General features: G+C 55.7%; 209 protein-coding genes, 8 tRNA genes and 1 pseudogene (2 of these 218 only partly in view). 94 read left to right on the plus strand and 124 right to left on the minus strand.

Annotation, left to right across the window (positions count from 1 at the left end):
- The 3 genes in view from AC22LX_RS07640 to mhbT are tightly spaced (at most 17 nt apart) and all read right to left on the minus strand, a layout consistent with a single transcriptional unit that may run on beyond the window.
- Nucleotides 1-375, minus strand: partial view of a fumarylacetoacetate hydrolase family protein gene (locus tag AC22LX_RS07640; RefSeq protein ID WP_045391276.1) — the 5' portion only. The gene continues 327 nt to the left of window position 1, outside the view; the window shows 375 of its 702 coding nt (coding positions 1-375); its start codon is at nucleotides 373-375; the stop codon falls past the left edge of the window.
- A 17-nt stretch (nucleotides 376-392) separates the two neighbouring features.
- Nucleotides 393-1430 (minus strand): gentisate 1,2-dioxygenase, encoded by a 1038-nt coding sequence (gene gtdA / locus AC22LX_RS07645; protein WP_045391279.1) that lies wholly within the window; start codon nucleotides 1428-1430, stop codon nucleotides 393-395.
- 11 nt (nucleotides 1431-1441) lie between these two features.
- Nucleotides 1442-2800: a 3-hydroxybenzoate transporter MhbT gene (gene mhbT / locus AC22LX_RS07650; RefSeq protein WP_045391282.1), complete on the minus strand. Its 1359-nt coding sequence runs from the start codon at nucleotides 2798-2800 to the stop codon at nucleotides 1442-1444.
- Between the two features lie 127 nt (nucleotides 2801-2927).
- On the opposite strand from mhbT, the gene AC22LX_RS07655 reads away from it, so the two are divergent.
- The 5 genes from AC22LX_RS07655 (at nucleotide 2928) to sanA (ending at nucleotide 6934) form a co-directional block, all read left to right on the plus strand.
- Nucleotides 2928-3833 (plus strand): LysR substrate-binding domain-containing protein, encoded by a 906-nt coding sequence (locus AC22LX_RS07655; protein ID WP_045391285.1) that lies wholly within the window; start codon nucleotides 2928-2930, stop codon nucleotides 3831-3833.
- A gap of 112 nt (nucleotides 3834-3945) precedes the next feature.
- A complete protein-coding gene (locus AC22LX_RS07660; RefSeq protein WP_045376759.1) occupies nucleotides 3946-4344 on the plus strand; it encodes a CidA/LrgA family protein in 399 nt (132 codons plus the stop codon).
- Nucleotides 4341-5036: a CidB/LrgB family autolysis modulator gene (locus tag AC22LX_RS07665; RefSeq protein WP_015365717.1), complete on the plus strand. Its 696-nt coding sequence runs from the start codon at nucleotides 4341-4343 to the stop codon at nucleotides 5034-5036. The genes AC22LX_RS07660 and AC22LX_RS07665 overlap by 4 nt, the downstream gene beginning before the upstream one ends.
- A 127-nt stretch (nucleotides 5037-5163) precedes the next feature.
- Nucleotides 5164-6048 carry a cytidine deaminase gene (gene cdd / locus AC22LX_RS07670; RefSeq protein ID WP_045391286.1) on the plus strand — a complete coding sequence of 295 codons (885 nt, stop codon included), beginning with the start codon at nucleotides 5164-5166 and terminating at the stop codon, nucleotides 6046-6048.
- Between the two features lie 169 nt (nucleotides 6049-6217).
- Nucleotides 6218-6934, plus strand: a complete 717-nt coding sequence (gene sanA / locus AC22LX_RS07675; RefSeq protein WP_015365714.1) for an outer membrane permeability protein SanA — start codon at nucleotides 6218-6220, stop codon at nucleotides 6932-6934.
- 70 nt (nucleotides 6935-7004) lie between these two features.
- Here sanA and mglC read toward each other — a convergent pair whose 3' ends face one another.
- From mglC to folE, 6 genes are all read right to left on the minus strand, one after another.
- Nucleotides 7005-8015: a galactose/methyl galactoside ABC transporter permease MglC gene (gene mglC, locus AC22LX_RS07680; protein ID WP_015365713.1), complete on the minus strand. Its 1011-nt coding sequence runs from the start codon at nucleotides 8013-8015 to the stop codon at nucleotides 7005-7007.
- Nucleotides 8016-8030: 15 nt separating this feature from the next.
- On the minus strand, nucleotides 8031-9551 hold the full coding sequence (mglA, locus tag AC22LX_RS07685) for a galactose/methyl galactoside ABC transporter ATP-binding protein MglA (RefSeq protein WP_015365712.1): 1521 nt from the start codon (nucleotides 9549-9551) through the stop codon (nucleotides 8031-8033).
- Nucleotides 9552-9667: 116 nt separating this feature from the next.
- Nucleotides 9668-10666, minus strand: coding sequence for a galactose/glucose ABC transporter substrate-binding protein MglB (mglB, locus tag AC22LX_RS07690; protein WP_045391288.1), 999 nt, complete (start codon nucleotides 10664-10666; stop codon nucleotides 9668-9670).
- Nucleotides 10667-10964: 298 nt separating this feature from the next.
- On the minus strand, nucleotides 10965-11987 hold the full coding sequence (gene galS, locus AC22LX_RS07695; protein WP_045391291.1) for an HTH-type transcriptional regulator GalS: 1023 nt from the start codon (nucleotides 11985-11987) through the stop codon (nucleotides 10965-10967).
- Nucleotides 11988-12142: 155 nt separating this feature from the next.
- Entirely contained in the window at nucleotides 12143-13300 is a 1158-nt protein-coding gene (yeiB, locus tag AC22LX_RS07700; protein WP_049059510.1) for a DUF418 domain-containing protein YeiB, read from the minus strand.
- A gap of 15 nt (nucleotides 13301-13315) precedes the next feature.
- The gene (gene folE / locus AC22LX_RS07705; protein WP_015365708.1) at nucleotides 13316-13984 is read right to left on the minus strand and encodes a GTP cyclohydrolase I FolE; all 669 of its coding nucleotides are present in this window, start codon (nucleotides 13982-13984) and stop codon (nucleotides 13316-13318) included.
- Nucleotides 13985-14327: 343 nt separating this feature from the next.
- Here folE and fghA point away from each other — a divergent pair, with 343 nt between their 5' ends.
- The 4 genes from fghA to arsC all read left to right on the plus strand — a co-directional run bounded on the left by fghA (nucleotide 14328) and on the right by arsC (nucleotide 17406).
- On the plus strand, nucleotides 14328-15164 hold the full coding sequence (gene fghA / locus AC22LX_RS07710; protein ID WP_045391298.1) for an S-formylglutathione hydrolase: 837 nt from the start codon (nucleotides 14328-14330) through the stop codon (nucleotides 15162-15164).
- Nucleotides 15165-15314: 150 nt separating this feature from the next.
- Nucleotides 15315-15635 (plus strand): metalloregulator ArsR/SmtB family transcription factor, encoded by a 321-nt coding sequence (locus AC22LX_RS07715; protein WP_063447982.1) that lies wholly within the window; start codon nucleotides 15315-15317, stop codon nucleotides 15633-15635.
- Between the two features lie 34 nt (nucleotides 15636-15669).
- Nucleotides 15670-16959: an arsenic transporter gene (locus tag AC22LX_RS07720; protein ID WP_047066123.1), complete on the plus strand. Its 1290-nt coding sequence runs from the start codon at nucleotides 15670-15672 to the stop codon at nucleotides 16957-16959.
- Between the two features lie 12 nt (nucleotides 16960-16971).
- Nucleotides 16972-17406, plus strand: a complete 435-nt coding sequence (arsC, locus tag AC22LX_RS07725; RefSeq protein ID WP_049059512.1) for a glutaredoxin-dependent arsenate reductase — start codon at nucleotides 16972-16974, stop codon at nucleotides 17404-17406.
- Between the two features lie 69 nt (nucleotides 17407-17475).
- On the opposite strand, the gene cirA is transcribed toward arsC, so the two are convergent.
- The 3 genes from cirA to yieE all read right to left on the minus strand — a co-directional run bounded on the left by cirA (nucleotide 17476) and on the right by yieE (nucleotide 22265).
- Complete coding sequence (cirA, locus tag AC22LX_RS07730; RefSeq protein ID WP_045391307.1) at nucleotides 17476-19449, minus strand: catecholate siderophore receptor CirA; 1974 nt, start codon at nucleotides 19447-19449, stop codon at nucleotides 17476-17478.
- Nucleotides 19450-19751: 302 nt separating this feature from the next.
- Nucleotides 19752-21221, minus strand: coding sequence for an amino acid permease (locus AC22LX_RS07735; protein WP_015365702.1), 1470 nt, complete (start codon nucleotides 21219-21221; stop codon nucleotides 19752-19754).
- Between the two features lie 177 nt (nucleotides 21222-21398).
- A complete protein-coding gene (gene yieE / locus AC22LX_RS07740; RefSeq protein ID WP_015365699.1) occupies nucleotides 21399-22265 on the minus strand; it encodes a DNA-binding transcriptional regulator YeiE in 867 nt (288 codons plus the stop codon).
- 401 nt (nucleotides 22266-22666) lie between these two features.
- Here yieE and AC22LX_RS07745 point away from each other — a divergent pair, with 401 nt between their 5' ends.
- Both AC22LX_RS07745 and nfo read left to right on the plus strand, forming a co-directional pair.
- Nucleotides 22667-23716 (plus strand): YeiH family protein, encoded by a 1050-nt coding sequence (locus tag AC22LX_RS07745; RefSeq protein ID WP_045391310.1) that lies wholly within the window; start codon nucleotides 22667-22669, stop codon nucleotides 23714-23716.
- Nucleotides 23717-23812: 96 nt separating this feature from the next.
- Nucleotides 23813-24667: a deoxyribonuclease IV gene (gene nfo / locus AC22LX_RS07750; protein ID WP_487333896.1), complete on the plus strand. Its 855-nt coding sequence runs from the start codon at nucleotides 23813-23815 to the stop codon at nucleotides 24665-24667.
- Between the two features lie 53 nt (nucleotides 24668-24720).
- On the opposite strand, the gene fruA is transcribed toward nfo, so the two are convergent.
- From fruA to fruB, 3 genes are read right to left on the minus strand one after another with little or no spacing between them, the layout of a single operon-like run.
- Complete coding sequence (gene fruA, locus AC22LX_RS07755; RefSeq protein WP_487333897.1) at nucleotides 24721-26415, minus strand: PTS fructose transporter subunit IIBC; 1695 nt, start codon at nucleotides 26413-26415, stop codon at nucleotides 24721-24723.
- Nucleotides 26416-26431: 16 nt separating this feature from the next.
- Entirely contained in the window at nucleotides 26432-27370 is a 939-nt protein-coding gene (fruK, locus tag AC22LX_RS07760) for a 1-phosphofructokinase (RefSeq protein ID WP_015365695.1), read from the minus strand.
- Nucleotides 27371-28501, minus strand: a complete 1131-nt coding sequence (fruB, locus tag AC22LX_RS07765) for a fused PTS fructose transporter subunit IIA/HPr protein (protein ID WP_487333898.1) — start codon at nucleotides 28499-28501, stop codon at nucleotides 27371-27373. It lies immediately after the preceding gene.
- 330 nt (nucleotides 28502-28831) lie between these two features.
- Between fruB and setB the strand changes: the two genes are divergently transcribed.
- Nucleotides 28832-30013: a sugar efflux transporter SetB gene (gene setB / locus AC22LX_RS07770; protein WP_487333899.1), complete on the plus strand. Its 1182-nt coding sequence runs from the start codon at nucleotides 28832-28834 to the stop codon at nucleotides 30011-30013.
- Here setB and AC22LX_RS07775 read toward each other — a convergent pair.
- Nucleotides 30010-30264, minus strand: coding sequence for a YkgJ family cysteine cluster protein (locus AC22LX_RS07775; protein ID WP_045391329.1), 255 nt, complete (start codon nucleotides 30262-30264; stop codon nucleotides 30010-30012). The two genes, setB and AC22LX_RS07775, sit on opposite strands and share 4 nt — an antisense overlap.
- Nucleotides 30265-30469: 205 nt before the next feature.
- On the opposite strand from AC22LX_RS07775, the gene yeiP reads away from it, so the two are divergent.
- Nucleotides 30470-31042, plus strand: coding sequence for an elongation factor P-like protein YeiP (yeiP, locus tag AC22LX_RS07780; RefSeq protein ID WP_015365690.1), 573 nt, complete (start codon nucleotides 30470-30472; stop codon nucleotides 31040-31042).
- 156 nt (nucleotides 31043-31198) lie between these two features.
- Here yeiP and uxuA read toward each other — a convergent pair whose 3' ends face one another.
- Nucleotides 31199-32389 (minus strand): mannonate dehydratase, encoded by a 1191-nt coding sequence (gene uxuA, locus AC22LX_RS07785; protein WP_487333900.1) that lies wholly within the window; start codon nucleotides 32387-32389, stop codon nucleotides 31199-31201.
- A 206-nt stretch (nucleotides 32390-32595) separates the two neighbouring features.
- Here uxuA and AC22LX_RS07790 point away from each other — a divergent pair, with 206 nt between their 5' ends.
- From AC22LX_RS07790 to yejF, 9 genes are all read left to right on the plus strand, one after another.
- On the plus strand, nucleotides 32596-34062 hold the full coding sequence (locus tag AC22LX_RS07790; protein ID WP_487333901.1) for a mannitol dehydrogenase family protein: 1467 nt from the start codon (nucleotides 32596-32598) through the stop codon (nucleotides 34060-34062).
- Between the two features lie 121 nt (nucleotides 34063-34183).
- Entirely contained in the window at nucleotides 34184-35161 is a 978-nt protein-coding gene (locus tag AC22LX_RS07795) for a CobW family GTP-binding protein (RefSeq protein WP_047066138.1), read from the plus strand.
- A 42-nt stretch (nucleotides 35162-35203) separates the two neighbouring features.
- The gene (locus AC22LX_RS07800; RefSeq protein ID WP_047043195.1) at nucleotides 35204-35911 is read left to right on the plus strand and encodes a phosphatase PAP2 family protein; all 708 of its coding nucleotides are present in this window, start codon (nucleotides 35204-35206) and stop codon (nucleotides 35909-35911) included.
- A 426-nt stretch (nucleotides 35912-36337) separates the two neighbouring features.
- The gene (gene mepS / locus AC22LX_RS07805) at nucleotides 36338-36907 is read left to right on the plus strand and encodes a bifunctional murein DD-endopeptidase/murein LD-carboxypeptidase (protein ID WP_047043201.1); all 570 of its coding nucleotides are present in this window, start codon (nucleotides 36338-36340) and stop codon (nucleotides 36905-36907) included.
- Nucleotides 36908-37110: 203 nt separating this feature from the next.
- Complete coding sequence (locus AC22LX_RS07810) at nucleotides 37111-38673, plus strand: cyclic di-GMP phosphodiesterase (protein WP_047066141.1); 1563 nt, start codon at nucleotides 37111-37113, stop codon at nucleotides 38671-38673.
- Nucleotides 38674-38730: 57 nt separating this feature from the next.
- Nucleotides 38731-40536 carry an extracellular solute-binding protein gene (locus AC22LX_RS07815; protein WP_063447977.1) on the plus strand — a complete coding sequence of 602 codons (1806 nt, stop codon included), beginning with the start codon at nucleotides 38731-38733 and terminating at the stop codon, nucleotides 40534-40536.
- Between the two features lie 9 nt (nucleotides 40537-40545).
- Nucleotides 40546-41640 carry a microcin C ABC transporter permease YejB gene (locus AC22LX_RS07820; RefSeq protein WP_487333902.1) on the plus strand — a complete coding sequence of 365 codons (1095 nt, stop codon included), beginning with the start codon at nucleotides 40546-40548 and terminating at the stop codon, nucleotides 41638-41640.
- Nucleotides 41640-42665, plus strand: a complete 1026-nt coding sequence (locus AC22LX_RS07825) for a microcin C ABC transporter permease (RefSeq protein WP_487333903.1) — start codon at nucleotides 41640-41642, stop codon at nucleotides 42663-42665. The genes AC22LX_RS07820 and AC22LX_RS07825 overlap by 1 nt, the downstream gene beginning before the upstream one ends.
- A gap of 1 nt (nucleotide 42666) precedes the next feature.
- The gene (yejF, locus tag AC22LX_RS07830) at nucleotides 42667-44256 is read left to right on the plus strand and encodes a microcin C ABC transporter ATP-binding protein YejF (protein ID WP_205460681.1); all 1590 of its coding nucleotides are present in this window, start codon (nucleotides 42667-42669) and stop codon (nucleotides 44254-44256) included.
- Between the two features lie 3 nt (nucleotides 44257-44259).
- On the opposite strand, the gene AC22LX_RS07835 is transcribed toward yejF, so the two are convergent.
- The 3 genes from AC22LX_RS07835 to rsuA all read right to left on the minus strand — a co-directional run bounded on the left by AC22LX_RS07835 (nucleotide 44260) and on the right by rsuA (nucleotide 46848).
- Complete coding sequence (locus AC22LX_RS07835) at nucleotides 44260-44604, minus strand: YejG family protein (protein WP_045391356.1); 345 nt, start codon at nucleotides 44602-44604, stop codon at nucleotides 44260-44262.
- A 331-nt stretch (nucleotides 44605-44935) separates the two neighbouring features.
- Entirely contained in the window at nucleotides 44936-46132 is a 1197-nt protein-coding gene (locus AC22LX_RS07840) for a Bcr/CflA family multidrug efflux MFS transporter (RefSeq protein ID WP_045391357.1), read from the minus strand.
- Entirely contained in the window at nucleotides 46129-46848 is a 720-nt protein-coding gene (rsuA, locus tag AC22LX_RS07845) for a 16S rRNA pseudouridine(516) synthase RsuA (RefSeq protein WP_045391360.1), read from the minus strand. Before rsuA ends, AC22LX_RS07840 begins: the two co-directional genes overlap by 4 nt.
- Before the next feature lie 147 nt (nucleotides 46849-46995).
- On the opposite strand from rsuA, the gene radD reads away from it, so the two are divergent.
- Both radD and rplY read left to right on the plus strand, forming a co-directional pair.
- Nucleotides 46996-48753, plus strand: a complete 1758-nt coding sequence (radD, locus tag AC22LX_RS07850; protein ID WP_045391363.1) for a DNA repair helicase RadD — start codon at nucleotides 46996-46998, stop codon at nucleotides 48751-48753.
- A 136-nt stretch (nucleotides 48754-48889) separates the two neighbouring features.
- Complete coding sequence (gene rplY / locus AC22LX_RS07855) at nucleotides 48890-49174, plus strand: 50S ribosomal protein L25 (protein WP_015365674.1); 285 nt, start codon at nucleotides 48890-48892, stop codon at nucleotides 49172-49174.
- A 58-nt stretch (nucleotides 49175-49232) separates the two neighbouring features.
- On the opposite strand, the gene AC22LX_RS07860 is transcribed toward rplY, so the two are convergent.
- Nucleotides 49233-50120, minus strand: a complete 888-nt coding sequence (locus AC22LX_RS07860; RefSeq protein ID WP_045391365.1) for a LysR family transcriptional regulator — start codon at nucleotides 50118-50120, stop codon at nucleotides 49233-49235.
- A 103-nt stretch (nucleotides 50121-50223) separates the two neighbouring features.
- Between AC22LX_RS07860 and AC22LX_RS07865 the strand changes: the two genes are divergently transcribed.
- Nucleotides 50224-51510, plus strand: coding sequence for a serine hydrolase domain-containing protein (locus AC22LX_RS07865; RefSeq protein WP_045391367.1), 1287 nt, complete (start codon nucleotides 50224-50226; stop codon nucleotides 51508-51510).
- A gap of 20 nt (nucleotides 51511-51530) precedes the next feature.
- Here AC22LX_RS07865 and AC22LX_RS07870 read toward each other — a convergent pair whose 3' ends face one another.
- Nucleotides 51531-52127: an NUDIX domain-containing protein gene (locus tag AC22LX_RS07870; RefSeq protein WP_045391369.1), complete on the minus strand. Its 597-nt coding sequence runs from the start codon at nucleotides 52125-52127 to the stop codon at nucleotides 51531-51533.
- A gap of 81 nt (nucleotides 52128-52208) precedes the next feature.
- On the opposite strand from AC22LX_RS07870, the gene AC22LX_RS07875 reads away from it, so the two are divergent.
- The gene (locus tag AC22LX_RS07875) at nucleotides 52209-52970 is read left to right on the plus strand and encodes a DeoR/GlpR family DNA-binding transcription regulator (protein WP_045391372.1); all 762 of its coding nucleotides are present in this window, start codon (nucleotides 52209-52211) and stop codon (nucleotides 52968-52970) included.
- A gap of 39 nt (nucleotides 52971-53009) precedes the next feature.
- Here AC22LX_RS07875 and yejK read toward each other — a convergent pair whose 3' ends face one another.
- Entirely contained in the window at nucleotides 53010-54017 is a 1008-nt protein-coding gene (gene yejK, locus AC22LX_RS07880; RefSeq protein WP_015365669.1) for a nucleoid-associated protein YejK, read from the minus strand.
- Between the two features lie 188 nt (nucleotides 54018-54205).
- Between yejK and AC22LX_RS07885 the strand changes: the two genes are divergently transcribed.
- From AC22LX_RS07885 to AC22LX_RS07905, 5 genes are all read left to right on the plus strand, one after another.
- Nucleotides 54206-54433, plus strand: a complete 228-nt coding sequence (locus AC22LX_RS07885; protein ID WP_045377048.1) for a YejL family protein — start codon at nucleotides 54206-54208, stop codon at nucleotides 54431-54433.
- Nucleotides 54434-54452: 19 nt separating this feature from the next.
- The gene (gene yejM / locus AC22LX_RS07890; protein WP_045391375.1) at nucleotides 54453-56213 is read left to right on the plus strand and encodes an LPS biosynthesis-modulating metalloenzyme YejM; all 1761 of its coding nucleotides are present in this window, start codon (nucleotides 54453-54455) and stop codon (nucleotides 56211-56213) included.
- Nucleotides 56214-56289: 76 nt separating this feature from the next.
- Nucleotides 56290-56366 (plus strand) — tRNA-Pro (locus AC22LX_RS07895).
- Nucleotides 56367-56701: 335 nt separating this feature from the next.
- Nucleotides 56702-57016, plus strand: coding sequence for a cupin domain-containing protein (locus AC22LX_RS07900; protein WP_045391377.1), 315 nt, complete (start codon nucleotides 56702-56704; stop codon nucleotides 57014-57016).
- Between the two features lie 32 nt (nucleotides 57017-57048).
- Nucleotides 57049-57876 (plus strand): aminoglycoside phosphotransferase family protein, encoded by an 828-nt coding sequence (locus AC22LX_RS07905; protein ID WP_045391380.1) that lies wholly within the window; start codon nucleotides 57049-57051, stop codon nucleotides 57874-57876.
- Between the two features lie 115 nt (nucleotides 57877-57991).
- Here AC22LX_RS07905 and AC22LX_RS07910 read toward each other — a convergent pair whose 3' ends face one another.
- Entirely contained in the window at nucleotides 57992-58447 is a 456-nt protein-coding gene (locus AC22LX_RS07910; RefSeq protein ID WP_045376845.1) for a GNAT family N-acetyltransferase, read from the minus strand.
- A gap of 227 nt (nucleotides 58448-58674) precedes the next feature.
- Between AC22LX_RS07910 and AC22LX_RS07915 the strand changes: the two genes are divergently transcribed.
- The gene (locus AC22LX_RS07915) at nucleotides 58675-59784 is read left to right on the plus strand and encodes an AI-2E family transporter (protein ID WP_045391382.1); all 1110 of its coding nucleotides are present in this window, start codon (nucleotides 58675-58677) and stop codon (nucleotides 59782-59784) included.
- 129 nt (nucleotides 59785-59913) lie between these two features.
- A complete protein-coding gene (eco, locus tag AC22LX_RS07920; protein WP_045391384.1) occupies nucleotides 59914-60405 on the plus strand; it encodes a serine protease inhibitor ecotin in 492 nt (163 codons plus the stop codon).
- 46 nt (nucleotides 60406-60451) lie between these two features.
- Here the strand turns inward: eco and mqo are convergent, their stop codons facing one another.
- Nucleotides 60452-62086: a malate dehydrogenase (quinone) gene (gene mqo, locus AC22LX_RS07925; protein ID WP_045391386.1), complete on the minus strand. Its 1635-nt coding sequence runs from the start codon at nucleotides 62084-62086 to the stop codon at nucleotides 60452-60454.
- Between the two features lie 278 nt (nucleotides 62087-62364).
- Between mqo and AC22LX_RS07930 the strand changes: the two genes are divergently transcribed.
- Nucleotides 62365-63573: a SulP family inorganic anion transporter gene (locus AC22LX_RS07930; protein ID WP_045391388.1), complete on the plus strand. Its 1209-nt coding sequence runs from the start codon at nucleotides 62365-62367 to the stop codon at nucleotides 63571-63573.
- Here the strand turns inward: AC22LX_RS07930 and mgtE are convergent.
- The 6 genes from mgtE to AC22LX_RS07960 form a co-directional block, all read right to left on the minus strand.
- Nucleotides 63536-64972 (minus strand): magnesium transporter, encoded by a 1437-nt coding sequence (gene mgtE / locus AC22LX_RS07935; protein WP_045391390.1) that lies wholly within the window; start codon nucleotides 64970-64972, stop codon nucleotides 63536-63538. The two genes, AC22LX_RS07930 and mgtE, sit on opposite strands and share 38 nt — an antisense overlap.
- Nucleotides 64973-65136: 164 nt before the next feature.
- Complete coding sequence (locus tag AC22LX_RS07940; RefSeq protein ID WP_045391392.1) at nucleotides 65137-66780, minus strand: multidrug ABC transporter permease/ATP-binding protein; 1644 nt, start codon at nucleotides 66778-66780, stop codon at nucleotides 65137-65139.
- Between the two features lie 68 nt (nucleotides 66781-66848).
- Nucleotides 66849-67508 carry a DNA oxidative demethylase AlkB gene (gene alkB, locus AC22LX_RS07945; RefSeq protein WP_045391394.1) on the minus strand — a complete coding sequence of 220 codons (660 nt, stop codon included), beginning with the start codon at nucleotides 67506-67508 and terminating at the stop codon, nucleotides 66849-66851.
- Nucleotides 67508-68578, minus strand: coding sequence for a bifunctional DNA-binding transcriptional regulator/O6-methylguanine-DNA methyltransferase Ada (ada, locus tag AC22LX_RS07950; protein WP_045391396.1), 1071 nt, complete (start codon nucleotides 68576-68578; stop codon nucleotides 67508-67510). The genes alkB and ada overlap by 1 nt, the downstream gene beginning before the upstream one ends.
- A 72-nt stretch (nucleotides 68579-68650) precedes the next feature.
- Nucleotides 68651-69703 (minus strand): FAD:protein FMN transferase ApbE, encoded by a 1053-nt coding sequence (gene apbE / locus AC22LX_RS07955; RefSeq protein ID WP_213292398.1) that lies wholly within the window; start codon nucleotides 69701-69703, stop codon nucleotides 68651-68653.
- A 103-nt stretch (nucleotides 69704-69806) separates the two neighbouring features.
- The gene (locus tag AC22LX_RS07960) at nucleotides 69807-70919 is read right to left on the minus strand and encodes a porin OmpC (protein WP_045391399.1); all 1113 of its coding nucleotides are present in this window, start codon (nucleotides 70917-70919) and stop codon (nucleotides 69807-69809) included.
- A gap of 771 nt (nucleotides 70920-71690) precedes the next feature.
- Here AC22LX_RS07960 and rcsD point away from each other — a divergent pair.
- Together rcsD and rcsB are read left to right on the plus strand one after the other, a co-directional pair.
- Entirely contained in the window at nucleotides 71691-74351 is a 2661-nt protein-coding gene (rcsD, locus tag AC22LX_RS07965) for a phosphotransferase RcsD (RefSeq protein ID WP_045391401.1), read from the plus strand.
- A 16-nt stretch (nucleotides 74352-74367) separates the two neighbouring features.
- On the plus strand, nucleotides 74368-75018 hold the full coding sequence (gene rcsB, locus AC22LX_RS07970; RefSeq protein ID WP_015365624.1) for a response regulator transcription factor RcsB: 651 nt from the start codon (nucleotides 74368-74370) through the stop codon (nucleotides 75016-75018).
- A 112-nt stretch (nucleotides 75019-75130) separates the two neighbouring features.
- Here rcsB and rcsC read toward each other — a convergent pair whose 3' ends face one another.
- A complete protein-coding gene (gene rcsC, locus AC22LX_RS07975) occupies nucleotides 75131-77983 on the minus strand; it encodes a two-component system sensor histidine kinase RcsC (RefSeq protein WP_049061095.1) in 2853 nt (950 codons plus the stop codon).
- A 131-nt stretch (nucleotides 77984-78114) separates the two neighbouring features.
- Nucleotides 78115-80748 (minus strand): DNA topoisomerase (ATP-hydrolyzing) subunit A, encoded by a 2634-nt coding sequence (gene gyrA, locus AC22LX_RS07980; protein ID WP_045391405.1) that lies wholly within the window; start codon nucleotides 80746-80748, stop codon nucleotides 78115-78117.
- 146 nt (nucleotides 80749-80894) lie between these two features.
- Here gyrA and ubiG point away from each other — a divergent pair, with 146 nt between their 5' ends.
- The 4 genes from ubiG to yfaE all read left to right on the plus strand — a co-directional run bounded on the left by ubiG (nucleotide 80895) and on the right by yfaE (nucleotide 85740).
- The gene (gene ubiG, locus AC22LX_RS07985) at nucleotides 80895-81623 is read left to right on the plus strand and encodes a bifunctional 2-polyprenyl-6-hydroxyphenol methylase/3-demethylubiquinol 3-O-methyltransferase UbiG (protein ID WP_045391407.1); all 729 of its coding nucleotides are present in this window, start codon (nucleotides 80895-80897) and stop codon (nucleotides 81621-81623) included.
- 346 nt (nucleotides 81624-81969) lie between these two features.
- Nucleotides 81970-84255, plus strand: a complete 2286-nt coding sequence (gene nrdA, locus AC22LX_RS07990) for a class 1a ribonucleoside-diphosphate reductase subunit alpha (protein WP_015365619.1) — start codon at nucleotides 81970-81972, stop codon at nucleotides 84253-84255.
- 100 nt (nucleotides 84256-84355) lie between these two features.
- Nucleotides 84356-85486 (plus strand): class Ia ribonucleoside-diphosphate reductase subunit beta, encoded by a 1131-nt coding sequence (gene nrdB, locus AC22LX_RS07995; protein WP_015365618.1) that lies wholly within the window; start codon nucleotides 84356-84358, stop codon nucleotides 85484-85486.
- A complete protein-coding gene (yfaE, locus tag AC22LX_RS08000) occupies nucleotides 85486-85740 on the plus strand; it encodes a class I ribonucleotide reductase maintenance protein YfaE (protein WP_045391409.1) in 255 nt (84 codons plus the stop codon). Before nrdB ends, yfaE begins: the two co-directional genes overlap by 1 nt.
- Nucleotides 85741-85834: 94 nt before the next feature.
- Here yfaE and glpQ read toward each other — a convergent pair whose 3' ends face one another.
- Together glpQ and glpT are read right to left on the minus strand one after the other, a co-directional pair.
- Entirely contained in the window at nucleotides 85835-86902 is a 1068-nt protein-coding gene (glpQ, locus tag AC22LX_RS08005) for a glycerophosphodiester phosphodiesterase (RefSeq protein ID WP_045391411.1), read from the minus strand.
- A 9-nt stretch (nucleotides 86903-86911) separates the two neighbouring features.
- Nucleotides 86912-88264 carry a glycerol-3-phosphate transporter gene (gene glpT, locus AC22LX_RS08010; protein WP_487333904.1) on the minus strand — a complete coding sequence of 451 codons (1353 nt, stop codon included), beginning with the start codon at nucleotides 88262-88264 and terminating at the stop codon, nucleotides 86912-86914.
- 270 nt (nucleotides 88265-88534) lie between these two features.
- On the opposite strand from glpT, the gene glpA reads away from it, so the two are divergent.
- The 3 genes from glpA to glpC are packed head-to-tail and all read left to right on the plus strand — an operon-like array spanning nucleotide 88535 to nucleotide 92590.
- Complete coding sequence (glpA, locus tag AC22LX_RS08015) at nucleotides 88535-90157, plus strand: anaerobic glycerol-3-phosphate dehydrogenase subunit A (protein ID WP_045391414.1); 1623 nt, start codon at nucleotides 88535-88537, stop codon at nucleotides 90155-90157.
- On the plus strand, nucleotides 90147-91406 hold the full coding sequence (glpB, locus tag AC22LX_RS08020; protein ID WP_045391417.1) for a glycerol-3-phosphate dehydrogenase subunit GlpB: 1260 nt from the start codon (nucleotides 90147-90149) through the stop codon (nucleotides 91404-91406). Before glpA ends, glpB begins: the two co-directional genes overlap by 11 nt.
- On the plus strand, nucleotides 91403-92590 hold the full coding sequence (gene glpC / locus AC22LX_RS08025; RefSeq protein ID WP_487333905.1) for an anaerobic glycerol-3-phosphate dehydrogenase subunit GlpC: 1188 nt from the start codon (nucleotides 91403-91405) through the stop codon (nucleotides 92588-92590). The genes glpB and glpC overlap by 4 nt, the downstream gene beginning before the upstream one ends.
- 1 nt (nucleotide 92591) lies before the next feature.
- On the opposite strand, the gene AC22LX_RS08030 is transcribed toward glpC, so the two are convergent.
- The 3 genes from AC22LX_RS08030 to AC22LX_RS08040 form a co-directional block, all read right to left on the minus strand.
- Nucleotides 92592-93791, minus strand: coding sequence for a nicotinamide mononucleotide deamidase-related protein YfaY (locus AC22LX_RS08030; protein ID WP_045391423.1), 1200 nt, complete (start codon nucleotides 93789-93791; stop codon nucleotides 92592-92594).
- Between the two features lie 94 nt (nucleotides 93792-93885).
- Nucleotides 93886-94428, minus strand: a complete 543-nt coding sequence (locus AC22LX_RS08035) for a YfaZ family outer membrane protein (RefSeq protein WP_015365610.1) — start codon at nucleotides 94426-94428, stop codon at nucleotides 93886-93888.
- Between the two features lie 283 nt (nucleotides 94429-94711).
- A complete protein-coding gene (locus AC22LX_RS08040) occupies nucleotides 94712-95641 on the minus strand; it encodes an Rpn family recombination-promoting nuclease/putative transposase (RefSeq protein WP_487333906.1) in 930 nt (309 codons plus the stop codon).
- 137 nt (nucleotides 95642-95778) lie between these two features.
- On the opposite strand from AC22LX_RS08040, the gene nudI reads away from it, so the two are divergent.
- Nucleotides 95779-96204, plus strand: a complete 426-nt coding sequence (gene nudI / locus AC22LX_RS08045) for a nucleoside triphosphatase NudI (protein WP_045391430.1) — start codon at nucleotides 95779-95781, stop codon at nucleotides 96202-96204.
- On the opposite strand, the gene AC22LX_RS08050 is transcribed toward nudI, so the two are convergent.
- Together AC22LX_RS08050 and tctD are read right to left on the minus strand one after the other, a co-directional pair.
- On the minus strand, nucleotides 96201-97610 hold the full coding sequence (locus AC22LX_RS08050) for a sensor histidine kinase (protein ID WP_045391433.1): 1410 nt from the start codon (nucleotides 97608-97610) through the stop codon (nucleotides 96201-96203). The two genes, nudI and AC22LX_RS08050, sit on opposite strands and share 4 nt — an antisense overlap.
- On the minus strand, nucleotides 97597-98274 hold the full coding sequence (gene tctD, locus AC22LX_RS08055; protein ID WP_045391436.1) for a transcriptional regulator TctD: 678 nt from the start codon (nucleotides 98272-98274) through the stop codon (nucleotides 97597-97599). Before tctD ends, AC22LX_RS08050 begins: the two co-directional genes overlap by 14 nt.
- 133 nt (nucleotides 98275-98407) lie before the next feature.
- On the opposite strand from tctD, the gene AC22LX_RS08060 reads away from it, so the two are divergent.
- The 3 genes from AC22LX_RS08060 to AC22LX_RS08070 are packed head-to-tail and all read left to right on the plus strand — an operon-like array spanning nucleotide 98408 to nucleotide 101364.
- Nucleotides 98408-99388, plus strand: coding sequence for a Bug family tripartite tricarboxylate transporter substrate binding protein (locus AC22LX_RS08060; protein ID WP_063447964.1), 981 nt, complete (start codon nucleotides 98408-98410; stop codon nucleotides 99386-99388).
- 15 nt (nucleotides 99389-99403) lie between these two features.
- Nucleotides 99404-99835 (plus strand): tripartite tricarboxylate transporter TctB family protein, encoded by a 432-nt coding sequence (locus AC22LX_RS08065; RefSeq protein ID WP_015365604.1) that lies wholly within the window; start codon nucleotides 99404-99406, stop codon nucleotides 99833-99835.
- 11 nt (nucleotides 99836-99846) lie between these two features.
- Entirely contained in the window at nucleotides 99847-101364 is a 1518-nt protein-coding gene (locus AC22LX_RS08070) for a tripartite tricarboxylate transporter permease (protein ID WP_015365603.1), read from the plus strand.
- Here AC22LX_RS08070 and menE read toward each other — a convergent pair.
- The 7 genes from menE to AC22LX_RS08105 form a co-directional block, all read right to left on the minus strand.
- Complete coding sequence (gene menE / locus AC22LX_RS08075; protein WP_487333907.1) at nucleotides 101361-102722, minus strand: o-succinylbenzoate--CoA ligase; 1362 nt, start codon at nucleotides 102720-102722, stop codon at nucleotides 101361-101363. The genes AC22LX_RS08070 and menE overlap by 4 nt on opposite strands.
- Nucleotides 102719-103684 (minus strand): o-succinylbenzoate synthase, encoded by a 966-nt coding sequence (gene menC / locus AC22LX_RS08080; RefSeq protein WP_487333908.1) that lies wholly within the window; start codon nucleotides 103682-103684, stop codon nucleotides 102719-102721. The genes menE and menC overlap by 4 nt, the downstream gene beginning before the upstream one ends.
- Nucleotides 103684-104541 (minus strand): 1,4-dihydroxy-2-naphthoyl-CoA synthase, encoded by an 858-nt coding sequence (gene menB, locus AC22LX_RS08085; protein ID WP_063447961.1) that lies wholly within the window; start codon nucleotides 104539-104541, stop codon nucleotides 103684-103686. The genes menC and menB overlap by 1 nt, the downstream gene beginning before the upstream one ends.
- 14 nt (nucleotides 104542-104555) lie before the next feature.
- Nucleotides 104556-105314, minus strand: coding sequence for a 2-succinyl-6-hydroxy-2,4-cyclohexadiene-1-carboxylate synthase (menH, locus tag AC22LX_RS08090; protein WP_047043273.1), 759 nt, complete (start codon nucleotides 105312-105314; stop codon nucleotides 104556-104558).
- Nucleotides 105311-106981, minus strand: a complete 1671-nt coding sequence (gene menD, locus AC22LX_RS08095; protein WP_045391450.1) for a 2-succinyl-5-enolpyruvyl-6-hydroxy-3-cyclohexene-1-carboxylic-acid synthase — start codon at nucleotides 106979-106981, stop codon at nucleotides 105311-105313. The genes menH and menD overlap by 4 nt, the downstream gene beginning before the upstream one ends.
- A 76-nt stretch (nucleotides 106982-107057) precedes the next feature.
- The gene (menF, locus tag AC22LX_RS08100; RefSeq protein ID WP_487333909.1) at nucleotides 107058-108353 is read right to left on the minus strand and encodes an isochorismate synthase MenF; all 1296 of its coding nucleotides are present in this window, start codon (nucleotides 108351-108353) and stop codon (nucleotides 107058-107060) included.
- A gap of 173 nt (nucleotides 108354-108526) precedes the next feature.
- Nucleotides 108527-108988 carry a GNAT family N-acetyltransferase gene (locus AC22LX_RS08105; RefSeq protein WP_045391456.1) on the minus strand — a complete coding sequence of 154 codons (462 nt, stop codon included), beginning with the start codon at nucleotides 108986-108988 and terminating at the stop codon, nucleotides 108527-108529.
- Nucleotides 108989-109044: 56 nt separating this feature from the next.
- On the opposite strand from AC22LX_RS08105, the gene rnz reads away from it, so the two are divergent.
- Nucleotides 109045-109965 carry a ribonuclease Z gene (gene rnz, locus AC22LX_RS08110; RefSeq protein ID WP_045391459.1) on the plus strand — a complete coding sequence of 307 codons (921 nt, stop codon included), beginning with the start codon at nucleotides 109045-109047 and terminating at the stop codon, nucleotides 109963-109965.
- Between the two features lie 56 nt (nucleotides 109966-110021).
- On the opposite strand, the gene nuoN is transcribed toward rnz, so the two are convergent.
- The 14 genes from nuoN to AC22LX_RS08180 form a co-directional block, all read right to left on the minus strand.
- Nucleotides 110022-111479, minus strand: coding sequence for an NADH-quinone oxidoreductase subunit NuoN (nuoN, locus tag AC22LX_RS08115; protein ID WP_015365594.1), 1458 nt, complete (start codon nucleotides 111477-111479; stop codon nucleotides 110022-110024).
- Nucleotides 111480-111485: 6 nt separating this feature from the next.
- Nucleotides 111486-113015 (minus strand): NADH-quinone oxidoreductase subunit M, encoded by a 1530-nt coding sequence (gene nuoM, locus AC22LX_RS08120; RefSeq protein WP_015365593.1) that lies wholly within the window; start codon nucleotides 113013-113015, stop codon nucleotides 111486-111488.
- Between the two features lie 169 nt (nucleotides 113016-113184).
- Nucleotides 113185-115026: an NADH-quinone oxidoreductase subunit L gene (gene nuoL / locus AC22LX_RS08125; protein WP_487333910.1), complete on the minus strand. Its 1842-nt coding sequence runs from the start codon at nucleotides 115024-115026 to the stop codon at nucleotides 113185-113187.
- Nucleotides 115023-115325 carry an NADH-quinone oxidoreductase subunit NuoK gene (gene nuoK, locus AC22LX_RS08130; RefSeq protein ID WP_004865088.1) on the minus strand — a complete coding sequence of 101 codons (303 nt, stop codon included), beginning with the start codon at nucleotides 115323-115325 and terminating at the stop codon, nucleotides 115023-115025. The genes nuoL and nuoK overlap by 4 nt, the downstream gene beginning before the upstream one ends.
- On the minus strand, nucleotides 115322-115876 hold the full coding sequence (gene nuoJ, locus AC22LX_RS08135; RefSeq protein WP_015365591.1) for an NADH-quinone oxidoreductase subunit J: 555 nt from the start codon (nucleotides 115874-115876) through the stop codon (nucleotides 115322-115324). Before nuoJ ends, nuoK begins: the two co-directional genes overlap by 4 nt.
- An 11-nt stretch (nucleotides 115877-115887) precedes the next feature.
- Nucleotides 115888-116430, minus strand: coding sequence for an NADH-quinone oxidoreductase subunit NuoI (gene nuoI, locus AC22LX_RS08140; RefSeq protein ID WP_015365590.1), 543 nt, complete (start codon nucleotides 116428-116430; stop codon nucleotides 115888-115890).
- Between the two features lie 14 nt (nucleotides 116431-116444).
- Nucleotides 116445-117422, minus strand: coding sequence for an NADH-quinone oxidoreductase subunit NuoH (gene nuoH, locus AC22LX_RS08145; protein ID WP_015365589.1), 978 nt, complete (start codon nucleotides 117420-117422; stop codon nucleotides 116445-116447).
- Nucleotides 117419-120145 (minus strand): NADH-quinone oxidoreductase subunit NuoG, encoded by a 2727-nt coding sequence (nuoG, locus tag AC22LX_RS08150; RefSeq protein ID WP_045391461.1) that lies wholly within the window; start codon nucleotides 120143-120145, stop codon nucleotides 117419-117421. The genes nuoH and nuoG overlap by 4 nt, the downstream gene beginning before the upstream one ends.
- 32 nt (nucleotides 120146-120177) lie before the next feature.
- Nucleotides 120178-121515: an NADH-quinone oxidoreductase subunit NuoF gene (gene nuoF, locus AC22LX_RS08155; protein WP_045391464.1), complete on the minus strand. Its 1338-nt coding sequence runs from the start codon at nucleotides 121513-121515 to the stop codon at nucleotides 120178-120180.
- Nucleotides 121512-122012, minus strand: coding sequence for an NADH-quinone oxidoreductase subunit NuoE (gene nuoE, locus AC22LX_RS08160; protein WP_015365586.1), 501 nt, complete (start codon nucleotides 122010-122012; stop codon nucleotides 121512-121514). Before nuoE ends, nuoF begins: the two co-directional genes overlap by 4 nt.
- Before the next feature lie 2 nt (nucleotides 122013-122014).
- On the minus strand, nucleotides 122015-123823 hold the full coding sequence (nuoC, locus tag AC22LX_RS08165) for an NADH-quinone oxidoreductase subunit C/D (RefSeq protein ID WP_015365585.1): 1809 nt from the start codon (nucleotides 123821-123823) through the stop codon (nucleotides 122015-122017).
- A gap of 88 nt (nucleotides 123824-123911) precedes the next feature.
- Nucleotides 123912-124586, minus strand: a complete 675-nt coding sequence (nuoB, locus tag AC22LX_RS08170; protein WP_002913178.1) for an NADH-quinone oxidoreductase subunit NuoB — start codon at nucleotides 124584-124586, stop codon at nucleotides 123912-123914.
- 15 nt (nucleotides 124587-124601) lie between these two features.
- Nucleotides 124602-125048, minus strand: a complete 447-nt coding sequence (gene nuoA, locus AC22LX_RS08175; RefSeq protein WP_002913181.1) for an NADH-quinone oxidoreductase subunit NuoA — start codon at nucleotides 125046-125048, stop codon at nucleotides 124602-124604.
- Nucleotides 125049-125700: 652 nt separating this feature from the next.
- Nucleotides 125701-126627 carry a LysR family transcriptional regulator gene (locus AC22LX_RS08180; RefSeq protein WP_045391466.1) on the minus strand — a complete coding sequence of 309 codons (927 nt, stop codon included), beginning with the start codon at nucleotides 126625-126627 and terminating at the stop codon, nucleotides 125701-125703.
- Between the two features lie 885 nt (nucleotides 126628-127512).
- Here AC22LX_RS08180 and alaA point away from each other — a divergent pair.
- Nucleotides 127513-128730, plus strand: a complete 1218-nt coding sequence (gene alaA / locus AC22LX_RS08185) for an alanine transaminase AlaA (RefSeq protein ID WP_015365583.1) — start codon at nucleotides 127513-127515, stop codon at nucleotides 128728-128730.
- An 81-nt stretch (nucleotides 128731-128811) separates the two neighbouring features.
- Entirely contained in the window at nucleotides 128812-129411 is a 600-nt protein-coding gene (gene yfbR / locus AC22LX_RS08190; RefSeq protein ID WP_032712094.1) for a 5'-deoxynucleotidase, read from the plus strand.
- Between the two features lie 37 nt (nucleotides 129412-129448).
- On the opposite strand, the gene AC22LX_RS08195 is transcribed toward yfbR, so the two are convergent.
- The 4 genes from AC22LX_RS08195 to yfbV all read right to left on the minus strand — a co-directional run bounded on the left by AC22LX_RS08195 (nucleotide 129449) and on the right by yfbV (nucleotide 133064).
- Nucleotides 129449-131281, minus strand: a complete 1833-nt coding sequence (locus tag AC22LX_RS08195; RefSeq protein WP_487333911.1) for an SLC13 family permease — start codon at nucleotides 131279-131281, stop codon at nucleotides 129449-129451.
- A gap of 76 nt (nucleotides 131282-131357) precedes the next feature.
- A complete protein-coding gene (locus tag AC22LX_RS08200) occupies nucleotides 131358-132017 on the minus strand; it encodes a sugar phosphatase (RefSeq protein WP_047043353.1) in 660 nt (219 codons plus the stop codon).
- Nucleotides 132018-132028: 11 nt separating this feature from the next.
- The gene (locus tag AC22LX_RS08205; RefSeq protein WP_045391472.1) at nucleotides 132029-132523 is read right to left on the minus strand and encodes a YfbU family protein; all 495 of its coding nucleotides are present in this window, start codon (nucleotides 132521-132523) and stop codon (nucleotides 132029-132031) included.
- Nucleotides 132524-132608: 85 nt separating this feature from the next.
- Nucleotides 132609-133064 carry a terminus macrodomain insulation protein YfbV gene (gene yfbV, locus AC22LX_RS08210; protein WP_045391475.1) on the minus strand — a complete coding sequence of 152 codons (456 nt, stop codon included), beginning with the start codon at nucleotides 133062-133064 and terminating at the stop codon, nucleotides 132609-132611.
- 338 nt (nucleotides 133065-133402) lie between these two features.
- Between yfbV and ackA the strand changes: the two genes are divergently transcribed.
- Together ackA and pta are read left to right on the plus strand one after the other, a co-directional pair.
- The gene (ackA, locus tag AC22LX_RS08215) at nucleotides 133403-134605 is read left to right on the plus strand and encodes an acetate kinase (RefSeq protein WP_045391478.1); all 1203 of its coding nucleotides are present in this window, start codon (nucleotides 133403-133405) and stop codon (nucleotides 134603-134605) included.
- A gap of 118 nt (nucleotides 134606-134723) precedes the next feature.
- A complete protein-coding gene (gene pta / locus AC22LX_RS08220) occupies nucleotides 134724-136871 on the plus strand; it encodes a phosphate acetyltransferase (RefSeq protein ID WP_026612251.1) in 2148 nt (715 codons plus the stop codon).
- A 67-nt stretch (nucleotides 136872-136938) separates the two neighbouring features.
- On the opposite strand, the gene yfcD is transcribed toward pta, so the two are convergent.
- Genes yfcD through yfcF form a run of 3 tightly spaced genes read right to left on the minus strand, consistent with a single transcriptional unit; the run spans nucleotide 136939 to nucleotide 138806 of the window.
- On the minus strand, nucleotides 136939-137496 hold the full coding sequence (gene yfcD / locus AC22LX_RS08225; RefSeq protein ID WP_015365574.1) for an NUDIX hydrolase YfcD: 558 nt from the start codon (nucleotides 137494-137496) through the stop codon (nucleotides 136939-136941).
- A gap of 56 nt (nucleotides 137497-137552) precedes the next feature.
- Nucleotides 137553-138104 carry a phosphodiesterase gene (yfcE, locus tag AC22LX_RS08230; protein WP_045391481.1) on the minus strand — a complete coding sequence of 184 codons (552 nt, stop codon included), beginning with the start codon at nucleotides 138102-138104 and terminating at the stop codon, nucleotides 137553-137555.
- Between the two features lie 57 nt (nucleotides 138105-138161).
- Nucleotides 138162-138806: a glutathione transferase gene (gene yfcF, locus AC22LX_RS08235; RefSeq protein WP_045391484.1), complete on the minus strand. Its 645-nt coding sequence runs from the start codon at nucleotides 138804-138806 to the stop codon at nucleotides 138162-138164.
- A 161-nt stretch (nucleotides 138807-138967) separates the two neighbouring features.
- Between yfcF and yfcG the strand changes: the two genes are divergently transcribed.
- The 6 genes and pseudogenes from yfcG to AC22LX_RS08265 all read left to right on the plus strand — a co-directional run bounded on the left by yfcG (nucleotide 138968) and on the right by AC22LX_RS08265 (nucleotide 142597).
- Nucleotides 138968-139597, plus strand: coding sequence for a GSH-dependent disulfide bond oxidoreductase (gene yfcG / locus AC22LX_RS08240; RefSeq protein WP_045391486.1), 630 nt, complete (start codon nucleotides 138968-138970; stop codon nucleotides 139595-139597).
- 65 nt (nucleotides 139598-139662) lie between these two features.
- Entirely contained in the window at nucleotides 139663-140025 is a 363-nt protein-coding gene (gene folX / locus AC22LX_RS08245; RefSeq protein ID WP_015365570.1) for a dihydroneopterin triphosphate 2'-epimerase, read from the plus strand.
- Between the two features lie 21 nt (nucleotides 140026-140046).
- Complete coding sequence (locus AC22LX_RS08250) at nucleotides 140047-140940, plus strand: TIGR01777 family oxidoreductase (protein ID WP_063447804.1); 894 nt, start codon at nucleotides 140047-140049, stop codon at nucleotides 140938-140940.
- A gap of 213 nt (nucleotides 140941-141153) precedes the next feature.
- Nucleotides 141154-141408: a hypothetical protein gene (locus AC22LX_RS08255; protein WP_063447805.1), complete on the plus strand. Its 255-nt coding sequence runs from the start codon at nucleotides 141154-141156 to the stop codon at nucleotides 141406-141408.
- A 3-nt stretch (nucleotides 141409-141411) separates the two neighbouring features.
- Nucleotides 141412-141966, plus strand: coding sequence for a hypothetical protein (locus AC22LX_RS08260; protein ID WP_063447806.1), 555 nt, complete (start codon nucleotides 141412-141414; stop codon nucleotides 141964-141966).
- A 75-nt stretch (nucleotides 141967-142041) separates the two neighbouring features.
- Nucleotides 142042-142597, plus strand: a pseudogene (locus tag AC22LX_RS08265) (GNAT family N-acetyltransferase).
- On the opposite strand, the gene hisP reads toward AC22LX_RS08265, so the two are convergent.
- From hisP to hisJ, 4 genes are all read right to left on the minus strand, one after another.
- Nucleotides 142578-143351, minus strand: a complete 774-nt coding sequence (gene hisP, locus AC22LX_RS08270; protein ID WP_015365566.1) for a histidine ABC transporter ATP-binding protein HisP — start codon at nucleotides 143349-143351, stop codon at nucleotides 142578-142580. The pseudogene AC22LX_RS08265 and the gene hisP overlap by 20 nt on opposite strands.
- A gap of 7 nt (nucleotides 143352-143358) precedes the next feature.
- The gene (locus AC22LX_RS08275; RefSeq protein ID WP_015365565.1) at nucleotides 143359-144075 is read right to left on the minus strand and encodes an ABC transporter permease; all 717 of its coding nucleotides are present in this window, start codon (nucleotides 144073-144075) and stop codon (nucleotides 143359-143361) included.
- The gene (locus AC22LX_RS08280; protein ID WP_487333963.1) at nucleotides 144072-144758 is read right to left on the minus strand and encodes a histidine ABC transporter permease HisQ; all 687 of its coding nucleotides are present in this window, start codon (nucleotides 144756-144758) and stop codon (nucleotides 144072-144074) included. The genes AC22LX_RS08275 and AC22LX_RS08280 overlap by 4 nt, the downstream gene beginning before the upstream one ends.
- A 66-nt stretch (nucleotides 144759-144824) precedes the next feature.
- Nucleotides 144825-145607 carry a histidine ABC transporter substrate-binding protein HisJ gene (hisJ, locus tag AC22LX_RS08285; RefSeq protein ID WP_015365563.1) on the minus strand — a complete coding sequence of 261 codons (783 nt, stop codon included), beginning with the start codon at nucleotides 145605-145607 and terminating at the stop codon, nucleotides 144825-144827.
- 93 nt (nucleotides 145608-145700) lie between these two features.
- On the opposite strand from hisJ, the gene AC22LX_RS08290 reads away from it, so the two are divergent.
- Nucleotides 145701-145829: a hypothetical protein gene (locus AC22LX_RS08290; RefSeq protein ID WP_263303189.1), complete on the plus strand. Its 129-nt coding sequence runs from the start codon at nucleotides 145701-145703 to the stop codon at nucleotides 145827-145829.
- Between the two features lie 45 nt (nucleotides 145830-145874).
- Here the strand turns inward: AC22LX_RS08290 and argT are convergent, their stop codons facing one another.
- Nucleotides 145875-146657, minus strand: coding sequence for a lysine/arginine/ornithine ABC transporter substrate-binding protein ArgT (gene argT, locus AC22LX_RS08295; protein ID WP_015365561.1), 783 nt, complete (start codon nucleotides 146655-146657; stop codon nucleotides 145875-145877).
- A 49-nt stretch (nucleotides 146658-146706) separates the two neighbouring features.
- Between argT and AC22LX_RS08300 the strand changes: the two genes are divergently transcribed.
- The gene (locus tag AC22LX_RS08300) at nucleotides 146707-146835 is read left to right on the plus strand and encodes a hypothetical protein (RefSeq protein ID WP_162184053.1); all 129 of its coding nucleotides are present in this window, start codon (nucleotides 146707-146709) and stop codon (nucleotides 146833-146835) included.
- A gap of 110 nt (nucleotides 146836-146945) precedes the next feature.
- On the opposite strand, the gene AC22LX_RS08305 is transcribed toward AC22LX_RS08300, so the two are convergent.
- The 10 genes from AC22LX_RS08305 to pdxB all read right to left on the minus strand — a co-directional run bounded on the left by AC22LX_RS08305 (nucleotide 146946) and on the right by pdxB (nucleotide 156775).
- On the minus strand, nucleotides 146946-147518 hold the full coding sequence (locus AC22LX_RS08305; protein WP_015365560.1) for a UbiX family flavin prenyltransferase: 573 nt from the start codon (nucleotides 147516-147518) through the stop codon (nucleotides 146946-146948).
- Nucleotides 147519-147645: 127 nt separating this feature from the next.
- The gene (purF, locus tag AC22LX_RS08310) at nucleotides 147646-149163 is read right to left on the minus strand and encodes an amidophosphoribosyltransferase (RefSeq protein WP_015365559.1); all 1518 of its coding nucleotides are present in this window, start codon (nucleotides 149161-149163) and stop codon (nucleotides 147646-147648) included.
- A gap of 33 nt (nucleotides 149164-149196) precedes the next feature.
- A complete protein-coding gene (cvpA, locus tag AC22LX_RS08315; RefSeq protein WP_015706172.1) occupies nucleotides 149197-149685 on the minus strand; it encodes a colicin V production protein in 489 nt (162 codons plus the stop codon).
- A gap of 220 nt (nucleotides 149686-149905) precedes the next feature.
- Complete coding sequence (dedD, locus tag AC22LX_RS08320) at nucleotides 149906-150604, minus strand: cell division protein DedD (RefSeq protein ID WP_045391498.1); 699 nt, start codon at nucleotides 150602-150604, stop codon at nucleotides 149906-149908.
- Nucleotides 150594-151862, minus strand: coding sequence for a bifunctional tetrahydrofolate synthase/dihydrofolate synthase (gene folC / locus AC22LX_RS08325; RefSeq protein WP_045391500.1), 1269 nt, complete (start codon nucleotides 151860-151862; stop codon nucleotides 150594-150596). Before folC ends, dedD begins: the two co-directional genes overlap by 11 nt.
- 63 nt (nucleotides 151863-151925) lie before the next feature.
- Nucleotides 151926-152840, minus strand: a complete 915-nt coding sequence (gene accD, locus AC22LX_RS08330) for an acetyl-CoA carboxylase, carboxyltransferase subunit beta (protein WP_015365554.1) — start codon at nucleotides 152838-152840, stop codon at nucleotides 151926-151928.
- A gap of 199 nt (nucleotides 152841-153039) precedes the next feature.
- Nucleotides 153040-153699 carry a DedA family protein gene (locus AC22LX_RS08335; RefSeq protein WP_015365553.1) on the minus strand — a complete coding sequence of 220 codons (660 nt, stop codon included), beginning with the start codon at nucleotides 153697-153699 and terminating at the stop codon, nucleotides 153040-153042.
- A gap of 51 nt (nucleotides 153700-153750) precedes the next feature.
- Nucleotides 153751-154563, minus strand: a complete 813-nt coding sequence (gene truA / locus AC22LX_RS08340) for a tRNA pseudouridine(38-40) synthase TruA (RefSeq protein WP_032708800.1) — start codon at nucleotides 154561-154563, stop codon at nucleotides 153751-153753.
- On the minus strand, nucleotides 154563-155576 hold the full coding sequence (locus tag AC22LX_RS08345) for an aspartate-semialdehyde dehydrogenase (protein WP_045364476.1): 1014 nt from the start codon (nucleotides 155574-155576) through the stop codon (nucleotides 154563-154565). The genes truA and AC22LX_RS08345 overlap by 1 nt, the downstream gene beginning before the upstream one ends.
- Nucleotides 155577-155638: 62 nt before the next feature.
- Nucleotides 155639-156775, minus strand: coding sequence for a 4-phosphoerythronate dehydrogenase PdxB (pdxB, locus tag AC22LX_RS08350; protein ID WP_045391501.1), 1137 nt, complete (start codon nucleotides 156773-156775; stop codon nucleotides 155639-155641).
- Nucleotides 156776-156884: 109 nt separating this feature from the next.
- Between pdxB and flk the strand changes: the two genes are divergently transcribed.
- Nucleotides 156885-157868 (plus strand): flagella biosynthesis regulator Flk, encoded by a 984-nt coding sequence (flk, locus tag AC22LX_RS08355; protein ID WP_063410962.1) that lies wholly within the window; start codon nucleotides 156885-156887, stop codon nucleotides 157866-157868.
- A 42-nt stretch (nucleotides 157869-157910) separates the two neighbouring features.
- Here flk and AC22LX_RS08360 read toward each other — a convergent pair whose 3' ends face one another.
- Together AC22LX_RS08360 and fabB are read right to left on the minus strand one after the other, a co-directional pair.
- The gene (locus AC22LX_RS08360) at nucleotides 157911-159086 is read right to left on the minus strand and encodes an MFS transporter (RefSeq protein ID WP_045391503.1); all 1176 of its coding nucleotides are present in this window, start codon (nucleotides 159084-159086) and stop codon (nucleotides 157911-157913) included.
- Between the two features lie 138 nt (nucleotides 159087-159224).
- Nucleotides 159225-160445: a beta-ketoacyl-ACP synthase I gene (gene fabB, locus AC22LX_RS08365; RefSeq protein WP_015706178.1), complete on the minus strand. Its 1221-nt coding sequence runs from the start codon at nucleotides 160443-160445 to the stop codon at nucleotides 159225-159227.
- Nucleotides 160446-160603: 158 nt separating this feature from the next.
- On the opposite strand from fabB, the gene mnmC reads away from it, so the two are divergent.
- On the plus strand, nucleotides 160604-162592 hold the full coding sequence (mnmC, locus tag AC22LX_RS08370; protein ID WP_045391505.1) for a bifunctional tRNA (5-methylaminomethyl-2-thiouridine)(34)-methyltransferase MnmC2/FAD-dependent 5-carboxymethylaminomethyl-2-thiouridine(34) oxidoreductase MnmC1: 1989 nt from the start codon (nucleotides 160604-160606) through the stop codon (nucleotides 162590-162592).
- Nucleotides 162593-162959: 367 nt separating this feature from the next.
- On the opposite strand, the gene AC22LX_RS08375 is transcribed toward mnmC, so the two are convergent.
- From AC22LX_RS08375 to prmB, 6 genes are read right to left on the minus strand one after another with little or no spacing between them, the layout of a single operon-like run.
- Nucleotides 162960-163241: a YfcL family protein gene (locus tag AC22LX_RS08375; RefSeq protein WP_045391507.1), complete on the minus strand. Its 282-nt coding sequence runs from the start codon at nucleotides 163239-163241 to the stop codon at nucleotides 162960-162962.
- A gap of 32 nt (nucleotides 163242-163273) precedes the next feature.
- Entirely contained in the window at nucleotides 163274-163822 is a 549-nt protein-coding gene (locus tag AC22LX_RS08380; protein WP_045391509.1) for an elongation factor P hydroxylase, read from the minus strand.
- Nucleotides 163822-164631 (minus strand): sulfite exporter TauE/SafE family protein, encoded by an 810-nt coding sequence (locus AC22LX_RS08385; RefSeq protein WP_045391512.1) that lies wholly within the window; start codon nucleotides 164629-164631, stop codon nucleotides 163822-163824. Before AC22LX_RS08385 ends, AC22LX_RS08380 begins: the two co-directional genes overlap by 1 nt.
- Nucleotides 164631-165455: a penicillin-insensitive murein endopeptidase gene (mepA, locus tag AC22LX_RS08390; protein ID WP_015706180.1), complete on the minus strand. Its 825-nt coding sequence runs from the start codon at nucleotides 165453-165455 to the stop codon at nucleotides 164631-164633. Before mepA ends, AC22LX_RS08385 begins: the two co-directional genes overlap by 1 nt.
- Before the next feature lie 3 nt (nucleotides 165456-165458).
- Entirely contained in the window at nucleotides 165459-166544 is a 1086-nt protein-coding gene (gene aroC, locus AC22LX_RS08395; protein WP_063447744.1) for a chorismate synthase, read from the minus strand.
- A 39-nt stretch (nucleotides 166545-166583) separates the two neighbouring features.
- Nucleotides 166584-167516 (minus strand): 50S ribosomal protein L3 N(5)-glutamine methyltransferase, encoded by a 933-nt coding sequence (prmB, locus tag AC22LX_RS08400; protein ID WP_047043358.1) that lies wholly within the window; start codon nucleotides 167514-167516, stop codon nucleotides 166584-166586.
- 166 nt (nucleotides 167517-167682) lie between these two features.
- On the opposite strand from prmB, the gene smrB reads away from it, so the two are divergent.
- On the plus strand, nucleotides 167683-168234 hold the full coding sequence (gene smrB / locus AC22LX_RS08405; protein WP_045391516.1) for an endonuclease SmrB: 552 nt from the start codon (nucleotides 167683-167685) through the stop codon (nucleotides 168232-168234).
- Between the two features lie 23 nt (nucleotides 168235-168257).
- Here smrB and sixA read toward each other — a convergent pair whose 3' ends face one another.
- The 4 genes from sixA to AC22LX_RS08425 all read right to left on the minus strand — a co-directional run bounded on the left by sixA (nucleotide 168258) and on the right by AC22LX_RS08425 (nucleotide 172852).
- Nucleotides 168258-168743, minus strand: a complete 486-nt coding sequence (gene sixA, locus AC22LX_RS08410) for a phosphohistidine phosphatase SixA (RefSeq protein WP_045391518.1) — start codon at nucleotides 168741-168743, stop codon at nucleotides 168258-168260.
- A 210-nt stretch (nucleotides 168744-168953) separates the two neighbouring features.
- Nucleotides 168954-171098, minus strand: coding sequence for a fatty acid oxidation complex subunit alpha FadJ (gene fadJ / locus AC22LX_RS08415; protein WP_487333912.1), 2145 nt, complete (start codon nucleotides 171096-171098; stop codon nucleotides 168954-168956).
- The gene (gene fadI / locus AC22LX_RS08420; RefSeq protein ID WP_045391522.1) at nucleotides 171098-172408 is read right to left on the minus strand and encodes an acetyl-CoA C-acyltransferase FadI; all 1311 of its coding nucleotides are present in this window, start codon (nucleotides 172406-172408) and stop codon (nucleotides 171098-171100) included. The genes fadJ and fadI overlap by 1 nt, the downstream gene beginning before the upstream one ends.
- 159 nt (nucleotides 172409-172567) lie before the next feature.
- Nucleotides 172568-172852 carry a YfcZ/YiiS family protein gene (locus tag AC22LX_RS08425; protein ID WP_015706185.1) on the minus strand — a complete coding sequence of 95 codons (285 nt, stop codon included), beginning with the start codon at nucleotides 172850-172852 and terminating at the stop codon, nucleotides 172568-172570.
- Between the two features lie 371 nt (nucleotides 172853-173223).
- Between AC22LX_RS08425 and fadL the strand changes: the two genes are divergently transcribed.
- Nucleotides 173224-174546 (plus strand): long-chain fatty acid transporter FadL, encoded by a 1323-nt coding sequence (gene fadL / locus AC22LX_RS08430; RefSeq protein ID WP_045391524.1) that lies wholly within the window; start codon nucleotides 173224-173226, stop codon nucleotides 174544-174546.
- Between the two features lie 66 nt (nucleotides 174547-174612).
- Here fadL and mlaA read toward each other — a convergent pair whose 3' ends face one another.
- Entirely contained in the window at nucleotides 174613-175374 is a 762-nt protein-coding gene (gene mlaA / locus AC22LX_RS08435) for a phospholipid-binding lipoprotein MlaA (protein WP_045376992.1), read from the minus strand.
- Between the two features lie 247 nt (nucleotides 175375-175621).
- Here mlaA and AC22LX_RS08440 point away from each other — a divergent pair, with 247 nt between their 5' ends.
- Both AC22LX_RS08440 and AC22LX_RS08445 read left to right on the plus strand, forming a co-directional pair.
- The gene (locus tag AC22LX_RS08440; RefSeq protein ID WP_063447746.1) at nucleotides 175622-176533 is read left to right on the plus strand and encodes a formate/nitrite transporter family protein; all 912 of its coding nucleotides are present in this window, start codon (nucleotides 175622-175624) and stop codon (nucleotides 176531-176533) included.
- Nucleotides 176534-176607: 74 nt separating this feature from the next.
- Nucleotides 176608-176682: transfer RNA gene (locus AC22LX_RS08445), tRNA-Arg, on the plus strand.
- A 24-nt stretch (nucleotides 176683-176706) separates the two neighbouring features.
- Here the strand turns inward: AC22LX_RS08445 and AC22LX_RS08450 are convergent.
- The 4 genes from AC22LX_RS08450 to tla1 form a co-directional block, all read right to left on the minus strand.
- Nucleotides 176707-177828, minus strand: a complete 1122-nt coding sequence (locus AC22LX_RS08450; RefSeq protein ID WP_063447747.1) for a hypothetical protein — start codon at nucleotides 177826-177828, stop codon at nucleotides 176707-176709.
- 74 nt (nucleotides 177829-177902) lie between these two features.
- Nucleotides 177903-180347 (minus strand): T6SS phospholipase effector Tle1-like catalytic domain-containing protein, encoded by a 2445-nt coding sequence (locus AC22LX_RS08455; RefSeq protein WP_063447748.1) that lies wholly within the window; start codon nucleotides 180345-180347, stop codon nucleotides 177903-177905.
- Entirely contained in the window at nucleotides 180335-180907 is a 573-nt protein-coding gene (locus tag AC22LX_RS08460; protein WP_045391536.1) for a DUF3304 domain-containing protein, read from the minus strand. Before AC22LX_RS08460 ends, AC22LX_RS08455 begins: the two co-directional genes overlap by 13 nt.
- A gap of 48 nt (nucleotides 180908-180955) precedes the next feature.
- A complete protein-coding gene (gene tla1, locus AC22LX_RS08465; RefSeq protein WP_045391539.1) occupies nucleotides 180956-181735 on the minus strand; it encodes a toxin Tle1 chaperone Tla1 in 780 nt (259 codons plus the stop codon).
- Nucleotides 181736-182058: 323 nt separating this feature from the next.
- Between tla1 and AC22LX_RS08470 the strand changes: the two genes are divergently transcribed.
- The 6 genes from AC22LX_RS08470 (at nucleotide 182059) to ypdK (ending at nucleotide 187360) form a co-directional block, all read left to right on the plus strand.
- On the plus strand, nucleotides 182059-182550 hold the full coding sequence (locus tag AC22LX_RS08470; RefSeq protein WP_045391542.1) for a WbuC family cupin fold metalloprotein: 492 nt from the start codon (nucleotides 182059-182061) through the stop codon (nucleotides 182548-182550).
- 347 nt (nucleotides 182551-182897) lie between these two features.
- The gene (locus AC22LX_RS08475; RefSeq protein ID WP_045391545.1) at nucleotides 182898-183761 is read left to right on the plus strand and encodes a hypothetical protein; all 864 of its coding nucleotides are present in this window, start codon (nucleotides 182898-182900) and stop codon (nucleotides 183759-183761) included.
- 222 nt (nucleotides 183762-183983) lie between these two features.
- Complete coding sequence (locus AC22LX_RS08480) at nucleotides 183984-184787, plus strand: MipA/OmpV family protein (protein WP_223683741.1); 804 nt, start codon at nucleotides 183984-183986, stop codon at nucleotides 184785-184787.
- Nucleotides 184788-185273: 486 nt separating this feature from the next.
- Nucleotides 185274-185729 carry a nucleoside deaminase gene (locus AC22LX_RS08485; protein ID WP_045391552.1) on the plus strand — a complete coding sequence of 152 codons (456 nt, stop codon included), beginning with the start codon at nucleotides 185274-185276 and terminating at the stop codon, nucleotides 185727-185729.
- On the plus strand, nucleotides 185729-186922 hold the full coding sequence (locus AC22LX_RS08490; RefSeq protein ID WP_047045754.1) for a cyanate transporter: 1194 nt from the start codon (nucleotides 185729-185731) through the stop codon (nucleotides 186920-186922). Before AC22LX_RS08485 ends, AC22LX_RS08490 begins: the two co-directional genes overlap by 1 nt.
- A gap of 366 nt (nucleotides 186923-187288) precedes the next feature.
- Nucleotides 187289-187360, plus strand: a complete 72-nt coding sequence (gene ypdK / locus AC22LX_RS08495) for a membrane protein YpdK (protein WP_077777854.1) — start codon at nucleotides 187289-187291, stop codon at nucleotides 187358-187360.
- A 44-nt stretch (nucleotides 187361-187404) separates the two neighbouring features.
- On the opposite strand, the gene alaC is transcribed toward ypdK, so the two are convergent.
- Nucleotides 187405-188643, minus strand: coding sequence for an alanine transaminase (gene alaC, locus AC22LX_RS08500; RefSeq protein ID WP_045391558.1), 1239 nt, complete (start codon nucleotides 188641-188643; stop codon nucleotides 187405-187407).
- A 381-nt stretch (nucleotides 188644-189024) separates the two neighbouring features.
- Between alaC and AC22LX_RS08505 the strand changes: the two genes are divergently transcribed.
- On the plus strand, nucleotides 189025-190722 hold the full coding sequence (locus AC22LX_RS08505) for a sensor histidine kinase (protein WP_045391561.1): 1698 nt from the start codon (nucleotides 189025-189027) through the stop codon (nucleotides 190720-190722).
- An 11-nt stretch (nucleotides 190723-190733) separates the two neighbouring features.
- Nucleotides 190734-191477 (plus strand): LytR/AlgR family response regulator transcription factor, encoded by a 744-nt coding sequence (locus AC22LX_RS08510; RefSeq protein WP_045391564.1) that lies wholly within the window; start codon nucleotides 190734-190736, stop codon nucleotides 191475-191477.
- Nucleotides 191478-191517: 40 nt separating this feature from the next.
- Here the strand turns inward: AC22LX_RS08510 and glk are convergent, their stop codons facing one another.
- Entirely contained in the window at nucleotides 191518-192483 is a 966-nt protein-coding gene (gene glk, locus AC22LX_RS08515; RefSeq protein ID WP_045391567.1) for a glucokinase, read from the minus strand.
- Between the two features lie 264 nt (nucleotides 192484-192747).
- On the opposite strand from glk, the gene AC22LX_RS08520 reads away from it, so the two are divergent.
- Complete coding sequence (locus AC22LX_RS08520; protein WP_045391570.1) at nucleotides 192748-193983, plus strand: ion channel protein; 1236 nt, start codon at nucleotides 192748-192750, stop codon at nucleotides 193981-193983.
- On the opposite strand, the gene AC22LX_RS08525 is transcribed toward AC22LX_RS08520, so the two are convergent.
- Complete coding sequence (locus tag AC22LX_RS08525; RefSeq protein WP_045391573.1) at nucleotides 193980-195641, minus strand: alpha-keto acid decarboxylase family protein; 1662 nt, start codon at nucleotides 195639-195641, stop codon at nucleotides 193980-193982. The genes AC22LX_RS08520 and AC22LX_RS08525 overlap by 4 nt on opposite strands.
- A 176-nt stretch (nucleotides 195642-195817) precedes the next feature.
- Between AC22LX_RS08525 and mgrA the strand changes: the two genes are divergently transcribed.
- Both mgrA and AC22LX_RS08535 read left to right on the plus strand, forming a co-directional pair.
- Nucleotides 195818-196810 (plus strand): L-glyceraldehyde 3-phosphate reductase, encoded by a 993-nt coding sequence (gene mgrA / locus AC22LX_RS08530; RefSeq protein WP_045391576.1) that lies wholly within the window; start codon nucleotides 195818-195820, stop codon nucleotides 196808-196810.
- A 126-nt stretch (nucleotides 196811-196936) separates the two neighbouring features.
- Nucleotides 196937-197293 carry a DUF2502 domain-containing protein gene (locus AC22LX_RS08535; protein WP_013878154.1) on the plus strand — a complete coding sequence of 119 codons (357 nt, stop codon included), beginning with the start codon at nucleotides 196937-196939 and terminating at the stop codon, nucleotides 197291-197293.
- 39 nt (nucleotides 197294-197332) lie between these two features.
- Here AC22LX_RS08535 and AC22LX_RS08540 read toward each other — a convergent pair whose 3' ends face one another.
- Nucleotides 197333-198568, minus strand: coding sequence for an Nramp family divalent metal transporter (locus AC22LX_RS08540; RefSeq protein ID WP_045391579.1), 1236 nt, complete (start codon nucleotides 198566-198568; stop codon nucleotides 197333-197335).
- Between the two features lie 345 nt (nucleotides 198569-198913).
- Here AC22LX_RS08540 and nupC point away from each other — a divergent pair, with 345 nt between their 5' ends.
- Nucleotides 198914-200116, plus strand: coding sequence for a nucleoside permease NupC (gene nupC / locus AC22LX_RS08545; RefSeq protein ID WP_013878156.1), 1203 nt, complete (start codon nucleotides 198914-198916; stop codon nucleotides 200114-200116).
- Nucleotides 200117-200171: 55 nt separating this feature from the next.
- Here the strand turns inward: nupC and AC22LX_RS08550 are convergent, their stop codons facing one another.
- The 3 genes from AC22LX_RS08550 to AC22LX_RS08560 all read right to left on the minus strand — a co-directional run bounded on the left by AC22LX_RS08550 (nucleotide 200172) and on the right by AC22LX_RS08560 (nucleotide 202757).
- Entirely contained in the window at nucleotides 200172-202355 is a 2184-nt protein-coding gene (locus AC22LX_RS08550; RefSeq protein WP_049059496.1) for an EAL domain-containing protein, read from the minus strand.
- Nucleotides 202356-202564: 209 nt separating this feature from the next.
- Nucleotides 202565-202640 (minus strand) — tRNA-Ala (locus AC22LX_RS08555).
- Between the two features lie 41 nt (nucleotides 202641-202681).
- Nucleotides 202682-202757: transfer RNA gene (locus AC22LX_RS08560), tRNA-Ala, on the minus strand.
- Nucleotides 202758-202976: 219 nt separating this feature from the next.
- Between AC22LX_RS08560 and AC22LX_RS08565 the strand changes: the two genes are divergently transcribed.
- Nucleotides 202977-203330 (plus strand): YfeC-like transcriptional regulator, encoded by a 354-nt coding sequence (locus AC22LX_RS08565; RefSeq protein ID WP_013878158.1) that lies wholly within the window; start codon nucleotides 202977-202979, stop codon nucleotides 203328-203330.
- Nucleotides 203331-203337: 7 nt separating this feature from the next.
- Nucleotides 203338-203733 carry a YfeC-like transcriptional regulator gene (locus AC22LX_RS08570; protein WP_045391585.1) on the plus strand — a complete coding sequence of 132 codons (396 nt, stop codon included), beginning with the start codon at nucleotides 203338-203340 and terminating at the stop codon, nucleotides 203731-203733.
- 55 nt (nucleotides 203734-203788) lie between these two features.
- On the opposite strand, the gene gltX is transcribed toward AC22LX_RS08570, so the two are convergent.
- A complete protein-coding gene (gene gltX / locus AC22LX_RS08575) occupies nucleotides 203789-205207 on the minus strand; it encodes a glutamate--tRNA ligase (protein ID WP_020078209.1) in 1419 nt (472 codons plus the stop codon).
- Nucleotides 205208-205465: 258 nt separating this feature from the next.
- On the opposite strand from gltX, the gene AC22LX_RS08580 reads away from it, so the two are divergent.
- The 4 genes from AC22LX_RS08580 (at nucleotide 205466) to AC22LX_RS08595 (ending at nucleotide 205865) form a co-directional block, all read left to right on the plus strand.
- Nucleotides 205466-205541, plus strand: a tRNA-Val gene (locus AC22LX_RS08580).
- Between the two features lie 46 nt (nucleotides 205542-205587).
- Nucleotides 205588-205663, plus strand: a tRNA-Val gene (locus AC22LX_RS08585).
- Between the two features lie 46 nt (nucleotides 205664-205709).
- A tRNA-Val gene (locus AC22LX_RS08590) sits at nucleotides 205710-205785 on the plus strand.
- Between the two features lie 4 nt (nucleotides 205786-205789).
- Nucleotides 205790-205865 (plus strand) — tRNA-Lys (locus AC22LX_RS08595).
- Nucleotides 205866-205961: 96 nt separating this feature from the next.
- On the opposite strand, the gene AC22LX_RS08600 is transcribed toward AC22LX_RS08595, so the two are convergent.
- The gene (locus AC22LX_RS08600) at nucleotides 205962-207767 is read right to left on the minus strand and encodes a cation:proton antiporter (protein ID WP_047078073.1); all 1806 of its coding nucleotides are present in this window, start codon (nucleotides 207765-207767) and stop codon (nucleotides 205962-205964) included.
- Nucleotides 207768-208015: 248 nt separating this feature from the next.
- Nucleotides 208016-208942 (minus strand): LysR family transcriptional regulator, encoded by a 927-nt coding sequence (locus AC22LX_RS08605; protein ID WP_045392579.1) that lies wholly within the window; start codon nucleotides 208940-208942, stop codon nucleotides 208016-208018.
- A gap of 89 nt (nucleotides 208943-209031) precedes the next feature.
- Between AC22LX_RS08605 and AC22LX_RS08610 the strand changes: the two genes are divergently transcribed.
- Entirely contained in the window at nucleotides 209032-210030 is a 999-nt protein-coding gene (locus AC22LX_RS08610) for a bile acid:sodium symporter family protein (RefSeq protein WP_487333913.1), read from the plus strand.
- Here AC22LX_RS08610 and AC22LX_RS08615 read toward each other — a convergent pair.
- From AC22LX_RS08615 to zipA, 3 genes are all read right to left on the minus strand, one after another.
- The gene (locus AC22LX_RS08615; RefSeq protein ID WP_213292382.1) at nucleotides 210027-210245 is read right to left on the minus strand and encodes a DUF3820 family protein; all 219 of its coding nucleotides are present in this window, start codon (nucleotides 210243-210245) and stop codon (nucleotides 210027-210029) included. The two genes, AC22LX_RS08610 and AC22LX_RS08615, sit on opposite strands and share 4 nt — an antisense overlap.
- A gap of 1 nt (nucleotide 210246) precedes the next feature.
- Nucleotides 210247-212262 (minus strand): NAD-dependent DNA ligase LigA, encoded by a 2016-nt coding sequence (gene ligA, locus AC22LX_RS08620; protein WP_213292381.1) that lies wholly within the window; start codon nucleotides 212260-212262, stop codon nucleotides 210247-210249.
- Nucleotides 212263-212336: 74 nt separating this feature from the next.
- Nucleotides 212337-213431: a cell division protein ZipA gene (gene zipA, locus AC22LX_RS08625; protein ID WP_487333914.1), complete on the minus strand. Its 1095-nt coding sequence runs from the start codon at nucleotides 213429-213431 to the stop codon at nucleotides 212337-212339.
- Between the two features lie 230 nt (nucleotides 213432-213661).
- Here zipA and cysZ point away from each other — a divergent pair, with 230 nt between their 5' ends.
- The 5 genes from cysZ (at nucleotide 213662) to crr (ending at nucleotide 218533) form a co-directional block, all read left to right on the plus strand.
- The gene (gene cysZ, locus AC22LX_RS08630) at nucleotides 213662-214423 is read left to right on the plus strand and encodes a sulfate transporter CysZ (protein WP_045392589.1); all 762 of its coding nucleotides are present in this window, start codon (nucleotides 213662-213664) and stop codon (nucleotides 214421-214423) included.
- Nucleotides 214424-214600: 177 nt separating this feature from the next.
- The gene (cysK, locus tag AC22LX_RS08635; RefSeq protein WP_045362238.1) at nucleotides 214601-215572 is read left to right on the plus strand and encodes a cysteine synthase A; all 972 of its coding nucleotides are present in this window, start codon (nucleotides 214601-214603) and stop codon (nucleotides 215570-215572) included.
- 379 nt (nucleotides 215573-215951) lie between these two features.
- On the plus strand, nucleotides 215952-216209 hold the full coding sequence (gene ptsH / locus AC22LX_RS08640; RefSeq protein WP_000487600.1) for a phosphocarrier protein Hpr: 258 nt from the start codon (nucleotides 215952-215954) through the stop codon (nucleotides 216207-216209).
- Between the two features lie 44 nt (nucleotides 216210-216253).
- Nucleotides 216254-217981, plus strand: coding sequence for a phosphoenolpyruvate-protein phosphotransferase PtsI (gene ptsI, locus AC22LX_RS08645; protein WP_015365498.1), 1728 nt, complete (start codon nucleotides 216254-216256; stop codon nucleotides 217979-217981).
- 42 nt (nucleotides 217982-218023) lie between these two features.
- Nucleotides 218024-218533 (plus strand): PTS glucose transporter subunit IIA, encoded by a 510-nt coding sequence (gene crr, locus AC22LX_RS08650; protein ID WP_015365497.1) that lies wholly within the window; start codon nucleotides 218024-218026, stop codon nucleotides 218531-218533.
- Nucleotides 218534-218575: 42 nt separating this feature from the next.
- Here crr and AC22LX_RS08655 read toward each other — a convergent pair whose 3' ends face one another.
- Both AC22LX_RS08655 and pdxK read right to left on the minus strand, forming a co-directional pair.
- Entirely contained in the window at nucleotides 218576-218803 is a 228-nt protein-coding gene (locus tag AC22LX_RS08655) for a hypothetical protein (RefSeq protein WP_045392593.1), read from the minus strand.
- Nucleotides 218804-218805: 2 nt separating this feature from the next.
- A complete protein-coding gene (pdxK, locus tag AC22LX_RS08660) occupies nucleotides 218806-219669 on the minus strand; it encodes a pyridoxine/pyridoxal/pyridoxamine kinase (protein ID WP_015703132.1) in 864 nt (287 codons plus the stop codon).
- Between the two features lie 82 nt (nucleotides 219670-219751).
- Between pdxK and ptsJ the strand changes: the two genes are divergently transcribed.
- On the plus strand, nucleotides 219752-221047 hold the full coding sequence (gene ptsJ / locus AC22LX_RS08665) for a MocR-like B6 salvage transcription factor PtsJ (protein ID WP_487333915.1): 1296 nt from the start codon (nucleotides 219752-219754) through the stop codon (nucleotides 221045-221047).
- Nucleotides 221048-221061: 14 nt separating this feature from the next.
- Nucleotides 221062-221778: a type 1 glutamine amidotransferase gene (locus AC22LX_RS08670; protein ID WP_045392604.1), complete on the plus strand. Its 717-nt coding sequence runs from the start codon at nucleotides 221062-221064 to the stop codon at nucleotides 221776-221778.
- A 45-nt stretch (nucleotides 221779-221823) separates the two neighbouring features.
- Here AC22LX_RS08670 and cysM read toward each other — a convergent pair whose 3' ends face one another.
- From cysM to AC22LX_RS08695, 5 genes are all read right to left on the minus strand, one after another.
- Nucleotides 221824-222735 (minus strand): cysteine synthase CysM, encoded by a 912-nt coding sequence (cysM, locus tag AC22LX_RS08675; protein WP_045392607.1) that lies wholly within the window; start codon nucleotides 222733-222735, stop codon nucleotides 221824-221826.
- A 98-nt stretch (nucleotides 222736-222833) separates the two neighbouring features.
- Nucleotides 222834-223928 carry a sulfate/thiosulfate ABC transporter ATP-binding protein CysA gene (gene cysA / locus AC22LX_RS08680; RefSeq protein WP_045392610.1) on the minus strand — a complete coding sequence of 365 codons (1095 nt, stop codon included), beginning with the start codon at nucleotides 223926-223928 and terminating at the stop codon, nucleotides 222834-222836.
- Nucleotides 223918-224793 carry a sulfate/thiosulfate ABC transporter permease CysW gene (cysW, locus tag AC22LX_RS08685; RefSeq protein WP_015365490.1) on the minus strand — a complete coding sequence of 292 codons (876 nt, stop codon included), beginning with the start codon at nucleotides 224791-224793 and terminating at the stop codon, nucleotides 223918-223920. The genes cysA and cysW overlap by 11 nt, the downstream gene beginning before the upstream one ends.
- Nucleotides 224793-225626, minus strand: coding sequence for a sulfate/thiosulfate ABC transporter permease CysT (gene cysT, locus AC22LX_RS08690; protein WP_015365489.1), 834 nt, complete (start codon nucleotides 225624-225626; stop codon nucleotides 224793-224795). Before cysT ends, cysW begins: the two co-directional genes overlap by 1 nt.
- Nucleotides 225626-226642: a sulfate ABC transporter substrate-binding protein gene (locus AC22LX_RS08695; RefSeq protein WP_045392613.1), complete on the minus strand. Its 1017-nt coding sequence runs from the start codon at nucleotides 226640-226642 to the stop codon at nucleotides 225626-225628. Before AC22LX_RS08695 ends, cysT begins: the two co-directional genes overlap by 1 nt.
- 200 nt (nucleotides 226643-226842) lie before the next feature.
- On the opposite strand from AC22LX_RS08695, the gene AC22LX_RS08700 reads away from it, so the two are divergent.
- Entirely contained in the window at nucleotides 226843-227205 is a 363-nt protein-coding gene (locus AC22LX_RS08700) for an endonuclease domain-containing protein (protein WP_072047982.1), read from the plus strand.
- Between the two features lie 204 nt (nucleotides 227206-227409).
- On the opposite strand, the gene AC22LX_RS08705 is transcribed toward AC22LX_RS08700, so the two are convergent.
- The 4 genes from AC22LX_RS08705 to AC22LX_RS08720 all read right to left on the minus strand — a co-directional run bounded on the left by AC22LX_RS08705 (nucleotide 227410) and on the right by AC22LX_RS08720 (nucleotide 229901).
- Complete coding sequence (locus AC22LX_RS08705; RefSeq protein ID WP_487333916.1) at nucleotides 227410-228309, minus strand: Dyp-type peroxidase; 900 nt, start codon at nucleotides 228307-228309, stop codon at nucleotides 227410-227412.
- Nucleotides 228310-228403: 94 nt separating this feature from the next.
- Nucleotides 228404-228979, minus strand: a complete 576-nt coding sequence (locus AC22LX_RS08710; RefSeq protein ID WP_045392616.1) for an RpoE-regulated lipoprotein — start codon at nucleotides 228977-228979, stop codon at nucleotides 228404-228406.
- Between the two features lie 60 nt (nucleotides 228980-229039).
- Complete coding sequence (locus tag AC22LX_RS08715) at nucleotides 229040-229489, minus strand: DUF2919 domain-containing protein (RefSeq protein ID WP_047050999.1); 450 nt, start codon at nucleotides 229487-229489, stop codon at nucleotides 229040-229042.
- On the minus strand, nucleotides 229476-229901 hold the full coding sequence (locus tag AC22LX_RS08720) for a GNAT family acetyltransferase (RefSeq protein ID WP_045392622.1): 426 nt from the start codon (nucleotides 229899-229901) through the stop codon (nucleotides 229476-229478). The genes AC22LX_RS08715 and AC22LX_RS08720 overlap by 14 nt, the downstream gene beginning before the upstream one ends.
- Before the next feature lie 211 nt (nucleotides 229902-230112).
- Here AC22LX_RS08720 and amiA point away from each other — a divergent pair, with 211 nt between their 5' ends.
- Nucleotides 230113-230686: the 5' portion of an N-acetylmuramoyl-L-alanine amidase AmiA gene (gene amiA / locus AC22LX_RS08725; protein WP_045392625.1), read on the plus strand. It continues 299 nt past the right edge of the window; 574 of the gene's 873 nt are visible here — the first part of the coding sequence; the start codon lies at nucleotides 230113-230115; the stop codon falls past the right edge of the window.

The raw sequence follows: 230686 nt of genomic DNA on the forward strand, positions 1-230686 counted from the left end.
CATCTCCATCTGGCGGTCGCGGCGGGTCATATCGAGTCCGGTGGCATAGCCCCAGATATATTCCTGCGCCTGATCCAGCGGGATGTCGCGTCCCGCCTTGCCGATAGCGACCACCAGCTCAATCTCGTAGTGATAGTTGTCGGTCTGCGCCGGATACGGCAGATCCAGCGTTTCGCCAGCTGCGACCGGCACAACCGCATCCGCCGGTTTGCAAAAGAAGAACGGCGGTTCGCGATCCGGATCGAAGCCCATTTCACGGGCGTGGGCGGCATAGTTACGGCCTACGCAGTACACGCGGCGCACCGGGAACTGCTCATCGCTGCCAACAACGGGGAGACTAATCGGCGCCTGGGGAGCAAAAACGTATTGAGTCATGATGGTTTTCCTTCTTATTAATAACGCGCTTCGCGGAACAGACCTAAGGCCTCCTGTACCGGACGGTCCGAGAAGCTAAATAACACGCACTCTTCGCAGGCGTTGAACGATACGCCGTGCCAGGTTGGCGCCACGAAGATGTCTTTCGGCTGGAATGCGAAGGTTTGTTCGCCAATCGTCACCTGGCCGCTACCTTCCACTACGTGGTAGATGGTGCTGTCGGTGGTTTTCGCCACCCGCGACCGGAACCCTTTCGGCAACAGTTGCAGGAAAGCGCCCATCGAGGGCATCGGATAGCCGCCGGTGACCGGGTTGACGTAGCGCATCTTGTAGCCGTCCCATTCGTCGGCCTCGCCAAGATGGGTCAGGTCATGCAGCGCCTCGCGGCTACGGTCGTAGCGGTAGTTAAAAATCGGCGAGGAATTTCCCACCTGATGGCGCAGCGGCAACATGTTGGCAGCGTAGCGCGGCAGGTAGTCGCCCTCTTTACGCGTCACCGGCTGCTGCTCCTGCGGATAATCTTCAGCAAAACCGCAGCCGAGATAGTTGACCAGCGGTAAATCGAGACCATCGAGCCAGACCACCGGTTCATCGCCAGGATTGCCGTGATCGTGCCAGCGCCACTGCGGAGTCAGAATAAAATCGCCGGGGCGCATTGGCGTGCGCTCGCCGTCGACGGCGGTAAACGCGCCGTGGCCTTCCACGATAAAGCGCAGCGCCGACTGATTGTGACGGTGGCTCGGCGCCACCTCGCCCGGCATGATGAGCTGCAGGCCGGCATACAGCGACGCGGTAATGGACGACTGGCCGCGCAGCTGCGGGTTCTCCAGCACCAGTACCCGACGCACCGCCTCTTTAGCGCCGATTAACTGCCCGCTTTCCAGCAGCAGCGGGCGAATTTCCTGATAGTTCCAGTACGCCGGGGCGCAGTTGGCATTCGGCGTTTGCGGCACCAGATGGTGCAACGATTCCCACAGCGGCGTCAGATTCTGTCCAGCGATATGCTGATAGAATTGCTGACGATTGCGGTTCGATTGCGGAGTAGATGGCGTCATTATTATTCTCCTCATTTATTCGCGATACCGGCAGAGGGCAGCGCGTCGGGTACAGTTCCAGGGCGGCGAACCGCCAGCATCAGCAGGATGAGCATCACCGCGCCGATCGCCGCCGGTACCGCTATAACGTAAAACAGCGTGTCGAAAGAGAGATTCATCGCCATCATCATGCCGCCGGAGAGCGAACCAACGATGGCGCCGCAGCGGCCGACGGCGTTGGACCAGCTGACACCGGTCGCGCGGCTCTGAGTAGGGTAAAGCGTGGCGGTCAGCGCATTCAGGCCTACCTGCGAACCACTCACGCCGATTCCGGTGCCGAAAATCGCCAGCGCCATCAGCCACAAACCGTTTTCGCTTAAACCGATCATCACGATGCACAACGCGCCCAGGCAGTAACTCAGCGCCAGCACAAGGAAGGGATTGAAACGGTCCATCAGGATGCCGAGCAACAGTGCGCCGAGCGTGCCGCCCACCTGAAACGCGGCGGTCACCCACGAAGCGTGCTGCAAATCGATACCACGATGGTTAAGCAGCGTCGGCATCCAGCTGGAGAGCAAATAGATAATCAGCAGGCTCATAAAGAACACCACCCAGAGCATCAAGGTGATCGTCAACTGGCGGCCGACAAACAGCTGGCTAATGCTGCCTTTCGGCCCGGCCGCCGATTCATCCAGCCAGAAATGGGTTTCGGAATAGCGCTCGCCGGTGATGGCGCTGACGGTTTTGGCGATGGTCTCCTGCGGCAGTCCGCGGCGAACCTGCCAGCGCGGCGATTCCGGCAGCGCCCACAGCAGCGCGACGGCCAGCAGCAGCGGCAGGATGCCGCCTAAGGCCAGAATGCCGTGCCAGCCGATATGCGCCACCAGTTGGGCGCTCACCACGCCGCCCAGCGCCGACCCCAGCGTGAAGCCGCAGAACATCAAGGTTACTAACGCCCCGCGGCGGCGAGCCGGCAGATATTCCGAAGTCATGGTAATGGTGTTGGGCATCGCCCCGCCCAATCCCAGACCGGTGAGAAAACGCAGGATCACTAGCATTTCAAGATTCGTCGAGAACGCGGAGAGCAGGCTAAATAAGCCAAACAACGCAACACAGAACTCAATCACCCGTTTTCGGCCAAAGCGGTCAGAAAGCGGGCCGCAGAGCAGCGCCCCGGCGGTCAATCCCAATAGTCCGGCGCCAAACAGCGGCGCGAGTTCGCTGGCGCTCAGTTGCCAGTGAACGCGGATATCGGGGGCGATAAAACCAATGGCGGCGGTGTCGAAACCATCAAGCATCACCACCAGAAAACAGCAAATAATCACACGCCACTGCAGGGCGCCAACCGGCGCTGCGTTGAGTAACGTCTGTAGTTCACGTCGTTGAGCCATAATGATGCCTCAGTGCAGGTCAGGGTAGATGTTGTATTTATTTCTTTTATGTTGCGATTTTGTAACTATGGCGATGAAATGTACAATGGCTTTTCGGGCATAGACATAACCTGGAGGTTATCTGCTGATGGCGAACTGGACGCAAAAGTTGAAGCTGCAGCATTTGAAAATGCTGGTGGCGCTGGGTGAGCAAGGCAATCTCACGCAGGTCGCGAAAATGATGAATATTACCCAGCCCGCACTCTCTAAGTGGCTGACGCAATTTGAAGAAGAAGTCGGCATGCCGCTCTTTGAGCGCCACAGTAAGGGCCTGCGCCCTTCGGAAGGCGGCAAACTGCTGCTTCAGCACGCCCAGCGGCTAATCAACGACATGTCGCGCTCGCAGTACGAGATCGAGCGCTTTAAACAAGGCGGGCTGGTCGGCAGCCTGATGATCGGCTGCTCGCCGGTGGCGACAGACTGCGTGGCGCAGGCGATCCTCGCCCTGCTTAAAGAGATGCCGACCCTGCATCTGAATATCGAAGAAAAAGTGATGACTCCACTGCTGCACGACCTGCTCTCCGGCGTGGTCGATGTGGTCGTCGGACGTGTTGGGGGGCGCGCGCTGGAACTGCCGCTCAACTACCGTGTGCTCTATACCGAACCGGTATGCTTCGTCGCCCGTCCCGATCATCCGCTGGCCAGCAGGTCCCATCTGAGCTGGGCGGATCTTGCCGCCTGGCGCTGGATCGTCTGGCCTACCGGCACGCCCATTCGTCAGAGTATTGATAACGCGCTGGTCGATAACGGCGTCATGCTGCCGGAGAATACTATCGAGTCGGCCTCGATGAATGTCACCAGCAATTTGCTGCAAAGCAGCGATATGATCTCTATTCTTTCTTTGCGGCTGGCGCAGCATTACGCCGAACATGGGCAACTGGCGATTCTGAATTTGCCGCGTATTGAACAAAAAGGTAGCGTTGGGGTGTTCTGGCGCAAAAGCGAAGTACCGTCGCTGGCGCTCACTCGTTTTCTGCACTACCTCGCAGAATAAGGCCGCTGTTCCCATTTTCTATGCTGACGATGCGTAGAATTCATGATGTGATCGGTAGCACATTTCAGGGTTTAATTGTATGATGAATGGCAGTTCATCAAGGGTTATTACCATGAGTAAGTCGCTGAATATTATCTGGCAGTACGCGCGAGCTTTCGTCCTGATTTACGCCTGCTTGTATGCGGGCATTTTTATCGCCGGGCTACTGCCCATCACAATTCCCGGCAGCATTATCGGCATGCTGATTTTGTTCGTGCTGCTGGCGCTGCAAATTATGCCGCCGCAGTGGGTCAACCCCGGCTGCAACATCCTGATTCGCTACATGGCGCTGCTGTTCGTGCCTATCGGCGTCGGCGTAATGCAGTACTGGGATTTGCTGCGCGCGCAGCTGGGGCCGGTGGCGGTCTCCTGCGCCGTCAGTACCTTATTAGTCTTTTTGGTAGTGAGCTGGAGCTCGCATCTGGTCCACGGTGAACGCAAAATCATCGGGCAAAAAGGAAGTAAAAAATGATCCATGAAATGTGGTGGTCGCTCCCGTTAACGCTGATTGTCTTTTTCCTTGCCCGCAAGCTGGCGGCGCGGTTTAAATTTCCGCTGCTCAACCCACTGCTGGTCGCCATGGTGGTCATTATTCCTTTCCTGCTGGTCACCGGCATTTCTTATGAACGCTATTTTGCCGGCAGCAAAATCCTTAACGATCTGCTGCAGCCGGCGGTGGTCGCGCTGGCCTTTCCGCTGTATGAACAACTGCACCAGATCCGCGCGCGTTGGAAATCCATCATCACCATCTGCTTTATCGGTAGCTGCGTGGCGATGATCACCGGTACCACCGTCGCGCTGCTGATGGGCGCCACCCCGCAAATCGCCGCTTCCATCATGCCAAAATCCGTCACTACGCCGATTGCCATGGCGGTCAGCGGCAGTATTGGCGGTATTCCAGCGATTAGCGCCGTGTGCGTCATTTTCGTTGGCATCCTCGGCGCGGTGTTCGGCCATACGCTGCTTAACGCCATGCGTATTCATACTAAAGCATCCCGCGGCCTGTCGATGGGTACTGCCTCGCACGCCCTCGGCACCGCCCGTTGCGCCGAACTGGACTACCAGGAAGGGGCATTTAGCTCGCTGGCGCTGGTACTGTGCGGAATTATTACCTCGCTGGTCGCGCCTTTTCTGTTCCCGGTGATCGTCGCTGTTGTTGGATAAATGTGATATTCATCACACTTATAAATGCAACAAATTAGCGTTGCACAAACAATGAGACTTATGTCACATATAGGGCCCGTACGGGCCCGTACACTAGCTTCCCATTACATTGTTATGAGGCAACGCTATGCACTCTCGTTTTCAAGCTGCTTTGACTAATCTGGCGGCAGACCTGCAGGCGGCCATCGCCCCGATGCTCGCAGACCCGCACTTCCCGGCGCTGCTCGAAGCCGATCAGGTGGCGACGCTACAACAAGCAACAGGTTTGGATGAAGACGCGCTGGCCTTTGCGCTACTGCCGCTTGCCGCCGCCTGCGCCCGTGCCGATCTTTCTCACTTTAACGTTGGCGCTATCGCCCGCGGCGTGAGCGGTCGCTGGTATTTCGGCGGCAACATGGAATTCCTCGGCGCCACCATGCAGCAGACCGTCCACGCGGAACAGAGCGCCATCAGCCACGCCTGGCTGCGCGGCGAAAAATCCCTGCGCGCCATTACCGTCAACTACACGCCTTGCGGCCACTGTCGCCAGTTTATGAACGAACTGAACAGCGGTCTGGCGCTGCGCATTCATCTGCCGGGTCGCGAAGCGCACTCCTTGCAGCACTATCTGCCAGACGCCTTTGGTCCGAAAGATCTGGAGATTAAAACGCTGCTGATGGATGAGCAGGATCACGGCTTCCCCCTCAGCGGCGATGCGCTCACGCAGGCGGCTATTCAGGCGGCGAACCGCTGCCATGCGCCGTACAGCAACTCCCCTTCCGGCGTGGCGCTTGAGCTGAAAGACGGCACCATTTTCTGCGGCAGCTACGCGGAAAACGCGGCGTTCAATCCGACGCTACCGCCGCTGCAGGGCGCGCTGAACCTGCTGAGCCTTAACGGTTACGACTATCCGGATATCCAGCGCGCGCTGTTAGCCGAGAAAGCCGACGCCGCGCTTATCCAGTGGGATGCGACCGTTGCAACCCTGAAAGCGTTGGGCTGTCAGAATATCGACCGCGTGCTGTTAGGTTAACTAGCCAGATAGCCTGAGCAGATTGCCGGATGCGCCTTTGGCTTATCCGGCCTGGATTCGGTAATCTGCCATATTGCTGAAAATCCCCGCAATTAAACGATGGTTTCTTGCGCTTACCCGGCGGGTAAAGTAGCCTGAAGCTTCCCTCGTTCACCATTGAGTCAAGTTCATGTTAAAGCGTGTGTTATACAGCCTGTTAGTCCTGCTCGGCCTGCTGCTGTTGACCGTGCTGGGTCTTGACCGCTGGATGAGCTGGAAAACCGCGCCCTATATTTACGATGAGCTGCAGGATCTCCCCTACCGCCAGGTTGGCGTGGTGTTGGGTACTGCCAAATATTATCGCACCGGCGTGATCAATCAGTATTATCGTTACCGGATCCAGGGCGCGCTCAACGCTTACAATAGCGGTAAGGTCAATTATCTGCTGTTAAGCGGTGACAACGCCCTGCAAAGCTATAACGAACCGATGACCATGCGCCGGGATCTGATCAAAGCCGGCGTCGATCCGGCGGATATCGTGCTGGACTACGCTGGTTTCCGCACCCTCGATTCGATCGTGCGCACCCGCAAAGTGTTCGATACCAACGATTTTATTATTATCACCCAGCGCTTCCACTGCGAGCGCGCGCTGTTTATCGCCCTGCATATGGGGATTCAGGCGCAGTGCTATGCGGTGCCTTCGCCGAAGGATATGTGGACCGTGCGTCTTCGCGAGTTTGGCGCCCGGTTTGGCGCGCTGGCGGATCTCTATATCTTCAAACGCGAACCGCGTTTCCTCGGGCCGCTGATCCCCATCCCGGCGCAGCAGCATGAAGTTCCGGAGGATGCGCAATCCTACCCGGCGGTCACGCCTGAGCAGTTGCTGGAGCTACAGAAAGAAAAATAACCTGCGTCGTTTCGTCGATTTGAGATATAAAAAAACCCGCGCCAGGCGCGGGTTTTGTATGGGTTCAATCTTATTTCTTACGCGCGTATTTCAGTGAATCCAGCGCCACGGCGAAGATGATAATCGCCCCTTTAATAATGTACTGCCAGTATGGATTGACGCCGATGTAGGTCAGACCGTAGTTGATGACGGTAAAGATAATAACCCCGGTCACCACGCCGAAAACCGTACCCACGCCGCCGCTGAAGGAAACGCCCCCCACCACGCAGGCGGCAATCGCATCCAGTTCGTACATAAAGCCGAGGTTGTTGGTCGCCGAACCGATACGTCCGGCTTCCAGCAGCCCGCCGAAGGCGTAAAACACCCCGGACAAGGCATAAATCATCAGCAGGTTCAGCGCCACGTTAACGCCGGAGACACGCGCGGCTTCCGGGTTACCGCCGATAGCGAAGATATTTTTACCGAAACGGGTTTTATTCCACAGGATCCACACGAAGAAGATAGCGATCAGCGCGTAGAAAGTAATGTACGACAGGCGGAATGAACCTAAAGCGACAAAGCCCTGGGCAAACTGCGAGAAGTGGCTGTCGAAACCGGAAATCGGCGACGCGCCGACGAAGTCGTAGTACAGGGAGTTGATACCGTAAACGATAATCATCGTCCCCAGGGTAGTGATAAACGGCGTCACGTTGAGATAGGCAATGACGATACCGTTAATCAAGCCAATCACCGCGCCAATTGCGCAAACCAGCAGAATAACCAACGGGATCGGCATGGTCGCCATCTCCGGGAACACCTTGTTGGCGTTATCCACCGCCTGCAGCATGGTAGCCGCCACCACCGCCGCCAGACCCACCTGACGTCCGGCGGAAAGGTCGGTCCCTTGAGTAACAATCAGCCCGGCGACGCCGAGAGCGATGATAATACGTACCGAGGATTGCGTCAGGATGTTACTTAAGTTCAGCAGACTTAAGAAGGTCGGGTCCTGGAAAATAATAATGGCCAGCAAGACCAAAAGTACAACGTAAATCCCACCCTCTTTCAGGTAAGTGAGGAAACTCTTTTTATTTAACGCACTCATGGAAAGCCCCTGATCTCAAAGGTGCAATGATGCAAGACGCAGAATTTCATTTTGCGTCGTGGTTTTGGTCTCAACAATTCCGGCAACCAGCCCGTTGCTCATAACCAGAATACGGTCGGTAATTCCCAGCAGCTCCGGCATTTCAGAAGAGATAATAATGATGCCCTTATCTTTTTTAGCCAGTTCGGCAATCAGCTGGTAAATTTCAAATTTCGCGCCGACGTCAATTCCGCGGGTCGGTTCATCAAGCATTAATATTTCCGGTTGGGTTAATAACCAACGGCCGATAATAACCTTCTGCTGATTCCCGCCGGAAAGCGAACCGATTTGCGTTTGATGACCTGGCGTTTTTACACGCATGGAATCGATAACCCATTGGGTATCGCTTTTCATCCGTGAATTGTCCAACAGGCCGACCTTGTTTTTATACTTCTTGATATTTGATATCAGCGAGTTAAAACCAATATCGAGATAAGCATAAATCCCCGTCGAACGACGCTCTTCGGTTACCAGCGCAAAGCCGTGGTTAATCGCTTCGTTAGCGCTATGGTTATTAATTTTTTTACCATGCAGGGTAATAGTGCCGCTGGCCTTTTCGCGGATGCCAAACAGCGTTTCAACGATATCGGTACGCTTCGCGCCTACCAGCCCGGCAATACCGAGAATTTCGCCCTTATGCAGATCGAACGAGACATCGCGGATCGACGGCTGGCGCAGCGAGGTCAGGTTACGAACTTCAAGGATTACTTCGCCCGGTTTGTTTTGTTTATCCGGAAAACGCTGGTTCAGCGAACGGCCAACCATCATCGCAATGATCTTATCCATATCCAGCCCTTCCAGCGGCTGGGTGGCAATCCACTGACCATCGCGCAGGATAGTAATCTCATCGCAGAGCTGGAATATCTCCTCCATTTTATGGGAGATATAAACAATGCCGCAGCCACGCTCTTTCAGCTTGCGGATTATTTTAAACAGGTGATTGACCTCTTTTTCGGTCAGCGATGAGGTAGGCTCATCCATAATGACTATTTTGGCGTCATAGGAGAACGCCTTCGCAATTTCAATCATCTGCATCTGCGATACCGATAACGTCCCCACGCGAGCGCGCGGGTCAATATCAATATCCAGTTCATCAAATATCGCTTTGGTATCGCGATACATTTTATCCTGATCGACAAACATACCTTTGGTGGGGTAACGCCCCAGCCACATGTTGTCCATGACCGAACGTTGTAGAACCAGGTTTAACTCCTGGTGCACCATTGAAATACCGTTCTCCAGGGCTTCTTTCGCCGAATGGAAATCGATCTCTTTTCCCTGAAAAAGAATACTGCCGGAATCTTTTTGATAGATCCCAAATAAGCATTTTAATAATGTCGATTTACCCGCGCCATTCTCCCCCATTAATGCATGGATTGAGTGCGGACGAACCTTCAGGTTGACATTATCAAGAGCTTTCACGCCGGGGAAAGATTTGTTGATGTCGCTCATTTCCAACAAATATTCGCCCGACTGTACGCTATTATTGCTGACCATAGTTATACCTGGCTGCGTTCGTGCCGATCCGCGACGATAAGTTATATCGCAGCAAAATCGGCTTCGGTATCAGGAATAATCGGGCGCGCTGAACGCGCCCGCAATGCATGTAAAACTTATTTACCGATAAACTGGCTGAGGTTGTCTTTATCGACGCCTACGTATGGTACGCGGACAATCTTATTCTCAATTTTCCAGTTGGTGCCAGCAGCAGGCTCTTTGCCGTCAGCCAGGTTCTTCGCCAGATCGAAAGTCGCTTTCGCCTGGTTGTTGGCATCGTTCAGCACGGTACCGGCCATCGCGCCGGATTTCACCAGCGCCAGCGCTTCTGGCAGGGCATCGACGCCGAACACCGGAATGCTGCTCTTGTTATGCGCTTTCAGCGCTTCTACCGCGCCCATCGCCATCGCATCGTTGTTAGCGATCACCACTTCGATTTTGTTGGCGTTCGGACCGGAGAGCCAGGCGTCCATTTTATCTTTCGCTTGCGCGGTATCCCACATGGCGGTATCTAACGCCAGTTGCTGAGTTTTAAGACCTTTTTCATTGAGCTCTTTGATAACGTAGGAAGTACGCGCTTCGGCATCCGGGTGGCCCGGCTCGCCTTTCAACAGAACAAACTGAATCTGACCATCTTTATTCAGATCCCAGTTAGGGTTCGCTTTCCAGTGCTTAGCGATAAGATCGCCCTGGATAATCCCGGATTCTTTGGAGTCGGTACCTACATAGTAGGCTTTATCGTAGCTATCCAGTGCCTTGCGCGATGGCTCTTTGTTAAAGAACACCACCGGCACATTTTGCCCGCGCGCTTTGTCGATAACCGTACCCGCCGCCGCCGGGTCAACCAGGTTGATCGCCAGCGCCTTCACCCCTTTCGCCAGCAGCACGTCGATCTGATCGTTCTGTTTGGACTGATCGTTCTGCGAGTCATTCATCAGCAGCTTCACGTCCGGCGCAGATTTGCCGTCTTTTTCGATAGCTTTACGCACGACGGACATAAAGTTGTCGTCATACTTGTAGATCGTAACGCCGATACGGGTATCCGCGGCATGCGCTGCGGCGCCGAAAAGCATACCAGCCATGACGGCGGACAGAGCTAAGACCTTCTTATTCATGGAATCTCCGGTTTTATTATTTTGCATCGTTTTTTTTGGCGTGAAGATAGCTGGCGGGAGTTGTTACATTAGGGTTACCGCACAACGATATTCACAACGTTAATTCTGTCTTCCGTGTAGGGTAACGCTCCAGAAAAACGGCTTCATCAAGTGCCTAACCTATTGTTTAAGATGATGTTTAAACGCATCATCAGCACAGCCTGGTTCGGACTGGTCAACGCTGCCATCATAAACAGCGTAATGTTAATATACTGTGAATTTACTCACAGATTGAAAGCGGTTACATCGATGGATAGATTCAGTTAGTGATCGGCCCCACACTTTGCTTCTGCGTCACAGAATGGCGGCGCACCAGCGTGGGCATAAAACAGTGGCTGGCCTCACTATCGAGTTTTCCTGCCGCCCCTTGTAGCGCCAGTTCGGTAGCCAATTTGGCCATCGACATAATGGGATAGCGCACCGTGGTCAGCTGCGGATCGGTGTAACGGGAAATGGGAATGTCATCAAAGCCAATCAGCGAGAGATGCTGCGGCACAGCAATGCCGTTATCCTTGAGGGTGGTGAGCGCGCCGGCAGCCATACTGTCGTTATAGGCAAACACCGCCGTCAGGCCTAAATTACGCCCAAGCAGTTCCACCATCGCCGCTTCGCCGCCCTGCATATCCGGCGATCCCGAGCCAATCCAACTTTCCGGGGCGATAATACCCTGCTCCTGCAGCGCCTTACTCCACCCTTCACGGCGCAGTTCATCATCCTCAATGCCGTGGTTGGAAGAGAGATAGCCAATCCGCTGATGGCCGTGATTGAGCAGCATCCGCGTAGCCATGAGCGCGCCGCTGACGTTATCGAGACCCACACAGCGGTGCGCGAAGCCGGGTACAATGCGGTTAATCAGCACCATGCCCGGAATATGCTGCATAAAATCGCCGAGTTCGGCATCGCTTAACGCTTTCGAATGCACGATAAGCGCCGAACAGCGCTGGCGAATCAGCACCTCAATGGCGTTGCGCTCTTTTTCAGCTTCATGATAACTGTTGCCGATCAGGACATATTTCTGGTGCTGCTGCGCGACGGTATCCACCGCTTTCACCAGCGCGCCGAAAAAGGCGTCCGACACATCCATCACCACCACGCCGATGGTATCGCTAACCTGGGTCGCCAGCGCCTGGGCATTGGCATTGGGTCGATAGCCCAGCTGCGCGACCGCTTTCATCACCGCTTCCCGCGTATCCGGGCTCACCAGCGCGCTGTTGTTCAGCACCCGTGAGACCGTCGCTACGGAGACCCCCGCCTGACGGGCGACATCACGAATGGTGATCATGGAGACCCACCTTAATAGCATTACAATACGTCACACCCACCTCCTGTGTTCAGCAAGGTGGCTATTCTGGCAGTGACGCGCGCCGCGCTACGTGAGTGAGGTCACACCGCTGGAAACGGTTACATCCATTTTGTTAATGATTGTGATCGAGATCGTTATACGGATGTATCTCTTGTTGTTGTCCCTGAGGCTCTCAGGGTTAACTGACGCCATAGCCACTCAACGGGCCCCTGGCGGAAATGACGCAGCCAAAACTGCGAGAAGAGGAGATTAACCGCCCACACCGCCGGCACAAAGGCCAACAGCTGAAAACGGTCAAATTTCATAAACAGGCCGAGATGATAGAACAGCGTGGTGCAGATCAGGGTTTGCAGTAAATAGTTACTGAGCGCCATCCGCCCAACGCAAGCAATCGCGCCGACCAGACGGAAGCGGCATAATTGCGGCCAGAATCCCCACGCCAGCGCGGCATAGCCGATGGTTTGAAGCGGCGCGCCAAGTTCACGCGGCGCCTGCAGCAGAAAACCACACCAGCGGTAGTCCCATTGCAAGTACCACTGCGCGGCGATGGCCGGCACATTCACCGCCATCCCGGCAATAATCAGCACAAACCCGACGCGGCGGTAGTGACTAAGGCTAAACTGCCCTTTCAACCAGCCGCAGCGCATTAGCGCCGCGCCCATTAGCATCATCCCCGCCAGCTGCCAGCCGTACTGCACGCCCAGCGCCACCAGGTTATCGGACAGCATATCCGCGCGATTGCTCACCGCCTCCATACCGCCTTTGAGCTTCCAGAACTGTTCATACTGCACATTCGCGGCATCGGGCACCCATGACCGGCTGGCGCCGTTGGCGGAAATCAATCCCAGCAATACCAGCACCGCAATACCGATGAGATATAGCACTACGCCGGTATTAAATAGCGATTTAACGTGTTGGGCATCGCGTACCATGCGCCAGGCAATTAGCCCCACCAGCGCATAGGCCAGCAGAATATCGCCATCCCAGAAAAAGAGGCCGTGAATAAAACCAAGTAGGGCAAGCAGCGTTAGCCGTGACTGGATCCAGCGTTTACCGCGTACCAGCAGCATTTGTAATCCGGCGCCGAACAGCAGAGCAAACAGGGTGAGGAATTTCACCTGCGCAAACAGGTCGAGGATTGCCCAGCTCCAGGCGTCGCTCAGCGAAATACTCCCGGCCCATGCAGGATTAAGATAGGCCGCCTTCGGCAAGCCGAAGGCGGTGATATTCAGTAGCAGAATGCCGAGGATGGCGACGCCGCGAACGAAGTCCAGCGTGACGTTTCTCTCCATGCACCCTGCTCCGAATTAATTGTGGTGACGTACGGCGCGCAGGAACTCCTGGCGGGTATTCTGGCTGGATTTAAACAGACCGCCAAGCGAAGTGGTGGTCGTGGCGCTGGTCGCATCGCGGATGCCGCGCGCTTTCACGCAGTAATGCACCGCGTCAATGGATACCGCGACGTTACTGGTACCGAGCAGGGTCTGCAGCGCAGTGAGGATCTGCTGCGTCAGGCGCTCCTGCACCTGCGGACGCTGGGCAAAGAACTGCACGATGCGGTTAATTTTCGACAGGCCGATTACCGAATCTTTCGGGATATAAGCCACGGTCGCTTTGCCGTCAATCGTCACAAAGTGATGTTCACAGGTACTGGTCAGCGTGATATCGCGAACCGTCACCATCTCGTCAACTTTCATTTTGTTTTCAATAACGGTGATTTTCGGGAATCTGGCATAATCCAGACCGGAGAAAATCTCATCAACGTACATTTTTGCGATGCGATGCGGAGTCTCCATCAGGCTGTCGTCACTGAGATCAAGATTCAGCAGCTGCATAATCTCAGTCATGTGCCCGGCGATCAGACGCTTGCGCGTTTCATTATCAATTTCTTGTACTGGCGGACGCAGCGGCGTCTCCAGCCCACGAGCGACCAGCGCTTCATGAACGAGTATGGCTTCTTTACTCAATGATGACATTTAGGTTCTCCTGCAGGTGTGGCGCTCTTTGCTCTTCTGAGGGCAAAGTTTGCACTCATTGTGCGTGAGGTGGCGCACATAATCCAGTAGCCGTCACGATAATTATTGAAATTGGCGCAACCTTTCATTTTTACCGCTGCGGTTGGACGTTGTCGATGCGCCACGCCAGCGAGCCCCGCCGCTACCGCGCGCAATCATAAGTACTGTAGATGTTCTGAGATGTTCTTTATAACTCGTATTAATGATGCAATAGCTTTGCGCGACGGGAAAGTGAAAGTTGCTCACCGGTTAATGAAATATCTGTATTATTAAGCATTACACATAGATACCCGAGGAGCCCTGCATGGAACTGCTTGAAGAGCATCGCTGTTACGAGGGTCGACAGCAACGCTGGCGTCATCACTCCAGTACCCTGAACTGCGCCATGACGTTTAGCATCTTTTTACCGCCGGCGACGGAAACCGCCCCGCCGCCGGTGCTGTACTGGCTATCCGGTTTGACCTGCAATGACGAAAACTTTACCACTAAGGCCGGCGCTCAGCGGATAGCCGCCGAACTTGGCATTGCGCTGGTGATGCCCGACACCAGCCCGCGCGGCGATGACGTCGCCGATGATGCCGGTTACGATCTCGGTAAAGGCGCAGGTTTTTACCTCAACGCCACTCAGGCACCGTGGGCGGCGCATTTTCGCATGTACGACTACCTGCGCGATGAGCTGCCGCAGTTAATTAACAACCAGTTTCAGGTCGCCGACCGTTGCGCCATCAGCGGCCACTCGATGGGCGGCCACGGCGCGCTCATCGTGGCGCTGAAAAACCCAGGGCGCTTTACCAGCGTCTCGGCCTTCGCGCCGATCGTCAACCCATGCAAAGTTCCGTGGGGACAAAAAGCATTCAGCGCCTATCTCGGCGATGATGAGGCGACCTGGCAGGAGTGGGACAGCTGCGCGCTGATGCAGGCAAGCCAGGCCGGGGATGCCATTCCGACTTTAATTGATCAGGGAGACGCTGACCAATTTCTCGGTACCCAGCTGCAGCCCGCGGTCCTTGCAGAGGTGGCGCGACAGAAACAGTGGCCGCTGAGCCTGCGTATCCAGCCCGGCTACGACCACAGCTACTATTTCATTGCCACCTTTATAGAAGATCATCTGCGCTTCCACGCGAAGCATCTTTTTAAGTAACCCCCTACTCTGCTCCGCCGGGCATCCTCCGCTTGCCCGGTTTTTTATCATCGTCAGGAACTACTTTGTCGCTACGGGCGATAATTTGTTATTTAAAACACAATACATATGATTTAGCATATATGTACTCCGATGATAATCTGGTCAACCATGATAAAACCTATCCAGCTGTTTAAAATTCTGGCGGATGAAACCCGTCTTGCCATCATCATGTTGCTGCGTGAGTCCGGCGAACTGTGCGTCTGCGAGCTGTGTGCCGCCACCGGGCAATCCCAGCCGAAAATTTCGCGTCATATGGCGATATTACGTGAGTCCGGACTGGTGCTCGACCGTCGGCAAGGGAAATGGGTCCACTATCGCCTCTCGCCCCATATGCCGGCTTGGGCGGCGGAGATCATTGCCGCATCCTGGCAGAGCATGAGAGAAGATATTGACGAATGGCGCAAGAAATCAGCGTGTAGCACCTGTTGATACATATATATAAACGCATATATTGGAGTAGGAAATGTTGTTGGCAGGTAGTCTCTTTTTATTCACGCTGGTGTTGGTTATCTGGCAGCCCCGGGGCCTCAGCATCGGCTGGAGCGCGAGTATTGGCGCAGTGCTGGCGCTGGTCAGCGGCGTTATTCATCCCAGTGATATTCCTGTGGTCTGGAATATCGTCTGGAACGCAACTGCGACTTTTATCGCGGTAATTATCATCAGCCTGCTGCTCGATGAATCGGGCTTTTTTGAATGGGCCGCGCTGCATGTCTCCCGCTGGGGCAACGGGCGCGGTCGTCTGCTGTTTAGCTGGATTATCCTGTTAGGCGCGACCGTTGCGGCGCTGTTTGCTAACGATGGCGCAGCGCTCATTCTGACTCCCATCGTCATTGCCATGCTGCTCGCTCTGGGGTTCAGCAAAAGGACAACATTGGCCTTTGTCATGGCAGCCGGGTTTATTGCCGATACCGCCAGCCTGCCGCTTATCGTTTCTAATCTGGTAAACATTGTCTCTGCTGACTTCTTCCGGCTTGGTTTTACGCAATACGCCTCTGTAATGGTTCCTGTTGATATTGCTGCCATCGCGGCCACGCTGGGCATGCTGCATCTGTTTTTCCGCCGGGATATACCGGCAACCTACAACGTCACTTTGCTGAAAACGCCTGCCAGCGCGATTAAAGATCCCGCAACCTTCAAGGCTGGCTGGGTTGTTCTGCTTTTGTTGCTGGTTGGTTTCTTTGTTCTTGAACCGCTGGGGCTGCCCGTTAGCGCCATCGCCGCTGTCGGAGCCGCTGTTCTGTTTGCCGTTGCGAAAAAAGGTCACGCTATCAATACCGGTAAAGTATTGCGCGGCGCGCCCTGGCAGATCGTTATTTTCTCGCTGGGTATGTACCTGGTGGTCTACGGTCTGCGCAATGCGGGCTTAACGGAATATCTGTCGGGTGTCCTGAATATGCTGGCGGATAAGGGACTGCTGGCGGCAACGTTTGGCACGGGCTTCCTGACAGCTTTCCTGTCGTCGGTAATGAACAATATGCCAACGGTCCTGGTGGGCGCGCTGTCGATTGAAGGAAGCACCGCTTCTGGCGTTATCAAAGAAGCGATGATCTACGCCAACGTGATTGGGTGCGATTTAGGCCCCAAAATCACGCCAATAGGCAGTCTGGCGACCCTGCTGTGGCTGCACGTACTGTCGCAGAAGAGTATGACCATCAGTTGGGGATATTACTTCCGCACCGGCATCATCATGACGCTACCCGTGCTGTTTGTCACTCTGGCCGCGCTGGCGCTGCGGCTCTCTCTCACTCTATAACGAGACACTTATATGAGTAATATCACCATCTATCACAACCCGGCCTGCGGCACGTCACGTAATACGCTGGAGATGATCCGTAACAGCGGTAATGAACCCACCGTTATTCACTACCTTGAAACACCGCCGACTCACGATGAGCTGGTTAAACTTATCGCAGAGATGGGGATCGCGGTGCGTACTCTGCTACGCGAGAATGTTGAACCTTATGCCCAGTTGGGACTCGCGGAGGATAAGTTCACCGACGAACAGTTAATAGAATTTATGCTCGCTCATCCCATCCTGATTAATCGCCCTATTGTGGTTACTGAACGGGGAACCCGCTTATGTCGGCCTTCTGAAGTGGTACTGGATATCCTGCCCGATCCGCAGAAAGGCGCTTTTAGCAAAGAGGATGGAGAAAAGGTGGTGGATGAAAGAGGCAAGCGGCTGATACCTGGCGGATAGCGGCGTACACGTTTTATCGGGGCTGCCGCCACTGAAGTTACTTCAGCGGCGGCTGACAGTTTATCGCTATCAGAAGCGGTAATCGACGGCCATAAAGTAGCGACGGCCATCTTCGGTATAGCTGTAATCGTCGCGGTTCAGATCTTTGTCGCCAACGTTAAGCACGCCGGAGCGCAGTTTCACGTTTTTACTGACCTGCCACGCGGCGCCGATATCGAACATGGTATAACCGCCTGGGGTTTTACCCGTCGCGCTTACCGCACGCTGCTCGCCGGTATAGTTGGCCGTGACGTAGAAAGACCAATCCTCCAGCGGTTTCCAGTCGAGGGTACCGTTAGCGGTGTGGAACGGCAGCGTCTGCAGCGGTTTATTGCCGCCGTTGCTCAGATCGCGACCATCGTTATAGGTATAGTTGACCGTCAGTTTCCACTCTTCGCCGAACGGAACCTTCACTTCGGTCTCCACGCCTTTAATCCGTGCTTTGTTGACGTTGAAGTAGCGGAATACCGGCACGCGCTTACCGTTCACGGTCTTCCAGCCGACGAAGTTCGGGTAACCCGGCGCCTCGCTGGCGCTGGAGGTGCGCAGGATGTCGATCATATCGTCAACGTTGTTCTGGAAGGCGGTCACGCTGCCTTCAACACCTTCCAGCCAGCCCTCTTCACCGCTGTAATACAGACCAAGCTCAAAGCTTTCGCTGGTTTCCGGCTTCAGATTCGGGTTACCGATAATGCTGCAGCTACCGCGACAGGAGTTGGTGGTCCAGTCCGGGTTCAATTGCAGCAGCGACGGCGCTTTAAAGGCCGTAGCCCAACCGCCTTTCACGGTCACGGTATCGGTGGCGTTATAGACCAGGTACGCACGCGGGCTCCAGTGATCGCCGTAGGTTTGGTGATCGTCCATACGGATGCCGGTGGTCAGCGCCAGCGGTTCAAAGATCCGCCACTCATCTTCGAGGAACAGCGCGTACTGGCTGGCGGAAGTCGATTTGCCGCCGCTGCTCAGGTTTACCGGATCTTTGAGTTTATCGTGGCGCCATTCACCGCCGAGGGTCACGATCTGGTTGATCATACCCAGCGGCATCACATATTTACCATCGACCGCATTACTCTCAGAAGTAATAGTGCCCGCCTGCCCTGGATTTTTGTTATCCACTTTCTCGCCGTAGAATTTCACTTCGCTATTACCAACGTCCCAGCGCCCGTTATGGGTCAAAGAGTAGTTCTGACGTTCGAGGCGGTTTTTGTCGAGCGAGTCTGAATCGCGATCCTGGCGATCGAAACCGTAGCCGGCGGTAATGTCCTGGTTCTCCGTTGGCGTCCAGGCGAACTCAACGTTGCCGTCGCGGCTGGTAAAACCTTCAATGCGCGGCGTTTCGCCCGCGGCGTTGCTGGAAGATTGCTGATCGTCTTTACTGCGTTTCGCCAGGCTACCGTAGGCTTTCATGCCCAACACGCCGTCAATCAGCGGGCCGCTGGTGAAGAACTGGCCGTTATAAGTGTCACCGCGATCGCGGTGTTCCTGAATAGTGGCATCGCTGCTGAGGGTACCGGTCCATTTCTGGCCGATTTTTTTAGTAATGATGTTGACCACGCCGCCGAGCGCGTCGGAACCGTACAGGGAAGACATCGGGCCGCGCACTACTTCAATCCGCTCGATGGAGTCCACCGGGATCCAGTTAAGATCGAAATCGTTATGGCGGAAGACAGCATTACGCGAGTTCACCCGTTTGCCATCGATCAGGATCAGCGTATAGCTGCTACTCAGGCCGCGAATACTCACGCCCTTACGGTTATCCCCTTCGTTGGTGAGCTGAACGCCAGGCACATCGCGCAGCACGTCCTTCAGGTTCTGCACCGGCTTACGCTGCAAGTCCTGTTGGGTGATCACGCTGATACTGGCGGGGGCATCTTTGACGCTCTGTTCAGTCGCCGCGGCGGTGACAACCAGCGTTTCGTCATCATTTGCGGCCAGCGCCGGAAATGCCAATGCTACGACGGACGCGCACAGTCCCGCCCGGGCAAAAGGGTTTAACCTGAACATACCAAATCTCCATGAGGTCAACTACAAATCAAACAAAGGGTGCTGCTTGCACATCCTGTCGACACGCGGCTCTGGCGGCTGCGCGCAAATTTTTACAGTCGATGTGGCTGGTCGCCCCTTGCCTTTCATGGTTGAGCGGCAAGATATGGAGATTGGCTTCATCCTGAATTTTCCGAAATGATAAGGATAATGATTACAATTATCAATACAATTATGAAGAAGTGTGTCCGTTTGTAAGTCTTGCAGGCATAAAAAAAGCCCTCTTTAAAAGAGGGCTTTATCGAAAGCGGCAGTGTATGAAGTTAGCCTTTAAAGCGTTCCGGGAACTTCATCTCGCTGTAGCGCACGAAGCGGGTACCTTTCACCAGCTTGTAACCAAACCAGATAACCAGGAACAGCGGAATGCCGATGTAGGTCGCCGCCACGCCGCCCCAATCAATGGTGTCCTTGAGGAAGGCTTCGTAGTTCTGGCCCAGCGTGATGATAAGGCACAGTACGAAAGCGAAGATCGGCCCCAGCGGGAAGAAGCCGGAACGGTACGGCAGGTTATTAATATCGTTACCCTGCAACACGTAGCCACGACGGAAACGGTAGTGGCTGATCGCAATCCCCAACCAGGCGATAAAGCCGGTCATCCCGGAGGTGTTCAGCAGCCACAGGTAGACCGTCTGGTTGCCGAACATCGAGGTCAGGAAGCACAGCGCCGCAATCACGGTCGTCGCATACAGCGCATTACGCGGTACGCCGCCTCTCGACAGCTTCGAGAAAATGCGCGGCGCTTTGCCGTCGCACGCCAGGGTATACAACATACGCGTAGAGGCGTACATACCGGAGTTACCCGCCGACAGCACCGCCGTCAGGATAACCGCGTTCATGATAGCCGCCGCAGAGAGCAGACCGGCGTGCTCGAACACCAGGGTGAACGGGCTAACGGAAATATCTTTAACGTCGTTACGCAGCAGGCTCGGATCGGTATACGGGATGATCAGGCTGATAATCAAAATCGCGAAGACATAGAACAGCAGGATACGCCAGAACACCTGACGCACCGCGCGCGGAATGTTCTTCTCCGGATTTTCCGATTCGCCTGCGGCAATACCGATGAGCTCGGTGCCCTGGAAGGAGAAACCGACAATCATCGCCACGCCGATCATCGCCGCAAAACCGCCGGCAAACGGCGCATCATCAATGCCCCAGTTGCTCCAGCCCGCCGGCTTGGCGCCTTCGAAGATGCCAAAAATCATCATAATGCCGACGATGATAAAGATAATCACGGTGGCAACTTTAATCAGCGAGAACCAGTACTCCGCTTCGCCGAAGCCGCGTACCGAGATCCAGTTCAGCAGGAACATGATGCCGAGGAATAAGGCGCTCCAGATCCAGCCGGGTGTATCCGGGAACCAGTAGCTCATCACCAGCTGCGAAGCAACGAGGTCAACGGCGATAGTCACCGCCCAGTTGTACCAGTAGTTCCAGCCTAGCGCGAAACCAAAGCCTTCTTCTACATAGTTCTGACCGTAGGTCGCAAAAGAGCCTGAAACCGGCATAAACGCCGCCAGCTCGCCGAGACTGGTCATCAGGAAATACACCATCAGACCGATCAGAATGTAGGAAAGCAGCGCGCCGCCGGGGCCTGCCTGAGAAATTGTTGCGCCAGAGGCAACGAAAAGACCTGTACCGATGGAACCGCCAATAGCGATCATGGTCAAGTGGCGCGCTTTTAGCTCGCGGCGGAGCGTGGGCGCTTCTGTGGTTTTAGTTTCCGAAACCATGTGAAAATGCTATCCATCCAAAAAATGAGGCGCGATTGTAGCAGACGATCGTCCATCCATCCGGTACAAATGCAAAGTTATAAGAGAGCTTCATGATCTGACACAAATTATTAGTAAAGCAGTAATCCTGCATTGGCGCATAAAAAAACAGACAAAAAATCGCGGCTTACGCCAGCGCTATACCTCGCAGTAGCGGATAAAACGCTGCAGCGCCTTGGAAACGTGTTTTTGCCGATGGCGAATACGCCACAACGTGCGCGTCAGGCGCGGTAACGGCAGCTTGAGCTCCACCAGCGTTCCGGCTTCCAGCTGTTCGGCAATCACCCGCCGTGACAGGCAGCTGATGCCTAACCCATGACGGACCGCATGTTTAATCGCCTCCGAGTTGCCAAGCTCCATGCCCAGTTGAAATGCGGGCAGATGCGACAACAGCACGTAGTCGACGATTTCCCGCGTGCCGGAGCCATGCTCGCGCAGGATCCACTGCGCTTCCGCCAGCCGTTGCAGCGTCAATTCGCCCTCTAAGAACGGCGAGTCAGGGGCGGCGAACACCACCAGTTCATCTTCAATCCACGGCTCGGCGATAATATCCGCCGCGTGGCACGGCCCTTCTATCAGACCAATATCGACGCGCAGATCGCTGACCGCATTAATCACGTCCTGGCTGTTGCCGACGCTCAGCTCCAGCGGTAGTTCGGGGAAATCGCGGCGGTAGCGGGCGATGATTTCCGGCAGAATATAGTTGCCGATGGTGCTACTGGCATAAACGCGGATAGCGCCATTATCGCCGCGAAACAGCTGTTCTATCTCTCCGGCGCGCTCCAGCAGGGCCAGCGCGCGCGGATAGAGCAAGCGGCCGTGCTCGTTGACCACCAGCCGTTTACCGACGCGGTCAAAAAGCTGAACGCCGAGTTGCCCCTCCAGATCGGTCAACGCCGCGCTCACCGCCGACTGCGACAGCGCCAGCATCTGTGACGCCTGAGTCGTCGACCCGCTTTTCAAAACCTCAGCAAAAACTTCCAGTTGCCGTAGCGTGATATGCATAACTCACCTGTGTATTAGCCCAAGCTGGATAACCGTCAACGCTATGTTGACATAAATCAGCAGGGCTGTGGCCTGAAGGATGAACGGTATATCACTTATTCCGATAGATTATAAATATATAATCAATTTTATTTTTAAACCAGCCAGTCGTATTCTTTGCCCAGACAAAGGAGAAGGTTATGANTCAGCAAAAACTTCCAGTTGCCGTAGCGTGATATGCATAACTCACCTGTGTATTAGCCCAAGCTGGATAACCGTCAACGCTATGTTGACATAAATCAGCAGGGCTGTGGCCTGAAGGATGAAGGGTATATCACTTATTCCGATAGATTATAAATATATAATCAATTTTATTTTTAAACCAGCCAGTCGTATTCTTTGCCCAGACAAAGGAGAAGGTTATGACAGCACTCACTTTACCCACTAAACATCGCACCCTGTGGCATTTCGTCCCAGGCCTGGCGCTGACCGCCGCGTTGACCGGCGCCGCCCTGTGGGCAGGCAGTTTTCCTGCTATCGCCGGCGCGGGCTTCAGCGCGCTGACGCTGGCTATCTTGTTCGGCATGGTGGTCGGTAACACCGTTTATCCAAAGATTTGGCAGTCCTGCGATGGCGGGGTGATTTTCGCCAAGCAGCATCTGCTGCGCCTGGGGATCATTCTGTACGGTTTTCGTTTGACGTTCGCCCAGATTGCTGACGTCGGCGTCAGCGGGATCCTGATTGACGTACTGACGCTTTCCAGCACCTTCTTTATCGCCTGTTTCCTCGGGCAGAAGGTCTTCGGTCTCGATAAACACACCAGCTGGCTTATCGGCGCCGGTAGCAGCATCTGCGGCGCCGCGGCGGTTCTGGCCACCGAACCGGTCGTCAAAGCTGAAGCCAGTAAAGTGACGGTCGCCGTGGCGACAGTGGTTATCTTTGGTACCATCGCCATCTTCCTCTACCCGGCGATGTATCCGCTGCTGGCGCACTGGTTCACTCCGGAAACCTATGGCATCTATATGGGCTCCACCATGCATGAAGTCGCCCAGGTGGTTGCCGCCGGTCACGCGGTTAGCCCGGACGCCGAAAATGCCGCGGTTATCGCCAAAATGCTGCGCGTGATGATGCTGGCTCCGTTCCTGCTGTTCATCGCCGCTCGTGTGAAACAGCTGGCGCCAGCCGGTAACGGCGAAAAGAGCAAAATCACCATTCCGTGGTTTGCCATCCTGTTTATTCTGGTGGCGGTGTTTAACTCCTTCCACCTGCTGCCGAAAGCCGTCGTCGATATGCTGGTCACGCTTGATACCGTACTGCTGGCAATGGCAATGGCCGCGCTGGGCTTAACTACCCACGTCAGCGCGCTGAAAAAAGCCGGCGCTAAGCCGCTGCTGATGGCGCTGGTGCTGTTCGTCTGGCTGATTGTTGGCGGCGGCGCGATTAACTTCGCTATCCACCACCTGATTGGCTAAGCAGTAAGTTTCTCGTCGATATTCATTCATTGCTGTAACTCTCCGGTTAAGCCGCTATCATTACCCTCCCCCCAGCGGCTTAACTGGAGTTTTTTTATGAAATACATTGGAGCGCACGTAAGCGCCTCCGGCGGGCTGGCCAATGCCGCCATCCGCGCCGCCGAAATCGAAGCGACCGCCTTCGCCCTGTTCACCAAAAATCAGCGTCAATGGCGCGCCGCGCCGCTCACCGATGACGCGATTGCCGAATTCAAAGCCGCCTGCGAAAAATATCACTTCGGCCCGGGGCAGATCCTGCCGCACGACAGCTACCTGATTAACCTCGGTCATCCGGTCGAAGAAGCGCTGGAGAAATCCCGCGAGGCGTTTATCGATGAATTAACCCGCTGCCAGCAGTTGGGATTAACGCTGCTCAACTTCCATCCGGGCAGCCACCTGCAGCAGATCCCGGAAGATGAATGCCTGGCGCGTATCGCTGAATCCATCAACATCGCGCTGGCGAAAACCGAAGGCGTGACCGCGGTTATCGAAAATACCGCCGGTCAGGGCAGCAATCTTGGTTTTAAATTTGAACATCTGGCCGCCATCATTGACGGCGTTGAAGACAAATCCCGCGTTGGCGTCTGCATTGATACCTGCCACGCTTTCGCCGCCGGTTATGACCTACGCAGCGCGGAGCAGTGTGAAAAGACCTTTGCCGAATTCGAACGGATCGTCGGCTTCCAGTATCTGCGCGGCATGCACCTCAATGATGCCAAAAGCACTTTTGGCAGCCGCGTCGACCGTCACCATAGCCTCGGTGAAGGCAATATCGGCCATGATGCTTTTCGTTGGATCATGCAGGATAACCGTTTCGATGGTATCCCGCTGATTCTGGAAACCATTAACCCGGATATCTGGGCGGAAGAAATTGCCTGGCTGCGGGCGCAGCAGACCGCCGAAGTGGCCTGAATTCAGGAACAAAAAAAGGGCCGATGAATCGGCCCTTTTCTATTGCGCTGATATTACGCCGCTTTTTCAACTTCCGCTGCCGGCGCTTCCGGGCGCTTCAGCACCGCGTAAGAGAGACCCGCGACCAGCGTACCGGCAATAATCGCCAGCAGATAACCCAGCACCGGAGTGATGGCGCCAGGGATCAGCAGGACGAACAGACCGCCGTGCGGCGCCATCAGTTTCGCGCCAACCGCCATCGAGATAGCGCCGGTCACCGCGCCGCCAACGATACAGCAAGGCAGTACGCGCATCGGGTCACGTGCGGCGAATGGAATCGCCCCTTCGGTGATAAAGCACAGCCCCAGAACCAGCGCCGCTTTACCGCCTTCACGCTGCGATTTATCGAACTTGTTACGAGCAATCAGCGTTGCCAGGCCAAGCGCCAGCGGTGGCACCATACCGGCCGCCATAATCGCCGCCATCGGCGCATAGGTTTGGGTACTCAACAGACCCACACCGAAAGCATAAGCCGCTTTGTTCACCGGCCCGCCCATATCGGTACACATCATACCGCCGAGGATCGCGCCCAGCAGCACCGCGTTCGCCGTCCCCATGGTTTGCAGCCAGTGGGTCAGCCAGGCCAGGATACCCGCCACCGGTTTGCCAATCAGGTAGATCATTGCCAGGCCGACAATCAGGCTGGAAATCAGCGGAATGATCAGAATCGGCTTCAACGCTTCCATACTCTGCGGCAGCTTCAGCTTGGTGCTGATTAACTTCGCCACATAACCGGCAAGGAAACCGGCGACAATACCGCCGATAAAGCCGGAGCCGCCGCTGACGGCCAGCATACCGCCGATAAGACCAGGCGTCAGACCCGGACGGTCAGCGATGGAGAAAGCGATAAAGCCCGCCAGTACCGGCACCATCAGCGCAAAGGCTGAACCGCCGCCGATTTGCATCAACGCCGCCGCCATGGTGTCTTTCACTTCAAACGCTTTAATACCGAACGCGAACGACAGCGCGATACACAGCCCGCCCGCGACCACCATCGGCAGCATGTAGGATACGCCGGTCAGCAGGTGACGATAGGCGCCAGCCGACTCTTTTTTACCTTCACCGGACGCCTGCGGTTTGCCGGATGGCTGGTACGGCTTCGCTTCCGCAACGGCTTTATCCAGCTCCTGCGCGGTTTTCTTCAGCGCCAGGCCGGTGGTGGTGCGATACATCGGTTTACCGGCGAACTTCGCCAGATCGACTTCAATGTCGGCGGCGACGATGACCAGATCCGCCTGCTCCACCTCTTCCGGAGTAATGGCATTACCCGCCCCCACGGAGCCACGGGTTTCCACTTTCACCCACCAGCCGCGTTTTTTGGCTTCGGTTTCGATGGCTTCCGCCGCCATAAAGGTATGAGCAACGCCGGTCGGACAAGCGGTAACGGCGACAATACGTTTCTGCCCCTGAGCGGCGGCCGGAACGGCTACCGCCGCTGGCGCAACGTACGGCTTAGCGTGGTCTTTCGCTTCGCCGAGGAACAATTCCGGATGAGCGACTGCACGGTTAATATCGCCCAGATAGACGTTTTTACCGTTCAGCGCGCTGTCAGCCGGCAGCGCGGTTCCCAGCACGATGGCCAGTTCGGCATCGTTCGGGTTATCAATCAGCTCAAGGTGCGCTTTCTGCGCCGCGGCGCTGAGCAGGGTCTTCGCCATGTAGGCGCGAGCCTGTCCAAGCCCGGCATCAATAATCAGCAGCGTTTTCATTATGCCTCTCCTGCTGTCAATTAAAGGGTTGTAAGTCGACGCGCGCCATCATTGCGGCCAACTGGGTACGATCGGTAATGCCAACGTTGCTCTGGCTGACGGCCAGGGCGGCGACGGCAGTCGCCAGGCGCAGGGTATGCTCGCTGGATTCACGCATCAGCAGGCCGTAAATCAGGCCGCCGACCATCGAATCACCAGCGCCTACGGTGCTGACGACCTCGACTGAAGGCGGTTTAGCAATCCATTCGCCGGAGGCGTTGACCCACAGCGCGCCCTCTTCGCCCAGCGAAATCACCACGTGGGCGATACCTTGCTCGCGTAGCGCATGAGCGGCGTCGATGACATCTTTCATCTCCGGCAGCTTGCGGCCAGCCCAGATTTCCAGCTCGCGGCGGTTTGGTTTTACCAGCCACGGCGCGGCTTTCAGTCCGGCGACCAGCGCTTCGCGGCTGCTATCGAAAATAATGCACGGACACTGGCTGCGCAGGCGCGTCATCCAGTCGGTGAAGGCCTCCGGACTTACGCCGGACGGCAGGCTGCCGCTGACGCAAACCATATCGAACTGCCCCAGCCAGCTCAGAGAATCATTAACGAAACGCTCCCAGTCCGCCGGGGTTACTTCAAAACCGGAGAAGTTGAAATCGGTCACTTCGCCGTCTTTTTCCGTCAGCTTGACGTTAATACGGGTACGCCCCTGCACCACCTGGAAGCGGTTGGCGATGCCCAGCTCGCTGAACAGCTGCTGGAAGCCATCCTGGTTATCTTTTCCGAGGAAGCCGCCGACGGTGACGTCGATGCCGAGATCTTTCAGCACTTTCGCCACGTTAATACCTTTACCTGCCGCATGCAGGCCGGTGGTGCGCACGAGGTTCACTTCGCCACGTTCGATTTCCGGGGTGAAGCCCACCAGGTCGTATGCCGGATTTAAAGTAATCGTTGCTACACGTCTGCTCATTTATGCGCCCTCCCCAAGGCCTGCGGCGATCGCTTCGCCAATCGCATCCAGCGCTTGTTGCGCATCTTCACCCTGCGCGGTAAAACGCAGACGGTGACCTTTTTTCACACCCAGCGCCACGACCTTCATCAGGCTGCGGCCATTGGCCGGCTTGCCGGAACCGTCGAGGTTGGTGACGGTAATGTCGCTGGAGAATTGTTTAATCGTATTGACCAACATCGTGCCCGGACGCGCGTGCAGCCCGTGCTCGTTGCGTACTACAAATTCAGCATTCAGCACGTCTTCAGCAATGGCGTCGTCGCTGGTCAGCAGCGCCAGCAGCGTGGCGGCGTCGGCTTTCAGCAGATGCTCCGCTTTTTTATCAATGAGCAGATTGCTCAGGCGATTAAGCACCGCGGTCGGCTGCTCATCGGCCATCGCGACGGTGATCAGCAGCGCCACCGGCTGCCCGTCAGCGGTAAACACGTTGGCGGCGCGACTCACGGCGATAGCGCTACGCAAGTTGCCTTCCGCACAGTCGTTCAACCAGATCCCCTGACCCAGGTTGAGCGGCGCATCGTTAATGGTGCGGCTGACGAAATCGGTGTTTACCGCGCCCGCCTCTTTCAGCCGCGCGGCGTTCAGCGCCTGCAGCGTCAGCAGATCGTTGGCGACCACGTCCAGGCTCAAGGTTTCGTTGTCGAGCTTCAGCGCTTCGCTTTGCTTTTCGCCCATCAGCAGAGCGCGCAGTTCTTCTGCCGTAGTGGCGGTTCTCAGCTGTTCAGCCACCGAGTCGTCGCTCAGAACGTGCGTCAACTGACGCAGCAGACCAAGGTGCTCGTCGGAGCTGGCGGCAATGCCGATCGCCACATAAGCGGTTTGTCCTTCTCCCCAGGTCACGCCCTGCGGGAACTGATACACCTGTACACCCGTTTTCAGAACCTGGTCGCGGGTATCGGTGGTGCCGTGCGGGATGGCGATGCCATTGCCGAGGAAAGTGGAGGTCTGCTGCTCGCGGGCAAGCATACCGTTAACGTAGCCGTCAGCCACATTACCCGCGCTAACCAGCGCGCCAGCAATCTGACGTATTGCCTCTTCTTTATTCGCGGCCTGCTGGCCGGGATGAATATCCTGAACAGATAACTGGAACATAGTTCTCCTCTCCGCTGAAGTGAATCGTTTCAGCTAACATGAGAAAAAATACGCCACCCGATGATTGGATAATACTCTGATGACGCTGAAACGTTTCAATGAGTCTGTACCTTTATTGTGCACTGCGCAAGTAAACTCCGAAGGCTGATAACAGAATTTAGAGATACCGCACATTTTTGCTGAAGCTAATAGTGAAATCCGCCATTGGCTTCAGCATTTTGCTGAACGACATAATTTGAAACGCCTTTTTAATTTTTCGTGCCATACCACTATTTATTTTATGGGTGTCGGCGTAAACTTCGCCTCTTCTGAAACCAACGATATTCCAGCATGCAAAACAGTAGCACCGCCCTTCCCCGCCGCGGGTTCGACTTAACCTCCTCCGCTTTTCTTATCGTCGCCTTTCTGACGGGGATCGCCGGGGCCTTACAAACCCCGACCCTGAGCCTGTTTTTGACCAATGAGGTGCACGTGCGCCCGGCAATGGTCGGCTTCTTTTTTACCGGCAGCGCGGTCATCGGTATTCTGGTAAGCCAGTTTCTTGCCGGGCGTTCCGATCGTAAAGGCGATCGCAAGCAGCTGATTGTCGCCTGCTGCCTGCTGGGGGTGCTGGCCTGCGTGCTGTTCGCCTGGAACCGCAACTACTTTATTCTGCTGTTCGTCGGCGTCTTTCTCAGTAGTTTTGGCTCTACCGCCAACCCGCAAATGTTCGCCCTCGCTCGCGAACACGCGGACAAAACCGGGCGCGAGGCGGTGATGTTCAGCTCCATTCTGCGCGCGCAGGTCTCGCTGGCGTGGGTAATCGGCCCACCGCTGGCCTACGCGCTGGCGATGGGTTTTGGTTTTACCGTGATGTATCTCAGCGCCGCCGTGGCGTTTATTATCTGCGCGCTGATGGTCTGGTTTTTCCTGCCCAGCATGCGTAAAGAGAGCAAAACCGCCGTTGGTCATCTCGAAGCGCCGCGCACCAACCGCCGCGACGCGCTGCTGCTGTTCAGCATCTGTACGTTAATGTGGGGCACCAACAGCCTCTATATCATTAATATGCCGCTGTTTATCATTAATGAACTCCATCTGCCGGAGAAACTGGCCGGGCTGATGATGGGGACCGCCGCCGGGCTGGAAATCCCCACCATGCTGATTGCCGGGTATTACGCGAAACGCTTTGGTAAGCGCTTGCTGATGCGCATTGCCGCGCTTGCCGGGCTGCTGTTTTATATCGGTATGCTGACCGTCCATACCCCGGCCCTGCTGCTGGGGATGCAGGCGCTGAACGCGATTTACATCGGGATCCTCGCCGGTATCGGTATGCTCTATTTTCAGGATCTGATGCCGGGCCAGGCGGGCGCGGCGACCACGCTCTATACCAATACCACGCGCGTCGGCTGGATCATCGCCGGCTCGCTAGCGGGCGTCGTCGCGGAAATCTGGAGCTATCACGCGGTATTCTGGATTGCGCTAGTGATGGGAATTATCGCCCAGGTCTGCCTGTGGCGTATTAAAGACGTTTAGGGCGCAGTCAGCGCTTCGAGATGAATGAGATAAGCCATCGCCTGCTGACGCGTGCTGCCGCACATTTCCGCCGTCGGTTGTAAACCCGCGCAGACTTTAGGGCGCAGCGGCGAGGCAAAAATCTTGCAACGCAGATGTTCATCCAGCTGCACGCACGGTGTATTTGCCGGCTTGCCGTCAGGCATTCCGGGAATGGGGCTTGAGATGGACGGCGCGGTGCAACAGGCTCCGCAGTCCGGGCGACATTCCATACCTGACTCCTTAATGAGTGGGAGGCGGACAGTAGCAAAATATCGGCTATCAGGAAAGCTGAAGCTGGCGAAACGGCTTTTTCAGCAGCGCCGATCGAAGATTTGCCAGGAGATAGCAAAAGTCGCGAATTCCGCTTGCCTGAAAGGCCCGGCGCGAGTAGTTTTACGCGATATTTTTGACCCTTTAAGTGACAGGATTACTGCAATGCCAAGAGCGAATGAAATTAAAAAAGGTATGGTGCTGAATTACAACGGCAAACTGCTGATTGTTAAAAATATTGATATTCAGTCGCCAAGCGCCCGTGGCGCAGCAACGCTGTATAAAATGCGTTTTTCCGACGTGCGTACCGGCCTGAAAGTAGAAGAGCGTTTTAAGGGCGACGATATTGTTGATACCGTCACCCTGACCCGTCGTTTCGTTGACTTCTCCTACGTCGATGGCAACGAATATGTATTCATGGATAAAGAAGACTATACCCCGTATACCTTCACCAAAGAGCAGATCGAAGAAGAGCTGCAGTTTATCCCGGAAGGCGGCATGCCGGATATGCAGGTTCTGACCTGGGATGGCCAGCTGTTGGCGCTGGAGCTGCCGCAGACCGTTGACCTGGAAATCGTAGAAACCGCACCGGGTATCAAAGGCGCTTCCGCCAGCTCGCGCACCAAACCGGCCACCATGAGCACCGGGCTGGTCATTCAGGTTCCGGAATACCTGACCAGCGGTGAGAAAATCCGCATTCATATCGAAGAGTGCCGCTATATGGGCCGCGCGGACTAACCCCCCTCCTCTGACGGTTGCCCGGCCCCGCGTCGCGCAGGCCGGGTCTGTTCCCGGATGGCGGCGCTGCGCTCCTTATCCAGGCTACTCGCTGCCGATATCAGGCACAAAAAAGGACAGCCGTTGGCTGTCCTTTTGCTTTCCCTCACGCCATGATTACAGCAGCTCAGGGTATTTGGTCATCTTCAGCGCCAGCTCAACGCCGCGCACTTCCGCCATGCCTTTCAGACGGCCAATCGCCGAATAACCGGGGTTGGTTTTCTTACGCAGATCGTCAAGCATCTGATGGCCGTGATCCGGACGGAACGGGATCGGGCGCAGATCGCCGGCTTTCTTACGACGCAGCTCTTCGCTCAGGATCGCATTGACCACCGCCACCATATTGACGTCGCCGTTCAGGTGCGCCGCCTCGTGGAAGGTTTTAGGATTTTTTTCACGGCAGGTAGAACGCAAATGGGTAAAGTGGATACGATCGCCGAAGGTTTCCACCATCTTCACCAGATCGTTATCGGCGCGCACGCCGTAGGATCCGGTACACATGGTAAAGCCGTTATAAATGCTGTCTACCGTCTCTTTCAACCACTGCATATCGTCGATCGTCGACACGATACGCGGCAGGCCGAGGATCGGACGCGGCGGATCGTCCGGGTGAACCGCCAGGCGCACGCCGACTTCTTCGCACACCGGCACAATCGCCCGCAGGAAGTAGGCCATGTTCTCACGCAGCTGCGCTTTATCGATGTGGTCATACTCCGCCAGCCGCGCGCGGAACTGATCGAGGGTATAGCCCTCTTCCGCTCCCGGCAGACCGGCAATGATATTGCGGGTCAGCTTGTCGATATCCGCCGCGCTCATCGCTTTGAAGTAAACTTCAGCCTGCTGCTGCTCTTCAGCGCTGTAGTCAGCTTCGGCGCCCGGGCGTTTAAGGATGTGCAGTTCAAAAGCGGCGAAAGCAATCTGGTCAAAACGCAGCGCTTTGGAGCCATCGGCCAGCTGATATTCCAGATCGGTACGCGTCCAGTCCAGAATCGGCATGAAGTTATAGCACACGGTATCAATACCGCAGGCCGCCAGATTGCGGATGCTCTGCTGGTAGTTGGCAATCCACTTATCATATTGTCCGCTGTGGGTTTTGATATCCTCATGCACCGGGATACTTTCGACCACCGACCAGCTCAGGCCTTTTTCCGCCAGCAGCGCTAAACGCTGTTGAATCTCGTCTACCGGCCAGACCTGGCCATTCGGAATATGATGCAACGCCGTCACGACACCCGTGGCGCCCGCCTGGCGCACATCATCAAGCGATACCGGATCGTTCGGTCCATACCAACGCCAGGTTTGCTCCATCGCAATGCCCTCTTTAAGTTGTTATACCAATAATGTGAAACATCATGACGACTACCATACATGCTTCTGCTTAATGGTCAATTTCGCCCGTAGCATTGATTGATCCAGCTCACACTAAGCGGATAAATTCGGCTTACCAATTTAAATTGCTGTCATATAACTTTACACTGCGTGATGTTAATCATTGGTTAATCAGGTGTATAAAAATGACTACTATCGCTACCGCCGCGCTGCCAGCAGGCGTGCAACTTCCGCAGTACGATCGCCGCCAATTGCGCTCGCGTATCGTGCACCTTGGTTTTGGCGCGTTTCACCGCGCGCATCAGGCGCTGCTAACCGACCGGGTGCTTAACGCCGGCGGTGGCGACTGGGGAATTTGTGAAATCAGCCTGTTCAGCGGCGATAAGCTGATGAGCCAACTGCGTGCGCAGGACCACCTGTTTACGGTGCTGGAAAAAGGCGCTGAGGGTAACCAGTCGATCGTGGTTGGCGCAGTGCATGAATGCCTGAACGCCAGACTGGATTCGCTGGCGGCGATTATCGAGAAATTCTGCGAACCGCAGGTGGCTATCGTTTCGCTGACGATCACTGAGAAAGGTTACTGCATCGATCCGGCGACCGGTAAACTGGATCCAACCCAGCCGCGTATCGTTCACGATCTGGAAAACCCGACGCTGCCGCAGTCGGCTCCCGGTATTTTAGTTGAAGCGCTCAATCGTCGCCGCGAACGCGGACTCGCTCCCTTCACCGTACTCTCCTGCGACAATATTCCCGACAATGGTCACGTCGTGAAAAACGCCATTCTCGGCATGGCTGAGAAACGTAGTCAGGAGCTGGCCGACTGGATTGCTGAACATGTCAGCTTCCCCGGCACTATGGTTGACCGCATCGTACCGGCCGCCACCGAAGAATCGCTGGCGGAGATTGCCTCCGTGCTGGGCGTTGAAGATCCCTGCGCCATCAGCTGCGAACCGTTTATTCAATGGGTGGTGGAAGATAATTTTGTCGCCGGGCGCCCGGCCTGGGAAACGGCGGGCGTACAGATGACCCGCGACGTCCTGCCGTGGGAACAAATGAAACTGCGGATGCTCAACGGTAGCCACTCTTTCCTCGCCTGGCTGGGCTATCTGGCAGGGCACGCGCATGTGAGTGACTGTATGCAGGATGATGTTTTCCGCCATGCCGCCCGCCGCCTGATGCTTGATGAACAAGCGCCAACGCTATCGATTACCGGCGTGGATTTAGTTGCCTATGCTGACAGCCTGATAACGCGCTTCGCCAATCCGGCGTTAAAGCATCGTACCGGGCAAATCGCCATGGACGGCAGCCAAAAGCTGCCGCAGCGCATGCTCGATAGTATTCGCGTTCATCTGGCAAACGGCAGCCGCTGGCCGCTGCTGGCGCTGGGCGTGGCTGGCTGGATGCGTTATGTAAGCGGCGTCGACGACGCCGGGCAAGCCATTGATGTGCGCGACCCGCTGGTCGACAAAATCAAACAGTTGGTTGGCGCCAGCCAGCAAGAAGAGCGCGTCAGCGCCCTGCTCAGCCTGGAAGAGATATTTGGCAAGGATCTGCCGGGCAATCCGCAGTTTGTTGCCGACGTCACAGCAGCCTGGCATCAGTTGGTTAAATCAGGCGCCCGCGAAGCCGTGGCTAAGGCACTACGCAGTTAACAATTTCTGCTGTTTAGCGGACAGAATGCATTTCTGTCCGCAGTATCCCTTCTCTTTTTCCCCTTTTTTCGTCAGGATAGTCGCAACTGTTACAACATTACATTTCTGTGCTGGAGAAATTGTGACCAAAACTAACCTGATCACGGGCTTTCTCGGCAGCGGCAAGACGACCTCAATTCTTCATCTACTGGCTAATAAACCTGCGGATGAAAAATGGGCCGTGCTGGTCAACGAGTTTGGCGAAGTCGGCATCGACGGCGCCCTGCTGGCGGAAAGCGGCGCGTTGCTAAAAGAGATCCCCGGCGGCTGCATGTGCTGCGTCAACGGTCTGCCGATGCAGGTTGGGCTCAATACGCTGTTGCGCCAGGGAAAACCTGACCGTCTGTTGATTGAGCCTACCGGGCTGGGCCATCCGAAGCAAATTCTCGATATCCTCACCGCCGCCGTCTATGAACCGTGGATCGATCTGCGCGCGACGCTGTGCATTCTCGATCCGCGTCAGCTGTTGGAGGAAAAGATCGTGGCCAATGATAATTTCCGCGATCAGCTGGCCGCAGCCGATGTCATCGTCGCCAATAAAAGCGATCGGGCGACGCCGGAAAGCGATGCCGCTTTTGCCAACTGGTGGCGACAGTACGCCGGGGAGCGCCTGCAGGTAAACGCCACCCAGGGGAATATCGAGCTCGCGCTGCTGGATCTCCCGCGCCGTAACACCGCCCCGCTGCCGGCAAGCCCGGACCACGTGCATAGTCACGGGCAAAAGCAGGGTCTGGCGGCGTTGAATCTACCGGCGCATCAACGCTGGCGTCGCAGTGTTAACAGCGGCCAGGGATACCATGCCTGCGGCTGGATTTTTGATGCTGATACCCAATTTGACACCGTTGGGTTGCTGGAATGGGCGCGCCTGGCGCCGGTTGGCCGGGTGAAAGGCGTGATGCGTATTGCTGAAGGATTGGTGCGGATCAACCGTCAGGGGCTCGATCTGCACATCGAAACCCAAAACGCGCCGCCGCCGGATAGCCGCATCGAACTGATTTCCGAGTCAGAAGTTGACTGGAATGCCCTGCAGTCCTCGCTGTTGAAGCTTCGTTTAAGTTAATGCGGCTATGTTTGGCCGCTGTTTAAAAAAATCGCATCTGTTATGACTAAAAACCGTATTCCACTTATCTTGCTGCTGAACGTCGCGGGCGTAGCCTTATTTTGTTCCTGGTATCTACCGGCAAATCACGGTTTCTGGTTCCCGCTTGACTCGGCTATTTTTCACTTCTTTAACCAGGGCGTCAGCACCAACCGTGCGTATGCCTGGCTGTTAGCCATTATCAACAATCGCGCGTTCGACGCCTGCTCGCTGCTGGCGATGGGCTGTCTGATGCTCAGTTTCTGGATCAAAGCGCAGAGCGCTGAACGCCGTCGCATTATCCTTATGGGGCTGGTGATGTTGCTCGCGGCGGTGATTATCAATCAACTTGCCCAGCATCTGATGCCGGTACAGCGCGCCAGCCCTTCGTTGTTCTTTACGGATATTACGAAAGTCAGCGACGTGGTCTCACTGCCAACTAAAGACGCTTCAAAAGATAGCTTCCCGGGCGACCACGGCATGATGTTGCTCATTTTCGCCTCGTTTATGTGGCGATATTTCGGCCGCCGGGCATTTATCATTGCACTGGTTATTTTTGTGGTTTTTGCTTTCCCGCGAGTGATGATCGGCGCCCATTGGTTCACCGATATTGCCGTAGGGTCGCTCAGCGCGGTGCTGATAGGTGCGCCGTGGGTATTAATGACCTCGCTTTCCGATAAGTTGATCGCCTGGTTTGACCGTTCGCTTCCGGGTGGAATAGCAAAAAAATAAGATCATTTTTACATTTTATTAATATTATCCATAAGGGGTCGTTCTGACCCCTTTTTTTATATTTGCTGATGATTTATTCGCGACATCATCTTCCTGTCACATTAATCATCATTGAAATGAAGATATTGCATATTTTTCAGCCAAAAAAGGCGCTATTTTTCCCTTTGCCGATGATTCACTTTTTGTCGCAAAAATACTTATAAGAAATCGCGCAAAACCGCTCGCCATCCCACGTTTGATAGGGTAATCTCTTTCTCGTTTTGCCCTTCCAGGCAACACAATTCATCATTTGAATAAATTTGTGCGGTACTCCACATTTTTAGGCTTAAGGAATTGTCTCATTGCTTTCTGGAATCTAGGCTCTACCACGTTTGGCATTTTTTATAACGACATTGTCGTTAAGGACAACAAGGGAAAATAAACATAATGGTCAAATCTCAGCCGATTTTGAGATATATCTTGCGGGTCGTCCCCGCGATTGCAGTTGCGGTTCTGCTTTCCGCGTGTAGTTCAACAAGTACCGCCAAGAATATGCATTCTGAGACGCATGCTGTGGGTAGTGGAGATTTATCATCACTGCAAGCCTCTCAGGATGAATTTGAAAAAATGGTCAGCAACCTGGACGTTAAGTCCCGCTTGATGGACCAGTATGCTAGCTGGAAAGGCGTGCGTTACCGCCTTGGCGGCAGCACCCGGAAAGGGATCGATTGCTCGGCGTTCGTGCAGCGTACTTTCCGTGAACAATTTGGTCTGGAGCTGCCGCGCTCAACTTCCGAGCAGCAGGATTCCGGCAAATCGATTTCGCGCACTCAACTGCGTACCGGTGATTTAGTACTGTTCCGTGCGGGCTCTACGGGCCGTCATGTCGGTATCTACATCGGCAATAACCAGTTTGTACATGCCTCTACCAGCAGCGGCGTCACCATCTCAAGCCTGGATGAGCCATACTGGAAAAAGCGCTATAACGAAGCGCGTCGCGTTCTGAGTCGTTCCTGATACCTCTTCTTACCGTCGGTTATCCCTTGGCTAACGGTAAGAAATGAAAAAAACACTGCCCCGGCAGTGTTTTTTTGCTTTTCCGCCGATGATCTCCGCAAAATAAGCTATGTCTTTACAAGCTATGCCTTTTAAAGGAAATGGAACCATACTCTTCTGGCACCCCATTGGCATGATTCAATTATACGGACAGATTCTGGCCTATGCTAACCCGCTACTTTTCACCCCGACGTAAAATCTGGCTCACCAGTATTTGCATTGGCGTTGCCGTCGCGCTACTGGCCGGCAGCATCCAGTTTATGGTTATCTACCACAACCGCTCTGAACGTTTCGATCAGATAATCAATAACGTCAGTCACTACCTTAATAGTTATTTCGCCGATTTAAGCGAAACCATCGAGGGCCTGCAGCCTCTGCTCGATCAGCCCTGTGAGCATATTGACTCCGGCCTGGCTGCCAGCGCCGCCTTCAGTCCGAACGTACGCGCCTTCCTGCTGGTGAAAAACGGTAAAGCGTTCTGTTCATCCGCCACCGGCGCAATGAACACACCGTTTAAACAATTGATACCGCAGCTTGATATCAATAAACCCCTGGATATGGCCATCCTCCAGGGCACACCGATGATGCCGGACACCGCCGCGTTGGCAATGTGGGTGCAACACCCCGGCGATCGAGACAGCGGCATTTTTGTATCCATCAATGCTAATCTGACGCCTTACATCCTCTATACCGCACGGCAGAATGACTTCAACGGTATTGCGCTGGCCATCGGCCATACTGCGATTTCGACCTTCAGCAGCAAAATTATCGATCCGCTATCATTGCCCAATGAGCCGATACGCCAGATTCAGGTTCCGGGGCTACCGCTAAAAGTGTATCTCTTTTCCAACAGCTGGTTTGGCGAGAATACCCAGTTCGCCCTGCTGCTCGGCGTGGTATGCGGCATGCTTGCCGGCTTACTCAGCTACTACATCCTGACGATCAAATCCGATCCGCGGAAATCGATCCAACTGGGGATCAAAAACAACCAGTTCTACGTGGTCTACCAGCCGGTGGTAAAGGCCGATACCCTGCAGATTAGCGGCGTTGAAGTGCTGATGCGCTGGCGGCATCCGGTGGTGGGTGAAATCCCGCCAGACGTCTTTATTAATCTGGCGGAAACGCAGCAGATGATCGTGCCGCTCACCCATCATCTGTTAATGTTGATTGCCCGCGATGCGCCGACTCTGCAGCGCATTTTGCCGCGCGGTACCAAGCTTGGCCTGAATATCTCCCCCGCCCACCTGCATGCCGCCGAATTTCAGCAAGATATGCGACGTTTTGCCGCCGCGTTACCCGCAAACTACTTCGACGTCGTGCTGGAAATAACCGAGCGCTCGATGATCGATAAAAACCGGTCGATGGCTATTTTTGAGTGGCTGCACCAGCAGGGCTTCGAAATTGCTATTGATGATTTTGGTACCGGCCATAGCGCGCTAATTTATCTTGAGCGCTATAACTTTGATTATCTGAAGATCGATCGTGGTTTTGTGCAGGCGATCGGTACCGAAACCGTCACCTCTCCCGTGCTGGATGCGGTATTAACGCTAAGCCGCCGCCTGCAGCTGAAAACCGTGGCAGAAGGCGTAGAAACACCGGAGCAGGCGGAATGGCTGCGCGCTCACGGCGTGAAATATCTGCAAGGTTACTGCTTCAGCCGCCCGCTGCCGCTGGAGAAACTGGTTGCCGCTCATGATGAACCGGCAAATTATTTCACAAGCCGCTGAGGGTCGCTTATGATGCGAAACCATCGGGGTTAATGGTCAGAGGATGATATTCCAACTATGTTTGCGCGCATCGGCCTGCTGCTGCTGGCTTTATTTAGCCTTAGTAGCCAGGCGCAAACCATAAAAGAGAGCGAGGCGTTCGCTATCATCGGCGAGCCAAAGTATGCCGTTGACTTTCATCACTTCGATTACGTCAATCCGGATGCGCCAAAAGGCGGTGGTATTACGCTTGCCGCCATTGGCACCTTCGACAATTTCAATCGCTACGCCCTGCGCGGTAATCCCGGCGTACGCACCGATGCGCTGTATGACACTCTGTTTACCACCTCGGACGATGAACCGGGCAGCTACTACCCGCTGATTGCCGATCGCGCGCGCTTTACCGATGATTTCTCGTGGATGGAAATTACCATCAACCCGCGCGCCCGCTTTCATGACGGTAGCCCGATTACCGCCAGCGACGTTGCTTTCACCTTTCAAAAATTTATGACCGAAGGGGTCCCGCAGTTCCGTCTTATTTATAAAGGGACGACCGTTAAAGCTATCGCCCCGCTGACGGTGCGCATCGAACTGGCCAAGCCGGGCAAAGAAAATATGCTCAGCCTGCTGTCCCTGCCGATAATGCCCGCGTCATTCTGGCGCCATCATAAACTGAGCGACCCCCTTTCAACGCCGCCGCTCGCCAGTGGCCCCTATCGCATCAGCAGTTGGCGGATGGGGCAATATATTGTCTATTCGCGAGTCGAGAACTACTGGGCCGCCGACCTGCCGGTGAACCGCGGGCGCTGGAACTTCGACACGATTCGCTACGACTACTATCTCGACGATAACGTCGCTTTCGAAGCCTTCAAAGCCGGAGCGGTAGATATGCGCGAGGAGAGTTCGACAAAAAACTGGGCGACGCGCTATATCGGGCGCAACTTTAGCAACGGTTATATAGTGAAAGACGATCGCACGACTACCTCGGCAAAGGATACCCGCTGGCTAGCTTTTAATACTCAGCGCCCGGTCTTTGCCGACCGCCAGGTGCGTGAAGCCATCACCCTTGCATTTGATTTCGAATGGATGAATAAGGCGCTGTTTTACGGCGCCTACAGTCGGCCAAACAGTTACTTTCAGAATACAGAATATGCCGCTCGTGATTACCCGAAGGCCGATGAACTCACTTTGCTGGCGCCGTTGAAAAAAGATGTGCCGCCAGAGGTCTTTACCCGGATTTATCAACCGCCCGTTTCCAACGGCGATGGTTTTGATCGCGCCAATTTACTTAAAGCAGATGCCCTGTTGAACCAGGCGGGATGGGTGCTAAAAAACCGTCAGCGGGTAAACCGTAAAACCGGCAAATCGCTGCGCTTTGAGCTGCTGCTCGCTTCCGGCGGCAACGTCAGTTGGGTACTACCGTTCCAGCATAATTTACAGCGTTTAGGCGTGACGATGGATATCCGTCAGGTGGATAACTCCCAGGCCACCAGCCGACTGCGGAGCCGCGATTACGACATGATGCCCTCGCTGTGGCGCGCCACCGCCTGGCCAGATACGGGTTTACAGGTTTCGTGGGCCTCGGACTATATTAACTCCAGCTATAACGCACCGGGAGTGCAGAACCCGGCGGTCGACGCGCTGATTGCGCAGATCGTTCGCTGGCAGGGCAACAAACAGAAACTCCGGCCGCTGGGTCGCGCGCTCGACCGGGTGCTGACCTGGAACTATTACATGCTGCCGATGTGGTATATGGCGCAGGACAGGACGGCTTACTGGAACAAATTTTCCTTCCCGCAAACACGCCCGACCTACTCCTCCGGTTTTGATGGCTGGTGGTACGATGTTAACAAAGCCGCCAGGCTTCCCGCGGACCGACGTTAAGGATTAAAGATGGGCGCCTACCTGCTCCGCCGACTATTACTGGTGATCCCGACGCTCTGGGCCATCATCACCATCAATTTTTTTATCGTGCAGATTGCGCCAGGCGGTCCGGTCGATCAGGCGATCGCCGCCGTGGAGTTCGGCGACCGCAGCGGGTTGCCCGGCGCAGGAGATAGCGGTATGGGCGCCAGTCATGCGCGTACCGGCGTTGGCAATATCAGTGAAGGTCATTATCGCGGCGGGCGTGGGCTCGATCCGGAAGTGATTGCCGAAATCACCCACCGCTACGGCTTCGATAAACCGATTCACGAACGCTACTTTAAGATGCTCGGCGACTATCTGCTTTTTGATTTTGGCGACAGCCTGTTTCGCAGCGCTTCGGTGCTGCAGTTGATTAAAGACAGCCTGCCGGTGTCTATTACCCTCGGCCTGTGGAGCACGCTGATTATCTACCTGGTGTCGATACCGCTGGGGATCCGTAAAGCCGTCAGTAACGGCAGCCATTTCGACGTCTGGAGCAGCACATTTATCATCATCGGTTACGCCATCCCGGCATTTCTGTTTGCGATATTACTGATCGTGATTTTCGCCGGCGGCAGCTATTTCGATCTTTTTCCGCTGCGCGGCCTGGTCTCCGCTAATTTTGATAGCCTGCCGTGGTATCAGAAGATCGCCGACTATCTCTGGCATATCACCTTACCGGTGCTGGCGACGGTGATCGGCGGTTTCGCCGCCCTGACGATGCTGACTAAAAACAGTTTCCTTGATGAGATCCGCAAACAGTATGTGGTAACGGCCCGCGCCAAAGGCGTCGGGGAAAAACAGATCCTGTGGAAACACGTTTTTCGCAACGCCATGCTGCTGGTAATTGCCGGTTTTCCCGCCACCTTCATTAGCATGTTCTTTACCGGCTCGCTGCTGATTGAGGTGATGTTCTCGCTCAATGGTCTTGGGCTGCTCGGCTACGAAGCCACCGTGTCGCGCGATTACCCGGTGATGTTCGGCACTCTGTATATCTTCACGTTAATCGGCCTGTTATTAAACATTGTCAGCGACATCAGCTATACGCTGGTCGATCCGCGTATCGATTTCGAGGGCCGCTAATGTCATTTCTCTCCCCCGTTAATCAGGCCCGCTGGGCGCGTTTTCGCCACAACCGCCGCGGCTACTGGTCGCTATGTATCTTCCTGGCGCTGTTTATTTGCAGCCTGTGCGCCGAGCTTATCGCCAACGATAAGCCGCTGCTGGTGCACTATCGCGGTAGTTTGTACGTACCGGCGCTGAAAACCTATAGCGAAACGACCTTCGGCGGTGATTTTGCCACCGCCGCCGACTATCAGGATCCCTGGCTGCAAAAACGGCTGGCGGAAAACGGCTGGGTGCTGTGGGCCCCGGTGCGTTTCGGCGCCACCAGCATCAATTTCGCCACCGACAGCCCCTTCCCTTCGCCGCCGTCCAGGCACAACTGGCTGGGTACCGACGCTAACGGCGGCGATGTATTCGCACGGATCCTCTATGGCGCGCGGATCTCATTATTATTCGGTCTGCTGCTGACGCTCTTCTCCAGCGTGCTTGGCGTGCTTGCCGGGGCGCTGCAGGGCTACTACGGCGGTAAGCTCGACCTGTGGGGGCAGCGTTTTATCGAAGTATGGTCCGGAATGCCGACGCTATTTTTAATTATTCTGCTCTCAAGCGTAGTGCAACCTGATTTCTGGTGGCTGCTGGCAATCACCGTTTTATTTGGCTGGATGACGCTGGTCGGGGTGGTTCGCGCCGAATTCCTGCGCACCCGCAACTACGATTATATTCGCGCCGCACAGGCGCTGGGGGTCAGCGATCGCCATATTATCCTGCGCCATATGCTGCCGAATGCGATGGTCGCCACCCTCACCTTCCTGCCGTTTATTTTGTGCAGTTCGATAACCACCCTGACCTCGCTCGATTTTCTCGGCTTTGGCCTGCCGCTAGGCTCACCGTCGCTGGGCGAACTGCTACTGCAGGGGAAAAATAACCTGCAGGCGCCGTGGCTGGGGATGGCGGCATTTTTGTCGGTGGCGGTGCTGCTGACGCTGCTGATTTTCATCGGCGAAGCGGTCCGCGACGCCTTCGATCCGAGTAAGGCGGTATAACATGAGCCAACCGTTATTAGACATTGACGACCTCTCTATCGCCTTCCGCCAGCAAGGGGCAAGCCAAACGGTAGTCAGCAACCTGACGCTGCAGATTGCCGCGGGTGAAACGCTGGCGTTGGTCGGCGAATCCGGCTCCGGCAAGAGCGTCTCCGCGCTGTCGGTACTGCGCCTTCTGCCCTCGCCGCCGGTTAGCTATCCCAGCGGCGATATCCGCTTTCACGGCCAGTCGCTGCTGCGCGCCGATGAGCGTACCCTGCGCGGGATCCGCGGCAACCGCATCGCGATGATTTTCCAGGAGCCGATGGTCTCGCTCAATCCGCTGCATACGCTGGAGAAACAGCTGTACGAGGTGCTCTCGCTGCACCGCGGCATGCGCAAAGAGGCGGCGCGCGGCGAAATCCTCGACTGTCTGGATCGGGTTGGCATCCGTAACGCTTCACGGCGGCTTGCCGACTATCCGCACCAGCTTTCCGGCGGCGAACGCCAACGGGTGATGATCGCCATGGCGCTGCTGACGCGCCCGGAGCTGCTCATCGCCGATGAACCAACCACCGCGCTGGACGTCTCGGTGCAGGCGCAAATTCTGCAACTGCTGCGCGAACTGAAGCATGAGCTCAACATGGGGATGTTGTTCATCACCCACAATCTGAGCATTGTCCGCCAGCTTGCCGACCGGGTGGCGGTGATGCAAAACGGCCGCTGCGTCGAAGAAAACGGCTGCCGGGAGCTGTTTCAGGCGCCCGCGCATCCGTATACCCGCCGCCTGCTGGATAGCGAACCGACCGGCAAACCGGTGCCGCTACCCGCCGATGCGCCCATCCTGCTGCAGGCCCGCGATCTTAACGTCGCCTTCCCAATCCGCAAAGGGATCCTGCGCCGGGTGGTCGATCACAATCGGGTGGTCAACCATCTGACTTTTACCCTGAGGGCCGGAGAAACGCTGGGGCTGGTGGGAGAATCCGGCTCTGGCAAAAGCACCACCGGGCTGGCGCTGCTGCGGCTGATTAACTCCAGCGGAGAAATGCAGTTTGCCGGCGAGTCGATCCAGGGGCGAAATCGCCGCCAGATGCTGCCGCTGCGCCGACGCATTCAGGTCGTTTTTCAGGATCCGAATTCATCGCTCAACCCGCGCCTGAGCGTCCTGCAGATTATCGAGGAAGGATTACGCGTTCATCAGCCAACGCTGACGCCCGCGGAACGTGAACAGGCGGTGATTCAGGTGATGCAGGAAGTGGGGCTCGACCCCGCGACGCGACAGCGCTATCCGGCGGAATTCTCCGGCGGCCAGCGCCAGCGTATCGCCATTGCCCGGGCGCTGATCGTCAAACCGCAGCTGATGGTGTTAGATGAACCGACTTCATCACTGGATAAAACCGTGCAGGCGCAGATCCTGGCGCTGCTGAAGACGCTACAGCAAAAGCATCAGCTGGCCTATCTGTTTATCAGCCACGATTTACGTGTTGTACGGACGCTCTGTCATCAGGTGATAGTGCTGCGGCAGGGAGAAGTCGTCGAGCAGGGTGAATGCGAGCGCGTATTTACGGCACCGCTTCAGGAGTACACCCGCCAGCTGCTGGCGTTAAGCTGACGGTCAGAAGGGGTTGTTGCCAGAGAAAGGCTCGGCAATGGCCACGCCGAAATTTTTCAGTCGGCAGGTAGCGGCAAACTCATCCTGCATATTAACGAACAGGCATGGCTCGCCTTCACACTCGAGAATGGAACAATCCACTTCGATGTCGCTCAGCGCCTGGCTCAGCGTACGCATCACCGGCCACGCTTTCTCGCCGTCCGGGCTGAGCAGTTTTAATGCCACCAGGCTATTTTCGCCCTGCGCGCCGTTTTGCGGAATCGGTTCAACTCTTGAACCCGCAAAACCGGCCAGCCAGCGATAGCTCTGCGGCAGTCGGTGTACGATAGAGAGTTGCTGTGTATTCACTTGGTTTCCCCGGAAGCAAAAGGCTTCACAATAAATTTACATCAATATTAACACATTGTTGACAAATAGTCCTGCAACAGCTTAGAAAACGCTTACACCCGCATCGGGCCAGGGCTAACAGCTTATTATCCAGAACTTTATAGTTGCCTTGCGGAAACAGTTCGCGGCTATATGTACCCGTTTCTGTGATCCAAAACAACTTTTTTATCGCAACATTGCGACTTTTTACACTAATTGATTTTACATAAAAGAAACAAATAGCTAAACAGGGAAGCCGATTTCGGTTGATATGTATCAAAAAAGGGGCGGAAATCGCCCCTGAAAATGTGACTTAATGTGCGACTTTTCGTCGCCGGCTGGCGTACAGATAGAAGAGAATGGAGCTCGCGGCGCAAAAAGCGATAGAAATCAGCATCGGCCAGGCGGTGGTAAAGGTAGCCATCGACAGCAACGCGCCGATAATCGCGCCAATCCCAAAACGAAATGTTCCGGCCAGCGACGATGCGGTTCCCGCCATATGCGGAAACTCGTCGAGGATCACCGCCATGGCGTTAGAGGAGACCATTGATACGCAGCCGACGAACGCCGCCACGCCCACCACCAGCGACCAGAAACCAACATCAAGTAGCGCACACACCACCATCCACACCGCCATCGCCAGCTGGATCCACAGCCCGGCGCGGAACATATTCAATGCGCCGACCCGGCGAACAAAGCGGCTATTAATGATGGTCATGATGAACAGGAACACGATATTCAGCGCAAAATAGTAGCCAAAGTGCTGCGGCGACACGTGATTAATGTTGATGTAGACGAATGGACCCGCGCTGAGAAATGAAAACATGCCGGCAAAACTAAAGCCGCTGGCCAACATATAGCTGAGTACCCGCTTGTGGCGGAACAAGGTGGCGAAGTTGCCAAGCGTGGTGCGAATATGAAATTTCTGCCGTCTTTCAACCGGCAGCGTCTCGCTAATAAAGAAAGCGATCATCGCCGACGCCAGCAGCGCCGCCAGCGCCAGGATCCAGAAAATCGCGTGCCAGCTGAACCACACCAGCACCGCGCCGCCGACCATCGGCGCCACCAGCGGCGCAATGGTGGTGACCAGCATGACAAATGACATCATGCGCGAGAACTCTTCTTTCGGGTAAATATCGCGCATCAGGGCGTTGATCACCACGCTGGCCGCCGCGGCCGCCAGGCCGTGGAAGAAACGCATAGTAATCAGCATCTCGATGGTCTGCGATAACGCGCAGGCCACTGCTGCCGCGGCGAAAATCAGCGTCCCGCCGAGGATCACCGGTTTACGGCCAATGCTGTCGGCCATCGGCCCGTACAGCAGCTGGCCCAGCGCAAAGCCCAGAATATAGGTGCTGAGCGTCATTTGCGCGCTGCCGTCCGGCACGTTGAACTGCGACGAGATAACCGGCAGCGCCGGCAGATACATATCAATCGACAGCGGCATTAACATGGCCAACAGGCCAAGAATAAACACAATCCCCAATGAAGAATTCTGCTTTGTCGTCACGTTTTACTCCGTACTTGTGGGGCGCCAACGCTGGCGATTTCGTCAGCCGTCAGCGGGCGGTATTCGCCGGGCTCCAGCGACGCATCAAGGGTAATATCGCCGATACGCTCGCGATGTAATCCCACGACGTGGTTACCCACCGCCGCGAACATGCGTTTTACCTGGTGGTAGCGGCCTTCGCTGATGGTCAGGCGCACTTCTGTCGGAGTGATGACTTCGAGGACAGCAGGTTTGGTGAGATCTTTTTCATTATGCAGCTGCACGCCTTTGGCAAACTGCTCGGCGACGCCCTCTTCCAGCGGATTTTCCAGCTCCACCAGATAGGTTTTTTCGCAGTGATGGCGCGGCGAAGTAATGCGGTGCGACCACTGCCCATCATCGGTCATCAGTACCAGACCGGTGGTGTCGATATCCAGACGCCCGGCGGCGTGCAGCTTATGGGCAACCGGCTCATCGAGAAAATAAAGCACCGTTGGATGATCGGGATCGTCTGTTGAACAGACATAACCCTGCGGCTTGTTGAGCATAAAGTAACGGGGGCCGTGCTGCTGGGTCAGCGTATTGCCGTCATATTCTACCTCGTGCTCCGGCTGGAGCTTAAAGGAGGCATCTTTCACAATGTCGCCGTCCACGGTAACGCGGCTGCCGCGGATTTCACGCCCGGCAATAGCACGGCTGACGCCAAGCTGCTGAGCGATAAACTTATCAAGTCGCATGAGATTTTTTAGCCTGTAATAATGCTGGAGCGGGCATCTCGCCCGAAAAAGAAGAATTCCATTGGTTAGTATAACGGGGTCTTAACACCACTCAAGGGAAAAGATTCATGGCATACTATTTGCGAGTTAATTAACCCCCGAGAATTGATGACTTTTACACTACGTCCCTACCAAAAAGAGGCGGTCGACGCCACGCTCGCCTGGTTCCGCCGTCACCATGAGCCGGCCGCCATCGTGCTGCCGACCGGCGCCGGCAAAAGCCTGGTGATCGCCGAACTTGCGCGGCTGGCGCGCGGACGCGTATTGGTTCTGGCCCACGTTAAAGAACTGGTGGCGCAGAATCACAGTAAATACTGTGCGCTTGGCCTGGAAGCCGATATTTTCGCCGCCGGTCTGCAGCGTAAAGAGAGCCAGGGCAAGGTGGTCTTCGGCAGCGTGCAGTCGGTGGCGCGCAATCTTGAGCAGTTTCAGAGCGAATTCTCCTTACTGATCGTCGATGAGTGCCACCGTATCAGCGACGATGACGACAGCCAGTATCAGCAAATCATCAGCCACCTGCGGCAGGTGAATCCACAGCTCAGGCTGCTCGGCCTGACCGCGACCCCCTTCCGTCTCGGCAAGGGGTGGATTTATCAGTTCCACTATCACGGTATGGTGCGCGGCGACGAGAAAGCGCTGTTCCGCGACTGCATCTACGAGCTGCCGCTGCGTTATATGATTAAGCACGGCTACCTGACGCCGCCTGAGCGCCTCGATATGCCGGTGGTACAATACGATTTCAGCCGCCTGCAGGCGCAGAGCAATGGCCTGTTCAGCGAAGCCGACCTTAACCATGAGCTGAAAAAACAGCAGCGCATCACGCCGCATATCGTCAGCCAAATCGTTGAGTTTGCCGAAAGCCGTCAAGGCGTGATGATCTTCGCCGCGACCGTCGAACATGCGCGGGAAATTACCGGCCTGCTGCCGCCCACGCAGGCGGCGCTGATTACCGGCGAAACGCCGGGGCCGGAGCGCGATCGCATCATCGAAGCTTTTAAAGCGCAGCAGTATCGCTATCTGGTGAACGTCGCGGTACTGACCACCGGCTTTGACGCGCCGCACGTCGATCTTATCGCGATTCTTCGGCCAACAGAGTCGGTAAGCCTTTACCAACAAATTGTTGGCCGCGGCCTGCGTCTGGCGCCGGGCAAAACCGACTGCCTGATCCTCGACTATGCCGGCAACCCTCACGACCTGTATGCGCCGGAAGTCGGCACGCCAAAAGGCAAAAGCGATAATGTCCCGGTACAGGTTTTCTGCCCGGCCTGCGGTTTCGCCAATACTTTTTGGGGGAAAACCACCGCCGACGGCACGTTGATTGAGCATTTTGGCCGTCGCTGCCAGGGCTGGTTCGAAGATGATGACGGCCATCGCGAACAGTGCGACTTCCGCTTTCGTTTTAAAAACTGTCCGCAGTGCAACGCCGAGAATGACATTGCCGCCCGCCGCTGTCGCGAGTGCGATTCTATTCTGGTCGACCCGGACGACATGCTGAAGGCGGCGCTGAAGCTTAAAGACGCGCTGGTGTTGCGCTGCAGCGGCATGGCGCTGCAGCATGGCAGCGATGAAAAAGGCCCGTGGCTAAAAATCACCTATTACGATGAGGACGGCGCCGATGTGAGTGAGCGCTTCCGTTTGCAAACGCCCGCGCAGCGTACCGCCTTTGAGCAGTTGTTTATCCGCCCGCATACCCGTACTCCGGGCGTGCCGCTACGCTGGATAACTCCGGCAGACATCATTGCCCAGCAGGCGCTGCTGCGCCATCCGGACTTTGTCGTCGCCCGGATGAAGGGGCAATACTGGCAGGTGCGGGAAAAAGTGTTCGATTATCAGGGCCGTTTCCGTCGCGCCAATGAGCTGCGTTAATCCGCCAAAAACTGAGGTTTTGATTGCCGCTGTGCCGATAGGCGGCTATAATGCCGCCCGCTTTTGCATTCGCAAAGCAGATAATCTGCCTGCTGCTGGGTCGCCTGTTGCAGGCTTTATATATAGAGAGACATCAATGTTTACTATCAACGCAGAAGTACGTAAAGAGCAGGGTAAGGGTGCGAGCCGCCGCCTGCGCGCAGCTAACAAGTTCCCGGCAATCATCTACGGTGGCGAAGCTGCTCCGGTTGCTATCGAACTGGACCACGACAAACTGTGGAACATGCAGGATAAAGCTGAGTTCTACGGCGAAGTTCTGACCCTGGTTGTCGATGGCAAAGAAGAGAAAGTTAAAGTTCAGGCTGTTCAGCGTCACGCGTTCAAGCCGAAACTGACCCACATCGACTTCGTTCGCGCTTAATCGCCGATAGCAAGTTGTATGGCAAACGCCCTGGTGTCTTCTGACCCGGGGCGTTTTGTTATCTGCGCCGCCATAACCCTGGCGCGTCGTCAACAATCTCTCCCAGCGCGCGGTGTTTATTCATTCCCGGCAGCCACAGCATCACCATGGTAACGTTAAGCCCCTGATTACCGACCTCGGTGGCTATTTCAGCAACCCCCTGCCACTCGTCGGGCCGTAAATGGTCGGGTAAAAAACCCCAGCCCTGCCCCTGCTCCATTGCGTGGCGCAACATGGTGATTTCATTCATATACAGCGTATGGCCGGATATCTGCAACCGGCGGGCGATTTGATCGTCGCTGCGCCGGTGCATGACTAACTGCGGGGTGAGCGATAAATTCAGCAACGTCAGCGGCCTTGCGGCATCAGCGAACAACCGCTGCGCGGCGTAAAAGCGTAAATCAACGGTACCCAGCGCCCGCCACTCCATTTCGCTACCCAGCGTACGATTGTTAGCCTGGCAAATGGCCATATCCGCGACGTCATCGCTCAACGCCTGCTCGGCTTCGCGACGCGAAGCGCTCCAGCAGCTTAAACGGATCTGCCGCCGGGCAAGCGTATCGGCCAGCAAACAGAGAAATTCACGCGGCACGAACGGATCGTACACCAGGCGTAACTCCTGCCAGGCCGTTTGCGGCAGCGTTTGCGCAAAAGACTCGAAAGCCTGCGCCTGTCGCAACAACAGGTGCGCCTGGCGAAAAAGCTGCTCTCCCTCGGCCGTTAAAGTCAGGCTACGCCCTTCACGGCTGAATAACCGGTAGCCCAACGCATCTTCCAGGTAATCCAGCAGATCGCGAAGCGTCGTACGGTCTTTCCCTAAACGAATCGCCGCCCGCGACAGGCTGCCGGTCTCAGCAATCGTCGCGAAGGCTTCAATCTGTGCAAATGAATACTGCAGGGTTTTCATCCTTCTCTCCCTTTCAGGGGAAAATCCCCCATAGAATGATTTTAGCCGCCGCGCGCCGGTTTATATACTGCGATGCGAATCTATGGCAAACGAGGAAATGAAAATGATAAGAAAACCACTGGCTCTGGCGTTAATTTTGGCGGCGCTACCGGCGGCGGCAATGGCGCAAAACTGCGGCGGCCTGACGCTGGATGTCTGCCCCACGCCTTACGATCAAACGCTACCCGCGGCCAAAGACATGCTCACCTGGGATCAGGCGTCACGCGTCGTTGGCTTTCGTAATGACTATCGCAACTATGCTGGCGATGTTTTCCGTCACGGCGACTCGGTCCCGCTGGAGCGCGCAAAAAAACAGCTGACCGATGCCCGCTACACGCTCAACGGCCACACCTGGAATTTGCAAGATTACCTGAAGCGCGAAAACGTCAGCGGTATGCTGGTGCTGAAAGATGGCAAAGTCGCCTGGAAATATCTCGCCGAAGGTAATACCGACACCACGCTGTGGACCTCGCGCTCGGTGGGTAAATCGGTCGTCTCGACGCTGGTCGGTATCGCTATTCAACAGGGTAAAATCCACTCCCTTGATGACCTGATTACCGTTTATGAACCCGAACTGAAAGGCACCGCCTGGGATGGCGTGACGCTCAAGCAGCTCATTCAACATACCAGCGGCGTGGAATGGAATGAAGATTACACCAATCCACAGTCGCACTTCGCCCGCCTGACCCAGTGTGAAGCGCAGCCCGGCGCCTATGATTGCGTGCGTAAAATTGTGTCGACGCTGTCGCGCAAACACCCGGCAGGCGAGCAGTGGTCCTACTCTTCCGGCGGCGCCTGGCTGCTGGGCGATGTGCTGGAACGCGCAACCGGTATGTCGCTGGCCGCCTGGCTTGAACAATCACTGTGGCAGCCTGCGGGCATGGCCCACGATGGCGTGTGGCACGCCTACAAAAAAGGACAACATGATGTCGGCGCCCACGGCTTTAACGCCACCCTCGAAGACTGGGGACGCTTTGGCGAGTTTGTCGCCCGCGATGGCCGCCTGAGCAACGGTGAACAGCTGGTGCCCGCAGGCTGGTTCGATCAAGCCGCGAGCTGGACAAAAGCGCTGAACTCGGTTTCAGCAGCGCATCCGGAAGGTATCTACGGCTATCAATGGTGGAATAACGCCATTCCGGCCAATGCGCAAAACGTGCAGCCGACGCCGCAGGAAGGGCTCAAAGGCTCGCTGTGGGCGCTGGGGATCTACGGCCAGGTGATAATGGTCAACCGTGCGGAACATCTGGTGATCGTGCAGTGGTCAACCTGGCCACAGGCGGAACCGTCCTTTAACGCGCAACCGCTGGAAGCGGCGCTGATGTACAGCGCCATTGCCCGCGAATTGCGCTAATCTTGCCGGCTCCTTGCCGCTTAACCGGCAAGGAGCGTGTCGGCATTTAACGCCAGGTGCTGCAGCAGCATAATGGTTTTCGCATCCACGATTTCGCCCTCGCGAATGGCCCGTAACGCCCGCGCCAGCGGCCACTCCAGCACTTCAATATCCTCTCCTTCCGCCGCCAGCCCGCCGCCATCGCCACGGCGATCGTCCGCGGAGTATTCAGCAATAAAGAAGTACAGCTTCTCGGTCACCGACCCCGGACTCATAAACGCGGTGAATACCGGTTCAATACGGGTGACGCGAAAACCGGTCTCCTCTTCCGCTTCGGCGATAATGCGTTCTTCCGGCGAGGCGTTATCCAGTAACCCCGCGGCGGCCTCGATCAAAAAACCGTCGTGACCGTTGATCCACACCGGAAAACGAAACTGGCGGATGAGCACCACGCTCTGCTTGTGGCGATTGTAGAGCAGAATAACCGCGCCGTTGCCGCGGTCGTAGGCTTCCCGGCTCTGCTCCTGCCAGCGTCCATCACGACGCAGCAGTTCGAAGGTATATTTTTTCAGCGTGTACCAGTTATCTGACAAGAGCGTTTCGCGAACGTGGCGAACGCGCGGTGCGTCTACATGCATGTTTTTCCCCTTCTAAGGTGACAGCGGGCAACATAACATGCATAATCGTGCATAAACAAGATCAATCGTGAAGTGAACAACATGCTCGCCAGCCAGAGAAAACAGCACATCCTGCAGCTCCTTGCCGCAGAAAAACAGGTGATGTCGGGAGAGTTAAGCCAGCGCTTTAAAGTCTCCGAAGACTCCATTCGTCGCGATCTGCGCGAACTGGCGGCGGAAGGTAAACTGCAACGGGTCCACGGCGGCGCGCTGCCGGTATCCGCCGCTATCGCGCCAATCGAAAGCAGAAAAAGCGTGCAGATGGCTTCCAAACAGGCGATAGCCCGCCGGGCGGCGGCGCTTATCCAGCCAGGACAGGTGGTCATCGTCGACGGCGGCACCACCACCACGGCGATGATCGCCGCGCTACCCGCCGACCTTGCTTGTACCGTGGTGACGCACAGTCCAGGGATCGCCGTGGCGCTGGTCGAGCATCCGCTGATCGACGTGATCCTGCTCGGCGGCACAATGTTTAAACATTCGGTAGTCACGGTCGGCGCCGAGACGCTGGCGGCGATGGCGCGGATTAATGCCGATCTGTTCTTTATGGGAGTAACGGGTGTGCACCCGCGGGTGGGCTTTACCACCGGTGATTATGAAGAGGCGGGCATCAAGCGCGCGCTGGCGGCCAGAGCCGCAGAAACCGTGGTGATGGCCTCTGCCGAGAAAATTAACTCCGCCTCCGCATTTGCCATCGGCGAGCTTAATCTTGCCAGCACAGTGGTTATCGACAGCGAACTGGATGACACGTTACGCCAGAAGCTTAAACAAAGCGGCGTCGGGATTATTCAGGTAGAAGGTTAACCCGGCGGCATCATGTTCCGCCGGGATAAGCTGCAGGGATTAATTACCGCCAGAAGTACGGCGCTGCAGCTGATCGCGCAGGTTCGGCGGCGTACCTTTGATGGTCAGCGTATCCGTTGCCGGATCCCAGAATACGCGCTCGCCTAACAGCATCGCATCAAAGTTAATGGTCAAACCGCCGCCGCTACCGGCAAATTTGGTCAGCTGGCGCAGCGTACTGCGGTCCGCCGGGAAGCTCTCTTCCAGCTCATAACCCTGTTCAGCGGTAAACTCCTGGAAACTCTTTTCGCTGACGCCGGAGAGCTCTTTAGACAGCGACTCCAGCTCGATCTCTTCGCCCGCCTGCAGCTGTTCGTTACAGTAGGCGTACACCTGCTGGCGCACGTTCTGGCGCTCGGATTTATCCAGCTGCGCGTCAGCGGCGAAATCATCCACCGCCTGCAGCAGACCGCGGTTCTGCGCTTTGGCGTTGAGCCCTTCGCTGGCGCCGAGGAAGTCCATGAAGAAATCAGCGACTTTACGCCCCACCCGCCCTTTCAGGAAGGTCAGGTAACGGGTCGATTCGGGATTGGTTTCCCACTCGGTCAGATCGATACGCGCCACGATGTCGGCATGGTTGATATCGAGGTAATGCGTGGAACTGATATCCAGCTCTTCGTTAACGCGCATGCTGCTCAGATTATTGAGCACCGCCACCAGCAGATACTCGACCGCCAGATAACGATACTGACAGAACAGCACAATGCCGCCTTCGGCAAACGGATACTTCGCCAGCTCATCGCGCAGGCGACCGGTTGCCGCACGGCTGAAAGGAAGAAATTCTTCTTCACCCTGACGCTGTAAACGCAACGCTTGCGCCAGCTCGCTCTCTTCATTAAAGAGGCCATAGGCTTTGCTTTTTGCGCTGTAGACACGATGCAGTTCAGCCATCATTTCCACGACAGTGGCATTTGGTTCCAGCAGCGACTCGCGCAGCACCAGTTCCAGATTCTGTTCATCACGTTTGATCAACTGATGCAGGGCAATCTGGTCGATATCCAGACTCATGTTAAACTCTCCTTTTAGACCGGGCGGTATTCAACCACCACCGGGACGATGACGCAACCGGCAGATGTCTGTTTCACGCTTGAGACTCGCGTTGCTGGGCGCTTTTACGCCGTGGCGAAAAAATGCGGAAAAAATGCTGCTGCTACGGTAATATGTTGCCCTTTCACGAACAAACAGATTTTGAGTTTATGCCACAAATATCCCGCTATAGCGATGAACAGGTCGAGCAGCTGCTCAGCGAGCTGACGAACGTCCTGGAAACACACAAAGCGCCGGTTGACCTGTCACTGATGGTGCTGGGCAATATGGTGACCAACCTGATTAACAGTAGCGTCGCGCCGGCGCAGCGTCAGGCAATCGCCCGTTCTTTCGCCCAGGCGCTGCAATCGTCCATTAACGACGATCCCGCGCACTAAGGATAACGAACAACAGTATATGGTGACTCTACGTCAGCCCTACCGAGAAAAAGTCTCCCAGATGGTCAGTTGGGGACACTGGTTCGCCCTGTTCAACATGTTGTTGGCCATGGCGCTCGGCAGCCGCTATCTTTTTGTCGCCGACTGGCCAACGACGCTTGCCGGGCGGGTTTTCTCGTATGTCAGCCTCGTTGGTCATTTCAGTTTTCTGGTGTTCACCAGCTATGTACTGATTCTCTTCCCGCTGACCTTTATCGTCGGCTCGCAGCGGCTTATGCGCTTCCTGTCGGTCATCTTCGCCACCGCCGGGATGACGCTGCTGCTGATCGATAGCGAAGTCTTCACTCGCTTCCACCTGCACTTAAACCCCGTCGTCTGGGAACTGGTGATTAACCCCGACCAGAACGAGATGGCTCGCGACTGGCAGCTGATGTTTATCAGCGTACCGATCATCTTCCTGATCGAGATGCTCTTCGCCACCTGGAGCTGGCAAAAGCTGCGCAGCCTGACGCGCCGCCGTCACTACGCGCGCCCCGTCGCCTGGTTTTTCTTTATTTCATTTATCAGCAGCCACCTGATTTATATCTGGGCGGATGCTAACTTCTATCGCCCGATCACCATGCAGCGGGCCAACTTGCCGCTCTCTTATCCGATGACCGCTCGCCGCTTCCTTGAGAAGCATGGCCTGCTCGACGCTCAGGATTACCAGCGCCGTCTGGTTGAACAAGGCGCGCCGGAAGCGGTTTCGGTGCAGTATCCGCTGAGCGATCTACGCTATCGAGACCTCGGCACGGGCTACAACGTGTTGCTCATTACCGTGGATAACCTCAACTATTCACGCTTCGAGAAAAATATGCCGCAGCTGGCTGCTTTTGCAAAAGAGAGCGTCAACTTTAGTCAGCATATGAGCTCCGGTAATAGTACCGATAGCGGAATGTTCGGCCTGTTCTACGGCATATCGCCGGGTTATATGGATGGCGTGCTCTCGGCGCGTATCCCGGCGGCGCTGATTACCGCCCTCAACCAACAGGGCTACCAGTTGGGCCTGTTCTCATCAGACGGTTTCAGCAGTCCGCTCTATCGTCAGGCGCTGCTGTCGGACTTCTCGCTGCCGGCGGCCAAAACGCAAAGTGACGAGCAAACGGCAGACCAATGGATCGGCTGGCTGGATCGCTACGCCCAGGATGAGAACCGCTGGTTCTCGTGGGTATCGCTGAACGGCACTAATATTGATAACAGCCAGCAGCAGAATTTTGCGCGCACCTATGGCCGCGCCGCAGGCGACGTCGATACGCAAATTGGCCGTGTGCTCGACGCGCTGCGCAAAGCGGGCAAACTGGATAATACGGTGGTGATTATTACCGCCGGGCACGGCATGCCGCTGGATAACAAGCAGGGTAAATTCGACTGGTCACGGGGCAATCTGCAGGTGCCGCTGGTTATTCACTGGCCGGGAACCCCAGCGCAGGAGATCGCCACGCTCACGGATAACAAAGATGTGATGACGACGCTGATGCAGCGTCTGCTGCACGTGTCGACGCCAGCGAATGAATATTCGCAGGGCGAAGACCTGTTTAGCCCGGCGCGCCGCCGCAGCTGGGTCACCGCGGCCAATAGCGATACTCTGGCGATTACCACGCCAACGATGACTGTGGTGCTCGACCACAACGGCACCTATCACACCTGGAACAGTAACGGCGAGAAGGTGAAAGACCAAAAACCACAGCTCAGCCTGCTGCTGCAGGTGCTGACGGATGAAAAACGCTTTATCGCTAACTGATTGATTAATTTTGAATCAATCAGTTGTCGGTCGCTTGCATTCGATGGGGGAACGGGTAATATTATCCTCCACGCGTCGGCACGTAGCGCAGCCTGGTAGCGCACCGTCATGGGGTGTCGGGGGTCGGAGGTTCAAATCCTCTCGTGCCGACCAAAAACCTTCGAAAAACCAGCCTCTTATGGCTGGTTTTTTTGTGCCTGTTTTTCGCAGGGGGGAAACCCCGTCGAAAAACTCGATCCTTCCTTCACTCCAGACCTGAAACGTGTCTCCCTGCCCGGCCTTTCTCTATAGATCATTCACCGCGTAACCGCCGCCTGTAACTCCCCCTGCCCATCATGATGAAGCAGGACATCCGCCCCTCGCTCAGCGGAAATTCAACTCAGTAAATATACACTTCTTACTCAACTTGTTTTCCCATATTTGTTATATGACGGCAGGAAACTTATATGGCATAAGAGCAATAAACGCACATCGAAAGGAATGACGTTATGTCGCTTTATGACCTCAGAACCGAAGCGCATGCATTACCTGAAGCCTGGCACTCTCATGTATTAGGCCGTATTGGCACTGCAAATCTTAAAGTTGTACGAATGGATGAACGCTCAGTAGCTGAAGAAGTACATGAGTATGACGAGGGGTTACTGGTCATTAATGGACAACTGGAGCTGAGTGTGAAGGGAGAAAAAATCACTGTATCGTCTGGCCAGCTTTATGTGGCAAAAGCTGGCATTCCTCATACGGTAGATACGGGCAGCTTTGGTATACTGGTTATCATTGATTTACCCGAAACGGACGTTGTCTAAACGTTGATTGCAAGGATGTTAAAGACCGCTTTATGGATATGTTCAAGTTAACACCCTGGCTAAATTGCTGGAATCTCATTCCTGATGGCACCCCATTTGTCACTCATACGTCACAGTTGTATCCGGTCAAAACAGCAACGCATGGTATTAAAGCCATGTTAAAAGTCACTGATGATACTGACGAACAAACCGGTAATGCACTCATGGTATGGTGGGAAGGGAACGGCGCTGCCCATGTGATTGCACATGAAAAGGAAGCAATTCTTCTCTCAAGAGCCACAGGTTCCGCGTCTTTATCAGCAATGTCTCGTGGAGATAAGGATGATATCGCTTGTCGTATTTTATGTATGACTGCGAACCGGCTTCATTCATTCGCCAAAAGACCATTCCCCCGGCTAACCTCCCTGCGTGAATGGTTTTATCCTCTAAAACCAGCCGCCTTGCAGTATGGCGGTATCCTGACACGTTGCGCAGAAATTTCAGAAGAGTTGCTTTCTTCTCCACGAGATGTGGTTGTATTACATGGCGACTTACATCACGGTAACGTGCTTGATTTTGAAACGTCCGGTTGGTTAGCCATTGATCCCAAAGGGCTGATAGGTGAACGGGGATTCGACTTTGCTAATATTTTTACTAATCCGGATCTTGGTTATCCGGTACCTGCTGTTGCGACTGTACCAGAGACCTTTAAACAGCGTCTAAGCATCGTTACCAGGATGGCAGACATGGATAAAGAGCGCCTGCTCAAATGGATAATTGCATGGTGCGGTCTTTCAACCGCCTGGTCACTCTCAAGTAACGAAACGACTTCAATAACAATAAAAATTGCCGAACTGGCGATTGCTGAATTGGAATCGTGAGTGGGATATCGCCACTGGGTATGGTGATTTCCTGCACGCCCGCTTCGCGTCAAGAGTAGATACATCAGGAAACAAGCCAACAAGCACCTGAATATGAGTGTTTGTCAGACAGATTTTATCCCTTGGTATAAATATCAGGCCTGGTAATAGTCCAGGCGTAATTTTCCTGGTTTACTGGCTGGTAGCCGAACTTTTCGTAAAGCCAGGGCGCGGTGGTGGTGAATAACATAATTCTGCGAAGCTGTTCAAATAAAGGATGATTATGCAAACATTCCATCATCCACCTTCCAAGCCCTTCTCCCTGATATTCTTCGAGCACATACACATCACAAAGATAGGCAAATGTAGCAAAATCCGTAATCAGGCGAGCGAAGCCTATCTGAGTATCATGATGATAAATGCCGAAATTAAGGCTGTTTTCAATTGATGTAGCGACAGTGTCCAGATTGATACCCTTGGCCCAGGTCGACCTTGTCAGATACCGATGGATAGCCTTAACATCCAGTTTTTCTCTGTCTGTACTGACCAGGTAGCTATTCTTGCGCCACTCGTAGATCTCGGAAATATTCACTTTCGGCCATACCTCAAATAGTTAGATAAACCCAAGCCTATCACCTGACGAAAAAATGTATGATTTAAATTGCACGGACGGATCGCCACACATGATCATGTCGTCTTGTAGCACATCTTTTTAATGTTTGTACTCCCCTTCCCGCTAAGACTGCGATTATCCTGATGGCAAATTGTTAAATTCCATCTATTATTCGACTGTATTCGTTATCATCTGGAGCGGACCCAATGAGAGTTAAAGGACTTCCCAAAGGATTTTTTATCCTTATTTTACTGATCGTTACCCTGGCCTTTTTTGACGTACTCTCCCCTTACTATTCCGCTATCCTGTGGGCCGCTATCCTGGCGGTGATATTTAATCCGATAAAAAACAATATCCGTACGCGCATCGGTGAACGCAACGGCATCGCGGCGCTCCTGACCGTCGTCATTATCTGTCTTATTGTTTTCACCCCGTTGGCGATTATCATTTCGTCGCTAGCCTTCGAGCTGAACGTGGTCTACACCAAGCTACAGCATAATGACACCCAGTTTCCGACGGTGGTCGCCAACCTGTTTGCCCATCTCCCGAGCTGGGCCAGAAGTTTCCTCTCAGAGCACAATCTCGACAGCGCGGAACAGATTCAGCAGCAACTATCCGATGCCGCCCTGAAAGGTGGACAATATCTGGCCGGTAGCGCCTTCCTGATCGGTAAAGGGACGTTCGGCTTTACCGTCAGCTTCGGCATTATGTTATACCTGCTGTTCTTCCTGCTGAAAGACGGCCCTTATCTGGTGCTGTTAATCCTTGAATCTTTGCCGCTATCCAATTATGTCAAACAGCACCTGTTTGCCAAATTCGCCGCCGTCGCGCGGGCGACGGTTAAAGGTACCGTCGCCGTCGCGCTGGCACAGGGGGCGCTCGGCGGCTTTGCATTCTGGATCGTCGGTCTTGATGGCAGCATTCTATGGGGCGCTTTAATGGCCTTTCTGTCGCTCATCCCGGCGGTGGGCTCCGCCATTATCTGGGTGCCGGCGGCGATTTATCTGTTCGCCACCGGGCAATTGTGGCAAGGGGCGTTTATTGTCGGTTTCTTCGTCATTGTCATCGGCCTGGTGGATAACATTCTGCGTCCGCTGCTGGTGGGAAAAGATACCAAAATGCCGGATTACCTGATCCTGATTGCCACTCTTGGCGGCATGGAAATCTACGGTATCAACGGTTTCGTCATTGGCCCGCTGATTGCCGCCTTGTTTATTGCCTGCTGGAACCTGTTATCGGGGCGTGAACACGCCGGGAACGCCGACTTACTGGACGAAGAGTTTATTGAAGAAGCCAAAAACAGCCGCGATGAATAGCTGGCGCACGCTTCACTTTACTAGTGCATTTCACTATTCATATTGAAAATAATGGTAAATAACTCTTACCATTCAGGGCAATGATGTTAGTCTGTATTGGTTAGTAACGATAATAAAGGATGATCAACCGTGAAAAAAATCGCTACGCTTGCTGTTTCTCTGCTGGCCGTTGCCTGTGTTTCCACCAGCGCGTTAGCCGCTGAGCAGCCGTTGGAGAAAGTCGCCCCCTATCCGAAAGCGGAAAAAGGGATGAAGCGTCAGGTGATTCAGCTGCCGCAGCAGCAGGATGAATCCGCGTTAAAAGTTGAACTGATGATTGGCCAGACGCTGGAAGTCGACTGCAACCATCACCGCCTCGGCGGTCAACTGGAAAGCAAAACGCTGGAAGGCTGGGGCTATGACTACTATGTCTTTGATAAGCTGACGTCCCCGGTTTCCACCATGATGGCCTGCCCGGACGGTAAGAAAGAGAAGAAATTTGTTACCGCGGGTCTCGGCGATGCAGCCATGCTGCGCTACAACAGCAAGCTGCCGATCGTGGTTTATACTCCGGCCAACGTTGAAGTGAAATACCGCATCTGGAAAGCCGAAGAAACTATCGGTAATGCCGTGGAGCGTTAATCGCCAGCGGTAATACAAAACGGCAGCCCTCGGGCTGCCGTTTTTGTTATAGCGCGATATCCGCCATCGGTTTGCCGCCGGTCAGCGGCTTGAGTTCAGCCTGCGGCACGTCGTCTGCCGCGGTCGTCGGCTCGTAGTGTAGCCCCAGCACTTCACTGGTCCACGCCAGCGCCTGCTCAATAGCGGCCGGATTACCATCCAGACGCATGCCGTAGCTCGGCACGATCTCTTTCATCTTCGCCTGCCAGGCCGGCGTCTGTACTTTGTCTTTGAAGACTTTCTCCAACAGCTGCACCATGATCGGCGCCGCCGTCGACGCGCCAGGAGAAGCGCCCAGCAGCGCGGCTACGGTGCCTTCATCATCGCACACCACTTCGGTGCCAAGGCGCAACACGCCGCCCATCTTCTTATCACGTTTGATAATCTGTACACGCTGACCGGCCTGCCACAGGCGCCAGTCCTCTTTGCGCGCTTCCGGGTAGTACTCGCACAGTGCGGCATGACGATCTTTATCTTTCTGCAATACCTGGCTAATCAGATATTTCACCAGGTCGAAGTTATCCATCCCGACGTTAAGCATCGGCAGAATATTCGAGGTATTCGTCGAGGCCAGCAGATCCCAAAGGGAGCCGTTTTTCAGGAAGCGGGTCGAGAAGGTCGCGAACGGCCCGAACAGCACCACGCGTTTGCCGTCGATAATACGGGTGTCGATATGCGGCACCGACATCGGCGGCGCGCCAACTTCCGCCTGGCCATAGACTTTCGCCAGGTGATGATTAACCACTTCCGGGTTCTCACACACCAGGAACTGTCCACCAACCGGGAAGCCCGCATACTCTTTCGCCTGCGGAATGCCGGTTTCCTGCAGCAGCGTCAGGGCAGCGCCGCCCGCGCCAATAAAGATGAATTTGGTTTTGATCGTCCGCTTCTGGTGACGATTGTTGGCATCCGCCAGCGTCACCGTCCAGCTGTTGTCCGCATTGCGCTTAAAGCGGCGAACGACGGTACCCAACTGGAGAGAGAAGTTATCATGCTTCTGTAGCCCGGCGATCAGCTGGCGAGTGATCTCGCCGTAGTTAACGTCGGTACCCATTTCGGTACGCGTTGCCGCGACTTTTTGCTGCGGATCGCGCCCTTCCATCACCAGCGGCGCCCACTCTTTGATCTGCTGATGATCTTCAGAATAACGAATACCGCGGAACAGTTCGCTCTGCTGCAGCGCCGCGTAGCGCGCGCGCAGGAAGTTAACGTTGTCTTCGCCCCACACAAAGCTCATGTGCGGCACGCTGTTAATAAAGGATTTCGGCTTAGTCAGGATGCCGCGGGTCACCTGGTGGGCCCAAAACTGACGAGAAATATGGAAGGACTCATTGATATCGACCGCTTTGTCGATATTGATCCCATTGGCGGTTTGCGGCGTGTAGTTGAGCTCCATCAACGCCGCATGGCCGGTACCCGCATTGTTCCAGCCGTTCGAGCTTTCCTCGGCAACGCTGGTCATCTGCTCGACCATGGTAATAGACCAATCCGGCTCCAGTTCCTGCAGCCAGGTTCCCAACGTGGCGCTCATGATACCGCCGCCAATCAACAATACATCCGTCTCTTGCTCATGGCGGGTGTTGGTCCGATTTGTATTGGAACCAACCGCCTGTGAGCTGGGTACGGCCATCTTTTTCTTCATCGGATTTGAGCCTTACTTTTACTCGCTTTTTTTATTTAGCGCAGGTGAAACGATTCTCGGGATCAAAGGTACCACCTGTACTCAAAAATTTAAATATTGTTTAAATTTTAAGTTGAGTTTTGAGATCTGTTATAAAAATGTTTAATAAATGTGTACACAAAATCACTTTTTGTACTGGTATGATGGCCCTTTCCGCGCTATCATCTCCCGTTCTGTGATGGAGCGCACGCCAACGGCGGCTTCTCTCCCTTCAAATTTTTTATCATCCGCGAACTTTTATGCCCTCAACTTCCCGCACTCTCTCACTGGCGTTGATAACACGCGAGACCCTCGCTGGCGTGCTAACTGCCCTGGCGTTAATCCCTGAAGTCATTTCATTTTCGGTCATTGCCGGCGTGGACCCGCAGGTCAGCCTGATTGCTTCAGTGGTGCTCTGTCTGGCGATGTCGGTTCTCGGCGGGCGTCCGGCGATGGTGACGGCGGCGGCAGGTTCTGTCGCCCTGGTAATTGGCCCGATGGTACATCAGCATGGCGTAGGGTATATTCTGCCTGCTGTCATTCTGGCTGGTATTATTCAAATTTTGTTTGGGGTCTGCGGTATGGCGCGGTTAATGCGCTTTATCCCGCCAGCGGTGATGACCGGTTTTGTTAATGCGCTCGGCATTCTTATTTTTTTCGCCCAGGTTCCCCATTTCTGGAGCAGGCAGCCGCTCATCGTCGGCCTGTTCGTTCTGACGCTGCTCATCGTGCTGTGGGCGCCGCGTTTTATCAAAGCCGTGCCGGCGCCGCTTATTGCTATCGTCCTTCTCACCGTTTATACCGTCACCAGCGGACAGTTGCTGCCAACCGTGGGTGATGAAGGCGCTATGGGCGGCGGTCTGCCGGGCTTCAACGCGCTGGCGGTGCCGCTGGATTTAAGCACCTTGAAAATTATCTGGCCCTGCGCCCTGAGTATCGCCTTTGTCGGCCTGATGGAATCGCTGTTGACGGCAAAGCTGGTTGACGATCTCACCCATACGCCGTCAAATAAGTCGCGTGAGAGCGCAGGACTGGGAGTCGCCAATATCCTCGCGGGCTGCTATGGCGGCATCGCCGGGTGCGCGATGATCGGCCAGACTATCGTTAACGTGGAAATGGGCAAGGCGCGTAGCCGCCTATCGACGATAGTGGCCGGTCTGGTACTGCTGCTTCTGGTGACGGCGCTTAGCCAGGTGATGGCCAAAATTCCAATGGCGGTGCTGGCCGGGGTCATGGTGATTGTGGCGGTGAAAACCTTCAGCTGGCAGAGTATTCGCCCAACCGCGCTGGCGCGCAATCCGTGGCCGGAAACGCTGGTCATGGCGGCAACCGTCGTCGTGACGGTCACGACCAGTAATCTGGCGATCGGCGTACTGGCGGGGCTTATCGCAATGGCGCTCATCCCTCGCCGCCTGCGCGTAAAAGCGCAGCTTACATCAGAAACAGCGTCGCCAGACCAAGGAAAATAAAGAACCCGCCGGTGTCGGTAATCGCGGTGATCATCACGCTGGAGCCGACCGCCGGATCGCGCCCCAGCTTGACCATCACCATCGGGATGATAACCCCCATCATCGCCGCCATCAGCAGGTTGAGCATCATCGCCAACGTCATCACCCCGCCAAGCTGCGGGTCATCGTATAACCACCAGGTGATAGCCCCCATAATCCCGCCCCATACGAGGCCATTAATCAGCGCCACCCCCATCTCGCGTAGGATCAGGAAGGTAAAACTTCCCGGCTGGATCTTTTGCAGCGCCATCGCGCGGACGATCATGGTGATCGTCTGATTGCCGGTATTTCCGCCTATCCCGGCGACGATCGGCATCAGCGAGGCCAGGGCCACCAGTTGAGAAATGGTATGTTCAAAGCCATCGATCACCCGTGAAGCGATAAACGCCGTACAGAGGTTCACCGCCAGCCACGCCCAGCGGGTTTTCACCGCTTTGCTTACCGGCGCAAAAACATCATCATCTTCGCTCAGACCGCCCATCCGGCGCAGATCGTTATCGGTCTCTTCGTACACCACATCGACGATTTCATCGATGGTCAAACGCCCCATCAGCTTGCCGTCGGCATCAATCACCGCAGCACTCAGTAAGTCATCACGTTCGAAGGTACGCGCCACTTTCTCCGCCTCTTCCTGCGGCTGGAAAGTCACCGGATCGCCTTCCATCACCTCGCCAACGCGCTTTTGCGCATCGTTGAGCAGAATAGTCTGCAGCTCCAGCTCGCCGAGCAGCAGTTTATTGCGCGTGGTGACGAACAGTTTATCGGTGTTTTCCGGCATTTTGCCCAACCGGCGCAGATAGCGCTGTACCGCCGCCAGAGTGGCTTCCGGGCGAACGGTAATCACCTCAAACTCCATGATCGCGCCGACGGTGTTATCGGCGTAGCGCATCATCTGGCGAATGCGCGCGCGTTTATCCGGCGGCAGCGTCGCCAGCAGGCGGCCGGTTAAGTCGCGCGGCAGGTGCTGCAACAGGTAAACCTGTTCATCAATATCCAGCGATTGCAGGGCAAATATCAGGTCGTGGTCGCTCATCTTGTCGATGAGATCGCCCCATACGCTCTCTGACGCCTCCAGCAGCACTTCGCCGCGCTTGTCATCGGCAACCAGCCCCCACAGCGCGGTACGCGCGTCATAAGGCAGCGCTTCCAGGGCATCGGCGAGATCCGGCGGCGGCAGATGCGACACCAGCACTTCCACTTCCGCCAGGTCATCGGCCAGCGTCCCTTCATCATAGCGCTCCGCGAGGGTGAGTTTCCCCAGCAGCGCGGAGGTGACGGCTTTATCAGTGCTCAATAGCCAAATCAGGCGGGCGCGTTCTTCATCGCGTAATCGGGCGCTTTTTTTATGCAAAACGGACATCGCTCAGGCAATCCTTGTGAGAATAGAAGTCGACCTGCATGGCCGCAGCCATAAGCATAGCGCGAGGAGGGGGAAATAATAACCGCCAGCAATTTATCTGCTGTAAAAACCAGCAATATGTCCCGAACGGACGAAAACGCCCGATCGGGTAACCAGCAAAAACGTTAAGCAGTACGTGCTACCGCGTCGCGGGTCGCCAGTTCGCGCTCAACGCCGGTGAGCTCGCTCAGCTTGCCGCTGCGCATCTCCAGCAGGCGATCGGCATGCTGGAAATAGTGATCATCGTGGCTGATGGCAAACACGGTTTTCCCCATTTGCTGCATCAGCGGCAATAGCACCTGATAAAACTCGCGGCGGAAATGCGGATCCTGATCCGCGGCCCACTCATCGAGCAAAATGATATCGCGCTCTTCGGCCAGCGCCAGCAGCAGCGCCACACGCTTTTTCTGCCCTTTAGACAGCTTCAGATCGAGGATTTTCCCCTCTTCCAGCTGCAGCTTGTGGTCCATCTTCAGATACGCCAGCCACTTCGCGACCAGCGCCGGATCGGCGCGTTCGCCTTTTGGCCCTAACAGACGATCAAATAGCCAGACATCGGTAAATACCGCCGAGAATAGCTTGCGGTAATCTTCTGGTTTTTCCGTCGCCAGAGGTTGACCATCGAGCAGGATCTGCCCGGAGAGCGGTTGATACAGCCCGGTCAGCAGCATCGCCAGCGTCGACTTGCCGCTGCCATTGCCGCCAATCAGAAACACCAGTTCGCCGCGTTTGAGAGTCAGATTAATCGGCCCGACGGCAAAACTGTTATCCGGGTAGCGGAACGAGACGTCGCGCAGCTCCAGAGTCTGCCAGTGCGGATGCGCCTGCGGCTCGGGGAAACCGGGGCGGTAAGGCGCCAGCGCGAACTGATGCAGTTTATTGAATGCCACCTGGGCGCTGAGCAAGGTCGGCAGCGCCCCCACTGCCGACAGCAGCGGCGTACGCAGGAATAGCAGCGTCAGGGAATAGGTCGCCGCCACCGCGGTATTGGCCCACCCGAGGCCATTAGCCATCCAGAACACCAGACCGATGGCGCCAAGCATCATGATATTCGACCAGTTCACCGCGCTCAGGTGGAACGTATCGGCGCGAATGATGTGGTGGCGATAATCGCGGGCATCCGGCAGATACAGCTGATTAAAAACAAATTCGGCGCGTTCGCGGTTCAGCGTCAGCTCTTTGCGCCCTTCCAGCACCGTCTGATAATCATGATACAGCTTATCTTCGGTCTCGCGCAGCGTCGCCATATGCTTATAGACGCGCGCCACCAACACAAAGCCGCCCCAGATGGTGACCGCCATCCAGACCGCGGTCACCAGCATCATTTTACCTGACAGAAAAGCCAGGTAGGCGGCGGACCCGAAGGTCAGGATAATCCCCTGCACCAGCTCCGGCAGGCGCACAAAGGCGATGGTAATGTTACGCACGTCGCTGGTTAAGCCCGCCAGCAGCGAAGCGCTGCCGATTTTTTCGATCTTTTCGATTTGGGTGTCGAGAATGCGTTTAATAAATTCGCCGCGCAGGCGATAGACGAAATGGTGGCCAAGCGTGGTTAACGCCAGCTGCGAGCCGAGCGTGACCGCCATCAACAGCAGCAGCAGGCCGAGAAACTCCGGCAGCACGGTGAGCGAGGTATCCACAAGGGAAATCAGGCGCAGGTTAATAAAGGCGATAAGCCCGATACCCAGCGCCGCGCTGAGCAAACTCAGCGCCATGACGGCAATGAACGGCCAGCGGTACTGGCGCCAAACAAGAACAAGTAATTCCATAAGCTACGATCCGGACAAGCAAACAGCCAGCAGTTTAAACGGCTTGCCGACGACAGCAAGAATAATTCTTATTTTTGTTTTTGCCGGCCTCCCGCGAGGCGAAACGTGAGGTTATAACGACAGGCGCCGGTCAGCGGGTGCTCCCCCGGTTTAAGCGGCTGGATGCCGTGGTAAAAGAGCCGTGATTCGCCGCCCCAAACCACCACATCGCCATGCTCCAGCAGCAGCCGACGCAGCGGATCGTTACGTTTCAGCCCGCCAAACTGAAACACTGCCGGCAGTCCCAGCGACACCGAAACGATAGGCGCACGCAAATCCCGCTCGTCTTTATCCTGATGCAGCGACAGCTTCGCGCCCGGCTGGTAGCGGTTAATCAGACAGGCGTCCGGGGAGAAATGCGCATAGCCCGCCTCCTGCGCTGCCTCCGCCGCCAGTTGCTGAAAGAGCGGCGGCATCGGCGGCCAATGTTCGCCGGTCAACGGATCGCCCGGCGCATAGAGATAGCCGTGCATATCGGTCGTCCAGCCGAGTTGGCCACAGTTGGTCATAGCCACCGACATGGTATAACCACCGGGGGTCACCATCTGGCGGAACGGAGAAGCGCTGGCCACTCCGGCGATGGCCTGCAGCAGCGCCGGCGCGCGCTGAACGGCAAAACGGCGTAACATCATCGCCCCGGGGGCCAGCGGCTCCTGCCAGGGTGGCGTATCGGCAAACAGATCGAGCATTATTTCTCCCGTATTTTTGCTTCGCGCGCCAGCAGCAGCGCTTTGCGTTCGCTGCCCCAACGATAGCCGGAAAGCGCCCCGCCCTCACGTACTACCCGATGGCAAGGAATGACTATCGCCAGTTTATTGGCCGCACAGGCCCCGGCAACCGCTCTGACCGCACGCGGTTGACCAATGCTGTGCGCCACCTCGCGGTAGCTGCGGGTTTCGCCTGGCGGGATCTGGCGCAAGGCTTGCCACACCCGTTGCTGGAAAGCGGTACCGCGAATATCCAGCGGCAAATTCACCGCCTGCTGCGGATTATCCAGATGGGCAACCACCTGCGCCACGCGTTCGGTAAACGTGTCATCACCCGGCTGTAATTGGGCGCCGGGAAACAAGCTCGCCAGCTGCGCATATAACGCCTTATCGTCATCGCCCAGCAACACGGCGCATACGCCACGTTCGCTGAACGCCACCAGGCACCGGCCAGAGGCGCTATCGCTGCAAACCCAGCGAATCACCACATCTTCGCCGCCGCGTTTAAACTGGCGGGCGGTCATGCCCAGCGTCTCGTTTGCCTGGCGATAATAGCTGGCGGAATCGGGGAAGCCTGCAGCTAATGCCGCTCTGGTGACATTCTCGCCCTGGCTTAATGCTTCGCGTAGGCGCCGCGCGCGCCACGCCTGCTGCCAGGCCTTGGGCGTAAGCCCGGTGACGGATTTAAAAATACGATGGAAGTGAAACGGGCTGACCGCCAGCTGCTGCGCCAGCGCCTCAAGGGTGATTGGCGCCTCTTGTTCCAGCAGGCGACAGGCGGCGGCCACCTTCTCGACCCGCTGTTGGTCGGGGTCGAGATTATCCGGCCGACAGCGTTTACAGGGGCGATATCCGGCGGCCTTTGCCGCTTCGACATCAGAATAAAAGCGGACATTCTCCCGTAGCGCGCGCCGTGAACGGCACGAGGGACGGCAGCAGACGCCGGTGGTCAACACGGCGAAGACAAACTGCCCGTCGGCGCTGGCGTCACGTTCGCAGACCGCCTGCCAGCGGCGGTCATCGTTAGTCATATCGGCAATCATCGGTTTCATAGCGGGCTCCTGCTGTAAGTGTATCCTTACTTTGCGCCTTGCTCCGATCTAAAAAACTGCGCTTCTTGCTTTTTAATTCTGCTCGCCGACCAGGAAGGTGCGGAACTGCGGCGACATCCAGGTCTTAAAGCCGTCGCCCTCTTTGACAATCATATAGACCGCCAGCCCCTGCTCGTGTGCCACCTGTTGGGCTTTTTCCGGCCCTAATACCATCAGCCCGGTATCCCAACCGTCGGCTTCCAGCGCCGTCGGCGCAATCACCGTCACCGAAACTAGCTTATGGTTGATGGGGTGCCCGGTTTGCGGATCGATAACGTGAGAAATACGTTTGCCGTCCAGCTCGTAGTAGTTGCGATAGCTACCGGAGGTGCTGATGCCGTGGCCGTTGATATCGACAATCGCCTGGACGGCGTTTTCGCGGTCGGTTGGTTTTTGAATCGCCACTCGCCACGGTTTATCGTCACCGTTCATCCCGCGGCTGACCAGCGCGCCGCCAACCGATACCAGATAGCGGGCAATTCCTTCCTGCTCCATCAGCCGCGCCAGATGATCGGCGGCATAGCCCTCGCCGACCGTGGAAAGATCGACAAATAAATCGGCAATATCTTTTTGCAGATACTGTTGATCGGCGCGGTTAATCACCGTCAAATGCTGCAGCCCGGTACGCGCTTTTGCCGCCGCGATTTGCTGCGCCGTCGGCGTTTTTACCGGTTGCTTATCCGGGCCAAATCCCCATAGATTGACCAGCGGCCCGACGGTAACATCCATCGCTCCGGCGGTTTTGGCGCCAATACGCAGCGACAGAGTGACGATATCCGCCATCGCTTCGTTCACCGGCCACGGTTCGGTAGTGGCGGCATGATTGAAGTGCATCAGCGCGGAGTCGTTTTTCCAGGTCGAAAGCAGCAGATCGTCACCATCGAGCTGCGCCTGAACTTTATGGCGTAAATCTTCGGCTTTCGCCGGATCCAACCCGACGACGCTAACGCGCCAATAGGTCCCCATCGTTTTGCCATCGAGCACGGTGGCGGCGGATTTTGGCGTGGCCGGGGATGTCGCGGAATCACAGCCGGTAAGCAGAACGCAGAGGCCGATAAAGGCGGCGCGGAAAAAGGTGGTATCCATGAAAACGGGCTCCTGTTACAAAGGCAGCCAGAGTATACCAGCGAGGTTAAACCGGGCATAAAAAAAGGCGCCCACAGGCGCCTTTTTCAACACTTCAGCTTGCTTAGAACTGGTAAACCAGGCCCAGAGCAACGACGTTGTCGGTAGAGATACCGGCAGCGCGGGTGAAGTCGTTGTCGTCCAGCAGGTTGATTTTGTAATCAACGTAGGTGGACATGTTTTTGTTGAAGTAGTAGGTCGCGCCCAGGTCAACGTATTTCAGGATATCCTGGTCGCCATAGTTGATACCGGTGCCACGAATGGACAGGTCCTTACCTTTAGACTGCAGGTAAGCGATGGACGGACGCAGGCCGAAATCGAACTGGTACTGAGCAACCACTTCGAAGTTCTGCGCTTTGTCAGCAAAACCGATGTCGCCAGTGCGAGTTGCGTTGTAAGTCTGGGTGTACTGAGTCGCCAGGTATACGTTGTTAGCGTCGTATTTCAGGCCACCGGTATAGGTTTCAGCGTCGTCGCCGTGACCCATAACACCATTAACGTTCTGATCGTCAGTACGTTTAGAGTGGGAGTACGCGAAACCAGCGCTGATGCCGTCCCAGATATCATAAGTAACGGAGGTGCCGTAGCCTTCGCCGTTCTGTTTCTGGAAGCCGCGACCGTTGTTGGTCATGTCTTCACCGCTGGTGCTGCCGTTTTTACCCTGGTACTGCAGAGCAAAGTTCAGGCCGTCAACCAGACCGAAGAAGTCAGAGTTACGGTAGGTAGCAACGCCGTTAGCACGGGATTGCAGGAAGTTGTCGGAACCGTAGGTGTCGCCGCCGAATTCCGGCAGAACGTCGGTCCAGGAAGTCACGTCGTATACAACGCCGTAGTTACGACCGTAGTCGAAAGAACCCGCGTCGCCGAATTTCAGACCAGCGAATGCCAGACGGGTCCAGGACTGCTTGTCAGAACCTTCGGTGTTGTTAGCCTGAACGTTGTATTCCCACTGGCCGTAACCGGTCAGCTGGTCGTTGATCTGGGTTTCGCCTTTCACGCCGATACGCATGTAGGTCTGGTCGCCGTCTACGCTCTTGTCGTCAGAGAAGTAGTGCAGACCATCAATTTTACCGTACAGATCTAATTTGTTGCCGTCTTTGTTATAAATTTCAGCCGCATTTGCTGCGCCCGCTACCAGCAGTGCTGGTACCAGGAGGGACAGTACTTTAACTTTCATGTTATTAACCCTCTGTTTGTTATATGCCTTTTATTATTGCCACTGCTTACTGATTACCCTTCTAATCAGTCGGCTGTATTCATTGTGCTGCAAAATGCAGAATAATCCAACAAGAATATGATACGAAAACTTCTAAGGTGTTTCAAAATGCGCACAAGATGTTTCAATTTGTAAATATCAAGGAACTTTTCAGGCACGATAATGGTCGCCAAAATAAGCATCAAAAATCAAAAAAATAATATTTATCTTTAAAATCAAATTATTGAAAGCATGTAAATGTATAGCACTGAATGGTAAAACAAAATCTTCCCCGAAGACTAAAATAATCCTCGCTATCATCATTAACTTTATTTATTACCGTCATTCAGTTCTGAATGTCTGTTTACCCCTATTTCAACCGGATGCCTCGCATCCGGTTTTTTTTACCCTTCTTTACGTATCTTTAATTATGCTGTGCTATCGCATAAAAAAATAACGACTATTAATCAATCAATTCCGAATGAAAGTTAGCCTATTTCGCCAATTTCTTGTTTTTTCGTGCTATTTACCTGCAACAAATGCCAGTTAATTGTACAAGATCAATTCCACTGTACATATTCGTGGTCGCTATGGTTTTGAGACAAATCTCAGCATTAAAAGATCCCTCAGCGTCAATCTGTTGTATGGATTTCCCGTTTTAGCCTTTATACTTCCAGCCAGTATTCGTTGTGCTGCCCGTCACTATGGCGCAACATCTTGTTTACAAACACTACTGAGCAGCTCTGCTACGCGATGACCCAAAAAAAATTCTCCCTGATCCCAGGCAACATCACCCGCTTCTTCATTTTGATGGTTATCGTCTTGCTCGCGACGATGGGCGTGATGATCCAAAGCTCGGTCAATACGTGGCTAAAAGACAGAAGTTACCAGGTGGTTGATATCAGCCACGCGTTGCACAAACGCATCGATACCTGGCGTTACGCCACCTGGCAGATTTACGACAATATCGCAGCCACCAGTTCCAGTACTTCAAGCGATGGGCTGCAGGAAACCCGGCTAAAGCAGGATGTCTACTATCTGGAAAAGCCTCGGCGCAAAACCGAGGCGCTGATTTTCGGATCTCATGACAGCTCGACGCTTGAGATGACGCAGAAAATTTCTAATTACCTCGATATTCTATGGGGCGCGGAAACCATCCCCTGGTCGATGTATTATCTGAACGGGCTGGATAACAGCTTGATTCTGGTCTCTACCCTGCCGCTGAAAGATCTGTCTTCGAGTTTTAAAGAATCGACGATTAGCAGCGTGGTGGAATCCCGCCGCGCCGAAATGCTGCTGCAGGCAAATACGCTGGACGAACGGGAAACCTTTTCTTCGCTGCGCCATTTGACCTGGCAAAATGGCCACTACTTCACGCTGCGTACCACCTTTAACCAACCGGGCCACCTGGCAACGGTGGTGGCCTTCGATTTACCGATTAACGACCTCATCCCCCCGAGCATGTCGTTGGATAGCTTCCGTCTGGAGGCAGATCCGGCACAGAATGCCGCCAACAGCCCTGATAAAGAAGCCGTTGATAACGTTAGCGTCAGCTTCAATGGCCTGCGTATTGAGATAACTACCGCCATCAATACCACCGGCATGCGGCTGGTGTGGGTCGTGCCGTTCAGCACTTTGCTGATGGAATCCCTGCAGAATATTTTACTGCCGCTGCTGCTCACCATTGGTCTGCTGGCATTAACCCTGTTTGGCTTTACCACATTCCGTCACTATAGCGGTCGCCGTAATACTGGCAGCGTTAGCGCGGCACCCACCGCCGCCAACAGCGAGCTTCGCGCTCAGCGCGCAATTAATGAAGAGATTGTCTCTTTGCTGCCGCTGGGCCTGTTGGTGCACGATCAGGAAGCCAATCGCACTATTATCAGCAACCCGATCGCCGATCATCTGTTGCCTCATCTGAACCTGCAGAACATCACCAACATGGCCGATCAGCATCAAGGGGTCATTCAGGCGACGATCAATAATGAACTTTATGAAATCCGCCAGTACCGTAGCCAGGTTGCTCCGCGTACGCAGATCCTGATTATTCGCGACCAGGACAGAGAAGTACTGGTGAACAAAAAGCTCAAACAGGCCCAGCGTCTGTATGAAAAAAATCAGCAGGGGCGTATCGCCTTTATGCAGAACATCGGCGCCGCGCTGAAAGAACCGGCGCAGGCGCTGGCGCATGAAGCGGCGGCCATCGGCATTAATGAGAGCCGTAAACTGGCGCAGCGCGCGGATGAACTGGTTCATCTGGTCGATGAGATTCAGTTGGCGAACTTACTGGAAAGCGACGCCTGGAAAACCACACCCGGCTTATTCTCCATTCAGGGCTTAATAGATGAAGTAGTTCCTGAAGTCCTACCAATGGTAAAACGCAAGGGACTCCAGCTGTTAATCAATAACGCGCTGCCGGCCAACGAGCAGCGCTACGGCGATCGCGACGCGCTGCGCCGCACGCTATTACTGCTGATTCAGTACGCGATCACCACTACCTCTATCGGTAAAATCACCCTTGAGGTGAGCAAAGATGAATCTGCCGACGATCGGCTGACTTTCCGTATCCTTGATACCGGCAACGGCGTAAGCGCTAATGAAATCGATAATATGCACTTCCCGTTCCTTAACGAGACGCAAGCCGACCAGTACGGCAAGGCCAATGCCCTCACCTTCTGGTTATGCGACCGTTTAACCCGCAAGCTTGGCGGGCAGCTTAATATTAAGGCGCGAGAATCGCTCGGCACCCGCTACTCGCTACACCTTAAAATGGCGGCAAGCGAGGAAGAGAGCGACTCCGGCGAACACCTGTTGGACGATGTAGTCGTAATGATTGACATTACCGCCAATGAAGTACGCCGCATCGTGACGCGCCAGTTAGAGAGCTGGGGCGCGAGCTGCATCACCCCGGACGAAAGACTCTCAAGTCAAGAGTACGATCTCTTTTTAACTGATAATCCGTCTAATCTTACTGCTTCAGGCTTGCTTTTAAGCGATGATGAGGTTGGGATACGCAAAATTGGCCCTGGTCAGTTGAGCGTCAATTTTAATATCAGCACTGCCATGCAGGAAGCTATCCTGCAGCTGATTGAGCAGCAGCTGGCGCAAGAAGAGATTCAGCCCGCCTCCACTGGAAATGAAGGGAATGCTGAACTCCATGCCAGCGGTTATTACGCGCTGTTTGCCGACACTGTTCCGGATGATGTTCAGAGATTGTATACTGAATTAACCATCAGCGATTTCGCTGCGCTGGCGCAGACCGCTCACCGCCTCAAAGGGGCGTTTGCGATGCTTAATCTGATACCCGGCAAGCAGTTATGTGAAGCGCTTGAGCATCTGATTCATGAAAGAGATGCTCAAGGTATAGAAAAATACATCAGCGACATTGACGGTTACGTCAAGAGCTTGCTGTAGCAAGGTAGCCTAATACATGAACAATATGAACGTAATTATTGCCGATGACCATCCGATCGTACTGTTCGGCATTCGTAAGTCACTTGAGCAGATCGAGTGGGTGAATGTTGTTGGCGAATTTGAAGATTCCACAGCTCTGATTAACAATCTTCCTAAACTTGACGCGCACGTCCTGATTACCGACTTGTCGATGCCTGGCGACAAATATGGCGATGGGATCACCCTGATCAAATACATCAAACGCCATTTTCCTGAACTGTCGATTATCGTTCTGACCATGAACAACAACCCGGCTATCCTCAGCGCAGTACTGGATCTCGATATTGAAGGGATCGTACTGAAGCAGGGTGCGCCGACCGATCTGCCGAAAGCGCTGGCCGCGCTGCAGAAAGGCAAAAAGTTTACTCCGGAAAGCGTCTCCCGCCTGCTGGAAAAAATCAGCGCCGGCGGTTATGGCGACAAACGCCTGTCGCCGAAAGAGAGTGAAGTTCTGCGTTTGTTCGCTGAAGGCTTCCTGGTCACCGAGATCGCCAAAAAGCTGAACCGCAGCATTAAAACCATCAGTAGCCAGAAGAAATCGGCAATGATGAAGCTGGGTGTCGAAAATGATATCGCACTGCTGAACTACCTCTCTTCCGTTTCTCTTACCTCAACGGATAAAGAGTAATTCACTTTTCCCGGATGGCGGCCAGCCGCCGTTTCCGGGCCATTCTGAAACTTTATTCCCACCCCGGAGAGCATCGCGCGCCGGGGAGCTCTCAGCACCATTCCGTGCGGCCTCAGCTTGTTTTTCTGGCTTTACGTACCTGTGCGGCATAGGTGGCCAGCGTGTGCTTAAGGATATCCAGCGTCACCGGTTTTGACAGGCAGCTATCCATTCCCGATTCCAGACAACGCTGTTTTTCTTCCGCCAGCGCGTTAGCCGTCACGCCAATAACCGGTAACGTCATCTCCAGCTGACGGATCCGCTGCGTCAGACGGTAACCATCCATATTGGGCATGTTCACATCGCTGAGAACAATATCAATATGCTGTTTACTGAGGACGTTAAGCGCATCGATGCCATCATTGGCCGTTACGCATTGATAACCCAGCGAGCCAAGCTGATCGGCCAACAGGCGGCGGTTAATCGGATGATCGTCGACCACCAGAATCATCATGTCGTCATTGCTGGCCGTTGGCGCGTCATGGGCCGATAGCGCCGGACCATTCTCTTCCGCCGCCAGCGCCAGATGCAGCAGACGCCCCAGTAATGGCAGGAGCTCATGCGGCGTGGTAACGCTATGTAGCCACTCTCCCGGCGCGCGCTCAACAGGAATGCCGATATGGCGGCGGCAGAAGATCACCGCAGCGCTTCCCGGCCAACCCTCATAGCCTTCATCATCGGTTAATAAAATATCGTCGGCAGCCGGCGTCTGACCAGCAAATTGACGTACCGTCAGGCCATGATATTGCAGCAGCGATTCGACAAAAAGCGCCAGTGACGTGTTATGAATCGCCAGCCAACAGGTGCTGTTGCTGTGCCGATCGGCCAGCAGCGGCGGCATCGGCTGCATGCCGTATAGCGGAATACGAATAGTGAAACGGCTTCCCATGCCGGGTTCAGTTTCCACGGCAATGTCGCCATCCATCATGCTGATAAGTTTTTCACAGATAGCCAGCCCCAAGCCGGTGCCCTGGAAATTACGCTGTACTCCGGTACCGACCTGGAAGAACGGGTCGAACAGGCGCACAACCTCTTTCGCCGGGATCCCCTCGCCGGTGTCACGTACGCTAATTTGCAGATAGTCGCCGGCGCGCTGGACGTGCAACACGATACAGCCGGTATCGGTAAATTTAATGGCGTTACTCAGCAGGTTGGAAATAACCTGCTGCAGACGCATCGGGTCGCCGATCATCGTTTGCGGGACATCCGGCTCGATGAAACAGTACAGCCCCAGCTGTTTGCGCACCACCAGCGGTAAATAGTTCGCCGAAATATGATTCATGACCTCGCGCGGCGAGAACTCTCGCGGTTCGATTTTTAGCTGCTCTGACTCAATCTTCGAGAAGTCGAGAATATCGCTGATAATCTTCAAGAGCAGGCTGGAGGAGTTATTCATCGCCGTCACCAGCCGATCGACTCCCTTCGGCAACGCTTTGGTCTGCAGCAGATCGAGGTTGCCAATAATGCCGTACAGCGGCGTACGCAACTCGTGGCTAACGGTGGCGAGGAACATCGATTTCGACTGGCTGGCCTGTTCCGCCGCCTGGGCCATCTCCTGCAGCGACTCTTCCATTTTCACACGGGCGGAAACATCCACCAGCACGCATATCGCGACGTTTTCATTACGATAGCGCGAGTGTACAAAGCTAATCTGCAGGTTGGTGTTGTTGCTGGTTAACACGTCGACGAAGTTGACCTGCTGGCCGCAGATAATCTGCGTGAGCCGCTGGCGGTCTTCGTGAGTCAGCATATTCAGATAGTTATGCGCCAGTTCGTTACTCAGTATGTTAGTGCCGTCCTGGGTACGCAGAATACAGATCCCTACCGGCGCGGAGGCGACGATTTTACGGTTGAACTGCTCATGCTCTTCCAGACGCTGGGCGTCGTTTTCCGCCGGAATAAATATCCGCCGTTCATACATGCGCGCCAGCGCGAACAGGATCGCGCCAGTCAGGATATTCAGCACGATAGCGTTGAGGATCAGCATCCTGATGCGCTCGAGCACCTGATCGACGGAAACCGAATAGACAATACTCAGCGATGACGGCAGCAGGCTCTTTTTCAGCACCAGTTCGCGGAAACCAGAGCTGTAGCCAAACCACATCCGCTCCTGCATCCAGCGGGTTTCCGGTTTAATACTGTTATCCGGCCCGGCAAGGGAAATGAGCTGCTGGCCGTTATCATCGAGGATCGTCACGCTCATCGGCAGGCTGCCTGGCGTAAAGAAGCTCTCCATGCGGATAGTCTGCTCGACGCCGAGCATCGCCTGCAGGCGGTTAGCCATATAGATTGGCGTCAGGGCATAGAAATAGCCGACGCCCGGACGCACGCCCTGGCTAATCCAGAACAGGTTATTGCCGCGCTCGTTTTGCGGCGCATCGCGATATTGTTCGATACGTTGATGCAACACCTTCAGCGCCTGATCGCGCTCCAGCGGCATATCGCGCAGGCCGAAGTTAGCCATACAGAGGTTGTCGCTGCCAATTAAAAAGATACGGTTCAGGTCGTAGGCGGCGGAGAAATTATCGCGCCAGTAGCGCATGAACCACGCCAGCGATTGCAGCGAATTGCGCCAGGCGCCGCTCATTGCGCTGCAGTCGGAATCCGGATACAGCGGTTCAAAATTGGGGATAGTGATATTGCCGCTGTTGGCCAGCGCCGCGCTGCCCTCGCTCCCGGTCGCCGCACGATTGCCTGCGACGTACTTCAGCTCTTTAATGACATCCGCAGTCCGCTGGATATATCGCTGCGCCTGGTCGGCGTTAAGATTCAGTTCCTGACGAATTTCCGATTCCCGTTCATGCAGCGCATTAACGATATAAAACACGGAGACAAAAGCAATCAGCATCCATAGCAGAACCGCCAGCGCTCTGAACAGGTAACGAGAAACCTTTAAGGTCGTATGAAACGAGGCAAGATATTTCAATGGGGCAATGCTCGGTCGTCAGGGGCTCAACAGAATGGGGTTAAAGTAGCGGTAAATGGGCTTTGTCGCAATGTTAATGCAAAAAGGGCCGGGATAATACCCGGCCCTTTCAGAACATTTACCTGCGACGATTACTCTTCGTCTTCGGCGATGTCGTCGTCAGCATCGTTTTCCGGCGCGATATCATCATCGCCTTCCGCTACGCTGCCGTCGATGGCATCCAGTTCTTCGTCGTCAACCGGTTCAGCCACGCGCTGCAGGCCAACAACATTTTCATCTTCCGCGGTACGGATCAGAATCACGCCCTGAGTATTACGACCCACGATGCTCACTTCAGAAACGCGAGTACGCACCAGGGTACCCGCATCGGTGATCATCATGATCTGGTCGCAATCATCGACCTGCACGGCGCCGACCACGGAACCGTTACGTTCGGTGACCTTAATAGAGATAACGCCCTGCGTCGCACGTGACTTGGTCGGATACTCTGCTGCCGCAGTACGCTTGCCGTAACCGTTTTGCGTCACGGTCAGGATAGCGCCTTCGCCGCGAGGAATGATCAGCGACACTACGCTATCTTCGCCTGCCAGCTTGATACCGCGTACGCCGGTTGCGGTACGGCCCATCGCGCGAACGGCGTCTTCTTTAAAGCGCACCACTTTACCAGCGGCGGAGAACAGCATCACTTCGTCCTGGCCAGAAGTCAGATCGACGCCGATCAGTTCGTCGCCTTCGTTCAGATTGACGGCAATGATACCGGCAGAACGCGGACGGCTGAACTCGGTCAATGCCGTTTTCTTCACGGTACCGCTGGCGGTCGCCATAAAGACGTTAACGCCCTCTTCGTACTCGCGAACCGGCAGGATAGCGGTGATACGCTCGTCAGCTTCCAGCGGCAGCAGGTTGACGATCGGCCGACCACGCGCGCCGCGGCTGGCTTCCGGCAGCTGATAAACCTTCATCCAGTACAAACGACCACGGCTGGAGAAGCAGAGGATCGTGTCATGGGTGTTGGCCACCAGCAGGCGGTCGATAAAGTCTTCTTCTTTAATACGCGCTGCCGATTTGCCTTTACCGCCACGACGCTGCGCTTCGTAGTCGGTTAATGGCTGATATTTCACATAGCCCTGGTGCGACAGGGTCACGACAACATCTTCCTGGTTGATCAGGTCTTCGATATTGATATCGGCGCTGTTGGCGGTGATTTCGGTACGACGCGCATCGCCAAACTGTTCTTTAACCAGCTCCAGCTCTTCGCGAATAACTTCCATCAGACGATCGGCGCTACCCAGAATGTGCAGCAGCTCGGCAATCTGATCCAGCAGCTCTTTGTACTCGTCGAGCAGTTTTTCATGCTCCAGACCGGTCAGTTTCTGCAGACGCAGATCCAGAATCGCCTGGGCCTGCTGTTCGGTCAGATAGTACTGGCCGTCACGCACGCCGAACTCTGGCTCCAGCCACTCCGGACGCGCGGCGTTATCGCCGGCGCGCTCCAGCATCGCGGAGACATTGCCCAGATCCCATGAACGCGCGATTAAACCCGCTTTTGCTTCCGCCGGCGTCGGCGCGCGGCGAATCAATTCGATAATCGGATCGATGTTAGCGAGCGCAATCGCCAGCGCTTCAAGGATATGCGCACGGTCGCGCGCTTTACGCAGTTCGAAAATAGTACGACGAGTGACAACCTCGCGGCGGTGACGAACAAACGCCGCAATGATGTCTTTCAGGTTCATGATCTTCGGCTGACCGTGGTGCAGCGCAACCATGTTGATACCGAAAGAAACCTGCAGTTGGGTCTGGGAGTAGAGGTTGTTAAGAACCACTTCACCCACCGCGTCGCGTTTCACTTCGATAACGATACGCATACCGTCTTTGTCAGATTCGTCGCGCAGCGCGCTGATGCCTTCAACGCGTTTTTCTTTCACCAGCTCGGCGATTTTCTCAATCAGGCGCGCTTTGTTCACCTGATACGGAATTTCGTGCACGATGATGGTTTCACGACCGGTTTTCGCGTCAGCTTCGACTTCCGCGCGCGCGCGAATGTAAACTTTACCGCGACCGGTACGATAGGCCTCTTCAATACCGCGACGGCCGTTAATGATAGCGGCGGTCGGGAAGTCCGGGCCCGGAATGTGTTCCATCAGCCCTTCAATGCTGATGTCTTCGTTATCAACGTACGCCAGGCAGCCGTTGATAACTTCCGTCAGGTTATGCGGCGGAATGTTGGTCGCCATACCTACGGCGATACCGGAAGAACCGTTCACCAGCAGGTTAGGGATTTTTGTCGGCATGACGTCAGGGATTTTCTCCGTGCCGTCATAGTTGTCGACGAAATCAACCGTCTCTTTTTCGAGATCGGCCATCAGCTCATGAGCGATCTTCGACATACGGATTTCCGTATAACGCATCGCTGCGGCGGAGTCGCCATCGACAGAACCAAAGTTACCCTGGCCATCGACCAGCATATAACGCAAGGAGAACGGCTGCGCCATACGTACGATGGTGTCATAAACGGCGGTATCACCATGCGGGTGGTATTTACCGATTACGTCGCCAACGACACGGGCTGATTTTTTATAGGCTTTGTTCCAGTCATTGCCCAATACGTTCATGGCGTATAGTACGCGACGGTGTACCGGCTTCAGGCCATCTCGGACATCCGGCAGCGCACGGCCAACAATGACCGACATCGCATAATCCAGATACGAGCTTTTCAGCTCTTCCTCAATGTTGACCGGTGTAATTTCTCTCGCAAGGTCGCTCATCTAACCGCTATCCCTCTACTGTGTCCCGGATTCAAAGGTCGCAAATTATAACACAGCCGTCGTAATAGAGGTAAAGCAATACGGTTTATTCGTGGCAGTCTGCTGATATACTCGCAGGTCAGAACAGAAAAGGAGTAAAAGCGCCCATGAATGCCGAAAAACCGTCGGTGGCCCCCAACGTTGATCACAATGAAATCGCCAAATTTGAAGCCGTCGCCTCGCGCTGGTGGGATTTAGAAGGCGAGTTCAAACCGCTGCATCGCATCAACCCGTTGCGCCTTGGCTATATTGCCGAACGCTCCGGCGGCCTGTTCGGCAAAAAAGTGCTTGATGTCGGCTGCGGCGGCGGCATCCTCGCCGAAAGCATGGCGCGCGAAGGTGCAACGGTCACCGGTCTGGATATGGGCTTCGAGCCGCTGCAGGTCGCAAAACTGCACGCGCTGGAGAGCGGCGTTCAGGTGGAGTATGTGCAGGAGACCGTCGAAGAGCACGCGGCGAAGCACGCCCAACAGTACGACGTCGTCACCTGTATGGAGATGCTCGAGCACGTCCCTGATCCACAGTCGGTCGTGCATGCCTGCGCGCGGCTGGTGAAGCCCGGCGGCCAGGTCTTCTTCTCGACCATTAACCGCAACGGCAAAGCCTGGCTGATGGCCGTGGTCGGCGCGGAATACGTGATGAAAATGGTGCCAAAAGGTACGCATGACGTTAAGAAGTTCATCAAGCCGGCGGAGCTCATCGGCTGGATCGATCAGACTTCTCTGAAAGAGCAGCACATTACCGGCCTGCATTACAATCCGCTCACTAATACCTTCAAGCTGGCGCCGGGGGTTGATGTTAACTATATGTTGCATACAACGGCGAAAAAAGCATAACGTCATACGTTTTTATGATGATGATTGCGCGGCATCAAGCTGCGCAATTTTCCCTTCCGACGAAGAAATCAGCACTCGATCAAATTTTGATTTTTTTTTCTGTTTTATTGACTTCTTCTCCAGGCCTTATACGGCGTGGACTTAGCGATTATTACGCCTGCGCAACCTCAAATTAACGTCAAAATCAACCCTTGTACTCAAAAGAATCCTTACTAAAATAACTCACCATATAGCGTTCTTTTTATCGACAACCCCCTACATATAGTATTTATCCACAGAGTTAGTCACAACGACTTGCTGTGGATAAATGGGGGGATATTTTTTCTCACGGACAGGTAAAAACCACATGAATCAGAGTCTGCTGGTGACAAAGCGCGACGGTAGCACCGAGCGTATCAATCTCGACAAAATCCATCGCGTACTAGATTGGGCGGCAGAAGGACTGAATAACGTTTCGATTTCTCAGGTAGAACTGCGTTCGCATATTCAGTTCTATGACGGCATCAAAACCGCCGACATCCACGAGACCATTATTAAGGCCGCAGCGGACCTGATCTCCCGCGATGCGCCGGACTACCAGTACCTCGCCGCGCGACTGGCGATTTTCCACCTGCGCAAAAAAGCGTTTGGCCAGTTTGAACCGCCGGCGCTGTACACCCATGTGGTGAACATGGTCGAAAAAGGTAAATACGATCATCATCTGCTGGAAGACTACACGGAAGAAGAGTTCCAGCAGATGGACGGTTTTATCGACCACTGGCGCGATATGAACTTCTCCTATGCCGCCGTTAAGCAGCTGGAAGGTAAATACCTGGTGCAGAACCGCGTCAGCGGCGAAATCTATGAAAGCGCCCAGTTCCTCTATATTCTGGTCGCGGCTTGCCTGTTCTCTAACTATCCGCGTGAGACCCGTCTGGACTACATCAAGCGTTTCTATGACGCGGTGTCCACCTTTAAAATTTCGCTGCCGACGCCGATCATGTCCGGCGTGCGTACCCCTACTCGTCAGTTCAGCTCCTGCGTGCTGATCGAGTGCGGCGATAGCCTGGATTCGATCAACGCCACCTCCAGCGCGATTGTGAAATACGTTTCCCAGCGCGCCGGTATCGGTATCAACGCCGGCCGCATTCGCGCGCTGGGTAGCCCGATCCGCGGCGGCGAAGCTTTCCACACCGGCTGCATCCCGTTCTATAAGCACTTCCAGACCGCGGTGAAATCCTGCTCGCAGGGCGGCGTTCGCGGCGGCGCGGCCACCCTCTTCTATCCGATGTGGCATCTGGAAGTCGAAAGCCTGCTGGTGTTGAAAAACAACCGCGGCACCGACGCCAACCGCGTTCGCCACATGGACTACGGCGTGCAGATCAACAAGCTGATGTACACCCGCCTGCTGAAAGGCGAGGACATCACCCTGTTCAGCCCGTCCGACGTTCCTGGCCTGTACGATGCGTTCTTCGCCGATCAGGACGAGTTCGAACGTCTGTACACTAAATACGAAAAAGACGACAGCATCCGCAAACAGCGTATTAAAGCCGTTGAGCTGTTCTCGCTGATGATGCAGGAACGCGCCTCCACCGGCCGTATCTATATTCAGAACGTTGACCACTGCAACACCCACAGCCCGTTCGACCCGGTTGTCGCGCCGGTGCGCCAGTCTAACCTGTGCCTGGAAATCGCCCTGCCGACCAAACCGCTGGACGATGTGAACGACGAAAACGGCGAAATCGCGCTGTGCACGCTGTCGGCGTTCAACCTTGGCGCCATCGATAGCCTCGATGAGCTGGAAGATCTGGCGGTGCTGGCGGTGCGCGCGCTGGATGCGTTGCTGGATTATCAGGATTACCCAATCCCGGCGGCCAAACGCGGCGCGATGGGTCGTCGTACGCTGGGCATCGGCGTTATCAACTTCGCTTACTATCTGGCGAAACATGGCAAACGCTACTCCGACGGCAGCGCCAACAATCTGACGCACAAAACGTTCGAAGCTATTCAGTATTATCTGCTGAAGGCCTCCAACGAACTGGCTATCGAACAAGGCGCCTGCCCGTGGTTCAACGAAACCACCTACGCGCAGGGTATTCTGCCGATCGATACCTACAAGAAAGACCTGGATGCGATCGTGAGCGAATCCCTGCATTTCGACTGGGAGCAGCTGCGCGAATCCATCAAAACCCACGGCCTGCGTAACTCCACGCTCTCCGCATTGATGCCGTCTGAGACCTCTTCGCAGATCTCCAACGCCACCAACGGCATTGAGCCGCCGCGCGGCCACGTGAGCATCAAAGCGTCGAAAGACGGGATCCTGCGCCAGGTCGTTCCGGATTACGAAAATCTGCAGAACGCCTACGAACTGCTGTGGGAAATGCCGAATAACGACGGCTATCTGCAGCTGGTCGGCATCATGCAGAAGTTTATCGATCAGTCGATTTCCGCCAACACCAACTACGACCCGACGCGTTTCCCGTCCGGAAAAGTGCCGATGCAGCAGTTGCTGAAAGACCTGCTCAACGCCTATAAATTCGGCGTGAAAACGCTGTACTATCACAACACCCGTGATGGCGCGGAAGACGCCCAGGATGACCTGGCGCCGTCAATTCAGGACGACGGCTGCGAAAGCGGCGCATGTAAGATCTAAGGTATTTTTGCCGGGTGGCGCGATGCCTACCCGGCCTACGGTTTTGTAGGCCCGGCAAACGCAGTGTTGCCGGGCGATACAATCTCAACAGGACCCACTCATGGCATACACCACTTTTTCACAGACGAAAAACAATCAACTGCTTGAGCCGATGTTTTTTGGCCAGCCGGTTAACGTGGCCCGCTACGATCAGCAAAAATATGACATCTTTGAAAAGCTGATTGAAAAGCAGCTCTCCTTCTTCTGGCGCCCGGAAGAAGTCGACGTTTCGCGCGATCGCATCGACTATCAGGCGCTGCCGGAACATGAAAAGCATATTTTCATCAGCAACCTGAAATATCAGACGTTGCTCGACTCCATCCAGGGCCGTAGCCCGAACGTCGCGCTGCTGCCGCTGATTTCCATCCCGGAACTGGAAACCTGGGTGGAAACCTGGGCCTTTTCCGAGACGATCCACTCGCGCTCTTACACCCATATTATTCGCAACATCGTCAACGATCCGGCGACGGTGTTCGACGATATCGTGACCAATGAGCAGATCCAGAAACGCGCGGAAGGCATCTCTCACTATTACGATTCGCTGATCGAAATGACCAGCTACTGGCATTTGCTGGGCGAAGGCACCCACACCGTCAACGGCAAAACCGTGACCGTGAATCTGCGCGAGCTGAAAAAGAAACTGTATCTGTGCCTGATGAGCGTCAACGCGCTGGAAGCGATCCGCTTCTACGTTAGCTTCGCCTGCTCCTTCGCCTTTGCCGAACGCAAGCTGATGGAAGGCAACGCCAAGATTATTCGCCTGATCGCCCGTGATGAAGCGCTGCACCTGACCGGCACTCAGCATATGCTGAACCTGCTGCGCTCCGGCAGCGACGATCCGGAAATGGCGGAAATCGCCGAAGAGTGCAAACAGGAGTGCTATGACCTGTTCGTGCTGGCGGCGCAGCAGGAAAAAGAGTGGGCGGACTATCTGTTCCGCGACGGCTCGATGATCGGTCTGAACAAAGATATTCTCTGCCAGTACGTCGAGTACATCACCAATATCCGCATGCAGGCGGTGGGCCTCGATCTACCGTTCCAGACCCGCTCCAACCCGATCCCATGGATCAACACCTGGCTGGTTTCCGACAACGTTCAGGTCGCGCCGCAGGAAGTGGAAGTCAGCTCTTATCTCGTCGGCCAGATCGATTCTGAAGTCGACGCTGACGATCTGAGCAACTTCCAGCTGTAATGAAGCGGATTTTCTTGAGGATTTCTGACACTCGCCTTGAGTGTCAGGATGAACATACTTCCCTGTTGGCCGCGCTTGAATCGCATAACATCGACGTGGAGTATCAGTGCCGCGAAGGCTATTGCGGTTCCTGCCGCACGCGTCTGGTGTCAGGTCAGGTTGACTGGCTGACCGAACCGCTGGCGTTTATCCAGCCGGGAGAAATTTTGCCCTGCTGCTGCCGGGCGAAAGGCGATATTGAGATCGAGATGTAGTGTTGTCGATGTGTGCGGCCTGATGCCCTCACCCCGGCCCTCTCCCACAGGGAGAGGGGGAAAACATAAAAAAGGGCCTTACGGCCCTTTTGTTTTATTTCGCGTCCAGGAACTGCACCGCTTTATCCGGGAAATCGGTAAACAAGCCGTCGACGCCCGCCTGGTTATACAGCACGTCATAGAGTTGATTAACGTTAGTGGCGTACTCCGGCAACTGATCCGCGCGCACGGTATACGGATGCACCTGCAGATGGCTGGCGTGCGCCTCTTTTACCATCGCCGTCAGCTTCACCGCGCCCGGCTTCGAGCCTTCCGCTACCAGCATATGGTAATCCGGACCAATACCGTCGGCGTACTGCGCAATCTGCGCCATCGCCCCCGGCTTGAACATCCAGTCATAGCTGTAGTTCACCCATTTACCATCGGCCTGTTTCTGCTGCGTTTCATTCCAGTCGGTATAGGCGATGAGCTGCACCAGATTGAGATCCATCCCCATCTTCGGCTCCAGCTCATTCTTAATGCGTTTGAGCTCGTTGGCGTCAAAGCACTGCAGATAAACCTTATCCTGCTTGCTGGTGTAGCCATATTCCTTCAGCACTTTCAGCGTGCTGGCGGCAATATCTTTGCCTTCCTGATGGTGGAACCACGGCGCTTTGATTTCCGGGTAGATACCGATATTTTTACCCGTCGAATGGTTTAGCCCCTGTACAAACTCAATCTCTTCTTCAAAGGTATGAATACGGAAATCGGATTTACCCATCGGGAAACGCCCGGGATAGGTTTGCACGTTTTTACCATCTTTCGGCTCAAAACCTTCGGTGAACTTCAGCGACTTAATCTCGGCCAGGGTAAAGTCAATAGCGTAAAAACGACCATCTTTACGCGCCCGCTGCGGGAAACGCTGCGCTACGTCAGTTACCCGATCGAGATAGTGGTCATGCAACACCACCAGCCGGTCGTCTTTGGTCATCACCAGGTCTTGCTCAAGGTAATCCGCCCCCTGAGCGTAAGCCATCGCTTTCGCCGGCAGGGTATGTTCCGGCAGATACCCGCTGGCGCCGCGGTGGGCGATGACAATCTTCTCTGCCGCGACGGCGCTGAAGCACAGCGCCGAACTGGCCAAAATCATTCCGCTCATTAGCGCGGTAAGTTTCATTTTCATCGCCGCTCCTTAGGCTTGTTTCAGTTGTTGATGATGACGACGCTCGCCAAGCATGACGATAATCAGCAGCAGAACCGCCAGTACGCTACCGCCAATCATTACCATGAAGCCGCCGTCCCAGCCGAAGAAATCGACGGTATAGCCAACAATGGCGCTCGCGGCTACGGAACCGCCGAGATAACCGAACAGACCGGTGAAGCCCGCAGCGGTGCCGGCAGCTTTTTTCGGCGCCAGTTCCAGCGCATGTAGACCGATCAGCATTACCGGGCCGTAAATCAGGAAGCCAATGACGATCATACAGGCCATATCGACGCCCGGATTACCCGGCGGGTTCAGCCAGTAAACGATAGTGGCGATGGTCACAAGAGTCATAAAGAACACGCCGGTCGCGCCGCGGTTGCCTTTAAACACTTTGTCCGACATCCAGCCGCACAGCAGGGTGCCGGGGATCCCCGCGTACTCATAGAGGAAGTAGGCCCAGGAGGACTTATCCAGCGCGAAGTGTTTGACCTCTTTCAGGTAGGTCGGCGACCAGTCCAGAATGCCGTAGCGCAGCAGATAAACGAAGACGTTAGCGATAGCGATAGCGATGTACCACAGCAGCTTGTTCGGCAGAATGTACTGCATAAAGATCTGCTTCGCCGTCAGCTCTTCTTCGTGCTTTTCGCTATAGTCATCCGGATAGTCGTTTTTATACTCTTCGATCGGCGGCAGACCGCAGGACTGCGGGGTATCTCGCATCATCGCGAAGGCAAAAATGGCCAGCAGAATCGCGCCGAAGGCCGGCATATACAGCGCCGCGTGCCAGTCGTTAAACCACGCCATCCCCAGCAGGAACAGCAGCGGCGGAATACCGCCGCCGACGTTATGCGCGCAGTTCCACACTGAGACAATCCCGCCGCGCTCTTTCTGCGACCACCAGTGCACCATGGTACGACCACACGGCGGCCAGCCCATCCCCTGGAACCATCCGCAAAGGAACAGCAATACGAACATGATCATGATGCTGGAAGTCGCCCACGGCACAAAGCCCATCACCAGCATCACCAGCGCCGCCAGAATTAACCCTGCGGGCAGGAAAATGCGCGGATTCGAGCGGTCGGAGACCGATCCCATGATGAATTTCGAAAATCCGTAGGCGATGGAGATACCGGAAAGCGCGAAACCGAGGTCGCCACGAGAGAACCCCTGCTCAATCAGATAAGGCATCGCCAGCGCAAAGTTCTTACGAACCAGATAGTAAGCGGCATAACCGAAGAAGATGCCAATAAAGATCTGCCAACGTAATCGACGATACAACGGGTCGATTTCCGCCGCCGGCAAACGCGCTTTATGCGCTGCGGGTTTAAAAATACTTAACATATCAGCCTCCGTGGCCATTGCTGTTTCACTGACATCGACGCAAAAAATCTAATTTATTCACGCACTTCTAATTAGGTCGCGATGGTAGGCAAAGCGTAGAACTAATACTGTGAAATATCGCACATTTTGTTACAGATATATGACAAAATTTTCCATTGTGAGCACAAAATCACAGCAAACGCTCGAATTGCGCGCAAATATGCTCGAAATCAAACATTCCACACTTTTGATATGGCTAAATGGTGTAAAACGAAAGTAGAGGACCGGAAGATGGCCGAGACGCAAGAATTTGATGCGCTGATTATTGGCGGCGGCGCCACCGGCGCGGGAATCGCCCGCGACTGCGCCCTGCGCGGGTTACGCGTAGTGTTGATTGAGCGGCACGATATCGCCACCGGCGCCACCGGCCGTAACCATGGTCTGTTGCACAGCGGCGCACGCTATGCCGTCACCGATGGCGAATCCGCGCGCGAATGCATCAGCGAGAATCGCATTTTACGCCGCATCGCCCGCCACTGCATTGAACCCACCAACGGGCTGTTTATCACCCTACCCGAAGATGACATCGCCTGGCAGCAAACCTTTATCAACGCCTGTCAGCAGGCCGGTATCGATGCCAAACCGCTTACCCCCGCTGAAGCTTTGCGTCTGGAACCCGCGGTCAACCCGACGCTGCTTGGCGCCGTACAGGTACCGGACGGCACCGTCGATCCGTTCCGCCTGACGGCCGCTAATATGCTCGACGCCCGCGAACACGGCGCGCAGATCCTCACCGGCTGCGAGGTTACCGGCCTGCTACGTCAGGGCGATCGTGTCTACGGCGTACAGATCTACGATCATCAACGCCGTGAAGCGCGCAGTATGCGTGCACAGGTCGTCGTCAACGCCGCCGGGATCTGGGGCCAACGCATCGCGGAATACGCCGATCTGCGCATCTCCATGTTCCCGGCAAAAGGCTCGCTGCTGATCCTCGACCACCGCATTAATAACCAGGTGATTAACCGCTGCCGCAAGCCGGCGGATGCCGATATTCTGGTGCCCGGCGATACCATCTCGCTGATTGGCACCACCTCGACGCATATTCCTTATGACGAAATTGACGATAACCGGGTGACGACGGAAGAGGTCGATACGCTGCTGCGCGAAGGTGAAAAACTGGCGCCGATCATGGGACGTACCCGAGTACTACGCGCTTACTCCGGCGTCCGTCCGCTGGTCGCCAGCGATGACGATCCCAGCGGACGCAGCGTCAGCCGCGGTATTGTGTTGCTCGACCACGCCGCGCGCGACGGTATGGAAGGCTTTATCACCATCACCGGCGGTAAGTTGATGACCTACCGTCTGATGGCGGAATGGGCCAGCGACGCCGTCTGCCGCAAACTCGGCAATGCTGAGCCGTGCCGTACCGCGGAGCGTCCGCTGCCGGGTTCCCAGGAAGCCACAGAAACCACGCTGAAAAAGATTATCTCGCTACCGACGCCCCTGCGCGGGTCGGCGGTCTATCGCCACGGCGACCGCACCCCGGCATGGCTCGGCGACAGCCGCCAGCACCGCAGCCTGGTCTGTGAATGTGAAGCGGTCACCGCCGGGGAAGTGCAGTACGCGGTAGAGAATCTGGCGGTGAAGAATCTGCTCGACCTGCGCCGCCGGACCCGAGTCGGTATGGGCACCTGCCAGGGGGAACTGTGCGCCTGCCGCGCCGCCGGGCTGCTACAGCGCTTCAACGTCGCCACACCGGCGCAGTCGTTAACTCAGCTGTCGGAATTTCTTAATGAACGCTGGAAGGGCGTTCAGCCCATCGCCTGGGGCGACGCGCTGCGCGAAAGTGAATTTACCCGCTGGGTCTACCTCGGCTTATGCGGACTGCAAAAGGAGCATCAGGATGAAATTTGATTGCGCCATCGTCGGCGGCGGACTAGCCGGTCTACTGTGCGGGCTGGCGCTGAATCAATACGGCCTACGCTGCGTGATAATCAGCCGCGGGCAAAGCGCGCTGCACTTTTCCTCTGCTTCGTTAGACCTGCTCTCGGCGCTGCCGAACGGTGATACCGTCACAGACGTCGCACAAGGTCTTCAGCAACTGGCCGTTCAGCTGCCTGAACACCCTTACTCCCGCCTCGGCGCAGACGCGGTGCTCGAATACGCCAGGCAGACCGAAATGCTGCTGGCCGCCTGCGGCGCGAACATGCAAGGCGAAGCGCGCCAACCTCATCTGCGGGTGACGCCGCTGGGGACGTTGCGCCCGGCGTGGCTGTCGCCGGAAGAGGTTCCGCTGGCGCCCTTCGCGCAGCAACGGGTATGCCTGGTAGGGATTAGCGGTTTTGCCGATTTTCAGCCGCACCTGGCAGCCGCCGCCCTCGGGCAGAGCGGAGTGAATGCCACCGCCGCGGAGATTGATTTACCGCTGCTTGATGTGCTGCGCGATAACCCTACGGAGTTCCGTGCCGCCAACATCGCCCGCGTGCTTGATGATGAAAACCTGTGGCCTGCCCTGCAGTCCGCGCTGCTGCCGCTGGCGCAAGAGTACGAGCTGCTGATGATGCCCGCCTGTTTTGGGCTCGCGGATAATCGCCTCTGGCATTGGCTACAGGAACATCTGCCCTGCCCGCTGCGCCTGCTGCCGACGCTACCGCCTTCGGTGCCGGGGATGCGCCTGCATAGCCAGCTTCAGCGTCAGTTCATCCGCACCGGCGGTACCTGGCTTGCCGGTGACGAAGTGGTGAAAATCAGCCATCAGCAGGGCGCCGTCGAGGCCGTCTGGACGCGAAATCACGGCGATATCGCGCTGCGCCCGCGCTTTACCGTGCTGGCGAGCGGTAGCTTTTTCAGTAACGGTCTCGTCGCCACCCGTGATAGCGTGCGCGAACCGATTCTCGGCCTCGATCTGCAGCAAACGCTGGCGCGCGATAGCTGGTATCAGCGTGATTTCTTCGCGTCACAACCGTGGCAACGCTTTGGTTTGAAGACGGACCCCATGCTACGCCCACACCTGCTCGGCCAGCCGCTGAGTAATCTTTTCGCTATCGGCTCGCTGCTCGGCGGTTTCGATGCCATTCAACTCGGCTGCGGCGGCGGCGTTTGCGCCGTCACCGCACTGCATGCCGCCAGACAGATCCACGACCTTGCAGGAGGCCGACCATGAATGATACCCGCTTTGAAAGCTGCATAAAATGTACGGTCTGTACCACCGCCTGCCCGGTGAGCCGGGTGAATCCGCGCTATCCTGGCCCGAAACAGGCGGGGCCGGACGGCGAACGTCTGCGTCTGAAAGATGGCGCGCTGTACGACGACGCGCTGAAATATTGTATTAATTGCAAACGCTGCGAGGTGGCCTGTCCATCTGATGTGAAAATCGGCGATATCATTCAACGCGCGCGTGCGCAGTACAGCCAGCAAACACCGACCCTGCGCGATGCTATCCTCAGCCATACCGACCTGATGGGTACCCTTTCCACGCCTTTTGCGCCGCTGGTCAACGCCACGACCGGTTTAAAACCGGTGCGCCGCCTGCTCGATGCGGCGCTGAAAATCGACCATCGCCGCACGCTGCCAAAATATGGCTTCGGCACCTTCCGCCGCGCTTACCGCCAGCTCGCCGCCGCACAGGCGCAGTACAGCGAGCAGGTGGCTTTCTTCCATGGCTGCTACGTCAACTATAACCACCCGCAATTGGGTAAGGATCTGATTCGCGTCGTCAACGCGCTGGGTACCGGCGTGCAGCTCTTATCAAAAGAAAAATGCTGCGGCGTCCCGCTTATCGCCAACGGCTTTTTTGACAAAGCGCGCAAGCAAGCGCACAGCAACGTCGCCGCCATGCGCGAAAACACCTTGCCGATCATCGCCACCTCTTCAACCTGTACTTTTACCCTGCGCGATGAATATCCCCATCTCCTGGATATCGATAACAGCGATCTGCGGGATCGGGTGGAGTTAGCGACGCGCTGGATTTGGAAACAGCTCGATGCCGGCAAAACCCTTCCATTGCGCCCGCTGCCGCTGAAGGTGGTCTATCACACTCCATGTCACATGGAAAAAATGGGCTGGTCGCTATACACCCTTGAGCTTTTGAGCCAAATCCCGGGCCTACAGCTGGAAGTACTGGATTCGCAGTGCTGCGGTATCGCCGGCACCTTCGGCTTCAAGTCGGAAAACTATTCGTCGGCGCAGGCGATTGGCGCACCATTATTTCGCCAGATTGAGGAGAGCGGCGCGGACTTAGTGATTACCGATTGCGAAACCTGCAAATGGCAGATAGAGATGTCCACCAGCAAGCGCTGCGAACATCCCATTACTCTGCTGGCGCAGGCGCTGGGGGCGCCTGCCTGAATCAGTCGATAAACAGCGTCTCGACGACATTAATCCAGCCATGCTCGCCGCTGACCGGCTTACCGTTGAGCCAGCGGCGCAGCATATTCAGCGCCATCATGGCGCACACTTCTTGCCGTACCGCCAGCCCATGACGATTCACGCTGAACTTAACCCGCAGCGCGTGCGTACCTTCCGGCGTCGCCAGCACAAAGTTCAGGTAATCGGCCTCCTGACCGCTGACCGACAATGCCAGTCCGGCAAAATGGTTTACGCGCCGCTCGGCGGCCCAGCGCGCCGATTGCGCTAACGTCTCCTCCTGCGCCGGCACCACTTCGCTGGCGAGAAGCGGCGCGTTCGCCCGCCTCAGCTGCAGCGCCAGCAGGCCGCTGGTGAACTGTTCGCTCAAGGTCAGGCTAAGCTGACGCTCCTGCAGGCAGCGCGCGATCTGCGCCGGTAACCCTTCCGTGCCCTCGAAGATAACGCTCTCCCCGGCCACTTTACGCACCTCTGGCCACAGCGCCAGCATCGCATCGCGCTGCGTCGCGGGACCGGTCAACTTCAGTTCGATAATCGGCATTGACGAGCGATAGCCCATCACCACACCCGGGGGGAGCTGCAGGTGGTTGAGGCTCTGCGCCAGCTCGCTTTCTGAGCGTCCGAAGGTGGTTAAGCGCAGACAGACAGGCGGCGACGGAAGCGTGAAGCGCGCACGTAAACGCGGTACGATCTCCTGCTCGACCATAACTTTGAATTCAGACGGCACGCCGGGGGTGAAAAACATCAGGCAGCGGTTGAGCTGTACGGCGAACCCGCAGGCGGTGCCCACCGGATTATTGATCATTTCGGCGCTGGCGGGGATTTCCGCCTGCTTGCGATTGCTTTGCGCCATTGGCCGACCGCGCTCGGCAAAGAATCGCGTCATCGTCTCCAGCCATTCAGCGTTGAGGACCAACCCTTCGCCTTTCGCCGTCGCCGCCGCCAGCGCGCTAAGATCGTCGCTGGTCGGCCCCAGACCGCCATTCACGATCAGCACATCCGCCTGTTCGCTGCGTTCGCGCAGAATAGCCACCAGCGCGTCGAGGTCATCGCCGACGGTATTGCGGCGCGTTAACGGTAAACCCTGATTAAAAAAGTAATCCGCCAGCCAGGCGGCATTGGTATCGACAATCTGCCCATGCAGCACTTCATCGCCGGTGGACAGCATTTCCACTTGTAGCATTATGAACTCCAGCCTGATAAGTCGAATTACTATAGCGCAAAGGCGCGGGCTGGCGACGAAGAAATTTGGCGCGGCGGCAGGCCGCGCCGGAGGATTAGAAGCTGGCGCTGGCGCCGATGTACGGACCGTCGGCGATAGTGTTATCACGGTTGCCGTCTTTACCCGCCAGGTTCAGATAGCGATAGCCTGCCTGGATGCTAAGCGGACGCATAATGGTCCAGCTGGCGCCGACGTTAGCTTCTTCATAGCTATCGATGCCGCTGGAGAGTGAATCAGGCGAGTAGTAATAGTCGCCGTACAGACGGAAGCTATCGCCGATTTTCCACTGCAGGCCGCCGCCGACCGCCGCCGCGTAACCTTCATCGCCCTGCTTCGGATTGGTGTAGATACCTTTGCCGCCCACGGTCGCCAGGAATGGTCCCAGCGGAATATTCAGACCCAGACCCAGGCCCGCGGCGTCGCCGTCGTTATCGCTATGCAACCAGTTGCCGGAAATTGCCAGGCCGGTGGATTCGGTGCCAAAGCCAACGCCGAGGTTGGTATAGTGCTCGCCGGCTTCGCCGGTAACGCTAATAGCATGGGCCGCCGAGGAAACCATCATTACCCCGGCCAGGGCCATAAAAATGCTCTTTTTCATTATTTACTCTATCCAGAAAAGAAGAATCAAAGAAGTCCCGAAAAAACCAGAAAATTCTACTGCGCACCCGTCAGGAATCAATGACCTGGCGAAATGATTTTTCACAAGAGTGTAACCAGTTGCGTCTTTTTACATCAATACCGACGCGCATTTGCGAAAGAAAGTAAATTCCACCGAATTCAAATTCAGCGTAATTATATTTAATTAGGTTGTATTGATTAAATAAATCTATATTAACCTGCGCAATCAGCGTCGCGCAGGCCATTTGAAGGAAGCAGAAAAATTAATGGGCGAGCAGGGCCAGACGCTCCGGCGCAAGCCCCGTCAGCTTCGCCACCAGCGCCAGGTCAAGCCCGTTTTCCAGCATCGCCTGGGCAATACGTTGCGCAGCCAATTGTTCTCCCTGTTCAAGGCCTTGCTGCAGGCCCTGCTCAAGGCCCTGCTGATGGCCGCGTTGTTCCAGAAACTGGGCAATGTTCATTAGCGTCTCCTTATGCGGCCATCTGGGGACATTTTGCGCAAGATTACGTAAAAAGGCGACCGGATCGGCGGCATTTCCTGCCTGCAATAAATAGTGAAGCAGCGTCCTGAGCTGTCTGCGGCTAGTGTATCCCAGCGCCAACAGGCTGGCTAGTTGCTCCTGCAGTTCCATCATATCGCGTTGCCGGATATGCTTTTGCAGCAACTCAAGCATCGCGACCCGTCGGTGCTGCATTATTGTATCGTCAGGAAGCACCGTGATATCGATTAAGTGAAAATCCTGATTGTATACCTGCCGCGCGGTTTGTGGATGAGCAAATCCTTCCAGCCAGCACATGGGATACGGCCAGGGCGAGACTTGCCCATGATAAAAAAGCAGCGGGATCACCAATGGCAGTTGTGTATGCCCTTTATCCAGATGCCGCTGCATCGCTGCTATCGCATAACGCATCAGGCGAAATGCCATATGACGGTCCACAGAGCTTTGATGTTCGATAAGCAGATAGATATATCCGTCTCCCGCCTGAGTTTGCAGCGAGTAAAGAATATCGGAATGGCTGGCGCGCAGGTCTTCATCGATAAAACTTCCGGATTCCAACTGCAGCGTTTGCAGATTGCATAATTCTCGCAAATGTTCAGGAAGGTGAATATCCAGAAAATCCCGCGCCGTCGCCCGATGCGACAGCAGGTGTTTAAACACGGCGTCATGTGGGGAATGGGTAGTCCTTTCCATGGTGGCTCTCCATAAGATAATTTCGCTTAACTTAGCACTCTGTAGAGCCTGCGCCGTATTTCCCTTGCGGTTTGCCGAGGCGCCTCGCAAACTGTTTCCTCGATACCCGGCCCGACTCACTGCGAAGGAGAAAAATAATGCGTCAAAGGACGATTGTTTGCCCGCTCATCCAAAATGATGGCCATTATCTGTTGTGCAAGATGGCTGCCGACCGCGGGGTTTTTCCCGGACAGTGGGCGCTGTCCGGCGGCGGCGTGGAGCCGGGTGAAAGAATTGAAGAGGCGCTGCGACGTGAAGTCCGCGAGGAGCTTGGCGAAAAACTGCAGTTGACCCACATCACGCCATGGAGCTTCCGCGATGATACCCGCGTGAAAACCTATGCCGATGGTCGCCAGGAAGAGATCTACATGATCTATTTGATTTTCGATTGCATAAGCGCCAACCGCGAGGTCACGATCAACGAGGAATTCGACGATTACGCCTGGGTGAAGGGCGAAGACCTGCAACATTACGATCTTAATGCCGCGACCCGCCTCACCCTCAGCCAGAAAGGGCTGCTTTAAGCCACGGTCAGCAGACGCAGCGTCACCTTTAATCCTCCCAGGCTTTCGCTGCGCGACAGCTGCGGCCGGCTACGATGCAGACGCGCGATATCGTTTACCAGCGCCAGGCCCAGCCCGGCGCCGGGTAGACCGCCGCCATTCTCCAGCCGTCGAAACGGCGTCAGCGCCTGGTGAATCAGGTTTTCCTCGATACCCGGGCCGCTATCCTCCACGCTCAGCGTGACGGCTTCGCCATCGCGATGCAGGCTCAGCGTCACCGTTCCGCGTTCCGGGGTGTAGCGAATCGCATTGTCGAGCAGGTTGGCGCACAGTTCGCCCAACAAAACGCCATCACCCAAAACGTACACCGGCGACTGTTCGCCCTCATAACCCAGATCGATGTTTTTACTGCGCGCCTGAGCAATACGCGAAAAACAGCTATGGTGCACGACCTCCTGCAGATCGACCGCGGCAAACGCCTGCTCGCCCTGCTCCCGGCGTTTCACCGTCGCCAGTTGCAACAAACGTTCGGTGAGTAAAATCGTATCATCCAGCGTCGCGCGCATGGCCTGCAAACTCTCGCGCCACAGCCGCGGATCGTCGCTGGCCAGCGCCACCGAAGCCTGGGTTTTCAGGACCGCCAGCGGCGTTTTCAACTGATGTGAAGCATCGGCGCTAAAGCGTTCCTGCCGGGAGATCATCACCCGCAGGCGGTCGATATAGCGGTTAAAAGCCACGATCAGCAGCCGCGTTTCCGACCACGGCAACAATTCCGGTAGCGGCGTCAGCAGGCCGGGTTCACGGCGCACCATCAGCGCCGAGAGCTGACGCATTGGCCGCAGAACGCGGCGCAGTAGCCACCCCGCCAGTACCAACGTCAACAGCACTAATAAGCCCTGCGACACCCAGGATGAAAACAGCAGTTGTCCGGCCAGCCAGCGCCGCGACTGCAGCGTTTCGGCAATATAAATCTCCGCCATACCAACGATACCGCCTTCATTGACCGGCTGCAGCAGGCGCGCCACGCGGATTGCCTGACCGCGGTATTCGGTATGATAAAACCATGCCAGCGCCGGATAAAGTTGAGTTCGTGAAGTGGCCGGCGGCATTGCCGGCAGATCGTCAAAGCCGGAAATCACTTTCCCCTGCGGGTCGACCACCTTGTAATACAGCCGGTCGTTCATGTTGAGTTCAAAGCTGTCCAGCACCACCCAGGGCACATTGACCTCCAGATGACCGCCGCGCACTACCAGCCGCTCCGCCACGGTGCGCGCCGAGGAGAGCAGCGTACGATCGTAGGCCTGCGTCGCCGCCTGCAGCGCGCTCACGTAGCTATTGAATGCCGATAACCCCCACAACAGCGCCAGCGGCAGGCCGAGAAACAGCAGCAGTTGGGCATACAGCGATTGCGGTTTACCCCAGCTCATGCGGCTCACACTCCAGCAGATAACCCAGCCCGCGTAGCGTAGTGATACGCACATTACTCTGCTGGAGCTTCTTGCGCAGTCGGTGAATGTAAAGTTCGATGCTTTCCGGACTGACGTCGTCGCTGAGGCTAAACACCTGTTCAAACAACTGCTGGCGGGAAACCGGACGGGTACGGCGAAACATCAGCACTTTCAATAGCGCCAGCTCGCGCGGCGTCAGGGGCAACATCTCACCGCGCAGCAGAAAATAGCCTTCATCGCGATATTCCAGATCGCCAAGCTGCTGCACCTCATGTACCTGCCCTTCGCTACGTCGCAGCAGCGCCCGCAGCCTGGCGTCGAGCTCCTCCAGCTCGAAAGGTTTAGGCAGGTAATCGTCGGCGCCGACGTTCAGCCCTTTCACCCGATCCGCTACCGCGCTGCGTGCGGTCAACAGCAGCACCGGCAGCGTTTGTCCACGCTTACGTAACCGCTGTACCACCTCGAGGCCATCCAGGCCCGGCATACCGATATCCAGCACCGCCAGCGCATATTTTTCGCTTTGCAGCAGGTGATCCGCCGCCCGGCCATCAAAAACGCAATCCACGGCAAAACCGCCCTGCACCAGAGCCTTTTCCAGCCAGTGAGCCAGCTCACGGTTATCCTCGGCTAATAAGAGACGCATATCACATCCTGTAAAGTTGCTGCCGCATTGAAAGGGAAATGAAAGGTAACTGTTTTAACAATCACGCAACCGAATCGCCACATGTCGGTTCACATAATCAGAAAAACATTCCCTGTACCTACTGAGGAAGCCTATGAAAACGCCATTTTTCCGCCATCTTAGCGCCATCGCGCTGTGCCTCTGTACAACCACCGCTTTCGCGGCGCAAGCCCCGTCCCGCACCGAATGTATCGCGCCCGCCAAGCCCGGCGGTGGCTTTGACCTCACCTGTAAGCTGATTCAGGTGAGCCTGATGGAAACCGGCGCGATCGAGAAACCGATGCGCGTCACCTATATGCCCGGCGGCGTCGGCGCGGTGGCCTATAACGCCATCGTCGCCCAGCGCCCGGCGGAAGCCGGAACCGTGGTCGCCTTTTCCGGCGGCTCGCTGCTGAATTTGTCGCAGGGGAAATTCGGCCGCTACGGGGTTGATGACGTGCGCTGGCTGGCCAGCGTCGGTACCGACTACGGCATGATTGCCGTACGCGCCGATTCGCCATGGAAAGACCTGAAGTCATTCATGACCGCGATGGAGAAAAATCCCGCCACTATCGTCATTGGCGCCGGGGCCTCCATCGGCAGCCAGGATTGGATGAAAGCGGCGCTGCTGGCGCAAAAAGCCAACGTTGACCCGCACAAGATGCGCTACGTCGCCTTTGAGGGCGGCGGCGAGCCGGTAACCGCGCTGCTCGGCAACCATGTGCAGGCGGTCTCCGGCGATCTGAGTGAAATGGTGCCGTACCTGCAGGGAAATAAGATCCGCGTATTGGCGGTCTTCTCCAACGAGCGTCTGCCGGGCGCGCTGGCCGATGTCCCTACCGCTAAAGAGCAGGGCTATGAGCTGGTCTGGCCGATTATTCGCGGCTTCTTTATGGGCCCGAAGGTAAGCGATGCCGACTACCAGTGGTGGGTTGATGAATTCACTAAACTGCAGCAAACCGATGAGTTCAAAAAGCAACGTGAACTGCGCGGCCTGTTTGAATTCAACATGAACGGCAAGGAGCTCGATACCTATGTAAAACAGCAGGTCAGCGATTATCGCGAACAGGCGAAAGCCTTTGGCCTGGCTAAATAATCCGCGGAGGCGCTTATGAGCGATCGTATCTTTGCCGGAGTCTGGCTGTTGTTATGCATTGGCGGCCTGTTTATCGCCTGGCAGATCCACAGCGAATACTCGTATGAACCCGTCGGCCCGCGCCCTTTCCCGTTGGGCATTATCGGCCTGATGCTGCTGTGTTCAGCGCTGATGCTGCTGCGTCGCCCGGACGCTATCGAGTGGCCGGGACGACATGTCCTGCAACGGCTGTTAACCATGGTCGTGGTGCTGGTGGTCTATGCCTGGGGATTTGAATGGCTGGGCTTTCCGCTGGCGACCGCGCTGCTGACGGCGGTGATCGGCCTGCTGTTCGGCGCCACGCTACCGGCGGCAGGTATTGCCGGCGTGGTGATGGGCGTCTCGTTATGGTACGCCTTTGATACCTTACTTGATGTGACTCTGCCGCTTGGCGTCTGGTTAAATTAACGGAGAAGCTTATGGATACCTGGATCTATCTGTCGCAGGGTTTCGCCGTCGCCATGACGCCGGAAAATCTGCTTATCGCCCTCATCGGCTGCTTTGTCGGAACCATCGTCGGGCTGCTGCCCGGCCTCGGGCCGATTAACGGCGTCGCCATTCTGCTGCCGCTGGCCTTTGCCCTGCACCTGCCCGCGGAATCGGCGCTGATCCTGTTGGCGACGGTCTATATCGGTTGCGAATATGGCGGGCGTATTTCGTCTATCCTGCTGAACGTGCCCGGCGATGCCGCCGCCATCATGACGGCGCTTGATGGCTATCCCATGGCGCAGCAAGGGCGCGGCGGCGTCGCGCTGTCGATTTCCGCCGTCAGCTCTTTCTTCGGTTCGCTGATTGCGATCGGCGGTATTATTCTGTTCGCGCCGCTCCTCGCCCAGTGGTCGCTGGCGTTCGGCCCGGCGGAATATTTCGCGCTGATGGTGTTTGCCATCGCCTGCCTCGGCAGCATGATGGCGCAAAACCCACTGAAATCGTTCCTCGCGGCGTTAATCGGTTTGGGCCTGGCGACGGTCGGCGTCGATGCCAACACCGGGGTTTACCGCTTCACCTTCGACAGCGTCCATCTCTCCGATGGCGTGCAATTTATTGTGGTGGTTATCGGTCTGTTCTCCGTTTCGGAGATTCTGTTGATGCTGGAGAGCACCAGCGGCGGGCAAACGCTGGTGCGTAAAACCGGGCGCATGCTATTTAACACCAAAGAGGCCGCGCAGTGCGTCGGCGCAACCCTGCGTTCTTCCGTGGTGGGTTTCTTCGTTGGTATTCTGCCCGGCGCCGGAGCGACCATCGCCAGCGCCATCACCTATATGACGGAGAAAAAAATCAGCGGTAATAGCGATAACTTCGGCAAGGGGGATATTCGCGGCGTGGCGGCGCCGGAAGCCGCGAATAACGCCTCCGCCTGCGGTTCGTTTATTCCGATGCTGACGCTTGGCGTGCCTGGCTCCGGCACCACCGCGGTCATGATGGGCGCATTGACGCTGTATAACATTACGCCCGGCCCGGCGATGTTCACCGAACAGCCGGATATCGTCTGGGGGCTCATCGCCGCGCTGCTTATCGCCAACGTGATGCTGCTTATTATGAACATTCCGCTAATTGGCCTGTTCACCCGCATGCTGACGATCCCGCTATGGTTCCTGGTACCCGCCATCGCCGCCGTTTCCGCCGTTGGCGTCTATGCGGTTCACAGCACCACCTTTGACCTGTTGCTGATGGTTGGCCTCGGCGTGCTCGGCTACATCATGCGTAAAATGCACTTTCCGATGTCGCCGCTGATCCTCGGTTTTGTGTTGGGCGAGATGCTGGAGCAGAACCTGCGCCGCGCGCTGTCAATCAGCAACGGTAATCTGGCTATCCTCTGGGAAAGCGGCGTAACCAAAACGTTACTAATGCTGGCTGTCGCCGTCCTGGTGGTACCGCCGCTGCTGCGTCTGAGACGTAAACAGCGCCAGCGCCGCGCCGAGGCCAATATCGGCTAAACCGGCGAATTGACCCATTCGCGCAGTGCCCGGCGCGAAATCTTAATCCCGCCGTTCTTTAACGTTTCCGGCAGCCGTAGCCACTGTATCGGCTGCTGGAAACGCGCTAACCGTTCAGCACTCCATGCCGCCAGCGTGGCCATTTCGCAGCCATCCTCGCATTCAACCACCGCCACCGGGCGCTGGCCATATTCGACATCATCCTGCGGCACAATAAACACCTGCTGAACCTGCGGATGGGCGAGTATCACGCGCTCAACCTCCTCCGGCTGAATGCCTTCGCCGCCGCTAAAAAAGAGATTATCCAGTCGCCCAATAACCGACAGCCGACCGGCACGTAACTCCCCGCGATCGCGCGTCGCAAACCAGCCTTCATCATTGGTTAATGACAACAGTTGACCATTCCGCCAGTAGCCGGCGGCCATGCTCGCCGCCCGCAGCCAGATCTCGCCGGCGACAATTTTCACCTCCCGCCCCGGCAGCGCCTCGCCCACATCCGCCGCTCCGTCGGCCTCTTTAGCGCAGACCGTGGAGGCGAATTCGGTGAGGCCATAGCCGCAGAAGCTGCGTATCCCCTGCGCTCGCGCCCTTTCGGTCAGCTCGACGGGGATCGCCGCGCCGCCAAGCAGCACCGCCTTAAGTGAAACGTCGGCATCGCCATTCAACAGGCGCCATAGCTGAGTCGGTACCAGTGAAGCATGGGTACAGCCCAGCAGCGCTTGCTCCAGCGGTTGTCTATCGCGCACCGTCAGCCGCGCGCCAGCCAGCAGCCAACGCCAGATGATCCCCTGCCCGGAGACATGGAACAACGGCAGCGACAGCAGCCAGTCGTCCTCCCCGGCAAACGGCATCAGCGCCAGCACGCCAGCGGCGCTGGCCAGATGGGCGCTGGCGCTATGCACCGCCGCCTTTGGCAGGCCGGTCGAGCCGGAGGTTAACGTCATCGACACCAGCCGTTCGCCATGCCAGCAAACGGTATGGGCGGCTTCTGCCGCCTGCAGAGTTAACGTCGGTAAATTCCCCGGCAGCGTATCACCGTTAAGCACCAGTTGATGCTGTACGGTTAACGCAGGCAGCAGTTCCTGCAGCAATGCCATAGGCAGCTGCGGATTAAGCGGCAGCACCCGCGCCCCGCACTGCAGCAGCGCCAGCCAGGCGAGTAGCGTCTCCGGCTGGTTGTAGGCCCGTAGCGCCACGCCCTGACCTTCCATGACGCCCTGCGCGGCAAAACCAGACGCCAGCGCGTCAATCCGCGCGCATAGCTCACGCCAGGTCAACGCCTGGTCATTCAGGCGTAGCGCCTGCGACTCGCCGCGTAACTGACGCCAGTGGCGCCACGGCCAATCGGAAAACATCACAGCAGTTGCTCCAGCTCATCAGCATTGAATATTGGCAGCGTACTCTCCGGCCACGCCCGCACCAGCTGCGCGCCCATCAGCGCCAGCGTGTCGAGTCCGGGGATAGTCTGCGGGGTCAGCCAGGCGGCGATCCGCGCCAACTGCGTTAACCCCAGGCTGGACTCGATCGACGAGCTAATCACCGCGCTCAGCCCCAGCGCATGCGCCGCAGCGACCTGTTGCTGAACCTTTTGCAAGCTGCCGGTCAGCGTCGGTTTGATCACCACCGCGCGCACGCCGGGCTCGGCGGCAAAGCGGAAATCCGCCTCGCGCAGGCTTTCATCCCAGGCGATAGCGATACCGCTCTGCTGGCTGAATTCGCGCGAATCGTCGCGGCTTTTGCACGGTTCTTCGAGAAAGGCAATGCGTTGGCGATACGCCGGATTAACGTATTTGGCGAACTGCTGCGCTTTGACCGGCGTCCACGCCCGGTTGGCATCCAGCCGCAGCTGCAGGTCGGGGATCGCTTCCAGCAGCAGATTCACCACCATGCCGTCACGTACCGCCTCCCACAGCCCCACTTTCACCTTAGCGACTTTCTCGCCGGGCATCGCCGCCAGTTTGGCGAACAGTTCATCCGGGTCGCCGGAACAGAGCGGCGCCGCGCGATAATCCGCCGCCTGCGGTAGTTCGCCGCCAAGCTCCGCCTGCGCGCAGCTAATACCAAAAGCAACGGAGGGCTGCATGGGAAGCGGCGGCTCGGCGCCGTCGCGCCAGGCCCGCGCCCACGCCAGCAGCGCCATTTGCGCCTCTTCCAGCGTTTCGTCACTGAATCCCGGCAGGGGAGAAATTTCCCCCCAGCCTTCGCGTTCACCCTCCTGCAGGCGGATGAACAGCCCATCGCGGGTTTTTAACCGCCGTTCGCGCAGAACCACGCCCGCGTCCATCGGTATCTGCCAGCGGTAAACCTGCGAAACGCGCATTATGGATTCCGTTTAAATTTGCTGAAGTCCGGCTGACGTTTCTGGTTAAAGGCGTTACGCCCTTCTTGCCCTTCTTCCGTCATGTAGAACAGCATGGTGGCGTTACCCGCCAGCTCCTGCAGCCCGGCCTGGCCATCGCAGTCGGCGTTCAGCGCCGCTTTCAGGCAACGCAGCGCCATCGGGCTGTTTTGCAGCATTTCACGGCACCAGCGCACGGTCTCTTTTTCCAGATTCGCCAACGGGACCACGGTGTTCACCAGCCCCATATCCAGCGCCTGCTGGGCGTCGTACTGACGGCACAGGAACCAGATTTCGCGCGCTTTTTTCTGCCCGACGATACGCGCCATATAGGAAGCGCCCCAGCCGCCATCAAAGGAGCCGACTTTAGGCCCGGTCTGGCCGAAGATGGCATTATCCGCCGCGATGGTCAGGTCGCACATCATGTGCAGTACGTGGCCGCCGCCGATAGAGTAACCGGCGACCATCGCTACTACCGGTTTCGGGCAGGTGCGGATCTGGCGCTGGAAGTCGAGTACGTTGAGATGGTGAACGCCGGAGTCGTCCTGATAGCCGCCGTAGTCGCCGCGGACTTTCTGGTCGCCGCCGGCGCAGAAAGCTTTATCGCCTTCACCGGTCAGCACGATGACGCCGATATTGTCGTCATAGCGGGCATCCGCCAGCGCCTGAATCATCTCTTTAACGGTCAGCGGACGGAAGGCGTTGCGCACCTGCGGACGATTGATGGTGATTTTAGCAATCCCGTCAGTCGATTTTTGATAACGAATATCGGTATAGCCTTCTGAGCAATCGTGCCATTCAACGGGGGCATAGAGCATTGCTTCATCAAGAGAGATCATAGAATGTCCTTCAGTTAACTTGCCAGAATCTGCGCCAGACAGGCAATCACCGCCGCGGGGTTGTCCCGGTGCGCGTTGTGTCCGGCATGGTGAATGATATGGGTATCGGCGGCGAGCGCTTGCGCGATAGCGCGAAACTTCGCGTCGCGTTCGCCGCACAGGTAGTGAAAAGGAAAATCGCGAGCCTGCAGAGACGGGCGCAAATCGGCCTGCCGGGCAAGGGAGGTCGCCTCCAGCATCGCCGCCAGCGTAGCGCCGTTATTGTGGCGACGTAGGGCGACCAGCGACGCGCGCTGCGCCGCATTCAGCGAAGCGAAGACCGGCTGCTGATACCAGTCGGCGAAGACCTGCGCTAACGGCTCGCGGCGAAAGCGTTCCGCCCAAGCGCTATCATTGCCGCGCCGCGCCTGCCGCGACGCTTCATCCTGCAGGCCCGGATGTCCGCCCTCGACGATCAGGCCGCGCAGGCCCGCGCGCGGCTGGCAGGCGAAGTTCATCGCCACCCGGCCGCCCAGGGAGTAGCCAACCAGCCAGTAATCCAGGATGTTGTAACTATTTAGGGTAGCCTGCAGTAATTCGCTGACCCCGGCAAAGCCATCGACCGCGATATCCGCCGATCCGCCGTGTCCCGGCAGATCGAGATACAGCCGCGGCCAGGCCGGAAACGCTTCGCCAACCGTACGCCACTCGTCGCGGTCTCCGGAAAAGCCGTGCAGGAATACCAGCCAGGGATAACCCGGCTGGCCGCTTTCAACCGCCGCGTTGAGCGTCACAGCCGGCTTACCTGCGCCAGCAGTTGCTGGAGAGTCTGCGTACCGTCGGTCTCGTTAACCGCCAGCTCAATCACCGTCGCCCCGGCGCGGCGCCACGCGCCTGCCATCGCCTCATCCAGCGACTGCCAGTCATCAGGGCGGTGATAAGCCAGACCGAACATCGCCGCCGCGTGGCTGAAATCCACGTCCTGCGGCATTAAATAGAACTGACGCCTCTCGTCCTGCGGCGTCGGCAGCATAGAGAAAATCTGCCCGCCGTTATTATTGACCACGATCAGCACCAGCGGCGCCGACGCCTGACGCAGCAGGGCCAGCGAGTTGAGATCGTATAACGCCGAAAGATCGCCGACGATCGCAAGCGTAGGCCGGGCGCTCGCGCGCTGCACGCCGGCGGCTGTCGCCAGTAGGCCATCGATGCCGCTGGCGCCGCGATTACTATAGACCGGATAACCCGCCGGCAGTTGCCCCAGCGCGTCTATCAGGCGTACCACTAAACTGTTGCCAACAAACAGCTGTCCCTGATCCGGCAAATAGCGCCGAATGCGCTGCGCCAGCTGCGCTTCGCCAAAGGGCTCGTTGCTGGCGACCGCGGCCTGCCACGCCTGCCCGGCAAGCTGCGGGATCACCGTCGCCCACGGCTGGCGTTTCTCCGCCGGATGCAGTTCGAGCCAGCGCTCAACGCTTGAGAGCAGACGGCGACCGCGGTGCTGCGCCGGATCGAGGCGACCGCGCAGATTATCCACCAGCCAGTATTCATCCGGCTCGCAGGTCGCCTGCCACTGGAGCACGCGTTTGCCGGTCAGACTGCTACCGAGTTGCACGACGATTTGCGCCTGCGCCAGTTCGCTGACCGCTTTACCGTTGCCCAGCCACAGGTCGGCGCACGGCAACGGCTGCCCGGTCTGCGACAGGACATCGCCAATCAGCGGCCAGCCGAGGGTCTGCGCCCATTCAGCCACTTTTTTACCTTCCGCGGCGCTCATCCTGCCCGCGACCACTACGCCGCGCTTTTGCCGCCAGAAGAACCAGTCGCGCTGTTTCTCACTCTCCATCTGCAGCGCCTGACGCAACCAGGGTTTATCGCTCTGCCACCAGTTGCCGAGCTGCTGTTGCCACTCCAGCCCGCTATCGTCCATATCGCCATATAGCGGCTCAGCGAACGGGCAGTTGATATGCACCCCGCCGGCATGCAGCTCGCCCAGCGCCTGATCGATAGTCGAGACCAACCAGCGCGCGGAAATATCCTGCGAAGGACGCGGTAAAGAAACGGTCTGCGCAGGATGAGAAGCAAACATTCCCGGTTGGCGGATGGCCTGATTGGCGCCGCAGTCGATAAGCTCCGGCGGGCGGTCGGCGGTCAGCAGGATCAGTTTTTCACCCGTCAGGCCCGCTTCAATCAGCGCCGGATAGAGATTCGCGGTCGCGGTTCCGGAGGTGACAATCACCGCCACCGGCTGGCGGCTGGCCTTCGCCAGTCCCAGCGCCAGGTGGCCAAGACCACGTTCGTCAAAATGAGTATGATGAATAAAAGCGCGGTTTTCCGCCGCCGCCAGGGTTAAGGGCGTCGAGCGCGAGCCTGGGGCAATGCAAATGTGCTGCACGCCGTGGCGGGTTAAAGCTTCAAGGATCACCGCCGCCCAGCGTCGGTTAAATGCGCTTACTGACATGAAATTGTCCGGTATCAAATATTGATGCTAAGTATAGATAAGGCAGAGTTGCGTCGTTTTGATATACGTCGTCTCTCTACGTTTCTGAAAGTAATAACGTTCGTAATCCCGCCGCTTTATTTTCTATTTCTTGCCACTCCTGCTGCGGGTCAGATCCGCTGACAATACCGGCCCCGGCATACAGCCGCAGGGTGCTGTTCTCGACTTTTGCCGAGCGCAGCGCCACGCAAAACTCGCTTTGCGCCAGTGAAAGATAACCTGCGGAGCCGGCATACCATTCGCGGGCGAAAGGCTCATGACGGCGGATGAAAGCCAGCGCCGCCTGGCGCGGTAGCCCCGCCACCGCCGCGGTAGGCTGCAGCTGCAGCAAGCAGCGGCTATCGTCGGGCTCGGCCAGTTCGCTCCAGATACAGCGCCGCAGATGCTGCACCTTGCGCAGGCGTACGACCTGCGGCGGCAGAACGTCAAGCGTCGGCGACTCGCCCTGCAAACGCTGGCAGATATCCTCCACCACCAGCATATTCTCCCGCTGGTTTTTATCGTCTTTCATTAGCCAATCGGCCAACTGCTGCGCCCGGGCGTCATCGTGATGGTTAGCGACGGTGCCCGCCAGCGCTTCGGTGCGCAGCAGCGCGCCGCGTCGCCGCCATAGCCGTTCCGGCGTGGAGCCGAGAAACGCCTGCTGCGGGCTAAAGGCCATCAGGAAGTGGAAACAGTTAAGATTGCTGCGCCGACTGGCCGCCATAATGGCAAACGCCTGCAGCGGCGCGCTAAAGCGTAAATCCGTGACCCGCGCCAGCACAACCTTATCCATTTCGCCGGCACCGATTGCCTGCGTCGCCTGCATAATCAGCTCGCGCCACTGCGGGTATTCCGGCGCATGCTGCTCGCTTCGCAGCGACGGCATCGATGCCGCCGTCGCCTGCTCGCTATTTAATGATTGAAGAAACGCCCGCGCGGCCACCGCGTCGTCAAGCAGCGAGGTCGCGCTATGTACCACCAGCCGTAAAGTCGCTTTACCGCCCAGGCGGCGCCACTCCAGCCGCGGCAGAAACAGATTACCCTGATGAGGGTCGAACGCGTTCAGCCCGCTGATGCGCAGATCTTCCCGCCCCTGCGCGCATAAAAAATCATGCGCCGCGGACAAAGAGGCAAAGGTGGTTACCGCCCCCAGCGCCGCCAGCTCTTCATCACCGTTACGCTGCTGCCAGTAGAATTGCGGCCAGCACGGCTGATGCGCGCACCACAGTAACGGGTCGAAGGCGTCGTTTAACGGGAAGGGGATATCAAAAATTCGCGTGCCGGGTGACGGAGGGAAATCTTCAGCCAGGCAACCCAACAGGCTTTCCAGCGCAGTGGAAACAGACAGCACGCGAACCTCCACGAAATTAAAAACCCCACATTATAAAGGGTAGCTGCGATAAATAGCAGTACCCATCATGAGGGAGCGAACCTTAACAGGCCCGGCGAACGCCAGCCACTGGATTCGCTACAGGAGGAAAAGTATAGATAATTGATAGCGATACGCTATTACTATTTAGCTTCTTAATGAGTTGTGATGTCACGCGCCATACCGATATGGGCAATCCCGTCTTCATCGTATACGTCCGTCACCGGCACAAAACCAAAGCTGGCATAAAATTTCTGCAGATGCGCCTGCGCCCCAAGATAAATCGCCTTCTGCGGCCAGTTCTGCCGGCAGCTGGCCAGCGCCTGCTCCATCAGCTGGTAGCCCAGCTTCTCGCCGCGCAAGGTCGGGCTAACGATAACCCGGCCGATCACCACCGGTTCGAACTCCTCTTCGCTTTTGAGGATCCGCGCATAGGCCACCAGCTCGCCGTCGCGCCAGCCGAGCAGATGACGGTTCTCACCGACTAAATCATCGCCGTCGATATCCTGATAGACGCAGTGTTGTTCGACGACAAACACCGCGCTGCGCAGCTTCAGCAAGGCGTACAGTTGGGCAACGGTGAGCTCACTGTGATGTAAATCCTGCCAGGTCATCATTTGTTACTCCTTATTGATATACTGATGCTTTACCACTCGCCTGAGGACACTGGACGATGGAATTAACATTTTTGGGGACATCCGCCGGCGTGCCGACCCGTACGCGTAATATGACGTCGATAATACTGAATTTGCAACAACCCACCAGCGCTGAAATGTGGTTGTTTGACTGCGGCGAAGGCACCCAGCATCAGTTTCTCCACACCCCTTACCACCCAGGCAAACTGAATAAAATTTTCATCACTCACCTGCACGGCGATCATCTGTTCGGCCTGCCCGGCCTGTTGTGCAGCCGCTCGATGCAGGGAAATTCGCTGCCGCTGACGGTTTACGGGCCAAAAGGGATTAAAGAATTCATCGAAACCGCGCTGCGACTGAGCGGCTCGTGGACCGATTATCCGCTCACTATCATCGAAGTCGGCCCCGGTCTGGTCTTCGACGAAGACGGCTATCGGGTCAGCGCGTACCCGCTCAGCCATCCGGTGGAGTGCTACGGCTACCGCATCGAACAGCATGACAAACCCGGCACCCTCGATGCCGCCCAACTGATTGCCGATGGCGTGCGTCCGGGGCCGCTGTTCCATCAGCTCAAGCTCGGCCAGCGCGTTAAGCTGGAAGATGGTCGGGTCATCGACGGTAGCCGCTATCTGGGGCCATCGACGCCGGGTAAAACGCTGGCCATTTTTGGTGATACCGCCCCCTGCCCGCAGGCGCTGGAGATGGCGCGCGGCGCGGATGTGATGGTCCACGAAACCACCCTTGAGCAGGCGATGGCGGAGAAAGCCAATAGCCGTGGCCACTCTTCCAGTCAGCAAACCGCGGCGCTTGCCAAAGAAGCGGGGGTCGGCACGCTAATCGCCACCCACTTTAGCTCGCGCTACGATGCCGAAGGCTGCCTGCGCATGCTGGCGGAATGCCGGGAGATTTTCGCCAATACGCTACTGGCGGAGGATTTTATGGTCTATCGGCTGGCGTAAACCGCGGGCATAAAAAAACCGCCGACAAGTCGGCGGTTTTTTATTTATAGCGCAGATTACATCAGCGGCGTCGCCAGCTGCACGATGCTAATCAGCGGCTGCGGCCACACGCCAAGCACCAGCACCAGCAGCGCGGAGATCAGCACCACGATACCGCCGGCGCTGTACTGCCAGTTTGACGGCGCATCGCGGTTCAGCTGCTCCGGGGCGCTCAGGTACAGGCTGACGGCAACGCGCAGGTAGTAGTAGAGACCAATCGCCGAGCCGATCACTACCGCGGCAACCAGCCACCACAGGTGCGCATGCACACCGACGGCCAGCACGTAGAACTTACCGATAAAGCCGAGGGTCATCGGAATACCGGCCAGCGACAGCATCATCACCGTCATTACCGCCGACAGGATCGGACGGTGCCAGAATAGACCGCGGTAGGAGAACAGCGAGTCAGCATCCGGGCCGCGGTACGGGCTGGACATCAGGCTGACCACGCCGAACGCGCCGAGGCTGCTGAACAGATAACCGGCCAGGTAGACGCCAACGGCTTCCATCGACATTTCGCCGCTCTGCAGGGCGATTAACGCCACCAGCAGATAGCCGAGGTGGGAAATGGAAGAGTAACCGAGCAGACGCTTAATGTTGGTCTGGCTCAGCGCCATCAGGTTACCGAAGATGATAGAGGCGAAGGCGATCAGGCCCAGCACCACGCGTACCGCTTCGCTGTCGCCCACCGGCATGTACAGGAACAGACGCATCACCACACCGAAGATGGCAATCTTGCTGGCGGTAGCCAGGAAGGTGGATACCGGCGCAGGCGCGCCCTGGTATACATCTGGCGTCCACAGGTGGAACGGCACCAGCGACAGTTTAAAGCCAAGACCGACGATCATCAGACCGAGGCCCGCCAGCAGCAGCGGCTCGTGCAGCGCGTTGTCAGCCAGGCTCTTGCCCAGCGCGAGGAAGGACAGGTTGCCGGAGTTCGCATACACCAGCGCCATACCGAACAGCAGGAAAGACGAGGCTGCCGCGGAGAGGATGGTGTATTTGATACTCGCTTCCAGCGAACGTTTCTGACGGAAGGCGTAGCCGACCAGGCCGAACAACGGCAGCGAAATTAATTCGATACCGAGGAACAGCGAGGCCAGGTGATTGGCGCCAGCCAGCAGAATGCCACCCAGCGCGGCGATCAGCACCAGCAGGTAGAACTCTTCTTTATTGTCCTTGTAACCCTCAAGCCATGGGTAGGCGAAAGTACAGGTCGCGAGGCTCGCCAACAGCACCAGCCCGGTATAGAGCATCGAGTAACCGTCAACGCGGATCAGCGGGGTGACGTCCATCGCCCCGTTCTGACCGACAAACCAGAGCGAGACCAGCGCGGCGTTTAGTCCGAGAACCGACAACGTGGCATTGAGAAAATGATTGCGTCGCCACGCAATGGAGAGCATCACAACCACCACCGTCAAGCCGACGATCAGCAGCGGTAGCAGTGCGATCAGTTGTTGTGGAGTTATTGTCATGGCGAATTACGGCCTTGTAGTAGAAACAGAATTAACAAACCACTGCTGAATGTTGCTCATCGCAGCATGCGAGGTGTCGAGAATCGGCTGCGGGAAGAAGCCCAACAGCACCAGCAGCACCACCAGCAGCAGGATGATAGACAGTTCACGCAGGGACATCCCCGGCAGCTCTTTCGTCGCGATTTCGCTCTTCGCCTTACCGAAGTAGGCGCGATGCAGCATCGACAGCGAGTAAACGGAAGCGAATACCAGACCAAAGGTCGAGATAACGGTAATCACCGGCACCACTTTATAGCTGCCGAACAGAATCATAAATTCGCCGACAAAGTTACCGGTGCCCGGCATCCCCAGGGTGGCGACAGCGAAGAACATCGACATCGCCGGCAGCCATTTAATTTTGCTCCACAAGCCGCCCATCTGGCGCATATCGCGGGTGTGCAGACGTTCGTACAGCTGGCCGCACAGAATGAACAGACCCGCCGCGGACAGACCGTGGGCAATCATCTGAATCACCGCCCCTTGATAAGCCAGCTGGCTACCGGTGTAGATAGCAATCAGCACGAAGCCCATGTGGGAAACGGAGGTGTATGCAATCAGACGTTTGATATCGGTCTGGGCGAAGGCCATCCACGCGCCGTAGAAGATACCGATCACGCCCAGCCACATGGCGATTGGCGCAAACTCGGCGGAGGCGTTCGGGAACAGCGGCAGCGCAAAGCGCAGCAGACCGTAGGCCGCGGTTTTCAACAAGATGCCCGCGAGGTCGACGGAACCGGCAGTCGGCGCCTGGGAGTGGGCGTCCGGTAGCCAGCCGTGCAGCGGCACCACCGGCATTTTCACCGCGAAGGCGATGAAGAAGCCGAGCATCAGCATGTATTCCACGCCGTGCGACATCGGGGTTTTCAGCAGCTCTTCATAGTTGAAGGTCCACACGCCGGTGGCGTTGAAATGGACGAATGCCAGCGCCAGAATGGCGATCAGCATCACCAGACCGCTCGCCTGGGTATAGATGAAGAACTTGGTGGCCGCCGTGATACGCGTTTTACCGTCAGAGGCTTTGTGACCCCACAGCGCGATCAGGAAGTACATCGGCACCAACATCATTTCCCAGAAGAAGAAGAACAGGAACATGTCGATGGCGAGGAATACGCCGATGACGCCGCCCAGGATCCACATCAGGTTGAGGTGGAAAAATCCCTGGTACTTTTCGATTTCGCGCCAGGAACAGAGCACCGCCAACACGCCGAGCAGGCCGGTCAGCACCACCATAAGCAGCGACAGACCGTCAATCGCCAGATGGATGCTAATGCCGAAACGTGGGATCCACGGCAGCACGAATTCCGACTGCCACTGCGGAATCCCCGCGGATTGCGTCAGAGAATAGCCGCCCTGCATCCACAGCTGCAGGCCAAGCACCAGCGTCAGTCCCATGGTAATCAGCGCAATCCAGCGCGGCAGTTTCACGCCAAAGCGTTCAGTCTGCCAGCACAGGAAGCCGCCAATAAAGGGGATTAATATTAGCCAGGGTAATAACATGGCGATTTTTATTCCTTGTTAAAGTCCCGTTCAGGACCGATTTTCAACGAATTCGACTACATTCACGTTTGACGGCGGTTTGTTGTGTCGGGTGGCGATTCGCTTACCCGACCTACGGTTTCGTAGGCCCGGTAAGCGAAGCGCCACCGGGCAAAACCGCGCGCTCAAATCAACGCAGTACCATCAGCAGAGCCAGCACCACCACCGCGCCGATGCTCATTGAAGCCACATACCAGCGCAGATAGCCGTTCTCGCTCACCAGCAGACCTTTGCCTGCGAAGCGGGACAGAATCGCCGGGATATTCATCAACGAGTTCAGCGGATCGCTCTTCAGCAGCCAGGCAATACCGAGGAATGGTTTCACGAACACTTTGTCGTATAACCAGTCGAAGCCCCAGGCATGGAACCACCAGGTGCCGAAGAAGCGGCCAGGCGCGCTGTTGGCGATGGAAGTCACCAGCGTACGTTTGCCCAGCCACAGCCACGCGGCGATCAGAATGCCGGCAATAGCGATAATCCCGGAGGTCATTTCCAGCGTCATCACGCTACCGTGGGCGAGCTCAGTGGTCTGCGGCAGTACGCCTTCCAGCGGCGGCACAATCAGCGCGCCAACGAAGGTGGACAGAACCAGCAGCACAATCAGCGGCAGATGGTGGGTAATCCCCTTCCCTGCGTGCGCGTGAATTTGCTCTTTACCGTGGAACACGATGAAAATCATACGGAAAGTATACAGCGAGGTCATAAAGGCGCCGACCAGGCCCGCTACCATCAGATTGATATGGCCGTTGGCCATCGCGCCAGCCAGAATCTCATCCTTACTGAAGAAGCCTGCAGTGATAAGCGGCAGAGCGGACAGCGCCGCGCCCCCCACCAGGAAGCAGACATAAACCAGCGGAATGGATTTGCGCAGGCCGCCCATCTTGAAGATGTTCTGTTCGTGATGGCAGGCGAGGATCACCGAACCGGACGACAGGAACAGCAGCGCTTTAAAGAACGCGTGCGTCATCAGGTGGAAGATCGCCGCGTCCCAGGCCTGCACGCCCAGCGCGAGGAACATGTAGCCAATCTGGCTCATGGTCGAGTAAGCCAGCACGCGTTTGATGTCGGTCTGCACCAGCGCGGCGAAGCCCGCCAGCACCAGCGTGATTGCGCCAACGATACCGACCAGATGCAGCACTTCCGGCGTCATCAGGAACAGGCCGTGGGTACGGGCAATCAGGTACACGCCCGCGGTCACCATGGTAGCGGCGTGGATCAGCGCAGAGACCGGCGTCGGGCCCGCCATCGCATCGGCAAGCCACGTTTGCAGCGGCAGCTGAGCGGATTTACCGACCGCGCCGCCGAGCAGCATCAGCGTCGCCCACTGCAGCGTGGTGCTGCCGTTAGCGAAGTGCTGCGGCGCCAGCTCAACCATTTCACGGAAGTTCAGGGTGCCCAGTTCGTTATAAAGAATGAACAGCGCGAAGGCGAGGAACACGTCGCCGACGCGGGTGACCACGAACGCTTTCATCGCCGCGGCGTTATTCTTCGGATCGGTGTAGTAGAAACCGATCAGCAGGTAAGAACAGAGACCCACGCCTTCCCAACCCAGGTACATCAACAGCAGGTTATCGGCCAGCACCAGAACGACCATGCTGGCGATAAACAGGTTGGTGTAAGCGAAGAAGCGAGAGTAGCCCTCTTCGCCGCGCATGTACCAGGAGGCGAACATGTGGATCAGGAAGCCGACGCCGGTAACCACGGAAAGCATGGTCAGAGACAGGCCATCCAGCACCAGGTTGAAGCCGATGTTGAAATCACCGACCGACATCCAGTTCCACAGCGGTACGCTGACCGCCTGTTTACCGTTAGCTAAAAAGTCGACGCCGACGTACGCCGTCACCAGCGCCGCCAGGCCTACCGAGCCCATCCCAACGGTGGCGGAAAGATTTTCCGACCAGCGTCCGCGGGAGAAGGCCAGCAGCACAAAGCCAATCAATGGCAGAAGAATGGTTAAGGCAAGCATGTTCATCCACGCAACTCACTTACTGAATCGATGTTCAGGTTCTGGCGGCGACGATGGAGCTGCAGCAGCAGCGCCAGACCGATACTCGCTTCCGCAGCCGCGAGGCTGATGGCGAGGATATACATAATCTGACCATCAGTCTGGCCCCAGTAGCTTCCCGCGACCACGAATGCCAGCGCGGCGGCGTTAATCATGATTTCCAGGCTAATCAGCATAAATAGCAGATTGCGGCGGATCACAAGACCAGTCAGGCCGAGCACAAACAGGATGGCGGCGAGGATCAGTCCATGTGTTAAGGGGATCATGCGTGTTCCTCCGTTTTTCTTTTGTCGCTGTCGTTCACGCGGTTGCTCAGCACCTCACCGGCGCGCTCTTCGCGGCCAATGTGGAAGGCGACAACCAGGCCCGCCAGCAGCAGCATGGAGGCCAGCTCCACCGCCAGGACGTACGGCCCAAACAGCGCAATACCCACTTCTTTGGCGTTGATCGCCGCGCCGTCGATACCCTGGTCATTGATGCCCAGGATGGCGTAAACGATAACCACCAGCAGCACCGCGGAAAGGATGGCAGGGCCAATCCAGATCCCCGGCTGCAGCCATTTGCGTTCCTGTTCGATCTCGGTGCCGCCCAGGTTGAGCATCATCACCACGAACACGAACAGCACCATAATGGCCCCGGCGTAAACGATGATTTCCAGCGCACCGGCGAAGTAAGCGCCCAGCGAGAAAAACACCCCGGCAATCGCTAACAGCGAAATGATCAGGTACAGCAGCGCGTGCACCGGATTGGTGTGGGTGACGACCCGCAAGGTTGCGAGGATGGCTATCAGGCCACAGATATAAAAAGCGAATTCCATTGCCCCTCTCCTTACGGTAACAGGCTCTTGACGTCGATTGGCTTAGCTTCGTTTTCCGCTTCGCCCTTATCTTTGCCGTCGATTGCCATACCCGCCATCCGGTAGAAGTTATATTCCGGGTATTTGCCCGGACCGGAAATCAGCAGATCCTCTTTTTCGTACACCAGATCCTGACGTTTGTATTCGCCCAGTTCGAAGTCCGGGGTCAACTGAATCGCCGTGGTCGGGCACGCTTCTTCGCACAGGCCGCAGAAAATGCAGCGTGAGAAGTTGATGCGGAAGAACTCCGGGTACCAGCGGCCGTCTTTGGTCTCTGCTTTCTGCAGAGAGATACAGCCAACCGGGCAGGCTACCGCACACAGGTTACAGGCAACGCAGCGCTCTTCACCGTCCGGATCGCGCGTCAGCACGATACGGCCACGATAGCGCGGCGGCAGATATACCGGCTCTTCCGGGTACATCTGAGTTTCACGTTTGGCGAAGGCGTGCATCCCGATCATGCAAATACTGCGGACCTGGGTGCCGAACCCTACCAATAATTCTTTTAAGGTCATGTTCAATTCACCCCTTATTGCGCCTGCCAGAGAATGACAGCCGCCGTTACCAACAAGTTGACCAGCGTTAACGGCAGGCATACCTTCCAGCCAAAGGACATTACCTGGTCATAACGCGGACGCGGTAATGATGCGCGGATCAAAATGAACATCATCATGAAGAACGCGGTTTTCAGCGCGAACCAGATGAAAGGCGGTAACCACGGGCCATTCCAGCCGCCGAAGAACAGCGTAACGATCAGCGCTGATACGGTGACGATACCGATGTATTCACCGACGAAGAACAGACCGAATTTCATACCGGAATATTCAATGTGGTAACCATCGGCCAGTTCCTGCTCCGCTTCCGGCTGGTCAAACGGGTGACGGTGACACACCGCCACGCCGGCGATGGCGAAAGTCACGAAGCCGAAGAACTGCGGGATGACGTTCCACAGATGCGCCTGGTTGTTGACGATATCGGTCATGTTGAATGACCCCGCCTGCGCCACCACGCCCATCAGGGAGAGACCAAGGAACACTTCGTAGCTCAACGTTTGTGCGGAAGCACGCATCGCCCCCAGCAGCGAGTATTTGTTGTTGCTCGACCAACCGGCGAACAGGACCGCGTAAACCGCCAGGCCTGCCATCATCAGGAAGAACAGAATACCGATGTTCAGGTCGGCGACCACCCACGACGGGCTAACCGGCACGATAGCAAAGGCCAGCAGCAACGAGGTAAAGGCGATAACCGGCGCCAGAGTAAAGATCACGCGATCGGAGAAGCGCGGGATCCAGTCCTCTTTGAAGAACATCTTGATCATGTCGGCGACCAGCTGCAGCGAACCGCCCCAGCCCACGCGGTTAGGTCCGTAGCGGTTCTGGAACAGGCCGAGCAGACGACGCTCGCCGAAGCTCATGAACGCGCCGCAGGTGACGACCACCAGCAGAATGACCACGGCCTTCAGGATGCTTAACAGAATGTCGATAAGATCCGGCGTTAACCAACTCATGCTTGCGCCTCCTGCAGTGAATCAATACGCGCCCCGGCCAGTACCGGCGCGATGCCCGGCATGCCCATCGGTAAGCCAACCTGTCCCGCGGCCAGCCCTTCAGAAATAACCAGCGGCAGACTCAGCGTCTGGCCTTCAACGCTGAAGGAAACCATCGCCCCGGCATTGACGCCAAGCTTTGCGGCATCCGCCGGGTTCAGCTTGATGTACGGCTCAGGCATCCGGCTCTGGAACACCGGAGAGCGCTGAGACAGCTCATCGCTGCCAAACAGGTGATAGTACGGCGCGATACGCCATTTGCCTTCTTCCGCGTGGAAGCTGGCCGGAACCGCCGTGAAGTACTCCAGCCCGCTGGAGGAAGCTTCAATCAGACGCACGCCCGGATCGCCGTGGCGCAGTTTACCGCCCACTTCATCCTGGAATTTGTTCCATGCCTGCGGGGAGTTCCAGCCCGGCGCCCAGGCGAACGGGATCTGCGAACGCGGCGCGGACGGCTGGTTGTTCCCTTCCATTGAGAAGGCGAACATGGTGTCTTTATCCTGCGGCTGACGCGGCTCGTGCACGCTGATGTTGGCGCGCATCGCCGTGCGGCCGCTGTAGCGGTGCGGTTCACGCGCCAGCTTCTGGCCGCGAATGCGGAAGGTCGCATCCGGCGCGGCATCTTTAATGCCCGCCAGCTGCGGCAGGGCGGCAATCGCGGCATCGATGACGTGGTCCAGCTGCGTCCAGTCAACCTGACGGTTGTTAACGGTACTGTGCAGCGAATGCAGCCAGCGCCAGCTTTCCAGCATCACGGTTTTCGCGTCGTAGTAAGCCGGGTCGTAAACCTGGAAGAAGCGCTGGGCGCGGCCTTCGTTGTTCACCACGGTACCGTCGCTTTCCGCAAAGCTTGCCGCGGAGAGCACCAGGTGCGCTTTGTCCATAATCGCGGTGCGCTGATGGTCAACCACCATCACCAGCGGCGCTTTCGCAAGCGCTGCGTCGACGCGCGCGGCGGAAGCATGACGGTGCAGGTCGTTTTCCAGCACGATAACCGCGTCTGCGGCGCCGCTTTCCAGTTCGTCCAGCGCCTCTTCAAGCGAGCCGCCACCGATCATGCCCAGACCGACGCTGTTCACCGCGCGGGCAACCATCGTGATGCCAACATCGGCGCCGCGGCCTTTCAACGCTTTCGCCACGTTAGCGGCAGCCTGAATGATTTCCATGCTGCCGGCGTTAGTGCCGGAGATAATCAGCGGTTTTTTCGCCCCGGCCAGCGCCTGAACGATCACATCGACTTTACCCTGCAGGTCATGGCTCAGGCCATCAACCGCCGGCGCGCTGTCATCCAGCGCATGGGCGATAGCGAAGCCCAGACGCGCCTGATCTTCCACCGGCGCGCGGTAAGTCCACGCCGCGATGTCATCCAGACGCGTGTCGTCGATATTAGTGACAAATAACGGATGCTTGGCGCGCTGTCCGATGTTGAGAATTGCCGCAATCTGCCAGTCGGCCACTTTCTGCGCCGCCGCCATTTCACGTGCTTTCCCTTTCACCGCCTGGCGTACTGCCAGGGCAACGCGCGCGCCGGTCTGGGTAATGTCTTCGCCCAGCACCAGTACCGCATCGTAGGATTCGATATCGCGCAGCGTCGGGGTATGGATCCCGCCTTCACGCAGCACTTTAAGCATCATCTGCAGGCGCGCTTGTTCGCCTTTAGCGATGCCGGTATAGAAGTTTTCGCTACCGACCAGCTCACGCAGCGCGAAGTTGCTTTCAATGCTGGCGCGCGGAGAACCGATACCAATGACTTTCTTCGACTGACGCAGGATATCCGCCGCCCCCTGCATCGCCTGTTCGGCGTTGAGCGCGATCAGATCGTCGCCGCGGCGCTGAACCGGCTGACGCGGACGATCTTTGAGGTTTACGTAGCCATAGCCGAAACGACCGCGGTCGCAGAGGAAGTAGCGGTTAACGGTACCGTTATAGCGGTTTTCGATACGACGCAGCTCGCCATAGCGTTCGCCAGGGCTGATGTTACAGCCAATGGAACACTGCTGGCAGATGCTCGGCGCAAACTGCATGTCCCACTTACGGTTGTAACGCTCGGAGTGCGTTTTATCGGTGAAGACGCCGGTCGGGCAAACTTCAACCAGGTTACCGGAGAACTCGCTTTCCAGCGTGCCATCTTCCGGGCGGCCGAAGTAGACGTTGTCATGAGCGCCATAAACGCCCAGATCGGTGCCGTCGGCATAATCTTTATAGTAGCGAACGCAGCGGTAGCAGGCGATGCAGCGGTTCATTTCGTGAGAAATAAATGGCCCCAGATCCTGGTTGCGGTGGGTACGCTTGGTGAAACGATAGCGGCGGAAGCTATGACCGGTCATGACCGTCATATCCTGCAGGTGGCAGTTGCCGCCCTCTTCGCAGACCGGGCAATCGTGCGGGTGGTTGGTCATCAGCCACTCCACCACGCTTTCGCGGAACTGCTTCGCTTCGCCGTCGTCAATAGAAATAAAGGTGCCGTCGGATGCCGGAGTCATACAGGACATCACCAGGCGACCACGCGTGTCTTCCGCGTTCTGATATTGCTTCACCGCACACTGGCGGCAAGCACCGACGCTCCCTAGCGCCGGGTGCCAGCAAAAGTATGGAATATCAAGACCAAGAGAGAGACAAGCCTCTAGCAGGTTGTCCGCTCCGTTGACCTCGTATTCTTTGCCGTCTACATGAATCGTAGCCATTTGCGTGCTTCCAAAAATAAAAAACCTTTAGATTACCAGCGCGTCTTAAGCAGGTTCGGCTGAATACCGTTAATTGCATGGGTATTGCTGAACTGCTGCTTAATGCCAGCCTCGAATTCTTCGCGGAAATATTTGATAGCGCTCTGCAGCGGTTCAACCGCGCCCGGCGCGTGCGCGCAGAAGGTTTTACCCGGCCCGAGGAATCGACACAGTTGCTCAAGGGTTTCGATGTCGCCAGGCTGGCCTTCGCCGCGCTCCAGGGCGCGCAGGATCTTCACGCTCCACGGCAGGCCGTCGCGGCAAGGCGTACACCAGCCGCAGGATTCGCGGGCAAAAAATTCTTCGAGGTTGCGCACCAGCGGAACCATGCCGATCTCGTGGTCGACGGCCATCGCCAGCGCGGTGCCCAGACGGCTCCCTGCCTTACCAATGCTTTCAAACTCCATCGGCAAATCGAGGTGCGCTTCGGTCAGGAAGTCGGTACCGGCACCGCCCGGCTGCCAGGCTTTAAACTTCAGGCCATCGCGCATGCCGCCGGCGTAATCTTCGAGGATCTCGCGCGCGGTGGTGCCGAACGGCAGTTCCCAGACGCCCGGATTCTTCACGCGCCCGGAGAAGCCCATCAGCTTGGTGCCGGCATCTTTGCTGGTTGAAATATTCTGGTACCACTCCACGCCGTTGGCGAGAATGGCTGGCACGTTGCACAGGGTTTCAACGTTGTTGACGCAGGTCGGTTTGCCCCATACGCCCGAGCTCGCCGGGAACGGCGGCTTGGAGCGCGGGTTCGCGCGGCGGCCTTCCAGCGAGTTGATAAGCGCCGTCTCTTCACCGCAGATATAGCGCCCTGCCCCGGTATGCACGAACAGCTCGAAGTCAAAACCGGTGCCGAGGATATTTTTCCCCAACAGGCCCGCTTCGGTGGCTTCGGCGATCGCGCGACGCAGATGCTGCGCCGCTTCGATATATTCGCCGCGCAGGAAGATGTAACCGCGGTATGCCTTCAGCGCAAAGGCGGAGATCAGCATACCTTCCACCAGCAGGTGCGGCAGCTGTTCCATCAGCAGACGGTCTTTATAGGTGCCCGGTTCCATTTCATCAGCGTTACACAGCAGGTAACGGATGTTCATGGACTCGTCTTTCGGCATCAGGCTCCACTTCAGACCGGTGGAAAAGCCCGCGCCGCCGCGCCCTTTCAGGCCGGCGTCTTTTACCGCATTGACGATTTCATCCGGCGCCATGCCGCCTAAGGCCTTGCGCGCCCCTTCATAACCGTTTTTGCTGCGATACTCGTCCAGCCACACCGGCTGCTTGTCATCGCGCAGACGCCAGGTTAATGGATGCGTTTCGGCAGTACGAATAATGGTTTTCATTTATACCGCTCCAGGAGGTCAGGAATCGCTTCCGGCGTCAGATAACTGTGCGTGTCGTCATCAATCATCATGGTCGGCCCCTTGTCGCAGTTGCCAAGGCAACAGGTCGGCAGCAGCGTGAAGCGGCCATCAAAGGTGGTTTGACCCGGTTTGATGTCCAGCTTTTTCTCGATAGCCGACTGGATCCCCTGGAAGCCAGTGATATGGCACACCACGCTATCGCAGTAGCGGATCACGTGACGGCCAACCGGCTGGCGGAAGATCTGGCTATAGAATGTCGCCACGCCTTCGACGTCGCTTGCCGGGATCCCCAGCACATCGGCGATCGCATAGATCGCGCCATCCGGCACCCAGCCGCGCTGTTTTTGAACAATTTTCAGCGCTTCGATGGACGCCGCACGCGGGTCTTCGTAGTGGTGCTTCTCGTGCTCAATAGCCTCACGCTCTGCCGCACTCAGCTCAAAAGCCTCGGTTTGTGGTTGTTGATTCTCGTGCATAATTAGCGGTCCACGTCTGACATAACAAAATCGATACTACCCAGATAGACAATAAGGTCGGATACCAGGCTGCCGCGGATCGCCGCCGGGATCTGCTGCAGGTGCGCATAGCTCGGGGTACGAATACGGGTACGGTAACTCATGGTGCTGCCGTCGCTGGTCAGGTAGTAACTGTTAATCCCCTTCGTCGCTTCAACCATCTGGAAGGATTCGTTGGCCGGCATCACCGGGCCCCAGGAAACCTGCAGGAAGTGAGTAATCAGGGTCTCAATGTGCTGCAGCGTGCGCTCTTTCGGCGGCGGCGTGGTCAGCGGGTGATCCGCTTTGAACGGGCCTTCCGGCATATTATCGAGGCACTGCTGGAGAATGCGCAGGCTCTGGCGCAGCTCTTCCACTTTCAGCATCACGCGGGTGTAGCAGTCGGAAACGCCGCCGCCGGTCGGGATTTCAAAGTCGAAGTTTTCGTAGCCAGAATAAGGACGCCATTTACGCACGTCGAAGCCGATACCGGTCGCGCGCAGGCCTGCGCCGGTGGTGCCCCACTCCAGCGCTTCTTTCGCGGTGTAGGCGGCAACGCCTTTCGAGCGGCCAATAAGAATGGTGTTGCGCAGCGCGGCTTTCTCATAGGAATCCAGGCGCTTCGGCATCCACTCAAGGAATTCACGCAGCAGGCGATCCCAGCCGCGCGGCAGGTCGTGGGCGACGCCGCCGATGCGGAACCACGCCGGGTGCATACGGAAACCGGTGATCGCTTCGACCAGATCGTAGATTTTCTGACGGTCGGTAAAGGCGAAGAAGACCGGCGTCATCGCGCCGACGTCCTGAATAAAGGTCGAGATATACAGCAGGTGGCTGTTGATGCGGAACAGTTCGGACAGCATCACGCGGATCACGTTCACGCGATCCGGCACGGTGATCCCGGCCAGTTTTTCCACCGCCAGTACGTACGGCATCTCGTTGACGCAGCCGCCGAGGTATTCAATACGGTCGGTGTAAGGGATGTAGCTGTGCCAGGACTGGCGTTCGCCCATCTTCTCCGCGCCGCGGTGGTGGTAGCCGATATCCGGCACGCAGTCGACGATCTCTTCGCCATCCAGCTGCAGAATGATACGGAATGCGCCGTGAGCGGACGGGTGGTTCGGGCCGAGGTTAAGGAACATAAAGTCCTCGTTTTCGGTGCCGCGCTTCATGCCCCACTCTTCCGGCTTGAAGGTTAACGCTTCCATTTCCAGATCCTGCTTGGCTTTAGTCAGCTCAAACGGATCGAATTCGGTGGCGCGCGCCGGATAGTCTTTACGCAGCGGGTGGCCTTCCCAGGTCGGCGGCATCATGATGCGGCGCAGATTCGGGTGACCGTCAAAGGTCACGCCAAACATTTCCCAGGTTTCACGCTCATACCAGTTGGCGTTAGGGAAAAGTTTGGTGAAGGTCGGCAGATGCAGATCGTTTTCAGACAACGCCACCTTGAGCATGATATCGCGGTTGCGGTCTACTGAGATCAGGTGGTAGAAAACGGAAAAATCCGCGGCTGGCAAACCATCGCGGTGCGTACGTAAACGTTCGTCCATGCCGTGCAGGTCAAACAGCATCACGTAAGGTTTTGGCAATCTCTTCAGGAAATCACCCACCTCAAGCAGCTGTTCGCGCTTCACCCACACCACCGGAACGCCGGTACGGGTAGGCTGAACGGTAAAGGCATCCGGCCCAAAACGGTTGCGCAGTTCGCCGATCACCGGGTCATCAAGGTGATCGCGGGTTTGCCAGGCTGGTGCGGCGTCATGCGCGGTTAAATCAGTCATATTGTTCACCATTGCAAAAGGTCCGTGGTGACTGCCGGGCGAGGCTTCGCTGCTTTTGTAGATTGATTTGCGAAGTCTGGTTCCCGCCCGCAGGCGCAAGTTAAATCTCGTCCGGAGTCCGCAGATTGGTCACCGCAATTCGTTCGCCGCGTTTACGCTCGCGCTCGGATTGCATGTTGGCGCGATAGACGCCCTGATCGCCAACCACCCAGGAGAGAGGACGGCGCTCTTTACCAATGGATTCCTGCAGCAGCATCAGCGCCTGCATATAAGCTTCCGGACGCGGCGGACAGCCCGGGATGTAAACATCAACCGGAATAAACTTATCCACGCCCTGCACGACGGAGTAGATATCGTACATCCCGCCGGAGTTAGCGCATGCGCCCATAGAGATAACCCACTTCGGCTCCAGCATCTGATCGTACAGGCGCTGAATTACCGGGGCCATTTTGGTGAAGCAGGTGCCGGCGACCACCATCAGGTCGGCCTGACGCGGAGAGGCACGCAGTACTTCCGCGCCAAAACGCGCAACGTCATGCACCGCAGTGAATGACGTCACCATTTCTACATAGCAGCAAGACAGGCCGAAGTTGTACGGCCAAATCGAGTTCTTACGGCCCCAGTTCACCATGTCATGCAGCGCATGTTCGAGTTTCCCCATATACACGCTTTTATTGACTTCTTGCTCCAGGGGGTCGGTTACGATCTCCTGTTTTTGCAGGGGGTAACGGTCGTTCTCACCGTTAGGATCTATGCGGGTGAGCGTATAATCCATCTTATTGCCTCGCTTTTACTGCATATGACGGTTAGTGGGACTGTCTGTTTCCGGGTTAACCAGCGTGCGACGGGAACGCGCAGGCGTCCAGTCCAGTGCGCCGATGCGAACGAGGTAAACCAGACCAGCCAGTAGCACTAAAATGAAAATTGCGGCTTCCACAAAGCCAACCCAGCCGCTTTCGCGAATGGAGGTTGACCATGCGTAGAGATACAGGGCTTCCACGTCGAAGATAACGAAGAACATGGCGACCAGATAAAACTTCGCAGAAAGACGTAAGCGGGCCGAACCAACGGAGTCGATCCCCGATTCAAACGGCGTGTTTTTGCTACGCGCGCGCGCGCGACCGCCGAGGTACCAGCCGCCGACGAGCATCAGGCAGCACAGACCGATAGCGATGATGAGAAATATAGCGAATGCCCAATGATGAGCGATGACTTCAGTGGATGTTGACATACGCATTGCTTAACCAAAAAAGTGTAGCGCCAAAACCCTCTGCTCTTGATGGCAGATGAACGCCACAGCGTTTCACGGGAGGAATAAAAAAATGACCTTGCAAAAAAGCGTCCCTGGTTGATGAGGAAGCCCAAATGCCGTGGCTTTTTACCCCTTTCTTTAACCTTTTGTCAACTTTAACAAAAGTTTTAACTACATTAATTTACATTGGAATCTTTTCATTAACATTAAATGCCCTTTGTTGCGTAATAACCTTGCATATCATTCGGATTTAGTGTTGTTGAATCGTGTCCGTTTTAGACGTAAATCAGTTTCGCCAATCTATTTTGACAGGATTTGGCCGCGATTCCTCCCCCCAAGTAGGGGTATTTTCTTGATCTGTGACACGCTTTTGTTAATTACATCAGAAAAACGGCAACAATCTATCCGGTTTTTTAACATTAGCAGGAAGTATTGAAACTGCAGCTAAAAACAGGGAAACAATGGCCGCTTCCGGGCCAACCTATTGATTCATATATCAATAAATTATTAAACTGCTTAAAATCCTTGTAAAATATAAAAAAAAAGAGCCACTGACCTCATTTTGTCGATCGGCGACTCTTTTTTACACTTACATTTTGTTACCGGATTATTGTGATCGATATATGATAATTTGGCTTTATGAAACCAGGGAGCCGTCTCCCCCTTCCGGGGTATAGAGCGTTTCTGTTTTCCACGGATTATGGTCCTGGCTCAGCGACTGAAAAATTGCCTGCGCCAGCTCGTTTTCCCGCTGTGGATTACAGCTCAACACATAGTGGGTATCCGGCAAACCCGGTAGGCCATCGCTTTTACCCGGCACGCGCAGCTCAGGGCTCATCATTTCAACCGGTCGCGCGGTGACGCCAAGCCCCGCCTTCACCGCGGCTTTTACCCCGGCCAGAGAACTGGCGGCATGCGCCAGATGCCAGGGGACCTGCGCGGCATTAAGCGCGGAAATGATATCTTCACGGAACGGCCCTGACTCTTCGAGCAGCACCAGCGGAACGGATTCTCCGTGCGCCAGTACATAATCCGCGGCGCAGTACCACAGCGTCGGCGAGGTACGCAGCGTCAGGACGTCAAATTCGCCGGTTTGATGGGTAGTTAACGCCAGGTCAATCTCGCCGCTGCCCAACTTCGCGACGATATCGGCGTAATTCAGGACCTTAATTTCCAGCGTCAGTTTGGGATAGAAGCTGCCGATTCGATTGAGCAGATAAGGCAGGATGGTATCCGCCGTTTCATCGGCAGCGCCGATAGTCAGCGTCCCCTGCAGGCTGCCAAACATTAGCGACATGCAGGCTTCATCATTAAAACGCAGTATTTTACGCGCGTAGCTGAGCAGTTGGATCCCCTGCTCGGTCAGTAATTTATTACGCCCATGGCGAGCGAAAAGCTCTTTGCCAACCAGTTGCTCCAGGCGCTGCATCTGCTGACTGACGGCGGACTGGGTACGACATACCGCGGCAGCGGCCGCCGCAAAGGTGCTCAGATCGGCGACGGCGACGAAGGTCCGCAGCAGATCGAGATCGAGATTCAGTATCGGACGATTTGCATTTATCATATTTCTTCACTTACAGGCGCTGATGCTGGCCTGCCTTGTTGATGCTGTATCCAGGTTTCCGGCTATTCCATGAGCCTCGTGCCGAGCGGACAATTGCCGCGGATGACAACTGGAAGAACGTCATTGCATGTGAAAGCACTCGTTCGCGACAAATGTGCGAAAAATTTGAGTAATATTTTGTTCGTAGCTCTACGCATTTTTAATTACTGAGACTTACGTTATGTGATGAATCTCAAACAAAGTCTGCAATAACAAATCTCGTTACGCCCGGAAGCCCGACACGCATAACAACGCCTGCTGGAACACAAACAAAAAAGCCTGCAATAACAATATATTAATAAAATCACGCCGTTAAACAGAGGTTTATACGTCGATATTAACCGTCATATCCTAACCGAAAACCACAATATTTATAAGCGCTAATCAGTATTATCTAAGGTAATTTTAAACATTTTTGCAGCACTATAATTAAATTAACAAAACCCGAAATAATCTATGCAATCAAATATACCTGATTCATTAATTGGCATGTTTTATTAAAAAAAATTAACATAGTTGCTACAGTTATCAGCACCCTCTTTCTAATTAGAATAGTGTCTTTTAGCGGTTAAAATTCAGGCAACTCGCTTTTTCCATCAGCAACAAACCAGATAAATATCCATACAATTGCGCAATATGCGCAACATAAAACCATTCCAAAACCCATATCAGGCACATTATATAAAGAATAACGCCATTACACAGACAAATTCATTACTCTAAAAAAATACTATTCGCAAAATCTTCTCCTGTTAACCCTTCAAAACAGCGGGGATGCGGAGTACATTGTTCCGTGCTGACTTCCACGGCAGGGAGTGGCGATAACAGCTAAAAGGTCAAAGGTTCATGTCCCCTATCGAAAAATCCAGCAAGTTAGAGAATGTCTGTTATGACATCCGCGGTCCGGTTCTCAAAGAAGCGAAACGCCTTGAAGAAGAAGGCAACAAGGTACTCAAGCTGAATATCGGCAACCCGGCGCCGTTCGGCTTTGATGCGCCTGACGAAATCCTCGTCGACGTTATCCGCAATCTGCCGACCGCCCAGGGCTACAGCGACTCAAAAGGTCTCTATTCCGCCCGTAAAGCAATTATGCAGCACTACCAGGCGCGCGGAATGCGCGATGTTACCGTGGAAGATATCTATATCGGTAACGGCGTTTCCGAGCTGATCGTCCAGGCCATGCAGGCCCTGCTCAACAGCGGCGACGAGATGCTGGTTCCAGCCCCTGACTACCCGCTCTGGACCGCAGCGGTCTCGCTTTCCAGCGGCAAAGCGGTGCACTATCTGTGCGACGAATCCTCAGACTGGTTCCCGGATCTCGACGATATCCGCGCCAAAATAACGCCGCGCACCCGCGGGATCGTCATCATTAACCCGAATAACCCAACGGGCGCCGTTTATTCCAAAGAGCTGCTGCAGGAGATCGTCGAGATCGCCCGTCAGCACAACCTGATTATTTTCGCCGACGAAATCTACGACAAGATCCTGTATGACGACGCCGAACATCACTCTATCGCCGCGCTGGCGCCGGATATGTTAACCGTCACCTTCAACGGGCTGTCGAAGACCTATCGCGTCGCTGGTTTCCGCCAGGGCTGGATGGTGCTGAACGGGCCGAAAAAGCACGCCAAAGGCTATATCGAAGGGCTGGAAATGCTGGCCTCGATGCGCCTGTGCGCCAACGTCCCGGCGCAACACGCTATCCAAACCGCGCTAGGCGGCTATCAGAGCATTAGCGAATTTATCATTCCGGGCGGGCGCTTGTATGAGCAACGTAACCGCGCCTGGGAGTTAATCAACGAGATCCCGGGCGTCTCCTGCGTCAAGCCAAAAGGCGCGCTGTATATGTTCCCGAAAATCGACGCCAAACGCTTTAATATCCACGATGACCAGAAAATGGTGCTCGATTTCCTGCTGCAGGAGAAAGTGCTGCTTGTCCAGGGTACCGCCTTCAACTGGCCGTGGCCGGATCACGTGCGTATCGTCACCCTGCCGCGTGAAGATGACCTGGAAATGGCGATTTCCCGCTTCGGGCGCTTCCTCTCCGGCTATCATCAGCTTTAATCGCGCCGCCGCCGGTATTTGCATCCGGCGGCGATCCCTGCGCACAATGGAACCCGATGTTGTCACTGCTTAAGGGTTCCTATGAGTCAGAGTCATTTCTTTGCCCACCTCTCCCGCCTGAAACTAATCAACCGCTGGCCTTTGATGCGCAATGTGCGCACCGAGAACGTCTCCGAGCACAGTTTGCAGGTGGCGATGGTCGCCCACGCGCTGGCGGCAATTAAGAACCGCAAGTTTGGCGGCCAGGTCAACGCCGAACGCATTGCCCTGCTGGCGATGTATCACGATGCCTCCGAGGTCCTCACCGGCGATCTGCCCACGCCGGTGAAATATTTCAATTCGCAGATTGCCCAGGAATATAAAGCGATTGAAAAAATCGCTCAGCAAAAACTGGTCGATATGGTTCCCGATGAGCTGCGCGATATCTTTGAGCCACTGATTGATGAACACCATTACAGCGAAGAAGAGCAGTCGATTGTGAAGCAGGCTGACGCCCTGTGCGCTTATCTGAAATGTCTTGAAGAGCTTTCTGCCGGCAATAACGAATTTCTGCTGGCGAAAGGTCGGCTGGAAAAAACGCTGGAGTCGCGCCGTAGCCCGGAGATGGATTACTTTATGCAGGTATTTGTCCCGAGCTTCCAGCTGTCGCTTGATGAAATCAGCCAGGATTCACCGCTTTAATATTCAGGCCGGGCAGCCCCTGCCCGGCCTGAATGAATTAAAACGGAAAGAGTACCGGGATCAACAGTACGCAGACCACCATCACCAGTACGGTGAAGGGCACACCGATTTTGACAAAATCACTGAACGAATATTTACCGGGTCCGAGCACCAGCGTATTAACCGGTGAAGAGACCGGGGTCATAAACGCCGCCGAAGCCGCCATCGCCACCACCATGGCAAAAGGATATGGCGATACTCCCATCGATTTCGCCGCCGCCAGAGCAATTGGCGCCATCAGCACCGCCGTCGCGGTATTCGAGATAAACAGCCCAATCGCCGCGCACATCATAAACAGACAACCCAGCATCAAATAGGGGCCTTTACTTCCGGCGACGTCCATTAATCCCTGCACCACTAAATCCACGCCGCCGGTTTTCTGCAATGCCAGGGCGAAGGGCATCATACCTACAATCAAAATGATGCTCGGCCAGTGGATCGCCTTATAGGCGCTCTCGGCGTTGATGCAGCGAAACTTGCCCATCAACAGGCAGGCAATTATTGCGGCGATAGGATTGGGGATTTCATCGGTAAGCATCAGCGCTACCATTAACACCAGGCAGAAAATGGCGTGCGGCGCCTGACTGTGCGCGGGCGAAGCATCGTTGACCTCTACCGGCATATTCAGCACCACAAAATCGCGGCCGCGTTTTGCCAGCATGGCTATCTGCCGCCAGTTGCCAACTACCAGCATAATGTCGCCTAACTGGAGTTGTTCATCAACTACCGCGCCGTCGAGCGCTTTACCATCGCGCTTCAGGCCAACGATATTCAGACCAAAACGGGTACGGAAGGCCATCTCGCGCACCGTTTTGCCGATAAGCTCTGAGTCAGGGATTAACGAAACTTCCGCCATACCGACGTCCAGCGCCTGGTCGGAAAAGTATTCGCCGCGCAGCACCATCGGCTCAAGCATCTGCTCGCCGCAAAACTGCCGCAGATCGACGTCGGATGCCGACATATCGATCAGCAACACGTCGCGGGCGCGAAACTCCGACACCCCGTTAACGTTGACGATCACCCGGCGAAAACGCCGCCAGCGTTCGACGCCGATAACGTTGGCGCAGTAGCGTTCACGCAGCTTTAAATCATCAAGCCGCTGGCCGATCATCGGCGAGCCCGGACGAATCGCCAGCCGGCGCGCCCTACCGGTGAGGTGGTACTCTTTGATTAAATCGCGGAAGGTGCTTTTCTTGCGGCCATCGCGGGCGGCGCTGTCATCTTCGCCCTTCAGCATAAAGCGCATCACCAGCATATAGACGATACCCAACACCAGCACCACCAGGCCAATCGGGGTCACGCTGAAGAAGCTGAAGCCATGCAACCCCTCGCGCAGCAGCTCACTGTTGACCACCAGGTTCGGCGGCGTCGCCACCAGCGTCATCATGCCGCTAATCAGCCCGGCGAAGCTTAGCGGCATCATCAGCCGCGACGGCGAGGTATTCATACGCAGCGAGACGCTGAGCACCACCGGAATAAATATCGCCACTACGCCGGTTGAGCTCATAAACGCCCCCAGTCCGGCAACGGTGAGCATCAGGTAGACCAGCATTTTGGTTTCGCTATTGCCGGCAACCTTGACCAGCCAGGAGCCCATTTTAGTCGCCACGCCGGTGCGCACCAGGCCGTCGCCAATGATAAATAAAGCAGCAATGAGAATAACGTTCGGATCGCTAAAGCCGGAGAAGGCTTCGCTGAGGGTTAAGGTACCGCTAAGCACAAACGCAACTATCACCATCAGCGCGATGGCATCCATGCGCACCTTGCCGGTCGCAAACAAGACAACCGCGATGGCCAGTAGCGATAACACCCAAATCAATTCACCGTTCACAACTTATCCTTGTCTGAAGAGGGAGCCGAAATTGTGGCACAAAAAAGCCCCGGCAACGCGGGGCTAAGTCATGAGATTATGCTTTAAGATTCACCTGAACATTGCCATCCGCCTGCCGCTCAATGCGCAAGCTTTCGAGGGTCGTCAGCACCAGATCGGCCTCATCAAGGCGCGGCGCATCAGCCGGAACGTTGACGGCGATGGTGCGGCATCCGGCAGCCAGCCCGGAAAGCAGACCCGCCGGCGCATCTTCCACCACCGCGCACTGTTGTGCCGGTATGCCCAGCAGTTCGGCGCCGAGCAGATAGGCATCCGGCGCCGGTTTCCCCTTCTTCACCTGCTCGGCGGTAACGAACACTTTCGGCATCGGCAGACCTGCCGCGCGGTGGCGGGCGTGAGCAACCGGAATGGAACCCGAAGTCACGATAGCCCACGGGATCCCCGCTTCATTAAGCGTGTTCAGCAAGCTTAACGCGCCCGGCAGTGCAACAATGCCGTCGATATCGGTGGCTTCAATCTGCTCAAGGAAGCGGAACTCGGCCTGAATATCCTCTTCGCTGCGCCCCGGCATAAAATGACGAATCGAAGTGATGGCCTGTTTACCGTGAATGAAACCGAGAATCTCATCGTGCGGAATGCCGAAACGATCGCCCCATTTACACCATGAACGCTCGACCACCGGCAAAGAATCTACCAGCGTCCCGTCGAGATCGAACAGGAAACCTTTACACTGCACGGGCACCTCCATCAGGCATTGATAATTTGGTTAATTTCGTTACTACTCAAGTGATACTGGCGCGGGCAGGAGTGCCAGGCGGCCAGCATACGCTGGTATTTTTCCCACATCGGCGTCTGCGAGTTAAAGCCGTGAGTCCCGGCGTCGAAGTGGCTATAGCGCCCTTCTACATTGACCATAAAGCGCACGTAGCCGAGATAGCGGGCCTCGGTGGCGACGTCAAAACCAAGGAAGGTCACCCGACGTTCATCGATAGCGGAGGCGTCCTTCAGGTTGGTCCACGAAACGTGCAGCGCGTGGTACATCTCCATGATATCGATAATGGTCCGGCAGGTTTCTTCCGTCAGTTGGCCAAATTCGCGGTCCAGCTCGCGCATTTGCAGCCCATATCCACGCTCGATGATGGTCTGTAGACGGCGGTAGCGTTCGGCGTTGTCCGGGTCGAGCATAGTCATCATCTTGTACTGATTGGACAAAATCAGACGCTGCGCATTGGTCATTTCCATTTTTGACTCCTGTAGCACTTACGGCGTGAAATAAAGAAGGCGCATAAATCATGCGCCTTCTTTTATATGCGTTTTCCGTATGGAATTACAAATCATCAAGGAAAGTTTTATCCAGTTGTTTGAAGGCGCGCTTAAGCGTGTCAGCCAGCGCCTGGTAATCCGGCTTGCCGTCAACCGGCGCTAACGCCTGCCCGGCCTCTTGTAATTTGCCGCGCACTTCATAAAACCAGTTCAATATTGATGGCGGTAATGGCGTCACGGAACGCTTGCCCAACCACCACAGCCCCTGCATCGGCAGGCTTAAGGCAAACAGCGCGGTGGCGACGGCCGGGCCAAGCTGGCCGCCGAGCGCTATCTGCCAGCATAAGGTGAAGACCGCAACCGGCGGCATGATGCGAATCGCGTAGCGGGTAGCGCGAATAATGCGGTTTTCGACAAACACCGGCGCCAATCGCTTATCGAGGGGCCAGGTCTTCGCATAGTGCTGCCCGCGACGAAACAAGCTAAAAAAGCTAACGGGGCGATTCTCAGGGGTCGACATGGCTATACCTCAACTTTACATATAAAACTTAAAATTTTCGTGCAAAACACCAACTGTGCATGACAACGTTCAAAAGATTTTGGCAATGGATGCGGCAATCAGGTATCCTGTGCCCACCTGAGAGGGCGGTTAGACCCTTTTACCAGGTTAGTCAAATTATCGCATATTCTGCTGCTGGCGGAAAATTATGCAAAATGACATAAAATCATATGTACTTCCCTCATCGTGCCAGAAAACAGAACAAGGCATGATGTTAATCATAAATGTCGATGTCATCCTGCGCTACGCTTTGTGACACACTGATGTTTTTTTAGCCACGTATCATAAAAGGTACTTCCATGTCGAGTAAGTTAGTACTGGTTCTGAACTGCGGTAGCTCTTCCCTGAAATTTGCTATCCTGGATGCCGTTAACGGTGACGAATATCTCTCCGGTTTAGCCGAATGTTTCCATCTTCCTGAAGCCCGTATCAAATGGAAAATGGACGGCGGCAAACACGAAGCTGAGTTAGGCGCAGGCGCCGCTCACAGTGAAGCGCTGAACTTTATCGTTAACACTATTCTGGCACAAAAACCAGAACTGTCAGCACAGCTGACCGCAATTGGCCATCGTATCGTTCACGGCGGTGAAAAATACACCAGTTCCGTTGTCATCGACGATTCCGTTATTCAGGGCATCAAAGACTCCGCTTCCTTCGCACCGCTGCACAACCCGGCGCACCTGATCGGTATCGCTGAAGCGCTGAAATCCTTCCCGCACCTGAAAGACAAGAACGTTGCCGTGTTCGACACCGCGTTCCATCAGACCATGCCGGAAGAGTCCTACCTGTACGCCCTGCCGTACAGCCTGTACAAAGAGCACGGCGTACGTCGTTACGGCGCGCACGGCACCAGCCACTACTATGTGACTCAGGAAGCCGCTAAGGTACTGAACAAGCCGGTTGAAGAACTGAACATCATCACCTGCCACCTCGGCAACGGTGGTTCCGTTTCCGCTATCCGTAACGGTAAATGCGTTGATACCTCCATGGGTCTGACCCCGCTGGAAGGTCTGGTGATGGGTACTCGCTCTGGCGATATCGACCCGGCGATCATTTTCCACCTGCACGACGCGCTGGGTATGAGCGTAGATGCTATCAACAAAATGCTGACCAAAGAGTCCGGCCTGCTGGGTCTGACCGAAGTCACCAGCGACTGCCGCTACGTTGAAGACAACTACGCGGATAAAGCTGACGCTAAGCGCGCAATGGACGTTTACTGCCACCGCCTGGCGAAATACATCGGTTCTTACACCGCGCTGATGGACGGTCGTCTGGACGCGGTTATCTTCACCGGTGGTATCGGTGAAAACGCCGCGATGGTTCGTGAGCTGTCCCTGGGTAAACTGGGCGTTCTGGGCTTCGAAGTTGATCACGAACGTAACCTGGCTGCCCGTTTCGGTAAGTCTGGCTTCATCAACAAAGAAGGTACCCGCCCTGCCGTGGTTATCCCGACCAACGAAGAGCTGGTTATCGCTCAAGACGCACACCGTCTGACCGCTTAATTCCACACCGCCAGCGATAACCCTGACGTCTTCGAGTTACCACTTGAAGCATGACGGTAAGCTGGCGGTGCTGTTTTGTATCCCGCCTAAAACTGGCGGTAACGAAAGAGGATATATCGTGTCCCGTACTATCATGCTGATCCCTACCGGAACCAGCGTAGGCCTGACCAGCGTCAGCCTCGGTGTTATCCGCGCTATGGAACGCAAAGGCGTTCGCCTGAGCGTCTTTAAACCTATCGCCCAGCCGCGTTCCGGTGGCGATACTCCAGACCAGACTACCACCATCGTTCGCGCCAGCTCTTCAACGACGACTGCCGCTGAACCGATGAACATGAGCCACGTTGAGTCGCTGCTGTCCAGCAACCAGAAAGACGTGCTGATGGAAGAAATCATCGCCAACTACCATGCCAACACTCAGGATGCTGAAGTGGTGCTGGTTGAAGGCCTGGTCCCGACCCGTAAACACCAGTTCGCTCAGTCTCTGAACTACGAAATCGCGAAAACGCTTAACGCGGAAATCGTCTTCGTGATGTCCCAGGGCACCGATACCCCGGAACAGCTGAACGAGCGTATTGAACTGACTCGCAACAGCTTCGGCGGCGCGAAGAACACCAGCATCACTGGCGTTATCGTTAACAAACTGAATGCTCCGGTTGATGAACAAGGCCGTACCCGCCCTGACCTGTCCGAAATCTTCGACGACTCGTCTAAAGCGAAAGTCGTGAAGATCGACCCTGCGCAGCTGCAGAACGGCAGCCCGCTGCCGGTGCTGGGCGCGGTGCCATGGAGCTTCGATCTGATCGCCACGCGCGCTATCGACATGGCGCATCACCTGAACGCGACCGTGATCAACGAAGGCGACATCAATACTCGCCGCGTGAAGTCCGTAACCTTCTGCGCGCGCAGCATTCCGCACATGCTGGAGCACTTCCGTCCGGGTTCTCTGCTGGTGACTTCCGCAGACCGTCCAGACGTACTGGTCGCGGCCTGCCTGGCGGCGATGAACGGCGTAGAAATCGGCGCCATCCTGCTGACCGGCGGCTATGAAATGGACGCGCGCATCAGCAAGCTGTGCGAACGCGCTTTCGCCACCGGCCTGCCGGTATTCATGGTTAACACCAACACCTGGCAGACCTCTCTGAGCCTGCAGAGCTTCAACCTGGAAGTACCGGTTGACGATCACGAGCGCATCGAGAAAGTTCAGGAATACGTTGCCAACTACATCAACGCCGACTGGATCGAATCGCTGACCGCGACCTCCGAGCGCAGCCGTCGTCTGTCTCCGCCGGCCTTCCGCTACCAGCTGACCGAGCTGGCGCGTAAAGCGGGCAAACGCGTCGTTCTGCCGGAAGGCGACGAACCGCGTACCGTTAAAGCGGCGGCCATCTGCGCCGAGCGCGGTATTGCTACCTGCGTGCTGCTGGGTAACCCGGATGAGATCAACCGCGTTGCGGCCTCTCAGGGCGTAGAGCTGGGCGCTGGTATTGAAATCGTCGATCCGGAAGTAGTTCGCGAAAGCTACGTGGCGCGTCTGGTCGAACTGCGTAAGAACAAAGGCATGACCGAAGCGGTTGCGCGCGAGCAACTGGAAGATAACGTGGTTCTCGGCACCCTGATGCTGGAACAAGACGAAGTTGACGGCCTGGTATCCGGCGCGGTTCACACCACCGCCAATACCATCCGTCCGCCGCTGCAGCTTATCAAAACGGCGCCGGGCAGCTCGCTGGTCTCTTCCGTATTCTTCATGCTGCTGCCGGAACAGGTTTACGTTTACGGCGACTGCGCGATCAACCCGGATCCGACTGCAGAACAGCTGGCGGAAATCGCGATTCAGTCCGCTGATTCCGCGATTGCCTTCGGTATCGAACCGCGCGTGGCGATGCTCTCCTACTCCACCGGCACCTCCGGCGCAGGTAGCGATGTAGAAAAAGTACGCGAAGCGACTCGTCTGGCGCAGGAAAAACGTCCTGACCTGATGATCGACGGTCCGCTGCAGTATGATGCCGCAGTGATGGCTGACGTAGCGAAGTCCAAAGCGCCGAACTCTCCGGTAGCTGGACGCGCGACCGTGTTCATCTTCCCGGATCTGAACACCGGTAACACCACTTACAAAGCCGTACAGCGTTCCGCTGACCTGATCTCCATCGGGCCGATGCTGCAGGGTATGCGTAAGCCGGTAAACGACCTGTCCCGCGGCGCGCTGGTAGACGATATCGTCTACACCATCGCACTGACGGCGATTCAGTCTTCTCAGCAGCAGAAATAATCTCCCGCTGAGACAAAAAAGGCAGCCAAATGGCTGCCTTTTTTATGACGCTAACACGTAAAGGAAATTACGCTTCGTCTTCTTCCGGCTCGTCGCGATCGTGGCCGGTATTGCCCGCGTTACGGGTCATCCACAGCGCCAGCGCTTTCAGTGAATCGGCGGTGAACTCATCGCAGCGCGCGGTGATCTCTTCCGGCGTCAGCCAGCATACTTCGCTGACCTCTTCTTCCTGCAGGGCGAACGGGCCATGAGAAACACAGCTAAACAGGCTTCCCCAGACGCGGCAGTGTTTATCTTCGTAGTAGAATTGGCCGTGATCGGCAAAAGGCACGCCCGCAATCCCCAGCTCTTCTTCCGCTTCGCGGCGCGCAGAGTCCAGCAGCTGTTCATCCGCCTGCACCACGCCGCCGGCGGTCGCATCCAGCATGCCCGGCATGAAATCTTTGCTCTCGGTACGGCGCTGCACCAGAATTTTGCCCATCCCATCATGAACCACAATATAGGTCGCGCGGTGACGCAGACACTGCGCGCGCATCTGCTCGCGGCTGGACTGTGCTATCACCTCATTGTTTTCATTAACAATATCGACCCATTCTGTGCTTGCCAAATGCTTCTGTTCCGCCATCAGGAAACCTTACTTTTAAGCGCTCTCGCGGCGCGTCTTTACGATTGAGGGGTAAATTACGGGTAAATTGCGGCCTCTGCAATAACCTGATTATCTTTGAGTGCGAAAACCTGCAGCCGATCATCTTCCAGCATGCCGTAGCTGGCGGCAAAGCCGCCTTTCGGGATGCTCGCAGAACCAGGATTGAAGAGGAAAATATCGCCGCGTTTCTCGGCAACCGGAATATGAGTATGACCATAAGCCAGTACATCGCCAGCGGCGAGCGGCGGCAAATTATCCGGACTATAGAGATGACCGTGGGTCAAAAACAGGCGGTAGCGTTCGCTGAGCACCTGCTGCCAGGGGGCGGTAATGGGGAAATGCAGCAGCATTTGATCGACTTCGCTATCGCAGTTACCGCGGACGGCGATAATCCGCTGCGCGACGCTGTTCAGCCGCTCGGCGACCTGCGCCGGCGCATACCCTTCCGGCAGCGCGTTGCGCGGCCCGTGATTAAGCACATCGCCGAGGATAACCAGCCACTGCGCCCCGCTCTGCGCGAAACGTTCCAGAACGCGTTCGGTCGCAGGCAGCGAGCCGTGAATATCGGATGCGAACATCAGTTTCATATCAACCCCTTACCAGACAATACGGTCTGTCTATGATAACGGAACTGCCTGCGCTTATCAGCCGCTACGTTTAGCCGACAGTGCGGCATAACGCTGAACAGACGCCCGCTGCCACTGGAAGCTCGCGTAGTCCGCCAGCGCTTCCGGCACCTCGTCGCCGTTCAGCACCAGACGGTTTAGCATCAGTGCAAGATCGGCATCCGCGATACACCATTCGCCAAACAGATTCTGCCCGCCATGCGCCAAAAGCGCGCCGGCGGTAGCAAAGAGTTTAGCCGCGCTGGTTTGCCCCGCGGCGCTCAGCGCCGGCTTCTTCACACCGCCAAACACCACATCGGTGGAGCGTTCTTCGCGTATGGGCATCAGATCGCTGCGCAGCCAGGCCTGCACCTGCCGCGCCCGCGCGCGTTTTTGCAGGTCGTGCGGATACAAGCGCTCCCACTCCGGCGGCGCAAAGCGTTCATCAAGGTATTCGGTAATGGCCGAGGATTCGCTCAGCGAAAAATTATCCACTTCCAGCAGCGGCACGCGCCGTGTCGCGGAGTAGCCCTTCCAGCCTGGCTGCAGATGCTCGCCGCTGTCGAGATTGACGGTCTTAAGAGTGAACGGCAGGCTTTTTTCCTGCAGCGCCACGTACACGGACATCACATAGGGGGAGAAAAAATCGGCATCGGACCACAGGGTAATAACAGGCTGATTCATAACATCCTCAATGAAGCCAGGGGGAGATAAATCAACATAGCTGGTCTGCTATAAGATGTCACTGGCAGCCGCATGAGGATTTCGCAATATAATCTTTGCCCCGCGATGGCGCAGGTCGCCTATACTCGAAACGTTTGCGACCTTCGATGGCGGGAGACCTCATGATCGATCTTTACTACGCAGCCACCCCCAACGGCCACAAAATCACTCTTTTTCTCGAAGAGGCGCAGCTGGCCTATCGCCTGATACGCGTCGATATCGGCAAAGGTGAACAGTTTCGCCCGCAGTTTCTGGCTATCTCGCCAAATAATAAGATCCCGGCGATCGTTGACCACGTTCCGGTCGACGGCGGCGCGCCGTTAAGCCTGTTTGAGTCCGGAGAGATCCTGCTCTATCTGGCGGAAAAATCGGGAAAATTACTGAGCGGCGAGCTGCGCGAACGGCATACCACCCTGCAATGGCTGTTCTGGCAGGTCGGCGGTCTGGGGCCGATGCTTGGGCAAAACCACCACTTTAACCATCACGCGCCTCAGGCTGTCCCCTACGCCATCGAACGCTATCAGGTCGAAAGCCAGCGCCTGTATGGCGTAATGAACCGGCGTCTTGAAGCCAGTCCATGGTTGGGCGGCGAGCACTACAGTATCGCCGATATCGCCTGCTGGCCATGGATTAATGCCCACCAGCGCCAACGCATCGATCTTAGCCAGTTCCCGGCGGTGCATAACTGGTTTGAACGCATCCGCCAGCGCCCGGCAACGCAACAAGCGCTACTCAAAACGCAACAGTATTAATCCCCTGCTCGCAGGGCGTGCTTTGATGTATGATTGCGGAAATTACTACACGGAGGAAGCCTGCAATGTCTCAGCCAGACGCCATTATTCGTATTAAGAACCTGCGCCTGCGTACTTTTATTGGAATCAAAGAGGAAGAGATCGCCAACCGTCAGGATGTGTTGGTGAATGTGGTGATTCACTATCCGGCCGATAAGGCTCGCGACAGCGAAGACATCAATGATGCCCTGAACTATCGCACCATTACTAAACGCATCATCAGCCATATCGAGAATAACCGCTTCTCGCTGCTGGAAAAATTAACCCAGGATGTGCTCAATATCGCATGCGAACATCACTGGGTCACTTATGCTGAAGTAGAGATCGATAAACTTCACGCGCTGCGCTATGCCGACTCAGTATCGATGACTATGAGCTGGCGGCGCTAAAACGTTTGTAAGGGAGGCGGTATGAAAATCCTGCTCACTGGCGGTACCGGGCTCATTGGTCGGCATCTTATTACCAGGCTGCTGGAACTTGGGCACCAACTTACGGTGTCCACCCGCAACCCTGAACGCGTGAAAGCCCGTCTCGATCCCCGCGTCACGCTGTGGCGCGGTTTCGAAGGGCAAAACAACCTTGATGGCTTTGACGCCGTCATTAACCTTGCCGGCGAACCGATCGCCGATAAGCGCTGGACGGCAGAGCAAAAAGAGCGCTTGTGCCACAGCCGCTGGGACATCACCCGCCAGCTGGTCGCGTTATTTAAAGCCAGCGAAACACCACCTTCCGTGCTGATTAGCGGTTCCGCTACCGGCTATTACGGCGATCTCGGTGAAGTCGTGGTGACCGAGGAAGAGCCGCCGCACAACGAATTTACCCATAAACTTTGCGCCCGCTGGGAGCAAATCGCCTGTGAGGCGCAAAGCGATCGCACGCGCGTGTGCCTGTTGCGCACCGGCGTCGTCTTAGCGCCGCGCGGCGGGATCCTGGCCAAAATGACGCCCGCGTTTAAGCTCGGCCTGGGCGGACCTATCGGCGACGGTCGCCAGTATCTGGCGTGGATCCATATCGATGATATGGTGAACGGTATTCTGTGGCTGCTGGATAACGATCTGCGCGGCCCGTTCAATATGGTCTCGCCCTATCCCGTGCGTAACGAACAGTTTGCCCACGCGCTCGGCCACGCGCTCAATCGCCCGGCGATTTTCCGCGTTCCCGCCGCCGCCATTCGCCTGCTGATGGGGGAATCCTCGGTACTGGTGCTCGGCGGCCAGCGCGCGCTGCCAAAACGCCTGGAAGCCGCCGGCTTTAGCTTCCGCTGGTACGATCTGGAAGAGGCGCTGAAGGATCTGTTGGGCTAGGTAGATAAACGGGGAGCAATGGCTCCCCATTCTCTTCTCTGGGGCGGAAGCCGCCTCGCAAATCGTTAATTCCCTGTTCTCCTTGCTACGTTTCTTGTGAAGCACATTCCAACAGCAAAAATATTCTCCTGCCATAACGTCCTGACGAGGAATATACCCTCAAAAAACGTTGACACTCGTCAACACTCTTTTTATTCTGAGCAGGATTTAACGATGAAGGAACATCCGGACAAACATATCAGGATGGCGATTGCCACGGCGCTGGCGCGGGGGTGGATATTGCTGCCTGCAGGTAAAAGCGCTCATTGCTTTGGGCGTCTCGTCTGCGGCGTGGCTGAACACCGTGAACATATGATGAGCATTTGGTCGACGCCCGCCGTCCCTGAAAACCACGCCCGGCAAATAATCAGAATGGTCGAACGGTGTCCCATCCCGGCTACCGCGCGCATCACGCATAAGGAACGCTAAACGATGCCGATATTTAATTTTACGCTGACGCTATCCGGCGTCACCAGTCAAACGCCCGGACTGGAAGATGCGCTCTTTGCCGCAGGCTGTAGCGACGCTCTGGTCTGCTTTTACGGTACCGCGGTCTACCTCGAGTTCGATCGCGAGGGCCAATCGCTGGAACAGGCGGCGCTGTCCGCCATCCGCGATGTAGAAACCGCCGCGCTGCCAGATATCCGCGTGGAGTCCATCGATTCGACATTGGTCGGGCTGAGCGATATCGCCGAACTTATCGGCGTCTCCCGCCAGGCGATCGCGCTATTAAAAGAGGGCGCTCGCGGCAGCGGGCGGTTTCCCGGTCCCGTACAGCGTGTGAAAGGCACTTCCCCTCTCTGGCGCTGGAAATCCGTCGTTGAATGGTTAGTCGCGGAAAAGCGCATCGCCGCCGATTCGCCGATGGTGGCTAACGCCCAACTGCTGGATAGCCTCAACCTGGCGCTACAGCTTCGCCGTTCACCTGAAAATCGCCGCGTGCAGCGCTACCTGCAAAGTCTGAGCGCCACGTCACCCACGGGCTGATTCGCGAGGACGAGCATGTTACCCGGCGCAGCATGGTGGTAAAGTAGGCTTTCGTTTTAGCTGATTAATCGCTTTATGACTACGATAACAACGCCCCGCCTGTTGCTTTCCCGCTTCACTCCGGCCGATTGGCCCTTTTTTCTGCGTCTGCGTCAGGATCCTGACGTCATGCGTTACATGGGTGAGGTGTTAAGCGAAACGGCGCTACGCAGCGTGTTTGAATGCCGCTGTGAAGATGCCGGCGTCTTTGTGTTGCGCGATTCTGCCGGCACGCCGCTGGGAGATATTGGTCTGCGCATCAGTACGAAAAATCCGCACGAGGCCGACGTCGGCTACGCGCTACTGCCGCAAGCGCAGGGTCAGGGCTACGCCAGCGAAGCGCTGCGCGCGATTTGTGATTACGGCTTTACCACCCTTGGCATCCACGCCATTAATGCCTGGGTGCTGGGAGATAACCTGGGGTCGTCGCGGCTGCTGGAAAAGCTGGGTTTTGTACGCATTCAGGTGCTGGAACAGGCCTACCACCTCAACGGCGTGGATTACGATGATTGGATCTACCGACTGGAGCGTTAAGTCATTCCCGGCGAGCAAACCCGCCGGGTTAAAGGCGATTACTTCAGTGAACCTTTAAGGAACTGCTGCAGGCGCTGGCTTTTCGGGTTGCCGAACAGCTCGTCGGGATGCCCCTCTTCTTCGATTCTTCCCTGATGGAGGAAAATCACGTGTGAAGAGACGTGGCGGGCAAAGCCCATTTCGTGGGTGACGACCACCATGGTTTTCCCCTCTTCCGCCAGTTTTTGCATAATACGCAATACTTCGCCCACCAGCTCCGGATCCAGTGCCGAGGTCGGCTCATCAAACAACAGTACGTCCGGCTCCATCGCCAGCGCCCGCGCGATGGACACGCGCTGCTGCTGACCGCCGGAAAGATGTACCGGATATTTGATCTGCTGGCGTTCATCGATGCCGACTTTCGCCAGATACTTCACCGCCCGCTCGCGCGCTTCCTGTTTATTGAGGCCGAGCACCTGAATCGGCGCCTCCATGACGTTTTCCAGTACCGTCATGTGGCTCCACAGGTTGAAGTGCTGGAACACCATCGTCAGTCGCGTGCGCAGCAGACGCAGCTGGTTTTTATCCGCTACCTTCAACTGGCCGTCTTTATCGCGCACCAGGCCAATATTCTGCCCGTTGACGATAATCGTTCCTTCGCTTGGCTTCTCAAGAAAGTTAATGCAGCGCAGGAAGGTACTTTTACCGGAACCCGATGAGCCGATAATACTAATCACGTCTCCGGCCTTCGCTTTCAGCGAGACGCCTTTCAGCACCTCGTGCTCGCCGTAACGTTTATGCAGATCGATAACGCTTAATTTATTGTCGGTCATGGCTTTCTCAGTGCGTCGAAGAAGGTTTGATATGCTGCAGCCAGCGCTTTTCCGCCTTGCGGAACAAGCTAATCAGCACATACGAAATAATTAAGTACAGTACCGCGGCGATACCGAAAGCGGTAAACGGCTGATAGGTCGCCGAGTTAATATCGCGCGCGATTTTCAGCAAATCCGGCACCGTGGCGGTAAACGCCAGCGCCGTCGAGTGCAGCATCAGAATGACTTCGTTACTGTACGCTGGCAGCGCAATACGTAGCGCAGAGGGCAAAATAATGCAGCGGTACAGCTTAACTGATGAAAAGCCGTAAGCCCGCGCGGCCTCAATCTCGCCCGGCGCCACCGAACGAATCGCCCCCGCAAAAATCTCGGTGGTGTAGGCGCAGGTATTTAAGGTCAATGCCAATACCGTACAGTTCAGGCCGCTGCGGAAAAACGCATTCAACAGATCGCTGCCTTTGACGATTTCCAGCGTATACATCCCGGAGTAAAACACCAGCAGCTGCACGTACAGCGGCGTGCCGCGGAAAATATAGGTAAACAGCCAGATCGGAAACTGAATGTATTTATTGCTCGATACGCGCCCGATGGCGAGAAACACCGCGAGGATGCCGCCCATCACCACTGAAGCAATCAACAGCCACAGGGTGATCGCCACGCCTGTAAAACGGTAACCGTCGGTCCACAGCAGGGATTTCCAGTACTCCTGAATAATTTCAATCACAGGTCAGCCCTCTTCACACCCACGGAGTAGCGGCGTTCAAGCAGCAGCAGCACACCATTGGAAATCGTGGTAAACACCAGATAGACAGCCCCACAGACGATAGCGAAATAGAACGGCTGCCAGGTACTTTTGCCCGCCAGCTGCGTTGCCTTAACCACGTCTTCCAGACCGAGCAGCGACACCAGCGCGGTGGCTTTGAGAATCACCTGCCAGTTGTTGCCGATGCCGGGCAGCGCATAGCGCATCATCGCCGGAAACAGGATGCGGCGGAACGTCTGCCAGCCGCTGAAGCCAAATGCCGTCGCCGCTTCAATATGGCCTTTCGGCACCGCCAGAAACGCGCCGCGGAAGGTTTCAGTGAAGTACGCGCCATAGATAAAGCCGAGGGTGATAATACCGGCAATCATCGGATCAATATCAAATTGCGCCATGCCGAATGCATCGGTAATGCTGTTAAGGGCGATCTGCAGCCCATAGAAAATCAGCAGCATCAGCACCAGATCCGGCACCCCGCGGATCAGCGTGGTATAGCCTTCAAACACCAGCGCCATAGGCCGGTTGGCGGATAGTTTCGCCCCCGCGCCCACCAGCCCGATAAGGACCGCCAGCACCACCGAGCTAAGCGCCAGCTCAAGGGTGACCAGCGCGCCCTGAAAAATAACCTGTGAGAACCCGTACAGCATGCTGTCTGCCCTGTCTGTCATCGATCGCCGCACGTGAAAACGCGTGCGGCGAGGTACTAACGATGATTAGTCGCCGTACACGTTAAAGTCGAAATATTTCTTCGCCAGCTTGTCGTAAGTGCCGTCTTTACGCATCTCGGCGAAAGCTTTATTTAGCGCCTCACGCAGCTCGGTGTCGTCTTTACGCAGGCCCATGCCGGTACCGACGCCAAACAACTTCTCATCCTTAATGGACGGGCCGCCAAACTGATAATCTTTGCCAATCGGCTGTTTGAGGAAACCTTCGCTGGCGGCGACCTCATCCTGGAACGCGGCGTCAATACGGCCCGCGGTCAGGTCGGAATAGATATTGTCCTGGCCCTGATAGGAGACAATTTCAATGCCTTTCGGCGCCCAGTGCTCGTTGCCGTAGGTTTCCTGAGTCGTACCCTGCAGCACGCCAATGCGCTTGCCTTTCAGCTTGCTCAGGTCTGGCGTAATATCGCTGCCCTTTTTCACCACCAGACGGGAATCAGCGGCATAAAGTTTGTCGGTGAAAGCAATTTCCTGCTGGCGCTTTTCGGTGATCGACAGCGAGGACATAATCGCATCGATTTTCTTCGCTTTTAACGAGGGGATCAGCGCATCCAGCGGGTTTTCAACGAAGGTACATTGGGTATTGATACGCTTACACAGCTCTTTCGCCAGATCGATGTCAAAACCAATCAATTGACCCTGCGCATTCTTCGATTCGAACGGCGCATAAGTAGGATCGGTACCAATACGGATTTTCTGTGGAATGGCTGCGAATACCGTGGAAACGCTGGAAAGGGCCAGCGCCAAAGAAAGAGACAACGCCAGTTTTTTCATAATTATCCTCAACAGACTGTCATTCTAACGGGTTTATTAGAAGCACTTACGTCAGTTATCGTGCCATTATTCGCCCTGCCAAGGCAAAGCAAAATGCGCATGAAAGCAGATTTTTTTGCATCAGAAACGCTTAACTATGCACTTTCTGAACAAAGAAAAACCGCTGTCGCCCCATTCTGGGGCAAGCCATTAACCGCTTGCACCTATCAAGGGCAACAATAACCGCGTCGCAATGGAGCGGCCTGGCATAACCAGACCGCTACAGTCTTAATCGCCGTAGACGTTAAAGTTGAAGTATTTCTTCGCCATTTTGTCGTAGGTGCCGTCTTTACGCATCTCACCCAGCGCTTTGTCGAAAGCGGCTTTCAGCTCGCCATCTTCTTTGCGCAGGCCGATGCCGGTACCATCGCCGAAGTATTTTTTGTCTTTAACGGAAGGGCCGGCAAAGGCGTAATCTTTACCGGCAGGTTGTTTGAGGAAACCTTCGCTGGCCGCGACTTCATCCTGCAGCGCCGCATCGAGACGCCCGGCGGCGAGGTCGGAATAGATCAGATCCTGGTTGGCATAGGCGACAACATCCACGCCCTGACTGCGCCAGCGTTCGTTGGCATAGGCCTCCTGAGTAGAGCCCTGCAGTACGCCAACATGCTTGCCTTTTAGCGACTCCAGCGTAGGCTGAATCGGCGAGCCTTTTGCCGCGATCAGACGAGAGTCTGCCGCGTACAGTTTGTCAGAGAACGCAATCTCCTGCTGGCGTTTTTCGGTAATCGACAGCGACGAGATAATCGCGTCGATTTTCTTCGCTTTCAGCGAGGGGATCAGCGCGTCAAAATCGCTGCCCACCCAGGTGCACTTCACCTTGATACGCGAGCACAGTTCATTGCCCAGATCGATGTCAAAGCCAATAAAGTTGCCCTTCGAATCCTTCGACGAGAAAGGCGCATAGGTGGTATCGGTGCCGATGCGGATACTTTGCGGCAGCGCCGCAGATACGCTGGCGGCGCTACTGATTCCCATGATTAACGAGAGAGCCAGGATCGTCTTCTTCATAGAAAGCCCTTAAGTGTCGTGATGTTGTTATGTTGTGCGCTGTCTGGTTATGTGTGTTGCCGACAGTTCTTGCAGGTTTTATGCCATTTTCCCGGTGCGTGCCGGTAACAGCGTTAAATTTGTTAATATAAAGTTGCAAGATTGTCTTAAGAGGGAAGATACCAGCATTGGCGGATAAACCGCAGCGGCAAAACGCAAAAAAACAAATTAAATGTCGAGGATTTGATCAGGACAACAAAAATGCACCAGCGGAAGGCAAAGGTAAATAAAATGCACCAAACAGGTGCATCAGGCCCCGCCCTGCCAGCGGGTAAACAGGTCCTGCGGCAGGTCAATATCAAACTGATCGATCACCCGGTTAACCGTCTGATTAATCACATCATCCAGCGACTGGGGACGATGATAGAATGCCGGCACCGGCGGCATAATCACCGCGCCCATTTCCGCCGCCTGCACCATTAAACGCAGATGCCCAAGGTGGAACGGCGTCTCGCGTACGCAAAGTACCAGCGGGCGGCGCTCTTTTAACACCACGTCTGCTGCGCGGGTCAGCAGACCGTCGGTATAGCTATTGACGATGCCGGAGAGCGTTTTCATCGAGCACGGTAGAATAACCATCCCGCTGGTTTTAAACGAGCCGGAGGAGATGCTGGCGGCGATATCGCGCGCGTCGTGTACCACATCGGCCAGCGCCTGCACTTCCCGCAGCGAGTAGTCGGTTTCCAGCGACAGCGTCTGACGCGCCGCCTGGCTCATTATCAGATGGGTCTCGACCTCCGCGACGTCACGCAGCACCTGTAGCAGGCGTACGCCGTAAATCGCGCCGCTGGCGCCGGAAATGCCGATAATGAGTCGTTTCACGATGTTATACCCCTTGCGCATAGTGCCGCAGACTTTGCCGGATTATAGTCTCCGACGCAACCTGGCGGGTAAAAAATAAAAAGGCCCGCGGTCCTCGAAAGACGGCGGGCCAGCAACAAGGGACGAATTAGCCTTCGTTATGCATCTCTAAGTTTTCAACTTCGGTTTGCAGTTGGACCGCTTTCGCATCGTCGTTGCGCAGGGAATCAAGATAATCGAGATACTGTTGGTCTACGTCTTTGGTGACGTACACGCCGTTAAAGACCGAACACTCGAACTGCTGAATATCCGGGTTCTCGGCGCGTACCGCTTCGATCAGATCGTTCAGATCCTGGAAAATCAGGCCGTCAGCGCCGATGATCTGACGGATCTCGTCAACTTCGCGACCGTGGGCGATAAGCTCGTTGGCGGTCGGCATATCGATACCGTAAACGTTAGGGAAGCGAATTTCCGGCGCCGCGGAGGCCAGATACACTTTCTTCGCACCGGCTTCGCGCGCCATTTCGATAATCTGTTCAGAGGTGGTGCCGCGAACGATAGAGTCGTCCACCAGCAGCACGTTCTTATCACGGAATTCGGCGCGGTTGGCGTTCAGCTTACGGCGCACGGACTTACGGCGCAGTTGCTGGCCCGGCATGATAAAGGTACGGCCAACATAGCGGTTTTTGACGAAACCCTGACGATAGGGTTTATCGAGGATACGGGCAATCTCCAGGGCGATATCGCAGGAGGTTTCCGGGATCGGAATAACGACATCGATATCCAGATCTTCCCACTCGCGGGCAATTTTCTCGCCAAGCTTCGTGCCCATGTTCACACGGGCGCTATAGACGGAAATCTTGTCGATAAAGGAGTCCGGACGTGCGAAATAGACGTATTCGAACAGGCATGGGTTGCTGACCGGGTTTTCCGCACATTGACGGGTAAACAGCTGGCCTTTCTCGGTGATGTAGACCGCTTCGCCCGGCGCGACGTCGCGCAGAAATTCAAAGCCCAATGTATCCAGCGCCACGCTTTCGGAGGCGACCATATACTCGGTGCGGCCATCGCCGATATCGCGCTTGCCGAGCACCAGCGGACGAATACCGTTCGGGTCGCGGAAGGCGACCATGCCGTGGCCGATAATCATCGCCACGCAGGCGTATGCGCCGCGGATCTGGCGGTTCGTCGCGGCAATCGCGGCGAAAATGTTATCGGCTTCCAGCGGGTAATGACGGAAATTATCCAGCTCGCTGGCGAAGATATTGAGCAGAATTTCGGAATCGGAGGTGGTGTTGATGTGGCGGCGTTTTTCTTCAAACAGCTTTTGACGCAGCTCGTGGGCATTGGTCAGGTTGCCATTATGGGCCAACGTAATGCCGTACGGCGAGTTAACGTAAAAAGGCTGCGCTTCAGAAGCGCTGGAACTGCCTGCCGTTGGGTAACGGACGTGGCCAATCCCCATATTTCCCTGCATACGCTGCATGTGGCGCGCTTCGAACACATCGCTCACCAGTCCGTTGGCTTTACGCAAACGGAAGCAGTTATTTGCATCAATGGTGATGATGCCCGCGGCATCCTGCCCACGATGCTGAAGCACCGTTAACGCGTCATAAATCGACTGGTTTACCGGCATAACACCGGCGATACCGACAATACCGCACATACGTCTTTTCCTCGTTAAGCTACATCCCAACGCTTATGCTTTGGGCAAGAAACTTGACGAGCTCTGCAGATAGTCAAAGAACCATCTGATAACGAAACTGAACTGCGGGATAAGCTCAGACTTTTGCCAGTCTTCACTTTTTGCCATACCGGTGAAGCTGTCGAGAAAGAACAGAATAGCGGAGACGATCAGCACGCCGCGCAGGGCGCCAAAACAGATCCCCAACACCCTGTCTGTTCCTGACAGACCGGTTTTCTCTACCAGAGCGCCTATCACATAGTTAACGATAGCGCCGACGATAAGCGTTGCGATAAACAATATCGCGATAGCAATCCCATTTCGGACCAGTTCGTCTTCAAAGCCCGTGAACCAGACAGCCAGGTAAGTGTAGTAATGACTGGCGACAAAGAAGGCACATCCCCATGTCACCAGCGATAACGCTTCACGAACAAAGCCGCGGATAAGGCTAACCAAACAGGAAAAACCAATTACCGCAATAATGGCGTAATCAATCCAGACCATATACATCCCACGATTTTACGCCCTGTCGTCCAGTTCGGGGCGCATTCTAACAGAAAAAGAAAACGTTTGCGTAGGGATTTCCGTGCCCTACAGAAATAAAAATGGCGCTGAAAAAACATTCAACGCCATACAGCCTGACGCCTCTTCAGGGCGTATCCGGCAAGGGTTTCAGCAGGTTAACCCGCTTGCTGGCTCACCCAATCGGAGCGGATATGGTTTTTTAATTCGGGCTATATCCCATGACCACGCCGCTCAGGCCAGAAATTTGCTGCAGCTCGCCGAGTTGCCCCTTCAGCTTGTCTTTCGACGCATCCGGCCCCACCAGAATACGGGTAATTTTACCCTGAACCGGGGTGGATGGCGATGTCCAGGCTTTAAAGCCCGAGGAACGCAGTTTACCCACGATTTCGTTAACCTTATCGGCATTCTTCAACGCCCCTAACTGCACCACATAGGCTTTTCCGGTCGGCGCCGGAATAGCGGCCTGCTGCTGTTGCGGCTGTGGTTGCGGCTGCGGTTTCGCCGGAGGCGGCGTCTGCGCGACCTGCTGCGGCTGCGGTTTCTCAACCGGCTTCGGCTGTGGTTTCGGCTGCGGCTTGGCGGCCACCACCGGCTCCTGAACTTCATCGAAGCTATTGTTATTCACCGGGATGCGCGACGGATCCAGCGATGGCGCTGCGGCGTCTCCCGCTCTCACCTCTTCCGCGGCGCCTTCCGGCGGCTGCGAAGGCAGCGCCTGGGTAGCCGCCGGCAGCATATCCGGCTCATCGCGATCGCCCGGCTTCGGCACCAACGGGATCGCCGCAAATTCATCCTGATAATGTTTTTTCTGACCGTCGAGCAGACCCGGGAGAATAATTACCCCCAGCGCTACCAGTACAATCGTCCCGACTAAACGGTTCTGAAACTTACTCGCCACCGATTCTCCCCGCGTCTATCTCTTCCATTACATGCGCTACCGTGTGGAAGGAACCACACACCAGCACCGTATCTTCGGCTTTGGCATCCGCCATGGCGGCATGCCACGCCTGGGCTACGCTGTCATAACTTTGCCCTGCGCGCAGATGCGCAATCAGCTGATCCGCCGTGGCGCCGCGCGGCCCTTCCAGCGGCGCGCAGTACCACGCGTCTACTTCAGGCGCCAGATTCGCCAGGGTTCCGGCGATATCTTTATCATGCAGCATACCAATAACCGCCAGTACGCGCCCCGTTTTCGCTAAGGTTTTGAGACGCCCGGCGAGATAAGCCGCCGCATGCGGGTTATGCGCGACATCGAGGATCACCCGCGGCGCCTCGCTGATAATCTGAAAGCGGCCCGGCAGCATGGCGTGATGGATGCCGTCGCGCAGCGCCTGTTCAGCGACGTTAAGCCCGCTGGCGCGTAGCGCCGCCAGCGCCGTCGCGGCGTTCGGCAATGGAACCTTCGGCAGCGGCAGCCCTGCCAACTCGCCCTGACCATCGCTAAAGTTCCATGACTGGCCAGTCACGCTATAACGCCAGTCGTGGTCGCGGCGCAGCAGCGTCGCGCCTTTTTCATCCGCCACGTCGGCAATCGTGTGCGGCATATCGGGTTCGCCCACCACTGCCGGTTTGCCGGCGCGGAAAATACCGGCTTTTTCACGGCCAATGCTTTCACGATCCGGCCCCAGCCAGTCGGTATGATCCAGCGCGATGCTGGTGACCACCGCCACGTCGGCATCGACGATATTCGTGGCGTCCAGGCGCCCGCCGAGGCCCACTTCGAGGATAACCACATCGAGCTGCGCCTGCTTAAACAGCCATAGCGCGGACAGCGTGCCAAATTCAAAATAGCTCAGCGAGATATCGCCGCGCGCCGCTTCGATTTCGGCAAATGAGGCGGTATGCGCCGCTTCCGGCAGCTCAGCGCCCTGAATGCGCACGCGCTCGGTATAGCGCACCAGATGCGGCGAACTATACACGCCAACTTTATAACCTGCCGCCATCAGCACGGATTCCAGCGTCCGGCAGGTGGTGCCTTTGCCGTTGGTACCCGCCACGGTAAAGACAAACGGCGCCGGTTTTAGTATCGCCATCCGTCCGGCGACTTCGCTCACCCGCGAAAGCCCCAGATCGATGGCTTTACTGTGCAGATGCTCCAGATAAGAAAGCCACGTAGCCAGGGGCGACGTGGCCTGAGGAATAGGATCTTTTTCCATGATGTCCGCGAGAGTTAACGGTAAAAAAAAGGGCAGCGCCTGTCGGCCCTGCCCTCTGCATTATCAGGCCTCTGGTTCCTGATCCGGTACCGGTGGCACCACCTCGCCTTCGTGAGGCGCATCGGCCTGCGGCGAAGGAAGATTCATCAGTTTCGCCAGGATGCTGGCTAATTTCAGACGCATTTCAGGACGACGGATAATCATGTCGATCGCCCCTTTCTCAATCAGGAACTCACTGCGCTGGAATCCCGGCGGCAGCTTCTCACGCACGGTCTGCTCGATAACGCGAGGACCGGCGAAGCCGATCAGCGCTTTCGGCTCGGCGATATTAAGATCGCCCAGCATCGCGAAGCTCGCGGAGACGCCGCCCATGGTCGGGTCGGTCAGCACGGAGATGTACGGTAAACCGCGTTCCTGCATTTTCGCCAGCGCCGCGGAGGTCTTCGCCATCTGCATCAGCGACATCAGCGCTTCCTGCATACGGGCGCCGCCGGAAGCGGAGAAGCAGATTAGCGGGCAGTTGTCTTCCAGCGCCTGCTCAACCGCACGGACGAAACGCGCACCAACAACGGAACCCATCGAACCGCCCATAAAGGCGAATTCAAATGCCGCCGCCACGACAGGCATGCCGTGCAGGGTGCCTTTCATCACCACCAGCGCGTCTTTCTCGCCGGTCTCTTTCTGTGCAGAGGCCAGACGGTCTTTATACTTTTTCGAATCGCGGAACTTCAGCACATCCTTTGGCTCGAGCTCGCTACCCAGCTCCACGAGAGAACCTTCGTCCAGCAGGCTATGCAGGCGATTGCGCGCCGACATACGCATGTGGTGATCGCACTTAGGGCAAACCTCCAGGTTGCGCTCCAGCTCTGCGCGGTACAGTACCTGACCGCAGCTGTCGCACTTGGTCCATACACCTTCAGGAATACTTGCCTTACGGGTGGGGGTTATATTGCTTTTAATTCGTTCAATCCAGCTCATTGATAACCTTTCTACCTGAACCTGGTCGATGCCAGTTTTGTCGCAAGGGGCGCATAATGCCACTTTTGCCCCTCACAGACCATGAATGTTGCACATTAAATCATAACATCCCGTAACATGGGATAAAAAAGTGGTCGAACCGCTCACACTTTGCGCGCCGGACGTCATTGCAACGCCCGGCGAAAATGCCGCTAAGGGCTTATTTAGCCTGCTTTGCCGCCGCCCGGCGATGGCGAATCACTTCGATAACACCCGGCAGTACCGACAGGACGATAATCGCCACGATCAGCAGCTTCAGATTTTCCTGCACGATCGGCAAATCACCGAACAGGTACCCGGCGTAGGTGAACAGCAGTACCCACAGCAGCGCGCCTACCACGTTATACGCCGCAAAATGACGATAGGACATGTGGCCCATTCCCGCCACAAACGGCGCAAAGGTTCTGACGATCGGCACAAAACGCGCGAGGATGATGGTTTTGCCGCCGTGGCGTTCATAGAAGGTATGGGTTTTGTCGAGATAGCTGCGACGGAAAATCTTCGAGTTCGGATTGCTGAATAGCTTTTCGCCGAACAATCTACCGATGGTGTAGTTCAGGGCATCGCCAACAACGGCGGCAATGACCATCAGCGCGACCATCAGGTGTACGTTGAGATCGTTAGTTGGCAGCGCGGAGAGCGCGCCGGCGACGAACAGCAGAGAATCTCCGGGCAGGAACGGCGTCACCACCAGGCCGGTTTCGCAGAACAGAATCAAGAACAGTATGGCGTAAACCCAGACGCCATACTGCGCGACCAGCTCCGCAAGGTGCACATCAATATGCAGGATGAAATCAATCAAAAAATGAATCAGGTCCATATTTGTCTTAGCCTTTAGTGACAACCGCCCCCTGTTACGGGGGCGCTGATATTAGTCCGCCAAAAATAGCGGGCCCATCGGCATTACCGGCAGATCGAAATGGGCCGGATAATCCACCGACACCAGATACAATCCTTCCGCTTTCGCCGTCGCGGCAGCCAGAGTCCGGTCCTTCGCCGCCAGCAGTTCTGCAATCCAGCTCTCTGGCTGGTTTCCGGCGCCTACTTCCATCAGGCTGCCGACGATGTTCCTTACCATATGATGAACAAAAGCGTTCGCCTTGATATCCACCACCACATAAGCCCCGTGACGGGTCACGTTGATATGCATCACGTTACGCCACGGCGTGCGCGACTGACATTGCACCGCGCGAAACGAGGTGAAGTCATTCTCGCCAATTAAACACTGCGCGGCGCGATGCATCCGCCCGGCATCCAGAGGGTGGTAATAATGCGTCACCCCCTGGCTTAACACCGCCGGACGCAGGCGGTGATTATAGATGACGTAACGGTAACGACGGGCCGTCGCGCTGAAGCGGGCGTGAAAATCGTCCGCAACATGCTTCACCCAACGCACGGCGATGTCACCAGGTAAATTCGCATTTACGCCCAGCGTCCAGGCGGCGTCTTTACGCTGAGCGCGGGTTTCAAAGTGCACCACCTGGCCGGTACCGTGAACGCCGGCGTCGGTACGCCCGGCGCAGAATACGTGTACCGGTTCGGCCGCCACCTGCGACAGCGCCTTTTCCAGCTTTTCCTGCACGCTGCGCACTTCGTTTTGCCGCTGCCAGCCGTAGTATTTGCTGCCGTCGTACTCGATGCCCAGCGCGATTTTATACACCGGCTGCTGCTGTGCTTCAGACATCAGTACAAATACTCCTGAACCAGCTTCTCGGCGATTTTCACCGCCATCAGCGCGCCGCCAAAGCGCACGTTATCGGCAACCGACCAGAACTGAATCTGCTCGGGCATGCCGTAATCGTTATGCACGCAGCCGATGGACAGACGCGCGTTACCGGAAGCATCGCCGACCTGCGTCGGGAATTCGCCCTCTTCAGAAAGCTCGATATCCTCGCCGCGGGTAAAGGCGTCGCGCGCCTCCTCCGCCGCCAGCGGACGCAGCGCTTCAAAATTCACCATCTGCGCATGACCATAGAAGACCGGTGATTGCACGACGCTCGCGGAAATCATCAGGCCGTCATCCTGGAGAATTTTGCGCGCTTCATCGACGATACGTCGTTCTTCGCGCACGCTACCTTCGCGATCCGGCAGAATCGGCAGCATATTGAATGCCAGCTGGCGACCAAAGAAATCGTCTTCATCAATCGGAATACCGTTCAGCAGCTTCGCGCTCTGCCCCGCCAGCGCATCGACCGCTTTTTTCCCCTGCGCCGAGGCAGACAGCAGATTAGTAACGGTAATACGCGACAGGCCGCCATCATCGATCAGCGGTTTCAGCGCCGTCAGCAGCTGGCTGGTCAGGCTGTTTGGTACCGCAATCACGTTACGGTTGCGGTAGTCGCCGAGCACGAACGGGTTAACGTCCGGCACCACCAGCGGCACGTCCGGCTCCAGCGCGAACAGGCCGCTAAGATCGATAACCAGACAACCGGCGTTGGTGGCTTCTTCGACATACGCCGCGCTGGCTTCGACGCCTGCGGCGAAGAAAGCCAACTGGGCCTGGGTCCAGTCAAATTCGGCGGCGTCCTGCACGATGACCGATTTGCCACCATAACGCAGATGTTCGCCCGCGCTTTCATTGCGCGCCAGCGCATAAATTTCGCCTACCGGAAACTGGCGTTCAGCAAGGGTTTCAAGCAGGGCTTCGCCTACGGCGCCGGTTGCGCCCAGTACGGCAATATTCCAGCCTTCAGACATGGTGGTGTACTCCAGAAAATAGCGACCCTGCCGGATTATCCGACAGGGGCATTAAGAAGATATTAACGAACAGGATGATGTACGGCATTAAAACCGAGCTGACGCAGCAGCGTCGCTGCTTTTTCATCGCTGCACTGTACGTACAGGGACGACCATTCGCGGCGTTCCTGATAATTTTTACGCAGCTTGTCGAATTCGCCGGCAATGCCTGCCACTTTACGCAGCGGCGCATCATCGCGGCGCACATCATACACCAAATGGACCAGCCTTTTCAGCGTCGCCTGATCGAGCGGGCCGTGCAGAGTGATGCGGCCAAATTCCGGCGCCGGCAGTAGCGTGTCCAGCGCCACCTGCTGCGGATGGCCAATGAACGCGCTATAGGCTTCAAACACCTGAGTGGTGCCGCGCGCTTTGCCTTCAAGGGTATAACCGGCGATATGCGAGGTACCGATATCGACACGCGCCAACAACTCGGTATTCAGATCCGGTTCGGGTTCCCAGACGTCGAGCACCACACTCAGTTGCTGCCCGGCCTGCAAGCGCTTGAGCAGCGCCGCGTTATCCACCACCGGGCCACGGCAGGCGTTAATCAGAATAGCTCCCGGCTGCAGGCGGCTAATCAGCGCTTCATCGGCCAGATGCAGCGTTTTATACTGTCCGTCTTTAAACAACGGCGTGTGGAACGTCAGGATATCCGCCTGCTGCACTAACTCGTCCAGGCTGCGGAAGTCGCCTTCATCGCCGCGATCGGCGCGCGGCGGATCGCAGAGTAACGTTTTAATTCCCAGCGCTTCCAGACGTTTTTGCAAACGCCCGCCAACGTTGCCGACGCCGACGATACCGACGGTGCGGTCAGCCAGCGCGAATCCATCGCGCTCGGCGAGCATCAGCAGCGCCGAGAAAACATACTCCACCACCGCGATCGCATTACAGCCCGGCGCGGCGGAAAAGCCAATCCCCGCCTGTTGCAGCCACGCTTGATCGACATGATCGGTGCCTGCGGTGGCGGTGCCGACAAACTTAATCGTCTTACCGGAGAGCAGCGCTTCGTTCACCTTAGTAACGGAACGCACCATCAGCGCGTCGGCGTCGGTTAACGCTTCCTGCGGAATGGGACGACCGGGAACGGCCTGCACGTCTCCCAAACGGCTAAAAAGCTCACGCGCATAGGGCATATTTTCATCAACGAGGATTTTCACGGTTCAGTACCTGTCTGAGAACGAGAGTAAACCGGGGAAGTGTGCCATAATCTGGCCGCCAGGAACATCATCACCCGGCTTAAGTACAGCACTACGGTAAGGATTCATCATGACACCACCCGTTTCAGGTATGTCCGATCGCCCTCCGGGGACTGGCCCATCCGGCGCATCCGCCGTGGGCCCAAATGCGCTCACCATGCAGCAACGCACCGTTCTGGAGCGGCTGATAACGCGTCTGGTGACGCTGACATCGCAGCAAAACGCCGAAGTGTGGGCCTGCGTGAAGCACGATCTGGGTCTGAAAGGCGACACGCCGCTGCTGGCGAGCCATTTCAGCGCGGCTGAGAGCAACCTGAATCAGCGCTTAAGTATCGCTCAGCAAAACCACCACCATCGGCAAATTCTCGCCCAGCTCAGCGAACTGCTGACTCAGGGAAATAACCGTCAGGCGGTGAGCGATTATATCCGCCAGAATTACGGTCAAACCGTGCTGCATGCGCTAACCCAAGCGCAGCTGGAGAACGTGCTGCATCTGCTGCAAAACGGCCAGTTGGCGATCCCGCAGCCACAGCAGCGTACGCCGACGCTGCGCCCTTTGCTGCCGGCGGAACATAACACCCTGAATCAGTTAGTGACCAAACTGGCCGCCGCAACCGGCGAATCGAGCAAGCTTATCTGGCAATCAATGCTTGAGCTGTGCGGCGTGAAATCCGGCGAACTGATCCCCGCCACCCACTTCACCCCGCTCTCGTACTGGCTGCAGGCGCGACAAACTCTGAGCGCGCAAACCGCGCCGACGATGAATTCGCTGCAGGCAGCGCTTAAGCAACCGCTGGAGGCGCAGGAGTGGCAGAAAATCGCCGATTTCGCGCAAAGCAGCTGGCAGGTAACGCCAACGACGACCTTAACCAGCCCGCAGGTGCTAACGCTATTAAATAAAGTCTTTGCGCTACGCGTGGCCCGCGCCCAGGCGACAATGGCAATTACCCCGGTCGAGCCGCTGCCCGCCCCCCATCCGGTGTATAGTAAAAAAGCGTGGACGGTGGCGATTGCGCTGCTGGTGGTGATTATTCTGCTGTGGCTGGTGCTGTAAGCCTAAAAGAATAACGGCGGCCTGATAGCCGCCGTTATTCCTTTATTTACGTAGCGTCAACAGAGTGACCACAATCCCTAATACCGCGCAAATCGCCCCGGCAAGAAAAACGGATGCATAGCCCAACGAGGTGGCAAGCAGGCCAGTCAGCGGGCCGGTGACGCCATAAGAGATATCCTGAAACGCGGCATAGCCGCCAAGCGCGGTGCCGCGAACCTGAGCCGGAACCCGTTTGACTACCTCAACGCCCAGCGCCGGGAAGATAAGCGAGCAACCGCAGCCGGTCAAAGCGGCGCCCGCCAGCGCCACCCAGGCGCCCGGCGCTTGCCACAGCAGCGTCAGGCCAATAGCTTCAATCAGTAGTGACACCATCGCCACCTTAATGCCGCCGAAGCGATCCGGCATCCAGCCGAACAGAATACGCATCAGGACAAAAGCGCCGCCAAACGCGGTCAACGTGAAGCCGGCCATCGCCCAGCCGTGGCTGGCGAAATAGAGCGAAACAAAGGTGCCGATTACCGCAAAGCCGACGCCCTGCAGGCCGAGACCAATCCCCGGCCGCCAGATCATGCCGATGACGCTCCATAGCGAAGGACGCTCGCCGCCGTGAGCGGGAACTTTACGGACCGTGCCGTTAATCGCCCACGCCAGCAACGGCAGCGCCATCGTGACGCAGGCCAGCGTCGCCACGCCGAAACGGCTGTAAATCAGCAGCCCCAGCGGCGCGCCCACCGCCAGCGCCCCATACATCGCCATGCCATTCCACGACATCACTTTACCGGAACGACGCGGGCCAACCAGCCCTAATCCCCAGCTTAAGTTACCGGTCAGCAGTTGGCTTTCACCAAAGCCGAGAATCAAACGGCCCAGCACCAGCAGGCCAAATTTGGCCATCACCGGCACCGGCAACAGCGCCGCCGCCAGCCAGGCGCCGCCGGCCAGAGCACAGGCCAGCATTCCTTGCAGTACCGAGCGTTTCGCGCCGTACTGATCGGCCAGTCTCCCGGCATAGCCGCGGGTTAAGACCGTGGCGAGAAACTGGATGCCGACGGCCACGCCGACGAGAGTGTTGCCAAAGCCGAGATCGTGATGCACAAATAGTGGGATAACCGGTAGCGGCAACCCCACGGTCATATAGGTCAGAAAAACCGCAAAGGTAATGCGAAATAGCGAGAGATTCTCTGAAGCGTTGTTTATCGTTTTTGTCGCTGCGGACATGCGTTACCCCAGTTTTGCAGAGCAAGGCGAGAAGATGGAATGAGAATAATGGCGAGCAATTTGCCTTCTCTCGCCGGGCGCTGTCAAGACGTCAAAAAAAGGGGAGCCTGAGGCTCCCCTGGTTCTGTTTCGTACCAATTAGGCGTTGTATTTACGCATAACCAGAGTAGCGTTGGTGCCGCCGAAGCCGAAGCTGTTGGACATCACGGTGGTCAGTTGAGCATCGGTCGGTTTGGTGACGATGTTAAGGCCGGCAGCCTGCTCGTCCATCTCTTCGATGTTGATGCTTGGCGCGATAAAACCGTGTTCCAGCATCAGCAGAGAGTAGATGGCTTCCTGTACGCCTGCGGCGCCCAGAGAGTGGCCGGTCATCGCTTTGGTGGCGGAGATAGCCGGGCTATTGTCGCCGAAGACTTCGCGGATCGCGCCCAGCTCTTTCACGTCGCCTACCGGAGTAGAAGTGCCGTGGGAGTTCAGGTAGTCAATCGGGGTATCAACGCCGTGCATCGCCATCTGCATGCAGCGCACTGCGCCTTCGCCAGATGGAGCAACCATGTCCGCGCCATCGGAAGTCGCGCCGTAACCGACGATTTCCGCATAGATATGCGCGCCGCGCGCCAGCGCGTGTTCCAGCTCTTCAACCACGACCATGCCGCCGCCGCCCGCGATAACGAAACCGTCGCGGTTCGCATCATAGGTACGGGACGCTTTGTCCGGAGAATCGTTGTATTTGGTGGACAGCGCGCCCATGGCGTCGAATTCGCAAGCCATTTCCCAGCACAGCTCTTCGCCGCCGCCGGCAAAGACGATGTCCTGTTTGCCCAGCTGAATCTGTTCTACCGCGTTACCAATGCAGTGTGCGGAAGTGGCGCAAGCGGAGCTGATAGAGTAGTTGACGCCGTGGATTTTAAACGGCGTGGCGAGGCAGGCGGATACGCCGGAAGCCATCGCTTTGGTGACAACATATGGGCCCACGGCTTTCAGACCACGCGGACTACGCATGGCATCGGCGCCGAAGACCTGGAATTTCGGGGATCCGCCGCCGGAACCTGCAATCAGGCCGACACGCGGGTTGTTCTGGTATGCTTCCGGCGCCAGACCGGCGTCGGCTACCGCCTGCTCCATGGACAGATAAGCATAAATGGATGCATCGCTCATAAAGCGAACTACTTTGCGGTCAATGAGGCCCGTGGTATCCAGTTTGACGTTGCCCCATACGTGGCTACGCATTCCTGAATCCTTCAGCTCCTGAGAGAAAGTGATCCCTGAACGTCCTTCACGCAGAGATGCCAGGACTTCCTGCTGGTTATTACCGATGCTGGAAACGATGCCCAAGCCAGTAATCACTGCACGTTTCATTCAATACCTCTGTAAGTCGCACTATTTTAAGTTTCGAGTCGCACAATAGCGTACACTTGTACGCCGAACAAGTCCGATCAGCCATTTTGTGTATAAATTTGCGCCTTCTGGCACACATCGTTAAGATCGCGCTACGCCTTGTGATTCGAGTAACTTACGTGAAACAAAACGCCATACAACCCGCCAACCTGGAATTCAACGCTGAGGGTACACCTGTTTCCCGAGATTTTGACGACGTTTATTTTTCTAATGACAACGGTCTGGAAGAGACGCGCTACGTTTTTCTCAACGGCAACCGGCTTGATAGCCGTTTCCCAACCCACCCGCGCTCGCTGTTTATCGTCGCGGAGAGCGGCTTCGGCACCGGGCTCAATTTCCTGACGCTGTGGCAGGCGTTTGCTGTTTTTCGTCGCGATAATCCGCAGGCTACGCTGCAAAGATTACATTTCATCAGTTTTGAAAAATTTCCGCTGAAGGCCGACGACCTGCGTCTGGCGCACCAGCACTGGCCGGAACTGGCGCCGTGGGCTGAACAGCTACAGGCGCAGTGGCCGCTGCCAATCGCGGGCTGCCACCGCCTGCTGCTCGACGATGGCCGCGTCACGCTGGATTTATGGTTTGGCGATATCAACGCGCTTACCGACCAGCTTGATGATTCCTTTAACCGCCAGGTCGACGCCTGGTTCCTCGACGGCTTCTCGCCGGCGAAAAATCCGGATATGTGGACGCCGGGGCTGTTTTCCGCCATGGCGCGCCTGGCCCGCCCCGGCGGCACGCTGGCGACCTTTACCTCAGCCGGTTTCGTTCGCCGCGGGCTGCAGGAGGCCGGTTTTAGCATGCAAAAACGCAAAGGCTTTGGCCGCAAGCGCGAAATGCTAATCGGCGAATTGACCGCCGACGCGCCGACGCTGGCGCGGACGCCATGGTTTGCCCGCAGCGGCAGTCAATCGCGCGAAGCGGCGGTGATCGGCGGCGGTATCGCCAGCGCCCTGCTCTCGCTGGCGCTGCTGCGTCGCGGCTGGCAGGTGACGTTGTACTGCGCTGACGATGCGCCCGCCCGCGGCGCATCCGGCAATCGCCAGGGCGCGCTGTATCCGCTATTAAGCCAGCACGACCCTTCGCTGGCGCGCTTTTTCCCGGCGGCGTTTACTTTCGCGCGCCGCGTTTACGACGCGTTGCCAGTGGAATTCGATCATCAATGGTGCGGCGTAACCCAACTCGCCTGGGATGAAAAAAGCACGCAGAAAATCGCCCAAATGCTGGCGTCAGATATACCTGCGGAGCTCGCCCGCGCGGTGACGGCGGATCGGGTCGCTGAACTTACCGGCGTTGATACCGGCTGCGGCGGCATTACCTATCCTGCCGGCGGCTGGCTGTGCCCGCAGCAGTTGACGGCAGAATTGCTGTCGCTGGCGGCGACGCAGGGACTACGCAGCCACTTCTGTTATCCCGTTGAAACGCTCTGCGCGGAGGGCGACGGCTGGTTGCTCAATCAGCAGCATCATCATCAGGCGGTGGTACTGGCGAACGGACATCGCCTGACTGATTTTGCCCAGACCGCGCAGTTGCCGGCTTATCCGGTCGGCGGCCAGGTTAGCCATATCCCCACCACGCCGGGGCTTTCCGCCCTGCGCCAGGTGTTATGCTATGACGGCTATCTGACGCCGCAGAATCCCGCGAATCAGCAACACTGTATCGGCGCCAGCTATCATCGCGGCAAGACGGATACCGATTTCAGCGCCGAAGATCAGAGGCAAAATCGCCAGCGCCTGATTGATTGTTTCCCGCAGGCGGCATGGGCAAAAGAGGTGGATGTTAGCGGCAACGACGCCCGTTGCGGCGTACGCTGCGCCACCCGCGACCACCTGCCGATGGTGGGCAATGTTCCGGATTATGAGAAAACGTTGACGCAGTACGCCACGCTTCACGAACAGCAGGAAAATGTCGACAGCGCGCCGGTTTATCACAATCTGTTTATGCTCGCGGCATTGGGATCTCGTGGGCTGTGCACCGCGCCATTGAGCGCCGAACTGCTGGCCGCGCAGATGAGTGAAGAACCGCTGCCGCTGGATAGCGACACGCTGGCGGCGCTGAATCCGAATCGGCTGTGGGTGAGAAAACTGCTGAAGGGAAAAGCGGTAAAATAACGGCGACTTGCGCCTTATCCGGCCTACGGTCCGTGCAGTCTGCCGTTAATTTATTCACTACGCAGGCTAAAACTGCCGGCGCTGGTGGCCTAAAAACCCCCGGTGGCGCTGCGCTTACCGGGGCTACAGCGCTGTGCGATTTGGTAGCCCGGAAGGCCCTGTGCGCTCTCTGCGCCACGGAAAACATATTGCAGAAGAATTAACCGGGAGCGCAAGATACTCTGGAGCGAAACGAGATAAATGCTTTCTCAAGATAAAAGTTGCAAACCGATAACAGTATCTACAGCCTGGTAGCCCCGGTAAGCGCAGCGCGACCGGGGAGAGTCTCCGGATGTCGGCTAACGCCTCATCCGGATGACATCAGTTATCAGGCCTGATTTTTCGCCTGCTGGTACAGGTTATTCCACATCCCCTGCACCAGAATCTGGTCCGGCGGCGACAGTTCGCCCGCGCTAATGGCCTTTTCCAGGCTGCTGGCGACTTTATCATTAATCGCCTGCGCCGAGTGCTCCCCTTCCCCTTCCAGCTCGGCCACCGCCAGCGTCAGGTGGCCGCGCAGATAACCGCCAGCAAACAGTTCGTCATCACTGGCGTGGTCTACCATATCGTCAATTAACGCCAGAATGCGTGATTCAAACTCCGCGATCATCGTCTTTCCTCTTTCATTTGTAATTCGTGGCTTTAGTGCAGGTCTTCCGGCCACGGAAATTGTTCTGCCGTCAGCGGCGGCGTTTGGTAATACTGTTGCAGCGCGCGAATAAAGCGCGCCGGGCGCTCAGGGATCCCCTGCTCCAGATAAGTCATCACCTGGGCATGCACGCGCCGCTGAAACGCAATACGGTCGGGTTCAAAGTCGCCTTCCAGGTTGTCGCAGCTGACGTTAAATGGAAATCCCGCCGCCGTACAGAACAACCAGTCAAAAGCCTGTGGCTTAACCTCGACGTCTTCGAACTTGCTTTGCGTCATTGCATCGCGGCCGTCCGGGCAGTACCAGTAACCAAAATCCACCAGCTCGCGCCGCGCCTTGCCGGCGATACACCAGTGGGAAATTTCGTGCAGAGCGCTGGCGTAAAAGCCGTGGGCAAACACGATCCGGTTATAGGGCACTTCGCTATCTGCAGGAAGATAGATCGGTTCGTCGTCGCCTTTAATCAGACGGGTATTAAAATCATCGGCAAAGCAGCCGTCAAAGATCTCGACCAACTGCTGATAATGGTGTTGCTGTTGCATTAGTGAATTCCCAACCACTGCAAAATCTCAGCCCCGTGGCTGTCGTAAAGAAGTTTAGCGCTCATCACCGCGGAGACGATGACGATCATCGGCCGAATCAGCGACTGTCCTTTACTCAGCACCAGCCGCGAACCGGCGCGAGCGCCGATAAACTGCCCGGCCATCATCACAAAACCGGTAGCCCAAATCACTTTGCCGCCGATAATAAACAGCAGCAGGCCGCCAATATTGGAGGTGGCGTTTAGCAGTTTGGCGTGAGCGGTGGATTTCGCCAGATTAAACCCGGCGAGCGTCACAAAGGCCAGCGCATAAAAAGAACCGGCGCCGGGGCCAAAAAAACCATCGTAGAAACCAACGCTGCCGCCAGCGACCAGCGCGAACGGCAAGCCATACAGGCGACGCTGACGATCGGATTCCCCGAGCTTCGGCATCAGCAAAAAGTACAGCCCGATGCCAATCACCAGCAGCGGCAGGATTTGCTTTAAAATATCGGACTGCACGTGCTGCACCAGCAGCGCGCCCGCCGTCGAGCCGATAAAAGTCATCAGAATATTGAGTTTCTGATCGGCGAGATTCACTACCTTGCGACGGATAAAATAGAGCGTCGCGGAAATGGAACCGCCGCAGGCCTGTAGCTTGTTGGTCGCCAACGCCTGAGCGGGCGGCATACCCGCCGCCATCAGCGCCGGGACGGTCAACAACCCGCCGCCGCCGGCTAAGGAATCAATAAATCCGGCCAGAATCGCGACAAAAAAGAGCGCCACCAGAACCATTGGCGACACCATAAACAGCTCGGCAAAACTATCCATTAGAGAAGATGCTCATCCAGTAGCGCCTGGCAGGAAGGCGGCAGCGGAGGCGGCGTCTTCTTCACAGGTGGGGTTGACCCAGGTTTAGGCGGTTCAAACCAGCTTTGCAGCTCGGCTCCGCAGCCATCGCCAGCCGGTGGCGGTGCTTGATCTTCGCACTCAAGGCTACCCGCCGGGCAGCGCAGGCGCACGTGCATATGGGCGCGATGCTGGAACCACGGGCGGACTTTGCGTAGCCATTGGCGATCGTTACCGGCATCGAGGCACAATTGCTGTTTGATAGCCGGGTTGACGAAAATACGTGTTACATCGTTATCTTCCGCCGCCATTTTAATCAGATTGCTGATTTGCGGGCTCCACAGCGACGGCACCACCCGCTTACCATCGCGGGCGACTAAGTCCAGCGCCTGCGGTTTCAGCAGCTGTGCGGAGGTCCAACGGGTCTGCGGCAGTTGCAGGAAAATATCAACATCCAGACCCGACTGATGGCTGGCGTGGCCGCCGTTAAAGCGCCCGCCGGCAGGCATGCCCATATCGCCAATCAGCACCGTCCCCATACCTTTATTGTGCGCCTGCAGGCTCAGTCGCTGAATAAACTGCACGAGATCCGGGTGGCCGAAGTAGCGCCGCTGATCGGTACGCATCACCTGGTAATCAGGGGAGTTCAACGGTAACGGCTGGGCGCCGACGATGCAGCCATTGGCAAACGCGCCAATAGATTGAGCGCTGCCGCTAATCGGCTGGGATATTTTCTGCCACGGCGTCGCCGCCAGGCTGGCGGTGCTGGCCAACAGCGCCAGCAGTGCGATAACGGTATTTTTCATCGGTTACCAGTGTGGTATTGTTGTCGTCACGTCGCCATTCTGCGCGCGCTGACGCATAAAGTGATCCATTAACACGATAGCCAGCATGGCCTCGGCGATTGGAACCGCGCGAATGCCGACGCACGGATCGTGACGCCCTTTGGTGATCATTTCGACTTCTTCGCCGAAGCGGTTAATCGTATGACCGGGAACGGTAATACTGGAGGTTGGCTTCAGCGCGATGTTAGCAACAATTTGCTGACCGCTGCTGATACCGCCAAGAATGCCGCCGGCGTGGTTACTCTGGAAGCCAGCTTTGGTGATTTCGTCGCGGTTTTCACTGCCGCGCAGTTTGACCACCTCAAAACCATCGCCGATTTCTACCCCTTTCACCGCGTTGATGCTCATCAGCGCGTGGGCGATATCGGCATCCAGACGGTCGAAGACCGGCTCGCCGAGGCCCGGAGGAACGCCGTCCGCCACGACGGTCACTTTCGCGCCGATCGAGTCGCCCTCTTTTTTCAGGCCGCGCATCAGTTCATCCAGCGCCTCGATTTTATCCGGATCCGGGCAGAAGAATGGGTTCTGCTCAACCTGATCCCAGTCTTTGATAGCCAGCGGAATATCGCCCATCTGCGTCAGGCAGCCGCGGATAACAATACCGAATTTGGCCGCGAGGAATTTTTTGGCAATCGCCCCGGCCGCCACGCGCATCGCGGTTTCACGCGCGGACGAACGCCCGCCGCCGCGATAGTCGCGCAGGCCATATTTCTGCTCGTAGGTGTAATCCGCATGGCCCGGACGGAACACATCTTTAATCGCGCCGTAGTCCTGAGAACGCTGATCGGTGTTCTCAATCAGCAGGCCAATGCTGGTGCCGGTGGTCACGCCTTCGAAGACGCCAGAGAGGATTTTCACCTGGTCCGGTTCGCGGCGCTGGGTGGTGTAACGCGATGTCCCAGGGCGACGGCGATCCAGGTCGTGCTGCAGGTCGGCTTCGGTCAGCGGAATGCCTGGCGGCACCCCATCGACGATGCAGCCCAGCGCCAGGCCGTGCGATTCGCCGAAGGTGGTGACGCGAAAGAGTTGTCCAATTGTATTTCCTGCCATCACGGCTCCGTTCTTTTCGTTATGTTTGCGTGTTGTTTTTTAGTCTTTATAAATGCCGAAATGCGCGCGCGCGTCAATGAGCTGCTGTTTAGTCAGCATAAAGACGCCATCACCGCCGTTATCAAACTCAAGCCAGGTGAACGGCACGTCCGGGTACTGCTCCATCAGATGTACCATGCTGTTACCGACTTCACAAATCAGAATACCGTCGTCGTTGAGGTAATCCGGCGCGCAGCCGAGAATGCGGCGCGTCAGCTTCAGACCATCGCTGCCGGAAGCCAGACCCAGCACCGGCTCATGCTCATACTCGTCCGGCAGGTCAGCCATATCTTCTTCATCAACGTACGGCGGATTGGTCACGATTAGATCGTACTGCAGCTTCGGCAGATCGCGGAACAGATCGGAGCGGATCGGGGTAACCTGGTTAATCAGGCCATGCTCTTCAACGTTATGTTCGGCAACGGCCAGCGCGTCCGGGGAGATATCGACAGCGTCGACTTCGGCTTCCGGGAAGGCATAGGCGCAGGCGATAGCAATGCAGGCGCTACCGGTACACATATCGAGAATATGTTGCGGTTTATGGTTTATCAGCCCGGCGAACTGGTTATTGATCAGTTCGCCAATCGGCGAACGCGGTACCAGCACGCGCTCATCGACATAGAATTCATGGCCGCAGAACCACGCTTTGTTGGTCAGGTAAGCGACGGGAATACGTTCGTTGACGCGGCGAATCACGCGCTCGACGATACGATGTTTTTCGCTGGAGGTCAGGCGCGCGGCGCGCATATCTTCCGGTATATCTAACGGCAGGTACAGTGAGGGTAATACCAGCTGTACGGCCTCATCCCACGGGTTATCGGTACCATGACCGTACCAGATGTTGGCGGCGCTAAAACGACTTACCGCCCAACGCAGCATGTCCTGAATGGTCTGCAGCTCATTGACCGCTTCATCAACAAAAATTTTATCCACGCAATCCTCCAGGGCACGCTCTGCTATAAATTCGGCGGCTAGTTTGCCACGACGGCGGCGATAAATCAGCATTCTTGCGCAGCCGGAGTGGGGAAAAATAGGTTTTCCTTGCCTGAAGCGCGGGCGAGTCGGGTAAACTACCGAAAAGAAATAGTGAGATTGGGCAATGAAAAAGAAAACACCGCTAAGCGCGGAGGATCAGGCGCTGTTCCGCCAGCTAATGACCGGCACCCGGCAAATTAAACAGGACACCATCGTACACCGCCCGCAGCGCAAGAAACTCAGCGAGGTACCGCCCAAGCGATTGCTGCAGGAACAGGTGGATAACAGCCACTATTTTTCCGACGAATTTCAGCCGTTGCTCAACACGGAAGGCGCGATGAAGTATGTGCGCGCGGATGTCAGCCATTTTGAGCTGAAAAAACTGCGCCGCGGCGACTATTCGCCGGAGCTGTTTCTCGATCTGCACGGTTTAACCCAACAGCAGGCGAAACAAGAACTCGGCGCGCTGATTGCCGCCTGCCGCCGCGAACACGTCTTCTGCGCCTGCGTGATGCACGGGCACGGCAAACATATCCTCAAGCAGCAAACGCCGCTGTGGCTGGCGCAACATCCGCATATTATGGCGTTCCATCAGGCACCAAAAGAGTACGGCGGCGATGCCGCGCTATTGGTACTGATTGAAGTTGAAGAGTGGTTGCCGCCGGAGCTTCCGTAAACGGAAGCTCCGGGGGGAAAGCCTTAGATTGCTTTCGCCATTCTCAAATTGCAGGGGCTCATCTGCCAGGTGAATTCGCCCTTGCCGTCGGCGTCGAGGGTGACGCAGGCAATGGCTGAGGTCGTAAACATCGGGGGCGTTTCCCCCGGGCACAGCTCTGAGACGAGGTACCCCACCAGCGGCAGGTGTGAAACGACCAGCGCCGTTTTCACGCCTTCATTTGCCAGCGCCTGAAGATAAGCGCTGACCATCCCTACATCGCCGCATGGCGTGAGTTCCGGCATCACGTCGACATCTTTCGGCAGGTTCATGCACTCCCCTACTATGTCCAGAGTTTGCTCTGCACGCAGGTAAGGGCTGACAAGCACCCGCTCAATATCCACTTTTTGACCTTTCAGCCAGGTTGCCATCTGACGAGATTCGTCACAACCGCAAACGGTTAAGGGACGAACGGAGTCACTGGCTGCATCGAGGGCAGCGTCGCCGTGACGCATGATAAAAACTTGCATATTGCACCGCTTTTGTTAACCAGAATCACCGCAACTCGCTCTGCGTAAACAATACGCAGGCGACCCGGTGGCCGGGCATTGTGCCTGATCCATCCAACGAATGAAACGCTGTTTTTTACCTCAATGGCGTAAGTATAGTCAATATTTGTTTACAAAACAGCCAATCAACAGCGCCAGCCAACGTAAGATTTACCTTCTTTTGACCACAACTTAGGTCGTCCGTTCACCAGTGGGCCAAAAGGTCGCCCCCTGCTCGGCCATGCGTAATAAGGTGTCGCACGGAGAAAAACGAGGGCCGTACTGTGCGGCCAGACGCTGCAAGATTGCGGCGACTTCACCCGCGCCGAGGCTATCCATATAGCGGAACGGGCCGCCGAGAAACGGCGGAAAACCTATTCCAAAGACGGCGCCAATGTCGCCATCGCGCGCGCTGCGCACGATCTGTTCATCAAAACAGCGCGCCGCTTCGTTGAGCATCATCATCACGCAGCGTTCAGCAACCTGCTGAGCAGACAAACGCGCCTGCGGACTGGCTACTGCCAATAATGGGTAAATAGCGGGGTCAGCCTGTTTTTTGCTTTTACGCCTTTTTGTCTCATAAAGATAGAAACCGCGATTATTTTTTCTCCCTTTGCGATCGTCCTTCAAAATCGCGTCAATGATGTTTGCAGGCGGGCTAAAACGTTCACCAAAAGCGGTCTCCAGTACCGGGATAATCTTAGTGCCGGTATCAATGCCGACTTCATCCAGCAACTGAATAGGTCCGACCGGGAAACCAAATTTAACCAATGCATTATCAATATGTTCGACCGGCTCGCCTTCCAGCAGCAGGCGCATGGCTTCATTGATATAGGGCGCCAGAATACGGTTAACATAAAAACCGGCGCGATCCGCGACCACGATTGGCGTTTTCCCCTGCAGCTTCGCGAGCTTGACCACCGTGGCGATAGTTTGCTCATCGGTCGTTGCGTGCGGGATAACCTCAACAAGCGGCATTTTTTCGACCGGGCTGAAAAAATGCAGACCGATGACCTTCTCCGGCCGGGCGGCCTGAGCGGCGATCTCGCCGATCGGTAACGATGAGGTGTTAGAGGCAAAGATCGTTTCCGGCCCGCAGCATTGTTCGATCTCGGCAACCATCCGCTGCTTGAGCGCCAGATCCTCAAACACCGCTTCGATCACCACATCGCGATGGGCAAAGCCATGATAATCTGTGGCCCCGGAAATCAGCGCCAGCTGACGATCGCGTTCACTGGCGCGCAGATAGCGGCGACGCACCTGCTTATCCAGCAGATCCCAGCTGTACTTCAGCGCATGATTGATGCCTTTCGCCTGAATGTCTTTTATGCGTACCGGCAGACCGCCTTTACAAGCGGTGACGTAAGCAATACCGCCTCCCATTAAACCACCGCCTAGCACGCCAATGCTTTTAAGCGCAGCAGGGTCAGCCTCGGCGCCACGATCTTTTTTCAGATCGGTACTGGCAAAGAAAATAGAGCGTAACGCTTGCGATTGCGGCGTCATCGCCAGTTCGCCAAACGCCCGCGCCTCTTCTGCATAACCGCTGCTGCAGCCGTGCGCCAGTCCGTTTTCTATCACCTGTAAAATACGCTCTGCCGCCGGGTAATTACCCTGCGTTTTTTGCCGGGTCTTTTTTGCCGCCATGCGGAACAGCAGCTGACGGCCCAGAGGCCCGGCAAGCACCCGTTCGCGCGCCGGTACTGTTCGGCTCGCCGGCCGGCCCTGTAGCGCCAACTCAACCGCGGTCTGTAGCAATATCGATTGCGGGACAACATCGTCCACCAGACCGGCTTTCAGCGCCTGACGCGGACGCAATTGTTTACCGGTGAGGATCATTTCGAGCGCCGTACTGACGCCAATCAGCCGCGGCAGGCGTTGAGTGCCGCCCGATCCCGGTAGCAACCCCAGCTGTACTTCCGGCAATCCCAACCGCGTTTTATCATCATCGCTACAGACTCGCCCATGACAGGCCAGCGCCAGCTCCAGGCCGCCGCCAAGGCAGGCGCCGTGAATGGCGGCAATCACCGGGATAGAAAGCGCGTTGATCTCGGCCATGATCTGCTGACCCTGACGCGCCAGCGCTTCGGCCTCTGCGGCGCTGGTACAACGAGCAATCATGTTGATATCGGCGCCGGCGATAAAGTTATCGGGTTTAGCGGAGATAAATACAGCGCCGCGCAGCGCTTTATTCTCGCGGAGCTGACGGATAATCGCCCGTACCTCGCCGCCGAACTCGGCTTTCAGTGTGTTCATCTTTTCGCCGGGCGCGTCGATGGTGATAACGGCGATATTATCCGGGCGAACTTCAAGCGTAAAAGCTGTTGCCGCTTCCATTATTCGGCCTCCAGAACCATAGCTGAACCTAAACCCCCTGCCGCGCAGGCGGTAACCAGACCAAATCCGCCGCCGCGGCGCCGGAGTTCATGCAAGGTCTGCGTAATCATGCGCGCGCCGGTCGCCGCAAAGGGGTGTCCGTAAGCGATAGAGCCGCCCAGCACATTGAACTTGCTGGCATCGACTTCCCCGGTCGCCTGCGCGCGGCCCAGAACTTCCCGGGCGAAACGATTGCTGGCTAAACATTGTAAATTCGCCAACGTCTGCGCCGCGAAAGCCTCATGCATATCAATCAGCGTGAGGTCTGCAAGGGTAATTCCGGCCCTGTCGAGCGCCAGGGGAGTCGCCCACGCAGGGCCCAGCAGCATATCCTGCCAGACATCAATAGCGGTGAAAGCGTAGCTACGCAGATAGCCCAGCGGCGTTAACCCCAACTCTTTGGCCCGGGATTCGGTCATCATGATCACCGCGGCGGCGCCGTCGGTAAGCGGCGTACTGTTTGCTGCCGTCACGCTGCCGTGTTTACGATCGAACGCCGGACGTAACTTCTGGTAATCCGCGAGGGTTGAATTTTTACGAATATTGTTGTCCTGTTCCAGCGGCTCGCGATAAGGCGGCACATAGGCCGTCATCACTTCACTGGCCAATTTGCCCTCTTCCCAGGCGCGGGCGGCAAGCTGATGCGAGCGCAGCGCCAGCGCGTCCTGATCTTCACGGCTGATGCCCCAGGTTTTCGCCATCTGCTCAGCGGTGTCGCCCATCCGCAGGCCGGTTGAGTATTCCGCGACAGCTGGCGGCACCGGTAAAAGATCGCGCAGGCGCAGGCGGGAAAAGAGTTTTAGCCGTTGACCAAGGGTACGCGCTTTATTGGCATCCACCAGGGTGCGGGCCAGTTTTTTACTCACGCCGATGGGGAGAACGGAAGAGGAATCCGCGCCGCCGGCAATGCCCGCGCGGATCGTGCCGGCCATCAGGCTTTCGGCAATATTGGCTACCGCCTGAAAACTGGTGGCGCAGGCGCGACTAACACTATAGGCGTCGGTATGCACATTCATGCCGGTACCGAGCACGATTTCACGAGCAATATTAGGCGCTTCCGGCATCTGCACAACCTGGCCAAAGACCAGCTGTTCAATCACTTCCGGGGGAACTTCACTGCGCGCCAGCATTTCGCCGACGACCATTTTACCCAGATCAACGGCCGGAACGCCGTGATACGCCGTCGCCTGACGGGCAAATGGGGTACGTAAACCGCTGACAATGGCAATGCGATCGCCCTGACGGGTGATAAGCGGTAATGCCTGACTCATAACACTCCCCTGTTAACCGATAAAACCAAGTGGTCTGACCTGATAACTAGTCTTAACTAATTTTTTACATTAAGCCAATCGGGGAAGAGAAAAAGTGGGAGCCAAAACACATTGAATAGAAAAGATAACGCCTCAGGAAAGAGGCGTTAAGAGAGAGGATTAACGTAACCCCAGCTGGAAGATCAGCGATTCCGCTTCGCAGCTAAAAACAAAATCGATATTCAGCTGCACGCCGCCGTCAACATCGGTGAACGTCGAGTTAATTTTGCACGGTTCAGACTCAACATTGCGGGCTTTTTCGCTCAGCGCGGCGAGCGTCGCTTCCGCTTCAGCGCGGTTGGCAAACACGCGGCTGTAGGAGGCGGTGCAGTCGGTGTTGTCCACAATGGTGCCAACATCCATACAGCAGCAAACTGGGGTTTCATCAGCGCTACATTTACTCATCGTAGATTTCCTCTGTATATGCACCTTTGGTGCCAGACAAATAATGCGCCTATTTTACGCCCGCCCCCGGCCGCCCTCCAGTTGTTAATAGCAAGAAAACGGTTAAGTGACAGAAATCACACTTAAAAATGATCCAAAACAAAAATGCCCCACTTTGGGCATGACGCACCGGGGCAATTTTGCCAGCTGGATCGCGTTTCTGTTATCACAATTGAAAAATCTCATAAACAAACTTGCAACAACTCATCTGGTCAGACCTATACTCAGGCCACTGGTCTGATTTCTCTGTCGTAAAGCAGACCCTACACTTCGCGCTTCTGTTACGGCATGTAACATAGTTTAAATAAAAATAACTCAATGAGGTTATGGGCATGAGCCAGAAAACCCGCTTTACCCAATCTGCCCTTGCAGTGGCTGTAGCACTTGTTTCAACCCAAGCCTGGTCCGCAGGATTCCAGTTAAATGAATTCTCCTCTTCCGGTCTTGGTCGTGCCTATTCCGGTGAAGGGGCAATCGCTGACGATGCGGGCAACGCCAGCCGTAACCCCGCGTTAATCATGATGTTTGACCGCCCGACGATGTCGGCAGGCGCCGTCTTCGTCGACCCGGACGTTAATGTTTCTGGTACCTCGCCTACCGGTAAAAGTCTGAATGCAGACAATATTGCCCCAACGGCATGGGTACCAAACTTCCACTTTGTTTCGCCAATAAACGAGCAGTTTGGTTGGGGCGCATCTATTACCTCTAACTATGGTCTCGCGACTGAGTTTGCTGATGACTATGCTGCCGGCAGTATGGGTGGCAAAACCGATCTCACCACCGTTAACCTCAATTTAAGCGGCGCCTATCGCCTGAACAGCAACTGGAGCTTTGGTTTAGGGTTTGATGCGGTGTATGCGAAAGCGAAAATCGAACGCTACGCAGGTGATTTAGGACAAATCGTTGCCGGTTCCGGCAAGCTGCCTCCAGCGCTAGCGGGCCGGGTCTCCCAGATCCCTGCAGACACTCAGATTGCGCATTTGAACGGCAACGAATGGGGCTTCGGCTGGAACGCCGGTATCCTGTATGAGCTGGACAAAAACAACCGCTACGGTTTCACCTACCGCTCTGAAGTTAAAATCGACTTTGATGGCAACTATAAGAGCGATCTGCCGTCCGCGTATAACCAGATCCTCGGCAACTTCGGTCTACCGGCCGGTACCGATGGCCGTACCACTAACGGCGCGCTGACTCTCAATCTGCCAGAAATGTGGGAGCTGTCGGGTTATAACCGCGTCGCGCCGCAGTGGGCAGTGCACTATAGCCTGACCTACACCAGCTGGAGCCAGTTCCAGGAGCTGAAGGCCACCGGCAGCAATGGTCAGACGCTGTTCTATAAAGATGAAGGCTTTAAAGATGCTTATCGCATCGCGCTGGGTACCACCTATTACTATGACGATAACTGGACCTTCCGTACCGGTATCGCCTTCGATGATAGCCCGATTCCGGCTGGCACCCGCTCCATCTCTATCCCGGATCAGGATCGCCTGTGGCTGAGCGCCGGTACCACCTACGCGTTCAATAAAGATGCTTCAGTGGATGTCGGCGTCTCTTACATGCACGGTCAGCACGTAGAAATTAAAGAAGGTCCTTACACCTTCCGTTCTGAAGGTACCGCCTGGCTGTACGGCGCGAACTTCAACTACCGCTTCTGATAAGCAAACGATATAAAAAAAGGGTGAACATCATGTTCACCCTTTTTCTTTTATGAATCGCGTGGATTACTGCGAATCGATATCTTTCAGCTCATCCTGAATCGCCTGCGCGTTCGGGTTGTCTGCCGGCGTCAGCTTACCGCCGTTAGCGATAAAGTCGTGCCGCTGGAAGTAGGCTTCACGCATCAGGATGTACGGATCGGAAGACTGGCGCAGCAGGCCATCGGAATCCAGCAGCTGAGCGCGAGTTTCAATCCCTTCTACCGCCCATTTACCGATAGACATCGGCCAGGTCAGCCAGGAGAGTACCGGATACAGGCCATCGGCCATGTCGCCGCCCTCATCACGCAGGGTGAAACTGCCGTAGAACGGTAACTGTACGTACGGGCCGTAGCCCACGCCGTAGTGGCCCAGCGTGCTACCGAAACGATGCGGTTCAACGCGCTGCAGCTGCGGATTCGCCATACCGGCCACGTCGATCAAGCCGCCCATCCCAAGAATGGTGTTAAGGAAGAAGCGAGTGAAATGCACCATGCCTTTATAGGGATCGCCCTGCAGGAAGGAGTTGACCATTACCGCCGGTTCTTCAAGGTTGCTGGTGAAGTTGCTTAAACCATTACGCGCCGGTTGCGGCACATAATCACGCCAGGCGACGGCAACGGGGCGCAGTACATAAGGATCAACCACATTAAAGTTGAAGTTGAACATGGTACGGTTAAACCCTTCAAGCGGATCTGAACGCCCCTGCGACCGATCGTCAGTGCTGGAACTGGCGCATCCCACCAGCAATGTGGCGCCAAGCGCAAGCGCCGACAGGCGATAATTCATAGGTTTCTCCCTGTTAATTCTGGCTATCGCTGGAGGCATCCGGGACGGCGCCCCCATTAGCATTTTATCGTTGGGTAGCTGCTTTCAGCATAGCCTTCTTTGGCATCAATGTAGCTTCCCGATTCTATACATATTTTGCAATATTCGTATTGCTATTCTTGCCATTGCGCTGAATTTAGGAGCATATCCTGTGCCGCCGCGCTGATTTCTCTCTACGCTTAGTAACAAATACAAAGGGAGAGCAGCCATGACCCGACAAAATAGCGCCACCGGCACACATGATAGCGATGAACGAGAAGTTGAAAGCGAAGAGAAGCAACATGGCGAGAAAATAGAAGTGGATGAGGAGCGTCTGCCTTCGCAGGCAATGGCCACCCATGAGGTGATTCGCCAGGAGGGTGAAAAGGAGCTCGAGCGCGATGCCATGGCGCTACTGTGGTCAGCGATTGCCGCCGGCTTATCAATTAGCGCTTCGCTGGTGGCCAAGGGAATTTTTCATGTTCACCTCAGCGCCCTGCCCGGCGGTTATTTGTTGGAGAATTTGGGTTACACCTTCGGCTTTATTATCGTCATTCTCGCCCGCCAGCAGCTGTTTACGGAGAATACCGTTACCGCCGTGCTGCCGATTATGCATAAACCCAGCGCCGGTAATATTGCGCTATTGCTGCGCCTGTGGGGCGTGGTGTTATTAGGTAATTTATTGGGTGGCGCTATCGCCGCCTGGGCGTTTAATATCATGCCGATTTTCGATGACGCCACTCGTGAGGCGTTTCACAGCATCAGCCAGAAAGTCATGGAGAATACGCCTGGCGAGATGTTCGCCAATGCGATTATTTCCGGCTGGCTGGTGGCGACAATGGTCTGGATGTTCCCGGCCGCCGGCTCGGCGAAAGTCATCGTTATCATCCTGATGACCTGGCTGATTGCACTGGCGGATACCACGCATATCGTCGTCGGCAGTGTGGAAATTTTCTATCTGATTTTCAGCGGCGCCCTGCCCTGGCAAGAGTTCTTCTGGCCCTTCGCGTTGCCGACGCTTGCCGGCAATATCTGCGGCGGCACCTTTATCTTCGCCCTGCTAAGCCACGCCCAGATTCGCAACGACATGACCCAGGAACAGAAAGCCAAAGCGAAGGCCGAAGCAGATAAAAAGGGCTAAACGGCTGCAAATTAAGCAATTAATCGCAATGCGCTTAACGGGCGGCGGAAAAAACGCTATAATCCCGCCGCCTTGTCCCCTTAGTTAAATGGATATAACGAGCCCCTCCTAAGGGCTAGTTGCAGGTTCGATTCCTGCAGGGGACACCATGTTTACCTCATATTACGGCTATTTCAATTCTCTTCCCCACCCGGTTTAACGATCCCAAGTGCCAGCGTATGTTGCGGATCGCGGGCTATCCAACTACAAGGTCGGCGAAAATACTCAGCACTTATCGCGGCAAGCGCGATGACTATTAACATTTCCATCTCGCCACAGTTGCCCCAATAAACATCCTGCCGATGGCGGGTAATATTCCAGCCGCAGCCAGATAGCGTAGGCTGCGCAAACAGTATGCAGGCGTCAGGCGCCTCTTCGAGCCCGATTTGCCGCTCCGCTCGAGAGCAAGTCTCTGATAATGTTTCTTTATCTGTAACATCGTACACTTCACCGCGAGTGAGGCAGACGGAGCCGCCCTTACCAACCAGCCATAATGCCGCCGACTCGCCGGCTGGCAGTACCGAGTAAAAGGAAGCCATTAGCGAGTGGCACCCGGCCACCAGAATCGCTTCATTGCTCGCTAAGGTGTCGCTTATCGCAGCAAATTCCGCAAGGCTCTGTTCGCCTCGCCACAACCGTGGCTCAGCAGGCAACCCGACTGTAGGAAATGTCGCCTGCATCTGAGCGCAAAATGCCTGCCAGGCGCGGCGCGAACCCTGCCAGTAACAGCACCGTAAATCAGGTAACCCGGCGTGGAGGCGTTGTTCCTTCCATTGCAGCACCAGCATTTTCGCGAGCTGTACCTCGCGTTCATGCGCAGGCTCAACCAAGGTACGGGCAACTCGTAATGCCTTGCCGCTCGCCTCGTTTTTTACCTCTGCGGGACGCTGTTCATGTTTGAGCAGGCGCCACCAATGCGTATTCGTTGATCCAGACGGCCCGAGCAACACTACGTCACTTAACGTAAAATGCAGCTGATGCTCTGCCCACCACTCCTGCTGATACTGACTGACCAGCCAGTAATAGTATTGAGCGTAATGAACCGACAGCCGGTAATAGAGGAGACGAAGCATCCACAGTATCACCATCACTATCGCACTGCCGCATGACACTATGCCGACAACGTTTCCGACAGGCTGAAGTATTAGCTCCCCGATTCCCGAGAACACCACCACTATCAAGCTTATCGACAGCCAGAGCACACCATATGGCGGGCTGGCAACCTGGTAAGGCGGATATTCAGGTAATGGCCTCATCTTCCATATCCGCACAATAGGTGCAGAGTAAGGTTCTGGCGTCTTTCCTGTAACATTGTTCGCTCCTGCTCCAACTATACCAGCAGCGCTGAGGCTATTGATTCCGTCCAACGCTTTTCTATTTGTGATTTCTTCAGCGCCAGCCGCTGCTCACTAATCATCTGGGTTTGACCGGCAACGACCAGGCCAGGCTCCATGGTGGGCAACTGTAACTGCGCGGCGTTTTTCAGCATCGATAATGGCTTACCAGAAAGCAGATCGATTGCCTGAGTTTCCAGATAAATAGCCCCCGCAGCGCCAATTACCCCAATAAGCTCACCCATTACCCGCTTCTGTTTAATGATAACGGCGACACCGCCTGCGACCGTCGCTGCCCCAACTACCGCACCAGCAATCATCAGTGGAGTTAGCGGTTTACTACTTCGGCTGCCAAAGTAGATCATCCGCTGCAGAAAATAACTCCCCCACGGCTCGCGGGCTCCTAGAGCGCTGTGCATAAACCATGCGCGGGAATCATGTATTTGCTCGTCGAACAACACCCGTACCAGTCCTGCTGGCAGATGGGCATTACTGCTCTCACCCTGCGGCGGAAAAAGTATTTTTTCTCGCTCGGCGCCTGTGGTTTTTATTTTTAGCCACTCACCGTATTCATCATCACCATTTAGCAGGAAAATCGCATTACTCATTGCGTCGACGGCCTTAAACAACCAATTGCCGTTATCCGTACGCGATAGTCGATGATAATCCTCCCGAAACTCATCTGCCGCCTGACGCAATTGCGTCTGCCCAAGCGCGGCATCAAAATCTTTTGGCCCTTGCGGCAGCATCAGAAACGCGGACTCCTGATCTTGCTCAACAATACGTTTACGCCGTGCTTTTTCTACCGCCTGTTGGGCCTCCTCTCTCTCAGCTTCAGATTTTTTTCTGACCTGCGGATCGCTATCTTTATCCAGTCCATTTGCCGCAGAATCGATGTAAAAGCGCTGGGTCTTGTAGCTACCGCCGGCATAGCGATTAATGCGCCATGCGGTGATCCAAGCGATCTGTTCTTCCAGGGCTCGTTCCAGGCAGAGGGGAGCACGTTGTGGGTCATATTTGGCGGCCAGTTCTTTACTAATATCTTTGGCGTAACTTTCAACACTTAAAGTTAAAGTCTTCCAACTGTTAAAACGCAGAACCACTTCTGGAGAAATATCAAAGTCACGAACTAATTGGACGGGCATAACGCGCCAAAGATCCTTTTGCAAATCAACAGGTAAACTTTGCAGCTTCACCTTTAATGGCGCACCTATATTATAGGCTGCAGCGTATATATCATTCAGCGCAATTTGGGATATTAATTCTAAATCAGAATCACCTTTTCCCTGATCCCCCGGCGGATATCCTCCCCCTATATCCGAGTGCCCCCCCGGATAAATAACCTCCACGCTATTCGCCGGGTATTTGCCGTCCGGGCGGCGAATGGAATCCAGCGGGAAACACAGCCGCTGTTCATGTGCCGAAACCAGATGTACACAGCGTTTGATAAATCCGCCGTAGAACTCTTCATCCGGCAGCTCCTGGCTTCCGTCCGCCCACCCCATATGTCCTTCCGCTACGGGGGCAATATGCGCGACCCCCACTGAAGCAACGGTATCTAACAGGCCCAGAAACTCCACGCTTAATGGGATCTTCAGCTCTCCCACCGCCAGACACTGTTCGGGCTTTGTTTCTCCCTCCCCTGGCTTTGGCAGCAGTTCGCTCAGCCAGTTAACAAAGGTCCTGGCCGCTGCCGCTCCACGAGAAAAACCATACACATACAGCTTAATGCCTAATAGCTTCTGTTTGCCGGGCATAGCGGGCAGCAGCGCTTTGCGCAGATCTGCGGACATTGCATTCAACAGATTATGGATGGTTTCATAGCGGTTAGCGCTGCCGGTCAGGCCAAAGGAAACCATCGATGTTGCCATCTTTTTGACCGCCTTCCAGCTGTCGCCATCCGAGAGCGCATCCTTATCCATGGTCCGTTTGAGAGCATCGACCAGCCGTAGCAGCCCCCAGTTTATCCGGTCTTCGCCGTGTGTTGCCGCGGCGAGTCCCATTATGCTGAAATCCAGATCCATCACCTCCGGGACAGGAGTACCGACGCCGGGAATATAATATTTGTAGTATTTATTGCCGCCACTGTTGCTGGCATCCAGCAGCTCAGGCCCTTTATCCGCCAACCCACCAGCATAACCCTGGCCAATAGTGGCGCGGAACAGGCGGGCAATATTAGTTGGATGCTTCGGATTGGCGACAAAAAGATCGTGATTAAGGTTATTACCGGTGCCATCAAAAAACAGGCTGATATGCAGTGTTTTGCAACAGGGGGGCTCCACGCGCCGCCCGACGGCCAGCGATAATTGCTGTCGGTAGGCCGTTTCAAGGCTCTCCTGGCGGAGGCTATTCTGCCCTACCAGCGCGGCTTGCGTCGGTAAACGTCCTTGCGCCGGAAACGCAGGCGGGTACCATGCCCGCTCGCTAATTATCGCGGACATAATTTCGGCTCCATCATCTTTATAGGTTCCTTAATGGGGTATCCCGGACTGCCGTAGTTGGCACAACTGGTGGTCACTTTGGCCCGATCGCAAGGCAAAAAATGCACGGTGATCCCGCAGGTTTCCTGTCCCGTATAGTCCGGTACCGAAACTAAAAATGAATGATGTCCACCTAATGCATTGATTTTTTTATACCACTCTTGTATTTCATTTGAATAACTTTGCCACGCCTGATAATATTCTTTTTCACTCATTCTAGAGGTATCAGGCCGTTCAGGCTCTGGGATATCAGGAACATCGCTGGCAAAAGCCACCCCCGTTTCCCAGTTCACCTTTACCGTCATCCCTGGTCTCCATTTCGCAGGTACCTGGTAACAGCATCCACCACCGCCCCCCTGATACGGCCCGATAATGTCTATTCCCGACTGGCCATCGACGCTGAAAGCGTTAATCGCCCAACGGGTATGATTGATGGCTTTAATGGTTCCCGCCAGCGCCCCTTGGCTGGCGACAGTCAGCAGCAATGCCACCAGTATCACGCGCGGAAATGTTAGGTTCATGGAATATTCCTTTATCAATAACGAGGCATGTGAGTCATGATTTGGTTTTCATTCTGCAAGAGAGTGCCGTTCCACCAGGGTATTCATCACCCATTCCTCGCGATCGTTGTCCAGCAAAATTCCATTTTTTGTCGCATCCAACATCGCCCGAAAGCAGGCTGAAAAGCGTTCCTCTTGGGAGCTGAACAAGCTGTCCGGCAGACTTCGATGGCGAAGAAATAACCTAACGTCGCAAAGACACATCATCACTTCGAATTGCTCATCACTGAAAGCGATTTTCTGGCATTTTTCACCAAGCCCAAGCGGAGCGCCGTGACCGATCAATAGTGCCGGCCTGGCATCAAGATCCAGCCAGCTCCAGAAGAGTGCGGGACGACGTAGCTGCGCTTGCTGCTCGGGTTGCAGAATATCGGAAAATAGCCACGGAAATAGACGAGCGTCAAAGTAGCGAAAAAGGCCTGATCGCCCCTCATGCGTTGCATCAACGCAGTCAGTTAGCCATTCGGCTAGCGTGGAGAAAGCCCACTGCGACCCTATTGCCAGTAATGGCGTTCTGGTTTGCGTTTTATACGCCAGTTCGATAAACCACTGCCGCTGTAGCGGGGCATTAAGTGCGATACGAATCAGGAGCGGCGCCATTTCGGGCAGAGATTCCTCCGGCAGACCAAGGTAAAGGGACTGCCATTGAAGAGGGGGAGAAAACTCCTCAAGTGCCGGGATAATGGAATAATCGAGACCGCTCTGGTCAATAATAAAATCAAGATACGCCGTTTCTATTTCGGCACAAAGCGGCTCAAGCTTGCTTACCCAGTCACTTATAGATTGCATACTCAATTATGTTTCCCTCTGTAAGAAACGCTCAGGTATGTTGCTATTTCCCCCCTATTTTTATGCTACACACCTTCGCCAACAATAAAAGAATAATGATTGAGATGAGATAAAATTAAGCAACGCCACTAAAAAAATAAAAAATCACTTAAATATATTCATCAATATGAAATAGATAAATCACCCTATGCTAATGGCGTTAAATGTGCATAATCAGGTAACCGGGAGAGCAATCTGCGCTTCGTAGCGCAGATTGCTCAACTCCACCTTAGTCATGCAAACCGGCGTAAGCCCTGAGTCATCTTTTTTTGCAGGCGGTATACATGAAACAAATCACTATCAGTGATATGCAACAACAGAGCGCGGCCGCCGCGGTCTCGCCCCGCCTACGGGCGCATCGTAACTTCCATCCGGAACTCAGCGATCCGGTACAGCGTCTGGCCATTGCCATGGAGCCGGGAACTTACATTCGTCCTCACCGTCATCCTCATACTTTTGAGCTGCTGCTGCCGTTAAGCGGCCGTTTTGTAGTACTGAACTTCGATGAACAAGGCACCGTGACCCACCGCGTGGTATTAGGAGAAGAATGCACGGCGCTGGAAATGGCGGCCGGTACCTGGCATGCGGTACTGTCGCTCGATCGCGGCGGTATCATTTTTGAAGTCAAGCACGGAGGCTATCAGCCGGTAGCCGAGCAGGATTCCGCGCCATGGGCACCAGCCGAAGGCGCGCCGGGTACCGAGGAATTAATGGCGTGGTATGCCACGGCGCAGGTGGGGGATGGCGGTTTTACTCTCCAGAAGAGCGCCCGCTAATTTATGCCTGCGATGGTTACTATAAAAAGGCGCTGCGGCGTCTTTTTTATTTATCGATACAATCATTAACATCTAACGCATTCAGTTTTAGAGTAATTTATTATAGTTCAAACCCGGCTTACCGTTAATTAAGCATTGTTCTATTCCTTATTTATAAAACAGGGATTATAATTATCTACAGAGGGTATTTTAACCATCCTCCGCCGTATAAATATTATGAACTATAAACTCACATTCCTCTGATGAATAGTTTTTCATGAAAAGGATTGTGTAGTCGAATAAAAACGCTCGCGTTCTGTTAATCAGAACACGCAAACCATTTAAAACATTTATATTAAATTAACGCCATGAATAAGATAGAAAGAAACATTTGGAAGTTGAACAATCTCCCACCGCTGGAGTATTGCTCTATCGCTCGTGCGCAAAAACTCTTGCAGTGCGAACTGGAAGATTTACTTCACTGGCACGATATCGGCGCTATCAGCCTGTGCCTGAAACTGAAAAAAAATCGCGGCACTCTCAATAGCGCCTTAACCAGGAATCAAGGGGTTGGCGATTCGTCATACGGCTACGGTGGTTTTGATGACATTACCAAAGCCAATAAACCCTGGTCTCAGCACTCTAAAATAAACAATATCATCACCCTGAATGAAAATGTGTCGGTCATTGATGCCAATCACGACAGCGCCATCGCCAAAATTAAACTCAACGTTTCAGTTTCTGGTTTATGGCACACTCATTCAAGAAATCTAATGGATGTGCTGGAGAATCCGGACAACATTCAACAAGAAGATTCACTGAGCATTATCTCTCCGGCTAAAAACGTCATCTACTGCAATTTCATTCCTGATAATGATGATAAGCCGACAATTGAGCTAAGCAAGCTGTACATTACCTGTAAAGAAATTGAGAAAATTTACGAGCACACCATCAGTAGTCGTCCGCTGGAACATTCTGAAGCCGCGATGAATTCATATAATGAAAAAACCATTAATGAGCCATCCACGCCGCCGCAGAATAAGCTGCTGCTCGAATTCATTAATTATATCATTCAATCTAATCCCGCCTTTAACCGCGACCTACTTAATGCGACAGAAAGCAGTAAACAGCTCGCTTTTAAATCCATCATGGAAAAACTAAAAAAAGAAGGCATCGTCACCAACGAAAATCATTCGATGGCTTCACTCTCTGAACTGATTCTCAATTCATGATATTCATTTTTGTGCGGATTATTCACACGGATAATCCGCTACTGTTACAGTGATAGTGCTGATACCGGCGCACTTTGCTTTCCCGAGTAAAAGCAAAACAGAAAAAGTACGATAAAAGACAAAAAATATCCCCCTACCGCGTTCGCTATCGTCTATATATCTTCTATTGTTTATCACGGTCGATTCACATCGACTTCATCATCTCACGCCAACTATAAGCTCATGCTCAAACTATCCCAATGCCCCATAGCCATTCTCGGTACGCTTGCTTTGTATTGCGGTTCCGCTAGCGCTGAGGTCGACCTCGGCTCAATCGACATTTTTTCCGCCGATAACCCGAATAGCCCGGTGCCTAAAGGATGGGTTCTCGGCGGCGCCGCCATTAGCGGTACCGCACGCTACCAAAAGCAGGACAACGAAACCCACTTTATTCCCGGAGGATTGTATTTTGGCGACCAGTTAATGTATCTCGGCGATCGCGCCCGCTACTACTTTCACCTTGATGACAATATCGCGCTTTACGGCTATGGGCGCTGGCGTTTCGGTAATTTAGATCCCAGCGACGATGCGGCATTCAAGGGAATGGACGAACGTAAAGGGGAACTGGAAGGCGGTATTGGCGCTACCTGGATCACGCCATACGCGCTGATAAGCGCGCGCATCAGTTCCGATATCAGCGGTCGCAGCAACGGCCAGGAGCTGCTGTTATGGGCCGATTTTCCGATTGTTAAAGACAATCTGCTGGTGATGCCCGGTATGGGGCTGATGGTGCGTAGCCATAACATGGCGAACTACTATTTTGGCGGCGTCTCAGCAGGCGAGGCGACGCCCGAGCGCCCGCAGTGGGATACCGGTACGACGGTATCGCCAATGGTCGCCATCATTACCAGCTACCGCTTTAGCCCGCATTGGGTCGCTATGGTAGCGGCAAACTACGAACGCTATGATGACGATATTGCCGATAGCCCCATTGTCCAGCACAGCGGAGAACTGTATGGCATCCTTGGCGTTGGATATACCTGGTAGATAAACCGCATGTCTGGCAAAAATCATCCTCGCGTGAGAGAACTCAGTAGTATTTCGGCAACCCATAAGCAAATCTTATTGACTCAATCATAAATAAGTCTTTTAGCTTATGGCATAAGCTCGCTACCCTGAAGCAGGGTTCAATCTCCAGCCTGCCGCCGACTGAGTTCTTTTACCCGGCCTCTACGCCGGCATGTGCTCTGTAGGCCCGCGCAAGCATAGCGCCGCCTGGCAATAACCGCGGGTAAAAAGCCGCTTTCGAGCCGGATGGCGGCTGTGCCTTATCCGGCCTACGGTCCGTGCCATGGCGAGCTGAAAATTTCTACCGCTGTCCCCATGGTTACTGAAACTGCCGGTGTTGGTGGCTTCAAAATCACTGAGACGTTCCCGGCAGGAGGGGAGCGCAATGTGCTCTGAATTAACACCACATGTTTTTCCCGGACCAAAACAGTTGCAAACCGATAACAGTATCTACAGGAGCCGCTCATGCCTACTCATGATAACTATCTTCAGCGCGCCATTACGCTTGCTGCCAAAAATGTTGAAAACGGCGGCCGCCCATTCGGCGCCGTCATCGTGCGCCAGGGTGAAGTCATTGCCGAAGCGGTGAATACCTTGCACCAGAGCGGCGATCCTACCGCGCACGCTGAACTCAACGCCATACGCGACGTTTCTCTACGTCTGGGCAATCAGATATTGCGCGAATGCGTGGTTTACGCCAGCGGACAACCCTGCCCGATGTGTCTGAGCGCGATGTATTTAACCGGCGTGCGCGAAGTCTATTTTGCCAACAGCAATCAGGATGGCGAGCGCTTCAATCTCTCTACCGCCGCTATCTACCAACAATTGCAGCAGCCATTGGATGACCAATCACTCCCCATTCACCACTGCCCACAACCCGAAGGGCTGGCCCTGTATCAGCGCTGGGCGGGTAAAGCGTAATGAGCCAGACGCAACGCAATACGCTGACGTTATTTGTGCTGGTACTGATCGGCATTAATATGCGCCCGCTACTGACCTCGATAGGTCCATTGCTGCCGCAACTGCAACAGGCAACCGGTATGAGCTTTACCCTGGTTTCACTGTTGACCGCGCTTCCGGTCATCGCGATGGGGGTGCTGGCGCTCGCTGGCGGATGGATTAACCGCCACGTTAGCGAAAACCGCAGTATTGCGTTAAGTCTGCTGGCGATTGGCATTGGCGCGCTCCTGCGCGAGCTGGCGCCGCAAAGCGGCCTGCTGCTTAGTAGCGCGCTGCTCGGCGGGATTGGCATCGGCGTGATTCAGGCGATTATTCCCAGCGTCATCAAGCGTCTTTTTCATCGCCGCACGCCGCAGGTCATGGGATTGTGGTCAGCGGCGTTGATGGGCGGAGGCGGCCTTGGCGCCGCGCTCACCCCCTGGCTTGCGCAGCAAAGCGCGCTCTGGCACCACGCGCTGGCATGGTGGACGCTACCGGCCCTGGCTGCGCTCATTGGCTGGTTGCCGATCAGCAAAATGCTGCCCGCCGCGCCGGTTGCCGCATCGGCGCAAGCCGCGCCGTCGGTCTTTCGTCACCATCGGGCCTGGACGCTTGGCCTTTATTTCGGGCTGATCAATGGCGGCTACGCCAGCCTGATTGCCTGGTTACCGCCCTATTATATGCAGCTTGGCCACAGCGCTCAGTTTAGCGGCACGCTTCTGGCATTGATGACCGTCGGCCAAACCGCCGGCGCGCTGTTACTACCGATGCTCGCTCGCCACGAAGATCGCCGTAAGCTGCTGATGTTGGCGCTGGCGCTGCAGTTGCTCGGGTTCTGCGGTTTCATCTGGTGGCCACAACAGTGGCCGCTGCTGTGGGCGGTGAGCTGCGGCATAGGACTGGGCGGCGCCTTCCCGCTGTGCCTGGTACTGGCGCTGGACCATTCACCGCAGCCTGCCGTCGCCGGTCGGCTGGTGGCGTTTATGCAGGGCATCGGTTTTATTATCGCCGGTTTATCGCCGTGGCTTTCAGGGCTGCTGCGCAGCCTGAGCGGAAACTACCAGCTAGACTGGGAATTCCACGCCATCTGCGTTTTCCTCTTAATGGCGCTTACCTTGCGCTTTGTTCCCGCACGTTATCCACATCAATGGCGCGCGCCGACGACCGGCCACTAACCTCATCGCGATAGGGTGCAGAAAGTGATTTCTGCACCTTCCCGCCAATAGAAAAAATCCCAAAATCAAATAACTACAGAATGTCAGGGTATTGCTTAAAATCATCGTCGCCGTAATTGAATTTATTACCGAATGAAATTAATGTGTCGCCTATTCACGACAGTCGTAAGTAACTAAAAATTAATAAAAAAATGGATCTTGTTTCCACCATTTTTTAAGCGTACATTAGCGCCATCTGGAGCAGTTAACGCACAGAATTTCGGTTTGTCGCAGCTGCCAGAATAGTCTGGTTTTATCTGCGACAATCCTGCAATGGTTAAAGTTAAATTCATTTAGGCGTTTCGCCAAAATGCGGAGTGACATGTCGTGAAATACTTTTTGATGGGAATTTCTTTTATGGTCATCGTTTGGGCCGGTACCTTCGCCCTGATGATTTAACCTGCTATGCAGTAAAGAGATGGGAGCCAGACGGCTCCCATTTTTTATTCGTGGTGTTCAGCTACCGTTTTACCAGCTGCCGGTAGCAGCCCATCTGCGCGGAACATGGATTTGATACCGCGGATGGCCTGACGAATACGATCGCGGTTTTCGATTAATGCGAAACGCACATGAGTATCGCCATAGTCGCCAAAGCCGATTCCCGGCGAGACGCACACTTTGGCCTCCTGCAGCAGCTTTTTAGCGAACTCCAGCGAGCCCATCGCCGCATATGGCTCCGGAATTTTCGCCCACACGTACATTGACGCTTTCGGGCATTCAACCATCCAGCCGGCTTCATGCAGCCCTTTCACCAGCACATCACGGCGACGTTTATATTGTTCCGCAATATCACGCACGCACTGCTGATCGCCTTCCAGCGCGGCAATCGCCGCTACCTGCAACGGCGTGAAGGTACCGTAGTCATGGTAGCTTTTGATGCGGGCCAGCGCATTAACCAGCGTTTTGTTCCCAACCATAAAACCAATACGCCAGCCGGCCATGTTGTAGCTTTTTGACAGGGTGAAGAATTCGACAGCCACATCGCGCGCACCGGGCACCTGCATAATCGACGGCGCTTTCCAGCCATCATAGACGATGTCGGCGTAGGCCAGATCGTGCACCACCAGCACGTCATAACGTTTCGCCAGCGCGACGACTTTTTCGAAGAAATCGAGTTCAACGCACTGGGCGGTAGGGTTAGACGGGAAGCCCAGAATCATCATTTTTGGCTTCGGGTAACTTTCACGGATCGCGCGTTCCAGTTCATTGAAGAAATCAACGCCTTCCACCAGCGGGACGGAACGGACCTGCGCCCCGGCGATAACCGCGCCGTAAATATGAATCGGATAACTGGGGTTTGGCACCAGCACCGTATCGCCATGATCGAGCGTCGCCAGCATCAGATGCGCCAGCCCCTCTTTCGAACCAATCGTCACGATGGCTTCTGATTCCGGGTCGATATCGACCTCATAACGCTCCTGGTACCAGCGCGAAATCGCGCGGCGCAGACGCGGAATACCGCGAGAGGTAGAGTAACCGTGGGTATCCGGGCGCTGGGCAACGGTACAGAGTTTTTCGACGATATGCGGCGGCGTGGCGCCATCCGGGTTACCCATACTGAAATCGATAATATCTTCGCCGCGCCGACGCGCAGCCATTTTCAGTTCGGCAGTAATGTTAAAAACATACGGAGGGAGACGATCGATACGCGTAAAACGGCGTTCAGGACTGAATTCAGCCATAGATTCCTCAGATTAACGTTAGCGCCCGGACCGTCCGAGCGACGCGGCCACCGATGTGGCTCGCTTAGAAAATAACCTGAAAAAAAACACGCTGTCGAGAGGGTTGATAAAAAATAATCGTTGGCGCCAAAAATAAGGCATTACTTATTAGTATGCGGCAGAACGCCTCCCTAAAACGTGCATATATTAAATAAACAATTAACATATTGATATCATTTATAATACTGTAATATATCATCACTCCCCATCAACGCCCTGATAGCTGGAGATATCCACTTATCCCCTTTTATTTTTGTGCTTGTTCCTCATTGATTTCTGCGGCTAGCCTTCTGGCGCGAGGTTTTCTATCATATTGCTTTCCTGCGAATCCTGGGCGCACCCATGCACGATATTTTTAATATGCTGCTGGCGGTTTTTGACCGCGCGGCATTAATGCTCATTTGCCTCTTTTTTCTTATCCGCTTACGCCTGTTTCGCGAACTGCTGCATAAATCGGCGCATACGCCTCGCGAGCTGCTGGCGGTCACCGCCATCTTCTCCATGTTCGCGCTGTTCAGCACCTGGTCCGGCGTTCCGGTAGAAGGTTCGCTGGTCAACGTACGTATTATCGCGGTGATGTCCGGCGGGATCCTGTTTGGCCCGTGGGTCGGCGCGATTGTCGGCGTAATTGCCGGGGTACACCGCTATCTCATTGATATTGACGGTGTGACCGCCATCCCCTGCTTTATCACCAGTATTGTCGCCGGGCTGCTTTCCGGGCTTATCAACCGCAAAATCCCGAAAGCCCAGCGCTGGAAGGTGGGGATTCTGGCCGGGATGCTGTGTGAAACGCTAACCATGATCCTCGTGGTGCTGTGGGCGCCGACGCTGGCGTTGGGGATCGATATTGTCTCCAAAATCGGTATCCCGATGATCCTTGGCAGCATCTGCATCGGTTTTATTGTACTGCTGGTTCAGAGCGTGGAAGGCGAGAAAGAGGCCAGCGCGGCGCGCCAGGCAAAACTGGCGTTGGATATCGCCAACAAAACGCTGCCGCTGTTCCGTCACGTTAACAGCGAATCGCTGCGTCAGGTTTGCGATATTATTCGCCGGGACATCAATGCCGATGCGGTCGCGATTACCACCACTGACCGGGTGCTGGCCTACGTTGGCTATGGGGAAAATAACTATAACGATCGCAACAACGATATCAGCCCAACGACTCGTAAAGCTATTGAAAGCGACACCATCATCATTAAAAACAACGATGAAGCCTACAGAACGCCGGAGATCCACTCCATGCTGGTGATTCCGCTACGCGAGAAAGGTGTGGTGACCGGCACGCTGAAAATTTACTACTGCCACGCGCATCGTATTACCTCCTCGCTGCAGGAGATGGCGATCGGCCTGTCGCAAATAATCTCCACCCAGCTTGAGGTCTCCCGGGCCGAACAGCTGCGTGAAATGGCCAATAAAGCGGAACTACGCGCCCTGCAGAGTAAAATAAATCCTCATTTTCTGTTTAATGCGCTTAACGCCATCTCCTCTTCCATCCGTATGAATCCGGATACCGCCCGGCAGTTGATTTTCAATTTGTCGCGTTATTTGCGCTATAACATTGAGTTAAAAGATGACGAGCAGATCGACATCAAGCGCGAGCTATACCAAATTAAGGATTATATTGCGATCGAGCAGGCGCGATTCGGCGACAAGCTGACGGTGATTTATGATATTGATGAGGAGGTCAGCTGCGTCATCCCCAGCCTGCTCATTCAGCCTCTGGTAGAAAATGCCATCGTCCACGGTATTCAACCCTGTCGGGGCAAGGGCGTGGTGACTATCGCCATCAACGAATGCGGAAACCGGGTGCGCATCAGCGTACGGGATACCGGGAACGGTATTGACCCGGCGGTGGTGGCCCGCGTCGAAGCCGACGAGATGCCGGGTAATAAAATTGGCCTGCTGAATGTTCATCATCGGGTGAAACTGCTCTACGGCGAAGGGCTGCATATCCGCCGCTTGACGCCGGGGACGGAGATTGCGTTCTACGTCCCCAACCAGCACGCCCCGGCGACTGAACCGGTATCGCTGTTGCCATGAGCGGAGAAAAAATGAAAGTCATTATTGTTGAGGATGAGTTCCCGGCGCAGCAGGAACTCACCTGGTTGATTAACACCCACAGCCAGATGGAGATCGTCGGCACCTTCGACGACGGTCTCGACGTGCTGAAATTCCTGCAGCACAATAAAGTCGATGCCATCTTTCTCGACATCAATATCCCCTCGCTGGATGGCGTGCTGCTGGCGCAAAATATTAGCCAGTTCGCGCATAAGCCGTTCATCGTCTTTATCACCGCGTGGAAAGAACATGCGGTGGAAGCCTTTGAACTGGAAGCGTTTGACTACATCCTCAAGCCTTATCAGGAATCACGGATTATTAATATGTTGCAGAAGCTGTCCAGCGCCTGGCAGCAACAGCAGCAACTGGCGGTAAGCGGCACGCCCGCGCACAACCCAACCCGCGAAAACGACACCATTAATCTAATTAAAGACGAGCGGATCATCGTCACCAGCATTCACGATATTTATTACGCGGAAGCGCATGAGAAAATGACCTTCGTCTATACGCGCCGTGAATCATTCGTCATGCCGATGAACATCACCGAATTCTGCAGCAAGCTGCCGGCTGCGCACTTCTTTCGCTGTCACCGCTCGTACTGCGTCAATCTGAATAAAATCCGCGAAATTGAGCCATGGTTCAACAACACCTACGTCCTACGATTACGCGACCTTGAGTTTCAGGTGCCGGTCAGCCGCAGTAAGGTGAAAGAGTTCCGCCAGTTGATGAATCTGTAATGAGATGGGCGGCGCCAAACGCCGCCCGACTGAGAGTGGCTTAGAGTATATACCCAAGCGTCTGGCGCAGATGCGCGCCGGAGCCGAGCAGGCCAGGGTTATCATGAACGATGAGATAGACCGGAATATCCTGCACGTAGGCTTTAAAGCGCCCTTTATCTTCAAACCCGCCGCGGAAACCCGACGCCTTAAAGAACTCAAGGAAACGCGGGACAATGCCGCCCGCGATATACACGCCGCCGAATGTGCCAAGGGTTAGCGCCAGGTTACCGCCAAAGCGCCCCATAATGACGCAGAACAGCGACAGCGCGCGGCGACAATCAATGCAGGTATCCGCCAGCGCACGTTCAGTGACGTCCTTCGGCTGTAGGTTTTCCGGCAAACGGCCATCGGATTTAACGATAGCCCGATACAGATTAACTAATCCCGGGCCGGACAAAACGCGTTCGGCGGACACGTGGCCCAACTCGTTGCGTAACTCCTCGAGAATAATGCCCTCTTCTTCGCTATTCGGCGCGAAATCGACGTGGCCACCCTCGCCCGGCAGGCTCACCCAGCGTTTATCAACATGTACCAGGTGCGCTACGCCAAGACCTGTACCAGCGCCGTAGACGGCGATCGGTTTACCTTCCGCCGGTTGCGCGCCGCCGAACTGGATCAGATGCTCGGTTTTGAGCATTGGGATCGCCATCGACACCGCGGTGAAATCATTAATGATTTCCAGATGCGCGAATCCGAGGTTCTTTTTCATCTCGGCAATAGAAAAAGCCCAGGTATGGTTGGTCATCGCCACCCAGTCGCCGGTGATGGGGCAAGCAATGGCGATGCAGCCATCCTCGACCTTCACGGCTTGTTCGTCGAGATAGACGCGTACAACGGCCTCAAGGCTTGGGTAATCGAGCCCGGAATAAGTTTTAGCGCGGGAAATCTCCCCGCTTGCGATATCACATAACGCCAGACGGGCGTTAGTTCCGCCGACGTCTCCTACTAAAGCAAATTTTGTCATTCCGTTACGGCTCCGCTAAAGTCAAAATAATTCTTTTCGCACACTGTAAATTCATGGCGACATAACAACAACGACCAACGTACAGCCGCCGGTAGTTTAGCGACATTGGTCACATTTAGACTGTAATCTATGTAACATGCCAGTTTATGTCATACACGCAACGTCAGGTTTGGCCTTAAGTTTATCGTTTCAGCACCATTTGCGCCGAAGCTCTTTACAGAGACAGGCAAAGTAGCGCTTCAGGACATTTAAAAGGAACCTTTCATGCTGCACCCGCGCGCCAGAACGATGCTGTTGTTATCGATACCCGCCATTCTTATTGGTATCGCATCCAGCCTGGTATTGATTGTGGCGATGAAGATAGCCGCAGTCCTACAGAGCATCTTGTGGAGCGACCTGCCGGCACATATCGGCATTGCCGCCGATAGTCCGCTATGGATAATTGCCATCCTCACTCTCACCGGGATCGCCGTGGGGCTGGTGGTCCGTTACAGTCCTGGACATGGTGGGCCAGATCCGGCAACCGAATCCTTAATCGGCGCGCCCATCGCCACCAGCGCGCTACCGGGATTACTGGCGGCGTTGATTCTCGGCCTCGCGGGCGGCGTGAGTCTCGGGCCGGAACATCCGATCATGGTCGTCAATATCGCGCTTGCCGTCGCCCTTGGCTCGCGTCTGTTCCCACGAGTAAGCTCGCTGGACTGGACAATCCTCGCCGCATCGGGAACCATCGGCGCGCTGTTCGGTACGCCGGTTGCCGCGGCGCTTATTTTTTCGCAAACGCTCAATAGCAGCAGCGACGTTCCGTTATGGGACCGGCTATTCGCCCCACTGCTGGCAGCGGCGGCAGGCGCATTGACGACCGGTATCTTTTTCCATCCCAATTTCACCCTGCCGATCCCGCACTATCCACACCTGCGTATCGTCGATATTATCAGCGGCGCGATCGTCACGCTTATCGCCATCGCCGTCGGCATGGTCGCCGTGTGGTGTCTACCGCGTCTGCACGCGCTGATCCACCGGCTGAAAAATCCGGTGTTAATGCTAGGTATCGGGGGGTTTTTACTGGGGATCCTGGGCGTTATTGGCGGGCATATTACGCTGTTTAAAGGGCTGGACGAAATGCAGCAACTTGCCTCCAGCCAGACCCTTGGCGCCGGCGATTTTCTACTCATTGCCGTGGTGAAACTGGCGGCGCTGGTGCTGGCGGCCGCCTGTGGCTTCCGCGGCGGGCGTATTTTCCCGGCGGTGTTTGTCGGCGTCTCGTTGGGGCTAATGCTGCATGCCCACGTTGAAGCGGTACCGGCCGCCATTACCATCTCCTGCGCGATCCTCGGCCTGGTGCTGGTCGTCACCCGCGACGGCTGGCTGAGCCTGTTTATGGCGGCAGTGGTGGTGCCGGATACCACCTTGCTGCCGCTGCTATGTATCGTGATGCTCCCGGCCTGGCTACTGCTGGCCGGGAAGCCGCTGATGATTGCCAAACGCCGCGGCGATTAGCTGCGGTTGTTGCGATCTTCCAGCGCCTGGGTAACCGCGCGTAAGAAGTCAGGGATATCCATTTTCGGCAGCATAACTTCGACCATCGTTAGCTTATCGGAGTTAACGCTATCGGCCATCGCCTCAGCCAGCTCACCGGTTTGCGATACCCGCCAACAGCGGGAAGGCGTATCCGGCGCAAAAGCATCGGGGAAGCGGCTCCAGTCCCACAACGCAATATCGTTGTAGCGCTGTTCTGGTCCGTGAATGGCGCGCTCGACGGTGTAGCCCTCGTTATTCAACAGCAAAATTAACAGTTTTTGCTTATCGCGCAGCATTGAGCTCATCTCCTGGATAGTGAGCTGCGCGGCGCCATCGCCAATGATTAATACCACCCTTCTGTCCGCGGCGGCGGTCTGCGCGCCGTAAGCGGCAGGTAGCGTGAAACCGATTGAGCCCCATAGCGGTTGCACCAGCAGCGTGGCCTGCGAGGGTAGTTTTAATGAGGCGATACCGAATGCCGAGGTCCCCTGATCGGCAAGAATAATATCGCCCGGCCGCAGCTGTTTCTCGACCGTACTCCAGAAGTTTTTCTGCGTCAGATTACCCTGCGGCGCGCCGGAAGCGTCGGGCGCGATGATATCTGGCGCGCGCCATTCCGCGGACAGCTTGCCAGAAACATCAATGAGGGCCGCCAGCGCCTGATCCATCGGGATTCGGCTGAACCAATGATCGCCAACCCGCGCGGCAAATGGCTGGATTTCGATGGTTTTCTCCGTTGGCAAATGATGGGTAAAGCCGGCGGTAATCGTATCGGTAAAGCGCGTACCCACGCAGATGATGGCATCAGCGCTTTCCATCGCTTCGCGGGTTTGCGGCGCGCTGGCGATCCCGCTATAGGTCCCGGCGAACCCCGTTCCCTGTTCGTCAAATAGCCCTTTACCCATTAGCATGGTGGCGTGGGTAATCGGCGCGGACTTAACCCACTGCTGTAGTGTGTTTTGCAGACCGTAACGCTGAGCGAGAAAATCCGCCAGCAGCGACACGCGGCGACTGCTGCGCAACAGTTTGGCCGCGTGCTCGCGAAAGCCGGCAAGCTGGTTTTCATCGGCCGCGGGGCCCTTAATGACCAGCGCGCGGGCCGGCGGCACCGCACGGGCCTTCGCCACGTCGGCAGGCAGCATCAGATACCCTGGGCGGTGGTGGGTCAGCATGTCGCTTAATACCCGGTCAATTTCGTGACAGGCGTTGCCCGCCGTTAACGTCGCCTGAGAACAGGTAATATGTTCGCTCATCCGCGAGAAATGGGTGAAATCACCATCGCCGAGGGTATGGTGCAGCAGTTCGCCGCGCTGCTGCGCGCCGGTAGATGGCGCGCCCACAATGTGCAGCACCGGGATATGTTCCGCATAGCTACCGGCCACTCCGTTTAACGCGCTTAACTCACCTACGCCATAGGTGGTTAGCAGCGCGCCGGCGCCTTTTATACGCGCATAGCCGTCTGCGGCGTAGGCCGCGTTCAGTTCGTTAGCACAGCCGACCCATCCCAAATTTTGATGGGCTATCACGTGATCGAGAAACTGTAAGTTGTAATCACCAGGTACGCCGAACAGGCGATCGATACCACAATCTACGAGACGATCCAGCAGATAATCGCCAATGGTGTAAGTCGGTTGCATATCCATAATCCTTGTTGTTGTGCAGGTAATCTGAGTATTAGATATGCGTTTTACCTGTCCAGATTGTGAGCAATAATGAGGGTGGAAAGCAAAATTTACGCGTTATCCCCATATACTCCGCATGCAACATTGATTAGTGTAAACGTATACACACCCTGTTTTGATGCGGAGGAAGTATGGTTTACCAGGCAAGCGACACGCGTTATCAGACCATGGAATACCGCCGATGCGGGCGCAGCGGCCTGAAGCTACCGGCGATATCTCTCGGTCTGTGGCATAACTTTGGCGATGAGACACAGGTCGAGGTCAGCCGCCAGTTGCTGCGTCACGCCTTCGACCTCGGGATTACCCACTTCGACCTGGCGAACAATTACGGCCCACCGCCGGGATCGGCGGAGAGCAACTTCGGGCGGATCCTGAAAGAAGATTTTCTGCCCTACCGCGACGAACTCATCATCTCCAGTAAAGCGGGCTATACCATGTGGGATGGTCCTTATGGCGACTGGGGATCGCGTAAGTATCTGGTCGCCAGTCTCGACCAGAGCCTGAAGCGGATGGGTCTTGAGTACGTCGATATCTTTTATCACCACCGCCCGGACCCGGAAACGCCGCTGGAAGAGACCATGCGCGCGTTGGATCATCTGGTTCGCCAGGGAAAAGCGCTCTACGTTGGTTTATCGAACTACCCGCTCGAGCTGGCACGTCAGGCTATCGCTATCCTCAACGATCTCGGCACGCCTTGCCTGATTCACCAACCCAAATATTCGATGTTTGAACGCTGGGTGGAAGAAGGATTGTTAGCGATGCTGCAGGCCGAAGGCGTGGGAAGTATAGCGTTTTCACCGCTGGCTGGCGGCCAGTTGACCAACCGCTATCTAAACGGTATTCCGCCAGACTCGCGCGCAGCCAGCAATAGCCGTTTTTTACAGCCGGAACAGCTCACCGCCGAGCGGCTGGAAAAAGTCCGCCAGCTTGACGCCATTGCCGGGCGCCGCGGACAGAAGCTATCACAGATGGCCCTGGCCTGGGTGCTGCGTGAAGATAAAGTGACGTCAGTGCTGATCGGCGCCAGTAAAACGGCGCAACTGGACGATGCCGTGGGTATGTTAAGCAATCGTCGGTTCAGCGCTGAAGAGTGCGCCGCCATTGATGCGATCCTTGCGGTGTAAACTCATTTTTACTTTGGCAAAAAGTGCTATTTCTTGCGATTTAAGAGTTCCCTGATGCTACGCCTCTTTACCGGCTCGTAATATCTGGTTAACAGGTCATTAAGACCCGATCGTGAGGAGAAGAGTATGTTCAGGTCACTGATTCTGGCTGCGGTACTGCTGGCGTGTGCGCCGGTTATCGCCAATGCTGGTGAAATCACCCTGCTGCCATCGGTAAAATTACAAATTGGCGATCGTGACGGTTACGGTAACTACTGGGACGGTGGCGGCTGGCGCGACCGTGATTACTGGCGTCGTCATTATGAATGGCGCGATCACCGCTGGCATCGCCATGATAACGGCTGGCATCGCGGTTGGGATAAACGCGGCTGGGATCGCGGTCGTGCTTACGAGCGCGGCTATCGCGAAGGCTGGAACGATCGCCGTGGCGGCTGGGGCCGAGGCCCTGGCGGCGGGCGCGGACATGGTCACGGGCACCACTAATTGATAAAGGGAGCGAAAGCTCCCTTTTTTGTTGCCGTATTAATCTAATGCGGAACCAATAATCAGCCAGCCGTTCAGCGCCACCACAATCGCCACAATCAGCCAACCGATGCGTTTTACCCAGCGACTGTTTACCAGATCGCCCATTAACCGCGCATCGCTGGTAAAAATCAGCAGCGGCACCAGCGCCAGCGCAATCCCGAAGCTCAGCAATACCTGGCTCATCACCAGGATACGCGTTGGATCCAGCCCCATCATAATCACGATAAACGACGGCAGCATGGTGATAGTCCGGCGAAACCACAGCGGAATATGGAAGCGGATAAACCCCTGCATCACGACCTGCCCGGCAAGCGTTCCGACTACCGTCGACGAGAGACCGGCGGCAACCAGACTGAGACCAAAAATCGTCGCGGCGGCATGGCTAAGCAGCGGTTCGAGAGTTAAATAAGCCTGGTCGAGATCGGCCACGCCGGTGTGGCCGTTGAAGTGAAACGCAGCGGCGGCGGTCGCCATCATCGCCAGGTTAACGAAGCCGGCAATGGTCATTGCAATCGCCACGTCCCAACGCGTGGCGTTATAGCGTTCTTTGCGCGAGCCGTCGTGCAGGTTTTGCGTCAGCGATGAGTGCAGATAGATAACGTGCGGCATAATCGTCGCCCCGAGAACCCCGGCGGCAAGGAATACCGCTTCGCCATTCGGCAGGCTCGGAATAATCATGCCTTTGGCCAGCGGCGCTAACGCCGGCTGCGAGAAGATAAGCTCGACCACATACGCCACCGCCACAAACAGCAGCAGCCCGCCGATGACTTTTTCCAGCGGTTTCTGCCCGCGACGCTGCAACATCAGGATCAGGAAGGTGGCGACGCCGGTCAGCACCGCCCCCTGTAATAAGGAAACGCCGAGCAGCAGCTTAAAGCCGATGGCCGCGCCGATGAATTCAGCCAGATCGGTCGCCATGGCGATAATTTCCGCCTGTATCCAGTAAAACCACACCACCGGGCGCGGGTAATGGTCGCGGATCTGTTCCGCGAGGTTTTTACCGGTGGCGATACCGAGCTTGGCCGATAACACCTGAATCAGCATCGCCATCAGGTTCGCCCATACCACTACCCATAACAATTGATAGCCAAAGCTGGCGCCAGCCTGGATATTCGTGGCGAAGTTACCCGGATCGATGTAGCCGATGGCAGCAATGAATGCGGGCCCCATCAGTGCGAGCCTCATCTTGCGCGCTGCGCGACCGCTGCTATTCTCAACGCGACTGTTAGTCATTTTCTGCCCCTGGAAATATAGCCTTTGCTATGTTTAATGCTATCAAAATGCGAATGATTATCAAGTTCATTTAGAAAGGTGATAATGATTGCTTTGATAGGAGGGAACGATAGCAGGCCAAATAACGAAACGGGCGTGAAGCTGTCGACAACGCGCCTTTCATCAGATTAGTACATTAATGCAACTTTTAATACCTTTGCATAACATAACAAAAATGTACGATTGATCACTATTTTTGTTATTGGTCACATATCCTTGCAATAGTGTGGATTCGATCTCGTTTTATTTAGGCTTGTTGCATAGAATGTGCACGGAAATTTAACCTGCCTCATATTTGGAGCAAATATGGACCGCGTCTTGCATTTTGTCCTCGCGATCGTTGTGGTGGCTATACTGGCCTTGCTGGTCAGTCACAACCGTAAGCAGATCCGCATTCGTTATGTTATTCAATTACTTGTTATTGAAGTTTTGCTGGCCTGGTTCTTCCTGAACTCCGATGTCGGTCTGGGTTTCGTGAAAGGCTTTTCTGAGATGTTCGAGAAACTTCTCGGTTTCGCCAACGAAGGCACCAACTTCGTATTCGGTAACATGAACGATAAAGGTCTGGCCTTCTTCTTCCTGAAGGTTTTGTGCCCAATCGTCTTTATTTCCGCGCTGATTGGTATTTTACAGCATATTCGCATTCTGCCGATTGTCATCCGCGCGATCGGTACCGTGCTGTCGAAAGTTAACGGCATGGGTAAACTGGAATCTTTCAACGCCGTTAGCTCGCTGATCCTCGGCCAGTCGGAAAACTTCATCGCCTATAAAGATATTCTCGGCAAAATGTCGCGCAACCGTATGTACACCATGGCGGCAACCGCGATGTCTACCGTTTCGATGTCCATCGTCGGCGCCTATATGACTATGCTGCAGCCGAAGTATGTGGTTGCCGCGCTGGTGCTCAACATGTTCAGCACCTTTATTGTTCTGTCGCTGATTAACCCGTATCGCGTTGAGCAGAGCGAAGAAAACCTGCAGATGTCCAATCTGCACGAAGGTCAGAGCTTCTTCGAAATGCTGGGCGAATACATTCTGGCAGGCTTTAAAGTAGCGATTATCGTTGCGGCGATGCTGATCGGCTTTATCGCGCTGATTTCCGCGCTCAACGCCCTGTTCGCCACCGTCACCGGCTGGTTTGGCTACAGCATCTCCTTCCAGGGGATCCTCGGCTACATCTTCTACCCGGTTGCGTGGGTGATGGGTGTGCCGGCGAGCGAAGCGCTGCAGGTAGGCAGTATTATGGCGACCAAACTGGTGTCTAACGAATTCGTGGCGATGATGGATCTGCAGAAAGTGGCAGCGACGCTCTCCCCGCGTGCGGAAGGTATCATCTCCATCTTCCTGGTCTCCTTCGCCAACTTCTCTTCTATCGGCATCATCGCCGGGGCGATTAAAGGCCTGAATGAAGAGCAAGGTAACGTGGTTTCTCGCTTTGGTCTGAAACTGGTTTACGGTTCCACGCTGGTCAGCGTGTTGTCAGCCTCTATCGCTGCGCTGGTACTGTAATCACAAACAGACGTTAATAAAATAACAAGCCGGGCTGCAGTATCGCCCGGCTTTTTTACGCCTTCAATTCACTTAACGGCTGCGGTTTGCCAATCAGGTAGCCCTGCAAATAATCGACGCCCAGCGCCAACAGCATCGCCTTTTGCGCCTGAGTCTCTACGTACTCTGCGACGACCGTAAGCTGTTTCGCCCGCGCGATTTCGATAATGGATTTCACGATAATCGCATCAAGCTGGTCGCTCTCGATTTCATGCACGAAGCAGCCGTCAATTTTTACGATATCCGCCTGCAGGCTTTTCAGACGCTCATAGTTAGCGTAACCGGTACCAAAGTCATCAATGGCGATAGCGCAACCGAACTCACTCAACAGCTGAATATTATGCATGCTGGTATCCGCATTCGAGAACGCCTGCTCTTCAGTTATCTCAATCGTGATATAAGCAGGCGAAACGCGATAACGCTTAAACAGCGCGATAATCTGCGCGGCGCTATCCTTTTGCATCAGCGTATACGGCAGCAAATTGACGGAGAAGCGTCGGCCGGGATGTTGATCAAGCTGGCTGAACAGCGTTTCCAGCACCAGCATATCGAAGCGCTGGCTGAGGTTAAACTGTGCAATAAGTGGAATAAACCGATCCGGCGTGATAATCGTCTCGCCGCAGCGCATACGGGTGAGGATTTCGTAATAGCCCTCCCCCTCCGCATTTTGAATCGGCTGCGCGTACAGCAGAAGATTACGCTCGTTCAGCGCTTGTTTTATTTTCGTCAGCATCCGCACCTGTTCGGTTGTTTGGTCGGAAACCTCCTCCTGCGCGGTATCTAACGCCAGCACCCGCTGCACGGCGCCAGCCTGCTCCGATAACCAACTAAGCTGGCCGAGCATAGGGTGTAATTCGGTCTCAATGCCGCTGTAACTCCCCCACGCCGCGCCAAACTCTAAATCCAGAACCTGGTTATGCCAGTTAAATTTAGCGTGGTTAAGCATCGCGACGATGTGATTTAGCCGCGCAGCCGGTTCCGGCCCCTCAATCACCAGCAATAACTCGCTACCCGGGAGCTGATAAATTTTATCGCGGTGGTCCAGTAGCGGCTGCAGACGGCGGGCTATTTGCCGCTTGCACTCTACGCGCATCATCATGCCGTAATGGCGGCTAAGGAAGTCCAGGTTTTCGATGCGCAGACTGCTAATAACAACCCGCGGCGACTGGCGCAAATGTCCTTCCAGCGCCCGCAGATTGGGTAACCCGGTTAACGGATCTTCTTCAGCCCGATCGCGCCAGCGTTGTTTAATTCTGTCGCTACGCGAATAAATATCTGTCATGTAAAACAAACAAATCGTGAATGAAATTAACACCGACAGGACAAATGACAAGGAGTACCCCGACTGAACACCCTGCAGAAAATTTTTGTTATAGGCGACTAAAAAGAATGCCGAAATAGCCCACGTAATGCGAATTAACTCATGCCCCAGACGCCCAATACCAACGAAGTAGAGAATAAAAATAATTGGCACCAGATATCCGGCAATTAAATCGGAATCAAAAGGCGCACAAAGCACCAGCATGATTGTGATTAATGCCATAAACCAGTACAAGGTAAAGGTTCTTTTTTCTTTCACCAGCCACGGTTGACAATGACGCAGCCAAAACACCCGCCGATAACGTGGGCTAACTATCATTCTCATCGGATAATAGAAAGCGGTCGTAAAGATTAAGGCGGCGCATATCAACGCCTGGATATCAATAACGGAATAGATGATTGACGCGGTACTGAAGTAGCTGGAGACGGCAAGCGGGAAGGCGAAGAAGCGCCCCGCCAGATACATCGTCAGCTTGAGCAGGATGGGAGCAAAGAAGCCGCCCCAGAAGATGCGGCGACCAATATGGCGCTTGGCTGGCCTTCCGCTACGCCATTTTTTTCCCGACAACGAACGCATGATTGCGAAGGTGAAAAAGACGGAAAATAATTGACAGAATAACAGGATAGCGGCCTGCGTATAGGTTAGTTCTATTATAAATGTATTAGTAATTGCAAACGCAACAATCAAGGGAGCAACAGCATAACGACCAAAAATACAAATGGTTGCGTACATGACGCTTAATGGCAGCCATGCCAGATAAATTTGTTTTCCGTCGATAAGGGTTTGCGGAGAAATTAATCGAGAAAGCGGAATAAAAATCAAACAAACAATTAACGCCAGCAGAGTTTTTTTAACTTTGATGTTAAATATGTCAGTCATTATTGTTAATCAACACCTCTGCGGCTAAAAAATTATAAGCAATCAGAAAATAGTATGTTGGTTAATAATGGCAGGCAAGAAAATAAACCGAGAAAAATTCCTAAATTACGTTGGTTTTTATTTGCTCGATACACGCTGACGTAAGCTGAAAATCATTTACATTGAGGACGCTAAAGCAAAAACCCCCGCCGTAGCGAGGGTTCGAATTTTGGTGGAGCTAAGCGGGATCGAACCGCTGACCTCTTGCATGCCATGCAAGCGCTCTCCCAGCTGAGCTATAGCCCCACAGGACCTCTTTACGAACCAAATCCGCTGGGTGCAGAATTTGGTGGAGCTAAGCGGGATCGAACCGCTGACCTCTTGCATGCCATGCAAGCGCTCTCCCAGCTGAGCTATAGCCCCGTAACGTAAAGCGTGTCGTGTTGACGGGCGGCATAATATGAATTCCTTCGCCAGGTGTCAACGGCAAAATTACCCCTCCTGATTCAATCGCTGAAAAAGCAGGCAAATAGCTGACAATGCGAGCCTTATCGCAGGCAGGCGTTAAACATGTCACTATTTCCTGTAAAAGGATGCTATAACATGAAGCACTAATTCCCACATATTTACTCAGGAAATAGTATGCTCAAGGAACGAATGACTCCGGAAGAAATTGCGCATCTAACTGGCTTCAGCCGACAGACGATAAATAAATGGGTTCGTAAAGAGGGGTGGCAAACTTCTCCGCGGCCTGGCGTACAGGGAGGCAAAGCGCGTCTCGTACACGTTAACGAGCAGGTACGGGAGTTTATCCGCAATGCCCAGCGCGTAGCGGAAACGCCCTCTCCCTATTCGGTCGCCGAGACCGATCTCGAACCCTTATTGCTTACGCTCTGCAAAGAGATGACTCATCGCGAACAGAAGCAGCTAATGTCGCTGCTGCTGCGCGAAGGCATTACCGGGTTGTTAAACCGTCTTGGAATACGCGGCCAGTAAAATAAGAATGATGAAACTAAAAGAAAAAATGACGCCTGCAGAGCTTGCCGAAGTTCTGGGTCTGGCCAGACAAACGGTCAACCGTTGGGCGCGAGAACAAAAGTGGCGAACCGAAGCGATTCCCGGCGTCAAAGGCGGGCGTGCGCGTTTGATTGTCATCGATAGGACAGTGATTGATTTTCTGACCAATATTCCGGCATTTCGCCATCTGAATGAAGAGTACCAGCTCGCCGAACAGCCCGGCGGCTACTTTATCAATGAAGCGGATGCGGTATGGCGGCAAATCGCCGATACGCTGCAGCTGATGACCGCCGCGGAACAAACTCACCTGCGCGATCTTCTTGCCCGCGATGGCATTAGTGGCTTCCTGGCGCGGTTAGGTATTAGCCCCGTCAAAAAATAGCGGCGAAAAAAAACGGCAGGATTAACCTGCCGCTTGCTTTAGCTTACGCTCGGCCTCAGGACTGCTGGCTTTCGCGTTCGGCGATAAACGCCAGCGCTTTGTTGATACGTTCAACGCTACGGGATTTACCGATAGCATGAACGGTGACGTCCAGCGCCGGAGATTGACCCGCGCCGGTCACGGCCACGCGCAGCGGCATGCCTACTTTCCCCATGCCCACTTCCAGCTCATCGGCGGTCGCCTGAATCGCATGGTGGACATTTTCCGCCGTCCAGTCGCTAATGGCCGCCAGCTTATCGCGAACCACTTCCAGCGGCTGACGCGCCACCGGACGCAGGTGTTTCTTCGCCGCATCGGCGTCGAACTCGGCGAACTCTTCATAGAAGTAGCGGCAGCTCTGGGCAATCTCTTTCAGCGTTTTGCAACGCTCGCCCAGCAGCTTAACCAGCTCGGACAACTGAGGGCCGTTACGGGTATCGATATTTTCCTGCTCAATGTGCCACTGCAGATGCGTCGCCACATATTCCGCCGGCAGCGTGTTGATGTAGTGATGGTTTAACCACAGCAGTTTATCGGTGTTGAACGCACTGGCGGACTTGCTCACCGCGCCCAGCGAGAAGAACTCGATCATCTCTTCGCGAGTGAAGATCTCCTGATCGCCATGGGACCAACCCAGGCGCACCAGATAGTTCAGCAGCGCTTCCGGCAGGTAGCCGTCGTCGCGGTACTGCATCACGCTCACCGCGCCGTGGCGCTTGGAGAGTTTTTTACCGTCATCGCCGTTGATCATCGATACGTGCGCATACACCGGTACCGGCGCATTCAGCGCTTTAAGAATGTTGATCTGACGCGGGGTATTGTTGATGTGGTCTTCGCCGCGGATCACGTGGGTGATCGCCATATCCCAGTCATCCACCACGACGCAGAAGTTGTAGGTCGGAGAGCCGTCGGTACGGCGAATGATCAGATCGTCCAGCTCCTGATTGCTGAATTCGATCGGCCCGCGGATTTGATCGTCAAAGATAACCGAACCTTCCTGCGGATTAGCAAAACGCACGACGCAAGGCTCATCGGCGGCGTGATGCTGATGATCATGGCGGCAGCGACCGTCGTAGCGCGGTTTTTCACCGTTCGCCATCTGTTCTTCGCGCAGCGCGTCCAGACGTTCTTTCGAGCAGTAGCATTTATAAGCTGTGCCTGCTTCCAGCATTTCATCAATAACCGCGTTATAGCGATCGAAACGTTTAGTCTGGAAATACGGGCCTTCGTCCCATTCCAGATTCAGCCAGTTCATCCCATCCATGATGGCTTCAATTGCTTCCGGGGTGGAGCGTTCGAGATCGGTGTCTTCAATACGCAGCACAAACTCACCGCCGTGGTTACGTGCAAAAAGCCAGGAATAGAGAGCAGTACGCGCACCGCCAACGTGCAGATAGCCTGTTGGGCTTGGCGCGAAGCGAGTTTTGATTTTCATGAAATGGCCTTACGTTTAATAAAGATGCCGATAGCCGGCAGTGTTCTTGGAATTGATAGGGGAATATTCTAACACCACAGGCTGATTCCTCAATGTAGATCCCGCTTCAACATCACGCTTTACCATTTTTGTTTATAAATCATACGCCGAAGCTGATTTTGCGATCGCTTTGTTTAATTTTACGACGAACAAACAAATTATTTAGAAAAGGCGTTGACTCAATTTCAACTCTCCCTATAATGCGACTCCACACAGCGGGGGTGATTAGCTCAGCTGGGAGAGCACCTCCCTTACAAGGAGGGGGTCGGCGGTTCGATCCCGTCATCACCCACCAACTACTTTACGTAGTCTCCGCCGTGTAGAACAGAAAATTGAGAAGTGGGTGATTAGCTCAGCTGGGAGAGCACCTCCCTTACAAGGAGGGGGTCGGCGGTTCGATCCCGTCATCACCCACCACTTTCTCGCCAGCTGGATTTTCTGTCAAAATGTGAAGTACCGAAGTGGGTGATTAGCTCAGCTGGGAGAGCACCTCCCTTACAAGGAGGGGGTCGGCGGTTCGATCCCGTCATCACCCACCACTTCGGGTCGTTAGCTCAGTTGGTAGAGCAGTTGACTTTTAATCAATTGGTCGCAGGTTCGAATCCTGCACGACCCACCAATGTAAAAAGGCGCCCTAAAGGCGCCTTTTTGCTATGCGCAGAACGCCAGATAGCGGAACGGCCTGCAACGACAGCCAACAATGAAGAACAGGCTATCAATACGCTTCTGACGGAGTTTTTTCACTTTCCACTCCAGGTTCGATAATCGCCACGACGGTACAGGGTGGCGGCGGCATGATTCCATTATTAATCGCTATCAGATTGCCATCCTCTCTTTGCGCAAACAGCGGTGTTGCACCGGGGTTGGTGCTGAGATACTCCGGCCAGCCAAAATTGTTATTCAGGCGAGTGACTTTCATGACTGCGCCTTTCGCTATCAAGCTACTAAGCCGTGCCCAGGTCATTTCAGTATCGAAAAGCTGTTCGTGACGCGTTTCTTTCTCACTACGTCCTTTGGTCACAGGCCCCGTACGGATTGAGAAGACGCGATTATTACCAAATATATGCTGAAAATGCAGGGCGGTCAGCGCATTCTGGTGACGATTAGGCGACAAGGCGATCACCTGACGAATCTCACTCAGATTCAGGTAGTTTTCCGCATGTTCAGACCAGACATTGCCATAATATGTTGGTAACCCTTCCATTCTTGCCAGCCGGTAGTATTCCCAGCTGTTATCGCTCAGCTGAACCGGAATATCGAGTTTTCTGAGCGCCTGGGCCAGGGTTCTGGCGACCGTATTCGCCCCGACAATCAGCACTCCTCGAGGCCTACGTTGCTGCACGCCAAGCCAGCGCGCCAATTGACTGCTGGTAAGGCTTTGCAAAACTACCGTACCTATAATGATTGCGAAAACGACGGTTACCAGCTGATCCGCGTTCTCATAGCCTTTTTTTTGCAGCGTCAAAGCAAACAGGGAACTGACGGCGGCAGCAACGATTCCGCGCGGGGCGATCCAACATAACATCAGCCTGTCACGCCAATGCAAGCTGGAACGCCATGTCGAGACAAGAATGCATAGTGGACGGGCCACAAACTGGACGATCAGCATCAATATCAGCAGCGGCCAGCCCATCGCCCAGAGTGCATGGATATCAAGACGGGCCGCCAGGATGATAAATAGCGCTGAAAGTAAGATGGCGGATAGCTCTTCTTTAAATTCAACGATATCCGAGGTCTCAACCTCTCGCATATTAGCCAGCCAGATCCCCAGAACCGTTACCGCAAGCAGACCAGATTCATCAGCCAGCGTATTGGACACGCCAAACGTCAATAGAACGAAGGATAAAACAGCGAAGTTTTGCAGATAACCCGGGATCCAACCACGCCTGAGCGCATTCCCTAAGAACACGCCAAATACCGCCCCGCTCACCAGCCCTATAACGACCGTTTTTGTAAGCATGATCAGCAAATGAAGCCATGTGCCCGTTTGCTCCTGCAAAGTAATAAACTCAAATACTAATAGTGTAAAAATCGCTCCCACCGGATCAATGACGATCCCTTCCCAGCGCAGTACCTGATTAATAGAGGCTGTTGGGCGAACCACTCGCATGAGTGGAGAAATCACTGTCGGCCCTGTAACCACCGTGACCGCCCCGATCAGCGCTGAAATCTGCGGCGTGAGGCCTAAAATCCCCCAGCAGGTTAGTGAGATAACGGCGAAGGTAATCAACATTCCAATTGTGACCAAATTGCGCACAATACCACCCAAGCCGCGAATCTCGTCAAAGCGTAGCGTTAGGGCCCCTTCAAACAGAATGATGGCCACCGACAGCGATACCAGTGGGAAAAGTAGAGGACCAAATAATATATCCGGTTGCAATAAATGCACCCCGGGGCCAAGTAGTACGCCGATGAGCAGCAGCGGCAGGATAGAAGGTATACGTAATCGCCACGCCAACCACTGAGCAAGCAGCGAAGCAATGGAAATAATAACGAGCATAAAAGGGACTGATAATTCCATTTTTACCATTCTCAAATAGCGTCTGGAAAATTCAACAGCTCGGCAGCCCGACAATGACACGCTCCGCTCTATTCTCTGTATAGTGTAAACAAGTTGATCGAACGTAGTGTATTTAAACAATGATTCAAATTGGGGCTGTTGATTTCTGAACAGACTAAATTAGGGTTTTCACCAGGCATGAGAAAAGGAAATATCTACGATTGTGCAGTATAAAAAGTAGCGTTCCCCACCAGCGTTAAGAATGACGCTTAGCGCTGATACAGCGGGTCCTCGACCCTGGCTGATGTAAGGTTTGCGCCCTCTTCGCGTACGATCTCCCATAGCGCCTGCGCCGCGGTCGACAGCGAGCGATTTTTTCGCTGCGCCAGCATCAATTGGCGCTCCACAACCGGGGTTAATCTTTTTACCTGCAAACGGCTGCCCTGCGGCAAGGGTAAAGCCAGCGCCGGCAGCACGCTAATACCAATCCCCGATTCCACCATCGGGAACAGCGTCGCCGGATGACCAATCTCCTGTACGATATCGGCTTTGATGGCGAAACGCGCCAGCGCGGCATCAATCAGCGGCCGACTGCCGGAAGCATAGTCCTGCAATACCAGCCTCTCCCCCTGCAGCTCCTGCCAGTTGACCGATGACTGCCGGGAAAAGCGGTGATCCTCACGGCATAACAACAGAAAAGGTTCCGCCAACACGGACTCGCACTGCAGATCTGCCGCCGTCCCCGGATCGATAACGATACCAAAATCAACCTCGCCCTGACGGATACTTTCCAGCACCCACTGCTGCGGCCTGTCATGCAGTACGAAATCAATATCCGGATAGCGGCGATTGCTATGTGCGATGCATTGCGGGATTAGATGCGCCGAGATAGTCTGGCTGGCGGCGACGCGCACGGTCCCCGTCAACTGCTGCCCTACCCGCCCCGCTTCACGTAGGGTCACATGGAGTTCATCAAGCAAACGCTCAAGCCTGCCCGCCAGCTGATGGCCTGCCTCGGTGAGCACCACTTCACGCGTTGTTCTGTCGAGCAAACGTACGCCGGTCTGGTGCTCCAGCTCCTTAACACTATGGCTTACTGCCGACTGGCTGAGACCAATAATCTCCCCGGCACGGCTAAAACTGCGCGCCCTGGCAACGGTGATAAAGACCCTTAACTGACGTAGCGAGTAATTCATCTTTTTTATTCATGAATAGATGCAATAAATCAATTTTATTTCTCAAAACAAAGAAAGCACAATAGCGGCATCGAATTTCAGGAGCGTTTATGAAACTTTTCCGCATTCTTGATCCATTTACACTGACATTGATTACCGTGGTTCTGCTGGCCTCGTTCTTTCCGGCGCGCGGCGAATTCGTCCCTTTCGTCGAGCACCTCACCACCGCCGCTATCGCGCTATTATTCTTTATGCATGGCGCCAAGCTGTCGCGTGAAGCGATTATCGCCGGCGGCAGCCACTGGCGTTTACACCTGTGGGTGATGTGCAGCACCTTTATTGTTTTTCCGGTTCTGGGGGTTCTGTTTGCGTGGTGGGCGCCGATTAAGGTCGACCCGATGCTTTATAGCGGTTTTATTTACCTTTGTATCTTACCGGCGACCGTACAGTCAGCAATTGCCTTTACTTCGCTCGCCGGCGGTAACGTCGCCGCGGCGGTCTGTTCCGCTTCAGCGTCAAGTCTGCTCGGTATTTTTGTCTCGCCATTGCTGGTAGGACTGCTGATGCATTTGCATGGCGCTGGCGGCGATCTGGAACAGGTCGGTAAGATTATGCTGCAGCTGCTGCTGCCGTTTGTACTCGGCCACCTGTCGCGCCCGTGGATCGGTAGTTGGGTGGCGAAACATAAAAAATGGATTGGCAAAACCGACCAGACCTCAATCCTGCTGGTGGTCTACTCCGCCTTTAGCGAAGCCGTCGTCAATGGAATCTGGCATAAAGTGGGCGTGGGATCGCTGCTGTTTATCGTCGTTGTCAGCCTGGTGCTGTTGGCTATTGTCATCGCGATCAATATCTTTGTCGCCCGCCGCTGCGGCTTTAGCAAGCCGGATGAAATTACCATCGTCTTCTGCGGCTCGAAAAAGAGCCTGGCGAACGGGATACCGATGGCGAATATCCTGTTCCCGGCGACGATTCTGGGAATAATGGTGCTGCCGCTAATGATCTTCCATCAGATCCAACTGATGGTCTGCGCCGTACTGGCTCGTCGCTATAAAGCGCAGACAGACGCCCAACAGGCGCAGGAGAAACCCCGCGCCACGGCAGGTTAACGCGGTTGTTTCAGGGGCCGAACCAGTTGCGTCAGCCCCTCGGTCTTGATCAATAAGGTCAACGCCATCAGCTCGCCGAGATGCCCGGCAGGGAATTGATCCTTACGGGCAAACCACAGCAAATACTCTTCCGGGACGTCGATCAAGCGGCGCCCCTTATATTTGCCAAACGGCATCTCGGTATTAGCAATCTCGATGAGCTGCGCTTTATCCACGTTACTCTCCCAGCAGGCGCATCATTTCGGCTTCATCGATAACCTTTATGCCTAACTCCTGCGCCTTCGCAAGCTTAGAGCCCGCCGCTTCGCCGGCAATCACCAAATCGGTTTTCTTCGACACGCTGCCGGCGACTTTCGCCCCCAGCGCGACCAGCCGCGCTTTGGCATCATCGCGCGACAGCTGGCTCAGGCTACCGGTTAATACCACTGTTTTACCGGCAAACGGACTGTCAATTTCTTCCGCCTTCACCACCACCGGCGCCGGCCAGCGGACACCTTCCGCGCGCAGTTGCGCGATAACCTCGCGGTTGCTCTCTTCGGCGAAGAAGTTAAAAGTATGCGTGGCGACGACAATCCCGACGTCAGGCACCTTCTGTAGTTCCTCAATTGAAGCCTGTTCCAGCGCTTCAATCGTGCCAAAATGCGCCGCCAGTCCCGCGGCAGTCGCTTCGCCAACCTCACGGATACCTAACGCGTACAGGAAGCGGGCGAAGGTCGTCTCTTTTGCTTTTTCCAGCGCGTTGACCACGTTTTGCGCCGACTTCGGCCCCATGCGATCCAGCCCGGTTAGCTTACCGGCGCTGAGGCGGAACAGATCGGCTGGCGTATGCACGTACTCTTTCTCAACCAGCTGATCGATGATTTTATCGCCCATACCGTCGACATCCAGCGCCCGTCGGGAGACAAAGTGCTTCAGCGCTTCTTTACGCTGCGCCCCGCAGATAAGCCCGCCGGTACAGCGCGCCACCGCTTCCCCTTCTACGCGTTCAACATCGGAATGACAGACCGGGCAATGGGTTGGGAAGATGATTTCACGCGTATGCTCCGGGCGTTCGGAAAGCACTACGTTGACGACCTGCGGGATCACGTCACCGGCACGGCGAATTACCACTTTATCGCCAATGCGCAAGCCTAAACGTTCGATTTCGTCGGCGTTATGCAGCGTGGCGTTACTGACCAGCACCCCGGCCACGTGCACCGGTTCCAGGCGCGCAACCGGCGTAATCGCTCCGGTACGGCCAACCTGGAATTCCACATCGTTGACGAAAGTCATCTGCTCCTGGGCCGGGAATTTAAAGGCCACCGCCCAGCGCGGGGCGCGGGCAACGAAACCGAGCTGCTCCTGCAACGCCAGCGAATCAACTTTTATCACCACGCCGTCAATATCAAAACCAAGATGCGGACGGTCTTCCTCAACCTGGCGATAGTAAGTAAGCACTTCCTCTGGAGAATGACACAGCTTCACGCGGTCGCTCACCGGCAATCCCCACTGCTTAAACTGCTGCAAACGCGCAGAGTGGCTGGCCGGCAGTTCGCCGCCTTCCAGCACGCCAACGCCGTAGCAGAAGAAAGTAAGCGGTCGCTTCGCGGTAATACGCGGATCCAACTGGCGCAACGAGCCCGCGGCGGCATTGCGCGGGTTAGCAAACACTTTGCCGCCGGTGCGGCGCGCTTCTTCATTAATTTTTTCAAATCCGGCCTGCGGCAGGAACACTTCCCCGCGTACTTCCAGACGCGCCGGAATATTGTCGCCGCGTAGCTTCAGCGGAATAGCGCGAATGGTTCGCACGTTGGAGGTGATATCCTCGCCGGTAGTGCCATCGCCACGGGTCGCCGCCTGCATCAGCACGCCGTTTTCATACAGGATACTGACCGCGAGGCCATCGAGCTTGAGCTCACAGCACCAGGTCAGGTCCGCGGTATCGCTTAAACGATCCTGCACGCGTTTGTTAAAGGCGAGGAAACTCTCTTCATCAAAGACGTTATCCAGCGACAGCATTGGCACTTCATGGCGAATCTGGCTGAAAGAGGCCAATGGCGCCGCGCCCACGCGCTGGGTCGGCGAGTCGGGGGTTATCAGTTCAGGATGTTGCGCTTCGAGTTCACGCAGTTCACGCATCAGCCGGTCATATTCCGCATCGGGAATCTCCGGAGTGTCCATAACATGATACAGATATTCATGATGGCGAAGGGTAGTTCGCAGTTCAGTCAGTTTTTGTTCGATTGGTTCCATATCGCACCATCAATGATAAAAAACCCCCGACGGGCGGGGGTTCAGATTAAGCAGACGACACGCTAGCGCGTAAATCAGGCGTTAGCCTCTTTTACTTCGCGAATACGATCCTGGTACTCGCGCAGTTTCTGCGGCGTCATCATCCGGCGCTGATCGTCAAGCACCACGCCGCCAACTTCATCGGCGATGTACTGCGCCGACTGCAGCATCAGTTTAAAGTTTTGCAGCTCGTCGCCAAACGACGGCACCTGCATAAAGATAGTCACGCCCGGCGTGGTCATATCCACCATCGCATCCGGATTAAAGGTGCCAGGTTTAACCATGTTCGCCAGGCTGAACAATACCTGTCCGCTACCGTCCGGGCTTAAATGACGGTGGAAAATATTCATATCGCCAAACTTAAAGCCGGCCTGCTGGATGCTGTTGATCAGCAGTTCACCGTTAAGCTGAGAACCATGATGCGCGGCGACGTTCATCACGATGACCGTCTCTTTGCGCTCTTTCGGCTGCGGCGCGGCGGCTGGCTGCTGAGGTTCAGCGGCTGGCGCTTCAGGCGCCTGTTGCGGCTGCGGCGCGGCTGGCTGTTGAACCGGCGCAGGTTGTTGAGCAACAGGTTGTTGGACTGGCGCCGGCTGTTGCGCTACAGGCTGCTGCGGCGCAGGCTGCTGCGGCGCAGGCTGCACCGGCTGCTGATATTGCGGCGGTACCGGCTGAGGCTGGGTCGGCTGCGGCTGATGGACCGGCTGCGCAGGAGCAACGTGCTGCGGCGGCTGAACGTGCGGCTGCGGAGCAACAGGCTGCTGCGGGCGCGGCGCGTGCGGCGGCGCCTGATGCACCGGCTCGTCCTGACGCACAGGCTGCTGCACCTGACGCTCGTACGGAGGCTGATACTGGTGTTGCGGCGCCTGACGAGGTGCTTCTTGCTCCCCATATGCGCCGTTCGGGGCGTGATTAACCCGGTGAACGCGAACTTCACCTACGCCTTCAACATCGTCATCAAAGTCATCGCCTTCCGATGTTTCATCGTCGCGAGACTTCATACGTTTCAGTGGGCGATCGCGGAACATCGAGGAACGCTCTTTACGGCTGGTCCAGAAACCATGTACCAGTAAAGCGATTATGGCGATCGCGCCAACAATGATTAATATCAGACGCAAATCCTGCATCATTATATTCTCTGTTGTTCTAACACCTTGCCACCACGGCAAACATTTACTCACTAAGAGTATTTGCCGATTACATCAAGTGCAAGTGCGTCTGCCCCTTTCACCCCATAAAGATGAACTAAATCGTGCTTTTTGCTGTTTTTTCGAACATTTCCTAACTGGTTATTGTCTGGCAACCCGATAAAATAAGCGGGCATTCACACTGAATGTTAAAAAAGGAGCATCGCCTGACTATGGTTTCATCATCCGCAACTACCCCACGTAGCGGCGTCTACTATTTTTCACAAGGCTGGAAACTCATCAGGCTGCCAGGGATCCGACGTTTCGTGTTCCTGCCTTTATTAGTTAACGTCATTCTGATGGGCGGCGCGTTCTGGTGGCTGTTTACCCGCCTCGATAGCTGGATCCCTTCATTAATGAGCCATGTGCCTGAATGGCTTCAGTGGTTAAACTACCTGCTATGGCCGGTGGCGGTTATCTCTATTTTGTTGGTATTTGGTTACTTCTTTTCGACCATCGCCAACTGGATTGCCGCGCCGTTTAGCGGTCTGCTGGCGGAACAGCTCGAAGCGCGACTGACCGGCGCCACGCCGCCGGATGTTGGCGTATTCGGCATCATGAAAGATCTCCCGCGCATTATGAAACGCGAATGGCAAAAGTTTGCCTGGTACCTGCCGCGCGCCATCGTTCTGTTGCTGCTGTACTTTATCCCCGGCATTGGCCAAACCGTCGCGCCGGTACTGTGGTTCCTTTTTAGCGCCTGGATGCTGGCCATTCAGTACTGCGACTATCCGTTCGATAACCATAAAGTGCCGTTTAAAACCATGCGCGAGGCGCTGCGCTCGCGGAAGGTCATTAACATGCAGTTTGGCGCGCTGACCAGCCTGTTCACCATGATCCCGGTTCTCAACCTGGTCATTCTGCCAGTCGCTATCTGCGGCGCGACGGCGATGTGGGTGGATTGCTACCGCGATAAGCACGCCATGTGGAAATAGCGATCTGAGCTGTCTCTTTCAGGGCGGTACACGCCGCCCCTTATTTCCGTCTTATTCCTTCTTGCTCATCATTATTTCCCTTCAGCATATAGATATGCTAAATCCTTACTTCCGGATATTGTTTAAGCGGGTATGCTGAAGCCGTACCCCCAAATTTCATACAGTTAAGGACGGGCCATGAGTAAGATTTTTGAAGACAACTCCCTGACTATCGGTCATACGCCGCTGGTACGACTGAACCGCATCGGTAATGGCCGAATCCTGGCCAAGGTAGAATCTCGTAACCCGAGCTTTAGCGTTAAATGCCGTATCGGCGCCAATATGATTTGGGATGCTGAAAAGCGCGGCGTACTGAAACCGGGTGTGGAACTGGTTGAACCAACCAGCGGCAACACCGGTATCGCCCTCGCCTACGTCGCCGCCGCTCGCGGCTACAAACTCACGCTGACCATGCCGGAAACCATGAGCGTGGAACGCCGCAAGCTGCTGAAAGCGCTGGGCGCTAACCTGGTGCTGACCGAAGGCGCGAAAGGCATGAAAGGCGCCATCCAGAAGGCGGAAGAGATTGTCGCCAGCGACCCGGAAAAATATCTGCTGCTGCAGCAGTTCAGTAACCCGGCGAACCCGGAAATTCACGAAAAGACCACCGGCCCGGAAATCTGGGAAGACACCGACGGCCAGGTTGACGTCTTTATCTCGGGCGTCGGTACCGGCGGTACCCTGACCGGTGTCTCTCGTTATATTAAAGGCACGAAAGGCAAAAAAGATCTGATCACCGTCGCCGTTGAGCCGACCGACTCGCCGGTTATCACCCAGGCGCTGGCTGGCGAAGAGCTGAAACCTGGCCCGCACAAAATTCAGGGTATCGGCGCCGGCTTTATCCCGGGCAACCTCGACCTGAAACTGGTCGATAAAGTGGTCGCCATCACCAACGAAGAAGCCATCTCCACCGCTCGTCGCCTGATGGAAGAAGAAGGTATTCTGGCCGGTATCTCTTCCGGCGCGGCTGTCGCCGCGGCGTTAAAGCTGCAGGAAGATGAGGCCTTTACCAATAAGAATATTGTGGTTATCCTACCGTCTTCCGGTGAGCGTTATTTAAGCACGGCGCTGTTCGCAGATCTCTTCACCGAGAAAGAATTGCAACAGTAGTGCCAGTTTGTAAAAACCGTGTAAAAAAGCACCTTTTCGGGTGCTTTTTTGTGGCATACGTCAAAGTTTTACCCCTCCTGGCATTGATTCACCTCGTAGGGTCTGGTATTTAACCAGCACATTTATTTTGAAGCGCGAAATTATTCAGATTTGGATTTCCGCAGGCTGAATCGATTTTATGATTTGGTTCAAGTCTTCCTTTCGCGGCATAATGTTTAATGAAGTGCTAGACGTCAACGGACTTAAGGTCCTCTCAGCGGTTCCGCTGCTGACGCCTTAGCCACACACGTAACGCCGGCGCTAACAATACAGGCTAAAGTTTGGTCGTTAGGCTAGACTTTAGGTCCACAACACTAAACCTATAAGTTGGGGAAATATAATGTTCCAGCAAGAAGTTACCATTACCGCTCCGAACGGTCTGCACACCCGCCCTGCTGCTCAGTTTGTTAAAGAAGCGAAAGGCTTCACTTCTGAGATCACTGTAACCTCCAACGGCAAAAGCGCCAGCGCAAAAAGCCTGTTCAAACTGCAAACTCTGGGCCTGACTCAGGGTACCGTTGTGACCATCTCCGCTGAAGGCGAAGATGAGCAAAAAGCAGTTGAGCATCTGGTTAAACTGATGGCTGAACTCGAGTAAGTTCACGGGTTCTTTTTAATATCAGTCACAAGTAAGGTAGGGTTATGATTTCAGGCATTTTAGCATCCCCGGGTATCGCTTTCGGCAAGGCTCTCCTGCTGAAAGAAGACGAAATTGTCATCGACCGGAAGAAAATTTCTGCCGATAAGGTTGATCAGGAAGTTGAACGTTTCCTGAACGGCCGCACCAAGGCCTCCGCCCAGCTGGAGGTCATCAAAACCAAAGCTGGTGAAACTTTCGGTGAAGAAAAAGAAGCCATCTTCGAAGGGCATATTATGCTGCTGGAAGATGAGGAGCTTGAGCAGGAAATCATAGCCCTGATTAAAGATAAGCACATGACTGCCGATGCGGCAGCCAATGAAGTTATCGAAGGTCAGGCAACTGCACTGGAAGAGCTGGATGACGAATACCTGAAAGAGCGTGCCGCTGACGTACGCGACATCGGTAAACGTCTGCTGCGCAACATTCTGGGCCTGGCAATCATCGATCTGAGCGCTATCGCGGATGAAGTTATCCTCGTTGCCGCCGATCTCACCCCGTCGGAAACCGCACAGCTGAACCTGAACAAGGTGCTGGGTTTCATCACCGACGCGGGCGGCCGTACTTCCCACACCTCTATTATGGCGCGCTCCCTTGAGCTGCCGGCAATCGTCGGTACCGGAAGCGTCACCTCCCAGGTGAAAAACGGCGACTATCTGATTCTCGATGCGGTTAACAACCAGGTTCTGGTTAACCCAAGCAACGAAAAAATCGAAGAGCTGCGTGCGCTGCAGGCGCAGGTTGCTGAAGAAAAAGCAGAACTGGCGAAACTGAAAGATCTGCCGGCCATCACTCTCGACGGTCATCAGGTTGAAGTTTGCGCCAACATCGGTACCGTTCGCGACGTCGATGGCGCTGAGCGCAACGGCGCGGAAGGCGTTGGCCTGTACCGTACTGAATTCCTGTTCATGGACCGCGATTCTCTGCCGACTGAAGAAGAACAGTTTGCAGCTTATAAAGCGGTGGCTGAAGCGTGCGGCTCACAGGCCGTTATCGTTCGCACCATGGACATCGGCGGCGATAAAGAGCTGCCGTACATGAACTTCCCGAAAGAAGAGAACCCGTTCCTCGGCTGGCGCGCCGTGCGTATCGCGATGGATCGTAAAGAGATCCTCCGCGACCAGGTTCGCGCTATCCTGCGTGCCTCCGCTTTCGGTAAGCTGCGCATCATGTTCCCGATGATCATCTCTGTTGAAGAAGTGCGCGCACTGAAGAAAGAGATTGAGATCTACAAACAGGAACTGCGTGACGAAGGTAAAGCTTTTGACGAATCGATTGAAATCGGCGTGATGGTGGAAACCCCTGCAGCCGCGACCATTGCTCGTCATTTAGCCAAAGAAGTTGATTTCTTTAGTATCGGAACCAATGATTTAACGCAATATACTCTGGCAGTTGACCGTGGTAATGATATGATCTCGCATCTTTACCAGCCGATGTCACCGTCTGTGCTGACTCTGATCAAGCAAGTTATTGATGCTTCTCATGCAGAAGGCAAATGGACGGGTATGTGTGGTGAGCTTGCAGGCGATGAACGTGCTACACTTCTGTTGCTGGGTATGGGGCTGGACGAATTCTCTATGAGCGCCATTTCCATCCCGCGCATCAAGAAGATTATTCGTAACACGAACTTCGAAGATGCAAAAGTATTAGCAGAGCAGGCTCTTGCTCAACCGACGACGGACGAGTTAATGACGCTGGTTAACAAGTTCATTGAAGAAAAAACAATCTGCTAATCCACGAGATGCGCGGCCCAAATTACTGCTTAGGAGAAGATCATGGGTTTGTTCGATAAACTGAAATCTCTGGTTTCTGATGACAAAAAAGACACCGGAACTATTGAGATTGTTGCTCCGCTCTCTGGCGAGATCGTCAACATCGAAGACGTGCCGGATGTGGTTTTTGCGGAGAAAATTGTGGGTGATGGCATTGCCATCAAACCTACTGGCAACAAAATGGTTGCGCCGGTAGAGGGTACCATCGGTAAAATTTTTGAAACCAACCATGCTTTCTCTATTGAATCCGATAGCGGCATTGAGCTGTTTGTTCACTTCGGTATCGATACCGTTGAACTGAAAGGCGAAGGCTTCAAGCGCATCGCTGAAGAAGGTCAGCGCGTGAAAGTCGGCGACCCGGTTATCGAATTCGATCTGCCGCTGCTGGAAGAAAAAGCCAAGTCTACCCTGACTCCGGTTGTTATCTCCAACATGGACGAGATCAAAGAGCTGATCAAACTGTCCGGTAGCGTCACCGTTGGTGAAACTCCGGTTATCCGCATCAAGAAGTAATTCTTGCTTGCCGAGAAAATGGCGCCTTCAGGCGCCATTTTTTTATGCCGGCCGGTAGCACTTTTCACTCGCCAGGATTTTCATCCCCTGCGGGCTACTTTCCAGAATCCGCCGTTCGCTATCCGCGACCCATAGCTCGCACTGGCAGCCGCTCTCGTTTTCAAACATCGTTCTCGCCCTACAGGCATCTTCCAGCGCGTTCATCCCCGTCGTCTCAAAATGGCCAACGGTTCTCCCCTCCCTGCGTACCACTAACCGATAGCTATGCATCGTTATTGCGCTCCCGACGGCGGTAAAATGAGTTCATCGCAGCCCTGACTCTCGGTCCAGGTCATTACCGCCAGCACGCGCTGAGCGGCGGCGCGCGTAGCGTCGCCCAACGGCATGTCGCACACCAGGTTGCTGATGAGCTCGGCGCAGAACAGGTCGCCGGTGCCTTTGAGGTCGGTTTCGACGCGAGGATGGACGACCACTTCGACTGCATCGTCGGTGACCACCAGCACGTTAATAGTCGAAGCATCCAGCCCAGGCGCGCTGGTAATCACCACCCACTTTAGGGTATCGGAAAGCAGACTACGCGCGGCGATCACCGCTTCCTGCTGGTTGTGGCACGGCATGCCGCTGAGGGTTTCGAGCTCGAAAAGATTTGGCGTGATCCCCCGCGCCAGCGGCAACAGGTGGCGGCGATAAGCCTCGGGGATCTCCGCTTTTACGTAGATGCCGCTATCTACATCGCCAATCACCGGGTCAACCAGAATACAGAGGTCGGGATGGTGCACACGGATCCGCTGCAGCCACTGCGCCAGCAGCGCAATTTGCCCGGCGCTGCCCATATACCCGGTGGTTACCGCCCGCAGCTCGCGAAGCGCATCACGCTCCTCCAGCGCCCGCAGATAGCCGCTAAACCACTCTTCCGGGATCACCCCACCGTAGAAAGTATCGTAATGTGGAGTATTGCTGAATAACACCGTGGGCACCGCCATCACCCGCAATTCATGCTGCTTGATTGCCGGTACCGCGATACTGTTACCAACGCTGCCATAGACCACCTGCGATTGCACCGCCACGATATCAACCTCCAGCGCCCGGCTGTGGTCGTTAAAGAGCACGGACTGTATTTCGTCTTGCTGACTCATCCTTTCTCCCCCCGCTGGACAGCGGGTCATACTCTGATTATCATTCGTCCTATGCTAAAATTCATTTTGTCATAGGTCAATAATGTTCACCGGAAAAACCGCAAACGAGATTTTCGATAACATCCGTCATCTGGTGCAGAGCGGCGCGTTGCAACCCGGAGAGGCGCTGCCGCCGGTGCGCGAGCTGGCAGGCGAACTGGCAGTCAACCGCAATACGGTGGCGGCGGCCTACAAGCGGCTGGTGGCCTCAGGGCTCGCCGTCAGCCAGGGGCGCAACGGCACGGCCATTAAGGCGCTTAATACGCTTAATGCGGTCGAGGGCGGCGATCCGACGACATCGCTGATTGATATTTCCGGCGGCAATCCGGATCCGCGACGTCTGCCGGATATTGGCCGTTTTCTTCCCAAGCTGTCGCGGACCCCGCACTTATATGGCGATGCCGCCGTTGAGCCGCGTCTGGCTGACTGGGCGCGGGAGTGGGTCAGTCGCGATATTGGCCACGAATTTGACGTCAACTTGACCAGCGGCGCAATTGACGCCCTTGAACGCCTGCTCTGCGCACTGCTGCTCCCCGGCGACAGCGTCGCGGTAGAAGACCCCTGCTTTCTGAGCAGCATCAATATGCTGCGTTACGCCGGTTTCCAGCCCAACCCGGTCGCCGTCGACGGTGAAGGCATGAACCCAGAGCGGCTTGAAGAAACGCTGCGCAACGGCGCCCGCGCGGTAATACTGACTCCACGCGCCCACAACCCGACCGGCTGCAGTTTGACGCCGGAGCGCGCGGAAGCGATTCGCACCGTGCTCGCCCGCTATCCGCAGACGCTGGCGATCGTTGACGATCACTTCGCCCTGCTCTCAGCGACACGCTGGCACAATCCGCTACCTGAAGGCATTCAGCGTTGGGCGCTGGTGCGCTCAATGTCCAAAACCCTGGGCCCGGATTTGCGCCTGGCGATAGTCGCCAGCGATCCGACCACCTCAGCGGCGCTGCGCCTGCGCCTGAACGCCGGTAGCCAGTGGGTCAGCCATTTGCTGCAAGAGCTGGCGTTCGCCTGCCTGAATGATAGCGCTTTTGCCGCTTCTCTGACTGCGAGCCAGCGCCACTATCAGCAGCAAAATCAGCGGCTCGCCGCCGCGTTGGCCCGCCACGGCGTTGGCGATTTTCCGCCTGGCGATGGTCTTAATTTCTGGCTGCCGCTTTCAGCCGTCAGCCAGCCGCTGGCGCTGCGTCTGGCGCGTGCCGGTTGGCTGGTGCGTGAAGGTGAGGCCTTTGGCGTGAAAACACCGTCGCACGGCCTGCGCCTGTCGCTGGGCGCTTTAACCGAGGCGCAAATTGAACAACTTGCACACGATTTATCGCTGGTCTTACCTTGTTAAACACGGGAGTTGTAATGCGGATCCACTTTATCGTCCATGAAGTTTTTGAAGCGCCTGGCGCCTATCTGCGCTGGGTTAACGCCCGCGGCTATCAGGCCAGCTGGTCGCGGGTTTATGTCGGGGATCCGCTGCCGGCGAATGCCGAAGGTTTTGATATGCTGGTGGTACTTGGCGGCCCGCAGTCGCCACGCACCACGCTTGCCGAGTGCCCATGGTTTGATGCCCATGCTGAGAAAAACCTGATTGCCCAGGCGATTGCCGCCGGGCGTATCGTGGTCGGGATTTGCCTCGGGTCGCAGCTGATCGGCGAAGCGCTGGGGGCGCCGGTGATGCAAAGCCCGGAAAAAGAGATTGGCCACTATCCTATCATCCTGACCACCGCCGGACTGCAGGATGACAACATCGCCCATTTCGGACCATCGGTGGTAGTCGGCCACTGGCACAACGATATGCCGGGCCTGACGCCTGCGGCGGAAGTCCTGGCCTCCAGCGAAGGGTGCCCGCGGCAAATCGTCAAATATAGCGATCGGGTCTACGGTTTTCAGTGCCATATGGAGTTTGACGTGGAGGTCATCGAGTTATTAATTACGCACTCGCAACCTGAACTTACCGCCGCAAAAGGCAGGCGCTTTATTCGCAGCGAAGATGAAATGAGGCAATGGGATTATCGCGAGATGAATCAAAAGCTATGGGCGTTTCTGGATAAGCTGGTCGCGAAACACGCACTTTAGGTTAACCGCCCCCCATGCCAGGCATGGGGGGCCGTGATAGCGCGTTTAGATACCCGCCCCCTGGCTGAAGTGTTCTTCGCCGAACACGCCGGTTGAGAGATAGCGATCGCCGCGATCGCAGATGATCGCCACTACCACCGCGCCCGGATTGGCGCGAGCAATACGCAGCGCCCCGGCAACCGCGCCGCCGGAACTGACGCCACAGAAGATCCCTTCCTGTACGGCCAGCTGGCGCATCGTGTTTTCCGCATCCTGCTGGTGGATATCCAGCACCTCATCCACCAACGCGGCATTAAAAATACCCGGCATATATTCCTGCGGCCAGCGGCGGATCCCCGGAATGCTGCTGCCCTCTTCCGGCTGCAGCCCAATGATGCTTACCGGCTTCGCCTGTTCGCGCAGAAAACGCGATACGCCGGTAATGGTACCGGTGGTGCCCATGCTGGAAACAAAGTGGGTGATACGCCCGTCCGTCTGGCGCCAGATCTCCGGGCCGGTAGTGGTGTAATGGGCGTAAGGGTTATCCGGGTTGTTAAACTGATCCAATAGTTTACCCTCGCCACGCTCGGCCATCGCGGCGGCCAGATCGCGAGCGCCTTCCATCCCCTGCTCTTTGGTGACCAGGATGAGTTCAGCGCCGTAGGCGCGCATCGCGGCACGGCGCTCCTGGCTCATGTTGTCCGGCATCAGCAGTTTCATCTGATAGCCTTTTAACGCCGCTATCATCGCCAGCGCGATACCGGTATTACCGCTGGTCGCCTCGATAAGCACGTCGCCTGGTTTAATTTCGCCGCGCTTTTCCGCTTCGACAATCATCGACAGCGCAGCGCGATCTTTTACCGAGCCCGCCGGGTTATTGCCCTCAAGCTTAAGCCAGATTTCGCTGCCGTTGTCCGGCCCCAGACGTTGTAATTTCACCAGCGGCGTGTTGCCGATTGTTTGTTCTAATGTGTTCACTTCAGCTGTCCAATAAAAAGCCCGGCCGCGTCATGCGCTCCGGGCTGTCGGCCGGGTCAGCGCAGCGCCGCCCGGCAAAAGCACGTGGATTTAAGCTATCAGGCCGTCTCTGCCAGAGCAAGTTCGCCGCGCGGTTCGATGCGTTCGGTTCCATTATACAGGCGCGCATTCTGCAAGCCGACAAACAGGCGTTCGCCACGGGACGGGGCCTCATCGCCCGCCAGCACCACGCTCAGCGGTTCGTCATACCACCCCAGAGGCTGGACAACTAATTGGGTGTAGTGCCCCTTCGGACTGGCTTCCAGCACCTGCACCGGCAATGGCGAATCCAGGCTGGTACGGCGGCTGATATCTACTTCCCACGGTCGCAGGAACAGATCGACCGGCCCCTGGTATGCCGGGGTATAGCCTAAAGGCCAGCGGTGGGCGCCGACATGGAACTGGCCGCCGCGAATGGTGCCCTGCAGGCGGTTAACTTCGCCCATAAACTCGAGCACAAAACGGGTCGAAGGTTCCCGCCAGACGCGTTCAGGCGCATCGGCCTGTTCGATATTGCCCTGGCTCATTACCACCACCCGATCGGCGACTTCCATCGCCTCTTCCTGATCGTGGGTAACAAACACGCTGGTGAATTTTAATTCTTCGTGCAGCTGGCGCAGCCAGCGGCGCAATTCTTTACGCACCTGCGCATCCAGCGCGCCAAAGGGCTCATCCAGCAGCAGAATTTGCGGCTCGACCGCCAGCGCGCGCGCTAACGCTACGCGCTGCTTCTGGCCGCCGGAAAGCTGCGCCGGATAACGGTCGGCAAGATGGACCAGTTGCACCATCTCCAGCAGTTTGGTCACTTTGGCTTTAATCGCCGCCGCATTGGGACGCTCACGACGCGGCAGTACGGTCAGGCCAAAGGCGATGTTATCGAACACCGTCATATGACGGAACAGCGCATAGTGCTGGAAAACAAAGCCCACTTTACGATCGCGGGCGTGCATCCGGCTCACGTCGGTGCCGTGAAAACGGATATGGCCGCTGGATTGATGCTCCAGCCCGGCGATAATCCGCAATAAAGTGGTTTTACCGGAGCCGGACGGCCCCAGCAGCGCAACCATTTGCCCGGAAGGGATATCCAGCGAGATATCATTCAGCACCTGGGTGCGACCAAACGATTTCTTAATATTGGCAATCTCAATGCTCATGATTTCCCTCCTGTTGCGCGCGTTTTTCCTGATTGGCCAGACGCCATTGCAACATACTCTTTAAAAACAGGGTCAAAATAGCCATTAACGTCAGCAGGGCCGCGGCGGTAAACGAACCGACGGTGTTGTAGTCCTGCTGCAGTAATTCAATTTGCAGCGGCAGCGATAGCGTTTCGCCGCGGATCGAGCCGGAAACGACCGACACCGCGCCGAATTCGCCAATCGCGCGGGCGTTGGTCAACACCACGCCGTACAGCAGCGCCCAGCGAATATTGGGTAGCGTCACCCGGCGGAACATCTGCCAACCGGAAGCGCCGAGCAGGATCGCCGCTTCATCTTCATTGCTCCCCTGACTCATCATGACCGGCACCAGCTCGCGGACCACAAACGGACAGGTGACGAAGATAGTCGCCAGCACCATGCCCGGCCAGGCGAACATGATCTGCAGGTTGTGCTCATCAAGCCAGCCGCCGAGTGGGCCGTTGGAGCCGTAAAACAGTAAATAAACCAGACCTGCCACCACCGGCGAGACGGCAAACGGGATATCCAGCATCGTCAGCAGCAGCTGGCGGCCAGGGAAGGTAAAGCGCGTCACCAGCCAGGCCAGCAGCGTACCGAACACCAGATTCACCGGCACGGTAATCAACGCAATCATCACCGTCAGCCAGATGGCGTGCAGCATGTCCGGGTTGGCCAGATTTTCCAGCACCGGCATTAACCCTTTACTGAAAGCCTGGACAAAAATATAAATCATCGGCACCACGAGGATGAAGGCGGATACCAGCATCCCGACGCCGATCAGAAACCATTTGCCCCAGTTGATCCGGGGCGCGTCATAGCGCTTCAATTGAGTAACTTCCGCCATTAGTGACCTACCACGCGTCGACCAAAGCGACTCTGCAGAGTGTTGATGGAGAACAGCAGCAGCAGCGACGCCGCGAGGATCACCGAGGCAATCGCGCTCGCCGCCGGGTAATCAAACTCCTGCAAACGAATGAAAATCATCAGCGAAGTCACTTCCGTTTTCCACGCGATGTTGCCGGCGATAAAAATCACCGCGCCGAACTCGCCAAGGCTGCGGGTAAACGACAGCGCAATCCCCGCCAGCAGAGCCGGCGACAGCTCCGGCAGCACCACTTTGCGGAAACTCTGTAAGCGCGTCGCGCCGAGGGTTTCCGCCGCCTCTTCATATTCCGGCCCTAACTCTTCCAGCACTGGCTGCACGGTACGCACCACAAACGGGATGCTGGTAAAGGCCATCGCCACCGCGATGCCAAGCCAGGTATAAGTCACTTTGATATCAAACTTCGCCAGCCATTCGCCGTACAAGCCATTAACCGAGAACAGCGAGGCCAGCGTCAGGCCGGCCACCGCCGTCGGCAGCGCGAACGGCAGGTCCATCAGGGCATCCAGCAGGGTACGGCCCGGGAAACGATAGCGGGTAAGGATCCACGCCATCAGCAGGCCAAACACACCGTTAAAAATTGACGCCACAAAAGCAGACAGCAGCGTGACTTTATAGGCAGCGACCACCTGCGGGTTGGTAATCACCTCCCAGTACTGCGCCCAGCTCATCTGCGCCAGCTGCATTACCAGCGCGCTGAGCGGCAACAGTAAAATCAGGCACACAAACAGCAGGCTGGTGCCAAGGCTCAGGGTAAAGCCCGGCAGCACGCGCTTGGACGACACAGCCAACATTACTGACGCCCCGCTGCCAGCAGTTTGTCCAGCTCGCCGCCGCTGACGAAGTGGGTTTTCATCACTTCAGGCCAGCTGCCAAACTGGTCTTCCACGCGGAACAGTTCGGTCTGCGGGAATTTATCTTTCAGCGACGCCATGACTTTCGGGTCATTCACGCGATAGTAGTAATCGGTGATGATGGTCTGCGCCTGCGGACTATAGAGATAGTTCAGGTAGGCTTTCGCCGCTTTTTCAGTACCGTTGGCCTTAACGTTTTTGTCTACCCACGCTACCGGGAACTCGGCAAGGATATTGACCTTCGGCACCACTACTTCGAAACCCTGCGCTTCATACTGTTTACGGATGTTGTTAACTTCCGATTCAAAAGTAATCAGCACATCGCCCAGCCCGCGCTCGACGAAGGTGGTGGTCGCGCCGCGACCGCCGGTATCGAAGACCTCGACGTTCTTCAGGAACTGGGTCATAAACTGTTCGGTTTTGGCTTTATCGCCGCCATCGGCTTTATCCGCCGCCCCCCAGGCCGCAAGATAGGTATAGCGCGCGTTGCCTGAAGTTTTAGGATTCGGGAAAATCAGCTTCACGTCGGAACGCACCAGATCGTTCCAGCCGTGAATATTTTTGGGGTTGCCCTTACGCACCAGGAAAGCCATGGTCGAATAGAACGGCGAGCTGTTATTCGGCAGACGGCTCTGCCAGTCTGCCGGGATCAGGTTGCCTTTATCATGCAGAATCTGGACGTCCGTCACCTGGTTATAGGTCACGACGTCAGCCTTCAGGCCTTGCAGAATCGCCAACGCCTGCTTGGAGGAGCCCGCATGGGACTGCTTGATGGTCAGCTTATCGCCGCCGTTTTCTTTTGCCCACTGCTGCTCAAAAGGCGGATTAAGGGCGGCGAACAGCTCGCGGGAAACATCATAGGAACTGTTCAGCAGTTCAGTCGCCTGCGCCTGCGCCACCAGCAGCATGGAAGCCGCCAGCGCCAGATATCCTTTTTTCAGTGATTTAACGGCCATTGCGCACCCTTATCAAAAATGATCATTTACTGATGATCATCATATTTATAACGAGTACGAAAGGAGTAACGGTTTTATATACCGTTTGGCGATTTAGAAGTAGAAAAGAGAATAAGCAACTGGCAAAGCTTTGCTGAAAGCGGCTCGCAGATTCGACGTGTCATTGTGACAAACGGCTGCCAGGGGTGCACTGTGTTTATATGAAAAACACACAGATATTTGCACGTCAGCTCAGACGTAGCTTAACGCCAACAGAACGTCGACTATGGTACTTACTGCGCAACCGCCGTTTTGCTTGCTATAAGTTTCGCCGCCAACATCCCGTTGGTCCCTACATTCTCGATTTTGCCTGCTGCGCAACACGGCTGGCGATTGAACTGGACGGCGGTCAGCACGATGAGAGGCGCGTCTACGATGTTCGCCGCACCCGCTGGCTACAGAGCCAGGGATGGCGGGTTTTACGCTTCTGGAATAATGAGTTTGAAGAGTATGAAGATGCGGTGATGGAGAGAATACTTGAAGCGCTTGACTCGCCGATGCCCTCACCCCGCCCCTCTCCCTGAGGGAGAGGGAGAAAGAGAGTCCGCACGCGGAATCCATAGCCGCACCGTACCGTCCTTTCTCCCTCAGGAGAGGGAGAAAGGGAGTTCGCACGCGGAATCCATAACCGCACCGTACGTCCCCTCTCCCTGAGGGAGAGGGAGAAAGAGAGTCCACCGTGCCGTCTCCTCTCCCCCTTGGGGAGAGGGTTAGGGTGAGGGGAAAAATTACAGCGCCTGAATACGCTCCAGCGACGGCGCGAAGTAATAACCGCCGGTCACCGGTTTAGTGAAGCGCAGCATGGCATCACGCTTACCGTCGGTATCGCCGAACATGCTCAGCAGCTGCTGTTCAATGTTGTACAGGCGCGCGCAGTAGGCGCAGAAGTACAGGCCGTTAGTGCCGCTGGCGGTACCGTACGGCAGGCTCTGGCGGACGATTTTCAGCCCTTTGCCATCTTCTTTTAAGTCCACGCGGCTCAGGTGTGAAGTGACCGGGCGCTCGTCGCCGTCGATCTCTTCATTGGCTTCTTTGGTACGGCCAATCATCATCTCCTGATCCGGCACGCTCATGCGGTTCAGTTGCTTAAGATTGTGCTCCCAGCATTGCACAAATACGTAGCTGCCGCCCGCGTCAACGCCGTCTTTAATCACCGCGACTTCACGGCGAGTTTCTTCGCCTGCCGGGTTTTCGGTGCCGTCAACGAAGCCACTCAGATCGCGTTCTTCCACCCAGCGGAAACCGTGAATTTCTTCTTTCACTTCGATGGCGTCGCCGAACGCGGCCATCGCCGCCTGGGCGACGGAAAAGTTCACTTCATGGCGGGCGGATAAAATATGAATTAACACGTCATACTGCGTGGATGGCGCCAGCCCTTTGCCGTAAACCGGAAAATCTTTTAACTCTTCCGCGCCTTCACCACCGCTCAGCTGACGCCAGACGGTATTGCCGAAAGCCACCACCGCGCCGAGTTTGGCATCGGGGAATTTAGCCTGGAAGGTGGCTACTTTATCGACAAAAATTTTGCTCGCTTCGCGCAGGGCGTTAACATCCCCTTTGACATTGGCTTCAATCCAAATCGCCGCGCGGCAATGTTCCGGCAAAATGCCGCTCTGAACCTGAGACATCGCTCCTCCTGAAATGATGCAACCACAACGCTATGACGTTGCTAACGCGCCATTGTAACCGTTTTTATCCGCCCACGTGTCTCTTCAGATCAAATTAGCGACGCCAGATAATTTTGCTGACTTTCCAGTTTTTCAGGGTATCGTCGGACGGCATCAGCTCGTCCGGACCGCTCCAGTGGCCGGTAAAGGCGTAGCTGATGTGCTGGCTGCCAGGCGCTTTACATTCCACCACCGCGCCGTTATCGGGAGCGCCTTTCTCGCAGTTGCCGAACGCTTTGCTGTACAGCTCGCTAAACGGGGTACCGATTTTCACGCCGCTGGCGGCAGGAATCGCGCTATCGCGTACGTCAATGCGGCTCACCGTACCGCCATCGCCGTTGATGGTCAGCGCCAGCTTGTCATCCTTCAGCGCTTCAAAATAGTGAACGATTTTGCCATCCGTGGTTTTCATTCCGCTGCGCAGACGGTAGCTGCCGCCGAGGGCATCGCTAATCGCCTGCTCACTCAGCGGCGTCGATGCTGTCAGTTTACCCACGCCCTGCTCGGTGACCTCGTTGGAGGAACCAAACCAGTTCCACGGATAGGCAGCCGACCAGTTCACCGCGCTCATCGTTGAGCAGCCGGTTAGCGCCAGCGGAAGCGCGCAGAGCATTAGACGTAGCGATTTCATATCTCAATCCTTCTGATTAATTCAACGCATGTTGGAGTACGCGATCGGCAAAAAGTGCCATTAAAGCGCTTCGAGGCGAAAACAGGCGTGCAACCTGCGGCTGGTTATCAGCCACCATAGCGCATAAATATCGGCCGCTAGCAGGGCGATGGTCAGCGCGGAAGGCGCCTCGCCGGTGAACCACAGCCACGGCTGCCAGGCCAGCAACAGCGCCTGCGAGGCAATCAGCAGCCAGCGCATCAGCGGCCAGAGACGCGGGAAACGCTGACGCTGACCGCTAAGCAGAAATGCCGCGACCGCCGGTACGCCGGGCAGTAACCCCAGCCAGAAGTTATCGTGATCGGGATAGAACAGGCTCAGCAGCGCGTCGCCCTGCTGGCGGGAGGCGCCGGCCATGACGAACAGTACCCAGGTGCGCGCCTGCAGCAACAGCACGCCCCAAAACAACAGCGGCAACCGCAAACGGCCCTGGGCATCGTAATCGGCAGGAATAAATTCAGTATTCTTCATCTTCGATCAGGCGTTTACCCAGGGTGAGTACATCCGAGTGCTCGTAACCGAGACGCTCATACATCCCCTGCACCACTTCGTTATCGTCACGCACCATAATTGAAATTTTCGGGCAGCCGCGGGCGATCAGCTTCTTTTCCAGCCGATTGAGCAGCGCATTAGCGATACCGCGGCCGCGGTATTCCGGATGTACGCCAAGATAGTAAGCGGAACCGCGGTGACCGTCGTAACCGCCCATTACCGTCCCTACCACTTCACCGTTCACTTCAGCGACCAGAAACAAGCTCACGTCGTGGTTGAGCTTACGCTCGATATCCATTTCCGGATCGTTCCATGGGCGCAGAAGATCGCAGCGCTCCCAAAGGGTGATCACTTCTTCGAAATCCTGCTGGCGAAAAACGCGAATCTCCATGGTATTCCCCACCATTTACGGTTAAAAACAGTGATTATGGCGCGAATATGACTGATAGCCAATATCAGGCGAAATCATCGGCAAAAAATGGCATAATATATCTTTGTCATGTATTGAAATGAAAAGTAAAACAATTCTTATTTTGAGTGGTCGTAACGGGAAACGCGATACGATATAACATTGGACATCACTTGTTTACAATTCAGGCCGAATGAGCACTTTTAAACCATTAAAAATACTTGCTTCGCGCCGTCAGGTGCTGAAAGCAGGACTGGCTGCGATGACGCTAACCGGCGTCGCTTCCCAGGCCAATGCCAAAGAACAGCCGCTAAAAACTTCCAATGGACACAGCAAACCCGTCGCAAAGAAAGCAGGCAGCAAGCGCCTGGTGATGCTTGACCCCGGTCATGGCGGCATCGATACGGGGGCAATTGGCCACAACGGTTCGAAAGAAAAACACGTCGTGCTGGCCATTGCCAAAAATGTGCGCAGTATTTTACGCAGCAACGGCATCGATGCCCGCCTGACGCGTAGCGGCGATACCTTTATTCCGCTATACGATCGCGTTGAAATCGCCCACCAGCACGGCGCCGATCTGTTTATGTCGATTCACGCCGACGGCTTTACCAACCCGAGTGCGGCCGGCGCCTCCGTCTTTGCGCTCTCCAACCGCGGCGCCAGTAGCGCCATGGCGAAATATCTCTCCGAGCGCGAAAACCGCGCCGATGAGGTCGCCGGTAAAAAAGCGACGGATAAGGACCATCTGCTACAGCAGGTATTGTTCG

The sequence above is a fragment of the Klebsiella sp. PK01 genome (genome assembly GCF_057624675.1).

Bases quoted from the DNA above. Each gene is read 5' to 3' on its own strand.
- gtdA (WP_045391279.1), bottom strand. From the start codon at position 1,430: ATGACGCCATCTACTCCGCAATCGAACCGCAATCGTCAGCAATTCTAT.
- mhbT (WP_045391282.1), bottom strand. From the start codon at position 2,800: ATGGCTCAACGACGTGAACTACAGACGTTACTCAACGCAGCGCCGGTT.
- AC22LX_RS07655 (WP_045391285.1), top strand. From the start codon at position 2,928: ATGGCGAACTGGACGCAAAAGTTGAAGCTGCAGCATTTGAAAATGCTG.
- AC22LX_RS07660 (WP_045376759.1), top strand. From the start codon at position 3,946: ATGAGTAAGTCGCTGAATATTATCTGGCAGTACGCGCGAGCTTTCGTC.
- AC22LX_RS07665 (WP_015365717.1), top strand. From the start codon at position 4,341: ATGATCCATGAAATGTGGTGGTCGCTCCCGTTAACGCTGATTGTCTTT.
- cdd (WP_045391286.1), top strand. From the start codon at position 5,164: ATGCACTCTCGTTTTCAAGCTGCTTTGACTAATCTGGCGGCAGACCTG.
- sanA (WP_015365714.1), top strand. From the start codon at position 6,218: ATGTTAAAGCGTGTGTTATACAGCCTGTTAGTCCTGCTCGGCCTGCTG.
- mglC (WP_015365713.1), bottom strand. From the start codon at position 8,015: ATGAGTGCGTTAAATAAAAAGAGTTTCCTCACTTACCTGAAAGAGGGT.
- mglA (WP_015365712.1), bottom strand. From the start codon at position 9,551: ATGGTCAGCAATAATAGCGTACAGTCGGGCGAATATTTGTTGGAAATG.
- mglB (WP_045391288.1), bottom strand. From the start codon at position 10,666: ATGAATAAGAAGGTCTTAGCTCTGTCCGCCGTCATGGCTGGTATGCTT.
- galS (WP_045391291.1), bottom strand. From the start codon at position 11,987: ATGATCACCATTCGTGATGTCGCCCGTCAGGCGGGGGTCTCCGTAGCG.
- yeiB (WP_049059510.1), bottom strand. From the start codon at position 13,300: ATGGAGAGAAACGTCACGCTGGACTTCGTTCGCGGCGTCGCCATCCTC.
- folE (WP_015365708.1), bottom strand. From the start codon at position 13,984: ATGTCATCATTGAGTAAAGAAGCCATACTCGTTCATGAAGCGCTGGTC.
- fghA (WP_045391298.1), top strand. From the start codon at position 14,328: ATGGAACTGCTTGAAGAGCATCGCTGTTACGAGGGTCGACAGCAACGC.
- AC22LX_RS07715 (WP_063447982.1), top strand. From the start codon at position 15,315: ATGATAAAACCTATCCAGCTGTTTAAAATTCTGGCGGATGAAACCCGT.
- AC22LX_RS07720 (WP_047066123.1), top strand. From the start codon at position 15,670: ATGTTGTTGGCAGGTAGTCTCTTTTTATTCACGCTGGTGTTGGTTATC.
- arsC (WP_049059512.1), top strand. From the start codon at position 16,972: ATGAGTAATATCACCATCTATCACAACCCGGCCTGCGGCACGTCACGT.
- cirA (WP_045391307.1), bottom strand. From the start codon at position 19,449: ATGTTCAGGTTAAACCCTTTTGCCCGGGCGGGACTGTGCGCGTCCGTC.
- AC22LX_RS07735 (WP_015365702.1), bottom strand. From the start codon at position 21,221: ATGGTTTCGGAAACTAAAACCACAGAAGCGCCCACGCTCCGCCGCGAG.
- yieE (WP_015365699.1), bottom strand. From the start codon at position 22,265: ATGCATATCACGCTACGGCAACTGGAAGTTTTTGCTGAGGTTTTGAAA.
- AC22LX_RS07745 (WP_045391310.1), top strand. From the start codon at position 22,667: ATGACAGCACTCACTTTACCCACTAAACATCGCACCCTGTGGCATTTC.
- nfo (WP_487333896.1), top strand. From the start codon at position 23,813: ATGAAATACATTGGAGCGCACGTAAGCGCCTCCGGCGGGCTGGCCAAT.
- fruA (WP_487333897.1), bottom strand. From the start codon at position 26,415: ATGAAAACGCTGCTGATTATTGATGCCGGGCTTGGACAGGCTCGCGCC.
- fruK (WP_015365695.1), bottom strand. From the start codon at position 27,370: ATGAGCAGACGTGTAGCAACGATTACTTTAAATCCGGCATACGACCTG.
- fruB (WP_487333898.1), bottom strand. From the start codon at position 28,501: ATGTTCCAGTTATCTGTTCAGGATATTCATCCCGGCCAGCAGGCCGCG.
- setB (WP_487333899.1), top strand. From the start codon at position 28,832: ATGCAAAACAGTAGCACCGCCCTTCCCCGCCGCGGGTTCGACTTAACC.
- AC22LX_RS07775 (WP_045391329.1), bottom strand. From the start codon at position 30,264: ATGGAATGTCGCCCGGACTGCGGAGCCTGTTGCACCGCGCCGTCCATC.
- yeiP (WP_015365690.1), top strand. From the start codon at position 30,470: ATGCCAAGAGCGAATGAAATTAAAAAAGGTATGGTGCTGAATTACAAC.
- uxuA (WP_487333900.1), bottom strand. From the start codon at position 32,389: ATGGAGCAAACCTGGCGTTGGTATGGACCGAACGATCCGGTATCGCTT.
- AC22LX_RS07790 (WP_487333901.1), top strand. From the start codon at position 32,596: ATGACTACTATCGCTACCGCCGCGCTGCCAGCAGGCGTGCAACTTCCG.
- AC22LX_RS07800 (WP_047043195.1), top strand. From the start codon at position 35,204: ATGACTAAAAACCGTATTCCACTTATCTTGCTGCTGAACGTCGCGGGC.
- mepS (WP_047043201.1), top strand. From the start codon at position 36,338: ATGGTCAAATCTCAGCCGATTTTGAGATATATCTTGCGGGTCGTCCCC.
- AC22LX_RS07810 (WP_047066141.1), top strand. From the start codon at position 37,111: ATGCTAACCCGCTACTTTTCACCCCGACGTAAAATCTGGCTCACCAGT.
- AC22LX_RS07815 (WP_063447977.1), top strand. From the start codon at position 38,731: ATGTTTGCGCGCATCGGCCTGCTGCTGCTGGCTTTATTTAGCCTTAGT.
- AC22LX_RS07820 (WP_487333902.1), top strand. From the start codon at position 40,546: ATGGGCGCCTACCTGCTCCGCCGACTATTACTGGTGATCCCGACGCTC.
- AC22LX_RS07825 (WP_487333903.1), top strand. From the start codon at position 41,640: ATGTCATTTCTCTCCCCCGTTAATCAGGCCCGCTGGGCGCGTTTTCGC.
- yejF (WP_205460681.1), top strand. From the start codon at position 42,667: ATGAGCCAACCGTTATTAGACATTGACGACCTCTCTATCGCCTTCCGC.
- rsuA (WP_045391360.1), bottom strand. From the start codon at position 46,848: ATGCGACTTGATAAGTTTATCGCTCAGCAGCTTGGCGTCAGCCGTGCT.
- radD (WP_045391363.1), top strand. From the start codon at position 46,996: ATGACTTTTACACTACGTCCCTACCAAAAAGAGGCGGTCGACGCCACG.
- rplY (WP_015365674.1), top strand. From the start codon at position 48,890: ATGTTTACTATCAACGCAGAAGTACGTAAAGAGCAGGGTAAGGGTGCG.
- AC22LX_RS07860 (WP_045391365.1), bottom strand. From the start codon at position 50,120: ATGAAAACCCTGCAGTATTCATTTGCACAGATTGAAGCCTTCGCGACG.
- AC22LX_RS07865 (WP_045391367.1), top strand. From the start codon at position 50,224: ATGATAAGAAAACCACTGGCTCTGGCGTTAATTTTGGCGGCGCTACCG.
- AC22LX_RS07870 (WP_045391369.1), bottom strand. From the start codon at position 52,127: ATGCATGTAGACGCACCGCGCGTTCGCCACGTTCGCGAAACGCTCTTG.
- AC22LX_RS07875 (WP_045391372.1), top strand. From the start codon at position 52,209: ATGCTCGCCAGCCAGAGAAAACAGCACATCCTGCAGCTCCTTGCCGCA.
- yejK (WP_015365669.1), bottom strand. From the start codon at position 54,017: ATGAGTCTGGATATCGACCAGATTGCCCTGCATCAGTTGATCAAACGT.
- AC22LX_RS07885 (WP_045377048.1), top strand. From the start codon at position 54,206: ATGCCACAAATATCCCGCTATAGCGATGAACAGGTCGAGCAGCTGCTC.
- yejM (WP_045391375.1), top strand. From the start codon at position 54,453: ATGGTGACTCTACGTCAGCCCTACCGAGAAAAAGTCTCCCAGATGGTC.
- AC22LX_RS07900 (WP_045391377.1), top strand. From the start codon at position 56,702: ATGTCGCTTTATGACCTCAGAACCGAAGCGCATGCATTACCTGAAGCC.
- AC22LX_RS07905 (WP_045391380.1), top strand. From the start codon at position 57,049: ATGGATATGTTCAAGTTAACACCCTGGCTAAATTGCTGGAATCTCATT.
- AC22LX_RS07915 (WP_045391382.1), top strand. From the start codon at position 58,675: ATGAGAGTTAAAGGACTTCCCAAAGGATTTTTTATCCTTATTTTACTG.
- mqo (WP_045391386.1), bottom strand. From the start codon at position 62,086: ATGAAGAAAAAGATGGCCGTACCCAGCTCACAGGCGGTTGGTTCCAAT.
- AC22LX_RS07930 (WP_045391388.1), top strand. From the start codon at position 62,365: ATGCCCTCAACTTCCCGCACTCTCTCACTGGCGTTGATAACACGCGAG.
- mgtE (WP_045391390.1), bottom strand. From the start codon at position 64,972: ATGTCCGTTTTGCATAAAAAAAGCGCCCGATTACGCGATGAAGAACGC.
- AC22LX_RS07940 (WP_045391392.1), bottom strand. From the start codon at position 66,780: ATGGAATTACTTGTTCTTGTTTGGCGCCAGTACCGCTGGCCGTTCATT.
- alkB (WP_045391394.1), bottom strand. From the start codon at position 67,508: ATGCTCGATCTGTTTGCCGATACGCCACCCTGGCAGGAGCCGCTGGCC.
- ada (WP_045391396.1), bottom strand. From the start codon at position 68,578: ATGAAACCGATGATTGCCGATATGACTAACGATGACCGCCGCTGGCAG.
- apbE (WP_213292398.1), bottom strand. From the start codon at position 69,703: ATGGATACCACCTTTTTCCGCGCCGCCTTTATCGGCCTCTGCGTTCTG.
- AC22LX_RS07960 (WP_045391399.1), bottom strand. From the start codon at position 70,919: ATGAAAGTTAAAGTACTGTCCCTCCTGGTACCAGCACTGCTGGTAGCG.
- rcsD (WP_045391401.1), top strand. From the start codon at position 71,691: ATGACCCAAAAAAAATTCTCCCTGATCCCAGGCAACATCACCCGCTTC.
- rcsB (WP_015365624.1), top strand. From the start codon at position 74,368: ATGAACAATATGAACGTAATTATTGCCGATGACCATCCGATCGTACTG.
- gyrA (WP_045391405.1), bottom strand. From the start codon at position 80,748: ATGAGCGACCTTGCGAGAGAAATTACACCGGTCAACATTGAGGAAGAG.
- ubiG (WP_045391407.1), top strand. From the start codon at position 80,895: ATGAATGCCGAAAAACCGTCGGTGGCCCCCAACGTTGATCACAATGAA.
- nrdA (WP_015365619.1), top strand. From the start codon at position 81,970: ATGAATCAGAGTCTGCTGGTGACAAAGCGCGACGGTAGCACCGAGCGT.
- nrdB (WP_015365618.1), top strand. From the start codon at position 84,356: ATGGCATACACCACTTTTTCACAGACGAAAAACAATCAACTGCTTGAG.
- yfaE (WP_045391409.1), top strand. From the start codon at position 85,486: ATGAAGCGGATTTTCTTGAGGATTTCTGACACTCGCCTTGAGTGTCAG.
- glpQ (WP_045391411.1), bottom strand. From the start codon at position 86,902: ATGAAAATGAAACTTACCGCGCTAATGAGCGGAATGATTTTGGCCAGT.
- glpT (WP_487333904.1), bottom strand. From the start codon at position 88,264: ATGTTAAGTATTTTTAAACCCGCAGCGCATAAAGCGCGTTTGCCGGCG.
- glpA (WP_045391414.1), top strand. From the start codon at position 88,535: ATGGCCGAGACGCAAGAATTTGATGCGCTGATTATTGGCGGCGGCGCC.
- glpB (WP_045391417.1), top strand. From the start codon at position 90,147: ATGAAATTTGATTGCGCCATCGTCGGCGGCGGACTAGCCGGTCTACTG.
- glpC (WP_487333905.1), top strand. From the start codon at position 91,403: ATGAATGATACCCGCTTTGAAAGCTGCATAAAATGTACGGTCTGTACC.
- AC22LX_RS08030 (WP_045391423.1), bottom strand. From the start codon at position 93,791: ATGCTACAAGTGGAAATGCTGTCCACCGGCGATGAAGTGCTGCATGGG.
- AC22LX_RS08035 (WP_015365610.1), bottom strand. From the start codon at position 94,428: ATGAAAAAGAGCATTTTTATGGCCCTGGCCGGGGTAATGATGGTTTCC.
- AC22LX_RS08040 (WP_487333906.1), bottom strand. From the start codon at position 95,641: ATGGAAAGGACTACCCATTCCCCACATGACGCCGTGTTTAAACACCTG.
- nudI (WP_045391430.1), top strand. From the start codon at position 95,779: ATGCGTCAAAGGACGATTGTTTGCCCGCTCATCCAAAATGATGGCCAT.
- AC22LX_RS08050 (WP_045391433.1), bottom strand. From the start codon at position 97,610: ATGAGCTGGGGTAAACCGCAATCGCTGTATGCCCAACTGCTGCTGTTT.
- tctD (WP_045391436.1), bottom strand. From the start codon at position 98,274: ATGCGTCTCTTATTAGCCGAGGATAACCGTGAGCTGGCTCACTGGCTG.
- AC22LX_RS08060 (WP_063447964.1), top strand. From the start codon at position 98,408: ATGAAAACGCCATTTTTCCGCCATCTTAGCGCCATCGCGCTGTGCCTC.
- AC22LX_RS08065 (WP_015365604.1), top strand. From the start codon at position 99,404: ATGAGCGATCGTATCTTTGCCGGAGTCTGGCTGTTGTTATGCATTGGC.
- AC22LX_RS08070 (WP_015365603.1), top strand. From the start codon at position 99,847: ATGGATACCTGGATCTATCTGTCGCAGGGTTTCGCCGTCGCCATGACG.
- menC (WP_487333908.1), bottom strand. From the start codon at position 103,684: ATGCGCGTTTCGCAGGTTTACCGCTGGCAGATACCGATGGACGCGGGC.
- menB (WP_063447961.1), bottom strand. From the start codon at position 104,541: ATGATCTCTCTTGATGAAGCAATGCTCTATGCCCCCGTTGAATGGCAC.
- menD (WP_045391450.1), bottom strand. From the start codon at position 106,981: ATGTCAGTAAGCGCATTTAACCGACGCTGGGCGGCGGTGATCCTTGAA.
- AC22LX_RS08105 (WP_045391456.1), bottom strand. From the start codon at position 108,988: ATGATGACCTGGCAGGATTTACATCACAGTGAGCTCACCGTTGCCCAA.
- rnz (WP_045391459.1), top strand. From the start codon at position 109,045: ATGGAATTAACATTTTTGGGGACATCCGCCGGCGTGCCGACCCGTACG.
- nuoN (WP_015365594.1), bottom strand. From the start codon at position 111,479: ATGACAATAACTCCACAACAACTGATCGCACTGCTACCGCTGCTGATC.
- nuoM (WP_015365593.1), bottom strand. From the start codon at position 113,015: ATGTTATTACCCTGGCTAATATTAATCCCCTTTATTGGCGGCTTCCTG.
- nuoL (WP_487333910.1), bottom strand. From the start codon at position 115,026: ATGAACATGCTTGCCTTAACCATTCTTCTGCCATTGATTGGCTTTGTG.
- nuoK (WP_004865088.1), bottom strand. From the start codon at position 115,325: ATGATCCCCTTAACACATGGACTGATCCTCGCCGCCATCCTGTTTGTG.
- nuoJ (WP_015365591.1), bottom strand. From the start codon at position 115,876: ATGGAATTCGCTTTTTATATCTGTGGCCTGATAGCCATCCTCGCAACC.
- nuoI (WP_015365590.1), bottom strand. From the start codon at position 116,430: ATGACCTTAAAAGAATTATTGGTAGGGTTCGGCACCCAGGTCCGCAGT.
- nuoH (WP_015365589.1), bottom strand. From the start codon at position 117,422: ATGAGTTGGTTAACGCCGGATCTTATCGACATTCTGTTAAGCATCCTG.
- nuoG (WP_045391461.1), bottom strand. From the start codon at position 120,145: ATGGCTACGATTCATGTAGACGGCAAAGAATACGAGGTCAACGGAGCG.
- nuoF (WP_045391464.1), bottom strand. From the start codon at position 121,515: ATGAAAACCATTATTCGTACTGCCGAAACGCATCCATTAACCTGGCGT.
- nuoE (WP_015365586.1), bottom strand. From the start codon at position 122,012: ATGCACGAGAATCAACAACCACAAACCGAGGCTTTTGAGCTGAGTGCG.
- nuoC (WP_015365585.1), bottom strand. From the start codon at position 123,823: ATGGTGAACAATATGACTGATTTAACCGCGCATGACGCCGCACCAGCC.
- nuoB (WP_002913178.1), bottom strand. From the start codon at position 124,586: ATGGATTATACGCTCACCCGCATAGATCCTAACGGTGAGAACGACCGT.
- nuoA (WP_002913181.1), bottom strand. From the start codon at position 125,048: ATGCGTATGTCAACATCCACTGAAGTCATCGCTCATCATTGGGCATTC.
- AC22LX_RS08180 (WP_045391466.1), bottom strand. From the start codon at position 126,627: ATGATAAATGCAAATCGTCCGATACTGAATCTCGATCTCGATCTGCTG.
- alaA (WP_015365583.1), top strand. From the start codon at position 127,513: ATGTCCCCTATCGAAAAATCCAGCAAGTTAGAGAATGTCTGTTATGAC.
- yfbR (WP_032712094.1), top strand. From the start codon at position 128,812: ATGAGTCAGAGTCATTTCTTTGCCCACCTCTCCCGCCTGAAACTAATC.
- AC22LX_RS08205 (WP_045391472.1), bottom strand. From the start codon at position 132,523: ATGGAAATGACCAATGCGCAGCGTCTGATTTTGTCCAATCAGTACAAG.
- yfbV (WP_045391475.1), bottom strand. From the start codon at position 133,064: ATGTCGACCCCTGAGAATCGCCCCGTTAGCTTTTTTAGCTTGTTTCGT.
- ackA (WP_045391478.1), top strand. From the start codon at position 133,403: ATGTCGAGTAAGTTAGTACTGGTTCTGAACTGCGGTAGCTCTTCCCTG.
- yfcD (WP_015365574.1), bottom strand. From the start codon at position 137,496: ATGGCGGAACAGAAGCATTTGGCAAGCACAGAATGGGTCGATATTGTT.
- yfcE (WP_045391481.1), bottom strand. From the start codon at position 138,104: ATGAAACTGATGTTCGCATCCGATATTCACGGCTCGCTGCCTGCGACC.
- yfcF (WP_045391484.1), bottom strand. From the start codon at position 138,806: ATGAATCAGCCTGTTATTACCCTGTGGTCCGATGCCGATTTTTTCTCC.
- yfcG (WP_045391486.1), top strand. From the start codon at position 138,968: ATGATCGATCTTTACTACGCAGCCACCCCCAACGGCCACAAAATCACT.
- folX (WP_015365570.1), top strand. From the start codon at position 139,663: ATGTCTCAGCCAGACGCCATTATTCGTATTAAGAACCTGCGCCTGCGT.
- AC22LX_RS08250 (WP_063447804.1), top strand. From the start codon at position 140,047: ATGAAAATCCTGCTCACTGGCGGTACCGGGCTCATTGGTCGGCATCTT.
- AC22LX_RS08255 (WP_063447805.1), top strand. From the start codon at position 141,154: ATGAAGGAACATCCGGACAAACATATCAGGATGGCGATTGCCACGGCG.
- AC22LX_RS08260 (WP_063447806.1), top strand. From the start codon at position 141,412: ATGCCGATATTTAATTTTACGCTGACGCTATCCGGCGTCACCAGTCAA.
- hisP (WP_015365566.1), bottom strand. From the start codon at position 143,351: ATGACCGACAATAAATTAAGCGTTATCGATCTGCATAAACGTTACGGC.
- AC22LX_RS08280 (WP_487333963.1), bottom strand. From the start codon at position 144,758: ATGCTGTACGGGTTCTCACAGGTTATTTTTCAGGGCGCGCTGGTCACC.
- hisJ (WP_015365563.1), bottom strand. From the start codon at position 145,607: ATGAAAAAACTGGCGTTGTCTCTTTCTTTGGCGCTGGCCCTTTCCAGC.
- AC22LX_RS08290 (WP_263303189.1), top strand. From the start codon at position 145,701: ATGCGCATGAAAGCAGATTTTTTTGCATCAGAAACGCTTAACTATGCA.
- argT (WP_015365561.1), bottom strand. From the start codon at position 146,657: ATGAAGAAGACGATCCTGGCTCTCTCGTTAATCATGGGAATCAGTAGC.
- AC22LX_RS08300 (WP_162184053.1), top strand. From the start codon at position 146,707: ATGTGTGTTGCCGACAGTTCTTGCAGGTTTTATGCCATTTTCCCGGTG.
- purF (WP_015365559.1), bottom strand. From the start codon at position 149,163: ATGTGCGGTATTGTCGGTATCGCCGGTGTTATGCCGGTAAACCAGTCG.
- cvpA (WP_015706172.1), bottom strand. From the start codon at position 149,685: ATGGTCTGGATTGATTACGCCATTATTGCGGTAATTGGTTTTTCCTGT.
- folC (WP_045391500.1), bottom strand. From the start codon at position 151,862: ATGGAAAAAGATCCTATTCCTCAGGCCACGTCGCCCCTGGCTACGTGG.
- accD (WP_015365554.1), bottom strand. From the start codon at position 152,840: ATGAGCTGGATTGAACGAATTAAAAGCAATATAACCCCCACCCGTAAG.
- AC22LX_RS08335 (WP_015365553.1), bottom strand. From the start codon at position 153,699: ATGGACCTGATTCATTTTTTGATTGATTTCATCCTGCATATTGATGTG.
- truA (WP_032708800.1), bottom strand. From the start codon at position 154,563: ATGTCTGAAGCACAGCAGCAGCCGGTGTATAAAATCGCGCTGGGCATC.
- AC22LX_RS08345 (WP_045364476.1), bottom strand. From the start codon at position 155,576: ATGTCTGAAGGCTGGAATATTGCCGTACTGGGCGCAACCGGCGCCGTA.
- flk (WP_063410962.1), top strand. From the start codon at position 156,885: ATGACACCACCCGTTTCAGGTATGTCCGATCGCCCTCCGGGGACTGGC.
- AC22LX_RS08360 (WP_045391503.1), bottom strand. From the start codon at position 159,086: ATGTCCGCAGCGACAAAAACGATAAACAACGCTTCAGAGAATCTCTCG.
- fabB (WP_015706178.1), bottom strand. From the start codon at position 160,445: ATGAAACGTGCAGTGATTACTGGCTTGGGCATCGTTTCCAGCATCGGT.
- AC22LX_RS08375 (WP_045391507.1), bottom strand. From the start codon at position 163,241: ATGATCGCGGAGTTTGAATCACGCATTCTGGCGTTAATTGACGATATG.
- AC22LX_RS08380 (WP_045391509.1), bottom strand. From the start codon at position 163,822: ATGCAACAGCAACACCATTATCAGCAGTTGGTCGAGATCTTTGACGGC.
- AC22LX_RS08385 (WP_045391512.1), bottom strand. From the start codon at position 164,631: ATGGATAGTTTTGCCGAGCTGTTTATGGTGTCGCCAATGGTTCTGGTG.
- mepA (WP_015706180.1), bottom strand. From the start codon at position 165,455: ATGAAAAATACCGTTATCGCACTGCTGGCGCTGTTGGCCAGCACCGCC.
- aroC (WP_063447744.1), bottom strand. From the start codon at position 166,544: ATGGCAGGAAATACAATTGGACAACTCTTTCGCGTCACCACCTTCGGC.
- smrB (WP_045391516.1), top strand. From the start codon at position 167,683: ATGAAAAAGAAAACACCGCTAAGCGCGGAGGATCAGGCGCTGTTCCGC.
- sixA (WP_045391518.1), bottom strand. From the start codon at position 168,743: ATGCAAGTTTTTATCATGCGTCACGGCGACGCTGCCCTCGATGCAGCC.
- fadJ (WP_487333912.1), bottom strand. From the start codon at position 171,098: ATGGAAGCGGCAACAGCTTTTACGCTTGAAGTTCGCCCGGATAATATC.
- fadI (WP_045391522.1), bottom strand. From the start codon at position 172,408: ATGAGTCAGGCATTACCGCTTATCACCCGTCAGGGCGATCGCATTGCC.
- AC22LX_RS08425 (WP_015706185.1), bottom strand. From the start codon at position 172,852: ATGAGTAAATGTAGCGCTGATGAAACCCCAGTTTGCTGCTGTATGGAT.
- fadL (WP_045391524.1), top strand. From the start codon at position 173,224: ATGAGCCAGAAAACCCGCTTTACCCAATCTGCCCTTGCAGTGGCTGTA.
- mlaA (WP_045376992.1), bottom strand. From the start codon at position 175,374: ATGAATTATCGCCTGTCGGCGCTTGCGCTTGGCGCCACATTGCTGGTG.
- AC22LX_RS08440 (WP_063447746.1), top strand. From the start codon at position 175,622: ATGACCCGACAAAATAGCGCCACCGGCACACATGATAGCGATGAACGA.
- AC22LX_RS08450 (WP_063447747.1), bottom strand. From the start codon at position 177,828: ATGAGGCCATTACCTGAATATCCGCCTTACCAGGTTGCCAGCCCGCCA.
- AC22LX_RS08455 (WP_063447748.1), bottom strand. From the start codon at position 180,347: ATGTCCGCGATAATTAGCGAGCGGGCATGGTACCCGCCTGCGTTTCCG.
- AC22LX_RS08460 (WP_045391536.1), bottom strand. From the start codon at position 180,907: ATGAACCTAACATTTCCGCGCGTGATACTGGTGGCATTGCTGCTGACT.
- tla1 (WP_045391539.1), bottom strand. From the start codon at position 181,735: ATGCAATCTATAAGTGACTGGGTAAGCAAGCTTGAGCCGCTTTGTGCC.
- AC22LX_RS08470 (WP_045391542.1), top strand. From the start codon at position 182,059: ATGAAACAAATCACTATCAGTGATATGCAACAACAGAGCGCGGCCGCC.
- AC22LX_RS08475 (WP_045391545.1), top strand. From the start codon at position 182,898: ATGAATAAGATAGAAAGAAACATTTGGAAGTTGAACAATCTCCCACCG.
- AC22LX_RS08480 (WP_223683741.1), top strand. From the start codon at position 183,984: ATGCTCAAACTATCCCAATGCCCCATAGCCATTCTCGGTACGCTTGCT.
- AC22LX_RS08485 (WP_045391552.1), top strand. From the start codon at position 185,274: ATGCCTACTCATGATAACTATCTTCAGCGCGCCATTACGCTTGCTGCC.
- AC22LX_RS08490 (WP_047045754.1), top strand. From the start codon at position 185,729: ATGAGCCAGACGCAACGCAATACGCTGACGTTATTTGTGCTGGTACTG.
- alaC (WP_045391558.1), bottom strand. From the start codon at position 188,643: ATGGCTGAATTCAGTCCTGAACGCCGTTTTACGCGTATCGATCGTCTC.
- AC22LX_RS08505 (WP_045391561.1), top strand. From the start codon at position 189,025: ATGCACGATATTTTTAATATGCTGCTGGCGGTTTTTGACCGCGCGGCA.
- AC22LX_RS08510 (WP_045391564.1), top strand. From the start codon at position 190,734: ATGAAAGTCATTATTGTTGAGGATGAGTTCCCGGCGCAGCAGGAACTC.
- glk (WP_045391567.1), bottom strand. From the start codon at position 192,483: ATGACAAAATTTGCTTTAGTAGGAGACGTCGGCGGAACTAACGCCCGT.
- AC22LX_RS08520 (WP_045391570.1), top strand. From the start codon at position 192,748: ATGCTGCACCCGCGCGCCAGAACGATGCTGTTGTTATCGATACCCGCC.
- AC22LX_RS08525 (WP_045391573.1), bottom strand. From the start codon at position 195,641: ATGCAACCGACTTACACCATTGGCGATTATCTGCTGGATCGTCTCGTA.
- mgrA (WP_045391576.1), top strand. From the start codon at position 195,818: ATGGTTTACCAGGCAAGCGACACGCGTTATCAGACCATGGAATACCGC.
- AC22LX_RS08535 (WP_013878154.1), top strand. From the start codon at position 196,937: ATGTTCAGGTCACTGATTCTGGCTGCGGTACTGCTGGCGTGTGCGCCG.
- AC22LX_RS08540 (WP_045391579.1), bottom strand. From the start codon at position 198,568: ATGACTAACAGTCGCGTTGAGAATAGCAGCGGTCGCGCAGCGCGCAAG.
- nupC (WP_013878156.1), top strand. From the start codon at position 198,914: ATGGACCGCGTCTTGCATTTTGTCCTCGCGATCGTTGTGGTGGCTATA.
- AC22LX_RS08550 (WP_049059496.1), bottom strand. From the start codon at position 202,355: ATGACTGACATATTTAACATCAAAGTTAAAAAAACTCTGCTGGCGTTA.
- AC22LX_RS08565 (WP_013878158.1), top strand. From the start codon at position 202,977: ATGCTCAAGGAACGAATGACTCCGGAAGAAATTGCGCATCTAACTGGC.
- AC22LX_RS08570 (WP_045391585.1), top strand. From the start codon at position 203,338: ATGATGAAACTAAAAGAAAAAATGACGCCTGCAGAGCTTGCCGAAGTT.
- gltX (WP_020078209.1), bottom strand. From the start codon at position 205,207: ATGAAAATCAAAACTCGCTTCGCGCCAAGCCCAACAGGCTATCTGCAC.
- AC22LX_RS08600 (WP_047078073.1), bottom strand. From the start codon at position 207,767: ATGGAATTATCAGTCCCTTTTATGCTCGTTATTATTTCCATTGCTTCG.
- AC22LX_RS08605 (WP_045392579.1), bottom strand. From the start codon at position 208,942: ATGAATTACTCGCTACGTCAGTTAAGGGTCTTTATCACCGTTGCCAGG.
- AC22LX_RS08610 (WP_487333913.1), top strand. From the start codon at position 209,032: ATGAAACTTTTCCGCATTCTTGATCCATTTACACTGACATTGATTACC.
- ligA (WP_213292381.1), bottom strand. From the start codon at position 212,262: ATGGAACCAATCGAACAAAAACTGACTGAACTGCGAACTACCCTTCGC.
- zipA (WP_487333914.1), bottom strand. From the start codon at position 213,431: ATGATGCAGGATTTGCGTCTGATATTAATCATTGTTGGCGCGATCGCC.
- cysZ (WP_045392589.1), top strand. From the start codon at position 213,662: ATGGTTTCATCATCCGCAACTACCCCACGTAGCGGCGTCTACTATTTT.
- cysK (WP_045362238.1), top strand. From the start codon at position 214,601: ATGAGTAAGATTTTTGAAGACAACTCCCTGACTATCGGTCATACGCCG.
- ptsH (WP_000487600.1), top strand. From the start codon at position 215,952: ATGTTCCAGCAAGAAGTTACCATTACCGCTCCGAACGGTCTGCACACC.
- ptsI (WP_015365498.1), top strand. From the start codon at position 216,254: ATGATTTCAGGCATTTTAGCATCCCCGGGTATCGCTTTCGGCAAGGCT.
- crr (WP_015365497.1), top strand. From the start codon at position 218,024: ATGGGTTTGTTCGATAAACTGAAATCTCTGGTTTCTGATGACAAAAAA.
- AC22LX_RS08655 (WP_045392593.1), bottom strand. From the start codon at position 218,803: ATGCATAGCTATCGGTTAGTGGTACGCAGGGAGGGGAGAACCGTTGGC.
- pdxK (WP_015703132.1), bottom strand. From the start codon at position 219,669: ATGAGTCAGCAAGACGAAATACAGTCCGTGCTCTTTAACGACCACAGC.
- ptsJ (WP_487333915.1), top strand. From the start codon at position 219,752: ATGTTCACCGGAAAAACCGCAAACGAGATTTTCGATAACATCCGTCAT.
- AC22LX_RS08670 (WP_045392604.1), top strand. From the start codon at position 221,062: ATGCGGATCCACTTTATCGTCCATGAAGTTTTTGAAGCGCCTGGCGCC.
- cysA (WP_045392610.1), bottom strand. From the start codon at position 223,928: ATGAGCATTGAGATTGCCAATATTAAGAAATCGTTTGGTCGCACCCAG.
- cysW (WP_015365490.1), bottom strand. From the start codon at position 224,793: ATGGCGGAAGTTACTCAATTGAAGCGCTATGACGCGCCCCGGATCAAC.
- cysT (WP_015365489.1), bottom strand. From the start codon at position 225,626: ATGTTGGCTGTGTCGTCCAAGCGCGTGCTGCCGGGCTTTACCCTGAGC.
- AC22LX_RS08695 (WP_045392613.1), bottom strand. From the start codon at position 226,642: ATGGCCGTTAAATCACTGAAAAAAGGATATCTGGCGCTGGCGGCTTCC.
- AC22LX_RS08700 (WP_072047982.1), top strand. From the start codon at position 226,843: ATGAAAAACACACAGATATTTGCACGTCAGCTCAGACGTAGCTTAACG.
- AC22LX_RS08705 (WP_487333916.1), bottom strand. From the start codon at position 228,309: ATGTCTCAGGTTCAGAGCGGCATTTTGCCGGAACATTGCCGCGCGGCG.
- AC22LX_RS08710 (WP_045392616.1), bottom strand. From the start codon at position 228,979: ATGAAATCGCTACGTCTAATGCTCTGCGCGCTTCCGCTGGCGCTAACC.
- AC22LX_RS08715 (WP_047050999.1), bottom strand. From the start codon at position 229,489: ATGAAGAATACTGAATTTATTCCTGCCGATTACGATGCCCAGGGCCGT.
- AC22LX_RS08720 (WP_045392622.1), bottom strand. From the start codon at position 229,901: ATGGAGATTCGCGTTTTTCGCCAGCAGGATTTCGAAGAAGTGATCACC.